228 protein-coding genes, 8 tRNA genes and 2 pseudogenes (1 of these 238 running past the window's edge) are annotated in these 227906 nt (G+C 69.8%); 83 read left to right on the top strand and 155 right to left on the bottom strand.

The window, feature by feature from the left end; genetic code table 11:
- From CFN78_RS30035 to CFN78_RS01170, 5 genes are all read right to left on the bottom strand, one after another.
- Positions 1–856: the 5' portion of a PPE domain-containing protein gene (locus CFN78_RS30035; RefSeq protein WP_094860643.1), read on the bottom strand. The gene continues 479 nt to the left of window position 1, outside the view; only the first 856 of its 1335 coding nucleotides appear in the window; the start codon lies at positions 854–856; its stop codon lies beyond the left edge, outside the window.
- Positions 856–1482, bottom strand: coding sequence for a DUF3558 domain-containing protein (locus tag CFN78_RS30260; protein ID WP_094860642.1), 627 nt, complete (start codon positions 1480–1482; stop codon positions 856–858). The genes CFN78_RS30035 and CFN78_RS30260 overlap by 1 nt, the downstream gene beginning before the upstream one ends.
- Positions 1482–1907 carry a hypothetical protein gene (locus CFN78_RS01180; RefSeq protein WP_094860641.1) on the bottom strand — a complete coding sequence of 142 codons (426 nt, stop codon included), beginning with the start codon at positions 1905–1907 and terminating at the stop codon, positions 1482–1484. Before CFN78_RS01180 ends, CFN78_RS30260 begins: the two co-directional genes overlap by 1 nt.
- 220 nt (positions 1908–2127) lie before the next feature.
- Positions 2128–2310, bottom strand: a complete 183-nt coding sequence (locus CFN78_RS01175) for a DUF397 domain-containing protein (protein WP_094861046.1) — start codon at positions 2308–2310, stop codon at positions 2128–2130.
- 20 nt (positions 2311–2330) lie between these two features.
- Positions 2331–3236, bottom strand: a complete 906-nt coding sequence (locus tag CFN78_RS01170) for a helix-turn-helix domain-containing protein (protein ID WP_240519190.1) — start codon at positions 3234–3236, stop codon at positions 2331–2333.
- Positions 3237–3330: 94 nt separating this feature from the next.
- Between CFN78_RS01170 and CFN78_RS01165 the strand changes: the two genes are divergently transcribed.
- Together CFN78_RS01165 and CFN78_RS01160 are read left to right on the top strand one after the other, a co-directional pair.
- Positions 3331–3798 (top strand): hypothetical protein, encoded by a 468-nt coding sequence (locus CFN78_RS01165; RefSeq protein WP_094860640.1) that lies wholly within the window; start codon positions 3331–3333, stop codon positions 3796–3798.
- Entirely contained in the window at positions 3795–4493 is a 699-nt protein-coding gene (locus tag CFN78_RS01160; protein WP_094860639.1) for a hypothetical protein, read from the top strand. The genes CFN78_RS01165 and CFN78_RS01160 overlap by 4 nt, the downstream gene beginning before the upstream one ends.
- Positions 4494–4499: 6 nt before the next feature.
- Here the strand turns inward: CFN78_RS01160 and CFN78_RS01155 are convergent, their stop codons facing one another.
- The 11 genes from CFN78_RS01155 to CFN78_RS01105 form a co-directional block, all read right to left on the bottom strand.
- Entirely contained in the window at positions 4500–5507 is a 1008-nt protein-coding gene (locus CFN78_RS01155; RefSeq protein ID WP_240519188.1) for a hypothetical protein, read from the bottom strand.
- Between the two features lie 34 nt (positions 5508–5541).
- Entirely contained in the window at positions 5542–6297 is a 756-nt protein-coding gene (locus CFN78_RS01150; RefSeq protein WP_094860638.1) for a hypothetical protein, read from the bottom strand.
- A 36-nt stretch (positions 6298–6333) separates the two neighbouring features.
- Positions 6334–7614, bottom strand: a complete 1281-nt coding sequence (locus CFN78_RS01145) for an MCE family protein (RefSeq protein WP_094860637.1) — start codon at positions 7612–7614, stop codon at positions 6334–6336.
- Positions 7614–8867 carry an MCE family protein gene (locus CFN78_RS01140; protein ID WP_094860636.1) on the bottom strand — a complete coding sequence of 418 codons (1254 nt, stop codon included), beginning with the start codon at positions 8865–8867 and terminating at the stop codon, positions 7614–7616. Before CFN78_RS01140 ends, CFN78_RS01145 begins: the two co-directional genes overlap by 1 nt.
- A complete protein-coding gene (locus CFN78_RS01135) occupies positions 8867–10057 on the bottom strand; it encodes an MCE family protein (protein WP_094860635.1) in 1191 nt (396 codons plus the stop codon). The genes CFN78_RS01140 and CFN78_RS01135 overlap by 1 nt, the downstream gene beginning before the upstream one ends.
- Before the next feature lie 45 nt (positions 10058–10102).
- Positions 10103–11089, bottom strand: a complete 987-nt coding sequence (locus CFN78_RS01130; RefSeq protein WP_094861043.1) for an MCE family protein — start codon at positions 11087–11089, stop codon at positions 10103–10105.
- Positions 11086–12111, bottom strand: coding sequence for an MCE family protein (locus CFN78_RS01125; protein ID WP_094860634.1), 1026 nt, complete (start codon positions 12109–12111; stop codon positions 11086–11088). The genes CFN78_RS01130 and CFN78_RS01125 overlap by 4 nt, the downstream gene beginning before the upstream one ends.
- Positions 12108–13442: an MCE family protein gene (locus CFN78_RS01120; RefSeq protein ID WP_094860633.1), complete on the bottom strand. Its 1335-nt coding sequence runs from the start codon at positions 13440–13442 to the stop codon at positions 12108–12110. Before CFN78_RS01120 ends, CFN78_RS01125 begins: the two co-directional genes overlap by 4 nt.
- The gene (locus CFN78_RS01115) at positions 13439–14296 is read right to left on the bottom strand and encodes an MlaE family ABC transporter permease (RefSeq protein WP_094860632.1); all 858 of its coding nucleotides are present in this window, start codon (positions 14294–14296) and stop codon (positions 13439–13441) included. Before CFN78_RS01115 ends, CFN78_RS01120 begins: the two co-directional genes overlap by 4 nt.
- Before the next feature lie 2 nt (positions 14297–14298).
- Positions 14299–15051: an MlaE family ABC transporter permease gene (locus CFN78_RS01110; protein ID WP_205660412.1), complete on the bottom strand. Its 753-nt coding sequence runs from the start codon at positions 15049–15051 to the stop codon at positions 14299–14301.
- A gap of 145 nt (positions 15052–15196) precedes the next feature.
- Positions 15197–16435, bottom strand: a complete 1239-nt coding sequence (locus tag CFN78_RS01105; RefSeq protein ID WP_094860630.1) for an ABC transporter ATP-binding protein — start codon at positions 16433–16435, stop codon at positions 15197–15199.
- Between the two features lie 400 nt (positions 16436–16835).
- On the opposite strand from CFN78_RS01105, the gene CFN78_RS01100 reads away from it, so the two are divergent.
- The gene (locus CFN78_RS01100) at positions 16836–17750 is read left to right on the top strand and encodes a metal-dependent hydrolase (protein ID WP_094860629.1); all 915 of its coding nucleotides are present in this window, start codon (positions 16836–16838) and stop codon (positions 17748–17750) included.
- The gene (locus CFN78_RS01095) at positions 17747–18793 is read left to right on the top strand and encodes a PDR/VanB family oxidoreductase (RefSeq protein WP_094860628.1); all 1047 of its coding nucleotides are present in this window, start codon (positions 17747–17749) and stop codon (positions 18791–18793) included. The genes CFN78_RS01100 and CFN78_RS01095 overlap by 4 nt, the downstream gene beginning before the upstream one ends.
- Before the next feature lie 132 nt (positions 18794–18925).
- Here the strand turns inward: CFN78_RS01095 and rplL are convergent, their stop codons facing one another.
- Positions 18926–19306, bottom strand: a complete 381-nt coding sequence (gene rplL, locus CFN78_RS01090; protein WP_094860627.1) for a 50S ribosomal protein L7/L12 — start codon at positions 19304–19306, stop codon at positions 18926–18928.
- 49 nt (positions 19307–19355) lie between these two features.
- Positions 19356–19910 (bottom strand): 50S ribosomal protein L10, encoded by a 555-nt coding sequence (rplJ, locus tag CFN78_RS01085; RefSeq protein WP_094860626.1) that lies wholly within the window; start codon positions 19908–19910, stop codon positions 19356–19358.
- Positions 19911–20240: 330 nt separating this feature from the next.
- Here rplJ and CFN78_RS01080 point away from each other — a divergent pair, with 330 nt between their 5' ends.
- Positions 20241–21185 carry a hypothetical protein gene (locus CFN78_RS01080; protein WP_094860625.1) on the top strand — a complete coding sequence of 315 codons (945 nt, stop codon included), beginning with the start codon at positions 20241–20243 and terminating at the stop codon, positions 21183–21185.
- Between the two features lie 46 nt (positions 21186–21231).
- Here the strand turns inward: CFN78_RS01080 and CFN78_RS01075 are convergent, their stop codons facing one another.
- A complete protein-coding gene (locus tag CFN78_RS01075; RefSeq protein ID WP_094860624.1) occupies positions 21232–22125 on the bottom strand; it encodes an NADP-dependent oxidoreductase in 894 nt (297 codons plus the stop codon).
- A 69-nt stretch (positions 22126–22194) separates the two neighbouring features.
- Between CFN78_RS01075 and CFN78_RS01070 the strand changes: the two genes are divergently transcribed.
- Complete coding sequence (locus CFN78_RS01070) at positions 22195–22764, top strand: TetR/AcrR family transcriptional regulator (protein WP_094860623.1); 570 nt, start codon at positions 22195–22197, stop codon at positions 22762–22764.
- 70 nt (positions 22765–22834) lie between these two features.
- Here the strand turns inward: CFN78_RS01070 and CFN78_RS01065 are convergent, their stop codons facing one another.
- On the bottom strand, positions 22835–23995 hold the full coding sequence (locus tag CFN78_RS01065) for an epoxide hydrolase family protein (RefSeq protein ID WP_094860622.1): 1161 nt from the start codon (positions 23993–23995) through the stop codon (positions 22835–22837).
- Positions 23996–24058: 63 nt separating this feature from the next.
- Between CFN78_RS01065 and CFN78_RS01060 the strand changes: the two genes are divergently transcribed.
- Entirely contained in the window at positions 24059–25006 is a 948-nt protein-coding gene (locus tag CFN78_RS01060) for a helix-turn-helix transcriptional regulator (RefSeq protein WP_094860621.1), read from the top strand.
- Between the two features lie 86 nt (positions 25007–25092).
- On the opposite strand, the gene rplA is transcribed toward CFN78_RS01060, so the two are convergent.
- From rplA to CFN78_RS01035, 5 genes are all read right to left on the bottom strand, one after another.
- The gene (gene rplA / locus CFN78_RS01055; protein WP_094860620.1) at positions 25093–25809 is read right to left on the bottom strand and encodes a 50S ribosomal protein L1; all 717 of its coding nucleotides are present in this window, start codon (positions 25807–25809) and stop codon (positions 25093–25095) included.
- Between the two features lie 123 nt (positions 25810–25932).
- Entirely contained in the window at positions 25933–26364 is a 432-nt protein-coding gene (gene rplK, locus CFN78_RS01050) for a 50S ribosomal protein L11 (protein WP_094860619.1), read from the bottom strand.
- Positions 26365–26439: 75 nt separating this feature from the next.
- Positions 26440–27423, bottom strand: coding sequence for a transcription termination/antitermination protein NusG (gene nusG / locus CFN78_RS01045; RefSeq protein ID WP_094860618.1), 984 nt, complete (start codon positions 27421–27423; stop codon positions 26440–26442).
- Positions 27424–27501: 78 nt separating this feature from the next.
- A complete protein-coding gene (secE, locus tag CFN78_RS01040; protein ID WP_094860617.1) occupies positions 27502–27936 on the bottom strand; it encodes a preprotein translocase subunit SecE in 435 nt (144 codons plus the stop codon).
- Between the two features lie 108 nt (positions 27937–28044).
- Positions 28045–28117 (bottom strand) — tRNA-Trp (locus CFN78_RS01035).
- A gap of 205 nt (positions 28118–28322) precedes the next feature.
- Between CFN78_RS01035 and CFN78_RS01030 the strand changes: the two genes are divergently transcribed.
- From CFN78_RS01030 to CFN78_RS01010, 5 genes are all read left to right on the top strand, one after another.
- Positions 28323–29558: a pyridoxal phosphate-dependent aminotransferase gene (locus tag CFN78_RS01030; protein WP_094861042.1), complete on the top strand. Its 1236-nt coding sequence runs from the start codon at positions 28323–28325 to the stop codon at positions 29556–29558.
- A 4-nt stretch (positions 29559–29562) separates the two neighbouring features.
- Positions 29563–30444: a TIGR03619 family F420-dependent LLM class oxidoreductase gene (locus CFN78_RS01025; RefSeq protein ID WP_094860616.1), complete on the top strand. Its 882-nt coding sequence runs from the start codon at positions 29563–29565 to the stop codon at positions 30442–30444.
- Positions 30445–30553: 109 nt separating this feature from the next.
- Positions 30554–30904 (top strand): GntR family transcriptional regulator, encoded by a 351-nt coding sequence (locus CFN78_RS01020; protein WP_094860615.1) that lies wholly within the window; start codon positions 30554–30556, stop codon positions 30902–30904.
- Positions 30901–31917 (top strand): hypothetical protein, encoded by a 1017-nt coding sequence (locus CFN78_RS01015; protein ID WP_094860614.1) that lies wholly within the window; start codon positions 30901–30903, stop codon positions 31915–31917. The genes CFN78_RS01020 and CFN78_RS01015 overlap by 4 nt, the downstream gene beginning before the upstream one ends.
- A 28-nt stretch (positions 31918–31945) precedes the next feature.
- A complete protein-coding gene (locus CFN78_RS01010) occupies positions 31946–32851 on the top strand; it encodes an SGNH/GDSL hydrolase family protein (RefSeq protein WP_094860613.1) in 906 nt (301 codons plus the stop codon).
- A gap of 6 nt (positions 32852–32857) precedes the next feature.
- On the opposite strand, the gene CFN78_RS01005 is transcribed toward CFN78_RS01010, so the two are convergent.
- From CFN78_RS01005 to CFN78_RS00975, 7 genes are all read right to left on the bottom strand, one after another.
- Positions 32858–33265, bottom strand: a complete 408-nt coding sequence (locus CFN78_RS01005; protein ID WP_094860612.1) for a MaoC family dehydratase — start codon at positions 33263–33265, stop codon at positions 32858–32860.
- Positions 33262–33711, bottom strand: coding sequence for an FAS1-like dehydratase domain-containing protein (locus tag CFN78_RS01000; protein WP_094860611.1), 450 nt, complete (start codon positions 33709–33711; stop codon positions 33262–33264). Before CFN78_RS01000 ends, CFN78_RS01005 begins: the two co-directional genes overlap by 4 nt.
- A gap of 84 nt (positions 33712–33795) precedes the next feature.
- The gene (locus tag CFN78_RS00995; RefSeq protein WP_094860610.1) at positions 33796–34914 is read right to left on the bottom strand and encodes a S1 family peptidase; all 1119 of its coding nucleotides are present in this window, start codon (positions 34912–34914) and stop codon (positions 33796–33798) included.
- A gap of 258 nt (positions 34915–35172) precedes the next feature.
- Positions 35173–35337, bottom strand: coding sequence for a 50S ribosomal protein L33 (rpmG, locus tag CFN78_RS00990; protein ID WP_094860609.1), 165 nt, complete (start codon positions 35335–35337; stop codon positions 35173–35175).
- A gap of 183 nt (positions 35338–35520) precedes the next feature.
- A tRNA-Met gene (locus CFN78_RS00985) sits at positions 35521–35594 on the bottom strand.
- A 51-nt stretch (positions 35595–35645) separates the two neighbouring features.
- Positions 35646–35718: transfer RNA gene (locus CFN78_RS00980), tRNA-Thr, on the bottom strand.
- A gap of 58 nt (positions 35719–35776) precedes the next feature.
- On the bottom strand, positions 35777–38386 hold the full coding sequence (locus tag CFN78_RS00975) for a bifunctional diguanylate cyclase/phosphodiesterase (RefSeq protein ID WP_094860608.1): 2610 nt from the start codon (positions 38384–38386) through the stop codon (positions 35777–35779).
- Between the two features lie 285 nt (positions 38387–38671).
- Between CFN78_RS00975 and CFN78_RS00970 the strand changes: the two genes are divergently transcribed.
- Positions 38672–39586, top strand: coding sequence for a GNAT family N-acetyltransferase (locus CFN78_RS00970; protein ID WP_094860607.1), 915 nt, complete (start codon positions 38672–38674; stop codon positions 39584–39586).
- Between the two features lie 99 nt (positions 39587–39685).
- Here CFN78_RS00970 and CFN78_RS00965 read toward each other — a convergent pair whose 3' ends face one another.
- Positions 39686–40771: a 3-deoxy-7-phosphoheptulonate synthase gene (locus CFN78_RS00965; protein ID WP_240519187.1), complete on the bottom strand. Its 1086-nt coding sequence runs from the start codon at positions 40769–40771 to the stop codon at positions 39686–39688.
- Between the two features lie 309 nt (positions 40772–41080).
- Here CFN78_RS00965 and lon point away from each other — a divergent pair, with 309 nt between their 5' ends.
- Positions 41081–43519: an endopeptidase La gene (gene lon / locus CFN78_RS00960; RefSeq protein ID WP_094860605.1), complete on the top strand. Its 2439-nt coding sequence runs from the start codon at positions 41081–41083 to the stop codon at positions 43517–43519.
- 254 nt (positions 43520–43773) lie between these two features.
- Here the strand turns inward: lon and CFN78_RS00955 are convergent.
- Positions 43774–44412 (bottom strand): annotated as a pseudogene (locus CFN78_RS00955) (DedA family protein); the annotation flags it as partial.
- A 291-nt stretch (positions 44413–44703) separates the two neighbouring features.
- Between CFN78_RS00955 and CFN78_RS00950 the strand changes: the two are divergent.
- Both CFN78_RS00950 and CFN78_RS00945 read left to right on the top strand, forming a co-directional pair.
- Entirely contained in the window at positions 44704–45990 is a 1287-nt protein-coding gene (locus CFN78_RS00950) for a sensor histidine kinase (protein ID WP_338065503.1), read from the top strand.
- Entirely contained in the window at positions 45893–46537 is a 645-nt protein-coding gene (locus CFN78_RS00945) for a response regulator (RefSeq protein WP_094861041.1), read from the top strand. Before CFN78_RS00950 ends, CFN78_RS00945 begins: the two co-directional genes overlap by 98 nt.
- Here the strand turns inward: CFN78_RS00945 and CFN78_RS00940 are convergent.
- The gene (locus tag CFN78_RS00940; protein ID WP_205660389.1) at positions 46494–47411 is read right to left on the bottom strand and encodes an alpha/beta fold hydrolase; all 918 of its coding nucleotides are present in this window, start codon (positions 47409–47411) and stop codon (positions 46494–46496) included. The two genes, CFN78_RS00945 and CFN78_RS00940, sit on opposite strands and share 44 nt — an antisense overlap.
- 144 nt (positions 47412–47555) lie before the next feature.
- Between CFN78_RS00940 and CFN78_RS00935 the strand changes: the two genes are divergently transcribed.
- Positions 47556–48194 (top strand): HNH endonuclease family protein, encoded by a 639-nt coding sequence (locus CFN78_RS00935; RefSeq protein ID WP_240519185.1) that lies wholly within the window; start codon positions 47556–47558, stop codon positions 48192–48194.
- 80 nt (positions 48195–48274) lie between these two features.
- Here the strand turns inward: CFN78_RS00935 and CFN78_RS00930 are convergent, their stop codons facing one another.
- A complete protein-coding gene (locus CFN78_RS00930; protein ID WP_205660388.1) occupies positions 48275–48730 on the bottom strand; it encodes a MarR family transcriptional regulator in 456 nt (151 codons plus the stop codon).
- Between the two features lie 123 nt (positions 48731–48853).
- Between CFN78_RS00930 and CFN78_RS00925 the strand changes: the two genes are divergently transcribed.
- Together CFN78_RS00925 and CFN78_RS00920 are read left to right on the top strand one after the other, a co-directional pair.
- Entirely contained in the window at positions 48854–50005 is a 1152-nt protein-coding gene (locus CFN78_RS00925) for a cytochrome P450 (protein ID WP_240519184.1), read from the top strand.
- Between the two features lie 113 nt (positions 50006–50118).
- The gene (locus tag CFN78_RS00920) at positions 50119–50931 is read left to right on the top strand and encodes an alpha/beta fold hydrolase (RefSeq protein WP_094860600.1); all 813 of its coding nucleotides are present in this window, start codon (positions 50119–50121) and stop codon (positions 50929–50931) included.
- 19 nt (positions 50932–50950) lie between these two features.
- Here CFN78_RS00920 and CFN78_RS00915 read toward each other — a convergent pair whose 3' ends face one another.
- The 6 genes and pseudogenes from CFN78_RS00915 to CFN78_RS00890 all read right to left on the bottom strand — a co-directional run bounded on the left by CFN78_RS00915 (position 50951) and on the right by CFN78_RS00890 (position 55592).
- Complete coding sequence (locus tag CFN78_RS00915) at positions 50951–51142, bottom strand: ferredoxin (protein ID WP_094860599.1); 192 nt, start codon at positions 51140–51142, stop codon at positions 50951–50953.
- Positions 51143–51177: 35 nt separating this feature from the next.
- Positions 51178–52407 (bottom strand): cytochrome P450, encoded by a 1230-nt coding sequence (locus CFN78_RS00910; RefSeq protein WP_094860598.1) that lies wholly within the window; start codon positions 52405–52407, stop codon positions 51178–51180.
- Positions 52408–52462: 55 nt separating this feature from the next.
- On the bottom strand, positions 52463–53674 hold the full coding sequence (locus CFN78_RS00905) for an NAD(P)/FAD-dependent oxidoreductase (protein WP_094860597.1): 1212 nt from the start codon (positions 53672–53674) through the stop codon (positions 52463–52465).
- The gene (locus CFN78_RS30030; protein WP_276307313.1) at positions 53671–53805 is read right to left on the bottom strand and encodes a ferredoxin; all 135 of its coding nucleotides are present in this window, start codon (positions 53803–53805) and stop codon (positions 53671–53673) included. The genes CFN78_RS00905 and CFN78_RS30030 overlap by 4 nt, the downstream gene beginning before the upstream one ends.
- Before the next feature lie 60 nt (positions 53806–53865).
- A pseudogene (locus CFN78_RS00895) lies at positions 53866–54369 on the bottom strand (TetR/AcrR family transcriptional regulator).
- Positions 54370–54371: 2 nt separating this feature from the next.
- Positions 54372–55592: a cytochrome P450 gene (locus tag CFN78_RS00890; RefSeq protein WP_094860596.1), complete on the bottom strand. Its 1221-nt coding sequence runs from the start codon at positions 55590–55592 to the stop codon at positions 54372–54374.
- A gap of 225 nt (positions 55593–55817) precedes the next feature.
- Here CFN78_RS00890 and CFN78_RS00885 point away from each other — a divergent pair, with 225 nt between their 5' ends.
- Positions 55818–56174 (top strand): GatB/YqeY domain-containing protein, encoded by a 357-nt coding sequence (locus tag CFN78_RS00885; protein WP_094860595.1) that lies wholly within the window; start codon positions 55818–55820, stop codon positions 56172–56174.
- Positions 56175–56213: 39 nt separating this feature from the next.
- A complete protein-coding gene (locus CFN78_RS29670; protein ID WP_240519183.1) occupies positions 56214–57005 on the top strand; it encodes a VOC family protein in 792 nt (263 codons plus the stop codon).
- Positions 57006–57687: 682 nt separating this feature from the next.
- Here the strand turns inward: CFN78_RS29670 and CFN78_RS00875 are convergent.
- Positions 57688–57769: transfer RNA gene (locus CFN78_RS00875), tRNA-Tyr, on the bottom strand.
- A 162-nt stretch (positions 57770–57931) separates the two neighbouring features.
- Here CFN78_RS00875 and CFN78_RS00870 point away from each other — a divergent pair.
- On the top strand, positions 57932–58423 hold the full coding sequence (locus CFN78_RS00870; protein WP_094860594.1) for a YajQ family cyclic di-GMP-binding protein: 492 nt from the start codon (positions 57932–57934) through the stop codon (positions 58421–58423).
- 134 nt (positions 58424–58557) lie between these two features.
- On the opposite strand, the gene CFN78_RS00865 is transcribed toward CFN78_RS00870, so the two are convergent.
- Positions 58558–59067: a P-loop nucleotide/nucleoside kinase family protein gene (locus CFN78_RS00865; protein ID WP_094860593.1), complete on the bottom strand. Its 510-nt coding sequence runs from the start codon at positions 59065–59067 to the stop codon at positions 58558–58560.
- A 92-nt stretch (positions 59068–59159) separates the two neighbouring features.
- Here CFN78_RS00865 and CFN78_RS00860 point away from each other — a divergent pair, with 92 nt between their 5' ends.
- The gene (locus CFN78_RS00860) at positions 59160–60095 is read left to right on the top strand and encodes an esterase/lipase family protein (RefSeq protein WP_094860592.1); all 936 of its coding nucleotides are present in this window, start codon (positions 59160–59162) and stop codon (positions 60093–60095) included.
- On the opposite strand, the gene CFN78_RS00855 is transcribed toward CFN78_RS00860, so the two are convergent.
- Positions 60052–60651, bottom strand: a complete 600-nt coding sequence (locus tag CFN78_RS00855; protein ID WP_094860591.1) for an AAA family ATPase — start codon at positions 60649–60651, stop codon at positions 60052–60054. The two genes, CFN78_RS00860 and CFN78_RS00855, sit on opposite strands and share 44 nt — an antisense overlap.
- Positions 60652–60784: 133 nt before the next feature.
- On the opposite strand from CFN78_RS00855, the gene CFN78_RS00850 reads away from it, so the two are divergent.
- Together CFN78_RS00850 and rfbA are read left to right on the top strand one after the other, a co-directional pair.
- Positions 60785–61945, top strand: a complete 1161-nt coding sequence (locus CFN78_RS00850; RefSeq protein WP_094860590.1) for a sialidase family protein — start codon at positions 60785–60787, stop codon at positions 61943–61945.
- Between the two features lie 46 nt (positions 61946–61991).
- The gene (gene rfbA, locus CFN78_RS00845) at positions 61992–62873 is read left to right on the top strand and encodes a glucose-1-phosphate thymidylyltransferase RfbA (protein ID WP_094860589.1); all 882 of its coding nucleotides are present in this window, start codon (positions 61992–61994) and stop codon (positions 62871–62873) included.
- Positions 62874–62885: 12 nt separating this feature from the next.
- Here the strand turns inward: rfbA and htpX are convergent, their stop codons facing one another.
- Positions 62886–63728, bottom strand: a complete 843-nt coding sequence (gene htpX / locus CFN78_RS00840; protein WP_094860588.1) for a zinc metalloprotease HtpX — start codon at positions 63726–63728, stop codon at positions 62886–62888.
- Positions 63729–63966: 238 nt separating this feature from the next.
- Here htpX and CFN78_RS00835 point away from each other — a divergent pair, with 238 nt between their 5' ends.
- Positions 63967–64944 carry a YncE family protein gene (locus CFN78_RS00835; RefSeq protein ID WP_094860587.1) on the top strand — a complete coding sequence of 326 codons (978 nt, stop codon included), beginning with the start codon at positions 63967–63969 and terminating at the stop codon, positions 64942–64944.
- 203 nt (positions 64945–65147) lie between these two features.
- On the opposite strand, the gene CFN78_RS00830 is transcribed toward CFN78_RS00835, so the two are convergent.
- From CFN78_RS00830 to ddaH, 5 genes are all read right to left on the bottom strand, one after another.
- Positions 65148–65555 (bottom strand): PGPGW domain-containing protein, encoded by a 408-nt coding sequence (locus CFN78_RS00830; protein ID WP_094861038.1) that lies wholly within the window; start codon positions 65553–65555, stop codon positions 65148–65150.
- Between the two features lie 141 nt (positions 65556–65696).
- Positions 65697–65915 carry a ferredoxin gene (locus CFN78_RS00825; protein WP_094861037.1) on the bottom strand — a complete coding sequence of 73 codons (219 nt, stop codon included), beginning with the start codon at positions 65913–65915 and terminating at the stop codon, positions 65697–65699.
- Positions 65916–65921: 6 nt separating this feature from the next.
- Entirely contained in the window at positions 65922–67112 is a 1191-nt protein-coding gene (locus tag CFN78_RS00820) for a cytochrome P450 (protein WP_094860586.1), read from the bottom strand.
- Positions 67113–67285: 173 nt separating this feature from the next.
- Positions 67286–67864, bottom strand: a complete 579-nt coding sequence (locus tag CFN78_RS00815) for a TetR/AcrR family transcriptional regulator (protein ID WP_094860585.1) — start codon at positions 67862–67864, stop codon at positions 67286–67288.
- Positions 67865–68076: 212 nt separating this feature from the next.
- A complete protein-coding gene (gene ddaH, locus CFN78_RS00810; protein WP_338065502.1) occupies positions 68077–68928 on the bottom strand; it encodes a dimethylargininase in 852 nt (283 codons plus the stop codon).
- Between the two features lie 74 nt (positions 68929–69002).
- On the opposite strand from ddaH, the gene CFN78_RS00805 reads away from it, so the two are divergent.
- The 5 genes from CFN78_RS00805 to fdhA all read left to right on the top strand — a co-directional run bounded on the left by CFN78_RS00805 (position 69003) and on the right by fdhA (position 74928).
- The gene (locus CFN78_RS00805) at positions 69003–69449 is read left to right on the top strand and encodes an Lrp/AsnC family transcriptional regulator (protein ID WP_094860583.1); all 447 of its coding nucleotides are present in this window, start codon (positions 69003–69005) and stop codon (positions 69447–69449) included.
- 56 nt (positions 69450–69505) lie between these two features.
- Entirely contained in the window at positions 69506–70315 is an 810-nt protein-coding gene (locus CFN78_RS00800; protein ID WP_094860582.1) for an enoyl-CoA hydratase, read from the top strand.
- Between the two features lie 181 nt (positions 70316–70496).
- Positions 70497–72437: a 2-oxoacid:acceptor oxidoreductase subunit alpha gene (locus CFN78_RS00795; protein ID WP_094860581.1), complete on the top strand. Its 1941-nt coding sequence runs from the start codon at positions 70497–70499 to the stop codon at positions 72435–72437.
- The gene (locus CFN78_RS00790) at positions 72434–73498 is read left to right on the top strand and encodes a 2-oxoacid:ferredoxin oxidoreductase subunit beta (RefSeq protein WP_094860580.1); all 1065 of its coding nucleotides are present in this window, start codon (positions 72434–72436) and stop codon (positions 73496–73498) included. Before CFN78_RS00795 ends, CFN78_RS00790 begins: the two co-directional genes overlap by 4 nt.
- A 215-nt stretch (positions 73499–73713) precedes the next feature.
- Entirely contained in the window at positions 73714–74928 is a 1215-nt protein-coding gene (fdhA, locus tag CFN78_RS00785; RefSeq protein WP_094860579.1) for a formaldehyde dehydrogenase, glutathione-independent, read from the top strand.
- A 58-nt stretch (positions 74929–74986) separates the two neighbouring features.
- Here fdhA and CFN78_RS30180 read toward each other — a convergent pair whose 3' ends face one another.
- The 20 genes from CFN78_RS30180 to CFN78_RS00685 all read right to left on the bottom strand — a co-directional run bounded on the left by CFN78_RS30180 (position 74987) and on the right by CFN78_RS00685 (position 98789).
- A complete protein-coding gene (locus tag CFN78_RS30180) occupies positions 74987–76720 on the bottom strand; it encodes a sunset domain-containing protein (protein WP_094860578.1) in 1734 nt (577 codons plus the stop codon).
- 76 nt (positions 76721–76796) lie between these two features.
- Positions 76797–77816, bottom strand: coding sequence for a polyprenyl synthetase family protein (locus tag CFN78_RS00775; protein ID WP_276307318.1), 1020 nt, complete (start codon positions 77814–77816; stop codon positions 76797–76799).
- Between the two features lie 238 nt (positions 77817–78054).
- Positions 78055–78384, bottom strand: a complete 330-nt coding sequence (locus CFN78_RS00770; protein WP_133116264.1) for a DUF6204 family protein — start codon at positions 78382–78384, stop codon at positions 78055–78057.
- A 132-nt stretch (positions 78385–78516) separates the two neighbouring features.
- Positions 78517–80091, bottom strand: a complete 1575-nt coding sequence (nuoN, locus tag CFN78_RS00765) for an NADH-quinone oxidoreductase subunit NuoN (RefSeq protein WP_094860575.1) — start codon at positions 80089–80091, stop codon at positions 78517–78519.
- Positions 80092–80095: 4 nt separating this feature from the next.
- Positions 80096–81820 carry a complex I subunit 4 family protein gene (locus tag CFN78_RS00760; protein WP_094860574.1) on the bottom strand — a complete coding sequence of 575 codons (1725 nt, stop codon included), beginning with the start codon at positions 81818–81820 and terminating at the stop codon, positions 80096–80098.
- The gene (gene nuoL / locus CFN78_RS00755) at positions 81817–83727 is read right to left on the bottom strand and encodes an NADH-quinone oxidoreductase subunit L (protein ID WP_094860573.1); all 1911 of its coding nucleotides are present in this window, start codon (positions 83725–83727) and stop codon (positions 81817–81819) included. Before nuoL ends, CFN78_RS00760 begins: the two co-directional genes overlap by 4 nt.
- A 13-nt stretch (positions 83728–83740) precedes the next feature.
- A complete protein-coding gene (nuoK, locus tag CFN78_RS00750) occupies positions 83741–84040 on the bottom strand; it encodes an NADH-quinone oxidoreductase subunit NuoK (protein WP_094860572.1) in 300 nt (99 codons plus the stop codon).
- Positions 84037–84924, bottom strand: a complete 888-nt coding sequence (locus CFN78_RS00745; RefSeq protein ID WP_205660410.1) for an NADH-quinone oxidoreductase subunit J — start codon at positions 84922–84924, stop codon at positions 84037–84039. Before CFN78_RS00745 ends, nuoK begins: the two co-directional genes overlap by 4 nt.
- On the bottom strand, positions 84924–85490 hold the full coding sequence (nuoI, locus tag CFN78_RS00740; RefSeq protein WP_094860571.1) for an NADH-quinone oxidoreductase subunit NuoI: 567 nt from the start codon (positions 85488–85490) through the stop codon (positions 84924–84926). The genes CFN78_RS00745 and nuoI overlap by 1 nt, the downstream gene beginning before the upstream one ends.
- The gene (gene nuoH / locus CFN78_RS00735; protein ID WP_094861035.1) at positions 85477–86874 is read right to left on the bottom strand and encodes an NADH-quinone oxidoreductase subunit NuoH; all 1398 of its coding nucleotides are present in this window, start codon (positions 86872–86874) and stop codon (positions 85477–85479) included. The genes nuoI and nuoH overlap by 14 nt, the downstream gene beginning before the upstream one ends.
- A gap of 29 nt (positions 86875–86903) precedes the next feature.
- On the bottom strand, positions 86904–89378 hold the full coding sequence (locus CFN78_RS00730; RefSeq protein WP_094860570.1) for an NADH-quinone oxidoreductase subunit G: 2475 nt from the start codon (positions 89376–89378) through the stop codon (positions 86904–86906).
- Entirely contained in the window at positions 89375–90685 is a 1311-nt protein-coding gene (gene nuoF / locus CFN78_RS00725; RefSeq protein WP_094860569.1) for an NADH-quinone oxidoreductase subunit NuoF, read from the bottom strand. The genes CFN78_RS00730 and nuoF overlap by 4 nt, the downstream gene beginning before the upstream one ends.
- Positions 90682–91536, bottom strand: a complete 855-nt coding sequence (nuoE, locus tag CFN78_RS00720; RefSeq protein ID WP_094860568.1) for an NADH-quinone oxidoreductase subunit NuoE — start codon at positions 91534–91536, stop codon at positions 90682–90684. The genes nuoF and nuoE overlap by 4 nt, the downstream gene beginning before the upstream one ends.
- The gene (locus CFN78_RS00715) at positions 91533–92921 is read right to left on the bottom strand and encodes an NADH-quinone oxidoreductase subunit D (protein ID WP_094860567.1); all 1389 of its coding nucleotides are present in this window, start codon (positions 92919–92921) and stop codon (positions 91533–91535) included. Before CFN78_RS00715 ends, nuoE begins: the two co-directional genes overlap by 4 nt.
- A 76-nt stretch (positions 92922–92997) precedes the next feature.
- Entirely contained in the window at positions 92998–93792 is a 795-nt protein-coding gene (locus CFN78_RS00710) for an NADH-quinone oxidoreductase subunit C (protein WP_094860566.1), read from the bottom strand.
- A 6-nt stretch (positions 93793–93798) separates the two neighbouring features.
- Positions 93799–94350: a NuoB/complex I 20 kDa subunit family protein gene (locus tag CFN78_RS00705; protein WP_094860565.1), complete on the bottom strand. Its 552-nt coding sequence runs from the start codon at positions 94348–94350 to the stop codon at positions 93799–93801.
- 10 nt (positions 94351–94360) lie between these two features.
- Positions 94361–94717: an NADH-quinone oxidoreductase subunit A gene (locus CFN78_RS00700; RefSeq protein ID WP_094861034.1), complete on the bottom strand. Its 357-nt coding sequence runs from the start codon at positions 94715–94717 to the stop codon at positions 94361–94363.
- Positions 94718–95211: 494 nt separating this feature from the next.
- A complete protein-coding gene (locus CFN78_RS00695) occupies positions 95212–96507 on the bottom strand; it encodes a geranylgeranyl reductase family protein (RefSeq protein ID WP_094860564.1) in 1296 nt (431 codons plus the stop codon).
- A 128-nt stretch (positions 96508–96635) separates the two neighbouring features.
- Entirely contained in the window at positions 96636–97334 is a 699-nt protein-coding gene (locus CFN78_RS00690; RefSeq protein ID WP_094860563.1) for a demethylmenaquinone methyltransferase, read from the bottom strand.
- A 336-nt stretch (positions 97335–97670) separates the two neighbouring features.
- Positions 97671–98789, bottom strand: a complete 1119-nt coding sequence (locus CFN78_RS00685) for a glycosyltransferase family 4 protein (RefSeq protein ID WP_205660387.1) — start codon at positions 98787–98789, stop codon at positions 97671–97673.
- A gap of 174 nt (positions 98790–98963) precedes the next feature.
- Between CFN78_RS00685 and CFN78_RS00680 the strand changes: the two genes are divergently transcribed.
- Together CFN78_RS00680 and CFN78_RS00675 are read left to right on the top strand one after the other, a co-directional pair.
- Positions 98964–99815 (top strand): inositol monophosphatase family protein, encoded by an 852-nt coding sequence (locus CFN78_RS00680; RefSeq protein WP_094860562.1) that lies wholly within the window; start codon positions 98964–98966, stop codon positions 99813–99815.
- Between the two features lie 187 nt (positions 99816–100002).
- Positions 100003–100245, top strand: coding sequence for a zinc-ribbon domain-containing protein (locus tag CFN78_RS00675; protein ID WP_094860561.1), 243 nt, complete (start codon positions 100003–100005; stop codon positions 100243–100245).
- A 153-nt stretch (positions 100246–100398) separates the two neighbouring features.
- On the opposite strand, the gene CFN78_RS00670 is transcribed toward CFN78_RS00675, so the two are convergent.
- The 3 genes from CFN78_RS00670 to menD all read right to left on the bottom strand — a co-directional run bounded on the left by CFN78_RS00670 (position 100399) and on the right by menD (position 104366).
- A complete protein-coding gene (locus tag CFN78_RS00670) occupies positions 100399–100878 on the bottom strand; it encodes a DUF3592 domain-containing protein (RefSeq protein ID WP_094860560.1) in 480 nt (159 codons plus the stop codon).
- A gap of 124 nt (positions 100879–101002) precedes the next feature.
- On the bottom strand, positions 101003–102541 hold the full coding sequence (locus tag CFN78_RS00665) for a M1 family metallopeptidase (RefSeq protein WP_094860559.1): 1539 nt from the start codon (positions 102539–102541) through the stop codon (positions 101003–101005).
- Between the two features lie 157 nt (positions 102542–102698).
- The gene (menD, locus tag CFN78_RS00660) at positions 102699–104366 is read right to left on the bottom strand and encodes a 2-succinyl-5-enolpyruvyl-6-hydroxy-3-cyclohexene-1-carboxylic-acid synthase (protein WP_094861032.1); all 1668 of its coding nucleotides are present in this window, start codon (positions 104364–104366) and stop codon (positions 102699–102701) included.
- Between the two features lie 57 nt (positions 104367–104423).
- On the opposite strand from menD, the gene CFN78_RS00655 reads away from it, so the two are divergent.
- The 4 genes from CFN78_RS00655 (at position 104424) to CFN78_RS00640 (ending at position 108179) form a co-directional block, all read left to right on the top strand.
- Entirely contained in the window at positions 104424–105347 is a 924-nt protein-coding gene (locus CFN78_RS00655; protein ID WP_094860558.1) for a 1,4-dihydroxy-2-naphthoyl-CoA synthase, read from the top strand.
- Positions 105348–105384: 37 nt separating this feature from the next.
- A complete protein-coding gene (gene menE / locus CFN78_RS00650; RefSeq protein ID WP_094861031.1) occupies positions 105385–106527 on the top strand; it encodes an o-succinylbenzoate--CoA ligase in 1143 nt (380 codons plus the stop codon).
- Between the two features lie 211 nt (positions 106528–106738).
- Complete coding sequence (locus CFN78_RS00645) at positions 106739–107209, top strand: hypothetical protein (protein ID WP_133116263.1); 471 nt, start codon at positions 106739–106741, stop codon at positions 107207–107209.
- 97 nt (positions 107210–107306) lie between these two features.
- Positions 107307–108179, top strand: coding sequence for a 1,4-dihydroxy-2-naphthoate polyprenyltransferase (locus CFN78_RS00640; RefSeq protein ID WP_094861030.1), 873 nt, complete (start codon positions 107307–107309; stop codon positions 108177–108179).
- 154 nt (positions 108180–108333) lie between these two features.
- Here the strand turns inward: CFN78_RS00640 and cds1 are convergent, their stop codons facing one another.
- Genes cds1 through CFN78_RS00625 form a run of 3 tightly spaced genes read right to left on the bottom strand, consistent with a single transcriptional unit; the run spans position 108334 to position 110289 of the window.
- Positions 108334–109407, bottom strand: a complete 1074-nt coding sequence (gene cds1 / locus CFN78_RS00635; protein ID WP_094860556.1) for an L-cysteine desulfhydrase Cds1 — start codon at positions 109405–109407, stop codon at positions 108334–108336.
- A gap of 10 nt (positions 109408–109417) precedes the next feature.
- On the bottom strand, positions 109418–109804 hold the full coding sequence (locus CFN78_RS00630; protein ID WP_240519181.1) for a DUF4229 domain-containing protein: 387 nt from the start codon (positions 109802–109804) through the stop codon (positions 109418–109420).
- Between the two features lie 11 nt (positions 109805–109815).
- Positions 109816–110289, bottom strand: a complete 474-nt coding sequence (locus CFN78_RS00625; RefSeq protein ID WP_094860555.1) for an Lrp/AsnC family transcriptional regulator — start codon at positions 110287–110289, stop codon at positions 109816–109818.
- A gap of 250 nt (positions 110290–110539) precedes the next feature.
- Here CFN78_RS00625 and CFN78_RS00620 point away from each other — a divergent pair, with 250 nt between their 5' ends.
- A complete protein-coding gene (locus CFN78_RS00620; protein ID WP_094861028.1) occupies positions 110540–110746 on the top strand; it encodes a BldC family transcriptional regulator in 207 nt (68 codons plus the stop codon).
- Between the two features lie 180 nt (positions 110747–110926).
- Entirely contained in the window at positions 110927–111115 is a 189-nt protein-coding gene (locus CFN78_RS00615; RefSeq protein ID WP_094860554.1) for a hypothetical protein, read from the top strand.
- A 227-nt stretch (positions 111116–111342) separates the two neighbouring features.
- Here the strand turns inward: CFN78_RS00615 and CFN78_RS00610 are convergent, their stop codons facing one another.
- From CFN78_RS00610 to CFN78_RS00565, 10 genes are all read right to left on the bottom strand, one after another.
- Positions 111343–112971, bottom strand: coding sequence for a MinD/ParA family ATP-binding protein (locus CFN78_RS00610; protein WP_240519180.1), 1629 nt, complete (start codon positions 112969–112971; stop codon positions 111343–111345).
- A gap of 136 nt (positions 112972–113107) precedes the next feature.
- Positions 113108–114106 (bottom strand): c-type cytochrome biogenesis protein CcsB, encoded by a 999-nt coding sequence (ccsB, locus tag CFN78_RS00605; protein WP_094860553.1) that lies wholly within the window; start codon positions 114104–114106, stop codon positions 113108–113110.
- On the bottom strand, positions 114106–115773 hold the full coding sequence (gene resB / locus CFN78_RS00600) for a cytochrome c biogenesis protein ResB (RefSeq protein ID WP_094860552.1): 1668 nt from the start codon (positions 115771–115773) through the stop codon (positions 114106–114108). Before resB ends, ccsB begins: the two co-directional genes overlap by 1 nt.
- A gap of 31 nt (positions 115774–115804) precedes the next feature.
- The gene (locus CFN78_RS00595) at positions 115805–116578 is read right to left on the bottom strand and encodes a cytochrome c biogenesis CcdA family protein (protein ID WP_094860551.1); all 774 of its coding nucleotides are present in this window, start codon (positions 116576–116578) and stop codon (positions 115805–115807) included.
- Positions 116579–116803: 225 nt separating this feature from the next.
- Entirely contained in the window at positions 116804–117280 is a 477-nt protein-coding gene (locus CFN78_RS00590; RefSeq protein ID WP_240519178.1) for a GNAT family N-acetyltransferase, read from the bottom strand.
- A 125-nt stretch (positions 117281–117405) separates the two neighbouring features.
- Positions 117406–117987: a TlpA family protein disulfide reductase gene (locus CFN78_RS00585; RefSeq protein ID WP_094860550.1), complete on the bottom strand. Its 582-nt coding sequence runs from the start codon at positions 117985–117987 to the stop codon at positions 117406–117408.
- Positions 117984–118610, bottom strand: coding sequence for a histidine phosphatase family protein (locus tag CFN78_RS00580; protein WP_094860549.1), 627 nt, complete (start codon positions 118608–118610; stop codon positions 117984–117986). Before CFN78_RS00580 ends, CFN78_RS00585 begins: the two co-directional genes overlap by 4 nt.
- The gene (gene hemL / locus CFN78_RS00575; RefSeq protein WP_094860548.1) at positions 118607–119914 is read right to left on the bottom strand and encodes a glutamate-1-semialdehyde 2,1-aminomutase; all 1308 of its coding nucleotides are present in this window, start codon (positions 119912–119914) and stop codon (positions 118607–118609) included. Before hemL ends, CFN78_RS00580 begins: the two co-directional genes overlap by 4 nt.
- 127 nt (positions 119915–120041) lie before the next feature.
- On the bottom strand, positions 120042–120833 hold the full coding sequence (locus CFN78_RS00570) for a DUF3159 domain-containing protein (RefSeq protein ID WP_240519176.1): 792 nt from the start codon (positions 120831–120833) through the stop codon (positions 120042–120044).
- Positions 120834–120937: 104 nt separating this feature from the next.
- On the bottom strand, positions 120938–121387 hold the full coding sequence (locus CFN78_RS00565) for a MarR family winged helix-turn-helix transcriptional regulator (protein WP_094860546.1): 450 nt from the start codon (positions 121385–121387) through the stop codon (positions 120938–120940).
- Positions 121388–121460: 73 nt separating this feature from the next.
- Between CFN78_RS00565 and CFN78_RS00560 the strand changes: the two genes are divergently transcribed.
- Positions 121461–121964, top strand: a complete 504-nt coding sequence (locus CFN78_RS00560) for a TspO/MBR family protein (RefSeq protein WP_094860545.1) — start codon at positions 121461–121463, stop codon at positions 121962–121964.
- Positions 121965–122047: 83 nt separating this feature from the next.
- Here the strand turns inward: CFN78_RS00560 and CFN78_RS00555 are convergent, their stop codons facing one another.
- Positions 122048–122914 carry an alpha/beta hydrolase gene (locus tag CFN78_RS00555; protein ID WP_094860544.1) on the bottom strand — a complete coding sequence of 289 codons (867 nt, stop codon included), beginning with the start codon at positions 122912–122914 and terminating at the stop codon, positions 122048–122050.
- A 171-nt stretch (positions 122915–123085) separates the two neighbouring features.
- Between CFN78_RS00555 and CFN78_RS00550 the strand changes: the two genes are divergently transcribed.
- Positions 123086–123652: a TetR/AcrR family transcriptional regulator gene (locus CFN78_RS00550; RefSeq protein ID WP_094860543.1), complete on the top strand. Its 567-nt coding sequence runs from the start codon at positions 123086–123088 to the stop codon at positions 123650–123652.
- A gap of 47 nt (positions 123653–123699) precedes the next feature.
- Here the strand turns inward: CFN78_RS00550 and CFN78_RS00545 are convergent, their stop codons facing one another.
- The 6 genes from CFN78_RS00545 to CFN78_RS00520 all read right to left on the bottom strand — a co-directional run bounded on the left by CFN78_RS00545 (position 123700) and on the right by CFN78_RS00520 (position 127568).
- Positions 123700–124044 carry a hypothetical protein gene (locus CFN78_RS00545; RefSeq protein WP_205660385.1) on the bottom strand — a complete coding sequence of 115 codons (345 nt, stop codon included), beginning with the start codon at positions 124042–124044 and terminating at the stop codon, positions 123700–123702.
- 37 nt (positions 124045–124081) lie between these two features.
- Positions 124082–124531: a hypothetical protein gene (locus CFN78_RS00540; RefSeq protein WP_240519174.1), complete on the bottom strand. Its 450-nt coding sequence runs from the start codon at positions 124529–124531 to the stop codon at positions 124082–124084.
- A complete protein-coding gene (locus tag CFN78_RS00535; protein ID WP_240519173.1) occupies positions 124528–125124 on the bottom strand; it encodes a hypothetical protein in 597 nt (198 codons plus the stop codon). The genes CFN78_RS00540 and CFN78_RS00535 overlap by 4 nt, the downstream gene beginning before the upstream one ends.
- Positions 125125–125171: 47 nt before the next feature.
- Positions 125172–126143 (bottom strand): porphobilinogen synthase, encoded by a 972-nt coding sequence (hemB, locus tag CFN78_RS00530; protein WP_094860542.1) that lies wholly within the window; start codon positions 126141–126143, stop codon positions 125172–125174.
- Positions 126144–126461: 318 nt separating this feature from the next.
- Positions 126462–126716 carry a DUF397 domain-containing protein gene (locus CFN78_RS00525; RefSeq protein ID WP_094860541.1) on the bottom strand — a complete coding sequence of 85 codons (255 nt, stop codon included), beginning with the start codon at positions 126714–126716 and terminating at the stop codon, positions 126462–126464.
- A 12-nt stretch (positions 126717–126728) separates the two neighbouring features.
- Positions 126729–127568 carry a helix-turn-helix domain-containing protein gene (locus CFN78_RS00520; protein ID WP_205660384.1) on the bottom strand — a complete coding sequence of 280 codons (840 nt, stop codon included), beginning with the start codon at positions 127566–127568 and terminating at the stop codon, positions 126729–126731.
- A 118-nt stretch (positions 127569–127686) separates the two neighbouring features.
- On the opposite strand from CFN78_RS00520, the gene CFN78_RS00515 reads away from it, so the two are divergent.
- Positions 127687–128019 carry a hypothetical protein gene (locus CFN78_RS00515; RefSeq protein ID WP_094860540.1) on the top strand — a complete coding sequence of 111 codons (333 nt, stop codon included), beginning with the start codon at positions 127687–127689 and terminating at the stop codon, positions 128017–128019.
- Between the two features lie 203 nt (positions 128020–128222).
- Here the strand turns inward: CFN78_RS00515 and CFN78_RS00510 are convergent, their stop codons facing one another.
- From CFN78_RS00510 to CFN78_RS00475, 8 genes are all read right to left on the bottom strand, one after another.
- Positions 128223–129755 carry a bifunctional uroporphyrinogen-III C-methyltransferase/uroporphyrinogen-III synthase gene (locus tag CFN78_RS00510; protein WP_094860539.1) on the bottom strand — a complete coding sequence of 511 codons (1533 nt, stop codon included), beginning with the start codon at positions 129753–129755 and terminating at the stop codon, positions 128223–128225.
- A 73-nt stretch (positions 129756–129828) separates the two neighbouring features.
- Entirely contained in the window at positions 129829–130797 is a 969-nt protein-coding gene (gene hemC / locus CFN78_RS00505; RefSeq protein WP_094860538.1) for a hydroxymethylbilane synthase, read from the bottom strand.
- On the bottom strand, positions 130794–132170 hold the full coding sequence (locus CFN78_RS00500; protein ID WP_094860537.1) for a glutamyl-tRNA reductase: 1377 nt from the start codon (positions 132168–132170) through the stop codon (positions 130794–130796). Before CFN78_RS00500 ends, hemC begins: the two co-directional genes overlap by 4 nt.
- Entirely contained in the window at positions 132167–133042 is an 876-nt protein-coding gene (locus tag CFN78_RS00495; protein ID WP_240519172.1) for a redox-sensing transcriptional repressor Rex, read from the bottom strand. The genes CFN78_RS00500 and CFN78_RS00495 overlap by 4 nt, the downstream gene beginning before the upstream one ends.
- A gap of 277 nt (positions 133043–133319) precedes the next feature.
- Positions 133320–133997 (bottom strand): fasciclin domain-containing protein, encoded by a 678-nt coding sequence (locus CFN78_RS00490; protein ID WP_094861021.1) that lies wholly within the window; start codon positions 133995–133997, stop codon positions 133320–133322.
- A 131-nt stretch (positions 133998–134128) separates the two neighbouring features.
- Complete coding sequence (locus CFN78_RS00485; protein ID WP_240519233.1) at positions 134129–135730, bottom strand: molybdopterin-dependent oxidoreductase; 1602 nt, start codon at positions 135728–135730, stop codon at positions 134129–134131.
- Between the two features lie 165 nt (positions 135731–135895).
- Positions 135896–136132 carry a glutaredoxin family protein gene (locus CFN78_RS00480; RefSeq protein ID WP_094860535.1) on the bottom strand — a complete coding sequence of 79 codons (237 nt, stop codon included), beginning with the start codon at positions 136130–136132 and terminating at the stop codon, positions 135896–135898.
- A gap of 7 nt (positions 136133–136139) precedes the next feature.
- The gene (locus CFN78_RS00475; protein WP_240519170.1) at positions 136140–137690 is read right to left on the bottom strand and encodes an AMP-binding protein; all 1551 of its coding nucleotides are present in this window, start codon (positions 137688–137690) and stop codon (positions 136140–136142) included.
- 294 nt (positions 137691–137984) lie between these two features.
- Here CFN78_RS00475 and CFN78_RS00470 point away from each other — a divergent pair, with 294 nt between their 5' ends.
- From CFN78_RS00470 to CFN78_RS00460, 3 genes are all read left to right on the top strand, one after another.
- Positions 137985–138701 (top strand): sigma-70 family RNA polymerase sigma factor, encoded by a 717-nt coding sequence (locus tag CFN78_RS00470; RefSeq protein WP_094860533.1) that lies wholly within the window; start codon positions 137985–137987, stop codon positions 138699–138701.
- A 201-nt stretch (positions 138702–138902) separates the two neighbouring features.
- The gene (locus CFN78_RS00465) at positions 138903–140066 is read left to right on the top strand and encodes a DUF5667 domain-containing protein (protein ID WP_133116262.1); all 1164 of its coding nucleotides are present in this window, start codon (positions 138903–138905) and stop codon (positions 140064–140066) included.
- A gap of 154 nt (positions 140067–140220) precedes the next feature.
- Positions 140221–141180 (top strand): HAD family hydrolase, encoded by a 960-nt coding sequence (locus CFN78_RS00460; RefSeq protein WP_420807841.1) that lies wholly within the window; start codon positions 140221–140223, stop codon positions 141178–141180.
- 43 nt (positions 141181–141223) lie between these two features.
- Here the strand turns inward: CFN78_RS00460 and CFN78_RS00455 are convergent, their stop codons facing one another.
- The 18 genes from CFN78_RS00455 to CFN78_RS00370 all read right to left on the bottom strand — a co-directional run bounded on the left by CFN78_RS00455 (position 141224) and on the right by CFN78_RS00370 (position 158641).
- On the bottom strand, positions 141224–142249 hold the full coding sequence (locus CFN78_RS00455) for a lysophospholipid acyltransferase family protein (protein WP_420807835.1): 1026 nt from the start codon (positions 142247–142249) through the stop codon (positions 141224–141226).
- 35 nt (positions 142250–142284) lie between these two features.
- On the bottom strand, positions 142285–143334 hold the full coding sequence (locus CFN78_RS00450; RefSeq protein WP_094860530.1) for an NAD-dependent epimerase/dehydratase family protein: 1050 nt from the start codon (positions 143332–143334) through the stop codon (positions 142285–142287).
- A gap of 267 nt (positions 143335–143601) precedes the next feature.
- Positions 143602–143703 carry a 30S ribosomal protein bS22 gene (locus tag CFN78_RS00445; protein ID WP_007030867.1) on the bottom strand — a complete coding sequence of 34 codons (102 nt, stop codon included), beginning with the start codon at positions 143701–143703 and terminating at the stop codon, positions 143602–143604.
- Between the two features lie 167 nt (positions 143704–143870).
- Positions 143871–144098, bottom strand: a complete 228-nt coding sequence (locus tag CFN78_RS00440) for a helix-turn-helix domain-containing protein (protein WP_094860529.1) — start codon at positions 144096–144098, stop codon at positions 143871–143873.
- Between the two features lie 361 nt (positions 144099–144459).
- On the bottom strand, positions 144460–145278 hold the full coding sequence (proC, locus tag CFN78_RS00435) for a pyrroline-5-carboxylate reductase (RefSeq protein ID WP_094860528.1): 819 nt from the start codon (positions 145276–145278) through the stop codon (positions 144460–144462).
- A gap of 23 nt (positions 145279–145301) precedes the next feature.
- Entirely contained in the window at positions 145302–146123 is an 822-nt protein-coding gene (locus CFN78_RS00430; protein WP_240519167.1) for a thioesterase family protein, read from the bottom strand.
- Entirely contained in the window at positions 146120–147046 is a 927-nt protein-coding gene (locus CFN78_RS00425) for a proline dehydrogenase family protein (protein ID WP_094860527.1), read from the bottom strand. The genes CFN78_RS00430 and CFN78_RS00425 overlap by 4 nt, the downstream gene beginning before the upstream one ends.
- Positions 147047–147133: 87 nt before the next feature.
- Positions 147134–147934 (bottom strand): sugar phosphate isomerase/epimerase family protein, encoded by an 801-nt coding sequence (locus tag CFN78_RS00420; RefSeq protein ID WP_094860526.1) that lies wholly within the window; start codon positions 147932–147934, stop codon positions 147134–147136.
- Positions 147935–147937: 3 nt separating this feature from the next.
- Complete coding sequence (locus CFN78_RS00415; RefSeq protein WP_094860525.1) at positions 147938–149206, bottom strand: hypothetical protein; 1269 nt, start codon at positions 149204–149206, stop codon at positions 147938–147940.
- A gap of 53 nt (positions 149207–149259) precedes the next feature.
- Positions 149260–150231, bottom strand: a complete 972-nt coding sequence (locus tag CFN78_RS00410; RefSeq protein WP_094860524.1) for a Ppx/GppA family phosphatase — start codon at positions 150229–150231, stop codon at positions 149260–149262.
- A 40-nt stretch (positions 150232–150271) separates the two neighbouring features.
- Positions 150272–150961, bottom strand: a complete 690-nt coding sequence (locus CFN78_RS00405) for a response regulator transcription factor (RefSeq protein WP_094861018.1) — start codon at positions 150959–150961, stop codon at positions 150272–150274.
- A gap of 67 nt (positions 150962–151028) precedes the next feature.
- On the bottom strand, positions 151029–152294 hold the full coding sequence (locus CFN78_RS00400; protein ID WP_094860523.1) for a sensor histidine kinase: 1266 nt from the start codon (positions 152292–152294) through the stop codon (positions 151029–151031).
- A 193-nt stretch (positions 152295–152487) separates the two neighbouring features.
- A complete protein-coding gene (locus CFN78_RS00395) occupies positions 152488–153231 on the bottom strand; it encodes a phosphoglyceromutase (RefSeq protein ID WP_094860522.1) in 744 nt (247 codons plus the stop codon).
- Positions 153232–153776: 545 nt separating this feature from the next.
- A complete protein-coding gene (locus CFN78_RS00390) occupies positions 153777–154727 on the bottom strand; it encodes a DUF4349 domain-containing protein (protein ID WP_240519165.1) in 951 nt (316 codons plus the stop codon).
- 72 nt (positions 154728–154799) lie between these two features.
- Positions 154800–155315 carry a type III secretion system chaperone family protein gene (locus CFN78_RS00385; RefSeq protein ID WP_094860520.1) on the bottom strand — a complete coding sequence of 172 codons (516 nt, stop codon included), beginning with the start codon at positions 155313–155315 and terminating at the stop codon, positions 154800–154802.
- Positions 155312–156580, bottom strand: coding sequence for a D-inositol-3-phosphate glycosyltransferase (gene mshA, locus CFN78_RS00380; protein ID WP_165777422.1), 1269 nt, complete (start codon positions 156578–156580; stop codon positions 155312–155314). The genes CFN78_RS00385 and mshA overlap by 4 nt, the downstream gene beginning before the upstream one ends.
- A gap of 76 nt (positions 156581–156656) precedes the next feature.
- Positions 156657–157475 carry an alpha/beta fold hydrolase gene (locus tag CFN78_RS00375; protein ID WP_094860519.1) on the bottom strand — a complete coding sequence of 273 codons (819 nt, stop codon included), beginning with the start codon at positions 157473–157475 and terminating at the stop codon, positions 156657–156659.
- On the bottom strand, positions 157475–158641 hold the full coding sequence (locus CFN78_RS00370) for a L,D-transpeptidase (protein WP_094860518.1): 1167 nt from the start codon (positions 158639–158641) through the stop codon (positions 157475–157477). The genes CFN78_RS00375 and CFN78_RS00370 overlap by 1 nt, the downstream gene beginning before the upstream one ends.
- An 82-nt stretch (positions 158642–158723) precedes the next feature.
- Here CFN78_RS00370 and CFN78_RS00365 point away from each other — a divergent pair, with 82 nt between their 5' ends.
- A complete protein-coding gene (locus tag CFN78_RS00365; protein ID WP_094860517.1) occupies positions 158724–159461 on the top strand; it encodes an SDR family oxidoreductase in 738 nt (245 codons plus the stop codon).
- A 9-nt stretch (positions 159462–159470) separates the two neighbouring features.
- Here CFN78_RS00365 and CFN78_RS00360 read toward each other — a convergent pair whose 3' ends face one another.
- Positions 159471–160547, bottom strand: coding sequence for a UDP-N-acetylmuramate dehydrogenase (locus tag CFN78_RS00360; protein ID WP_094861016.1), 1077 nt, complete (start codon positions 160545–160547; stop codon positions 159471–159473).
- A gap of 68 nt (positions 160548–160615) precedes the next feature.
- On the opposite strand from CFN78_RS00360, the gene CFN78_RS00355 reads away from it, so the two are divergent.
- The 4 genes from CFN78_RS00355 to purU all read left to right on the top strand — a co-directional run bounded on the left by CFN78_RS00355 (position 160616) and on the right by purU (position 163871).
- The gene (locus CFN78_RS00355; RefSeq protein WP_094860516.1) at positions 160616–161116 is read left to right on the top strand and encodes a DUF2505 domain-containing protein; all 501 of its coding nucleotides are present in this window, start codon (positions 160616–160618) and stop codon (positions 161114–161116) included.
- 56 nt (positions 161117–161172) lie between these two features.
- A complete protein-coding gene (locus CFN78_RS00350; RefSeq protein WP_240519164.1) occupies positions 161173–162027 on the top strand; it encodes a class I SAM-dependent methyltransferase in 855 nt (284 codons plus the stop codon).
- 188 nt (positions 162028–162215) lie between these two features.
- On the top strand, positions 162216–162947 hold the full coding sequence (locus tag CFN78_RS00345) for a maleylpyruvate isomerase family mycothiol-dependent enzyme (protein WP_240519163.1): 732 nt from the start codon (positions 162216–162218) through the stop codon (positions 162945–162947).
- A gap of 39 nt (positions 162948–162986) precedes the next feature.
- Positions 162987–163871, top strand: coding sequence for a formyltetrahydrofolate deformylase (purU, locus tag CFN78_RS00340; RefSeq protein ID WP_205660383.1), 885 nt, complete (start codon positions 162987–162989; stop codon positions 163869–163871).
- Positions 163872–164016: 145 nt separating this feature from the next.
- Here the strand turns inward: purU and CFN78_RS00335 are convergent, their stop codons facing one another.
- The 3 genes from CFN78_RS00335 to CFN78_RS00325 all read right to left on the bottom strand — a co-directional run bounded on the left by CFN78_RS00335 (position 164017) and on the right by CFN78_RS00325 (position 165308).
- On the bottom strand, positions 164017–164454 hold the full coding sequence (locus CFN78_RS00335) for a hypothetical protein (protein ID WP_094860515.1): 438 nt from the start codon (positions 164452–164454) through the stop codon (positions 164017–164019).
- Positions 164447–164812 (bottom strand): hypothetical protein, encoded by a 366-nt coding sequence (locus tag CFN78_RS00330; RefSeq protein WP_094860514.1) that lies wholly within the window; start codon positions 164810–164812, stop codon positions 164447–164449. Before CFN78_RS00330 ends, CFN78_RS00335 begins: the two co-directional genes overlap by 8 nt.
- Positions 164813–164891: 79 nt before the next feature.
- Positions 164892–165308, bottom strand: coding sequence for an acyl-CoA thioesterase (locus CFN78_RS00325; RefSeq protein WP_094860513.1), 417 nt, complete (start codon positions 165306–165308; stop codon positions 164892–164894).
- Between the two features lie 599 nt (positions 165309–165907).
- Here CFN78_RS00325 and CFN78_RS00320 point away from each other — a divergent pair.
- The 5 genes from CFN78_RS00320 (at position 165908) to CFN78_RS00305 (ending at position 170314) form a co-directional block, all read left to right on the top strand.
- Positions 165908–166858, top strand: a complete 951-nt coding sequence (locus tag CFN78_RS00320; protein ID WP_094860512.1) for an acyl-CoA desaturase — start codon at positions 165908–165910, stop codon at positions 166856–166858.
- An 11-nt stretch (positions 166859–166869) separates the two neighbouring features.
- Complete coding sequence (locus CFN78_RS28950) at positions 166870–167043, top strand: hypothetical protein (protein WP_165777397.1); 174 nt, start codon at positions 166870–166872, stop codon at positions 167041–167043.
- A 133-nt stretch (positions 167044–167176) separates the two neighbouring features.
- Positions 167177–167380 (top strand): cold-shock protein, encoded by a 204-nt coding sequence (locus CFN78_RS00315; RefSeq protein WP_094860511.1) that lies wholly within the window; start codon positions 167177–167179, stop codon positions 167378–167380.
- A gap of 820 nt (positions 167381–168200) precedes the next feature.
- Entirely contained in the window at positions 168201–168839 is a 639-nt protein-coding gene (locus tag CFN78_RS00310) for an N-acetylmuramoyl-L-alanine amidase (protein ID WP_094860510.1), read from the top strand.
- A 197-nt stretch (positions 168840–169036) separates the two neighbouring features.
- Positions 169037–170314 (top strand): helix-turn-helix domain-containing protein, encoded by a 1278-nt coding sequence (locus CFN78_RS00305; protein ID WP_094860509.1) that lies wholly within the window; start codon positions 169037–169039, stop codon positions 170312–170314.
- Here CFN78_RS00305 and CFN78_RS00300 read toward each other — a convergent pair.
- A complete protein-coding gene (locus tag CFN78_RS00300) occupies positions 170300–170779 on the bottom strand; it encodes a DUF1453 domain-containing protein (RefSeq protein WP_240519162.1) in 480 nt (159 codons plus the stop codon). The genes CFN78_RS00305 and CFN78_RS00300 overlap by 15 nt on opposite strands.
- 77 nt (positions 170780–170856) lie before the next feature.
- Between CFN78_RS00300 and CFN78_RS00295 the strand changes: the two genes are divergently transcribed.
- From CFN78_RS00295 to CFN78_RS00260, 8 genes are all read left to right on the top strand, one after another.
- Complete coding sequence (locus tag CFN78_RS00295) at positions 170857–171510, top strand: TetR/AcrR family transcriptional regulator (protein ID WP_094860508.1); 654 nt, start codon at positions 170857–170859, stop codon at positions 171508–171510.
- 68 nt (positions 171511–171578) lie between these two features.
- Positions 171579–172982 carry a hypothetical protein gene (locus CFN78_RS00290; RefSeq protein ID WP_094860507.1) on the top strand — a complete coding sequence of 468 codons (1404 nt, stop codon included), beginning with the start codon at positions 171579–171581 and terminating at the stop codon, positions 172980–172982.
- Positions 172983–172993: 11 nt separating this feature from the next.
- Complete coding sequence (locus CFN78_RS00285) at positions 172994–173947, top strand: glutamate ABC transporter substrate-binding protein (protein ID WP_094860506.1); 954 nt, start codon at positions 172994–172996, stop codon at positions 173945–173947.
- 122 nt (positions 173948–174069) lie between these two features.
- Positions 174070–174564, top strand: a complete 495-nt coding sequence (locus CFN78_RS00280; RefSeq protein WP_133116261.1) for a hypothetical protein — start codon at positions 174070–174072, stop codon at positions 174562–174564.
- A 190-nt stretch (positions 174565–174754) separates the two neighbouring features.
- Complete coding sequence (locus tag CFN78_RS00275) at positions 174755–175078, top strand: YbaB/EbfC family nucleoid-associated protein (RefSeq protein WP_165777396.1); 324 nt, start codon at positions 174755–174757, stop codon at positions 175076–175078.
- A 69-nt stretch (positions 175079–175147) separates the two neighbouring features.
- On the top strand, positions 175148–175459 hold the full coding sequence (locus tag CFN78_RS00270) for a hypothetical protein (protein WP_094860503.1): 312 nt from the start codon (positions 175148–175150) through the stop codon (positions 175457–175459).
- 3 nt (positions 175460–175462) lie between these two features.
- Positions 175463–176395, top strand: a complete 933-nt coding sequence (locus tag CFN78_RS00265; protein WP_094860502.1) for a WXG100-like domain-containing protein — start codon at positions 175463–175465, stop codon at positions 176393–176395.
- Positions 176396–177036: 641 nt separating this feature from the next.
- Complete coding sequence (locus CFN78_RS00260) at positions 177037–179427, top strand: serine/threonine-protein kinase (protein ID WP_094861012.1); 2391 nt, start codon at positions 177037–177039, stop codon at positions 179425–179427.
- Positions 179428–179433: 6 nt separating this feature from the next.
- On the opposite strand, the gene CFN78_RS00255 is transcribed toward CFN78_RS00260, so the two are convergent.
- The 7 genes from CFN78_RS00255 to CFN78_RS00225 form a co-directional block, all read right to left on the bottom strand.
- Positions 179434–180678: a metallophosphoesterase gene (locus CFN78_RS00255; RefSeq protein WP_094860501.1), complete on the bottom strand. Its 1245-nt coding sequence runs from the start codon at positions 180676–180678 to the stop codon at positions 179434–179436.
- Between the two features lie 32 nt (positions 180679–180710).
- Entirely contained in the window at positions 180711–181199 is a 489-nt protein-coding gene (locus CFN78_RS00250) for a PaaI family thioesterase (RefSeq protein WP_205660408.1), read from the bottom strand.
- A gap of 229 nt (positions 181200–181428) precedes the next feature.
- Positions 181429–182820, bottom strand: a complete 1392-nt coding sequence (locus tag CFN78_RS00245) for an MFS transporter (RefSeq protein WP_094860499.1) — start codon at positions 182818–182820, stop codon at positions 181429–181431.
- Positions 182821–183159: 339 nt separating this feature from the next.
- The gene (locus CFN78_RS00240) at positions 183160–183630 is read right to left on the bottom strand and encodes a hypothetical protein (RefSeq protein ID WP_133116260.1); all 471 of its coding nucleotides are present in this window, start codon (positions 183628–183630) and stop codon (positions 183160–183162) included.
- Positions 183631–183635: 5 nt separating this feature from the next.
- Positions 183636–184193, bottom strand: a complete 558-nt coding sequence (locus tag CFN78_RS00235; protein WP_094860497.1) for a SigE family RNA polymerase sigma factor — start codon at positions 184191–184193, stop codon at positions 183636–183638.
- Positions 184194–184197: 4 nt separating this feature from the next.
- The gene (locus CFN78_RS00230; protein ID WP_094860496.1) at positions 184198–184590 is read right to left on the bottom strand and encodes a hypothetical protein; all 393 of its coding nucleotides are present in this window, start codon (positions 184588–184590) and stop codon (positions 184198–184200) included.
- 104 nt (positions 184591–184694) lie between these two features.
- Positions 184695–185891: a L,D-transpeptidase gene (locus CFN78_RS00225; protein ID WP_205660382.1), complete on the bottom strand. Its 1197-nt coding sequence runs from the start codon at positions 185889–185891 to the stop codon at positions 184695–184697.
- 524 nt (positions 185892–186415) lie between these two features.
- On the opposite strand from CFN78_RS00225, the gene CFN78_RS00220 reads away from it, so the two are divergent.
- On the top strand, positions 186416–186619 hold the full coding sequence (locus tag CFN78_RS00220) for a cold-shock protein (RefSeq protein WP_009156738.1): 204 nt from the start codon (positions 186416–186418) through the stop codon (positions 186617–186619).
- Between the two features lie 98 nt (positions 186620–186717).
- Here CFN78_RS00220 and CFN78_RS00215 read toward each other — a convergent pair whose 3' ends face one another.
- Complete coding sequence (locus CFN78_RS00215; RefSeq protein WP_094860495.1) at positions 186718–187212, bottom strand: hypothetical protein; 495 nt, start codon at positions 187210–187212, stop codon at positions 186718–186720.
- 510 nt (positions 187213–187722) lie between these two features.
- On the opposite strand from CFN78_RS00215, the gene CFN78_RS00210 reads away from it, so the two are divergent.
- Positions 187723–187959, top strand: coding sequence for a hypothetical protein (locus tag CFN78_RS00210; protein ID WP_094860494.1), 237 nt, complete (start codon positions 187723–187725; stop codon positions 187957–187959).
- 35 nt (positions 187960–187994) lie between these two features.
- Here CFN78_RS00210 and CFN78_RS00205 read toward each other — a convergent pair whose 3' ends face one another.
- Positions 187995–188882 carry an alpha/beta fold hydrolase gene (locus tag CFN78_RS00205; RefSeq protein ID WP_094860493.1) on the bottom strand — a complete coding sequence of 296 codons (888 nt, stop codon included), beginning with the start codon at positions 188880–188882 and terminating at the stop codon, positions 187995–187997.
- Between the two features lie 151 nt (positions 188883–189033).
- Between CFN78_RS00205 and CFN78_RS00200 the strand changes: the two genes are divergently transcribed.
- The 3 genes from CFN78_RS00200 to CFN78_RS00190 all read left to right on the top strand — a co-directional run bounded on the left by CFN78_RS00200 (position 189034) and on the right by CFN78_RS00190 (position 189302).
- Positions 189034–189106, top strand: a tRNA-Glu gene (locus tag CFN78_RS00200).
- A 20-nt stretch (positions 189107–189126) separates the two neighbouring features.
- A tRNA-Asp gene (locus tag CFN78_RS00195) sits at positions 189127–189200 on the top strand.
- A gap of 28 nt (positions 189201–189228) precedes the next feature.
- A tRNA-Phe gene (locus tag CFN78_RS00190) sits at positions 189229–189302 on the top strand.
- Between the two features lie 391 nt (positions 189303–189693).
- Here CFN78_RS00190 and CFN78_RS00185 read toward each other — a convergent pair.
- A complete protein-coding gene (locus CFN78_RS00185) occupies positions 189694–190026 on the bottom strand; it encodes a hypothetical protein (RefSeq protein ID WP_094860492.1) in 333 nt (110 codons plus the stop codon).
- Positions 190027–190662: 636 nt separating this feature from the next.
- On the opposite strand from CFN78_RS00185, the gene CFN78_RS00180 reads away from it, so the two are divergent.
- Positions 190663–194520, top strand: a complete 3858-nt coding sequence (locus tag CFN78_RS00180) for an nSTAND1 domain-containing NTPase (protein WP_133116259.1) — start codon at positions 190663–190665, stop codon at positions 194518–194520.
- Between the two features lie 14 nt (positions 194521–194534).
- Here CFN78_RS00180 and CFN78_RS00175 read toward each other — a convergent pair whose 3' ends face one another.
- The 3 genes from CFN78_RS00175 to CFN78_RS00170 are packed head-to-tail and all read right to left on the bottom strand — an operon-like array spanning position 194535 to position 196260.
- Positions 194535–195413, bottom strand: a complete 879-nt coding sequence (locus CFN78_RS00175) for a CPBP family intramembrane glutamic endopeptidase (protein WP_133116258.1) — start codon at positions 195411–195413, stop codon at positions 194535–194537.
- Positions 195414–195440: 27 nt separating this feature from the next.
- On the bottom strand, positions 195441–195659 hold the full coding sequence (locus CFN78_RS28660; protein WP_165777395.1) for a hypothetical protein: 219 nt from the start codon (positions 195657–195659) through the stop codon (positions 195441–195443).
- Positions 195649–196260: a TetR/AcrR family transcriptional regulator gene (locus tag CFN78_RS00170; protein ID WP_094860489.1), complete on the bottom strand. Its 612-nt coding sequence runs from the start codon at positions 196258–196260 to the stop codon at positions 195649–195651. Before CFN78_RS00170 ends, CFN78_RS28660 begins: the two co-directional genes overlap by 11 nt.
- Positions 196261–196393: 133 nt before the next feature.
- Between CFN78_RS00170 and CFN78_RS00165 the strand changes: the two genes are divergently transcribed.
- Both CFN78_RS00165 and CFN78_RS00160 read left to right on the top strand, forming a co-directional pair.
- On the top strand, positions 196394–196810 hold the full coding sequence (locus CFN78_RS00165; RefSeq protein WP_094860488.1) for an SRPBCC family protein: 417 nt from the start codon (positions 196394–196396) through the stop codon (positions 196808–196810).
- 20 nt (positions 196811–196830) lie between these two features.
- On the top strand, positions 196831–197940 hold the full coding sequence (locus CFN78_RS00160) for a hypothetical protein (protein WP_094860487.1): 1110 nt from the start codon (positions 196831–196833) through the stop codon (positions 197938–197940).
- Between the two features lie 390 nt (positions 197941–198330).
- Here CFN78_RS00160 and CFN78_RS00155 read toward each other — a convergent pair whose 3' ends face one another.
- The 6 genes from CFN78_RS00155 to CFN78_RS00130 form a co-directional block, all read right to left on the bottom strand.
- Positions 198331–198741, bottom strand: a complete 411-nt coding sequence (locus CFN78_RS00155) for a hypothetical protein (RefSeq protein WP_094860486.1) — start codon at positions 198739–198741, stop codon at positions 198331–198333.
- Between the two features lie 121 nt (positions 198742–198862).
- On the bottom strand, positions 198863–200086 hold the full coding sequence (locus tag CFN78_RS00150) for an NlpC/P60 family protein (protein WP_094860485.1): 1224 nt from the start codon (positions 200084–200086) through the stop codon (positions 198863–198865).
- 3 nt (positions 200087–200089) lie between these two features.
- Positions 200090–200434, bottom strand: a complete 345-nt coding sequence (locus tag CFN78_RS00145) for a hypothetical protein (protein ID WP_094860484.1) — start codon at positions 200432–200434, stop codon at positions 200090–200092.
- Between the two features lie 294 nt (positions 200435–200728).
- Positions 200729–202642, bottom strand: a complete 1914-nt coding sequence (locus tag CFN78_RS00140) for a S9 family peptidase (protein WP_094860483.1) — start codon at positions 202640–202642, stop codon at positions 200729–200731.
- A gap of 137 nt (positions 202643–202779) precedes the next feature.
- Positions 202780–203523: a helix-turn-helix domain-containing protein gene (locus CFN78_RS00135; RefSeq protein ID WP_094860482.1), complete on the bottom strand. Its 744-nt coding sequence runs from the start codon at positions 203521–203523 to the stop codon at positions 202780–202782.
- 367 nt (positions 203524–203890) lie between these two features.
- Positions 203891–204655, bottom strand: a complete 765-nt coding sequence (locus CFN78_RS00130) for a hypothetical protein (RefSeq protein WP_094860481.1) — start codon at positions 204653–204655, stop codon at positions 203891–203893.
- Between the two features lie 134 nt (positions 204656–204789).
- Here CFN78_RS00130 and CFN78_RS00125 point away from each other — a divergent pair, with 134 nt between their 5' ends.
- Positions 204790–205305, top strand: a complete 516-nt coding sequence (locus CFN78_RS00125) for an RDD family protein (RefSeq protein ID WP_094860480.1) — start codon at positions 204790–204792, stop codon at positions 205303–205305.
- 403 nt (positions 205306–205708) lie between these two features.
- Here the strand turns inward: CFN78_RS00125 and CFN78_RS00120 are convergent, their stop codons facing one another.
- Genes CFN78_RS00120 through CFN78_RS00110 form a run of 3 tightly spaced genes read right to left on the bottom strand, consistent with a single transcriptional unit; the run spans position 205709 to position 208079 of the window.
- Positions 205709–207025: a hypothetical protein gene (locus CFN78_RS00120; RefSeq protein WP_094860479.1), complete on the bottom strand. Its 1317-nt coding sequence runs from the start codon at positions 207023–207025 to the stop codon at positions 205709–205711.
- Complete coding sequence (locus CFN78_RS00115) at positions 207022–207387, bottom strand: hypothetical protein (RefSeq protein ID WP_094860478.1); 366 nt, start codon at positions 207385–207387, stop codon at positions 207022–207024. The genes CFN78_RS00120 and CFN78_RS00115 overlap by 4 nt, the downstream gene beginning before the upstream one ends.
- Positions 207384–208079: an SAV_915 family protein gene (locus CFN78_RS00110; protein WP_094860477.1), complete on the bottom strand. Its 696-nt coding sequence runs from the start codon at positions 208077–208079 to the stop codon at positions 207384–207386. Before CFN78_RS00110 ends, CFN78_RS00115 begins: the two co-directional genes overlap by 4 nt.
- A gap of 699 nt (positions 208080–208778) precedes the next feature.
- Here CFN78_RS00110 and CFN78_RS00105 point away from each other — a divergent pair.
- A tRNA-Lys gene (locus tag CFN78_RS00105) sits at positions 208779–208851 on the top strand.
- Positions 208852–210917: 2066 nt separating this feature from the next.
- Here the strand turns inward: CFN78_RS00105 and CFN78_RS00100 are convergent.
- Both CFN78_RS00100 and CFN78_RS00095 read right to left on the bottom strand, forming a co-directional pair.
- A complete protein-coding gene (locus CFN78_RS00100; RefSeq protein ID WP_094860476.1) occupies positions 210918–211355 on the bottom strand; it encodes a hypothetical protein in 438 nt (145 codons plus the stop codon).
- A gap of 3 nt (positions 211356–211358) precedes the next feature.
- A complete protein-coding gene (locus CFN78_RS00095) occupies positions 211359–212219 on the bottom strand; it encodes an alpha/beta fold hydrolase (RefSeq protein ID WP_240519157.1) in 861 nt (286 codons plus the stop codon).
- A gap of 118 nt (positions 212220–212337) precedes the next feature.
- Here CFN78_RS00095 and CFN78_RS00090 point away from each other — a divergent pair, with 118 nt between their 5' ends.
- Positions 212338–212844, top strand: coding sequence for a CGNR zinc finger domain-containing protein (locus tag CFN78_RS00090; RefSeq protein WP_276307312.1), 507 nt, complete (start codon positions 212338–212340; stop codon positions 212842–212844).
- 1320 nt (positions 212845–214164) lie between these two features.
- On the opposite strand, the gene CFN78_RS00085 is transcribed toward CFN78_RS00090, so the two are convergent.
- Together CFN78_RS00085 and CFN78_RS00080 are read right to left on the bottom strand one after the other, a co-directional pair.
- Positions 214165–215079 (bottom strand): DAPG hydrolase family protein, encoded by a 915-nt coding sequence (locus CFN78_RS00085; RefSeq protein WP_094860474.1) that lies wholly within the window; start codon positions 215077–215079, stop codon positions 214165–214167.
- Between the two features lie 196 nt (positions 215080–215275).
- Positions 215276–215944, bottom strand: coding sequence for a TetR/AcrR family transcriptional regulator (locus CFN78_RS00080; RefSeq protein ID WP_165777394.1), 669 nt, complete (start codon positions 215942–215944; stop codon positions 215276–215278).
- 111 nt (positions 215945–216055) lie between these two features.
- On the opposite strand from CFN78_RS00080, the gene CFN78_RS00075 reads away from it, so the two are divergent.
- Both CFN78_RS00075 and CFN78_RS00070 read left to right on the top strand, forming a co-directional pair.
- Positions 216056–216319: an alpha/beta hydrolase gene (locus tag CFN78_RS00075; RefSeq protein WP_094860472.1), complete on the top strand. Its 264-nt coding sequence runs from the start codon at positions 216056–216058 to the stop codon at positions 216317–216319.
- On the top strand, positions 216297–216611 hold the full coding sequence (locus tag CFN78_RS00070; RefSeq protein WP_205660380.1) for a formylglycine-generating enzyme family protein: 315 nt from the start codon (positions 216297–216299) through the stop codon (positions 216609–216611). The genes CFN78_RS00075 and CFN78_RS00070 overlap by 23 nt, the downstream gene beginning before the upstream one ends.
- A gap of 265 nt (positions 216612–216876) precedes the next feature.
- On the opposite strand, the gene CFN78_RS00065 is transcribed toward CFN78_RS00070, so the two are convergent.
- Positions 216877–217479 (bottom strand): glycoside hydrolase family protein, encoded by a 603-nt coding sequence (locus CFN78_RS00065; RefSeq protein WP_205660379.1) that lies wholly within the window; start codon positions 217477–217479, stop codon positions 216877–216879.
- Between the two features lie 231 nt (positions 217480–217710).
- Here CFN78_RS00065 and CFN78_RS30255 point away from each other — a divergent pair, with 231 nt between their 5' ends.
- On the top strand, positions 217711–218484 hold the full coding sequence (locus CFN78_RS30255) for an FAD-dependent monooxygenase (RefSeq protein WP_165777393.1): 774 nt from the start codon (positions 217711–217713) through the stop codon (positions 218482–218484).
- 795 nt (positions 218485–219279) lie between these two features.
- Positions 219280–220167, top strand: coding sequence for a DUF2382 domain-containing protein (locus CFN78_RS00055; protein ID WP_094860469.1), 888 nt, complete (start codon positions 219280–219282; stop codon positions 220165–220167).
- A gap of 373 nt (positions 220168–220540) precedes the next feature.
- Here CFN78_RS00055 and CFN78_RS00045 read toward each other — a convergent pair whose 3' ends face one another.
- Complete coding sequence (locus CFN78_RS00045; protein ID WP_094860467.1) at positions 220541–221356, bottom strand: NBR1-Ig-like domain-containing protein; 816 nt, start codon at positions 221354–221356, stop codon at positions 220541–220543.
- A 271-nt stretch (positions 221357–221627) separates the two neighbouring features.
- Here CFN78_RS00045 and CFN78_RS00040 point away from each other — a divergent pair, with 271 nt between their 5' ends.
- From CFN78_RS00040 to CFN78_RS00030, 3 genes are read left to right on the top strand one after another with little or no spacing between them, the layout of a single operon-like run.
- Positions 221628–222488 carry a peptidoglycan-binding domain-containing protein gene (locus CFN78_RS00040; protein ID WP_094860466.1) on the top strand — a complete coding sequence of 287 codons (861 nt, stop codon included), beginning with the start codon at positions 221628–221630 and terminating at the stop codon, positions 222486–222488.
- A 43-nt stretch (positions 222489–222531) separates the two neighbouring features.
- The gene (locus CFN78_RS00035; RefSeq protein ID WP_094861009.1) at positions 222532–223404 is read left to right on the top strand and encodes a M23 family metallopeptidase; all 873 of its coding nucleotides are present in this window, start codon (positions 222532–222534) and stop codon (positions 223402–223404) included.
- Positions 223405–223456: 52 nt separating this feature from the next.
- Positions 223457–224275, top strand: a complete 819-nt coding sequence (locus tag CFN78_RS00030; protein WP_094861008.1) for a peptidoglycan-binding protein — start codon at positions 223457–223459, stop codon at positions 224273–224275.
- Between the two features lie 458 nt (positions 224276–224733).
- Here CFN78_RS00030 and CFN78_RS00020 read toward each other — a convergent pair whose 3' ends face one another.
- A complete protein-coding gene (locus CFN78_RS00020) occupies positions 224734–225165 on the bottom strand; it encodes a MerR family transcriptional regulator (RefSeq protein ID WP_205660407.1) in 432 nt (143 codons plus the stop codon).
- 2 nt (positions 225166–225167) lie between these two features.
- Positions 225168–225671, bottom strand: coding sequence for a nitroreductase family deazaflavin-dependent oxidoreductase (locus tag CFN78_RS00015; RefSeq protein ID WP_094860465.1), 504 nt, complete (start codon positions 225669–225671; stop codon positions 225168–225170).
- A gap of 415 nt (positions 225672–226086) precedes the next feature.
- Here CFN78_RS00015 and CFN78_RS00010 point away from each other — a divergent pair, with 415 nt between their 5' ends.
- Both CFN78_RS00010 and CFN78_RS00005 read left to right on the top strand, forming a co-directional pair.
- Positions 226087–226677 carry a TetR/AcrR family transcriptional regulator gene (locus CFN78_RS00010; protein ID WP_094860464.1) on the top strand — a complete coding sequence of 197 codons (591 nt, stop codon included), beginning with the start codon at positions 226087–226089 and terminating at the stop codon, positions 226675–226677.
- Positions 226678–226785: 108 nt separating this feature from the next.
- Positions 226786–227520, top strand: coding sequence for an SDR family NAD(P)-dependent oxidoreductase (locus tag CFN78_RS00005; protein WP_094860463.1), 735 nt, complete (start codon positions 226786–226788; stop codon positions 227518–227520).
- The last annotated feature ends 386 nt before the right edge of the window (positions 227521–227906 follow it).

Genomic DNA, 227906 nt, shown 5'->3' with positions numbered 1-227906 from the left:
CCGGCGTGTTCCCACCGCGCGGTCGGCCGCGTGGCGGGGTGTAGCCGCCGACGCCCGGCGGTACGCCGGGGCGTCCGGGATGCGCTTCGGACGGCTTCGTGGTGCCGGTGCCCGGACCGTTGACCCCGGGGAACGGGGTACCGCTCGGTGGCGGCGTCCCACCGGGTGAGGGGCTCTGGGGGTTACCGACCGCACCCGGGCCGTTGAAGGTCGGCGCCTGCGACACCGGGCCGCCGGTGCTGACCGAGGAGGCGCGGGTCGCGCCGGTGCCGTCCTCGCCGTTGACCGTCGGCCCGTCGCCCGGCGTGACCACCGGCCCGTCACCGACGGGCGGCTTCACCGCGAAGTCCACACCGCCGGGCGGGAGCCCGAGCTGGCCATAGTCGGTGGGCCAGTTCGACGCGTTGTGGGTGCTCTGGTCGGAATAGGTGTTGTACCGATCGACGACTTCCTGTGCCTGAGCGTTCCAGGCGTCGATCTCCTCGTTGCGACTAGTCAGAAAAGGGAGGTTATCGCTGGCGAAGGTCGACTCGGGCTTCGGACCGGGCCCCGTACCAATCGCATTTTTTGCTTCGTTGAACGAATTGCCCTGACCAGAGAGCAGGGTCTGGGCGTTCGACAGGTGCCCGGCACTCACATCAGAAGCCTGAACGAGCGGTCCCGCACCGGCGAAAGCCTGCTGAGACGCCACTCCTTGCCAGGAGCTTGTCATCGCATTTTGCAACGAAGCCATTGATCGGGCAACTTGTTCGTGCTGTAGCGATAGAGAGTTCGCTGCATCCTGCGACGTAAACAAACTTTCTGGCCCTGGTCCACCTTGCAGCAAGGCTGCAATCTCGTTCGCTCCAAGTGCCATCACGCACTCCCCCTCATTGTGCCCACAGCCATTTCAGCGACCTCCTGAGCTGCCGAACAAGGATTTGAATATCTGGGCGACGGCGAATCATATCCAGCCACAGCAGTAAGAAGCAGATCGTCGCGAACACCGACACTCAAAGAGCAGCTACCACGTTTTCTGCGGTCGACGGCTCCATCGTTGAACACCCCCGGGTAGCCAGCAACATCAGGAACCGGCTCGAAATATGCGAGGGGCTTGACTTCATGACTTCTGTACAGCCCGTCCAACCCGCCAGCGCCAGCCGTAAGAAAACTGAGCTTGAGATCGCCGCCATTCGGCTCACGCCACTCACATTCGGGCCCCTGAGCGTTGGCCACATCTGGCCGCGGGTCGCTTAGGTCGCCAGCCTCCCTCGCCTGATCTTCGGTCAGTAAACTACATGGTGCTTCCAAAAACTTCGTTGCGTCGAGAGGGTTCGCGACCACCGGCGCCCTTGCCGAACCAGAAGCGGGGGGAACCGCAGAGGTATCCTGCTCTGGTCCTGGTGAAGGCACGGGCGAAGGAATACCTGCCTGCGTCTCCGAGCAACCGGCAAGCAAGATTACGCTCCCGACAAAAATGCCCCATGTACGGTGTCGACGCATCAAGATCCCTGACCGTACTTTGCGACCGCGTCGGCAGAGGCGGAATCGCTGCCAGCTGTACCACTGATCGCCGTCTGCAGAGAAGACACATAACCTTCTGCGTACTGCAATTGCTGTTCAACTGATTGTTGATACAGGTCAGCATGTGCGTACACAGCCTCGATCTGTGCCCGGCTCGCCTCGTCATCAGCCGGTGGCACAGCCCGCCGGAACTGACTGGCGACCTCGACCATCTCCTCGAGCTCGTCCCGGAGGGATTCCCATTGGGGTAGGAGGGCCTTCATCTCGTCGAGGTCCATCTCGAAACCCGCACCGCCGGCGGCGACCCGGTTGGTGGTCTCAACGGCCTGCTGGACGGTCCCGAACACGGCGTTGAACGGCGCCGGCATGATGCCCGTCTGCGCGATGACCTCCTGCGGAGTCACCGGAGCGTCATAACCGGGCAACGGCGCTGCTTCCTCAGGCGGATCCGCTGGACCCTGCATTCCGTCCGGCATCACTCGTCGGCCTCCCCAAGACAACCAAAACACCTGTCAACAGCGTGTGCGCGGCACCCCACCCCGCGCAACCACGGTAGCCGACGCCCACGACACACCGCAGCCTATCCGGAAGAAAACCAACCACCCACCACCCCAGAGGCCCTGGTCAGCGAACCACCGCCAGCAAAGCGCTCCACGCCCGCGGACTGAACCGCTGCACACCGGCCAGCGGAGCCTTCGAATCACGAACGTGCACAACCCGCTCGGACACCACGACCTCGACGCAGTTGCCGTTGGCGTTACCGCTGTAGCTGCTCTTCCGCCAGCGCAGGGAACTCTTGCTGCTCATCGGCACCTCGCACGATCGGGTCACTCATATTTCGTGACCACCTTAGCGAGTAGCGCCTGGGAATCGTCCTGATCATCGGCCGCCGCGCGCAACCGCTCGAACGCGGCGGCGTACTCCTGGATGACCAGGATGTCCTCCGGGTAGGTACCACCTGCGAAGTCCTCGATGTAGACCAGTGATCCACGCTCAGACAGCTTGAGAATGTGGAAGTTTGAGCACGCCACGAAGTACTCGTCCTGGTTCGGCGTCGCCTTGGGCTCGAAGGGCAGCACCTGCAGGCGGACGTTCTCCCGTTCGGACATGTCGAGCAGGTGCCGCAACTGCCCGGCCATCACCTCGCGCCCGCCGATCATCCGGTGCAGGCAGGCCTCGTCGATGATCACGTCCAGCCGCAGCGGGTCAACTTCTCGGGTGAGGCCGCGCTGCCGGTTCAGCCGGATCTCCAGTTTCGCGTTGATCTCCTGACTACCCGCGTACGGTGCGCCGGAGCGCAGCAGCGCACGCGCGTAGCCCTCCGTCTGCAGCAGCCCGTTGATCACGGCGTTGTCGTAGGCGACGATCTCGCTCGCGTCGGCCTCCAGCGCCACGTAGCGACGGGTCGTGCGCGGGATCGCCTCCTGGTAGAGCGCTCGACGCCGTCTCCTGCGGCGCGGCCACGGCACGGCGGCCAGCCGCAGCGCCTCGGCGGAGGCGGTGTCGTCGGCACGGTAGAAGTCCAGCAGCGCGGCGACCTGTTCGATCGGCATCCCCTGCTTGCCGTTCTCGACCTGGCTCATCTTGCCCGCCGAGCAGCCGAGATGGCGGCACGCTTCCGCGGCGGTGTGGTCGGCGTCCTCGCGCAGTTCCCGCAACAGGATGCCGAGCTGGATGCGGGCGACCACCGGGTCGTCGGTTATCGCGGGTACTGGGGATTCTTCGACGGGCACCTGTTCACTCTGACCGTCCGGCCATGCTTCCGCCAAGACCAACCACACGATCGTGCAGTTTATAACAGTGAAGTTTTGTTCTAACTTCGCTTTTATGAACGACACCGAGTGGCTACCGAGCCGGATACGTCCCGATCACCTGCATACGCCCGGCCACGCCGGGACCGCCCTGTGCGGCGTCGAACTGAACCAATCCACCTCCCGCTGCGCGCTGTGCTCACTGGAATCGCACCGCCGGCGGCGGAACCACCCGCAACCCGAACTGCGGCAACGCATCGAGCGGCAGTGCGACCACCCGGAACAGCCGATTCCCGCGCGCCTGCGCTGCCTGTCAACGGACGTCGATGCGGACCACGCCACGGCCGCCGACGCGCTCGATCCGCTCTGCGGCCTCCTCGTCGACACGTACATCGAAACCGAGAGCGCCGCACACCTGCTGCGCGGCGACACATCCTCGGTGAAAGCGCGCCTGGCAGGCGAGCACCTCGTGGATACCTTGATGGCACTGGAAAACGCGCTCACCGGCCACTCCGGTGCCGACGCCGCGCTGAGGTTCGGATGAACACCACACGCCTGCGGTGGGCAGCCGGAATCGCCGTGGTGGTGGCCGGTGCCGGAACCGTCGCCGTCGTTACCCACCAGCCCGAGCACGGAGCAGGTCCGACGGCGACCCAGTCACGACCGGCCCGGCCACCCGAACCGCCACTCGCCGACCCGTCCATCGCACCCGTGCTCTGCTCCACGGACCACCCGGCCGAACAGTGTTTTCCGCACATCGAGCCCGGAGCCCTCACGGCCGCGGCGAAAAGAACGGGCGCGAGCTGCGCGGCGCCGGACGGCAGGTCCGTCACCTGCGAGACGGCGGCCGCCGAAACGGTCCGCGTCTCGATCGTCGTCGCGACCGCGGTGACCGCGCCGGCCAGGGTGACCGGGCTCGTCGTGCGCACGTTCTCCGGCGGACGGGAGGCCGCGCCCCAGGCGCCCGCCCGCGCAGTGGAGCGACTGCACGGCGTGCTGGAAACCCTGCTGCCACCGGCGTTCCCGAAGGGCCCGGTGCTCGCCGCGAAGATCGCGACCTGGTTCCGTTCGGCCATGGGACGGTGTTCGCCGTCGCTGGCCACCCATCAGGTGATCGGGACCTACGAACTGCACTGCCAGAACCCACGGCCGCTCACGGTGACCGGCGAGCACGGCAGGTACACGAACTACGACACCTCGGTGCGGATCGAGGCACCGTCGCGCGGGCGCACGGGGTGAACGGGCTCAGCCCGGGGGCACCGGGGCCGGGGCCCCACCTTCGGGTGGCGTGCCGGGCAACGGGGCGGGTGGCTGCCCCTCCGGCTGCTGCCCGTCGCTGTAGAAGTCGAGTCCGGCGATCTTCCATTTCCCGTCGCGCAACTCGGTGTCGACGGAGAACTGGGAACCGCCCGCGGAGGTCTGGTTCTGATCGGTGCGGGTGGCGGTCTGGTCGCCGAAGACGAGCACCTTCGCCCGGTCGTCGTCGAGCAGCACCACGGCCGTGCGGGTGACCTTGAACGTCACCACCATCTTCTGCTCCGGGGCGAGCCGCTTCACCTCGGCGAACAGGGAGTTGTACTGGTTGCGGGCCTCGTCGTTGACGAGCAGGTCGCCGGACGCCTGCTCGGTCTTGGCGATGTCGTTGAAGTCGTAGGAGAACAACGCCTCGACGCCCGCGGTGACCTCGCCCTTCACCTGCGAGGTGCGGGAGACGTCGATGAGCGCGGTGTTGTTGGACGCGGCTGCCTCGTCATCGCCCATGATCTTGAAGAACACGGCCAGCCCGGCGAACAGCAGCGCGACCACGACCAGCACAGCGGCCAGGGTGGTCCGCGAGCGGCGCGGGGCGGCGGCGCGGGAGGAGGCCCTGGCGCCCGGTCCCGGCTCGGGCGCGGACGACACGGTGTCCTCCTGGGACTCCGGCCTCGGTGCGCCGTGGTCACGGGTCTTGCGGCGCGGACTCGGCCGGGGGGTGACCACCGCCGCACCCCCGGCGCCCTCCGTGTCTTTTGTGTCCTTTTCGGACGGTGTGGTTTCCTTGCCGGGCAGGGTTTCCGTCTCGTCGACCGGAACGTCGGCCGGGATGTCGACCGCCTCGTCCAGCACACCGCTGACCGGTTCGTCGGCATCGCGCCACGCGGGCCGCGGCGGGAGCGACGGGCCCGGACGGGGCGACGGCTTGCGCAGGCCGGCCACCCGCGGGCGGCGCGCCGGCGGAGTGGCGCGGGGATTGCGACGGGGAGGAGTTGCCAACACTTGCTCCGATCTCGGGTGACGCGGGCGGGGCCTACTGACCCGGCGGCGGGGGTGCCGGGGCGGGCTGGCCGCCGCCGATCACCGGTACCGGACCGATCTGGGAGAGCTTCCAGGAGTCGTCGACCCTGGTCATCTCCACCTCGAGCCGGAGTGGTTTGACGCTGGACTGCTCGCCCTGCTTCACGGTGACCTGGATGGCGGCGAGGAACCGGGCCTTGCCCGCACGGTCGTCCAGCTCGTCCACGGCGAGGTCCAGGACCTTCGTGGTGGCTTGGGACTTCGCGTCGACCATGGTCTTCTTCCCGGTTTCCCGGGTGTCCTGCATCTGCTGCTGGGGGTCGCCGATGGAGGAATTGATCGCGTTGTCGAAGAACTGGTCGGGATTGTTGAAGTCGAGTTCGGTGAACGCCTTCACCGCCGTGGTGCCGTCCCGTACGACGTCCTCCCGGGTGCTCGCGAACGCGGCGTCGTCGCCGGAACCCGCGATCCACCAGGAGACGCCGAACCAGCCCGCGACCAGCACCGCGGCCACGGCAAGCGCGGCCGCACCGATGAACAGTTTCCGGCCGCGATCCGCACCCTTCGCCCCGGCACCGTCGGCGTCCGCCGTGGCCTCGGCCGCGTCACCGTTCACGGAGTCCGGGGAGCCGACCGTGTCGGTGGTGCCGGGCGCGGTCGCGTCCTCGGTGGCGGTCACATCGTCGGTCACGGGCACGTCGGTGCGCGACTCGTCCTGGCCGGCGGCGGGCGTGGCCCGCTGCTCGGCCCGCTGCTCATCGGAACTCATAGGACTCCAGAGTAGGTGGCAGGTGTCAGATCGGGGTCAGCCCGGCAGGCCGAGCAGCGAGCCCAGCCCGTTGAGGGTGAGCGCGGGGCCGCCAGCGACACCGGGAATGGGCTGCATGGCCTTCAGGTTCTCCTGCCCGCGGCCCTGGTTCGCGGCGATCTCCTCCGGCGTCGGCGACACCGGGACACCGTTGTACGGGGCGTTCTGCGAACCACGGACGTTCACCGGGCTGCCCGGCGGCTCAGCGCAGTAGGCGTCCCCGGATGCCGGACGCGGTGAGGTGTCGTTGCCGGGGCGGTAGCCCTCGCCGCCGTTGACCTCCTCGTCGGCCCGCGGGTAGCCCTTCACGCAGGACGGCGGGTCGAAGAGGTTGAGGGCGAGACCGAGGTGCGCGGTGCCGTCGCCGGGGGCGACAGTGCCCGCGCCCACGGAGAGCAGCGGGTAGGTGACGAGCCCCTGTTCCAGGCCGGGCTGGCGGGTCACCAGCAGGTTCGACGTGGTGAGCAGGTTGGCCAGCAGTGCGCCGGTGCCCGGCCCTGTCTCGGCGAGCACCCCGCTGATCTGGTCGGCGACCTGCGGGGTGATGCCGATCAGTTCGCGCAGGTCACCGTCGGAGTTGCGCAGCGTCTCGGACAGCTTGTTCAGGTCGGAGCTGAACGAGCGCATCGAGCCGGTCAGCTCGTTCTGCGTCTGCAGGACGGTCCCGCCCTGCTGGAGGAGCTGCACGGTCTGCGGAAGGTTCTCCCTGGCCGTGCCGATGAAGTCGCGGGTGGTGTCCATCAGCACCTGCAGGTCGCCGCCGGTGCCGTTGAAGGCGTTGTAGGACTCGTCGACGACGGTGCGCAGATCGTCGACGGGTACCGAGGAGGCGAGGCTGTCCAGGTCGGTGAGGACCTGGTCGGTGCTGACGGGGGTCTTCGCCCGGTCCGCCGCGATCACCGCGCCCTCGGCGAGGAACGGTCCGCCCGCGGCCTTCGGGCGCAGGTCGACGAACTGCTCGCCGACGGCGGAGCGGTTCGCGACGACGGCTTCGAGGTCGCTGGGCACGGCGGGGGTGTCCGGTTCGATCTCGAGTTCGGCCTGCAGTCCGGTGTCGGTGAGGCTGAGTTCGCCGACGCGGCCGATGTTGTAGCCGCGGTAGGAGACCTCGGCGCCGGTGAAGATGCCACCGGAGGAGTTGAGCTGAAGGTCGACCGTGTAGCCCTCCTGGCCGAAGATCCGGCCGACGTCGGTGAACCGGGCGAGCGCGTACACCACCGCCACCACCGAGATCACCACGAAAGCGATCAGCTGCAGTTTCGTCCTGCGTACCAGCATCAGCCCACACCTCCCGACAGCACGCCGAAGATTCCCGCCGCGCCGGTCTGTTGCGGCCGCGGCGCCTGCCCGCCCGAGGGGGCGGGGGTTCCGGCGGGCGCGCCGGGCGCCTCCGGGGTGACGCCAGGCAGCGGCAGCGGCGGGGCCGTCGGTTGTCCGGTCGACTCGCCGCCGGGCAGTTGCCCCTGTGCCAGGTCACCGACGATGGGCAGGCCGTCGAGCGGGTTCTGCCTGCTGCGGCCGAGGTTGGCGAGCACCTCGCCGAGGTTGAGGTCGATGTTGGCGTAGAGGTTGAAGTAGTCGCCCTTGACGCCGTCGACGGCGGCGTCGGAGAACGGGAAGGTCAGCAGGATTTCCAGCGCCTTCGGCAGATCCGAGCCGGCCTCGCCGAGTTTCTGCAGGGTGGGCAGCAGCGAGCGCAGGTTGGCGACGAGGTCCTCCTGGCTCTTGTTCACGGTGTCCACGGCGACGCCGGACAGGTCGCGCAGGGCCTGCAGCATCGTGACGAGCTGTCCGCGCTGCGATTCCAGCACCTGCAGGCCGGGGGCGAGGTTGTCCACGGCGTTGGCGAGCTGGTCCTTCTGCTCGTTGAGGGTGGAGGAGAGCCGGTTCAGCCCGTCCAGGGCGCGGGTGATGTCGCCCGACTGCTGGTCGAGGTTGGTGACCAGTGCGTTCGCGTTGTCGAGCAGTCCGCGGATGTCGGCGGTGCGTCCCTCGGTGGCGTTGTTCAGTTCCTTGGTGATGGTGTTGAGCTGTTCGACGCCGCCACCGTTGAGCAGCATCGACAGGGCGCCGAGTACCTCCTCGACCTCGACGTTGCGGTTGGTGCGCTCGACCGGGATGAGCGCGCCCTCGCCGAGCCTGCCCTGGACCGCACCGGAGCTCTGGTCGGGTGCGGGCGGGGTGAGTTCCACGTACTTCTCGCCGAGCAGGCTGGACTGGCGCAGGTTGGCAAGTGCGTTGGCGGGCAGTTGCACGTCGCTGTTGACGAGCACGGTGACCTCGGCGGTCCAGCCGTCCTGGGCGAGGCCGATGGTGTCGACCCGGCCGACCGGCACCTCGTTGACCTTGACGCCCGCCTGCGGCACGAGGTCGAGTACGTCGCGGAACTGGACCTTGATCGTGTACGGGCTGGCGCCGAGGTCGGCACCGCCGGGCAGCGGGATGTCGTAGATGCCGGTGAAGTCGCCGCACCCGGTCAGGGCGAGAGCGGCGACAGCGCTCACCGCGATCATTTTCCGACGCGCGCGCATCACTGACCACCACCCCGGGAGCCGTAGACCTCTTGTCCGGCAAGGGGAAGCGGCAACGGCGGCAGTTCTCCGCGTTGCAGTGCCGCGATCACCTCGGCCGGTGAGGGCAGCGGCACGACTCCCTGGACGAGCGGGGCAATCGAGTTGCAGGTGTCGCCGATCAGGTCGAGTACCTCGGGTGTCTGCTGCAGGGTGCGGCAGAGCAGGACGATCGGCGGCTGCGCGAGTTCGTTGAGGTTCGGCCGCGCGTCCAGCGTTCCGGAGGCCGCGTTGTAGGTGTTGACCAGGTTGCCGAGGCCGACGGGCGCGACGTCGAGGATCTCGGCGAGCGCGCCGCGCTGGTCCACCAGCACCCGCGAGACGCTGGCCAGTTTGTCCACATTGGACTTCAGTCGGCCGCGGTTCTGTTCGACGAAGCCCTGTACCGAGCCGAGGGTGTCGCCGAGCTGGGTGACCGTCTCGGACAGGTCGCCGCGTTCCCCGGCGAGGAAGCCGCTGACGTCGGCGAGCTGCTGTTCGAACTGGCGGACCTGGCCGTCGCTCTGCGCGAGCGTGTCGGAGAAGCTGGCCAGGTTCTCGATGGTGGCGAACAGGTCGCCCTTGTTGCCGGAGAGGGTGCCCGCGGCCTGGCCGAGTTTGGTGATCGTGTCGTGCAGTTGCTGGCCGTTGCCCTGGAAGTTGTCCGAGAGGGTGCCGAGCAGGTTGGACAGCGAGCCGTCCTTGTTGGCGCCGTTGGGGCCGAGGGACTGGCTGACCTGGCTGAGGCTGGCGTAGAGGTCGTCGACCTCCAGCGGGACGGCGGTGCGCTCCAGCGGGATGGTCGAACCGTCCTCGATCTGCGGTCCGCCGGAGAACGCGGGCGCGAGCTGCACGTACCGGTCGCTGACCAGCGAGGGGGCGACGATCACGGCCTGCGCTTCGGCGGGAACCTCGACACCGCGTTCGTACTCGATGTCGACCTTCACCTTGTCGCCCTCGGGGACGATGCCGGTGACCTCGCCGACGTCCACGCCGAGTACCCGGACGCTGTTGCCCTCGTAGAGGCCGACGGCGGTCGGGAAGTACGCGGTGAGGCGCTTGATGTCGGCGTCCTTGAGCGTCCACCATAGACCGCCCGCGACGACGAGTCCCAGCACGCAGGCGATCGCGACGCCGCGGGCCAGCGACTGGCCAAATTTAGATTGCGCCATGGAATGGCTCCATTGCGGGCGGTGGTGGGAGGCGGGTGGGATCGGTCACGACGCGTTGCACCCCTCTTCGTTGATGGGGCCTACCGAGGGCAGCACCAGTCCGCAGATGAAGGTGTCGAACCAGCGGCCGTTACCGAGTGTGTTGGAGAAGACGCGGATGAACGGCGCGAACTCCTTGATGCCGTCGTTCAGCGAGTCCTGGTTGCGCTGCAGCATGGAGGTGAGCTGGTCGAGCTGGGTGAGTACGGGGTCGAGCTGGCCGGTGTTGTCGTCGACGAGGCCCTGCAGCTCGGTGGAGAGCAGGCGGGTGCCGTCGAGGAGGCTGGTGATGGCTTCCTTGCGGCGGGCGAGTTCGGCCAGCAGCAGGTTGCCGTCCTCGAGCAGCTTCGTCACCTCGGCGTCGCGGTCCACCAGCGTCTGGCTGACCTGCTTGGTGTTGGCGAGCAGGTCGGCGAGCTGCTGGTCGCGGCTGGCGATGGTGTCGGAGAGCTGGGAGAGACCGGTGAGCGCGCCCTGCACGTCGTCCGGGGTGTCGGAGAACGTCTCGGACAGCGTGTCGAAACTCTGCGCGAGCTGCTGGGTGTCGATGGCGTCGACGGTGCTGGACAGGCCACGGAAGGCCTCCAGCACGTCATAGGGGGCGGCGGTGCGCTCGCGCGGGATGACCTGGCCGGGGTCAAGGGCGTTCTGCCCGACGGGGTCGAGGGCGAGGTACTTCTGCCCGAGCAGCGTCTTGATCTTGATGGCGGCCGAGCTGCGGTCGCCCAGCCAGGCGTCCTTGACCTGGAAGGAGACGAGGACCTTGTCGCCGGAGAGTTCGACGTCGGAGACGGTGCCGACCTTGACGCCGGCGACCCGGACCTCGTCGTCGGCGATCAGCCCGGCGGCCTCGCTGAACTCCGCCGAGTACGTGGTGCCGTTGCCGATCAGCGGCAGGTCCTTGGAGTTCAGCGCGGCCACCATGCCGAGCACGATCACCGCGATGCCGGCGATCGCGATCGGGATGGGATTGCGTTTCTGGAAGGACTTCACGAGCCACACCGCTCTCGGTTGACCGGTGCGATGGTCAGCGGGATCGTCGGCAGGCCGGGAACCCCGACCGAGCCCTTGAGCTCGCAGGAGAAGAAGTTGAACCAGGAACCGTAGTCGGCGGTTCTGCTCATGGTCTCCACCTTCTCCGGCAGGAACTGGATGAAGCGCTCCACCAGTGCCTCGCTGTCGTTCAGGTTCTGCGTCAACGTTCCGAGTGCCCCGATGTCCTGCTTGAGCGGTTCGCGGGCCTCGGTGAGCAGGCCGGCGGTGGTGTTGGCGAGCCCGCCCAGCGCGTCGACGGCGTCGCCGATCGGCTCCCGGTCGGCGGCGAGGCCGGAGACGAACTGCTGGAGCCGGATGACGAGGTCGTTGAGCTGCGGGGTACGTGCGTTGAGGGTGTCCAGTACGCCGTTCAGGTTGCCGATCACCTCGCCAATCACCTGGTCCTTCTCGGCGATCGTGGTGGTGAGCGAGGCGGTGCTGGCGAGCAGGCTCTCGACGGTGCCGCCTTCACCCTGCAGCACCTGGATCACCTGGTACGACAGCTTGTTGATGTCCTCGGGCTGCAGGGCGCGGAACAGCGGCTTGAACCCGTTGAACAGTTCGGTCAGATCCAGCGCGGGTTTGGTGCGCTCCGCCGGGATGGTGCCGCCGGTGTCGAGGGGCTGCGACATGTCGCCGTCGCCCTGGCCGAGCGAGACGTAGCGCTGGCCGACGAGGTTGCGGAACTTGATCTGCGCGGTGACGCTCGCCGGCAGCTTGCGACCCGCGTCGACCTCGAACTCCACCTCGGCCTGCCTGCGGTCGACGACACGGACGTCGGTCACCTGCCCGACGCGGACACCGGCGATGCGGACGTCGTCGTTGGGCAGCAGCAGGGTCGCGTCGGTGAACCGGGCCTTGTAGGCGTTGGTACTGGCCAGGTTGACGTTGGCGATGCTGATGCCGAGCACGGCGGTGAACATGACCGTCACGACGATGAAGACGATCAGTTTGACCAGTGGTGCGGCGAGTCCCCTCATTTGACGTTCACCTCCGCGCCCCGGTACAGCGGGCCGACCAGCAGCGTCGAGAAGTCGGGCACGTCCTGCGGGGCCATGCCGACCTGCGGTCCGATGAGCTGGGCGAGGAAGCCCTGTTCGGCCGGGGTGTTGGCCGGGTTGCCCGCGGGGGTGCCGCCGCCGTTGTAGCCGCCAGCGTTGGCGACGTTGCCCGAGGGCAGCAGGCCGTCGTTGATGGAGCGTGCCGCGGGCGGCGGCACGCTGCCGTCGTCGATGGCGCCGTCCGGCGGGTGCTGCGGGAACGGCTGCGGGAAGTCCTTCATGTCATAGCACCGGGGGCCGCGGGTGTCGTTGAATTCCGGCTCGTCCTGGCCGGGCAGGTACGGGCCGCGGTTGGGCGTGATCTCGATGGTCGCCCGCAGGCCCGGTTTGCCGGTGCCCTTGCCGAAGGCCTCGTCGATCTTGGGCAGTGCCTCGGCCATCTGCCCGATGACGCAGGGGTACTCGGGCGCGTATTTGGCGAGCAGTTCCACGGTGGGCCGCGCCGATTCGCCGAGGTTGATCAGGTTGGCGGCGTTGGCTTCCAGGAAGGAGCGCAGGTCGACCGAGGCGGTGGTGAGCGAGCCGTAGAGCGTCTGCAGGTTCTGCTGCTGGTCGACGACGGTCTGCGAGGTGACCGTCAGGTTCGTCAGCGTCTGCACCAGGTCCGGCGTGACGTCGGAGAGGTTGTCGGAGAACGTGGCCAGCTCCTGCAGGTTGCGCTGGAGGTCGGGCAGGTACGGGTTCAGTTCGCCGACGTAGGCGCCGAGTTCGGACAGCGTCTCGCCGAGCGGTTCGCCGCGGCCCTCGAGTGCGGTGGAGATGGCGGTGAGCGTGCTGTTGAGCTTCTGCGGCTGCACCGCCTGCAGCACGGGGAGCAGCGACTCGAACGCCTTGGACAATTCGACGGCGCTGGAGCTGCGGTCCTGCGGGATGACGTCGCCGTCGGCGAGCTTGGTGCCCGATCCGCCCTCGGGGAGTTCGAGGGAGACGAAGCGTTCACCGAAGAGGGTCTTCGGGATGAAACGGGCCGAGACGTCGGCGGGTACGAGTTCAGCCGACTGCGGGTCGAGGCGCAGCGTCAGCTCGGATCCGGACGCGGTGGGGGTGATCTCCTCGACGCTGCCGATGATCAGGCCGCGCACCTTGACGTCGGACATCTCGGCGAGCTGGTTGCCGACCTTGTCGGCCTGGAGCTTGACCCGGACGAACTCGCTGAACGACTTGTTGAACATGGCGACGCTGAGCGCGACGCCGCCGACCATCGCGGCGATGAACAGCAGGCCGAGGAGGCGTGTGCGAAGGGTGCTCATCCCGCGATCCTCACCGTCGTCGTGGTGCCCCAGATGGCGAAACCGATGAAGAAGTTGGTGATCGCGACGGTCACGATCGTGGTCCGGACCGCGCGGCCGACGGCCACGCCGACACCAGCCGGGCCGCCGGTGGCACGGTAACCGTAGTAGCAGTGGGACAGGATGATGATCACCGCGAAGAACAGCACCTTGCCGAAGGAGATGAACACGTCCTCCGGAGGTAAGAACAGATTGAAGTAGTGGTCGTACGTTCCGGCCGATTGGCCGTACAGGTAGACGGTGATCAGCCTCGATCCGACGTAGGACGTCAGCAGGCCGATGATGTAGAGCGGGATGACGGCGATGAAGCCGGCGATGATCCGGGTGGTCACCAGGTAGGGCAGGCTGGGTACACCCATCACCTCGAGCGCGTCGATCTCCTCGGAGATCCGCATGGCGCCGAGCTGAGCGGTGAACCCGGATCCGACGGTCGCGGAGAGCGCGAGCCCGGCGACGAGCGGCGCGATCTCGCGGGTGTTGATGTAGGCGGAGGCGAACCCGGCGAACGCGGCGGTGCCGATCTGGTCGAGTGCGGCGTAGCCCTGGAGGCCGACGACGACACCGGTGAAGACGGTGAGGCCGACCATGACGCCGACCGTCCCGCCGATGACTGCGAGCGCGCCGGAGCCGAAGCTGACCTCGGCCAGCAGGCGCATCGTCTCCTTCATGTACTTCCGCAGCGCCTGCGGGATCCACGCCAGTGCGCGGATGTAGAAGGAGAGCTGGTCGCCGAGCTGGTCGAGGGCGCCCAGCGGGGCGTTGACGACGCGGCGGGCGCCCTGGCCGATGGAGGCGAGCTGGGAGCGTGCGGACATGGTCAGCTCCCCTTCGCCGGGACGATCTGCAGGTACAGCAGGGTGAGGATGCCGTTGACGAAGAACAGCAGCAGGAAGGTGATGACCACCGACTGGTTCACGGCGTCGCCGACACCCTTCGGTCCGGGGGGCGGGTTCAGGCCGCGGTAGGCGGCGACGATGCCGGCGATGAAGCCGAAGATCAGCGCCTTGAGCTCGCTGACCCAGAGGTCGGGAAGCTGGGCGAGGGCGGAGAAGCTGGCCAGGTAGGCGCCGGGGGTACCGCCCTGGAGCACGACGTTGAAGAAGTACCCGCCGAGCACGCCGATGACGCTGACGACCCCGTTGAGCAGTACCGCGACCAGCATCATGGCGAGTACCCGCGGCACGATCAGGCGCTGCACGGCGGAGACGCCCAGCACCTCCATCGCGTCGATCTCCTCGCGGATGGTGCGCGCGCCGATGTCGGCGCAGACGGCGCTGCCGCCGGCTCCGGCGACCAGCAGCGCGGTGACGATCGGCGAGGCCTGCTGGATGATCGCCAGGACGCTCGCGGCACCGATGAAGGACTGGGCGCCGAGCTGCGTGATCAGCGAACCGAGCTGGAGGGCGACGAGCGCGCCGAACGGGATGGCGACGAGCGCCGTCGGCAGGATCGTGACGCTGGCGATGAACCAGGCCTGCTGGATGAACTCGCGGATCTGGAACGGGCGCTGGAAGAAGCCGCGCGTGACGTCGAGTCCGAGGGCGAAGAGCCTGCCCGTCTCGCGGAGCATGCCGACGCCGGGGAACTTGGCCGCGGTGGCCTGCCCGCTCACCGGACTCCTCGCGGGCACTCGTCCGTCTGCCTTTGTGTCGCCTGCCGGGGTGTCGCCTGCCGGGGTGTCGCCTGCCGGGTCCGGGGCAGCGTCGTCCGGGTGATCATGGTCGGCCCTGCCCTGGGCCGGACTGGCCGCGCGGTGCGGGCTGTTCCCAGCCGGAGCCGGGGACCTGTGCGACACGGTCCGCCGGGAGCTGGCCCGCGTGCTGGTCGGGGACCGCGTCGCCCTGCCCGTATCGCGGCGTCTGGGTTCCCCGCTGCTGGTTCTGCTGCGGCTGCTGGTTCTGCTGGGGCTGCTGGTTCTGCTGCGGCGCGGCGGCCATGGCGTGCGGCTGCTGCATCCCGTAGCGCCGCCGGTCCTCGTCGGTGAGCGAGGCGATGATGCTCTCCTGCGCGGCCTGCGGCAGCGTGTGCAGGATCCGCATGACGCGGTCCTTGCGGCGGCGGATACCCATGCGCTCCGGCATTCCGGGCGTCGGCTCCATCTGCGGGACGACGCCGCGCAGGTCCTCGTCCGGGGAGCCGTCGTGGTGGCCGGCGTCGACGTTGGCCTGTTCGGCGGCCATCGTCGCGGAGTCCTTCTCCTCGGACATGCCGATCGGCCCGATCTTGCGGCCGTTGAGGAACTGCTCCACGACGGGCTCGTCGGAGGTGAGCAGCACCTCGCGCGGACCGAACATGACGAGTTCCTTGCGGAACAGCATGCCCAGGTTGTCCGGCACCGTGCGGGCCAGGTTGATGTTGTGCGAGACGATCAGGATCGTCGCGTCGATCTGCGCGTTCAGGTCGATGAGCAACTGCGAGATGTAGGTGGTGCGGACCGGGTCGAGACCGGAGTCCGGTTCGTCGCAGAGGATGATCTCGGGATCGAGCACGAGGGCGCGGGCGAGGCCGGCGCGCTTGCGCATCCCGCCGGAGATCTCCCCGGGGAGCTTGCGCTCCGCGCCGGCGAGACCGGTCAGTTCCAGCTTCTCCAGCACGATGCGCTTGATCTCGGACTCGGACTTCTTGGTGTGCTCGCGCAGCGGGAAGGCGACGTTGTCGTAGAGGTTCATCGAGCCGAACAGCGCGCCGTCCTGGAACAGGACACCGAAGAGCTTGCGCGTCTCGTACAGCTTCGCCTCGGAGCAGGTGACGATGTCGACGCCGTTGACAACGCAGCGTCCGCGTTCCGGCTTGAGCAGGCCGATCATCGACTTCAGCAGCACGGACTTGCCGGTGCCCGAAGGGCCCATCATCACCGAGACCTCGCCCGGGGGGAGGCTCAGCGAAACGTCACGCCAGATGGCCTGCTTGCCGAAGGACTTGGTCAGGCCGTCGATGACCACCTCGGCACCCATCGCACCTCCTCATCGAAGCTGTCTCTGGTCGGCTCGCGCGACCGGGGCCGCCGCGCAGGGCAGTATCCACCGGTACCGGCATCACCTGTGGTGCAACGAGCCGGACGCGAGCAGGTTACTCGTGGGTTATTGATCTTTCGCGGCGGCCGGTACGTCCGCGTGGGTGACCGCGCTTGCCTCTCCCCGCGCATTGCGTGACGGGCTCCGATTCCGGGCGGAATGTCGCTTTCCGTCCGGCGCCGAGCGCGTTTAGCGGGCTAAATGTCGCGCCGTGGCCCACGGAATCGGGCAATACGGGCGCACGGTTTCCGCTAATTGAGGTAACTGTTACCGGTGGTAACGTGCTGGCCGACGATGTCGACGACGCCGTCGCCCAGGCTCGCCGAGGAGGTTCGTACCCATGCCCGCCGACGCTGCCCCCGCCGGGGACCACTCCGCCGACGACCACTCCGCCGAGCCGGAGGAGATCGCGCTGCGCGCCCGCGACGTGCACTTCGACTGGTCCGCACTGCCGATGCACTGGATCCCCGGCGACCCGTTCGCCACCCACGTCATCAACGTGCTGCACCTGCTGCTGCCCGAGGGCGAGGAGTTCTTCGTCCGCGTGTTCGGCCAGGCACTGCCGCTGATCGAGGACGAGAAGCTGCGCGAGGACGTCCTCGGCTTCATCGGCCAGGAAGCCGTGCACGCCAAGTCCCACCAGGGCGTCCTCGACCACTTCGACGCGCACGGCCTGGACACCCGCCCCTACACCCGGCAGATCGCGCACCTGTTCGGCCGGATCCTCGGCGACCGCGGGTACACCGGACGCCGCCAGGAGGAATGGCTCGTCGAACGGGTAGCGCTGATCGCCGGGATCGAGCACATCACCGCGTTCCTCGGCCAGTGGATCCTCGACGCCCGGGCACTGGACGAGGCAGGCGCCGACCCGACGATGCTGGACCTGCTGCGCTGGCACGGTTCCGAGGAGGTCGAACACCGCGCCGTGGCCTACGACCTCTACCAGCATCTCGACGGCAGGTACTTCCGCCGGGTCCGGCTGTTCCTGCTCGCCGCACCGTTCTTCTTCTGGCTGTGGGTCCGCGGCACGCGCTACCTGCTCGCGCACGACCCGCGGCTCGGCGGCCGGGTCAGGCCGCGGTTGCGCGATCTGATGCGTACCCGCAAGCACGGCCTCACCCCCGGATTCGGCGAGACGCTGCGCCTGCTGACGCCGTACTTCCGCCGCTCGTACCACCCCTCGCAACACGGTTCGACCAGTCAGGCGATCGCCTACCTGGCCGACTCTCCCGCGGCGCAGGCAGGCGAGCGGTGAGCCGGACCGGGACCGGCGGAACCGACCGCCTCGTCCGCGGCATCGGCAGGGTCATCACCGTCTACGAACGACTGTCGCGTTTGGACCGTGGCAGACCGCCGGTCACCCCCGTCGACCGCGACCTGCGCCTCGTCGTCACGGCCGTCCGGGAGGAGGCGGACGGGGTGCGCGGGCTGACGTTGTCCGCACCGGACGGCCGGGTGCTGCCGCGCTGGCGGCCCGGGGCGCATCTCGACCTCGTGCTGCCCTCCGGCAGGGTGCGGCAGTACTCACTGTGCGGCGACCGGAATCGGGCCCGGGAGTACCGCATCGCCGTCCGCCGGATCGACCGCGGCGGCGCGTCCGGCGAGATCCACCAGAGCCTGCGCGCGGGCGACCCGCTCGTGGTGCGCGGGCCGCGCAACGCGTTCCCGTTCGTCGCGGCGCAGCGCTACCTGTTCGTGGCGGGCGGCATCGGCATCACACCGATCCTGCCGATGGTGCGGGCCGCCGCGGCCGCAGGCGCCGACTGGCGCCTCGTCTACTGTGGACGGTCCCGGTCGTCGCTGCCGTTCCTCGGCGAACTGGCCGGATCCGACACCGGCCGGGTATGGGTACGCACCGACGACGACTACGGGATCCCGGCCTCCGGTGCGGAACTGCTCGAACACGCCCCGGACGGCGCGACCGTGTACTGCTGCGGCCCGATCCCGATGATCACCGGCCTGCGACTGGACCTGCCGGCGAGCCGGGCACGCTCACTGCACTTCGAACGCTTCTCCGCGCCGCCGATCTCCGGCGGACGGACGTTCGAGGTGGAGCTGGCACGCACCGGCCGGGTGCTGACCGTGCCCGCCGACCGGTCCGCGCTGGACGTCGTCCGCACCGCGAAACCGGACGTGGCGTACTCCTGCCGTCAGGGTTTCTGCGGCACCTGCCGGACCCGGGTACTCGACGGCGAACCGGACCACCGTGACCACACACTCACACAGGAGCAGCGCGCGGACGGCATGCTGCTGTGCGTCTCCCGCGCCGACGGCGGACGGCTGGTGCTCGACCTCTGATCCGCCCCAGCGGACAGCCGACGACCGGCAGGGGCGACGACCGGCAGGCAAGGAACGCGCACCCGAGCCGGAACGCACGAAGGGCGGGCACCCCGTGGGGTACCCGCCCTTCGCGAACGGCGTGACGCTAGATCACTTGATGGCGATCTTGGCGCCGGCAGCCTCGAGCTTCTCCTTGGCCGCGTTGGCGGCGTCCTTGTCGACCTTCTCCAGGAGGGCCTTGGGCGCACCCTCGACCATCTCCTTGGCCTCCTTCAGGCCCAGGCCCGAGACGACCTCGCGGACGACCTTGATGACCTGGATCTTCTTGTCACCGGCGGACTCGAGGACGACGTCGAACTCGTCCTGCTCCTCGGCTGCCTCGGCGGCGACCGGGGCGGCGGCCACGACGGCGGCCGGGGCGGCGGCGGTGACGTCGAAGGTCTCCTCGAACTGCTTCACGAACTCGGAGAGCTCGAGCAGGGTGAGCTCCTTGAAAGCGTCGAGCAGTTCGTCGGTGCTCAGCTTCGCCATGATGGCGTCCTCTCTAGATGCGAACTAAGTGTTCGGGGGGTGGGTGTGTTCAGCTCTCGGCGGGTGCGTCGGCGGTCGTGCCGGCGGACTCGGCCTGGCGCTTCTCCTCCAGTGCGACGGCAAGGCGAGCCACCTGGGACGCGGGCGCCTGGAACAGCGCCGCGGCCTGGGAAAGCTTCGCCTTGAACGCACCGGCCGCCTTGGACAGCAGGACCTCGCGGCTGTCGAGGTCGGCGAGCTGCTTGATCTCGTCGACGCTCAGCGGGCGGCCATCCATGTAGCCGCCCTTGATCTTGAGGGCGTTGTTGTCCTTGGCGAAGTCACGCATTGCCTTCGCGGCGTCGACCGGTTCACCTTCGACGAAGGTGATGGCGGTCGGACCGACGAAGAGGTCGTCGAGACCCTCGATGCCCGCGTCCTGCGCGGCGCGCTTGACGAGGGTGTTCTTCGCGACCCGGTACTTGGCGCTGGTGCCGAGAGCAAGGCGCAACTGGCTGAGCTGAGACACCGAGAGACCGGTGTACTCGGTGACAACTGTTGCCGAGCTCGTACGGAACCGGTCCGCGATCTCGGCGACGGCCGCCACCTTGTCGGGCTTCGCCATGGTCGCCTCCTCTCTGTGCTAGGTGACCACTGGCGCACCCGGCCCGGAAAAGACGAAACGCCCCGGCGCAGCAGGCGCGGGGCGTCGATCTCGCACACGACGGTGCGAGTGGCCTCGTTCCTCCTGCGCGGGTCGCCCGGCTTTGCGGGACCTTCGTTCCCCTCGCCCGATTGACGTGGGGAAGACCAGCGGTCTTCGGTAGAACGTCGTGAATACTACGTCAACGCCGGTGAGCGCTTCGCGCCGGCCCCTGCCGCGCCTTCGTCCGACTCGATGGTTCGACCCGATGGGCGGACGGCGGCCGCCCGGCCGGGCAGGCATCATGGTCGCGTGGCGGAGCGAGGAGAGCAGCGGCCCGACGAGGACACGCCTCCGGACGGTATCCCGGTGCCCGGCGCCGGGGCGTCCGGCGAGCCTTCATCCGGCGCGGGCGGGTCGGCGGCGGGCCCGCCGCTGGATCCCGAGCAACTCCGTCAGTTCCAGCAATTCCAGCAGTTCCAGGAGTTCCTGCGGTTCACCGAGGCGCAGCAGGGCGGCACCGGGCAACAGGGCGGTGCCATGGTGCCCGCACCGCAGCAGAGTCCGGTGCCGCATCAGCCCGGTCCGCCACAGCAGCCGCCGATCGAGGCCAGGCAGTACCCGCTGGAGCACCCCGGTGCGCGAGCCCGGGCGGCCGGCGAACTGGTTCCGGCGGAGCGTCGGCCGCGGACGCCGCGCTGGCTGCGCAAGCTGGGCGGCAAGGTGCTCACCGCGGCGATCTTCCTGGCGCTGCTTGTCGGTGCGGGCGCGTGGGCGTACAACCACTACTTCGGCTCGCCGGACGAGGACAAAACCACGGAGGAGTTCGTCGCCGACGGCGGCGGCACCTACCGGACGAACGAACTGCTGTCGAAGAACCCGTACGAGGCCGTGCGCACCGTCTACGACGCCGTCGCGCAGAACCTCGTGCCGCAGGGGTGCGGCCGGTTCGCCGAGGCGCAGCAACAGGACTTCGCCAGGAACATGGGCTTCGCCGACTGCAAACTGGCCGTCGAGGCGCTGCACGGCCAGGTGTCGAACGTCAACGACTACGCCGAGTCGATCCCCTCGTACACCTCGGAACCCATCCAGGGCGACACGATCACCATCGACTCCTGCCGGTTCCCGATCAGCGGCGGGCCGGTGCTCGGCGAGTTCACCGCGACGAAGGTGGAGAACGAGCAGTGGCTGATCACCGGCCACCGCCCCGGCCCGCGCGAGTGCCCGGTGCCGCCGAGCACGGCACCGGGCAACTAGCTGCGCGTGGCCGCCGAAAGCCGCTCCACGGGCGAAGGATCCGTCGTCAGACGACTACGACACGGCGCCCGCGAGTATGTCCTGCCTGACTGTCGGCGTGCGCCTGCGCCGCCTCGGTCAGCGAGTACGACTTCTCGACCGGGATGTGCAGCTTCCGCCGGGAGATGAGATCGGCGGCCTCGGCGAGAGCGTCCGGGACGCTTCCGGCCACCCCGGAGAAGCGGACGCCGAACTCCGGCGCGCCCAGGTCGGCGATGGAGATGACCCTGCGCGGGTCCCCGGTCAGCTCGACGAGCTCGCCAACCACACCGGAGCCCGCCAGATCGAGCGCCGCGTCCACGTGGCCGAGCTGCCGTACCCGCTGGCCCCAGCCCTCGCCGTACGTCGTCGCGAGCGCACCCAGACCACGCAGGTAGTCCTGGTTCGCCGCCCCGGCGATACCGATCACCGCGATGCCACGGTCGCGGGCGATCTGCAGTACCGCGGATCCGACGCCTCCCGACGCGCCACTGACCAGCAACGTCTGCCCTGGCCGCACCTCGGCCTCGCGGAGGATGCGCAACGCGGTCTCCACCACGGAGGGGTACCCGGCCGCCTCCTCGAACGTCAGCCCCACCGGCATACGGGCCCAGGCGGACAGCACGGCGAACTCGGCATAGGTACTCGTACCCTCGCCGAACACGTGGTCGCCGACCTCGATCCCGTCGACTCCGTCGCCGATCTCGTCCACCACCCCGGCAGCGTCCTGTCCGACCCCGGCGGGCAGGTCGATTGGCGTGACCTCCTGGAACTGCCCCTCACGGATCCTCCAGTCGACGGGATTCACCCCCGCCGCCCGGACGGCGACACGTATCTGACCGGGACCGGTGTGCGGCTCCTCCGCGTCCACGAGTCGCAGCACGTCCGGGCCGCCGAACTCGGCAAAACTCACTCTCTTCATACCCACACAGTAAGACTAACGGTTAGTATTTCGCAACCGTTAGGTTTTTGTATTTGATAGCATCACGCGATGACCGCGCCGACGGGCCGTCGTGAGCGCAAAAAGGCCGCGACCCGCCAGAGAATCGCCGACACCGCGCTACGGCTCTTCCTCGAGCACGGATACGACGCGGTGGGCATCCGCGATGTGGCCGCCGCGGCCGACGTGGCCGTCACGACGCTGTTCTCCCACTTCGCCTCGAAAGAGGCCCTGGTGTTCGAGCAGGACGAAGACTTCGAGCAACGCCTCGCGCGGGCGGTCACCGAACGGGCGCGGCACGAGCCACTCGTCCCCGCGCTGCGCCGCGAAATCACGGCGCTGGTCCGACACTGCACCGGTGAGGACGCCGCCCCTGTCCGGGGCATGATCGAGCGGTCGCCTGCCCTGCGGAGACACCAGGAGTCGATGCGGCTGCGTCACGCCGAGTCGCTGGCAGCGGCCATCGCCGGGGATCCCGATCTCGGACGGACGACGACGGCCTGCCGAACGATCGCGAGGTTCGTGATCGACGCCTACTCGCTCGCCAGCGAGGCGGCTGATCCGGACGCCGCGTTGGCGGAGATCTTCCGGATGATCGAGGCGGCCTGGTCCGTCACCTGAACCCCGTCCACATCACGGTGTTCCGACGGGAAGGTGTGCCCGGCACGACAGGGAACCACCTCCACGCGGCCTACCTGTAGTCGCGGAAGAAATCCCGCACGTCGCCGAGCAGCAGATCCGGTGCCTCCAGCGCGGCGAAGTGCCCGCCTCGGTCGAACTCGGTCCAGCGGGCGATGTTGTTGGACTTCTCGTCGCAGCGCCGGATCGCGACGTCCTGGATGCCGAACTGCGCGACCGCGGACGGCACCGTCGAGGGTTCCGGCTCGGCCCAGCCCGCGCCCGAATCGGTGTCCTCGTAGTACAGCCGCGCCGAGGAGGCCACCGTCCCGGTGAGCCAGTAGATCGTCACGTTGGTGAGCATCCAGTCGCGGTCCACGGCGTCCTCCGGCAGTTCCCGGTCCGGGTCGGTCCACTCGCGGAACCGTTCGACGATCCACGCGAGCTGACCGGCAGGCGAGTCCGCCAGGCCGTAGGCCAGCGTCTGCGGGCGGGAGGACTGCTGCGCGAGATAACCGCCCTGTTCCCGCATGAACTCGTTCATCCGCGCGATCCTGGCCTTTTCGGTGACCGTCAGGTCCGCCAGCTCCTCCTCCGGCACGTCCGGGTAGCCGAACCCGCCGTTGACGTGGATCGCGGCCACGTGCTCGCCATCGACCAGGCCGAGGTCGCGGGAGATGCCCGCGCCGAAGTCGCCGCCCTGGGCGACGTAACGGTCGTAGCCGAGCCTGCGCATGAGCTCCGCCCACGCCACCGCGATCCGCCGCGAGGTCCAGCCCGGTTCGGTGGTCGGGCCGGAGAAACCGAACCCGGGCAGCGAGGGGACGACAACATGGAAGGCGTCGGCGGGATCGCCGCCGTGCGCGGCCGGGTCGGTGAGCGGGCCGACGAGCTCGGCGAACTCCACGACCGAGCCGGGCCAGCCGTGTGTCAGGACCATCGGCAACGCCCCGGGTTCCGGCGAACGAACGTGCAGAAAATGGACGTTCTGCCCGTCGATCTCGGTGGTGTACTGGGCAAACTCGTTCAGCCGTCGCTCGTGTGCACGCCAGTCGTAGCCGGTGCGCCAGTAGTCGGCCAGGCCTTTGAGGTAGCCGACCGGCACGCCGTACGCCCAGCCCGCGCCGGGCAGTTCCTGGGGCCAGCGGGTGTTCTCGATCCGGCGGCCGAGCTCGTCCAGCTCGGCCTGGGGCACGTCGATGCGGAAGGGGTGGATCTCGTCGCTGCTCGTCATGTCCACGACGCTAGAAGCCGGTTAGGACAACTTCGGTCCTAACTGGCTGGCAGACTTTCGGACATGCTGGAAACCTCCGCGCGGCTGCTCCGGTTGCTCTCGCTGTTGCAGAGCCATCACGACCGGGCGGGCAGCGAACTGGCCGAACGCCTCGGCGTCGACGTCCGTACCGTGCGCCGCGACGTCGACCGGCTGCGCGAGCTGGGCTACCCGGTCCACGCCGCGGCCGGCGTCGCCGGGTATCGCCTCGGCGCCGGGGCCTCCCTGCCGCCGCTGCTGCTCGACGACGAGGAGGCCGTCGCGGTCGCCGTCGGGCTGCGCGGTGCGGCATCCGGCAATGTCGCCGGAATCGAGGAGACCTCGGTCCGGGCACTGGCGAAGCTGGAACAGGTGCTCCCCTCCCACCTGCGGCACCGGATCGGCGCGCTGAGCTCGGTCACCGTCCCGATGCGCCCTGGCGGGCCGGAGGTACGCCCAGAGGTGCTCACCGCCATCGCCGCGGCCGCACGCGACCACCACCGGTTGCGCTTCGACTACCGCGGCAACGACGGCGCGACGAGCGTCCGCGAGGTCGAACCCCACCGGCTGGTGCACACCGGACGCCGCTGGTACCTCATCGGGTACGACATCGGACGCGCGGACTGGCGGACCTACCGCGCCGACCGCATCAGTCCGCGCACGCCGACGGGTCCGCGTTTCGTGCCCCGCACCCCGCCTGCGGACCTGCTCGGCCACACCTCTCGTGGCATCACCACCGGGGCGTACCGCTACCAGGCGCGGGTCACCATGCACACCTCCGCCGAACGGCTCGCCGAGCGCATCCCGCCGACGATCGGCGTGCTCGAACCGGACGGCCCCCAGCGCTGTGTCCTCGTCACCGGGTCCGCCTCGCTCGACGAACTGGCCCTCTACATCGGACTGTGCGGCGTGGATTTCGAGGTGCACGAGCCGGACGAACTCCGGGAACGGGTCCGCGAACTCGGTGCGCGGCTCACCCGCGCGGCTGGCTGAGCGGCTGGCCGGGCCCGTCCGGACATGAAAAACGGCCCCACACTCGAAGTGTGAGGCCGCTTCTCGGGCGCTGTACGCGGAGAGGATCAGACCTCGTCCGCGGCCAGCAGGTTACGCGTGCGCATCGGGTCCACCGGGATACCGGGGCCCATCGTCGTGGAGAAGGTCACCTTCTTCACGTAGCGCCCCTTGGCGGAGGACGGCTTGGCGCGCAGCACCTCGTCGAGGGCCGCGGCGTAGTTCTCCACCAGCTTCTCGGTGTCGAAGGACGCCTTGCCCACCACGAAGTGCAGGTTGGCCTGCTTGTCCACGCGGAAGTTGATCTTACCGCCCTTGATGTCCGCGACGGCCTTCGTGACGTTGGGGGTCACGGTGCCCGTCTTCGGGTTCGGCATCAGGCCACGCGGGCCGAGGATGCGGGCGATACGGCCGACCTTGGCCATCTGATCCGGCGTCGCGATCGCGGCGTCGAAATCGAGCCAGCCACCCTGGATGCGCTCGATCAGCTCGTCCGAACCAACCGTGTCCGCGCCTGCCGCCTCGGCCTCGGCGGCCTTGTCGCCGGTGGCGAACACGATGACGCGGGCGGTCTTTCCGGTGCCGTGCGGCAGGTTCACGGTGCCGCGGACCATCTGGTCGGCCTTACGCGGGTCGACACCGAGTCGCATGGCGACCTCGACGGTGGCGTCCAGCTTCACCTTGGAGGTTTCCTGGGCGAGCTTCGCCGCGTCGAGCGGTGCGTACAGCCGCTCGCGGTCGATCAGCTCGGCGGCCTCACGGTAGGCCTTGCTGCGCTTGGTCATGCTCTGTCCTCACTACTTGCTCTGTTCGATGTCGCCGCGGCGGTACTGCGTGCCGTGCGAAGGATCAGGTGTGGTGCGAGCCAGCGCCTGGCTCTCCCACGGTGAAACTGCCTCAGCGGCAGATCAGACGACGGTGATGCCCATGGAGCGGGCGGTGCCGGCGATGATCTTGGCGGCCTGGTCGGCGTCGTGCGCGTTGAGGTCCGACTTCTTGGTCTCGGCGATCTCGTGGACCTGGGCCCAGGTGACCTTGGCGACCTTGGTCTTGTGCGGCTCGCCGGAGCCCTTCTCCACGCCCGCGGCCTTGAGCAGCAGCCTCGCTGCCGGCGGCGTCTTGAGCTTGAAGTCGAACGAACGGTCCTCGAACACGGAGATCTCGACCGGCACCACGTCACCGCGCTGCGACTCGGTCGCGGCGTTGTAGGCCTTGCAGAACTCCATGATGTTGACGCCGTGCTGACCCAGCGCCGGGCCGACCGGCGGTGCCGGGTTGGCGGCACCCGCCTTGATCTGCAGCTTGATGATCGCTGCGAGCTTCTTCTTCTTGGGTGGCATTTCAGTTCCTATTCAGTCTTGCGTCCCCCGCGCACCTGCGGCGCAGGCACGGGGACTGCCGGCCGTACGCGGCCGTCAGATCTTGGAGACCTGGTTGAACGACAGCTCGACCGGGGTCTCCCGGCCGAAGATCGACACCAGGACCTTCAGCTTCTGCCCGTCCGCGTTGACCTCGCTGATCGTGGCGGGCAGCGTCGCGAACGGGCCGTCCATGACGGTGACCGACTCACCGACCTCGAAGTCGACCTCGACGGACGGGGCACCGCCGAGCGGCGCGTCCGAGCTGGCCGTCTCGCCCTTGCCCGATTTGGCCGGAGCGGCCTTCTCGGCCGCGGGGGCGAGGAACTTCAGCACGTCCTCGATGGTCAGCGGCGACGGGCGCGAGGTCGCGCCGACGAAGCCCGTGACACCGGGGGTGTTGCGGACCGCGCTCCACGAGGCGTCGTTCAGTTCCATCCGGACCAGGATGTAGCCGGGCAGAACCTTGCGGTTCACCAGTTTGCGCTGGCCGTTCTTGATCTCGGTGACCTCTTCGGTGGGCACCTCGATCTGGAAGATGAACTCCTCGACGTCCAGGGTCTGAGTACGGGTTTCGAGGTTGGTCTTGACCTTGTTCTCGTAACCGGCGTACGAGTGCACGACGTACCAGTCGCCGGGCGCGGCCTTCAGCTCGGCGCGCAGCGCCTCGACGGGATCGACGTCCTCGGCAGGTTCGGCGGGCGCGGCCTCTTCGGCGGATTCGCCGGCGGTGTCGCTGTCGGCGCTGTCGTCACTGCTGTCGCTGTCGCTGTCGTCCTCGGCGTCCTCGTCCCCGGCGTCGCCGGTCGCGGAGTCGCTGTCGTCACCGGAATCGGTGCCGGCCTCGGCCAGGGTCTCGGCGTCGGCGGAAACCTCGGCGGAGCCGGAAACGTCGGCGGGGTCCTCGGAGTTCTCGGAGTCGCTGGCCACCTCGACCGGCTCGGTGTGCTCGGAGCTCTCGTCGCCCACGGCCGCGAGCACCTGCTCGTCGGAAAGGCCGGTCAGTTCCTGACCGGCTCCTGCGCCGTTGTCGGAGGTCACTATCCGTCCTCTCAATTGATCATGTGCGTGTTCCTGGGCGGACCCCCGGCTGCGCCGGCCGCGTGCGGCGGCCTGGCGTCAGTTGCCGAAGACGAAGTCCATGCCCTTGAGGAACACGAGGTCCAGCACGGCCACCAGGCCGATCATGAAGGCCACGAAGACCAGCACGACGGAGGTGTAGGTGACCATCTGCTTGCGCGTCGGCCAGATGACCTTGCGCAGTTCGGCCCACACCTCGCGGACGAACCGGCCGATGCGGGCGAACAGGGACGCCTTCTTGTCCTTGCTGTCCCGCTTCGGGGTCGGCTTGTCCTTCCCGTCGGCCTTCGCCTTGGCGGCTGCGGCCTTGTCCTTCTTCGCGGGGCGCTTGCTGGCCTCGTCGGCATCCGAGCCGGCAGCCTTACCCGCGGCCGGCCGTGCGGAGGCCCGGCGCTCACGCCGGGCCGCGGCGGTGACCGGACGGGAAGGGCGCTTGGGCTCCTTCTCCTGGTCCTTCTCGCCGTCCTCGCTCACAGCCACTCCTCGCTGCTCCCATTAGCACAACTGCCGCTGATCGCGACCCGCTGCTCGCCTCGGATGACCCGCGGTTCGCGGGCCATTCGCCGTCTTCTCACGTCGACGCAGGGGTGACAGGACTTGAACCTGCAACCTGCGGTTTTGGAGACCGCTGCTCTGCCAGTTGAGCTACACCCCTTCGACCGGTTCACCCCGAAAGGATTACCGCTCACTGGACGCCTTCCACCGTCCCGACACCTGACACTGTCTGGCGCTGGGCCGAGGGTCCGACGTTCCAAGTTCGGAAGTCTACGGCAAGCCGTGACGACCCCCGCAACCGCGCCCGGGTGGACGCTCCGGGGCCACGCGCGCGGCCATTCGGTGCCCGTGAAAAAATGCTGGCCATGGCCACTCCGGAAGCTTCCGCCAGTACTCGTCCGACCTCGCGTGTCTCCGCTCGCATCGCCGGGATCAAGCCCTCCGCGACGCTCGCCGTGGACGCGAAGGCGAAGGCGCTCAAGGCCGGGGGCCGACCGGTGATCGGCTTCGGCGCCGGACAGCCGGACTTCCCCACCCCCGATTACGTCGTCGATGCCGCTGCGGCCGCCGTGCGGGACCGGGCCAACCACGGCTACACCGCGGCGGGCGGACTGCCGGAGCTGAAGGAGGCGCTGGCCCGCAAGACGCGGCGCGACTCCGGGCTCGAGGTCGATCCGAGTCAGGTGCTGGTGACCAACGGCGGCAAGCAGGCGGTGTACTCCGCGTTCGCGACGATCGTCGACCCGGGCGACGAGGTGCTGCTGCTCGCGCCGTACTGGACCACCTACCCGGAGTCGATCGCGCTGGCAGGCGGCGTCGCCGTACAGGTCACCGCGGACGAGTCCACCGGGTATCTGGTCACCGTCGAGCAGCTCGAGGCCGCGCGCACCGAGAAGACGAAGGTGCTGCTGTTCAACTCGCCGTCCAACCCGACCGGCGCGGTCTACCCGCGCGAGCAGGTCGAGGCGATCGGCCGGTGGGCGTACGAGCACGGCATCTGGGTGATCACCGACGAGATCTACGAGCATCTGGTCTACGACGGCGCGAAGGCCGAGTCGCTGCCGGTCGTGGTGCCGGAGATGGCCGACACCACGCTGATCCTCAACGGTGTGGCCAAGACGTACTCGATGACGGGCTGGCGGGTCGGCTGGATCATCGGACCGAAGGACGTGATCAAGGCGGCGTCGAGCTACCAGTCACACCTGTGCGGCAACGTCGCGAACGTCTCGCAGCGCGCCGCCCTGGCCGCCGTCGACGGCCCGCTGGACATCGTGGACGAGATGCGCGCCTCCTTCGACGCGCGCCGCAAGAAGATCGTGTCGCTGCTGTCGGCGATCCCCGGCGTCGAGTGCCCGACCCCGGAGGGCGCCTTCTACGCCTACCCCTCGGTGAAGGCTTTGCTGGGCAAGGAGATTCGTGGCGAACGTCCGGCCGACACGGTCGAGCTGGCCGACCTGATCCTGCGTGAGGCCGAGGTCGCGGTGGTGCCGGGCGAGGCGTTCGGCACGCCGGGTTACTTCCGCTTCTCCTACGCGCTCGCCGAGGACGAACTCGTCGAGGGCGTCACCCGCGTGGCGAAGCTGCTGGGCGAGGCCCGGTAACGCGATGCGGCTGGGTATCGCGTTGCCGCAGTACGGCGCGCTCGCCGATCCCGCGCGGATCGGCGAGTTCGCGGCGGTGGCGGAGGGGCTCGGTTACCGCTCGATGTGGGCGGGCGACCGCGTCCTGACACCCACCCGGCCGAGCGACCTGTACCCGGGCGGTACGCCGGACCGTCCTTACCCGCCGGAGTTCACCCGCTTCGTCGACCCCCTCGTCACGCTGACCGCGGCCGCCGGGACGACGACGGATGCCCGGCTGGGCACCAGCACGCTCACCGGCACCCTGCATCCGCCGGTGCTGCTTGCCCGCTCGCTGACCTCGATCGACCTGCTCAGCGGCGGCAGGCTGGAGGTCGGGCTGGGGCTGAGCTGGCTGCGCGACGAGTACACGGCGGCCGGTGTCCCCTGGGCCGAACGCGGTCGCAGGCTGGACGAGCTGCTGGACGTGCTGACGGCGATGTGGACGAGCAACCCGGTCTCCCACGACGGTCCGCACTGGCGGATTCCGGAGTCCACTGTGGACCTTCGGCCGGCGCAGAGCCCGCGCCCGCCGCTGCTGCTCGGCGGGTTCACCCGGCGCGCGCTTGAGCGCGTCGGCAGGCGCGCGGACGGCTGGCTGGGTGTCGAGCTGCCAGCGCCGCTGTTCCGCGAACGGTGGGATCTGGTGCGGGCCGCGGCGGAGTCGGCGGGCCGTGATCCGGACGCGGTCCGCAGGGTGGTGCGCGTCAACCCCGTGGCGGACACGTCCGTGCCCGAGCTGGCGCGGCGCCTGGACGCGGTGCGCGAACTCGGTGCCGAGGACGTCTTCGTCGACCTGCACTACGTCGCGGACGGCGTCGACGCAGCACTGGAGTACGCCGCCGCGCTGGCCGTACGTACCGGCTGAGCCGCCCGGCCCCGTTCACGTTCGACTCCCGCTCCGCCGAGACGTGCGGCGGTTCGCCCTGCCCGGATGCCGGTAGAACAATGCCATTAGTTCTAGTACAGTTAGAACTATGTTGATCCGCATCGACCCGGCGTCGACCGCACCGCTCTACGAGCAGGTGGCCGCCTCGGTCCGCCGCGCCGTGGCGGACGGAGAGGTCAGCCCGGGCAGCACGCTGCCCGCCGCGCGGGAACTCGCCGGATCGCTGGAGATCAACGTGCACACGGTGCTGCGGGCGTATGCGCTGCTGCGCGACGAGGGCCTCATCGACCTGCGGCGCCGCCGCGGCGCCGTGGTCCTCGGCGGCGCGAACGACCGGGCCAGGCTGGCCGAGCTCATCGGCGAGCTGATCGGCGAGGCGCGCCGCGAGGGCGTCGGCGTCGACGAGCTCACCACCACCATCAGGGAGAGGTACACATGACGACGAGATCCCAGCCATCCCGTCCCGGCGCGGCCAGAGCACTTCTCGCCGCGACCGTCGTGCCCGCGCTGGCCGTCGCCGGTGCGTTCGCCTGCTACCTGACCTGGTCCGGGCGGCTGCCCGAACGGCTTGCCACGCATTGGCGCAACGGCACGATCGACGGTTACTCCGGCACCACGGCGTTCGTCGCCGGGGCACTCGCCATCGCCGTGCTGATCGCGCTCGCGGGCACGGCCGTGGCCGTCGTGGCGCTACGCCGCGGCCGCAGGCCGGTGACGGGTGCGGCCGGGTACCTCGCCGGATTCGCCACCTTCCCGGCCGTCGTGCTGATCGCCGTGCTGCACGCGAACCTCGACGGAGCCGTCTCCGATAGCCCGCCGATGCTGTCGATCGGGCTGGCCATCGCGGGCAGCGTGGTCGCCGGGGTGCTCGCCGCACTGATCGCGGGTCCGGCGGGCCGCGCTCCGGTCCGCGGTGGCGGGCTGACGGCCGACAAGCCGACCGTCGGTCTCGGGACGGGCGAGCGTGCCGCGTGGACCGGCGGCACCACCAGTTCGATCGGATACCTGATCGCCGGGGCCGTCGCCGTGACGAGCGCCCTGATCTGGTTCCTCGCCCCGACTCCGCCCCCTGCGGCCGTGCTGCTGATCCCGGTCGCCGTCTGCCTGGTGGTGTGCGTGCTGCTCGGCAGGCTGACGCTGACGGCGGACGCGGCGGGGGTCACGGTGCGGCTCGGCGTGCCGGGGCTGGCGCGGCGGCACGTCCCGCTGGAGCGGATCAGCAGCGCGGAGGTGGACACCCTCAGTGCGTTCTCCTACGGCGGGCTCGGCATCCGGGTCAACCCGGTCACCGGCGACACCGCCTACAAACTGCGCGGCGGACCGGCGCTGGTGCTCAACCTGGACGACGGGAAACGGCTCCTGGTCAGCGTGGACAACCCGGCGGGCGCCGCGGGACTGATCAACGATCTGCTGCGCGCCGGCACGACGTCACCTGAATCGCCGCTTCGCTGACCAGGCGTATATCGCGTAGAAATGCCTGGTGGCGAAAAAGAGCGGAGGCGGCGGGTTTCTCATCGTCGTCCTCGTCCTCGGCATCCTGGGTTACGCCTACTACGACTCGCAGAAGGGTTCCTCCGCCGAACCCCCCGGCTCGTCCGGGCCGGTGACCGGTGACGGCACCGGGCGCTATGTCGCGCTCGGCGACTCGTACACCTCCTCGCCGAGGACCGGGAACAGGGCCGGGCAGCCGGAGGGCTGCGACCGTTCCGACAACAACTACCCGAGCCTGGTCGCCGCCGACATCTCGCCCGCCGAATTCGTGGACGTGAGCTGCAGCGGGGCCACCACGGCGGACCTGGAGTCCGCGCAGGAGACCGACGAGGGCACCAACCCGCCACAGCTCGATGCCGTCAACGAGGCGACGACGCTGGTGACCATCGGCATCGGTGGCAACGACGTCGGGCTGATCGGCCTGGCCGGGGAGTGCGGTTCGGTGCGGCCGGACGGGGCGAAGTGCCGCGACCGCTTCACCGCGGGCGGTGGTGACGAGCTGGTGGACCGGATCAACACGGCGGGCGATCGGCTGGACGGCACCATCGGCGACGTCAAGGCGAAGGCGCCGAACGCCCGTGTGGTGGTCGTCGGCTATCCGACGATCCTGCCGGACGGCGACGGCTGCTGGCCGACGCTGCCGATCGGTTCGGGGGACGTGAACTACTTCCGCGGGATCCTCGAACAGCTCAACGGCAAGCTCGCCGAAGTGGCCGCGTCCGCGCAGGCGGGCTACGTGGACACGGCCCGGCCCACCGAGGGCCACGACCTGTGCACCGACTCCGGCGACCGCTGGATCGAGGGCGTCATCCCGACGTCGAAGGCCATCGGCCTGCACCCCAACGCGAAGGGGTCCGAGGCGATGGCCGACGCTGTGCTGCGCGTCGTCGGCTGAACCGCGCTACGGCAGCCGGACGACGGCCTGCGCCTTGCCCAGCACCGTCTTGCCGTCGAACTTCGCGGTGATGTCGATCCGGGCGAGGCCCCCGTCGCGCAGCTCACCGATCTTGGCGGAGAAGTCGACCGTCGCGCCCTCGGCGTCGTTCGGCACGACGACGGGGCGGGTGAAGCGGGCGAAGTACTCGACGAGCCTGCCGGGGTCGCCGAGCCAGTCGGTGACCACGCGGCCGGCGAGCGCCATGGTGAGCATGCCGTGGGCGATCACGTCCGGCAGGCCGACCTGGGCGGCGAACCGCTCGTTCCAGTGAATGGGGTTGAAGTCCAGCGAGGCCCCGGCGTACCGGACGAGCTGGTCGCGGGTGACCTGGATGCGCAGCGGGGGCAGCTCGTCGCCGACGGCGGGGCTCATTCGGACTCTCCTCGGACGACGAGCTGGGCGCGGGCCACCGCGACGGGGGCACCGTCCGCGTCGGCGATGTCCGCGCGGACGGTCAGGAAGTCGTTACCGGCCCTGGTGAACGCGTCCTCGATCTGGGCGGTGAGCGTCAGCCGGTCACCGGCGTGCACCGGGCGGGTGTGCTCGAACCGCTGGTCGCCGTGCACCATCCGGGAGTAGTCCAGGCCCAGCGCCGGGTCCTCGACGATGGTGTTCACCGCGGCCAGGCTGATGATGGTGAGGAAGGTCGGCGGTGCGATGACGTCCGGGTGGCCGGCGGCGCGTGCCGCGTCCACGTCCCGGTAGATCGCGTTGCCGTCACCGATCGCGTCGGCGAACTCGGCGATCTTGCCGCGGCTGACGTCGAACACGGGCGAGGGCGGATAGCTCCGGCCTACGTATGCGGGATCCAAGGGCACCCGAACAGGTTACCGGGCCACTCACGGCAGCGGGCGCGTAACGGGGTGGCGGCCCCGTTACGCGCCCGTCGGTCGTTGCCAGGATCAGTTGAGCGACATCCCGTAGGCGTTCAGCGCCTCCACGACCGGCTGGAAGTAGGAGCTTCCGCCGCCCATGCCCGAGGTGATGCCGAGGCCGACGGAGCCGGAGAACAGGCAGCCACCGGAGTCACCGGGGCCGACGCCCGCACTGGTCTGGACCGCCTGGTAGACGGGGCCCTCGGCGTAGTTGACGGTGACGTTCGTGGCCTGCACGGAGCCGCAGGTCAGGTTCGTCGTGCTGCCGCTCTTGCAGACCTGCTGGCCGACGGTCGCGTCCGCGGCCGAGGTGATCGCCTGCGAGGTGCCGTCCCAGAGCGTGACGGCGCCGGGGCCGTCGCCGGTGTCGTTGCGGATCAGGCCGTAGTCGTTGTCCGGGAAGCTGGCCCCGACCGACGGTCCGATGTTCCAGCTCGCCACGGCGCCGGTGCAGTGCCCGGCGTCGAGGACGTGCAGCGCACCACCGCTGTTGACGTTGAAGCCCGCCGAGCAGCGGCTGCCGCCGCCGGTGATGGCCTCGCCGTTGAGGATCGACTTGTGCATGCCACCGGCGACGGTGGCCACGCGCACCGCGTCGCCGTGGCGGGCGGCCTCGGCGGTCAGGGCCGCGGCCTCCGCGTCGTCGGCTTCCTCGGCGATGGTGACGACGACCTGGTTGGTGCGGACGTCGGTGCCGATCGAGGTGTGCGCGACCGACGGCAGGGCCTCCACGGCACCGCGTGCGGCGTCGAGCTGGGCGACGGAACGGCTGACGAGCTTCGCGGTCGCCCCCGACCGCGTCACCTCGTCCGCCGTCGCCTGGTCCAGCACGTTCACCACGGGCAGGCCACGCTCGTCGAGGTAGCTGCCCGCGGCCCGGTCACCGAGTCCGGCGGTGACCGAACCGAGGGTGCCGATGCTGCTCTGCTGCACCCGCAGCGCTTCGACCGCCGCCGACTCGCTGAGTCCGCCCGCGGCCCGGGTGGCGTCGATGGAGGCCTGCTGCACCGGGGCCGAGTAGCCCTCGAGCGCGGTCGCGGACGCCGTCGGCGCGATGAAGCCGATGGTGCCCGCGGCGGCCACCAGGGCCACGGCGAACCGGGATGATCGGACGATGCCGTGCGGCACGGCATTCTTCTTGGTCATGGAGACAACTCACTTTCGCAGGGGGTCCGGCGCGGAGTAACGCCGTTCCGATACCGCGAGTGGCTGCTTCCCTCTATCGGGCGACCGCCACTCGTGGGTTCGGCCTTATTAGAGTGAGGTAAGTCACCATCCGGCGAAAGGGCCGTTGGAGCGGTTTTTTCCGACTTTCGGCACAGTGCGCTACCGCCGGGCCCACAGACGACAGCAGGCCGCCCCCGAGCAACGGGGACGGCCTGTCTGTGAAGTCGAGGGACTCGGTCAGCGAGTCTCTTTGTGCGCCCGGTGAGTGCCGCAGTTGGGGCAGAACTTCTTCATCTCCAGGCGATCCGGGTGGTTACGGCGGTTCTTCCTGGTGATGTAGTTGCGGTGCTTGCACTCCTCGCACGCCATCGTGATCTTCGGTCGCACGTCGGTGGAAGCCACGGCATAGCCTTTCTCTACAACAAGTCAGTTCCCCTAAGGGTAACCCTCAGGAAGAAGGCCACCCACCATCGGGGGTCGGGAGGGCGAAGCCCTCCCGGGCGGGGTCTGAGGGTTGCACCCCCAGGGGCAATGCGGAGCGGACCAGGCTTGCGCTCTCCGCAAGCACCGTCCACCCATTCCGCGTAGCGGGAGCGGGACTTGAACCCGCGACACCACGATTATGAGCCGTGTGCTCTAACCACCTGAGCTACCCCGCCCCGAACGATCAGCGCCGGATTGCGGCAAGCGCATCACGACAAAGATCACCGAGCCCCTTTACGGAATCGAACCGTAGACCTTCTCCTTACCATGGAGACGCTCTGCCGACTGAGCTAAAGGGGCCTGCTCTGTGGAGCCTCGAAGAGATTACATGGCGAGCCGTAGGGCGCCGCATCGGGGGTCAGGTCAGCAGCGTCAACACTGTTTCCGCATGTCGTCCGGGGGTGCGGACGGTGCGGGCGAGCAGCCACGCCTCGAGCCGGTCCTCGGACAGCGGACGCGAGATCAGGTACCCCTGGGCGACGTCGCAGCCCATCGCCTCGAGCTGGTCCCTGGCGACGTCCTCCTCGACGCCCTCGGCCACCACGGTGAGTCCCAGCGAGTGGCCGAGCTCGACGATGGAGCGCACCACGGCCAGGTCACCGAGGTCGGTGCCCATGCCGAGCACGAAGCTCTTGTCGATCTTCACCTGGTCCACCGGGAGCTGACGCAGGTAGGCCAGCGAGGAGTAACCGGTGCCGAAGTCGTCGACGGCCAGCACGATGCCGAGCGCGTGCAGCTCGCGCAGGATCGGCAGGGCGCGGGCCGGGTCGGACATCACGCCGGACTCGGTCAGCTCGAAGGTCAGCAGCTCCGGCGGGACGTCGATGCGTTCCAGCGCCTCGACCACCTTGGCCGGGAACTCGGCGTCGGCGAGGTTGCGTACCGAGAGGTTGACCGCGACCGACATCCGCAGGCCCTCGTCGAGCCAGGAACGCACCTTGCGCAGCGACTCCTCCAGCACGAAGAACGTCAGCGCCCCGATCAACCCGGCCGCCTCGACGGCGGGCACGAACTCGTCCGGATCGAGCCTGCCGAATTCCGGATGCCGCCAGCGCACCAGCGCCTCGACACCGAGCACGTGCCGGTTCGGCAGCGAGACCTTCGGCTGGTAGTGGACGCTGACCTGGCCGTCCTCCAGTGCCTGCCGGAACTGGGTGACGAGCTGGAAGCGGCGCATGAAGATCTGGCCCATGCTCGGCACGTAGCCGCGGACCTCCTCGCCGCCGCGGGTGGCGCGCACGGCCACGTCGGCGCGTTGCAGCATGCCGTCCACGTCGACGCTCTCCCCCGCCTCCTCGGCGGCGGGCGAGGCGTAACCGATGACGGCGTTCGCCTCGACGGTCAAACGGTCCACCGGATACGGCACGGACAGCTCGACGCGCAGCCGTTCGGCGATCTCGTGGGCGGGCGCCGTGCCGTAGTCGACGAGCAGGGCGGCGAACGAGGCGCCCTCCAGCCGGGCCAGCGCGACGTCCGGTCCGAGGGTCTCCCGGATGCGCCTGCCCGCGGCGATGACCATCCGGTCGGCCCACGCGTAGCCGAGGGCGTCGCTGACCGCCGAGAACACGTCCAGGTCGATACGCAGCACCACGGAGTTCGGGTGCTCGCGCAGCGGGTCGCGGGCGATCTGCCGGAAGCCGGGCCGGTTCAGCAGGCCGGTGAGCGGATCGTGGTAGGCGTCGTGCCTCAGCACGGCCAGCAGCCTGCGGTTGTCCAGGGCGGTGGCGAGGTGGCTGGCCATCATCGACAGGAGCTGGATGTCGGACTTGCCGAAGCCCCGCCAGCGGGACAGCCGGTCGTGCGCCTCGACGACGCCGAGGAGCTGGTTGGCGCTGCGCAGGGGTACGACCAGCACCTCCTTGGCGTCCCGGTCGGCGAGCGCGGTGCGCATGGCGCCGTGCACCTCGGTGGTGCGGAAGTGGCGGACGCCGGGTCCGGTGAGGCGCAGCAGCGGGTCGTCCGGCGGTGGTTCCCCGGCGGGCTGCTCGTCGCCGGTGACGACGGAGCGCATCTGGTCGGTCGGTTCGAGGCGCAGGCGGAGCACCAGTCTGCGTGCGGAGAGCTGGTCCTTGATGCGCTCGGCGATCGTCACCCACTCGCTGACGTCGACGCCGCGCATCAGCTCGTCGGACCGTGACGCCGGGCGGGCGGCGGCCTGCTGGCCCAGCCGGGCGACCATCAGGCTGACGTCGGACATCGCCTCGGTGTCGCGCTGTTCGCGCAGCAGGTCGGAGTAGGCCCAGTAGAGCACCGTGACGCCGATCAGCACGGCCAGCACGAGTGGCCAGGCCTCCGGCGTCGCGGAGATGATCAGGTAGCCGGACAGGGCGGCGGAGGCGTTGACGAAGCCGACGACCAGGATGCGCCCGGTGAGCCGCAGCGCGGTGCCGATGCGCATCCGGCGGCGCAGCACCCGGATGGTCGCCAGCGCGAGCAGGGTGCTGACCAGCGGGGCGGTCAGCGTGCCCGCGAGCGCGGCGAGCCAGGGCATGCCGGGGTCGCCGAGGAGGGTCTGCACCAGGCCGGCGACGGCGAAGGCGCTGGCGATCTCCAGCAGGAACGCGCCGAGGTTGTAGAACACCCGGCCGGTGACGCGGCGCAGTACGAGGGTGGCGACGCCGGCGAAGACGTGCGCGGCGAGTACCACCTCGAAGGGCGCCACGAAGAAGCCGATGACGAGCGGGATCTCGGTGAAGGAGATCGTGTACGAGACGTTGCTGCGGACGTCGACGTTGATGCCGAGCTGCTCGGCGACGAGGAAGGACACGGCCAGCGCCGGGCCGATCCACCAGAGGTCCGCCGAGGGCACGAACGGCTGCCAGGCCGACACCGCGACGACCGAGAGGATGCCGACGGCGACGACCAGGGACGCGAAGAGGCGGAAGCGTCGTTCGTCGCCCCCGTCGGTCGAGGTGGATACGCCTGCACCCGGTTCGGGACGGATCGCGCCGTCACGTGAGTCCGGCATGCAGGGTCCTTCCGTCCGGTCGCAGCCGCTCCGCCGTTCGCACGGCGACCGGCCCGCCGCGCAGTGTGTCGCGCTGAGCAGCGGCCGGGTACGAACGAGTGCATCACTGTACCCCGGTGGGGGGACCGGAGCCTCGTTTCGAGCGGAAGAAGGACACCGCAGCGTCAGCAACGGTGTCAACCATGGTGACCTGCACGGACCATCGGCTGACCGGGAAGCCGGCGCCGCACGGGAAACCTGCCCCTGATGTGTGTCTCGTCACGCCGGTGGGCTTGAATTGGGCGAATGGACGACGTCGTTATCGCCGGGGAACACGCGGCCCGCCTCGCCGCCGCCGACCGGCTGCTGCCCGAGGCCGCGCCGCTGAGCAGCGGGATCACCTTCCACACCGAGAGTGGGATCGGGCTCGCCACGACGACCGGCAGCACCGACGACGACCCCGACGCCGAAGGGCGGGTGCTGACCGAGCACAGGCTGGACGTACGGCTGGCGGGTCCGGATCTCGGCGTTCCGCTTGCGGGACTGCTGATTCGGTGGGAGGAACATCTCACCTCGGCCGCGACCCCTGGCGACTGGCAGAGCACCGCCGTGGTGCTGCGGCCGAGCCGGGACACCGCGGGCTCGGCCGCGCTGTTGCGGCACGGTTTCGCGCCGGGCGTGAACGTGGCGGTACGGCCCGCGGACCGGCTGGGCAGCGGCCCGGAACCGACGCCGGGGGTGTGCCTGCGGCCGGCCGAGCGGGCCGACCTGGGCACCGCCGTCGACCTGCATCTGGAGCTGCAGCGTTACGACGCGCAGTTCGGTGTGGTGACGCCGCGCTCGGGTGCGGCGGAGACGGTGGAGCGGCGGATGAGCGAGTTGCTCGCCGCGGACGAGCCCGCGTTGTGGATCGCCGAGTTGTACGGCCGCGCGCTGGGCATGGTGCAGGTGGAGCTGCCGCCGTCGACGGACTGGACGGCGCCGTACGTGCGGGCGGACCGGGTGGGTTACCTGACCTCGCTGAACGTCGCCGAGGCGGCCCGCGGCAGCGGTGTGGGTACCGCGCTGGCCGCCCACGCGCACCAGGTGTTCGACGAGGCGGGGGTGGACGTGGCGCTGTTGCATCACGCGCTGGCCAACCCGCGCTCGACGCCGTTCTGGGCGGCGCAGGGGTACCGGCCGCTGTGGACGTACTGGTACCGCCGCCCGGCGGTGCGGTGAGGCGCTCGCGGTGCTGGTGCAGCCTGCGGAATGGCCTGACCTTCTTGCCCGGCAAGGGTTCCGGCGCGGCGGATGGCCTGCGCCGCGGCCGGGCACCCCTTACCGGTGGCGGCGGGCGCGTTCGACGCCGTCGGCGAGCTGACGCAGCATCGTGCGGGCGGCGTCGAGATCGCTGCACGAGTCGGTGATGCTGCGGCCGTGGTCGAGCAGGTCCGGTCGGCCGGTGACCAGATCCTGCCGTCCGGAGCGCAGGAAGCTCTCCACCATGACCCCGGCGATGCCGGGCTCACCATCGCCGACGCGGACGGCGAGTTCGGCCACCACCTGCTCGGCCCGCAGGTGGTCCTTGCCGCTGTTGCCGTGGCTGGCGTCGACGACGAGGCGCGGGCGCAACCCGGAGGTGCGCAGCAGTCCGGTGGTGGCGGCGACGTCGGCGGTGGAGTAGTTCGGGCCGTCGTCGCCGCCGCGCAGGATGACGTGGCAGTCCGGGTTTCCCGCGGAGCTGAGCACCGACACGGCACCGTCGGCGTCGAGCCCGCTGAACGTCTGCGGATCCGCGGCGACCCGGACGGCGTCGACGGCCGGGCCGATGTTCCCGGCGGTGGTGTTCTTGATCCCGACGGGCAGGTCCAGAGCGCTGCAGAGTTGCCGGTGAGCGGGGCTCTGCGCGGTTCGGGCGCCGATCGCCGCCCAGGTGACGAGGTCGGCGAGGTAGCCGGTGAGCAGTGGGTCGACGAACTCGGTGGCGGTGGGCATGCCGCGGCGGGCGAGGTCGCGCAGCAGTCGCCGGGAGACGGTGAGCCCGCGGTCGATGTCCTGGCCGCCGTCCAGCCCGGGGTCGTTGACCAGCCCCTGCCAGCCGAGTGCGGTGCGCGGCTTCTCGACGTAGCAGCGCAGGACGACGTGCAGGCGGTCGGCGAGTTCGCGGGTGGTGGGCAGCAGCCGGTCCGCGTATTCGAGCGCGGCTGCCGGGTCGTGCACGGAGCACGGCCCGATGATCACGAGCAGCCGATCGTCGGTGCCGTGCAGGATCGCGGCCGTGGCGGAACGGGAGGCGTCGACGAAGGCCCGGACGTCCGGGTCGGCCGGGATCGCGGCCCGCAGTCCGGCCGGCGAGGGCAGGCGGGTGCTGCGCAGCAGGCGGCTGGGAGCGGTCGGTGCGAGGGTGGTCGCTTCGGCGGGCACCGGGCGTTCCTTTCCGCGAGCCGCACCGCGCTGCCGACCCACTGCGAGGCCGGCCGGGGCCGGCTCGCCTCTACCGGCCGGGCCGGTGAGTGGTGGGTGGCGAGTGACGGGTGGCGACCCGTCAGGGCCGAGCCTAGGCATATCCGGCTCGGCGTAGGGGTGAATGTTGTGGGCGACTCACCACCATCCGGCGGGCGTATTCCCGGCCGCGAGCGGAATCACGCTCGCCAGAAGCGAACAACCTGCGGAAACAAACGCGGCTCCGGCGAAGTTGAGCCAAGTGCACTCAACACTCGAAGGAGCGCAAACATGAGCGAGAGCCGCCTCCTACCCATCCTTCCCATCGACGACGATGTCGTCTTCCCCGGCATGGTCGTGCCGCTTGATCTTTCCGACGCCGAGACGCGCGCCGCGGTGGAGGCCGCCCAGACGAAGGCCGCGGCGGCGCCGTCAATGCCGGGCATCCGTTCGGCCGCGGCAGGCCGCGCCGAGGTGCTGATCGTGCCGCGGGTCGACGGCGAGAACGCCGAAGTCGGCACGGTCGCCGCCGTCGAGCGGATCGGCCGGATGCCGGACGGTTCCTCGGCCGTCGCCCTGCGCGGTCTGCGTCGCGCCTCGGTCGGCGAGCCCGGCGAGGGCACCGGCGAGGCGCGCTGGGTCCGGTCGACGGATCTGGTGGAGGGCGAGGTCGACGAGCGTGTCCGGACGCTGGCCGCCGAGTACCGGTCGGTGGTGATCTCGGTGTTGCGGGAACGCGGGGCCGGGCAGCTCGTGGACGCCGTACAGCAGCTCGACGATCCCTCGGCCATCGCGGACCTGGCAGGCAACGCCCCGTATCTGGGCGTGGAGCGCAAGCTGGACCTGCTGCGGACGCTGGATGTCGGGGCCCGGCTGGAGAAGGCACTGGAATCGACTCGGGAGTATCTGGCGGAGCTGGAGGTCAGCGACACGATCCGGAAGGACGTCGCGGACGGTATGGAGAAGCAGCAGAAGGAGTTCCTGCTGCGCCGCCAGCTCGACGCGATCCGTAAGGAACTCGGCGAGCTGGACGGCTCCGGCGGCGAGGACGACGACTACCGCGCCCGCGTCGAGGCCGCTGATCTGCCGGAGCGGGTGCGCACGGCCGCACTGTCCGAAGTGGACAAACTGGAGCGGACCTCGGAGCAGTCGCCGGAGGGCGGCTGGATACGTACCTGGCTGGACACGGTGCTGGAGATGCCGTGGCAGGAGCGCACCACCGACGTGCACGACATCGCCGGGGCGCGCACCGTGCTGGACGCCGACCACGCCGGACTGGACGACGTGAAGGAACGCATCATCGAGTACCTGGCGGTGCGTGAGCGCCGGGCCGAGCGGGACGCGCGCGCCGAGGCGGACGCGGGCGAGGAGGCCGCCCGGCCGGGGTCGCGGCGGCATGGGGCGGTGCTGGCGCTGGTCGGCCCGCCGGGCGTCGGCAAGACCTCGCTCGGCGAGTCCGTTGCCACGGCGATGGGCCGGGAGTTCGTCCGGGTCGCGCTGGGCGGTATCCGGGACGAGGCGGAGATCCGCGGGCACCGGCGTACCTACGTCGGTGCGATGCCGGGCCGGGTGGTCCGGGCGATCAAGGAGGCGGGGTCGATGAATCCCGTGGTGCTGCTGGACGAGGTGGACAAGGTGGGCGCGGACTACCGGGGTGACCCGACGGCCGCGTTGCTGGAAGTCCTCGACCCGGAGCAGAACCACACGTTCCGCGACCACTACCTCGAGGTGGAGCTGGACCTGTCGGATGTGGTGTTCCTGGCCACGGCGAACGCGCTGGAGACGATCCCGGGGCCGTTGCTGGACCGGATGGAACTGGTGACGCTCGACGGGTACACCGAGCACGAGAAGGTGACCATCGGCCGCGACCACCTGCTTCCCCGGGAGCTGGAACGGGCCGGGCTGGAGCAGGCGGATGTGACGCTGACCGATGCGGCGCTGAGCCGGATCGCCGCCGAGTACACCCGTGAGGCGGGCGTGCGCGACGCGAACCGGACGATCGCGAAGGTGCTGCGCAAGATCGCCACGAAGGTCGCTTTGGAGGAGACGGCACTGCCGGTGACGGTGGAGGCCGCCGACCTCGACCGCTACCTGGGCCACCCTCGGCACCTGCCGGAGTCCTCGCTGCCGGAGTCGACGCAGCGAACGGCGATCCCGGGCGTGGCGACGGGTCTGGCGGTGACCGGTGCGGGTGGCGACGTGCTGTTCGTGGAGGCCTCACTGGCGGACGCGGAGTCCGGGGGCACGGGCCTGACCCTGACCGGGCAACTCGGTGACGTGATGAAGGAGTCGGCGCAGATCGCGTTGTCGTACCTCCGTTCGCGCGGGGCGGAGCTGGAGTTGCCGGTCGGCGACTTGAAGGACCGCGGCGTGCACGTCCACGTGCCGGCCGGCGCGGTGCCGAAGGACGGCCCGTCCGCCGGGGTCACCATGACCACGGCGCTGGCCTCGCTGCTGTCGGGCCGGGCGGTTCGCGGGGATGTGGCGATGACCGGTGAGGTGTCGCTGACCGGACGGGTGCTGCCGATCGGCGGGGTGAAGCAGAAGCTGCTCGCCGCCCACCGCGCCGGGATGTCGACGGTGATCATCCCGAAGCGCAACGAGCCGGACCTGGACGACGTGCCCGCCGAAGTGCTCGCCCAGCTCGACGTGCACGCGGTGGCGAGTGTCCGGGAAGCACTGGACGTCGCGCTGGCACCTGCCTCGGCACCGGTGGCGCAGGCGGCCTGAGGGCCGTCCCGTGGTGGCCCCGGCCGGGGCCACCACGGTCAGCGGTGGCGCGGTGGCCGCCTGCCGGGAACGGCAGGCAGTATCGCGGTGTCGGCTTCGACACCGGCCCTGCCACCGGTAGCGGTCCTGCCTTGGGGAGCCCTGCTGTCGGGGGTCCTGCCGGTCTGGCCGATGGCGCTGAAGACGACGGTGTCCTGTGTGTGGTCGCCACCGTCGTCACCGTCGCCGCCCCCGCCATCGCTCCCGCCATTGCCTTTGCGGCGGTTGCGGACCCGGGTGTAGACGAAGTAACCGACCGCGAGCACGACGAGACCGATGACGACCTTCTGGAAGACACCGGCGTACCCCTCGACAACGTGCCAGTTCTCCCCCAGCAGGTAGCCGGCCAGAACGAACACGGTGTTCCAGAGCAGGCTGCCGAGGGTGGTGAGGGAGAGGAACTTCCACAGCGGCATCCGCTCGATCCCGGCGGGCAGCGAGATGACGCTGCGGAAGATGGGCACCATCCGGCCGAAGAAGACGGCCTTGGTGCCGTGTTTGGCGAACCACGCCTCGGTCTTGTCGAAGTCCTCGGTCTTGACCAGCGGGATCTTGGCGATCAGGGCGCGGGTGCGATCACGGCCGAGCGCCATGCCGAGGTAGTAGACGATGATCGCGCCGACGACCGAACCGAGAGTGGTCCAGAAGAGCGCGCCGGCCAGGCTGAAGGTGCCCCTGCTGGCGGTGAACCCGGCCAGCGGCAGAACCAGCTCGCTGGGGATCGGCGGAAACAGGTTGTCCAGCCCGACGATCAGGGCAGCTCCGACACCGCCCATGGAGTCCATCAGGTCGACGGCCCAGCCGGCCAGGCCGCCCATCGACTGATCGGCCTGCGCGGTCAGCTCTGTGCTCATGGAGCCCTCTCGTGGTCGTCGGCGTCGCATCTACAACGAGGCTATGGAGCCGCTGAGTTCCGCACCCTGAGGTAATTGTCCATATTGTCTGTTGTTATCCGCAGGGTGATGCTGCGGAAAACCGCAGGGACCGCCGGTGAGAGCGCCGCTAATCTCCTTACTGTGTTCTCCGTCGCCACCGGGCCGAAACCTGCCGACAGTGCCGCCGGCGCCGACAGTGCTGACCGCACTGATGGCGCAGTCGGCCCTCGCGGGCCCGTTTCGGTCACGGTGGGTCTGGCACTGGGGGCGGTGACCGCGTTCCCGGAGTTCGCGTACGTGCTGCTCGCATGTCTGCTGTCGCCGATCCCGGCGAGCAGGCGCCAGGTGTACCGCGGCGCCCGCCGACTGGCCGAACTCGAACGCCGCAGGCTGGCCCGTTATCTCGGCGAGCAGAGCAAGCCGGCGGGCGACCGGGCGCTGACCTACCTGGCGCTGCGCTGTGTGGTGGGCGGCCTGGGTGCAGGGATCTTCCTGCTCATCGTGATCGGCCTGGCCTCTGGTGCGGTGGTGACCTGGCAGATGCTGCACGGGACCGCTCCCGGCGGCGGCTCACCGCTGACCTGGTACGACCCGTTCGTCTACCTGCTCGGCGGCGCACTGCTGGCGTTCCTCGCGGTGCAGGGCCTGGTCGGTGTCGCCTCGCTGGATCGCGTGCTGGCGGGGCGCTTCCTCGGCCCGAGCCGGGCGGAGTTGCTGCTGCGCAGGGTCTCGCAACTGGCGACCACGCGGGCGCAGGTCGTGGAGGCAGTCGACGGTGAGCGGCGGCGGATCGAGCGCGACCTGCACGACGGCGTGCAGCAACGGCTCGTGGCGCTGGGGATGCTGCTGGGCCGTGCCCGCCGCACCGATGACGCCACACGCTCGGCGGAGCTGCTCCGGCAGGCGCACGAAGAGTCCCAGAACGTGCTGCGCGACCTGCGAGAGGTCACCTGGCGGATGTACCCGATCGCGCTGGACGACGGCGGGCTCGGCGCGGCGCTGGACTCGCTGGCAGAGCGTTCACAGGTACCGATCCGGGTGGACTGCGTACTGACGGGGCGACCGGATCCGGCGATCGAGACGGCCGCCTACTTTGTCGCCTCGGAGGCGGTGAACAACGCGATCAAGCACGCCGGGTCGAGCCTGATCGAGGTGAACGTGGCGCAGGGTGCCGAACGGCTCCGGGTCAGGGTGCGCGACGACGGCTGCGGTGGCGCGGACGTTTTCGGTGGTGGGCTGTCCGGGCTCGCCCGGCGAGTGGCGGCCGTGGACGGGCAGTTCAGGGTGCACAGTCCCTCCGGCGGGCCGACTCTGGTCATGGCGGAGCTGCCGTGTCGCTCGGACCGTGGGCGGAACGACACCCACGCAGAACCGCCCGCGCCGGAGCAGCCCGGCACACCAACGACCCAGCGCACGGCAGAGCGGCGCTTCGGAAAGGGCGGTACGGATGACGGGCGGTCTGCGGGTGATCCTCGCCGAGGACTCGACGCTGCTGCGGGAGGGGCTGATCCGGCTGCTGACCGAGGAGGAGCACGAGGTGGTGGCCGCGGTCGGTGATGCCGACGCACTGCAGGCGGCGACAGCCGCCTACCGGCCGGACGTCGTGGTGACCGACGTCCGGATGCCGCCCACCCATTCCGACGAGGGCCTGCGAGCGGCGTTGCGGATCCGGGCCGGTTTCCCCGAGGTGGCCGTGCTGGTGCTCTCGCAGTATGTCGAGACGCGGTACGCGGCGGAACTGATCGGCACCGAGACGGGCAAGGTGGGCTATCTGCTGAAGGACCGCGTCACCCAGGTCGGAGAGTTCCTGGAAGCGCTGGAGCGGGTCGCGTCCGGCGGCGCGGCCTTCGACCCGGAGGTGGTGCGCAGACTCCTCGCGCGAACCACCCGCGCGGATCCGCTGGGGCGGCTGACTCCGCGGGAGCACGGGGTGCTGGAACTGATGGCGCAGGGGCACACCAATGCCGGGATCGCCGCGACGCTGCACGTTTCACAGAGCGCGGTTGAAAAGCACGTGAACGCGATCTTCGACAAGCTCGATCTGGCGCACACCAACGGATTCAGTCGCCGGGTGTTGGCGGTGCTGCGCTTCCTGGGAACGTGACGCCCTCCGGTGGGAGGAGCGAAGCCCGGCGGAGCAGCGTCTCCAGGATCTCCGGGGCGCGGTTCCACAGGATCGAGCTGCCCTCGTCCTCGATGGTGTGCAGCCGGGCGTCCGGTAGCCGCAACGCGAGGGTGGCGCCGAAGTCGGGCGAGTGGACCGGGCTGGTGTCGAGCAAGCCGTACCAGAGGTCCACCGGTGCGGTGACGTCCTCGGGACACACCGTCCACGGCGTGCTCGCCGTGACGAGGTCACGTGCGTACCCGCCGGCCCCGCCGCGGAACCCCTCGGTGAGGCAGGCCCGGTAGGCGGCGGCGAACCCGGACTCACCGTGGAAATCCCGGTCAGGGATGCCGCTGAACCGGATCACCATTTGCCACAAGGATTCCGCGGTCGTCGTGGCGGCGAACCGGCGTTCCGCGGCGGACGGGTCAGCGGCGATCGCGTCGAGCATGGCGGCCACCTCGTCGGTCACCAGGTGCCGTACGGCGGTGAGTTCGTCGGTCCCGGCGACGACGGCCACGGCCCGTGCCGGACCGGCCCCGGCGAGGGCCAGCGCGAACGGTGCGCCCTGCGAGAAGCCGACCGCGGTGACCTCTCGCAGGTTCAGCCGTCCGGCCAGTTGACCGATGTCGGCGGCCCAGGTCCGCAGCGTTCCCGCGGGGTTGGACGTGGACCGCCCGAGGCCGGGCCGGTCCACGGCAAGCAACCGGATTCCCAGCCGTGCCAGTACGTCCAGCCCGAAACCGAGCGAACCGCTCATGCCAGCGCCGGTACAGAACAGCACCGGATGTCCGTCCGCCGGGCCCCATTCCGTCCACGCCAGCATGCGTCCGTCGGCGAGTTCGATCACTCCCGCACCTCTTCCCTGTCTCACCGACCACCTTGCCGTAGCCGATCATCGGAACGAATCGAATAAATGCGTCGTGGAGCACGGCCGGGGGACGGCGCGCCGAGACCGTGCGGCGAGGTACGCCTGGAAAGATCACCTCTTCCCCGCCGGTTCTCAGGAGGTCCCACCGTGAACGCGCCGCGCGCCATCGCTGTTTCCCTTGCCACGGCGGCGTTCGCGGTGTCGTTGACGGCGTGCGAGCTGCCCGCTGGGCTGGCCGAGTCGGCCCCCGCCGCCCCGGCGGATCTCGCCGCCCTGCCGATCGCGACCGAGGACACCGGCGCGCACTACGACCGGGACGACTGGCCGCACTGGTCCCAGGTCGCCGACGGCTGTGACACGCGGGAGACGGTGCTGCGCGCGGAGGGCCGGGAGGTCACGACCGGCGGGAGCTGCGCGATCACCGGCGGCGAGTGGACGAGCGTCTACGACGGGCAGACGATCACCAGCGCCCGCTCGCTGGACGTGGACCACATCGTGCCGCTCGCCGAGGTGCAGCGGTCCGGGCGGGTGGAGAACGGTCGCCGGGTGGGCCCCCGGCAGTGGAGCCGTGAGGACCGGCGGCGCTACGCGAACGACCCGGAGGTGCTGGTCGCCGTCTCGGCGAAGTCCAACCGCTCGAAGGGTGACCAGGACCCGGCGAAGTGGCTGCCGGATCTCGACCGGTGCGGATACGCCCGCGACTGGGTCCGAGTGAAGGCGAAGTACGCGCTGTCGGCCGACCAGGCCGAGCACGACGCGCTCGCTTCCGTCCTGGCCGTCTGCTGAGGCGACCGGACGGGATCGCTTACCCCGCAACGCTTTTCCCGCAACGCCTTCCCGCCGCGCTTTCCCGACACGCCGCGTGATCACATCGCGCGGATCTCCGCCTCGGTGGTCGCCTCGGCGGCACGCATGAACCTGAGCAGCACGGCCAGTTCCGCGTCCTCGAACCCGTCGAGGTCACGACGGTGCCGTTCGTTGAGCGACTCGTACAGCGCACCGACACGCTCGACGCCCTCCGGCACCGGTTCGATCACCACGCGCCGCCGGTCCGCGGGGTCCGGCACGCGGCGGACGTACCCGGCCCGGTCCAGCCGGTCGATCATGCGTGAGGCGGATCCGGTGGTGAGGTTGACGCGCTTGGCCAGTTCCCCCGGGGTGGCCGGCCCGTGGTTGGCGAGGACGTAGAGAGCCTGCAGATCGGTCCAGGTGACGCCGAGACGGTCGGCGATCATGCCGTTGAGCTGCAGGATCGGAATCTGCCAGCCCGCCAGAGCGGTGAGCACCCCGGAGGTCAGCTCCGCACGATCCGTCTCGCCCACATTGACTCCCACCCTCGACCGAATTACTGTGCCACACATTAACTGCGTGACACAGCTACTGCGTACCGCCGTACGTTCTCGAGATGGTGCCACGCCGTGACGCCCACCGAACCCGGAGGCCCGATGACCGACGCGCCGATCGCCACCTGCCCTTTCGCCGCAGGCACCCGCGGCCTCGACGAACCGGCCCCGGTCCGGGCGGAGATGCGGGCGGCCGGTCCGGTCGTCCGGGCCGAGGCTCCCGCGGGCGGCCCGGTCTGGATCGTCACCGACCCGGACCTGGCCCGGGCCGTCCTCGCCGACCCGAAGGTCAGCAAGGACACCGCACTCGCCCCGCGCACCTGGGGCCGGTGGACGGCCGGCTTGGAACCCTCCGCCGCGGAGCAGCCGGCGCTGACCACGCTCGAAGGCCAGGCGCACGCCCGGCTGCGGCGGGCCCACGCCCCGCTGCTCGGCGCGAAACGGATGACCGCGAGCTATCCGCGCATGGTGGCCATCGCCCGTGACCTCCTCGCCCCGATCGCCGGCGAACCCGTCGACCTGATGGCCGACTTCAGCACCCGTTACCCGTTGACCGTCCTGTGTGAACTGCTCGGCGTGCCGCTCGACGGTGTGGACACCGCGATGACGGCCTGCCGCGGAATGCACAGCCAGGACCAATCCGAGGTGGCCGCGGCGATGAGCGCCTTCACCGAACTCGCCACGGCGGCGCTGAACGGTGGTGCCGGGATCGCGACCGAGCTGGCCGCACGGATGCCCGGGGACACCAGCCGCGAGGACCTGCACTACCAGATCTTCGCGCTGCTGTTCGCGGGCCAGCTCACCACCGACCCCGCGCTGGGCTTCCTCGTCGCCCGCCTGCTGGGTGACCCCGGCTCACTCGCGGCACCCGGCTCGTCCACCGCGGTCGACGAGGCCGCCGTCGGTGAGGTGCTGCGCCTGCACCCGCCGGCGCCCTTCACGCTCTGGCGGTTCACCACGACCGAGATCGAACTCGCCGGGATCCGCCTGCCCGCCGGGGCGCCCCTGCTGATCGACATCGAGGGGGTCAACGCCGTCACCGCGCCGGGCGGGCAGGACCTGGCCTTCGGCGCGGGGCCGCACTACTGCATCGGCGCACAGCTCGCGCGGCACGAGTTGTGCGCACTGGCCGAGGTTCTCCGCACCCGCTACCCCGCGGCCCGGCTCACCGTGCCGTACGCGGACCTCCGGCGGATCGAACCGGGCGGGATCCTGGGCAGCAGGCTCGCCGCCCTGCCGGTCGTTCTCCGCTGAGCACCGCACGCCGTTCGTCGGTCGCCGAGGACGGTCGTGAACCCGCCGCCGACGGGTCTGCGAGCGCGCCGTGGATGAGCCAGGATGGCTCGGACACCGGAGGGCGGAGGGCCATGGCGCGGATCACGGCGGACAACGGGGACCCGATCGACTATCGGGAGTACGGCGACCCGGGTGGACGTCCGGTGGTACTGCTGGCCGGATTCACCGCCCCGGCGACCTCGTGGCGTTACCAGCTCCCGGCGCTCGCGAACGCGGGTCACCGGGTCCTCGCCGTCGACCTGCCGGGCCACGGGACGACCGGCGCGCTGCCGCCCGGTTTCACCATGCGGAGCAGGGCGGCCGCGGTGCGCGTCCTGCTCGAGGAACTGGATCTGCGGGACGCGGTGCTCGTCGGCGGATCCATGGGCGGCAACACGATCTGGGCGTACGCGACGACGTTCGGCACCGACCGGCTCGGCGCGGCCGTCGTCATCGACCAGACCCCGAAGATGCTCAACAGCCCGGACTGGGCACACGGCTTCTACGGCTACGACCGGAGCAACGCCGACACGTACTTCGCCGAGGGGGTGCCCTCCACCGGGCACGGCACCCCGTTCTGGCGACGGGGAATGCGGCTCGTGCGGCTGCTCCGGACCGTCCGTGGTGGACGGCGGGCGTTCACGCCGGAAGAGCTGGCGTTGCTGGACGACCACGCGAAACGCGACTGGCGGGACACGATCGCCGGCACGGCTGTTCCCGTCCAGTTCATCGCGGGCGCGGAGAGCGAGTTCTGGCCGGCCACGCACGCGCACGCCGCCGCCGCGCTCGCGCCGCGCGGCACCGCCGTGGTCGTCGCCAGGGCGGGCCACGGGACGAACGTGGAGCAGCCACGCGCGGTCAACCGCGAGCTGCTGCGGTTCCTGGCCGGCCCGGCCCACTCGTGACCGGCCGGCCCCGCCGCGGCTACTCGAGGTGGATGGCCAGTGCTGGGCACACGTCGGCCGCGTGCCGGACGTCGGCGGCCTGCCCCTCCGCCGGTTCGGCGTCGAGCAGTACGACGACCCCGTCCTCGTCCCGCTGGTCGAACACCTCGGCGGCGGCAACGACGCACTGCCCCGACGCGATGCAACTGTCCTGATCGACGCTGACCTTCATCCGCGTTCTCCTTGCTGTGTGGTGGGTTCTTCCCGTCACCAGGTGACGGGGAGTTCGTACACGCCGTACACGGATCCGTCGTGCTTGAACGGAATCCGGTCCAGCTCCGTGGCCAGCCGCAGGGTCGGCACGCGGCGGTACAGGGTGCCGTAGACGAGTCGCAGTTCGAGCCGGGCCAGTGGCTGGCCGAGGCACTGGTGCACGCCGAAGCCGAACGCGACGTGGTGCCGGGCGTCGCGCTGGATGTCCAGCCGGTCCGGGTCCTCGAAGGCGTCCGGGTCCCGGTTGCCGATGTCGTTCGGCACGATCAGCCCGTCGCCCGCGCGGATCACCTGCCCGTCGAACTCGATGTCCTCCAGGGCGACCCGGCGGCGTCCGTTGTGCGTGATGTGCAGGTATCGCAGCAGTTCCTCGACCGCGGAGGCGACCAGCGCGGGATCGTCGGTGTCACGGAGCAGGGCGAGCTGGTCGGGATTGCGCAGCAGTGCCAGGGTTCCGAGGGCGATCATGTTCGCCGTGGTCTCGTGCCCGGCGATCAGCAGCAGCACGCCCATTTGCGCCGCGTCCGCCCGGGCCAGCTCGCCCGCGGTGATCCGCTCGCCGAGCTGGGACAGCAGGTCCTCGCCCGGGTGGGCGATCTTCTCACCCAGCAGATCGTCCAGGTAGGCGATGAGCCTGCCGTGTGCGGCGGTGCGTTCCTCCGGCGGCACGCTCATCGTGATCAACTGCTTGCTGTTGTCCTGGAAGAAGTCGTGGTCGGCGTACGGCACGCCGAGCAGTTCGCAGATCATCAGTGAGGGCACCGGCAGTGCGATCGCCTGGACGAGGTCGGCGGGTTTCGGGCCGGCCAGCATGGCGTCGATCCGCTCGTCGATGATGCGCTGCAACGCCGGGCGCAGTGCCTCGACCCGCTTGACGGTGAACGGGGCGGTGACCATGCGCCGCAACCGGGCGTGCTCGGGATCGTCCATCAGGATGAAGCCGACGCCGGGGCCGCCGGGCCGGATCGGTGCCGGGCTGGGGTAGCCGGGGCGGTTGACGTCCGAGCTGATCCGCCGGTCGGCCAGCAGGGCCCGCTGGTCGGCGTAGCGAGTGACCAGCCAGGGCGTGCTGCCGTCCCACAGCCGGACCTTGATCAGCCTGCCCTCGTCCTGGGTGGCCCGCAGGGCGGGTGGCGGGTCGAACGGGCAGCCCGCCGCCCGGGTCATCGGGTACCCGGCAATTCCGTCCGGAGTGTTCGCGGTCGGGTCGAGAATGTCGGTCATCGTTGTCCTCCAAGGGAAACGTGTCGTACCGGACGGTGCTTCCTGGCCGCGCAGGTCACGGCGGCGCGGCCAGGGCCGCGGGCTCGTCGGGGGCCAGGCCGGATTCGGCCGCGGCGATTCGCTGTCCGCGTATCCGGGCCTGTTTCGGCATGTTCCAGCCGAGTACGCCGGTGACCTCACCCGCGCGGTGGTATTCGGCGACGAACCGGCCCGCCGTCGGATCACCGTCCACAATGGATACTTTTGCGTCGGCCGGAAGTGCCCCGTACACGTGGATCCTGGTGCCGAACTGCTCGGTCCAGAAGTACGACAGCGGGCGGCCGGGGCGTTCGATATCGAGGATGGCGTCCGCGGCGGCCCCGGCCTGTTCGGTGGCGTTGGTGCGGTTCTCCAGCCTGCGGGTGACGCCGGAGCGCTCGTCGCGCACGCGGGCGACGTCGCCGACCGCGTAAACGCCTTCGGCTGCCCGGCACCGCAGATCGCAGACGACCCCGTCGTCGAGGGTGAGCCCGCTGCCCGCCAGCCATTCCGTCACCGGGTCGGCGCCGATCGCCACCACCACGACGTCCGCGGGCAGCAGTTCGCCGCTGTCCGTCCGTACCCCGGTGACCCGGCCGTCCGCTCCGACGAGGCCCGCGACGCCGGTGCCGAGACGCAACCGGACACCGTTCTCGTTGTGCAGCAGGGCAAGCAGCTTGGCCGCGGCGGGACCGAGTTGGCCGAGCATCGGGGCGGACTGTGGCCCGGCGACCGTGACGTCCACACCCATTCCACGCGCGGTCGCGGCGATCTCGGCACCCAGCACGCCCTCGCCGACGACCACCAGCCTGGACGCCGTCAGCAGGTCCGTTCGCAGGGCCATCGCGTCGTCCAGGGTCCGCAGGCTGTGCACCCCGGCCAGCGCGGACTGCCCGGGCAGCATCCGGGGGCGCAGGCCGGTCGCGATGACGACCGCGTCGCCGCGCAGGACCCGGCCGGAGGAGGTGTGCACGGTGCGCGCCACGGCATCCAGTCGTGCGGCCGGATCGCCGAGCACGAACTCGGCGTCCGTTGTGGACAGAGCTTCCGGCGATCGCAGGTGGCACCGGATCGGTTCCCAGGCACCGGAGAGCACCTGCTTGGACAGCGGCGGACGATCATAGGGCGGGTGTGTCTCGGCGCCGATCACCGTCAGTTCGCCACGGTAGCCCTTGCGCCGCAAGGCTTCCGCCGTTCCGAGTCCGGCCGCACCCGCACCGGCCACCACGATGTGCGCGGGTGTGTTCACCTGCGGTCACCCAGCTCGATCGCGGTCCCGGCGCAGACCTCGGCGGGCTCCCGCCGGCCGCACACCTCCGGAGCGATCAGCACGCACTGGCCAGCGCGACAGCACCTGTCCTCGTCGACGGTGATCTTCATCGGCTCTCCTCCACTCGGACGGTCGGATCGTTGCGCGGCAACGGATTCGGACACGGTCCGTCAGGGGCCCGGGGTGACCGGGGCCAGCCACAGCCCGGTGATGCCGTCTATGACGCCGGTCGCGGCCTGCTGCCAGGTCTGCCGGGGCGTGCTGCCGCCGTCGGCGAGCGCGCGCTCCCGCGCAGCGAGGGGTCGGTCATCACCTGCGTGCCGAAGCGGGCGAACCAGGTGGGGCTGCCCAGTTCGGCGAGATGCTCGGCGCTGGGCCGCTCCAGGCGGGCCACCGGAGTCCCGGACGTTCTCGCTGTGCAGGATCTCGGCCAGCATCCGGCCGCGCACCTGCTCGATCCGCTCGGTGCGCCTGCGCACGATGGCGCGAACCAGGTCCGCCCTGGTCCCGAAGTGGTAGCCGACAGCGGCGTTGTTGCCCTGCCTGGCTTCCTCGCTGACCTGCCGGTTGGACACCGCGAACACGCCGTGCTCGACGTAGAGCCGTTCCACCGCGACGACGATCGCGTCCCGTGTGGAGCCTGCCCGCTCGGCCCGTGCCGTCCTGCCCGTCACGGTCACCACCGCACCGGGACTTCGCGCAGGCCGCCCACGGCGAGCCCGTCGACGCGGTTCAGCTCTTGCACACCGACCGCGAGTTCCAGGGTGGGCACGCGGCGCAACAACACCTCCAGCACGACCTGCAGCTCGGTGCGGGCAAGGGCCTGCCCGACGCACGAGTGGGCGCCGACGCCGAAGGCCAGGTGCGAGTTGGGACTGCGGCCGAGGTCGAGGCGGTCGGCGTCGCGGAAGGCCGTCTCGTCCCGGTTGGCGGCGGCCATGCTGCACACGGCGGTGGTACCGGAAGGCAGCACCGTTCCGGCGATCTCGACCTCCTCGCCGAGGAAGCGCGGCATCCCGAAGCCGGGATTGGCGTCGAAGCGCAGGACCTCTTCCACGGCCGAGCGGACCAGCGTCCGGTCGGCAAGCAGCCGCTCCCAGTGGCGGCGGTCCGACAGCAGCATCGCCATCATCTTGCCGATCATGTTGGCGGTGGTCTCGTGTCCGGCGACGAGCAGACCTTGCCCGGTGGCGATCAGCGTCGCGTCGGAGAGACTGTCACCGGCCGCATCGGTGCCGGTGATCAGGGCACTGAGCAGGTCCTCGCCGGGGTCGGCGCGCTTGGCCGCCACGTGGCCGGCCATGTACTCGACGAACCGCTGCTGTGCCGCGTCGATCTCCTGCTGCCCGTAGCGGGTCAGGTTGAGCAGGGTGTCGGACCAGTAGGCGAAGGAGTCCCGGTCGGCGGCGGGCACGCCGAGCAGGTCGCAGATGACCCACACCGGCAGCGGGAATCCCAGTGCCGCCTTCAGATCCGCGGGGGCGTCCCCGGCGAGCATGTCGTCCAGCAGCCGGTCGGCCATCGCCTCGATGTCCGGGCGCAGCGCGTTCATCCGCTTGACGGTGAACCACTTGCTGATCATCCGCCGCCACCGCAGGTGCGCCTCGCCGGTCTGCGGGATGGACAGCGCCATGTCGCTGTTGAAGACCCCGCCGGACTCGTTGTCCGCGATGCGGGCGGCTTCGGCGTTGTGCACGGGCCGGGTGAATCGCGGGTCGGCCAGGATGCGCCGGACGTCCTCGTAGCGGGTGAGCAGGGTGGCCCCGTCTCCGCTGGGCAGGGTCACCGGCGCGACCGGACAGCCCCGGCGCAGCCGGGCCCATTCCGGGGGCGGTTCCAGCGCGTCGGTGGTGGGAATCGGGTAGTTCAGCACCTGTCCGATGTCGCCGTCCCGCACCGCGCCTCCTCCACGACCGCCTGCCAGTTCGTCACCAGTTAACCGAACCCGAGAATTTAAGTCAATCAGTTGATTTAAATCGTCCGGTCTGCCCGTTCTCCCCGAAGACGGACCTACCCGGAGGGACCTAGGAGGGTCGGCGTTTCCACCCGGGGCGGGGCCGCCACGTTCCGTCCGCGGGTAACTCGGTTGTCCCGGCCGGTCGCGGACGAATACCGTCGGCGCATGCGTACGACCATGCGCCAGGACCTGACGACGGCGCTCAAGGCCCGCGACCGCGTCGCCGTCGCCGCGCTCCGCTCGGCACTCGCCGCGATCGAGAACGCCGAGGCTCCCCCGGCGGAGACCGCGGACCGGTCAGGCGAGGGCGGGCACGTCGCGGGAGCGTCGGCGGGCGTGGGTTCCACGGAGGTGGAACGCCTGCCACTCACCGAGAGCGAGCTGCGCGCCGTCGTCGAGGCGGAGGTGCGTGAACGATCGGCAGCCGCGGCGGAGTACACCCGGCTCGGCCAGGCCGACGCCGCCGAACGCCTGCGCGCCGAAGCCGAGGTGCTGAACCGGTATCTGCACCCGGTGCCGTAACGGCTCGGCGGTACCTCTTCGCCCCGCCAGCATCGCGCCATGGCCGTCGAACTGTTCGCGGGAATCTCCGTCAGCGACTGCGCGGCGGCGCTGTCCTGGTACGAGAAATTGTTCGGCTCACCGCCGTCGTTCTTCCCTAACGAAAGGGAAGCCGTGTGGGACGTCGGTGCGCATCGGTGGATCTACATCGAACTGCGAGCGGAGCACGCGGGCCACGCGCTGAACACCCTTCTCGTCGACGGTCTGGACACCCGCGTCGCGGCGATCGGCGAGCGGGGCCTGGAACCCGCCGGCAGACAGACGTACTCGAACGGCGTCCGCAAGATCACCTATGTCGATCCGGACGGCAACGAGATCGGCTTCGGTGGCGGCCCCACTCCGACATCGGACGGGCCGGACGGGCAGACACGAAACGGTGCCTGCCCGTCCGGCACCTTGGGACGTCAGGCAAGCAGGGCCGCGGAACGCGCCGACACCAGCTCACCGACGGACGCGTTGCCCGCCACCTCGATACTCGGCACGTGCACGGAACTGACCACGCCGCCGATCGCCGGGGCGCCCATTCCGGTCATGGCGGCCTGCGCCATCTGCGCGAACGCCGCGCCGACGTCACCCACTCCGCGATCGATCAGACCGGACCGCACATCCAACGTTTCCGCGTTCGCGTTGACCGTACTGCTGATTGACATCGATCTCTCCCTTGCTGGTCGATCCATGCCGCCCGGACACGGACGGATCACCAACACTGAGGCGAATTCGAACGTCGCACATCAGCAATTTGACTGGTCGAATTTCGCGAGCACCTACGTTTCAGCGGAATTTTATCGATGATTTATTTTTTCGCTTTTTTTGAGCAGAATCGTTCGCGATCCGCGTGATCAAAGGCATGGCTCGGCGACACCGATCCGGCCCAGACACCCGCGATCCAAGATCATTCCTGCTCACGCAAATGAAGCGCGAAGAGGAGCGCGGCTGCGACGCTCATGGTCACCGCGAGAAGCCGAGCACGCCGAACCTGGCGCAGCGTCACCCGCTCGTAGTCGGCCACCGGCCCAGCGTCCACCCCGCATGACGGGGCCAACAAGCCGTTACCCGCCAGCTCCTGATGGCCACCCCCCTTCGCGGAGCGCGGGACGGAGGGCGCGCCGGCACCACGGTCTACGGTCGCGTGCAGGCAGCAGCTCGGGCGAGGGTGTTCACAGCCGAGATCGCCGGGCCGCCCGCGAACGTCCGTACGAACTTGCGGCACGCCACGGTGTCCACGTGCTCGACAGCGGCGACATGAGTGGGCCACAGTCTCGCCGTCTTGCTACGTGTTTACGCGAAGCACCTGGCCGATGGGGAGCAAGCGATCCACGAACGAGTCGAACACGGACCACGACACCGGTAGCCGTGGGCACCCACTGGACACGCCTCGCCGTGATCGGCCCCGACGGGGACCAGAGACAACCACACAGAACAAGATCGGCCCGGTGGCCTGTTTGTGCAGGTCACCGGGCCGATCTGCCTGGTGTGGCGAGTGAGGGATTCGAACCCCCGAAGGCTGAGCCGTCTGATTTACAGTCAGATCCCTTTGGCCGCTCGGGCAACTCGCCGTGGCCGGACGAACCGGCCGCTGAGAAGAATACCGAACGCCGTCGCGCCACGGCCAACGGGTATGCACCGGGGTGCCGGAGCACGGCGGAGCCGGTCCGGGCAGGTGGCGGGGCTAGGGTTGCGAAGGAAACGAACGATGCGAGTGCGAGGTGTGAGGACACGTGGCTGACCCCTCTTTCGACGTGGTGAGCAAGGTCGACCGCCAGGAGGTCGACAACGCGCTGAACCAGGCGGGCAAGGAACTCTCCACCCGTTTCGACTTCCGCGGTACCGGAACCAAGATCGACTGGGCCGGCGAGGAAGGCATCACGATCGAGTCGGAGACCGAGGAACGTGCTCTGGCCGCCGTCGAGGTCTTCAAGGAGAAGCTGATCAAGCGCGGCATCTCGATGAAGGCGTTCGAGGCCGAGGAGCCCGCGATCTCCGGCAAGATCTACAAGGTCAACGGCAAGATCATCCAGGGCATCGCCGCCGACAAGGCGAAGCAGATCGCCAAGTACATCCGCGACGAGGGCCCGAAGGGCGTGCAGGCGCAGATCCAGGGCGACCAGTTGCGCGTGTCGGGCAAGAAGAAGGACCACCTGCAGGACGTCATCAGCCTACTCAAGGGCAAGGACTTCGAGGTCGCCCTGCAGTTCGACAACTACCGGTAGCGACGTTCGTCCGCGGGCACCCGGTTCATCGGTGCCCGTGGACGTTCCGCCGGCACGCCCCGGGTTCCCGCTCGACGGAATAACGGAAGTCCTTGGCACACAAGGACAGTGAGTCCCCGGCGAGCCCGACCCCCTCAGCGCGGTGACGACGCCGCCGCGAGGATGCGCTCCACCTGAGGTTCCGGCGCGCCGATGTTGTCGATGACCAGCCGGTCGCCCTCCCACGGTTCGTACTCCCGCTCGACCACCTGCTGCCAGCTCGGCACCGGCAGCACCGGTAGATCCGTCTCACGCGCCTCGACACGGCGGCGGTGCAACGCCGTGTCCGAACAGGTCACCTCGACGAACAGCAGCGGTACGCCCTTCGCGGCGGCGATCCGCCGCCAACCCTCCCGTGCCTCGGCGACCGGGTTGACGGCGTCGGCGACCACGGCGACGCCCGCGTCGAGGCAGCTTCCCGCGAGCCTGCCGGTGACCAGGTACCCGGCGGCGCCCACGCCTGCGGGGCCGGCCGCGAGACCGGCCTCGATCAGACCCGCCTCCGCGGCGTCGACGCGCAGATACGCGGCGGGCAGCCGGCGGGCGACCAACCGGGCGAGCGTCGACTTGCCGGTACCTGGCAGTCCGGCGAACGCGATCAGCATGCGAACAGCCCATCACATTCGGCCTTGTGGCCGTACCTACCCGGCAGTAGTGTCTCGGCTCACACCCCACCCCTCAATGGCGAGGAGCACAGATGCGCCGGTTCCCTGTCGTCCTGGCTTCCCTCGTCACCGGCCTGGTGACCTTCACCGCGCCCGCGACGGCGGCACCGGAACAGCCCGAGCTCCCCGTCGTCTACAACGCGCTCGCCGCCATCTCGCACGCGACGCTCAACCCGGGCGCCGCGCCGCCGGGAGCCAACGACTGGTCCTGCGAACCGTCCGAGGAACACCCGAATCCGGTGGTACTGGTGCACGGCACCCTCGCCAACATGACGGTCAACTGGCACACCCTCGCGCCGCTGCTGAAGAACAACGGGTACTGCGTGTTCGCCCTGAACTTCGGCCAGGAGCAGGGCGCGCTGCGGGTCGGTTTCCCCGGCGCCTACCCGCCCGGCGGCACCGGGCCGGTGGAGGGCTCGGCCGCCGAACTCGACGCCTTCGTCGACCGCGTCCTCGAGGAGACCGATGCCGAGGAGGTGGACATCGTCGGCCATTCGCAGGGCGGCATGATGCCGCGGCACTACCTGAAGAACCTCGGCGGCGCGGACGAGGTCGGCAAGCTGATCGGACTTTCGCCGTCCAACCACGGGACGACGGTGCTGGGCCTGGCCACCCTGCCCGGCGCGGCCGACCTGCTCGGCCTGACGCTCGGTGACGCACTCCGCCAGCAGATCCGGGGCTCCGAGTTCCTGACCGGCCTGAACGAGGGCGGGGACACGGTGCCGGGCGTCGAGTACACCGTCATCCAGGGCCGCTACGACGAGGTCGTCACCCCGTACACCTCGTCCTATTTGGACGGTCCGGACGTGGACAACATCGTGCTCCAGGACGACTGCGGTCTCGACCTGTCCGACCATCTGGCCGTGGCCTTCAGCAGCCGCGCCCTGCGGTACGTGCTCAACGCTCTCGATCCCGAGGACGCCGTCACCCCGCCGTGCCGCCCGGTGCTGCCGGGGGTCGGGGGCTGACACCGCCGAGGCCCAGCCGGTGCGTTCCCGCGCGCACGGACGCCCTGACCGCCTCCACGGTGGCGTCGACGTCCAGCCCGGACGTGTCGATCGCGTGCGGTTCGAGCTCGCCGAGCGCGGCGAACTGGGCGTGCATCAGCCGTACCGGTTCCGGATCGGTGAGCGTCCGCCCGCCACGCGGATCGCGGGCCACCGCCCTGGCGACGGCGGTCTCCTCGTCCGGCCGCAGCACCACGTAGTGCAGCGCGACGGTGCCGCCGGAGAACGCCTCCCGGAAGGCGTCGAGGAACCACGGCCCCACGATGCCGTCGCACACCACGAGGTAGCCGCCGCTCGCGTAGCGCAGGGCGGCACCCGCGAGTACGTCCAGCACGACGGCGTTCTGCGCGTGCGCCTCCGGCAGGTACGGCGGCACGGCACCGCCGCGGATGAAGTGCCAGAAGTCGTCGGCGTGCAGATGGACGCCGTGCTCGGCGGCTCCGGCGAGCACGCCCGCCACGGTCGTCTTGCCCGCGCCGGGAGATCCCGTCAGCACGATGACCTCGGCTGTCGTCACCGCTGCCCCCTCCGTTGCTCCGTCCGGCGCAACAACACCTCGCCCGGTGCCGGATTACCAACTATTCTCCGTCTCGGTCACAACCTGGCACACGGTCCGAACGCCGGATCGCCCGCCGTACGGAAGGTGCAGGATGCGTCGTCGTCTCGCAATCGGACTCGGACTGGTGGTCGCCATGATCGCCACGGTGACCGCGGTCGTCGTCCCGGCCTCGGCGGCCGAACGGCAGCTCCTGGACACCGGCATGGGTTCCTATCCGCGGCTGGTCCGCCTCGAACACTCCGGGAACGCCCGCGACGGACGCATCATCGCGTCCACCACGAGCCAGGACGAGCAGGGCATGTTCACCCCGATCTACGAGAGCACCGACGAGGGCGAGAGCTTCGACAAGATCGGCGAGATCCGCGATTCCGAGGGGCCCGCGGGCATGTGCTGCGGCACCCTCTACGAGGTACCGCAGCAGGTCGGTGACATGGAACCGGGCACGCTGCTGTGGGCGGCGAGCTACGGGCAGCACGCGGGCGACGCCAGGCGTATCGGCATCAAGATCTGGTCCAGCGACAACGGCGGGCGCACCTGGTCGTTCCTCTCCGAGGCGGCCCGCTCGCACAACAAGGACGGCATCTGGGAGCCGGAGTTCTCCGTCGACGCCAACGGCACGATGTGGATGGGCTACGCAGACGAGACCGAGGCGCCGCAGTACGGCCAGGTGCTGAACCGGATCTCCTCGACCGACGGCGTCAACTGGTCGCCGAAGGAACGCACCATGGCCATCGGACCGGACCGGGTGCGCCCTGGCATGCCGATCGTCCGCAAACTCCCGGACGGCCGCTACTACATGTCCTACGAGATCTGCAACTACGGTGACCGCTTCTGCGACGCCTACTACAAGATCTCGCCGGACGGCGCGTCCTGGGGCGATCCCGCAGATCCCGGCACCCGGGTGCAGACTGAGCAGGGCAACCACTTCCAGCACGCGCACACGATCACCCTGTTCCCCGGGGGCGCCAACGGCACCCGGATCCTGCAGGTCGGCCAGATCTACGTCGACGCCGCGGGCAACCCGCTGCCGGGCAACGGGCAGACCCTGCTGGCGAACGACAACTTCGGCGACGGCGCCTGGTACGAGGTCCCCGCCCCGGTGCAGGTGAACAACCCGTACGACGACTACTGCCCGAACTACAGCTCGACGCTGCTGCCGGTGGACGACGGCGAGAACGTGCTGCAGGTCGCCGCCGACTACGACGCCGACGGCGTCTGCAAGTCGTTCTTCGGCAAGGGCCCCGCCTCCTGAACGGCTCCGGCTACGCTGCCGGAATGACCGGGGCGAGGAGGAGCCGATGAAGGGGATCGTGCTGGCCGGGGGCAGTGGCACGCGCCTGCACCCGATCACCCAGGCGGTGTCGAAGCAACTGCTGCCGGTGTACGACAAGCCGATGATCTACTACCCGATCTCGGTGCTGATGCTGGCCGGGATCCGCGAGATCCTGATCATCTCCACGCCCGCCGACCTGCCGAACTTCCGCAGGCTGCTCGGCGACGGAAGCCAGTTCGGGCTCGACTTCAGCTACGCCGAGCAACCCAGTCCGAACGGTCTGGCCGAGGCGTTCGTCATCGGTGCCGACTTCATCGCCGACGAGGACGTGGCCCTCGTGCTCGGTGACAACATCTTCTACGGCCAGGGTTTCTCCAGCAGCCTGCAGGCCGAGGTGTCCACTTTGGACGGATGCGTGCTGTTCGGGTACCCGGTGAAGGACCCGCAGCGATACGGCGTCGGCGAAGTAGACGGCGAAGGGAAGCTGCTCTCGATCGAGGAGAAGCCCGCCGTTCCACGGTCCAACAAGGCGATCACCGGGCTCTACTTCTACGACAACTCCGTCGTCGGCATCGCCGGTTCCCTGCGCCCCTCGCCGCGCGGGGAACTCGAGATCACCGATGTGAACATGACCTACCTGCGGCAGGGCAGGGCCCGGCTGGTGAATCTGAGCCGGGGGTTCGCCTGGCTGGACACCGGAACCCACGACTCGCTACTGGAGGCCGGACAGTTCGTTCAGGTGCTCGAACACCGCACCGGCGTCCGGATCGCCTGTCTGGAGGAAGTGGCGCTGCGGATGGGTTTCATCTCCGCGGACGAGTGTTACGCGCTCGGCAGCAAGCTGGCGAAGTCCGGCTACGGCGACTACGTCATGGGCGTCGCCGAGGCCGCGGGCGCCTCGGCCTGAACCGGCGCGCCGTCAGCGGCGAGCCATCTCCTCGAGCCTGCGGATCCGGTCGGCCATCGGCGGATGGGTGGAGAACAGCCGGGACAGCTTCTCCCCCGGACGGAACGGGTTCGCGATCATCAAGTGCGACTGGGAGACGACCTTCGGCTCCGGCGCGAGCGGTGCCGCCGCGGTACCCGACTCCAGTTTCCGCAGCGCGGACGCCAGAGCCAGCGGGTCACCGGTCAGCTCCGCACCGGAGGCATCCGCCTGGTACTCCCGTGACCGGCTGACGCCCATCTTCACGATCCCCGCGGCGATCGGCCCGAGGAACACCAGCAGCAGCGAGACCAGCGGGTTGCCGCCACGGTTCCCGCCGAACACCAGCGCGATGTTCGCCACCACGCTGACCACACTGGCCAGCGCCCCCGCTACACAGGAGATCAGGATGTCCCGGTTGTACACATGGGACAGTTCGTGCCCGAGAACGGCGCGGAGTTCCCGATCGTCGAGCAGTTCCAGGATTCCGGTGGTGCAACAGACCGCCGCGTGCCGCGGGCTGCGGCCGGTGGCGAAGGCGTTCGGTGCGTGCGTGGGGCTGATGTAGAGCCGCGGCATCGGCTGCCGCGCCACCGTCGCGAGCTCGCGCACCGTCCGGTACATCGCGGGCTGCTCGGCCTCGGAGACGGCACGGGCGCGCATCGCCTTGAGCGCCAGCTTGTCGGAGTTGAAATAGGCGTAGGCGTTCACCGCCAGCGCGACCACCAAGCCGACGACGATGGCGCCCCGGCCGAAGATCGCACTGATACCGACGATGATGGCGCTGAGCAGGCCCAGCAGCAGCACGGTCCTGAGTCCGTTCTGGTGCTTGTGCACGTGCCCGTGTCCCCCGTTCCGTCGTCTGCCGCGCTTTGCTGACCCAATCGCAGCAACGACCGGGCTCGATCCGAAGTTCCTTCGCGATCCTCGTCCCGACGACCGGCCCGCACAACTCCCGGCGGTGCACAGCGGGCCGGTTCCACGTTAAAGTCCGACACGCAATCATGCGGACGAGTGAGCCGCACACGGAACCGGTGCACGGAAAGCCGGTGAGCGGACGACTGAGGCGGACCCAATGCGTCGACCAGCCAGGAAGACCCGGACGCTGCTCGTCGGTGCGGTCACGGCGGCCGCGCTCGCCTTCCCGGTGGCGGCGGCCGCCGGCTCGACCGACCGTGCCGATCCGGTCACCGTTGGCGTCGGCGACCGGCCGGTCGCGCTCGCGGTGAACTCCGCCACCGGCACGCTCTACGTCGGCAACTCCACCGGCACGGTGTCCGTTGTGGACGTCGCCACGAACACCGTCACCGGCACCATCCCGGTCAGCGACTCACTGGCGGGTCTCGCGGTGAACAGCACCACGAACAAGGTCTACGTGAGCGACGCCGCGGCGGGCACGGTGTTCGTCGTGGACGGTGCGAGCGGCACGGTCACCGGCACCGTCGAGGCGACGCCCGGGGTCGCCTCGCTGGACGTCGACGAGAAAGCCAACAAGGTCTACGGCGCCAGTAACACCGACGGCGCGGTCGCCGTGCTCGACGGGGCGAGCGACACACTGGCCACGACCGTCGCGGGCAAGGGTGCCCCGCTGACCGACGTGAGCGTCGACGACGAACGCGGAACGGCCTACCTGACCAGCGTCAGTACCGCGACGCTCGAGGTGCTCGACCCCGCGGCGGGTGAGTTCGTGGCGAGCGTGCCCGTCGGCAAGGGCCCGTCCGGGGTGAGCGTGCACGAGGCCAGCAACACCGTCTACGTCGCGAACGCCGGCATCCACCACCTCTCCGTCGTCGACGGCGCCACCCGCGCCGAGCGGGCCACGGTGGTGCTGCGCAGCGCCGGTTCCTCGGCGGCCGTGCACCAGGCGGGCAACACCGTGTACAGCAACGGCGGGCCCAGCGGCGTCGTCGAGGTGGACGGGGCCAGCGGCACCGTCAGCGGCGAACTGACGCTGGGGATAAACCCCGGCGAGGTGGCCGTCGACCAGCGCACGCAGGTCGTCTACGTGGCCGATCCCTTGCGCGACAACGTCACCGCCATCAGCGGCATGTGACGCCCGGCGAGCTGGCGCCGCTCCGGAGATACGTCCGCCACCTCCCGCCCCCACCGTGTCGGGCGGCACGGCACCCCGTGTCGCGCGCTACGGCACCCCGTGTCGGGCGGTACGGCACGTTGTGTCGGGCGGTACGGCACCCCGTGTCGCGCGCTACGGCACGTTGAGGGACCTCGCCGGGTTTCCCCTGCCGAGGCCCGGGGTCAGTGGCGGGCGCGGCGCTTGTCGACGCGCTGGTAGCTCCAGATCAGCAGGCCCCAGATGATGAAACCGGACAGGATCAGGCTGGATCCGGCGCTCCACCCGCCGAACGGCAGGTCGGGGTTCAGGCCCCAGACGATGCCGGCCGCGACGAGCGCGAGACCCGCGAGGACGGAACCCGCGATGCGCAGCTGGGACGCGACGCTGTCCTCGGCCGCCTTCATCGCGCGATCCCGCACCGGGTCGACATAGCGCTCCAACGCCGGAAACTCCGACGCGAGCACGACCAGCCCGGCGAGTACGAGCAGCAGCCCCGGGCCGGGAAGGACCAGCAGGGCGATGCCGATCGCCAGAAGCACGGCGCCGACCACCGCCACGGTGACGCGCTTGACCGGGTTGCCGGTGGCCATCGAGTCCTCCTCCGTCACGCTGACCGCGGACCGGGCCGATTCTGCCCGGTAACCGCCGCGACCGCCCGCCGGACACGCGCCGCGTAGCAACCGCGGGACGCGTCCGGCGTGGGCACCCGTGCAGTTCAGCGACGGAGGGGATCAGGGCCGGGGGCCGACCTCGGTGCCGCTCTCGTCGACGACGGTGATGGCCAGTGCCGGACACGAGTCGGCGACGTCGAGCAGCTCCTCGTCCGGCGCCATCTCCCGCTGCACGGGTTCGGCGACCTCACCGTCCAGCCGGAACGCGTCCGGCATCGTCCCCGCGCACATTCCCGAGCCGATACACGTTCCCGCGTCGACGTCGACCTTCCAGCTCACCGACAATCACCATCCAACCGGCATCTTCCGCAAACCTCGGACCAGCATCTCACTCTTCCACTCCGGTTCGCCCGCCAGATACAGACCGGGCAGGCGGGTGAACAGCGCCCGCAGGGCCTCCTGGAGTTCGAGCCGGGCTAGTGGGGCGCCGAGGCAGTGGTGGACGCCGTGGCCGAACCCCATGTGCGAGTTGGACGTGCGCCGGAAGTCGAGTTCGTCGGCGTCGGCGAAGCGGGCGTCGTCGCGGTTCGCCGAGCCGATGGCCACCACGACGGGTTCGCCCTCCCGCACGAGCACGTCGCCGACCAGCACGTCCTCGACGGCGTAGCGGGGGAAGCCGCCGCCGGTGCCGAGCGGGACGAAGCGCAGCAGTTCCTCGACGGCGCCGGGGATCAGTTCCGGATCGGCCCGCAGTTCGGCCACGCGGTCCGGATGTGCGAGCAGGACGTGCACGAAGTTGGGGATCTGGGTGGCGGTGGTCTCGTGACCGGCGACGAGCACGCCGATGCACAGGTCGACGAGTTCGGTTTCGGAGAGCTTGTCCTCGTCGTCGCGGGCCTGGATGAGGGCGGTCATCAGATCGTCGGCGGGGTCCTTCCGGCGCAGGGCGATCAGTCCGGACATGTACTCGCGGAGTTCGCGCCGGTTGCGTTCGAACTCGGCGGCGGTAAGCGAGCTGGTGGACAGCGCCGCGTCGCTCCAGGCGCGGAACAGCACCCGGTCCTCCGGCGGCACACCGAGCAGCTCGCAGATGACCTGGACGGGCAACGGCAGCGCGAACGCGTCCACCAGGTCGACGGGCGGACCGGCGGCGAGCATGTCGTCGATGAGCCCGGCGGTGATCTCCTGGACGCGGGGACGCAGGCGTTCGACCCTTCGGACGGTGAACGCCTTGGCCACCAGCACCCGCAGCCTGGTGTGGTCGGGCGGATCCATGGACAGGATGCCGGAGCCGGTCTGCCCCTCGCGGGCCCTCGGCTCGTCCCGGCCGACCGACATGGCGCGACTGAACCGCTTGTCCCCCAGCACGAAGCGCACGTCCTCGTAGCGGGTCGCCAGCCAGGCGGGCTCGCCGAACGGGAGCTGGACGCGGATCATCCCGGCCGTCTCGCGGGCCGCCCGGTAGGCGGGGTCGAGCGCGAGGCCGTCGGAACGGTTGAACGGGTAGGGCTGGGCGTCGAGATCCGTGGTGGTCATCGGGTTTCCCCTCGTGAGCGGCATCGTCGGGCGCGAGCAGGCGTTGTAAGCACCTGCTGACAACGCTACGGACGACGAAGCGCACCGTCAACGTTCGCGTGCTCTGCGTGACGAATGCGTCGAATCGGATCTTTGTCCGGCTCGTGGTGCCGAGCCCGGTGACCGGTCCTCGCTCAGTCCCCGGTACCGCTCAGCAGGGCACGCACGGCGTCGAGGACCAGCGTCGAGGCCGCACCGGTGCCCGCGCTCGCGAGTGCGCCGTCCGGCCGGATCTGCCGGGCCAGCGCCAGGCCGAGCATCCACGCCAGCACCAGTTCCGCGCGCAACGTGGCGTCCGGGGCGTCGGTGGAGGCGGCCAGCGCCTCGCGCAACGGCCGCGCCACCTCCCGCTCCAGCACCTCCGCCGCGACCCCGCGCTGCGGGCCGCTCAACGCCAGCAACAGCAGGTTCCCGCCCTGCCCCGGCCGTTCGCCCGCCCCGAACATCTGCCGCAGCAGGCCCGTCAGCAGCTCGTCCGGATCGGCCTCCGCCAGCAGCGCCCGCCCCGGCGCGGTCAGCACGGCTCCGAGCAGTTCCTCCTTGGAGCCGAAGTACCGGAACACCAGCGCCTGGTTGACCTCCGCGAGGGCCGCGATCTCCCGCACCGACGTGCGGTCGAACCCGCGAGTGGTGAACAGTTCCGTCGCCGCCGCGAGCAGGGCCTCCCTGGTCGCGGCCGAGTCCCGCTTCCGGCCTGCCGGACGGTCGGTCATCGGGCGCCTCCGCTCGCGGACGGGTCGTGGTCGCGACAGGACACCATGACCGCATCCTCGCCCGGACGCGGGGCCACGGCGACCCGGCGGGACGACCGCGTGCCGGAACCGGCGTCCGGCAGCGCAGGGGCGGCCGTGCCGGGAAACCTGGCAGGCAGCCCTTTCCCGTGGTCGTAACGGTTTCGCGGCGGCGGACGGACGCGGGACCTCCGCTACTTGCGCAGCTCCATCGTGCAGCACTTGGGGCCGCCGCCGGCCTTGCGCAACTCCGCGATGTCGACGTACACCGGCTCGTACCCGCGCGCGGCCAGCCGGTCGCCGAGTTCGGTCGCCTCGACGGGCAGGACGACGTTGCGGCCGTCGGAGACGCCGTTGACGCCCAGGCACGAGGCGTCGCCCTCGTCGGCGAGCACGGCGTCCGGGAACATCCGGCGCAGCACCCGCCGGGTACCCGGCGAGAACGCCTCCGGGTAGTAGCAGACCTGCGCGGGCGTGGAGTCGGTCTCCTCGGCGAGCACGAAGAGCGCGGTGTCCAGGTGGTAGTAGCGGGGATCGGTCAGCCGCAGCGAGACGACCGGGACCCCGAGCGACTCCTGCGCCTCGGCGTGCGCCTCGGGGTCGGTGCGGAAGCCGGTGCCCGCCAGCAGCACCCGGCCGGTCCAGGCGAAGTCGCCCTCCGCCTCGTTGATCTTGGTGGGCATCCGCAGATCACGGTAGCCCTGCTCGACGAACCAGCGGCGGAAGTGCTCGGCCTCGGCGGCGCGTTCCGGCGCCCGGAACTTCGAGCCGAGGACCCGCCCGTCGATGACGGTGCCGGAATTCGCGGCGAACACCATGTCCGGCAGACCGGGTTCGGGGGTGATCTCGTGCACGGTGTGGCCGAGCCTGCGGTAGGTGTCCCGCAGTTCCTCCCACTGGGTCATGGCGAGAGCGGTGTCGACGGGTTTCGTCGGGTCCATCCACGGATTGATCACGTAGCTGACCTCGAAGAACCGAGGCGGGCACATGAGGTATCGACGAGTGGTGGGCACACGGACCTGGCCCAGGGGCACGGCTGACGTCATGGATCGAATGTATGGCCCCCGCCGATGCACGATCAATTGATCTCCCTTGCGGATACACGTGTTAAACATTGCTTGTGAACACCATCGACCAGCGAATCGTTTCGTGCCTGGTGGCCAACGCCAGGTCCAGCTACGCGGAGATCGGCAACGTCGTCGGCCTGTCCGCGCCCGCGGTGAAGCGACGGGTCGACCGGCTGCTCGAGTCCGGTGTCCTGCGCGGGTTCACCGCGGTCGTCGATCCGGAGGCCCTCGGCTGGGGAACCGAGGCGTTCGTGGAGGTGCACTGCCACGGCAACGTCGCTCCGGCGCGGATACTCGCCCGGCTCGAACCCCTGCCCGAGGTGGTCGCCGCCTACACCGTCTCCGGTGCCGCCGACGCCATCGTGCATCTGCGCGCCGCCGACATCCACCACCTGGAAACGGCGCTGGAACGCTTGCGCGGCCTGGAGATCATCGACCGGACGGTATCGACGGTCGTGCTGTCCACGCTACTCGAACGGCCGCCGACGCCGGAGCACTGAGCCCGAACACCCGGCGGTCCCGCCGCCCTCGCGGCTCCGGTGGGAGACTGCCGCGCATGAGCACCCGCATCGACTCCCGGCGCACCGGCGGCGTGGCCGTGGTGACCATCGACGCCCCGGACCGGCGCAACTCGCTGACGCTGGACCTGTCCGCCCAGCTCGCCGCGGCCGTTGCCGAGGCCGAGCGGGACGAGTCCGTGCACGCGCTGGTGGTCACCGGCACCCCACCCGCGTTCTGCGCCGGCGCGGACCTGACCGCGCTCGGCGACGCGGGCAAGGACGAGGGCCTGCGCGCGATCTACGAGGGCTTCCTGTCCGTCGCCCGATGCTCGCTGCCGACGATCGCGGCCGTCGGCGGTGCCGCGGTCGGGGCGGGGCTGAACCTGGCGCTCGCCGCGGACGTGCGGCTGGCCGGGCCCGGCGCCCGCTTCGATGCCCGCTTCCTGCAACTCGGCATCCACCCCGGTGGTGGGATGACGTGGATGCTCCAGCGGGCCGTCGGACAACAGCGGGCCACCGCGATGACGCTGTTCGGCGAGATCCTGGACGCCCCCGCCGCCGTGTCGGCCGGACTGGCCCTGCGCCTGGTCGAGGGCGACCACGCGAGGCTGGTGGACGCGGCGGTGGAGCTCGCGGGTCCGGCCGTTGAGGCGCCGAGGGAGCTGGTGCGCACCGTCAAGCGGACGATGGCGACCACCCGGACGCTGACCGCGCACGAGGCGGCCGTCGAGGAGGAACTGGTGCCGCAGGTCGCCTCCATCTCCTCACCGGAGTTCGCCAGGCGGCTGGCCGCGATGCGGCAGCGGATCGGCGGTGACCGAGCAGCAGACGGTGAGTCGCGCGCGGTAGGGAATGATTCAGACTGACAGGGAGACACGGGTCACGTCCGACCTGGAAAATTTACCCGTTACCATGAGTTACAGATACATTCGCCACACTGCTTCGCAACCGGCATGAACCAGGGCTAGCCTCGTAGGTAGCACGGCGCACGCCCACCACCGTGCCGGTAGCGAGACAACCGGCCGGGAGAGAGGGAATCCCTGACCCATGAGTGACGCCACGACGTCCGCCACGGACGCCACCAACGGCAACGGTGCCTTGTCGGCGGCTCGCCCCACCGAGGTCAGCAAGCTCGACCGCGTGGTGATCCGGTTCGCCGGCGACTCCGGTGACGGCATGCAGTTGACGGGCGACAGGTTCACCTCGGAGGCGGCCGCCTTCGGCAACGACCTCTCCACGATGCCCAACTTCCCGGCCGAGATCCGCGCCCCCCAGGGCACCATCCCCGGCGTCTCGTCCTTCCAGGTGCACTTCGCCGACTACGACATCCTCACCCCCGGCGACCGGCCGGACGTCCTGGTCGCGATGAACCCGGCGGCGCTGAAGGCCAATCTGGGCGACGTACCGCAGGGCGGCACCGTCATTCTCAACGTCGACGACTTCTCCAAGCGCAACCTGACCAAGGTCGGTTACGCGGCCGACCCCAGGGAGTCGGGCGAGCTGGAGTCGTTCCAGGTGCACGAGGTGGCGATGTCGGCGCTCACCCAGGGCGCGCTCGCCGACACCGGCCTCGGCAAGAAGGACGCCGACCGGTGCAAGAACATGTTCGCGCTCGGCCTGCTGTCCTGGATGTACCACCGGCCGACCGAGGGCACCGAACGCTTCCTGCGGGAGAAGTTCGCCAAGAAGCCCGACATCGCCGAGGCGAACATCCTGGCCTTCCGCGCGGGCTGGTACTACGGCGAGACCACCGAGTCGTTCGCGACGACGTTCGAGGTGGCCCCGGCCAAGCTCGCCGAGGGCACCTACCGGCAGATCACCGGCAACGCCGCGCTGGCCTACGGGATCGTCGCCGCCGGGCAGCAGTCCGGCCTGCCGATCCTGCTCGGCACGTATCCGATCACCCCGGCCTCCGACGTGCTGCACGAGCTGTCCAAGCACAAGAACTTCGGCATCACCACGTTCCAGGCAGAGGACGAGATCGCCGGTATCGGCGCGGCACTGGGCGCCGCGTACGGCGGGGCGCTGGGCGTCACGTCCACGTCCGGGCCCGGTGTGGCGCTGAAGTCCGAGACGATCGGGCTCGCGGTGATGACGGAGCTGCCGCTGCTGGTGATCGACGTGCAGCGCGGCGGGCCGTCCACCGGCCTGCCCACCAAGACCGAGCAGGCCGACCTGCTCCAGGCGATGTTCGGCCGCAACGGCGAATCACCGGTGCCGATCGTCGCGCCGTGCACGCCCGCGGACTGCTTCGACGCCGCGCTGGAGGCCACCCGGATCGCGCTGACCTACCGCACGCCGGTGATGCTGCTGTCCGACGGCGCGATCGCCAACGGCTCGGAGCCGTGGCTCATCCCGGACGTCGAGACGCTGCCGGACCTGCGGGTGGAGTTCGCCACCGAACCCAACGCCGACGACGAATCCGGCGAATTCTGGCCCTATGTAAGGGATCCCGAGACGCTGGCCCGTCCGTGGGCGGTACCCGGCACCCCCGGGTTGCAGCACCGGATCGGCGGACTGGAGAAGGCCGACCGCACCGGCCACATCTCCTACGACCCCGAGAACCACGAGAAGATGACCCGGCTGCGGCAGGCGAAGATCGACGGCATCGACGTACCGGACCTGGTCGTCGACGATCCCAGCGGCGAGGCGAAGGTGCTCGCGCTCGGCTGGGGCAGTTCGTACGGCCCGATCGGCGCCGCCTGCCGCCGCGTACGCAAGCTGGGAATGCCGATCGCCCAGGCACACCTTCGTCACCTCAACCCGTTTCCGGCGAACCTCGGCGAGGTACTCGCGGCGTACGACACCGTGGTGGTGCCCGAGATGAACCTCGGCCAGCTCGCCCTGTTGCTGCGGGCGAAGTATCTGGTCGACGTGCACAGCCACACCAAGGTCGCGGGCATGGCGTTCAAGGCCGAGGAGCTGCAAGACCTGTTCCGCGACATCATCACCGGCACGATCTCCGGTAAGAAGGGCGGCGACAAATGACCGCGACCGAACTGGGCCTGCCCACGCTCGGCGGACTCGACGGCGTCCCCACCACCGACGAGCCGCAGAAGGCCAAGGACTACAAGTCCGACCAGGAAGTGCGCTGGTGTCCCGGCTGCGGCGACTACATCGTGCTCAACACCATGCAGTCGTTCCTGCCCCAGCTCGGGCTGAAGCGGGAGAACATCGTGTTCGTGTCCGGGATCGGCTGCTCCAGCCGGTTCCCGTACTACATGAACACCTACGGCATGCACTCGATCCACGGCCGCGCCCCGGCGATCGCCACCGGACTGGCCACCGCCCGCGAGGACCTGTCGGTCTGGGTGGTCACCGGTGACGGTGACGCGCTCTCCATCGGCGGCAACCACCTGATCCACGCGCTGCGCCGCAACGTCAACATCAAGATCCTGCTGTTCAACAACCGGATCTACGGGCTGACCAAGGGCCAGTACTCGCCGACCTCGGACCAGGGCATGGTCACCAAGTCGACCCCGATGGGCTCGGTGGACACACCGTTCAACCCGGTGTCGCTGGCGATCGGTGCCGAGGCCTCGTTCGTCGGCCGGGCGATGGACAGCGACAAGAAGGGCCTCACCGAGGTGCTCACCGCCGCCGCCGCGCACCGCGGCTCGGCGCTGGTGGAGATCTACCAGAACTGCCCGATCTTCAACGACGGCGCGTTCGACGTGTTGAAGGACTCCGACGAGGCCGCACGGCGGATCATCCCGCTCACCCCCGGCGCGCCGATCGTGTTCGGCCCGGAAGGCGAGTTCGCCGTCACCCGGAGCAGGTGGGGCGGCGTCGAGGTGGCGAAGACCAGCGACCTCGCCGAGGACGACATCCTCGTGCACGATCCGTCGATCGAGGACACCGCCTACGCCTTCGCGCTGTCCCGCCTCGGCGACCAGAGCCTTTCGCACACTCCGACCGGCATCCTGCGGCAGGTCAGCAGGCCCACCTACGACGACCAGGCCCGCGCACAGGTCGCCGAGGCGACCGCGGCGAAACCCGCCGATCTCAAGGCGCTGTTGCGCGGCAAGGACACCTGGACGGTCGCCTGACCCACGACGTGCACGGCCCCGGCGGAATCGTGTTCCCGCCGGGGCCGCGCGGCGCCGTCCGGGCCCGCGTTTGACGAAGCGGCCGGTGCTACGACGACCTAGACTGGGATTTCGCCTGCTCCGCCGCACGCGACGCGTCGGCGGTACGACCACGTGACCCGGGCTCCGGACGCGGGCGAGTCGGCACGACTCGCGCCACTTCGGAGGAGAACCCCATGTCTGGAAACCGTGTTGTCGTCTACCAGGGCCCCGGCGAGGTCAGCGTCGAGACCATCGACTACCCGAAACTGGAGTTGCCGGACGATGTCGCGACCGGCCTCGGCATCAAGAAGGCGGCGCCGCACGCCGCCATCCTGAAACTGGTCGCCACCAACATCTGCGGCAGCGACCAGCACATGGTGCGCGGCCGGACCACGGCTCCGGTCGGGCAGACGCTCGGGCACGAGATCACCGGCGAGGTCGTCGAACTCGGGGACGACGTGCTCTTCGCCAAAGAGGGCGACATCTGCTCGGTGCCGTTCAACATCGCCTGCGGCCGCTGCCGCATGTGCGACGAGGGCAAGACCGGGATCTGCCTGAACGTCAACCCGGCCCGCGCCGGCGCGGCGTACGGATACGTCGACATGGGTGGCTGGATCGGCGGGCAGGCCGAGTACGTGATGGTGCCCTACGCGGACTTCAACCTGCTCCGGTTCCCGGACCGCGACCAGGCGCTGGAGAAGATCCTGGATCTGACGATGCTGTCCGACATCTTCCCCACCGGCTACCACGGCGCGTACACGGCGGGGGTGACCACCGGCTCCACGGTCTACGTCGCGGGCGCGGGTCCGGTGGGCCTGGCCGCAGCACACGCCGCGCAGCTCCTCGGGGCGTCCGTGGTGGTCGTCGGCGACATGCTCCCCGACCGGCTCGCGCAGGCCCGCAGTTTCGGTTGCGAGACCGTCGACCTGTCCCAGAGCGGCGAGCTCGCCGACAAGCTGGCGGAGGTACTCGGCGAACCGGAGGTGGACGCGGCCGTTGACGCGGTCGGGTTCGAGGCGCGCGGGCACGGCCAGGGCGCCGACGAGGCCCCAGCCACGGTGCTGAACGACATCATGAGCGTGGCCCGTGCGGGGGCGTCGCTCGGCATCCCGGGGCTGTACGTCACCGGCGATCCCGGCGGTGTGGACGAGCACGCGAAGATCGGCCAGGTCGGCGTCCGGCTGGGGCTCGGCTGGGCGAAGTCGCACTCCTTCGCCACCGGCCAGTGCCCCGTCAAGCAGTACAACCGCAAGCTGATGAACCTGATCCTCAACGAAAAGGCGCAGATCGCGAAGGCCGTGAACGCCACCACGATCCCGCTGGACGGTGCCGCCGACGGGTACCGCGAGTTCGACCAGGGCGCCGCGAAGAAGTACGTCATCGACCCGCACGCCACGATCGGCGGCTGAACGACGGCGGGGCGCGACCGTTCACCGGTCACGCCCCGCCGCTGTTCGTCCCGTCCGCTCAGCCCAGTGCGCTGAAACCCACCCGCTCGGCGTCGGCGGGCGAGCGGAACCACACCTCGGCCACCATCTGCGGGTACTGCGGCGAGGCGGGCGTGCAGTAGCGCAACGCCGTCACGCTCGCCTTCACCACGAACTCCTCCGAGGGGCTGCCGCCACCGGGGCGCGGCATCGCCGATCCCGGCCCGAACGGCCCGTTCGGGGTGCCCTCGGGCTGCTGACGCGCCGGGGGCGGTTCGGGGGTGTCCGCCTCGTCCTCCCCGGCCGCGGGCACGACCGGCTCGAACAGCGAGCGGGTACGTTCCGGCTGGGCGGGCGGCGGCGGTGGCGTGCGGGGCTGGGTCGGCTGCATCGACGGCGGGCCATGGAACGGCTTCGGCATCTGGAAGCGGTCCATCTGCGACTGGCGCGGCTGCCGTTTCGGCAGTACCTGCGTCGACTCCGGCTCGCTGCCCAGCCCGCCCGAGGTCTCCTCCGGTTCGGGCTCCGGTTCGGGCTCGGGCCGGCGGATGGGGATCCCGGGCGGCGCGTCCTCGGCGTGCCGGGCATGCCGCTGGGGCAGCGGCGGCGGCGTGATCGCCTCGGTCATCGCGGGTTCGGCCTCGAGCGAGGACTGCTCGGACTCGTACTGCCGCTGCGGTTCCGGCTGCTCGAACGGCTGCGGTTCCGGCTGTCGCGGGTCGAAATGCTGCTCGTACTGCTGTGGTTCGTACTGCTGCGGTTCCGGCTGCTGGGGTTCGTACGGCTGGGGTTCGTACGGCTGGGGTTCGTACTGCTGCGGCTCGGGCTGCTCGCGAAGGTCCTCGCTCTGGAAAAGACCCGCTCCGCGGTCCATCGGCAGCGGTTCGTACTCGGCATCGGCCGGCTCGGCCTGCGCGTGCTGCGGCGACCCGCCCGGAGCGACGTCCGGCTCGCCGTCGAAGAAGCTGGGCTGCTCGTACCGCGCCGGGTCGAGGTACTCGGTTCGTTCGGCGGCGTACGGCTCCTGGGAACCCGACTCCTCGTCCGCCGGCACCCCGGCGTCCTGCTCCGGCAGGCGCTCGCGCGAATCCTCCACCTCGGCAGGCGACCCGGCGTCACCGTAGGTCGGCAGGGCGTCCGTGGGCGGCACCGCCGGGCGGATGTACTGCGTGCGCTCCGACTCCGACTCCTCGGGAACGGAGCGCTCCTGCCCGCCTGGTGCGTACGACTCGGGCGAACCGGTGGTGTCCTCGGGGGCGTAGGCACCCGGCACGTAGGAGTCCGGGGTCGAGTACGCGCCGGACGGCTCCTCCCGCGCTTGGTCGGGATCGAGGATTCCCATCCCGATCCCACCGGAGGAGTCCGAATCCAGGTAGTCGGTGCGCGAGATGTACTGGGTCGAACCCGCGCCCTCCGGCGCCTGCCCCCACGGGTCCGGCTGCGCCACGGACTCCTCGGGGCCTGCCGTGCCGATCGGCTCGTCGAACCGGGTGCCACCCGCGGTCACCGCACCGGCCGTCAGCGCACCCCCGGCCACGGCGCCGCCGGCGACCGCACCCGCCGTGCCGAGTCCCGGCGACCGCACGGCATTTCGGTGCTCGGCTTCACGGCGCTCGGCGTCGCGGCGCTCGGCATCCCTGCGCTCGGAGTCCAGCTCGCGTTCGAGCTCCTTGACCCGTGCCTGTGCGGGGCGCACGAGCACCAGCCAGGTGAGCAACGCACCTACCACGAACGCCAGCGCGCTCCACAGCCAAACCTGCCCGAAGATGGACATACCCGCCAGTGTCCTTCCTTGCTACCCGGCCGACCCCGTCGAACCGGTTCGTTCCCGGCCCCTGGGCGACGTGCGGTCAGTACGTCCGCGCGACCAGGTAGTCGGCCACCGATTCACAGGCGTCCCGCGCCGGTGAGGCCGGCAGTGCCGCCAGCTCGACTCTCGCGCGCCGAGCGTAGTCGGAAAGGGTGGACCTCGCGCGCACCAGACCGGTCGAGTCGCGTAGCAGCCCGAGCGCCTCCTCGACCAGTGCGTCCTCGGTGATCGGTCCCGCCAGCAGCTCCCGCAGCCGCGGGTCGGTGCCCTCGTCGGCGAGCGCGTACAGCATCGGCAGCGTCCGGACACCCTCACGGAGATCGGTGCCCTGCGATTTGCCGAGTTCCACCGAAGGTGAGGCGATGTCGATGACGTCGTCGGAGATCTGGAAGGCCGTGCCGACGATCTCGCCGAACCGTCGCAGCGCACCGATCGCCTCCGGGGTGGCACCGGACATCATGCCGCCGAACCGGCCGGCGGTGGCGATCAGCGAACCGGTCTTCTGGGCGATGACCGTCAGGTAGTGATCGACCGGGTCCTCCCCGTCGACGGGGCCGACGGTTTCCCGCATCTGACCGGTGACCAGCTCGCCGAAGGTCTCCGCGATGATCCGGGCGGCGTCGGTGCCCAGGTCGGCGACCAGCCGGGAGGCGTGCGCGAAGAGGAAGTCGCCGGTGAGGATCGCGATGGAGTTGTCCCAGCGAGCGTTGACGCTCTCCGCGCCGCGGCGCATCGTCGCCTCGTCCATCACGTCGTCGTGGTAGAGCGTCGCGAGGTGCACCAGTTCGACGGACGCGGCCGCGGTGACCACCCCTTCGCGTTCGTCGGTGCCGAACTGCGAGGCCAGCAGCGTGAACAGCGGACGGAACCGCTTGCCGCCCGCCTCGACCAGGTGCAGCGCGGCATCGTGCACCGCCCGGACGTCGCTGTGCACGACCTCGCGCAGCAGCGTCTCGACCTCGGCGAGCCCGGCGGCGAGGAGGCGCAGCAGCGTCTCGTCCTCGATCTGCAGCCCGACGGTCGCCCGCAGGTTGCCGATCGTCTCGTCGCGCTCGGTCACGTCCACCTCGGCGGTGGGCGCGGCTGGGCTGGCCGTCCGCTGGCCATCGGACATCGGCACGTCGGCTCCGCCTCTCGGCACCGGGGTCACGGTCCCCTCAAGCCTAATGGCAAGCGCAGCGGCGTCGTCAGCCGCTGGTCGAAGCGCGCCGGTGATGCCCGACACGCGGCCCTGTGCGGCGTCCTCCGGGGCGTTCGGCGGCCGTCCGGCGTGCACCGTCGGTGATCGACGGTGCCCGTCATCGGACGCGGCGGCGGGCTTGGACGGCGGACATGTTCGTCGCGTCGGCGCGCAGATCGCGGAAGGGGTACCCGGCCGTCGTCAGCCGCTCCTCCGCGCCCAGCAGCGCCTCGTCACGGGCGTCGCGTTCGGCGTTCTCGCCGGAGGCGGCGACCGTGTAGCGGAAGGTGAAACCGACCAGCGAGCGCTCGTAGGTCAGCGAACCCTCGGCGGTGAACCGGGCGCTGATGACGTCGTGGTCGTCGGCGGCGGCCAGCAGTTCGGCACGGGCGGCGTCGTCCAGTTCACCGAACCGTCCGCGCACCAGCACCCGGTAGGTCTCTTCCATGGCGACGACCATAGGGACGCCCGCGTACGCGGTGCAACCGGATTGTCGCCGGGCGCGACGGCCTGCCGGGCGCGAACGCGCGAACGGCTCCCGCCGGCCGGAGCCGAGGGGAGCCGTTCGCGGCGGAAACCCTTACTGCAGCGCGAAACCGCCCGAGCCCGCCCAGTCCAGCGCGAACGCGGGCAGGATGCCGAGGACCAGCGTGACGACCACGCCGAGCGTGATCGCGGCGGTGGTGAACGCCCCCGGCACCGTCACCGTGGGGCCGTCCGGCGCGGGCTCGGAGAAGTACATCAGCACGATGACGCGCAGGTAGAAGAACGCGGCGATCGCGCTGGCGACCAGTGCGATCACGACCAGCGGGGCCATGCCGTCGGAGAGCGCGGCCTCGAACACCACGAACTTGCCGACGAAGCCACTGGTCAGTGGGATACCCGCCAGCGCGAGCAGCAGGAAGGTGAACACGGCCGCCAGCAGCGGCGACCGTTTCGCCAGCCCAGCCCATGCGGACAGGTGTGTCGCCTCGCCGTTCGCGTCCCGGACCAGGCTGACCACGCCGAAGGTGGCGAGCGTGGTGAAGCCGTAGGCGAGCAGGTAGAACAGCGTTCCGGTGAGCCCTTCCTCGGTCATCGCGATGGCACCGATGAGCAGGAAGCCCGCGTGCGCGATGGACGAGTAGGCGATCATCCGCTTCACGTCGGTCTGGGTCAGGCCCAGCACCGCGCCGATGATCATGGACACGATCGCGACGCCCCACAGCACCCCGCGCCATTCCCAGCTCGTCGACTCGAAGCCGACGGTGAGTACGCGCAGGATCCCGCCGAACGCGGCGACCTTCGTCGCCGCCGCCATGAACGCCGTCACCGGGGTCGGAGCGCCCTGGTAGACGTCCGGGGTCCAGGTGTGGAACGGGCCGACGGACCCCTTGAACAGCAGGCCGACGACGAGCAGGCCGAGCCCGGCGAACAGCAGGGTGTCGGAGCGGTCGGTGCCGCCGGCCGCGTTGGCGATGTCGGCCAGCTTGACCGAGTTCGCGTAGCCGTAGAGCAGCGCGACGCCGTAGAGGAAGAAGGCGCTGGAGAACGCGCCGAGCAGGAAGTACTTGACCGCCGACTCCTGCGAGAGCAGACGGCGACGGCGCGCAAGGCCACACATCAGGTACAGCGGCAGGCTCAGCACCTCGAGCGCGATGAACATGGTCAGCAGGTCGTTGGCCGCGCAGAACGCCATCATGCCGCCGAGCGCGAACAGCGTCAGCGGGAAGACCTCGGTCTGCATCCCGGTGCTGCCCGCCTGCGCGCGATCCTGCGCGGTGCCGGGCCGGATACCCGCCTGCGCCACGAACGCGCCGCCCGGCTCGACCGAGCGGTCGGCGATCAGCAGCACGGCGCCGAGGCCGAGGGCGAGCAGCGTGCCCCAGAGGAACAGCGCCGGACGGTCCACCGAGACCGTGCCGGAGAGCGTGGTGAGGCCCTGCTCGGGCGAGCCGCCGACGTAGGCGCCGAGCGCCACGCCCGCGCCCGCCAGCGCGACCAGGCACAGCGTGACCTGGCTGGGCCAGCGCTGGTGTTTCGGCAGGAACGCCTCCAGCAGCACGCTGATGCACGCCGCGCCGAGGATCACCAGCAGCGGGGCGATCGCCCCGTAGTTGATCTCCGGCACCTCGATGGGCTGAACAGGTTGCTGCGCAAGAAAAACGTCGAGCATCGCCTCAGTTACCTTCCTGCGCGCCCGCGTCGGAACCGACCGACTGGATCGTCGCCTGTACGGACGGGGTGATCGTGTCCAGCACCGGCTTCGGGTAGAAGCCGAGGCCGACGATCAGCACGACCATCGGGGCGAGGATCGCGATCTCCCGCCGGGTGAGGTCGGTGATCCCGGCCTTCGTGCCGCGGTCGGCGTCCAGCACGGCGGTGGCCCCGCCGCCCTCGTCCGAGGTGACCGGATGCGCGCCCCCCTCGCCGGAGGCGGACGCTCCCGGGGCGGACGCCGCGGAACCGCCGGACGCAGCCGAGCCGCCACCGGAGGGGGCGCCCTCCGGCAGGGTGCCGAGCAGCGCGTCGCCGCGCAGCGGTCCCTGCATGACCCGCTGGTAGAGCCACAGCACGTACATCGCCGCCAGCACCATGCCGACGGTCGCGATGATCGTGAAGACCGGCCGCGAGTCGAAGGAACCCAGCAGCACCAGGAACTCGCTGATGAACGAGTTGGTGCCGGGCAGGGACAGGGTGGACAGTCCGGCGACCAGCAGCACGCCGCCGAGCAGCGGCGTCATCTTGGCCATTCCGCCGTAGTCGGAGATCCGGCTGGACCTGCCGCGCGCCACGACCATGCCGACCACGACGATCAGCATGCCCGTCGCCAGGGAGTGGTTGAGCATGTACGACACCGAGCCGACCATCGCCTGCTCGGCGGAGGCGGGGTCCGCGGCCGGGGCCGAGGAGTCCGGCACCGCCGCGAAGATGCCCAGCGCGATGAAGCCGAAGTGGGCGATGGACACGTACGCGATGAAGCGCTTCATGTCCTGCTGCCCGGCCGCCAGGATCGAGCCGTAGAGCACCCCGGCCACCGCGAGCACCAGCACCATCGGTGCCAGCGCGGAACTGGCGTCCGGGAACATCGGCAGGCAGTAGCGCAGGAACCCGAAGGTGCCGACCTTGTCGAGCACGCCGACGAGCAGGACGGCGACGCCGATCGGCGCCTGCCCCGCCGCGTCCGGCAGCCAGGTGTGGAACGGCACCAGCGGCGCCTTGATCGCGAACGCGAGGAAGAAGCCGAGGAACAGCCAGATCTGCGTGCCGGTGGGGGCGTCGCTGACGACCCGGACCAGGGTCTCCCAGTCGAAGGTGCCCTGGCCGAGTTCCTCGGACGACAGTGAGTACGCGCCGATCGCCGAGGCCAGCATGATCAGGCCACCGAGGAACGAGTACAGGAAGAACTTGACCGCCGCGTACTGCCGGTTCGCGCCGCCGAAGCCGCCGATGAGGAAGTACATCGGGATCAGCATGACCTCGAACAGCACGTAGAACAGGAAGACGTCGGTGGCGGCGAAGACGCCGATGGTGAGCGCCTCCTGCACCAGGATCAGTGCCAGGAACCCGCCGACGTTCTTGCCCTCCGGCAGCTTGTCGGTCACTCCGAGCAGGCCGATCACGATCGGCACCAGCAGCGCGATGACGGCGATCATCACCAGCGCGATGCCGTCGATGCCGAAGGAGATGTGGATGCCGAAGGTGGGGATCCAGTCCATCGAGCTGGCCTGCTGGATGCGCTCGCCGCCGGGGTCGTAGCCGGCCCACAGCGGGATGATGAGCGCGAGCACGACCAGCGAGACGCCCAGCGCGACCGCCGAGGCCAGCTTGTCGTTCTTGCGCAGCCCGGCCACGGCCGCCGCACCGAGCAGCGGCAGCAGGATCGTTAAGAGCAACCAGGTCATGAGAACCTCACCAGCAGAAGTGCCGCCACGATCAGGACCGAACCGCCCAGCATCGACATCGCGTACGAACGGACGAAGCCGGTCTGGGTCCGGCGCAGTCGCCCGGATCCGCCGCCCAGCATCGCCGCCAGGCCGTTGACCGCCCCGTCGACGCCGCGGTTGTCGAGGTAGACGGAGAAGCGCGTCAGCCAGATGCCCGGCCGCGCGAACAGCGTCTCGTTGATCGCGTTGCCGTACAGGTCGTTGCGCGCCGCGCGCACCGGGAGCGAGACGTTCGCCGGACGCTCGACCGAGGTCTCCCGCCTGCCGAAGATCAGCCAGGCGATCAGCGCGCCGAGGACGGAGAGACCGACGGCGAGGAACGGGATCAGTGCGTGTGGCAGGACGCCGCCCTCGGACTCGGCAAGCTCACCCAGCGAGGGCGCGAGCCATTCGACCAGCAGGTCACCCGAGGTGAAGATGAGCCCGGCGAACACCGATCCGAAGGCCAGCACGATCATCGGCACCGTCATCGACGCGGGCGACTCGTGCGGATGGAAGTCGCGGCCGTCGGTGCTCTTGATCTCCTTCCAGCGTTGCTTGCCGAAGAAGGTCATGATCACCAGGCGGGTCATGTAGAAGGCGGTGATCCCGGCACCGAGCAGTGCCGCGCCGCCGAAGATCCAGCCGCGCCAGCCCTCCTGGCCGAAGGCAGCCTCGATGATCGCGTCCTTCGAGTAGAAGCCGGAGAAGAACGGGAAGCCGATCAGCGAGAGGTAGCCGAGGGCGAAGGTGGCGAAGGTGATCGGCATCTTCTTGTACAGCCCGCCGAACTTGCGCATGTCGACCTCGTCGTTCATGCCGTGCATGACCGACCCGGCACCGAGGAACAGCCCGGCCTTGAAGAAGCCGTGGGTCAGCAGGTGCATGATGCCCAGCGCGTAACCGAACGGGCCGAGGCCCACCGCGAGCATCATGTAGCCGATCTGGCTGACGGTGGAGTACGCGAGCACCTTCTTGATGTCGTCGTACGCGCAACCGATCACGCAGCCGATCAGCAACGTCAGCGCGCCGACGATGGTGACCACGAGCTGGCCGGTCGGCGTCAGGTTGAAGATCGGGTTGGAGCGGGCGACCAGGTAGACGCCCGCGGTGACCATCGTCGCGGCGTGGATCAGGGCGGAGACCGGGGTCGGACCCTCCATCGCGTCCGGCAGCCACGCCTGCAGCGGGAACTGGCCGGACTTACCGCAGGCACCGAGCAGGAGCAGCAGCGCGATGGCGGTGATGATCCCCGGCGACAGCTCGCCGATACCGGCGAAGACCTCGGCGTAACCGGTGCTGCCGATGTACTTCCACATCAGGAAGATCGCCAGCGCAAGGCCGATGTCGCCGACCCGGTTCATCAGGAACGCCTTCTTCGCGGCGGTCGCCGCGGCGGGGCGTTCCTGCCAGAAGCCGATCAGCAGGTACGAGGCGAGACCGACACCCTCCCAGCCGAGGTAGAGCGTCACGAAGCTGTCGCCGAGCACCAGCACCAGCATCGAGGCGACGAACAGGTTCAGGTACGCGAAGAACTTCCGCCGATCGTCGTCATGCGACATGTAGCCGATCGAGTAGAAGTGGATCAGCGCGCCGACGCCGGTGATCAGCAGGACGAAGGTCACCGACAGCGGGTCGATGCGCAGGCCGAAGTCCACCTGCAGCGCCTCGACCGGGATCCACGACCACAGGGTCGTGTCGGTGACGCGGGCGTCCGGTGCGGCACCGGTGGTGCTGAAGAACAGTGCGACGGCGTACACGAACGACGCGACCACGGTCGCGCACCCGAGCAGGTGCCCCCACGCGTTGGTGCGCTTCCCGCCGAGCAGCAGAACGAGCGCGCCGATGGCAGGGAAGGCCACCAGCAGCCATGATGTTGCGGTCACTAGCCGGGCCCCTTCAGTACTTCAGCAGGTTGGTGTCGTCGACCGAGGCCGAGCGCCGGGTGCGGAAGATCGACATGATGATCGCCAGGCCGACCACGACCTCCGCGGCGGCCACGACCATCACGAAGAACGCCATCACCTGGCCGTCGATCGAGCCGTTGATCCGGGCGAAGGTGACCAGCGACAGGTTCACCGCGTTGAGCATCAGCTCGATGCACATGAACACGACGATCGCGTTGCGCCGCACCAGCACGCCGACGGCGCCGATGGAGAACAGCAGCGCCGACAGCAGCAGGTAGTACGTGGGGGTCACTTCGACTCACCCTTCGCCTCGGCCGACGAGTCACCGGACTCGTCGTCTTCGTGCCCGCCGACCAGTGCCCTGGCGTCCGCCTTCGGCTCCTCGCCCGCGACCTTCTTGCGCTCCTTGGAGAACTTCTCCGCGGCCGTGGACTCGATGAGCGAGGACAGCGACTCGGGTGCCACCGAACCGTCCGGCAGCAGCGCCGGGGTGGCCACGGAGTTGGCCGTGGCGAACACACCCGGTCCCGGCAGCGGCGAGGGGCGCTCGTACTCCCCGCGGAACCGCGCCTCGACCAGTTCGCGCTGCGAACGCTTGCCGGACTTGGCGTTGCGGTCGGTGAACGCCAGCACCATCGCGCCGAGCGCCGCGGTGATCAGCAGCGCCGAGGTCAGCTCGAAGGGGAACAGGTAGTCGGTGAAGATCAGCCTGCCGAGACCGCCCGCGCCACCGCCCTCGGGGGTGTTCGGGTCGAGCGCGGCGGCCGGGGTGACGTCGGTCAGCGCCCTGGTGAGTGCGGCGGTGACCAGGCCGGCCATCCCGATGCCCAGCAGCGCCGCCGTCAGCCGCTGACCGCGCAGCACCTCGACGACCGAGTCGGAACTCTCCTTGCCGACGAGCATCAGCACGAACAGGAACAGCATCATGATCGCGCCGGTGTAGACGATGATCTGCGTGAACCCGAGGAACGGGGCGCTCTGCACCATGTAGAGCATGCCGAGCGAGAGCATGGTGAGTACCAGCCACAGCGCCGAGTGCACGGCGTTGCGAGCGAAGATCATGCCGAGCGCACCGGCGAGTGCCAGCGGGCCGAGCACCCAGAACGTGATGGCCTCACCGGTGGAGACGGTCGAGTCGGCGGCTCCCTGGGCGAGCTGCGCGGAGGCGAGCGCGATCACTGGATGACCTCCTCTTGCGATGTCTCCACCGTCTCGCCCTCTGGCACGCCGCGGCCCTTGGCGAGCTGCGGTCCGTTGACGTAGTAGTCCTGCTCGTTCTCGCCGAGCCGCATCGGGTGCGGCGGCTGCTCCATGCCGGGCAGCAGCGGGGCGAGCAGGTCCTCCTTGGTGTAGATGAGGCGCTGCCGGTCGTCGTCGGCCAGCTCGTAGAAGTTGATCATCGTCAGGGAGCGGGTCGGGCAGGCCTCGACGCACAGCCCGCAGCCGATGCAGCGCAGGTAGTTGATCTGGTAGTCGGCGCCGTACCGCTCGCCCGGGGAGTAGCGCTCCTCCTCGGTGTTGTCACCGCCCTCGACGAAGATCGCGTCCGCCGGGCAGGCCCACGCGCACAGCTCGCAGCCGACGCACTTCTCCAGCCCGTCCGGGTGCCGGTTGAGCTGGTGCCTGCCGTGGTACCTGGGTGCGGCTGGGGCGCCGGCCTCCGGGTACTCCTCGGTGGCCACCTTCTTGAACATCGTGGAGAAGGTGACTCCGAAACCCTTGATGGGGTCAAACAGTCCCATCGCCGTCCTCCTTGCTCGCGCCCGCGCTGTCCGGGTCGGCCTGGTCCAGGTCGGCCCGAGCCGGATCGACACTGTCCGAGCCGGAACGGCCCGAACCGGCGGCGATCGCCGCGGGTTGTTTCTTGTCGGCCTTCGTCCTGGCCTTCAACGCCTTCTGCTGGCGTGGCGTGGCCGTCGGCACCTTCAGGTCGGCCGGAGGCGTCGGGTACCCGCCGCCGGTGATCGGCACCAGATCCTCGTCCTCGGGCAGCTTCTTGTCCGGCAGCAGCAGCGTCAGCAGCACCAGTACGACGATGACGACGCCGCCGATGATCAGGATCTGCTGCGGGGAGACGTCCGCGTCGTTGCGGATCGCGCGGATGCCGGCGACCAGCACGAGCCAGACCAGGCTGGCCGGGACCAGCACCTTCCAGCCGAGCTTCATGAACTGGTCGTAGCGCATCCGGGGAAGCGTGCCGCGGAGCCAGATGAAGCCGAAGAGCAGGACGAACATCTTGCCGAAGAACCACAACATCGGCCACCAGCCGGTGTTGAGCACGCCATCGCCGATCGTCGACAACGGCCAGGGCGCCATGTAACCGCCGAGGAACAGGGTCGTCGCGAACGCGGAGACGATCACCATGTTGACGTACTCGGCGAGGAAGAACATCGCGAACTTCATCGAGCTGTACTCGGTGTGGAAACCGCCGACCAGCTCGGACTCCGCCTCGGGCAGGTCGAAGGGCGCACGGTTCGTCTCGCCGACCATGGAGATCAGGTAGATGACGAAGCTCGCCGGCAGCAGCCAGAAGAACCAGCCGGTCTGCTGCGCGTCGACGATCGTGCCGGTGGACAGCGAGCCCGCGTAGAGCGCGACACCGACGATCGACAGGCCCATCGCGATCTCGTACGAGATGACCTGGGCCGCCGAGCGGAGGCCACCCAGCAGCGGGTACGGCGAGCCGGAGGACCAGCCCGCCAGCACGATTCCGTAGACGCCGATGGACGCGCCGGCGAGGACCAGCAGCACACCGACCGGCAGGTCGACGAGCTGGAGCACGGTCCGCTCACCGAAGATCGAGACCTCGGGGCCGAAGGGGATGGCGGCGAGCCCGATCAGCGCCGGGACGACCGCGATCACCGGGGCCAGGAAGTAGATCTTGCGGTCGGCGGTGTCCGGGATGATCTGCTCCTTGAAGGGGAGCTTGATCGCGTCCGCGAGCGACTGCAGGTAACCGCCGGGGCCGACCCGGTTCGGGCCGGGGCGGTTCTGCATCCGGCCGACGGCCTTGCGCTCCCAGACGATCAGCAGGATCGTCAGGATCGGGCCGATCAGCAGGATGACGACGCACTTGATCAGGATCAGCCAGAGCGGATCGTCGGCGAGCAGCTCCGCTCGTGTCATCTGCTCCGGCGCCTGCGCCAGAAGGGGAGTCACTGCGCACCTCCGCTGATGGAGACCACGGAACCGTGGCCCGCGCCGAGAGTGCGGCGCACCTGCGAACCCACCGAGTTGCCGGGCAGCCACACGACGCCGTCGGGCAGGTCGGCGACCTCCACCGGCAGGGTGATCTCGCCGCGCTTGGTGGCGACGGTGACCCGGCCGCCGAGTCCTTGCGCCGTCGTCGCCGACAGCCGGGCGAGGACCGGACGTGCCGTGCCCGCCAGGTTCGGCTCGTCGGCCTGCAGCGAGGCCAGGTCGAGAAGCTGCCGCCAGGTGGCCAGCAGCGCCTCACCCTTGCCGGGCTTCGGTGACTGTCCACTCTGGACGGACGGTGCGGTACCCGAGGGCCGCACGCCCAGCCTGCCGAGATCGGCCGCTGCCGCCTGCGGAGTCTGGGTGAACAGGTCGGCGTCCATCTCGACGGCCAGTGTGTCCAGCACCCGGCAGTCGGACAGCGCGCCGGTACCTTCCAGCGTCACGCTGAACGGGCGGCTGCGGCCCTCCCAGTTGAGGTAGGTGCCGCTCTTCTCCGCGGCCGGGGCGATCGGCAGCACCACGTCGGCGTGTTCGGTGACCGTGCTCGCGCTCAGTTCCAGGCTGACGACGAAGTCGGCCCGTGCCAGTGCACCGCGGGCCAGGTCCGGGTCCGGCAGGTCGTCCGGATCGACCCCGCCGACCAGCAGGCCGCCCAGCTCACCCGCCGCGGCGGCGGTCAGGATGCCCGCCGTGTCGCGGCCGGGGCCGCCGGGCAGCACACCCTCGCCGAGGCCCCAGGACTTCTCCACCTCGGCCCGCGCCGCGGCGTCGCCCACCGGGCGGCCGCCCGGCAGCAGCGTCGGGACGGCGCCCGCGTCGAGCGCGCCGCGCTCACCGGCGCGACGCGGGATCCAGGCGATCTTCGCGCCGGTGCGCTCGGTCAGCCGGTGCAGGGCCGAGAACAGCCCCGGCACCTCCGCCGCCCGCTCGCCCACCAGCACGACCGCGCCCTCGGCGGCGAGCCGCTCGTCCAGGTCCTCGGCGTGCTGCGGCAGCGCGTCGATCGCCGCGGCCTCGCCACCGGGCACACAGGCCAGCAGCTCGCCGAAGGTCTTGCGCACCGACTGCGTCGTCCACTGTCCGATGTGGACGACCTTGGTGCCCTGCTTGCGAGCCGCCTTGCGCAGGCGGAGGAAGACGACGGGCGCCTCCTCCTCCGGCTCGAAGGCGACGCACAGCACGGTCGGCGCGGCCTCGATGGCGGCGAAGGACACCCCGTTTTCCGGGGTCGTCCCGATGACGCGTCCCGCGAGGAAGTCCAGCTCCTCCGCGGAGTGCGCCCTGGCGCGGAAGTCGATGTCGTTGGTGCGCAGGGCGATCCGGGCGAACTTCGAGTACGCGTAGGCGTCCTCCACGGTCAGCCTGCCGCCGGGCAGCACGCCCACCCCGCGTTCGTCCCGCGCCTGCGCCAGCCCCTCGGCGGCCACCTGCAGCGCCTCCGTCCAGGAGGCCTCCTCCAGCTCGCCGGTCTCGGCGTTGCGGATCTGCGGACGCCGCAGCCGTCCGGCGGCGGTGGCGTAACGGAAGGCGAAGCGACCCCGGTCGCAGATCCACTCCTCGTTCACGTCCGGGTCGTCGCCCGCGAGCTTGCGGGTGACCTTGCCGCGGCGGAAGTCGGTGCGCTCGGCACAGCCGGAGGAGCAGTGCTCGCAGACGCTCGGCGAGGACACCAGGTCGAACGGCCGGGAGCGGAACCGGTACGCGGCGCTGGTCAGCGCCCCGACCGGGCAGATCTGGATGGTGTTGCCGGAGAAGTAGCTCTGGAAGGGCTTGCCGGACGTCGTCTTCGACGCCATGTCCAGCACGTCGGCCGTCTCCGCCGTGCCGATCTGCTGGTGCGCGCCGCGTTCGAGCAGATCGATGAACGGGTCACCGGCGATCTCCGCGGAGAAACGGGTGCAGCGCTGGCAGAGCACACAGCGCTCCCGGTCCAGCAACACCTGCGTGGAGATCGGCAGCGGCTTCGGGAAGGTGCGTTTGGTGTCCACGAAACGGGACTCCGCGCGGCCGTGCGCCATCGCCTGGTTCTGCAACGGGCATTCGCCGCCCTTGTCGCAGATCGGGCAGTCCAGCGGGTGGTTGATCAGCAGCAGCTCCATCACGCCCTGCTGCGCCTTGTCGGCGACCGGGGAGGTGAGCTGTGTCTTCACCACCATGCCGTCGGCGACCGTCATCGTGCACGAGGCCTGCGGCTTCGGCATCGGGCGGCCGTTCATCTCCACCTCGACCAGGCACTGGCGGCAGGCGCCCGCCGGGTCGAGCAGCGGGTGGTCGCAGAACCGCGGGATGACGGTGCCGAGACGTTCCGCGGTGCGGATCAGCAGCTCACCCTTCGGCGCGACGACCTCTTCGCCGTCGATGACGAGCTTGACGTGGCCCTCCGGGACCGGGGTCTCGGAGGTCTCAGCCTTGTCCGGCGCGATTGTCATGCCTGTGCTCCAACGAGTGCCGGCTCCCGCGTCCTGTTCTTCTCGCACAGGGCGAGGAACTCGTCGCGGAAGTACTTGATACCACTGGTGATCGGCGAGACCGCGCCGTCACCGAGCGCGCAGAACGAGCGGCCGAGGATGTTGTCGCAGACGTCGAGCAGGGTGTCGATGTCGGACTCGGTGCCGTTGCCCTCGACCATCCGCTCCAGCACCTGCGCCAGCCAGTACGTGCCCTCGCGGCACGGGGTGCACTTGCCGCAGGACTCGTGCTCGTAGAACTGGGTCCACTTCATCACCGCCCACGGGACGGAGACGGTCTCGTTGAACACCATCACCGCGGTGGTGCCGAGCATCGAGCCCGCCTCTGCGGCGCCCTCGAAGTCCAGCGGCGTGTCCAGGTGCTCCGCGGTGAACATCGGCGTCGACGAGCCGCCCGGGGTCCAGAACTTGAGCGGGACGCCGTCCTTCATGCCGCCCGCCATGTCGAGGAGCTGGCGCAGGGTGGTGCCCAGCGGCGCCTCGTACTGGCCGGGTTTCTCCACGTGACCGGAGATCGAGTAGATCTTCGGTCCAGGCGACTTCTCGCTGCCCATCATGCGGAACCAGTCGGCGCCGCCGTTGACGATGTACGGGGCCGTGGCGATGGTCTCCACGTTGTTCACCGTCGTCGGCGCGGCGTAGAGGCCGGCTGCCGCGGGGAACGGGGGCTTGAGCCGCGGCTGGCCGCGACGGCCCTCCAGCGAGTCGAGCAGCGCCGTCTCCTCCCCGCAGATGTAGGCGCCCGCACCCGCGTGCACGGTGATGGTCAGGTCGAAGCCGGAGCCGAGGATGTCCTTGCCCAGGTAACCCTTCGCCTCGGCCTCGCGGACGGCGGCGTTCAGCCTGCGGATGCAGTGCAAGGCCTCGCCGCGGACGTAGATGAAGCAGTGGTTGGACCGCATCGCGTAGGCGGCGATCACGCAGCCCTCGATCAGCGAGTGCGGATCGGCCATCATCAGCGGGATGTCCTTGCAGGTTCCCGGTTCGCCCTCGTCGGCGTTGATGACCAGGTAGTGCGGCTTGGCCGTGCGGCCGTCCTCGCCTGCCGGGGGCATGAACGACCACTTGACGCCGGAGGGGAAGCCGGCGCCGCCGCGCCCGCGCAGGCCGGCGTTCTTGATCAGCGTGACGACCTGCTCGGGCGTCGCCTCGAGCGCCTTGCGCATCGCGGTGTAGCCCTCGAGGCGTTCGTAGGTCTCCAGCCGCCACGAGTTCGGTGAGAGCCAGCGCTTCGTGAGTACCGGGGTGACCGGATCGGGCTGCGTCATTTCTTCTCCACCTCCGGCATCGCCACGTTGTCGGCCATGGCGGGTGCCGCCCAGCCGCGGTCCTCGGCGAGCTTCGCGCCTGCCAGCGTCTCCGGCGCGTGCGAGGGTCCGTCGACGTCGGCACGGTAGGTCCGCTCGTCCTCCGGGAAGAACCCGGCGAGCTGGAGTTCGGCACTCTTGAAGTCGGACAGCGGCGCGCCGCGGGTCGGGGCCGGCTTCTCGCCGCGCCGCAGGGCGTCCACGAGTTCCACCGCCGAGTCGACGGTCTGGTTGTCGTAGTACTCGTAGTTGACCTGCAGCACCGGGCCGAGGTCGCAGGCGGCCAGGCACTCGGCGTGTTCGAGCATGATCGAGCCCTGCTCACCCGGCTCGCCGACGGTCTGCTGGTGCCCCAGCGGCTTGTCCTCGGAACCGAGGTGCGTCTGCAGCTTCTGGTAGATCGCGTCGCCGCCGAGTGCCGCGCACAGCGTGTTGGTGCAGACGCTGACCAGGTGCTCGCCGCACTTCTGCCGCTTGTACATCGTGTAGAACGTCGCCACGGCGCTGACCTCGGCGTCGGTCAGGTCGAGGTGGCGGCCGCAGAAGGCGATGCCCTCCTGGCTGACGTAACCCTGCACCGACTGCACCAGGTGCAGCATCGGCAACAGCGCCGACCGGGACTGCGGGTACCGCGCGATCAGGTTCTGTGCCTTCGCGACGATGTCGGCGTCGAACGGGTCGTCGAGCCGGGCGTCGTCGAGCATGCCCTCCTCGCGCACCGGCGAGATCGCCATGACGTCCACGTCGCCACCGGCGGCCGCGTGCGTCCGCTCGGCCTGGTTCGGGCCGGGCTCCGGAACTTCGGTGGTCATCGGTCCACTCCCCCCATCACCGGGTCGATCGAGGCGACGGCGGCGATGACGTCCGCCACCAGTCCGCCCTCGGACATCGCGGGCATCGACTGCAGGTTCACGAAACTCGGTTCCCGGACGTGCACCCGCATCGGGCGCGTCCCGCCGTCGGACACCAGGTGGTAGCCCAGCTCACCGCGGGGCGACTCGACCGGCACGTACACCTGGCCCGCCGGCACCTTGAAGCCCTCGGTCACCAGCTTGAAGTGATGGATCAGGGACTCCATCGACTGGCCCATGATCTTGCGGACGTGCTCGAGCGAGTTGCCCATGCCGTCCGAGGAGACCGAGAGCTGCGCGGGCCAGGCGACCTTCTTGTCCTCCACCATCACCGGGCCGGGCTCGAGCTTGTCGAGCACCTGGCGGACGATCTTGAGCGACTGGTGCATCTCCTCGACGCGCAGCAGGTACCGCGCCCAGCAGTCGGCGCCGGTGTCGATCGGCACCTCGAAGTCGAACTCCTCGTAGCAGGAGTACGGCTCCACCTTGCGCAGGTCCCATGGCAGCCCGGCCGAACGCAGCACCGGGCCGGTGATGCCCAGCGAGAGGCAGGCGTCCACCGGCAGGTAGCCGACGCCCTTGAGCCGGTTGCGCCAGATCGGCTGACCGGTGAAGAGCTTGTCGTACAAGGGAAGCCGGGAGTCCATCACCTTGATGAACTCGGTGACCTTCTCGTGGTAGTCGTCCGGGAGGTCCTGTGCCAGCCCGCCGGGGCGGATGAACGCGTGGTTCATCCGCAGGCCGGTCAGGTGCTCCAGTAGGTGCAGCACTTCCTCTCGCTCGCGGAAGCCGAGCGTCATCGCCGTGGTGGCACCGAGTTCCATGCCGCCGGTGGCGATGTAGACCATGTGCGAACCGATCCGGTTCAGCTCCAGCAGCAGCACCCGGATCAGCGCGGCGCGGCGCGGCGCCTCGATACCGAGCAGCTTCTCCACCGCGAGGCAGTACGCCATCTCGTTCGACAGCGGCGCCAGGTAGTCCATCCGCGTCACGAAGGTGACGCCCTGGGTCCAGGTGCGGTACTCGCAGTTCTTCTCGATCCCGGTGTGCAGGTAGCCGATGACCGAACGGAGCTGGGTGACGGTTTCGCCCTCCATCTCCAGCACCAGGCGCAGCACGCCGTGCGTGGAGGGGTGCTGCGGGCCCATGTTGATGACCATGCGCTCGTCGTGCTCGGAGGAGTCGAGCCCGCCGATGACGTCGTCCCAGTCACCACCCGAGACCGTGTAGACGCGGCCCTCGGTGGTGTCCCGGGAATCCGCGTACGCGGCGCCGGTGCTGTCCGCACCCGGCTGCGTGGTGTCCGTCCCGGTGCTCGCCTCGGCGATGTTCTCGCTGCTCGTCATTTCGTCTCCGCGGGAATCGGGATCGACGGCACCCCGGTGGACGAGTGCGCGCCTGCGGCAGGTACGTCGGAGCGGGTCACGAGTACGACCTCCGCTGGTCCGGGGGCGGGATCTCCGCGCCCTTGTACTCGACCGGGATCCCGCCGAGCGGGTAGTCCTTGCGCTGGGGGTGGCCGTCCCAGTCGTCCGGCATGAGGATCCGCGTCAGGGCCGGGTGGCCGTCGAAGACGATGCCGAACATGTCGTAGGCCTCCCGCTCCTGCCAGTCGGCCGTCGGATAGACGTCCACAATGGACGGAACGTGCTCGTCACCGACGTCCATGGTGACCTCGAGGCGGATCCGCTTGCGGTAGGTCATCGACGTCAGGTGGTAGACGGCGTGCAGGCGCTGCGGCACGTCGACGCCGTAGTCCACACCGGACACCGAGCTGCACAGTTCGAAGCGCAGCCCCTCGTCGTCGCGCAGGGTGCGGCAGATCGCCACCAGGTGCTCGCGCTGGACGTAGAAGGTGATCTCACCGCGGTCGACGGTGGTCTGCAGGATCGCCTCGACCGGGACGTCGTTGTCGGACAGCGCCGCGTAGAACTCGTCGGCGAAGTCGTCGAACCAGCCGCCGTAGGGACGTTCCGCGGGCGGAGCCGTGTAGGCGGGCAGGCGCAGGCCGCCGTAGCCGGAGGTGTCGCCGGAGCCGGAGACACCGAACATGCCGGAGCGTTGCGCTCCGACGACGACCGGTTCGGCGGGGCGGGCACCCTGCGGGGCGAGCGCGTCGCCGCCCTCGGAGTCGGCGGGCCGCTCCGCGCCGGAGTACGACTCGCCCGGTCCCCGCTGGTCGGGGTCGGAGGTGGTGGGATCGTCAGCTTCGGGCATCTGCCATCACTTCTTCGGTGCGTACTTGATGGAGGAGGCGATCAGCTCGGTGCGCTCACCGCTCGCGGCGCGGATCGCGGCCCGGCGGGCGTTGATCGGCTCGTCCTGGATCTTGGCGTGCAGCTTGAGGATCGCGTCGAGGAGCATCTCCGGGCGCGGCGGGCAGCCCGGCAGGTACATGTCGACCGGCACGATGTGGTCGACGCCCTGGACGACGGCGTAGTTGTTGAACATCCCGCCGGACGAGGCGCAGACGCCCATCGCCAGCACCCAGCGCGGCTCGGCCATCTGGTCGTAGATCTGCCGCAGCACCGGGGCCATCTTCTGGGTGACCCGGCCGGCGACGATCATCAGGTCCGCCTGGCGCGGCGTCGCGCTGAAGCGCTCCATGCCGAACCGGGCGATGTCGTAACGCGAACCGCCGACCGTCATCATCTCGATCGCGCAACAGGCCAGGCCGAAGGTGGCGGGCCAGAGCGAGTTCTTGCGTGCCCAGTTGACCAGGCCTTCGAGGCTGGCCAACAGGATGCCGTTGGGGAGTTTCTCTTCCAGGCCCATGGGGCGCCCCTTAGTTCCAGTCCAGTCCGCCGCGACGCCAGACGTAGGCGTACGCGAAGCCGACCGTCGCGATGAACAGCACGATTTCCGCCAGGCCGAAGAGGCCGAGCGCGTCCGCCGAGACCGCGAACGGGTAGAGGAACACCATCTCGATGTCGAACAGGATGAACAGCATCGCGGTGATGTAGTAGGCGATCGGCATCCGGCCGCCGCCGACGACGGGCTGCGGCGAGGGCTCGATGCCGCACTCGTACGCGGCCAGCTTCGCCTTGTTGTACCGGCTCGGGCCCAGCAGCGGGCCGAGCAGCACGGACAAGACCGCGAAGCCCGTGGCGAGCACGAAGAGGATCACCAGCGGCAGGTACATGCCGAGGCCCGGCGCGGAGATTCCCTGCGCCTGGATCACCTGCCCGGTGACGCCTCCTGGGGCTTCTGACATCAGCACGGTCCTCGCCATCCTTTCCGCGCCGCTGCTCGTGGGTGTGGGCTGAGCTACTACCTCGGCCGAACCCTAAGGGACCTCGGTCACACGTCCGAGGGTTAGGGCAGCCTTACAGCCGGTACCGGCCGGCCGTGACCGCGGCCAGGACCGGGCACGGAGCTTGTGAAAAGATTCACAAGCATCCCCGTCACGGTTGTGAAGCGGTTCACAAGACATGCGGGGAGTGTAGGACGTGCCTCACACCATTGTCTCCCGCGCCCCCGGCGCCGCTCGATCCCCCAGAGGGCCCGGCGGCCGCACGCGACCAGCCTGAACGGCCGCAGACCAGCGCGAACCGGTCGGCGTTCAGCAGCGAACGAACCGGTCAGAAGACCAGCTTGTGACGTATCCCACGAGGTCGAAGAGGTGCCCGGATCGGCTCAGGCGCTGGGCGTGACCCGCGAGGCGGCGGCGATCAACCGGTCCACCCCGTCACCGCCGCGAGCGTCGTAACAACCGGAAAGTCCCTTGTACACCAACGGAAGCAGGCTGTTGATACGCAAACCGTACTTGGTCGCGGCACGCATCACCTTCGGGTTGCCGATCGCCTTCGCGAAGAGGTTGCCGAGCCGGTAGTACCCGCCCATCTCCTCCTTGAGCGCGAGCGGGTAGGCCTCCAGCGCACGCTCGCGCGACGGTCCCTCCGGCCGGGCCAGCGCCTGGACGACGCACTCGGCCGCGAGCTGAGCGGACTCCATCGCCGACTGGATGCCCTCGCCGTTGAACGGGCTGACCATGCCGCCCGCGTCGCCGAGCAGCAGCAGGCCGTCGCGGTAGTGGGGAGTGCGGTTGAAGCCCATCGGCAGGCCGGCGCCACCGATCTTGCCGACCGCGTTCTCCTCGCGGTAGCCCCATTCCTCGGGCGTACCGTCCAGCCAGGAACGCAGCAGGGCGCGGTAGTCGGTACTGCGGAAGGCTTTCGACGTCGACAGGATGCCGAGGCCGACGTTGACCGTGCCGTCGCCGAGCGGGAACGCCCAGCCGTAACCGGGCAGCAGCTTGGGATCACGGGGATCGCTGCGGTCCCACAGTTCCAGGTGGCCCTCGATGAACGGGTCGTCGTGCCGGGGGCTCTTGTAGTACCGCCGCACGGCCACGCCCATCGGCCGCTTGTCGTGCTTGTCGATGCCGACGCTCAGCGCCAGTCGCGCCGACACGCCGTCGCAGGCGAGTACCAGCGGGGCGCGGTAGCTGACCGGGGTCTTCTCCGGGCCGGTCTTCGCCCGCACGCCGATGACGCGGCCGGTGCGCTCGTCGGTGATGGCACCGGTGACCGCGGTCTGTTCGTACAGCCGGGCGCCCGCCTTCTGCGCGGTCCTGGCGAGCAGGTCGTCGAAATCGTGCCGGGTGCGCGCGAGACCGTACGGCGGATAGCTGGACAGCTCCGGCCAGTCGAGCTCCAGCGTCAGGTCACCGGTGAGGATGCGCAGGCCGCGGCTGCGTGCCCAGCCCGCCTCCGGGCTGATGTCGATGCCGAGGTCGATGAGCTGCTTGACCCCGCGCGGGGTCAGCCCGTCACCGCAGACCTTGTCGCGCGGGAACGTCGTCTTCTCCAGCAGCAGCACGTCGATACCCGCCCTGGCCAGGTACGTCGCCGCGGTCGAACCCGCGGGGCCTGCTCCGACGACGATGACCTCGGCGTCCTGGTCCGGATCACGCCGGCTGGGGCTGCTCATGCGCCCCACTCTAGACAAGGCGCCACGACGGCGACGCGGTAAGAGACCGAGCTGAGGCGCGTCTGACAATTCCCGGTCGATGGGCCCCGGCGTGAACACCGCGCCCACCGCCGGTCGCCGGGCGCGCCCTAACCGCCGTGGTCCGGCTTGCGCGCCCGGTGCACGGCCACGACGCCGAAGGTCAGGTTCATCCACTCGACGTCCGCCCAGCCCGCCGCGGCGATGATCTCGCCGAAAGCGCGCTGATCCGGCCAGGCCAGCATGGATTCGGCCAGATAGCCGTATGCGTCCGGGTTGCTGGAGAAGCGCCGGCCCATCCAGGTCAGCGCGCGCAGCATGAACTTGCGGTAGACGAACCGGATCGGCGGGAAGGTCGGCGTGGAGACCTCGCAGATGACCAGCCTGCCCCCGGGCCGCACCACCCTGGCGATCTCGGTGAGCGCCGCCTTGGTGTCGACGAAGTTGCGGATGCCGAGGGAGACGGTGGCGGCGTCGAAGCTGCCGTCGGCGAAGGGCAGGTCGAGTGCGTCGGCAGCGACCATCGGCACGCCGCGGTGCCTGCCCGCAAGCAGCATTCCGACGGAGAAGTCCGCGGCGAGGCACCAGGCCCCGCCCCGGGTGTACTCCTTGGTCGAGACGCCGGTGCCGGCGGCGAGATCGAGCACCTTCTCACCGGCAGTCGCGTCGAGCGCCTTCGCGGTGTTGACCCGCCACCTGCGGTCGAAGCCGAAGGTCATGACGGAGTTCGCCCGGTCGTAGCCGGAGGCGACGTCGTCGAACATCGCGGCGACCTCGCGCGGATCCTTGTCCAGGCTGGCTCGGGACATGCGCCTCAGCGTAGCCGTCGTGTGGCCGGCCGGGATTCCGTCCCGGGAACGGGCCGCCGAGCAGGCGTTCCGCCCGGTTGCGCCGAAGCTCGAACCACTCGATCGTGTTCGAACATATGTTCGATTGTTCGGTATCGTCGTGACATGAACACCGACTCCCGCGCCTACCGTTCCGCCTGTTCCGCCGTGCGCCTCCGGCCGCGCCATCCGGGTCGCGTACCGGTCGCGCTCGCTCCGCCGTACCGGCACGAGCTCGCCTGGGCAGGCTCGGCCTGTCCACGCCCGATCCCCGCGCCCGGTCTGCCGCCGCCGGGTCGCATCGCCGGCCGTCGTGGTTCAGGCCGCGCGCGTGACCCTGCCCGTCACGGCCTCGTAGTGACCGAGCAGCTCGGCGCACACGGCTGCCCAGGTCCGTCCGAGCACCGTCGACCGCGCCTCGGCCCCGAGGCGTGCGCGCACGGCTCCGTCGCGTAGCCGCTCTACGTAACCGGGCAATTCCGCGGCGAATCCGGGTCGATCGGCCGGGAGCAGGTAGCCCGTATGCCCGTGCCGGACGAGATCACGCGGGCCACCGGCGTCGGGTGCCAGCACCGGCACGCCCGAGGCCATCGCCTCCTGCACCGTCTGGCAGAAGGTCTCGTACGGGCCGGTGTGCACGAACACGTCGAGGCAGGCGTAGACGGCGGCGAGTTCCCCGCCGTGCCGGGCACCGAGGAAAGTCGCGCCCGGCAGCCGCTGCCGCAGCGCGCCGAGGTCCGGCCCGTCCCCGGCCACGACGAGGCGCACGCCCTCGACGTTCGCGAGCGCGGCCAGCCGGTCGACCTGCTTCTCCGGGGCGAGCCTGCCCACGAAGCCGACCAGCAGTTCGCCCGCCGGGGCGAGCCGGGCACGCAGCCGGGGGTCGGCGTGTTCCGGGGAGAAGCACTCGGTATCCACGCCGCGGCCCCAGCGATGCACGCGCGGAACACCGTGTTCGCGGAGTTCGTCGACCGCAGCGGTCGACGGGGCGAGCGTCCGGTCCGCTCGCGAATGCAGTCCGCGCGTCCAGCGCCAGGCGGTACCGGCACCCAGCCGTAGCCCGTACGCGGCGGCGAAACCGGCGATGTCGGTCTGGTACACGGCGATCGTCGGCACTCCGAGCCGCCGCGCCGCGGCCAGACCGCGCGCACCCACTACGAACGGAGAGGCGAGATGCACGACGTCCGGGGCGAAGGCGGTGAGCGCGGTCCGCACCGTCCTCGTCGGCACGCCGATCCGCAAGGAGGTGACGACCGGGAGTTCTACCGAGGGAAGCCGCACCACCGCAACGCCCGCGTACTCGGTGGGTCCGGGACCCGGCGCGACCACCAGTACCCGGTGACCGCGCTCGCGCAGGTACTCCACGACCCGCAGCACGGAATTGGTCACGCCGTTCACCTGCGGCAGGAAGCTCTCGGTGACGATGGCGACGCGCACGCCCGCACTCTCACAGCTTCCGGTCACCACAGGGCGACGGCAGCGTGACGACCGGGGCAAGGTCCGGCGAACCGCGTACGCCGGCCGTGGTGGCGCGAGATGTCGCCAGATGGCGAAGACAACGTCACCTCCCTGTCGGCCGGCGGACACCGAACGAGCGCAACCTCGGGCGGCGTGACCCTCTTGTCCTCGCGCACCGCCCGGCCGGTCGAGCCCGGCATGCTGTCGCGGGCACTGGAGGTCGCCGGGCGGCTGGCCAACGACGCGACCGACGTGATCACCGCGACGGCCGGGCGCGGAGCCCACCCGGATGTCACCGAGTCACCGTTCGACTGGGTCACCGACACCGACCGCATCCTGGAGCGCCATACCCGGCGGGTACTGACGTCGGAGTTTCCCGGCGTTCCCGTCGTCGGCGAAGAGTCCGGCGCGGACCAGGGCGCCGACGAAGCCGAGTACCGCTGGGTCGTCGATCCGGTCGACGGGACCGCCAACTACGTCGCCGGCTTGCCGTGGTGCGCGTACAGCCTCGCGCTGCTGGACGATTCCGGACCGGTGGTCGGCGTTCTCGCCGATCCGTACCGGGCGCAGATCTACGCGGCCGCACGTGGACGCGGCGCCAGGGCGAACGGCCACCCGTTGCGCCTGGCCGGCCACGGTGCCCCGGCTGGCGCGATCGTCTGCACGGAACTGATCCCCACCGGCCCATGGCCCGGCATGGGCGGCTTCATCGAACGGGCCGCGGCGGCCCGTGCCGGTGTCCGGGTGCTCGGCTCGGCCGCGTTGTCGATCGCGCAGGTGGCCCTCGGGCACGCGGGCGCGGCCGTCCTGCTCAGCTACCGCGAGTGGGACGTCGCGGCGGCGGTGGCACTGGCACTCGAAGCGGGCGCCGTGGTGCTCGACCGGCGGGGCGAGGCGAGCCCGCTTCCCGCCGACGGGCTGCTCGTCGCCACCCCGGCAATGGCCGAGCGGGTACTGGACTGGTGGCAGGACACCCTGCCGGAGGGCCGCCGCGGACAGACCTGACTCGAGGAGCCGGCGCGAACCGGTCGGCACGGAAAACCGATCGGCGCTGGGCACCGATGGTCGCCGCGCGTCCGGCCGCCCTACGTCCGTCCGCCCTACGTCCGGCGCGTTGAGCGGGCCGGATGCGTCGTCCGGGTACGGATCGGGTACTCCTGACCGGACAGGCCGCGAATCGATCGGAGCGAACGTGATCATCTTCGGTACCCGCAGGAAGATCATCCAGTTGGCGATGCTCACCCTGGTCTGCGGCAACTGCGGCAACACCGCCGCCCAGCGACTGGATCGCGTGGTCACCAAGTTCGCGCTGTTCTTCGTTCCGCTGTTCCCGATCAGCACCAAGCACTTCATGCAGTGCAGCTTCTGCGGGGCGACCCAGCGGCTGACCAAGGAACAGGCCGAGCAGGCACAGCACGACGGCAACCAGGGCTGAACCCCGCGTCGGGCCGATCGGCCGCGGGGGCGGGTCAGCGGCGGGCCGGTCTGCGGCAAGCCGGTCGGACGCCGAATCGATCGGACCCCGCGTGCCGTCAGCCGTGACACGTCGGCCGTGACACGACAGCCGCGTCCGGTCAGCCGCGTGCCGTCAGCCGTCGACGGCCGGTGCGGGCTCGGCCGCGGCCACCGGTTCCGCCGGCGGAGGCGAGGCACGCCCGCGCCCGCGGATCCACCAGAGCAGGGGTGCGGCGGCCAGCCAGGTGAAGCCGATCGTCGAACCGAGCGGCAGCATCGCGAGAGCGGCGGACCGCCCGGCCACCCGCACCAGGTCCGGGTTGGTGGTGTCGTACTCGATCCGTACGAGGTCGCCCTCGTTCAGGCCGTCCGGGTAGAGCACACCGTTCGGCGGGATGTGCACCTCGCCGTCCGGCGTGACGAACCGGATGATCGTGCGGTCGAAGGTGACCGAGACGACGTCGGCGTTGGCGTTGCCGGTGCTGCCGCCGATGGCGCCGTCGTTGCGCAGCGTCGCGAAGACGAGGGTGAGACACAGCAGGGTCACCACGGAGGCCAGCCCGAGCACCACGCGGAACAGGATCCGCCACCGCCGTTCACTCCTCGCTGTCACGCCGCGAGCATAAACCGGGGTACTTCGGGGCAGGCACGCCAACCGCACACAGCGCCGCCCGGCCGCACGCGCCGGACACGCGTCCGGCCCGGGACCACGGGGATCCCGGGCCGGACGCGATCGGTCAGTGACCGTGGTGCGCGCCCAGCAGGGCGTGCGTGGAACGCATCCGCGGATACGACTTCGGTTCGGCCGGGGCGCCGTCCGCGGCGCGGGCGACGTTCGCGGCGGAGACCGCCGAGGGCTGGCCGTTCGGGCTCGCCGAAGGACGCCCCTTGGTGAACAGCCAGGTCTGGTAGAGGTCGAACAACGGCTTGCCGGAGATCTTCTCGGAGAGCGCGATGAACTCGTCGAGCGTCGCGTGGCCGCCCTTCTTCTGCTCCTGCCAGGTCTTCAGGATCTCGAAGAACGCCTCTTCGCCCACGGCCTTGCGCAGCGCGTGCACGGCGAGCGCGCCCCGGTCGTAGACGGCGCCGTCGAACTGGTTCTCCGCGCCGGGATCACCGGGCAGCACCTGCCAGAACGGATCGTCCGCCGGGTACGAGTTGTAGAGGTACTCGGCCAGCTCGTCCGCCGTGCCCTCACCGGCGTGCTCCGACCACAGGAACTCGGCGTAGGTCGCGAAGCCCTCGTTCAGCCAGATGTCCCGCCACTGCCCGAGGGACACCGAGTCGCCGAACCACTGGTGCGCGTTCTCGTGGATCACCACCGACATGTTGGTGCCGGACTTGAAGAACTCGCCGTCGTAGACGGACCGGGTCTGGTTCTCCAGCGCGAATCCGAGATGCGGGGTGGCGACGCCGCCCTGCGCCTCGAACGGGTAGGGCCCGAACGCGGTCTCCAGGAACTCGACGGCCTCCGGGGTCCGTTCGATGCTGCCCTTCGCGGCGGGCAGGTTCGGCCCCAGCGTCGGGTCGTAGGCGGTGATGAACGGCTGCCCGTCCGGCGTGGTCGACTCCAGCACCTCGAAGGCGCCGACGGCAAGGAACGTGAGGTAGGTGGCCTGCGGCTGGGTGCTCCGCCAGTTCCACCGCGTCCAGCCCTCGCGCTGCTTGGTCTTGCGCACGAGGTTGCCGTTCGAGATGGCGGCCGCGTCGTCCGGGACCTCGACCGAGACGTCGTAGGTCGCCTTGTCGGTCGGGTGGTCGTTGGCGGGGAACCACCATTCCGAGGAGGTCGGCTCGTCCACCGCGAGCGCGCCGTCCGGGGTCTTCTTCCAGGCGGTCAGGCCGTCGATCTCGACCTTCGAGGGGGTGTCCGCGTACTCGACGGCGATCGTCAGGAACTGGTCGGCGGCGAGCGCGTTCTTCGGCGTCACCACGAGTTCGCTCGGATCGGCGGCGTCATTCGCGAAGTCGGCGGGCACATTGTTGACGCGAACCGAGTTGACCTTCAAACCGAAATCGAGGTTGAAACTGGACAATTCCTGCGTCGTGTTCGCGAGGATCGTCGTGGTGCCCGCGAGTTCGTCGGTATCGGGCTGGTAGGTCAGCCGGACGTCGTAGTGCGAAACGTCGTAACCCCCGTTTCCCGCACCGGGATAGTAGACATCGCCCGCTCCGGGCGCTCCGGGCCCGGGAGCGGCGCTCGCGGACGTGGACAGCAGCACGACAGCCATTCCAGTGGCCAGCACACCGGATCCGGCGCGCGTCGTCGATCGCATGAGACCTCCCAGGGAAACTGAAAACGGTGCGAAAGCTACCCCGTCGAACGCGATCCGCGAAACGGCCGAAAGAAGCGTCTTGCAATCCGGAACCACTTGACGTCAACGATTCACGAACTGTCGCCGCAATTTCCACACAGCGAATCGCGCGGCGCGATCAACCCGGCACGGCGGCGGAGACGGCCGCACGCAGCCTGGCGTGCAGCCCCCGGTGCCGCGACCGGTCCACCCGGACCTCGACGACGCGCAGTCCAGGCTCGGGACGCAGCGCCTCGCGGAACTCGGACGGGGTCCGCGCCACCACGTGCGGCACCCGGTACCCGGCGCAGAGCGCGCCGAGGTCCGCCCCGTGCGGGGTGCCGAACACCCGCTCGAACCCGGCCGAGTGCGCGGGCGCGCCCTGCTCCAGCAGCGTGAAGATCCCGCCGCCGTCGTCGTTGACCACCACGATCGTCAGGTCCGGCCGCGACTCCGCCGGACCGGTGAGCAGGCCGTTCGCATCGTGCAGGAACGTCAGGTCGCCGATCAGCGCGTACGAGTGTCCTCTGTGGACGGTCGCGGCGCCGATCGCGGTGGAGACCATGCCGTCGATGCCCGCCACGCCCCGGTTGCGGTGGACCAGGATGTCCGGGCGCGGACCGCCGGCCAGCGCGATGTCCCGTGCCGGATTCGAGGAGCCCACGACCAGCAGCGCTTCCGGGGGCAGCGCGCGAACCAGTTCCCCGGCCAGCCCCAGCCCGGTCGGCCACGCCTCGTCCGCCATCGTCGCCCGTACCGCTGCCGCCGCCGCCGCGTCGGCCGCCTGCCAGCTCGCCAGCCAGTCCGGGTCGGCGGGCTTCGTCGGCTCGTCGAACCACTGCCCGACCTGACGGACGTTGTGCGCGGGCGAGGGCCAGTCGGAATCCGGGCGCACCAGCAGCACCTCGACGTCCGGATCGGCGAGCAGGCCCTGGACCTGACGGAACACCGTCGGCCGTCCGATGCAGAGCACCTGCTCCGGCTTGTGCGTCGCGATGAACTTCTCCACGGCCAGCAGCCAGGCGCCCGAACCGATCGCCGTCGCACCGCCGAGCCCCAGCCCGCCCGTCTCGGCCACCACCGGCCAGCCGTGCTGTTCGGCCCACTCGCTCGCCGCACGCACCCCGGTGTCGCAGGCGAGGACCAGCCCCTGCCGCGCCGAGGGCACCACGAACGCGGGCAGCGCGCCGAAGTCCGGCAGCTCCGTCCAGCGGGCACCGCCGGGCCTGCCCTCCAGCGACTCGAACCAGTCCTCGGAGCCGTCGGGCACCAGCGGCTCGCGGAACGGGACGTTCAGATGCACCGGCCCGCAGCGCCACTCGCCGTAGGCGGCGTTCCACGCCCGGCAGATCTGGCTGCGCCAGTAGGCGTTCTGCCCGGACCGCCGCTCGGCGACGGCCATCTCGTCGAAGTACCGCACCGCGCCGCCGTAGAGCCTCTGCTGCTCGATGACCTGGTTCGCCCCGGCGGCGCGCAGCTCGGGCGGGCGGTCCGCGGTCAGCACGATCAGCGGTACCCCGGCACGGTCGGCCTCCAGCACCGCGGGGTGGAAGTTGGCCGCGGCCGTCCCGGAGGTGCACACCACGGCGACCGGCCGCCCGGTCCTTGCGGCCATGCCGACCGCGAGGAAGGCGGCGCCCCGCTCGTCGATCCGGACGTGCAGCCGCAGCTTGCCCTCGGCCGCCGCGTCGTAGAGCGCGAGCGAGAGCGGGGCGTTCCGCGAGCCGGGGCAAAGCACCACGTGGGAGACGGTGTTGCGGACGAGTTCGTCGACGATGACCCGGGCCTGCGCGGTTGAGGGATTCACCACGCGGCTCCAGGTGTCGTGTACCTCGTCATCCGCACACGTCCTATTCTCCCAAACGTGCCCAACGCCCAGGTTTCCGAGCTGTTCGATCCGTCCGCGTGGACCGAGATCGACGGTTTCGACTTCACCGACATCACCTACCACCGTTCGGCTGAGGCCCGCTCAGGCAAGCGGGTGGTCCGGGTGGCCTTCGACCGTCCCGACGTCCGGAACGCCTTCCGGCCGCACACCGTCGACGAGCTGTACCGGGCGCTCGATCACGCGCGGCTGAGTTCCGACGTCGGCTGCGTCCTGCTGACCGGCAACGGCCCGTCCCCCAAGGACGGCGGCTGGGCGTTCTGCTCCGGTGGTGACCAGCGTATTCGTGGTCGGTCCGGCTATCAGTACGCAAGCGGCGAGACCTCCGACACGGTCGATCCGGCCCGGGCCGGCCGTCTGCACATCCTCGAGGTCCAGCGGTTGATCCGGTTCATGCCCAAGGTAGTGATCTCGGTCGTCGGCGGCTGGGCGGCGGGTGGCGGGCACTCGCTGCACGTGGTGTGCGACCTCACGCTCGCCTCGGCGGAGCACGCGCGCTTCAAGCAGACCGACGCCGACGTCGGCTCCTTCGACGGCGGCTTCGGCTCGGCCTACCTGGCCAGGCAGGTCGGCCAGAAGTTCGCCAGGGAGATCTTCTTCCTCGGCCGCACGTACACGGCGCAGCAGATGTTCGAGATGGGCGCGGTCAACTCCGTCGTCCCGCACGAGCGGCTGGAGATCGAGGCGCTGCAGTGGGCGTGGGAGGTCAACGGCAAGTCGCCGACGGCGCAGCGGATGCTCAAGTACGCCTTCAACGCCGTCGACGACGGACTGATCGGCCAGCAGCTCTTCGCGGGCGAGACCACCCGGCTGGCGTACATGCAGGACGAGGCCGTCGAGGGAAGGGACGCCTTCCTGCAGAAGCGCGATCCCGACTGGTCGGCGTTCCCGTACTACTACTGATCCTCAGGCAGGCAGGCAGGCGATGCGGGAACGGCCGATGCGGGTGGTGTGGACCGACGGTGGACCGGACGCGGTCGGCACCTTGCGGGAGGCGCTGGCCGAGGCCCTCGACGGCGGGCCGGCCGTACTGCCGTTGAACACACGCGATCCGGCGGCGTCCACGCTGCACGAGGCGATGCGGCCCGAAGACCCGGTCGAACCGGGCACGGCGGTGGTCGTCGCGACCTCGGGATCGACCGGTGAGCCGAAGGGCGTGCTGCTCTCCCCCGGCGCGCTGCTGGCCTCGGCCGACGCCGCGCACTCGCGGATCGGCGGGCCGGGGCACTGGCTGCTCGCGACGCCCGCGCACTACGTCGGCGGCCTGCAGGTGCTGGTCCGCTCGTGGCGGGCCGGAACGGTGCCCGTCGTGCTGGACACCTCCGCCGGATTCCGCGCCGACGCCTTCGCCGAGGCCGCCGCCCTGCTCGACGAGGGTCCCCGCTACACCGCGCTGGTGCCCGCGCAGCTCGCCCGCCTGCTCGACGCGGGTGGCCGGGCCGTCGAGGCGCTGGCCGGCTTCGACGCGATCGTCCTCGGCGGCGCCGCGCTGGACGCGCGGCTGCGCGAGCGCGCCCGGTTCGCGGGCGCACGGGTGTGCTCCGCGTACGGCATGAGCGAGACGGCAGGCGGCTGCGTCTACGAGGGCGTACCGCTGGACGGGGTGACCGTGCGCCTCGGCGAGGGTGACCGGGTGGAGATCGGCGGGCCGACGCTCGCCCACGGCTACCGCTCGCGGCCCGGCCTCTCCCGCGAGGCGTTCGGCGGCGGGTGGTTCCGCACCAGCGACCTCGGCCGCCTCGACGACGGCCTGCTCGAGGTGCTGGGCCGGGCAGACGACGTGATCAACACCGGCGGGGTCAAGGTGCCCGCGGCGACGGTGGAACGGGCGCTGCTGGCCCACCCCGGCGTCGCGCAGGCGTGTGTGGTCGGGGTGCCGGACCCGCAGTGGGGCCAGGCCGTGGTCGCGGTCGTGGTGCCGGCGGGTGCGCCGCCGCACGCCGAGGAACTGCGTTCCGCCGTCCGGGCCGCCGCCGGTGCGCCCGCCGTGCCGAAACAGGTGGAGTTCGCGTCCGCGTTGCCGCTGCGCGGACCGGGCAAGGTCGACCGCGCTGCCGTACTGGACGGTCTCGGGCACGGCTGATCCCGGCCGTACCTCACATGCGCGTCAAAGTCCACGAAACGGGCAGGCAGGCAGGTTTGCGACCCTACGAACGTCGGGCTTTTCACCGGCCACCCACTGGATCAGGTTGACATCACGCGAGGCCAGGTATGGGGTCGAACACGAGGTGGGTTCGCGTCCCTGCAGCGGTCGGCGATGGCCGCACGCGGTTCCGCCGGAGGAGAGCACATCGATGACGCCTGGCACCACAGGGACGAAGAGCCGTCGGCGACTGATCCCCACCGCAACCGTGATCGCGGCGGCCGCGGTCGGTCTCGGCATGTCAGCCGACCCCGCCTGGGCCGCACCGCCCATCCCGGACAGCGGCACCCTGACCTGGTCCATCACCAACGGCGGCCCCACTCCGGCCGGTGTCACGCCGTCGGCCACCATCGAGTTCGCACCGGAAACCCTCGCCGCCCCGGTCGACACCGTCTACGCGACGCTGGACGCCACCGTCCCCGCGGGGACCTCCGCCGAGGTCGCCGTCCGGGGCCTGCTCCCGGACGGCACCTGGACCGCGTGGACGGCGATCACCGAGGACGCCTCCGCCACGCTCGGCACGGAGACCACCTCAGTGCAGACGCGGCTGGTACTGACCGCCGCGAACGGCACCGCGGGCCCGCAGGTGCGCGAGATCGACCTCGTCGGCTGGGCGGGCTGACCCGGACCGCACGCCGAACCCGCAGGCCACCTCGTCCCGTCCCGCGGGCGGGGTGGCCCGCGCCGTCCGGCGGTGACCGTCGGCCAGAATGACCGGCATGGCGACCGTCGCGGAGTGGATCGAAGGGGCGCGCCCGCGGACGCTGCCCAACGCCGTCGCACCGGTGCTGGCCGGCGCGGGCGCGGCGGCGGCGCTGGGCGCGTTCACCTGGTGGCAGTCGCTGCTGGCGCTACTGGTGGCGCTCTCGCTGATCGTCGGCGTCAACTTCGCCAACGACTACTCCGACGGCATCCGCGGCACCGACGCCGACCGGGTGGGCCCGCTGCGGCTGGTCGGCGCGGGCGTCGCGGCGCCGGGGACCGTACGCGCGGCCGCGTTCGCCTGTTTCGGGCTGGCCGCCGTGCTCGGGCTGCTCCTGGTCGGACTCTCCGGCCGGTGGTGGATGCTCGCCATCGGAGCCGGCTGCATCCTCGGCGCCTGGTTCTACACCGGCGGTTCGAAGCCGTACGGCTACTCGGGTTACGGCGAGGTCGCCGTCTTCCTCTTCTTCGGTCTGGTCGCCGTACTCGGCACGGTGTACGTCCAGGCGGGCACGATCAGCCTCCCGGCGGTGGCGTGCTCGGTGGCGATCGGGGCGTTCTCGGCGGCCGTGCTGGTCGCCAACAATCTGCGCGACATCCCCAGCGACACCGAGTCCGGCAAGCGCACACTGGCCGTCCGGCTCGGCGACCCGGCCACGCGGCGGCTGTACCTGGCGCTCGTGGCGGTGCCGTTCCTGCTGAGCGTCGCGGTCGGCATCGCGTATCCCACGGCGCTGCTCGGGCTGCTCGCGGCGGCGCTGCTCCTCGTCCCGGTGCGCACGATCGCCGGCGGGCACACCGGGCGCGGGCTGATCCCGGTACTGCGCGACACCGGCCTGGCGATGCTGCTCTGGGCGGCGTCGACCTCCGTCGGGCTCGCCCTGAGCTGACCCCCACACCGGCCCCGCACCCCCACAGACCGCAATTCGTCGACATATTGCGATCCATCGTGCACAAGGCATCGCAATTCGTCGACATATTGCGGTCCGGCGAAGCGCAATATGTCGACGAATTGCGGCGACGCGGGATCGCGGCGTCACGTGGTCAGGGCCAGGTGCCGGTGGCGAGGAAGTCCTCCATGGCGGCGCGGTACGGGGCGATGTCCAGGCCCTGCTCGGTGAGCCAGCCGTCGTCGTAGTACGTGTTCGCGTAGCGGTCGCCCCCGTCGCAGAGCAGGGTGACGACGCTGCCCCGCTGCCCTTCCTCGCGCATCCGGGCGATCAGCCGGAACGCGCCGTAGAGGTTCGTCCCGGTCGACCCGCCCGCCCAGTGACCGGTGCGCTCGCGCAGCAGCCGGATCGCGGCGAGCGAACCCGCGTCGGGCACCTGGATCATCTCGTCGATCACGCCGGGCAGGAACGACGGTTCGCAGCGCGGCCTGCCGATCCCCTCGATCCGGGACGGCATGCCGGTGGCGTAGTCCAGCGCTCCCGTCTGCCAGGCGCCGTAGAACGAGGAGTTCTCCGGATCCACCACGGCGACCCGGGTGTCGTGCCGCTGGTATCGGACGTACCGGCCGATGGTGGCGCTGGTTCCGCCGGTGCCCGCGCCGACGACGACCCAGGCCGGAATCGGGTGCCGCTCGGAGCGCAACTGGGCGAAGATCGACTCGGCGATGTTGTTGTTGCCGCGCCAGTCGGTCGCCCGCTCGGCGTAGGTGAACTGGTCGAGGTAGTGACCACCGCACTCGGCGGCGAGCCGCTCGGCCTCGGAGTAGATCTCCGGTGGCCGGTCCACGTAGTGGCACCGTCCGCCGTAGAACTCGATCAGCGCGATCTTCTCCTTGCTGGTGGTACGCGGCACGACGGTGACGAACGGCAGGCCGAGCATTCGCGCGAAGTAGGCCTCCGAGACGGCGGTCGACCCGCTGGACGCCTCGATCAGCGTCGTCTCCGGCCCGATCTGGCCGTTCACCAGGCCGTAGAGCAGCAGCGAGCGGGCCAGCCGGTGTTTGAGCGAACCGGTGGGGTGCACCGACTCGTCCTTGAGGTAGAGGTCGATGCCCCAGTCCAGCGGCAGCGGGAAGACGTGCAGGTGCGTGTCGGCGCTGCGGTTGGCGTCGGCGTCGATGATCCGCACCGCCTCGCTGACCCAGCTCCGGTGGGTTGGTCCGCTCATGGCGGCCAGACTATTCGCCGGGGACGTCCTTGCCGGTCGCCGGGACGTCCGCGACGCGCTCGCCGCGGAGCTGGGCCCGCAGCCGGGCGCGTTCGCTCGCGCGGTGGTGGTTGCGCTCGGCGAGCCCTGCGGTGACGCGGGCGTTCAGACCGCGGAAGGACAGCAGACCGACCGGCAGGCCGACGACCAGCCCCACGGCCAGCGCCACCAGCAGCGGAACGCCCGCCAGCAGCAGCACCGCGGCGATGAGGAGGAACAGGCCGAAGCGCAGCAGAATGTAGAGCGTCAGGTCGCGGGCCAGGTGCGCGGACGGCGCGGCGGCGCGCTCCGGGGCGGTCGCGCCGGCGTCCTCGGGCACGGTCACGTCCACGCGGTCGGCGTTCTCGGATTCGCTCACGGTCTCCGAGGCTACGCGCCGGGTCCGCTGTCCGAGTCGAGGCCCGCGTTGTTGGGCCGCCCCTCGAAGCGGGTGGAGAGCACGACCGTGGTCTGCGTCCTGGCGACGCCGTCGATCCGACGCAGCCTGCCGAGCGCCCGCTCCAGTTCGTCCACTGTGGACACGCGCACCTTCACCACGAACGCCTCGTTGCCGGCGACGGCGTAGCAGCTCTCCACCTCGTCGAGTTCGGCGAGGGAGGCGGCGACGTCGTCCTCGGCGGCGGTGTCGGTGGGCTGGATACCGACCAGCGCGGTGACGCCGAGGCCGACGGTGTTCGGGTCGACCATCGCGTGGTAGCCGGTGATGACCCCGGCCGCCTCGAGCTTGCCGACGCGCTCGTGCACCGAGGACGCCGACAGGCCGACCGTCCGCCCCAGTTCGGCGTAGGTCGCGCGCCCGTTCTGGCGGAGTTCGGCGATGATCTTGCGGTCAAGCTGATCCACGGGGGTTAGCTTAGAGGGAGGGGCCGCACGGTCGGCGTGAACGGGCGCGGACGCGATACCCGAGCCGCTGACCGAACCCGATGTCCGAACCGGCCGTTTCGTCCCTTACTACCTCTTTACTCTTCGACAACCGTTCGAGTACCTGGTGGGCGAGATGCCACGATTGCCGAGTTGGATGCCCGCGCGGCCGCCGGACGCCGGAACGCGAACCGGCCGGCCGTGGGCACGGCAGTCGAAAAAGGAGGCGGAAGTGACCGCGACCGTGGGAGGACGGCTGCTCACACCTGGTGAGGTCGCCGCGCTGTTCCGGGTGGACCCGAAGACCGTGACCCGCTGGGCGACGGCCGGACGCATCGGATCCATTCGCACCCCGGGTGGGCATCGCAGGTTCCGTGAGTCCGAGGTCAACGAGCTGCTCGCGGAGCTGACCACGGACGCGAACGAGCTGACCCAGTAGTTCCACACGTCCCGCAGGGGACGCACACCTCCGGAGCCGGGGGTGTCGGTGACGGCACCGTCCGTCACCGGCACCCCCGGCTTCGCTGCAATCCGGCATGCCCGCCGCACCGAATCCCGACAAAAGGGTTAGCCTCGAGGGCAGGCACGTACGCGCTGCATGAAGGAGAAGGGAGCGAGCATGATCTACCTGCTCGCAGCTATCGGAGGCCTCACCGTGGCCGTACTTCTGTGGCGGGCGTTCGGCGCCGAGCGCGTCGGAGTGACCTCGCCCCGGCCACAGGTCGCACCGGACGACGACCCCGACTTCCTGCGCAAACTCGGTGAGCAGCAGCGCAAGCCCAAGCCACGGGACGAGGACGAGGCCTGACCGGGAGCGGCCGGAAGCCCTCCGGGGAACAGGGAAAGACGAAGTAAAGGATCTCCTGCGGACGCGGCCCCCGAGGCCGCGTCCGTCAGGTTCGGGGCTCATGCGTCCAGGGACCCTGGCCGCGCCGCCGCAGCACCCTCGCACCACTTCCGGCACGCGGGCATCACCCCGTGCTGCCGACAAGCTCCCGGGCCGCGAAAGAGACCACCCGGGACTTGCCGGATCGACTAGCGAATGGACCGGTCGTGCGGGAAACCGTCCGCCACGGTCGCCGCCAGCTCCAGCAGCGCCAGCCGGGTGTCGGCGTTGAGCCGGTCCAGCTCGATCTCCGCGCCCTCCTCGAGGTGCGGATCGAACGGGATCTGGCAGACCCCCCTGGTGCGCGCACCGAAGTGCGCGGCCAGCTTGTCCAGGTCGACCGAGCCACCCTTCGGACGCACCGAGTTGATCACCGCGACGGAGCGCTTCACCAGCTCGCCGTAGCCGTGCGCGTCCAGCCAGTCCAGCGTCGCCGAGGCACTGCGGGCACCGTCGACCGAGCCGGAGGACACCAGCACCAGCGAGTCGGCGACATCGAGGACGCCCTTCATCGCGGAGTGCATCAGTCCGGTGCCGCAGTCGGTGAGCACGATGTTGTAGAAGTGCTCCAGCAGGTTCACCGTGCGCCGGTAGTCGGTCTCCGAGAACGCCTCCGAGACGGCCGGGTCCTGTTCGCTGGCAAGGACCTCCAGCCGGCTCGCGCCCTGCGAGGTGTACGAGCGAACGTCGCTGTAGCGGGTGATCTTGTCGGCGTCGCGCAGCAGGTGCCGCACCGTCGCCGTGGTCTCGATCGGCAGCTTCTGCGAGAGCGTTCCGCGGTCCGGGTTGGCGTCCACCGCCACCACGCGGTCGCCGCGCAGCGAGGCGAACGTCGAGCCCAGCGTCGTGGTGGTCGTGGTCTTGCCGACACCGCCCTTGAGGCTCAGCATCGCGATCTTGTAGCAGCCGCGCAACGGCTGGTTGACCCGCGAGATCAGTTCCCTGCGCTTGCGGTCGGCCGGGCTCTCGCCGGGGTTGAGCAGGTGCCCGGTGGCCACGTAGACGCCCCTGCGCCAGCCCGACTGCGGCCGCCGCTTGACCCGCTTGACCAGGTGCGCGGACGAGAGGTCCGCGCCGCCCGCCAACGCGTGCCTGCCGCCCTGCTGCTGTTGCTGCTGCCCGTACTGCTGCTGGGCATGTCCCGGGTCGCCATAGGGCTGCTGGGGCGGGTAGTCGCCGTACGGCTGGCCGGGGGCGAGCGGCGGCAGGTTCGGGTCCACGTACTGCGGCTGCTGCTGCGGACCGGAGGGCGTGGCCTCGGTGTACTGCGGCTGCTGGTGCGGACCGGACACCGAAGGATCGGTGTACTGCGGCTGCTGCTGGGGACCCGAGGGCGTGGCCTCGGTGTAGTGCCGGGGGCCGGAGGTGGACGGGTCGCTGTAGAGGTCCTGGCCATGGCTGCCGGGCACCGGGCCGGTCTGCTGGTACGGCGCCTGCTGCTCGGGCTGGTACGGGGCCTGCGGGTACTGCGGCTGGTACGGCGCCTGCGGATACTGCGCCTGCGGGTACTGCGGCTGCTCGTACCGCGGCTGCTCGGCGGAAGCCTGGTGCCTGCCCGCCTCGGGCTGCTGCTCGGCGGGCACCTGGTGCGGGCCGGACTGCTGCGCGCCGGGGTGCTGGGTGGAGTCGGTGCTGGACTCCACGTCCGGCTGCACGCCCTGCTGCTCGCCCTGGACGGCGTCCGGCGGCGGGGCCTGCCACTGCGTCGGTGTCTCGGCCGCGAGGCCTTCCTGGGAGCCCGCGTGTCCGGGAGCCGATTCGTCCTTGGGTCCGGTCACCGCTCAAGTCCTCCTACGCGCGTCGCGAGGCAAGCCACTGCCATCGGTTTCGACGGTAGTCGCCGGTTGCGCCCGTGGCACACCCAGGGGTCGCCCCGGACGCGGGCGCGACCGGCGTCACCGGTGCCCGGAAGGGTCAGCTCACGCCCGCGTACGAGTGCAGGCCGGAGGTGACCAGGTTGACGAAGAACAGGTTGAACACCGTCGCCGAGAACCCGATCACGTTGATCCACGCCGCCCGGCTGCCCCGCCAGCCCGCCGTGGCACGCGAGTGCAGGTAGGCCGCGTAGATGACCCAGGCGATGAACGCGACCGTCTCCTTCGGGTCCCAGCCCCAGAACCGGCCCCACGCGGCCTCCGCCCACACGGCCCCGCAGAGGACGCCGAAGGTGAACACCGGGAAGGCGAAAACCGTTGTGCGGTAAGCGATCCGGTCGAGCACGTCGGTCTCGGGCAGCCGCGGCGCGAACCGGGCGAACTTGGCCGGGTCGCGGTCGTGCCGGGCCCGGATCAGGTAGAAGATGCTCGCCACACCGGGCACCAGGAAGACGCCCGAGGCGATGATCGCCGCCGCGACGTGGATGATCAGCCAGTACGACTGCAGCGCGGGCTGGACCGGCGCGGCGACGGCGTAGAGCATCGTGCCGCCGATGAACATCAGGATCACCACGGGCAGCAGCACGAACGAGGTCAGGTGGCGCACCGGCGACCGGCGCATCACCACCAGCCAGGTCACCACGGCGATCAGGCAGACCGCCATGATGTATTCGTACATGTTTCCCCAGGGCACCCGGCTCGTCGCGACGCCGCGCAGCACCAGCGCCGCCAGGTGCAGCAGCGCGCCGAGCACCATCAGGGCGACGCCCATCCGGCCGAATCGCTCGGCCCTGCCGCGCGGAGCGGGCGGCTCGGCGACCGGCGGCGGCGTCAGTTCCGGGAGTTCCGAAGCGCCCTCGGCGGGCGCGCCGGAGCCGACGAGCTGACGTGCGCGCTCCCGGGTGCGCTGGGCGGCGATCCGGCCCTTGGCGCCGAAGGACTGCTCCACCAGCAGCAGGATCATCGACAGCACGTACACCGCGACGGCCGTCGTGTAGGACAAGTCGCTGTACTGGGACAACGTCTCGTTGACCGGCATCAGCTCTTCCCTTCGTGGGGGCTCCGGGGACCGGGGTCGGCGGTGTCCGAGGCTCGGGCTCCGGTGTCCCGGAGCCGGATCAGCTCGTCCGCCATGCGGGAGAATTCCTCGCCGTAGCCTGCCTGGTCCGTACGGGCCAGCCCGCCAGCTTCCACGACGGTACGTCGTGGACCGTCCCCGCTGCCCGCCGGGGTCACCCGAATCCAGAACCGTCGGCGCTTGACCAGCAACGACGCCGCGAGACCGAGCATCATCGCCACCGCGAAGCCGAGCACCCAGCCCTGCGTCGGGTCGTGCGAGACCTGCAGGGCCACCCAGCGGTCGACACCGTCGAACCGGACCTGCGTGCCGTCGTCGAGGGTCAGTGACTGGCCGACCTCCAGGTTCTCCCTGGCGATGCGCACCAGCCTGCCGTTGTCCACCATCGACTGGTCGATCTCGAAGATGGACTGGCCCCGCCCGGAGTCGATGCCGAGGTCGCCGCGCAGCACGTCCACCGCCACGCCCGGATCGTCGAGCTCCGGGCTGGACGAGCTGAGCACCTTGCCCTGTAGCGCCGCGGTCGGTGCGAACAGGCCGGTGATCGCGAGCTGTTGCTGTCTGCGCTTCTCCGAGTCGGTCACGCCCGGCGGGTCGAACTTCGTCGCCCCCTCGGAGAGGTAGGTCTGCGTGTCCACCGGCCGCCACTGGATGGACTTGCTGCGCTGCGTCCCGTCCGGATAGGTGACGGTGAACTGCGGCGCGAAACCGTGGTTGAGCAGGTAGACGCGGTCGCCGTCGGTGCGCAGCGGGGAGTTCACCTCGAGCTGGTACGGCCGCCACGCGCCGGTCTCCAGGTCGGCCTCGGACTGGTACTCGATCGACGCCTCGTAGTGCTCCGGCTGCCCGGACGGGGTGAAGCGGGCGTCGAAACCGTTGACGCGGATGCAGAACGGGTTCAGCTCCGTACCGTCCACCCGCAGGCCCGGGTTGAACGAGTCGTAGCCGTAGATGCCGGAGTTGCAGAACTCCGCGCCGTTCGCCTTGACGATCACCTGGCCCTCGTAGGAGAACATCTTGCCCAACGCGAAGGCGACGATCAGCCCGAGCATCGCGAAGTGGAACACCAGGTTGCCGGTCTCGCGCAGGTAGCCGCGTTCGGCGCTGATGGTGCGGACGCCGTCGTCCTCCTCGGCCTCGGTCACCCGCCAGCCGCGCAACCGCTTGCGCGCGGTGGTCAGCACCTCGTCGACGCCGGCGTCGGTGACGGAGCGCTGGTGGTGCGGCATCCGCGCCAGGTTGCGCGGCGTCAGCACCGGCCGTGCCCGCATCGACCGCAGGTAGTCGGCGCTGCGCGGGACCAGGCAGCCGACCAGCGAGACCATCAGCAGCAGGTAGATCGCGGAGAACCAGACGCTGCCGTAGACCTCGAAGAACTGGAATCGGTCCAGAAGCTCGCCCCACCAGCCGTGCTGGGCGATGTACTCCTCGGTCTTCGGCGGGTTCAGGATCCGCTGCGGCAGCAGCGCCCCGGGCAGCGCCGCGAGCGCGAGCAGGAACAGCAGGATCAACGCGGTGCGCATCGACGTCAGCCCGCGCCAGGTGTTGCGGGCGAACGCCAGCACACGGCGGAAGCCGCTGTCGCGGTACGGCCGTCCGGGCTCGGGCGGCGCCAGGGTGCCGGTCATCGCACCGACTCCGCCGGAAAGGTCACGGCTCTCACAGCGGCAGCTCCACATCCGTGATGACGGCGACCCGCAGCCAGGCCACCAGTTCGCCCCACAGCCCGGTGACCAGCAGGACGCCCACCACCAGCAACAGCCCGCCGCCGACGAGCTGGACCCGCCTTCCGTTGCGGCGCAACCAGTCCGTCGCGCCCACGGCCCAGCGGGCACCGAAGGCGATCAGCAGGAACGGCAGACCGAGGCCGAGGCAGTAGACGAGTACCAGTACGAAGCCGCGGGCGGCGTTGCTTCCGCTGGCGCTGGCCATGGACAGCACCCCGGCCAGGGTGGGGCCGATGCACGGGGTCCAGCCGAGTCCGAACACCGCGCCGAGCACCGGCGCCCCCCACAGGCCGCCGCGCGGCAGCCGGTGTGAGCGGACGTCCTTCTGCAGCCAGGGAACGAGGCCGAGGAACACCAGCGCCATGGCGATCGTCAGCACTCCGCCGATGCGCTGGAGCAGGTCCTGGTTGACCAGCAGGGCGTCGGCGAGCCAGACCAGGCTGCCGAGCCCGGCGGTGAACACCACCGTGAAACCGAGTACGAACAGGGCCGCCGCGCCGACGACGGCCAGCCTGCGCTTCTTCCGCTCCTCGCCCGGCGCGACCGCCGGGGCGTCCGCCCCGACCAGTGCCGCGAGGTAGGCGAGATAGCCGGGAACGAGCGGGACCACGCACGGCGAGGCGAAGGACACGGCCCCGGCGAGCAGTGCGACCCCGGCGGCGAGCAGCAGCGGACCGGAGGTCGCCAGCTCGGTCACGGAGTTCACCCTTTTCAGGGTAGGCAGTGAGCTTCCTGTGAGGCCTACCGGCCACCCACTGCCGTGACCGGGCCGACTTCGCCGGAACCGTCGATGGCCTCGTCCCGGGAATGTCTCGTCACGGGTGTCGGGGTGTCGACGGCGCGGCGGCAGCGCGCAGGGTGTTCCAGCACGTCACGCGGGCCCAGGGGCACACCACCGCACCGAGCCGTCGGCTCGGTCGGCATCCCTGGCCTACGGCTGGTCGCCACCGAGTTGCCGACCGAACCCTTCGAGCGCTGCCCCATCCAGACGCATCACCTCGATCTCGTCGAGTCCCCGCGCCCGTAGCCGCTGGTAGAACCGGATCGCGCTCGTGTTGGTGCGCAGGACCCACCATTCGAGCCGTCCACAGCCACGATCCGCGGCGAGTCGAGCAAGGTGCCCAAGCAGAGCCTGGCCGATCCCCGAGCCGCGATACTCGGACTCGACGTACAGGTCTTCGAGGTGGATACCCTCGCGACCCAGGATCGTGCTGTACGTCGGGTAGAAGATCGCGAACCCGGCCGGCCGCCCGCCGACGGTCGCGACGATGGCCTCAGCGATCGGTCGCGGTCCGAACAGTGCGTCGGAGAGGTCGACCGGCTTGGCCTCGACCTCTCCCGGAAACGACTCCGCCCCGGCAAGCTCGAGGACGAATCGGTGCAGCGTCTCGACATCCTCGGGTGTCACCGGCCGGAGGACGAGTCCTGGCAATTCCGAGCTTCCCGCCTGATCCACCATCGCGGTCACCATCCTCCCGTGGGACATGCCTGGCTGACGGTCGCTGCCGCCTCTGCTGCCGTTGCGATGAGTCGCTACTCGGCGGCCAGCCGGTCGACGACAGGCTGCAGGTCCTCGGCGAGCAGCTCGCGCAGGAACACCGCGGCCACCCGCTGCTGCTTGTCCAGCACGATCGTCGACGGGATCGCGTTGCGCGGATAACCCTTGAGGCGCAACAGACTCCGGCCCGCCGGGTCGTAGATCGACGGGTAGCTGATCCCCCGGTCGCGCACGAAGTCCTGCGGCGCGGACCGGTTCGGCTCGCGGACGTCGAGGCCGACCAGTTGCAGCCCCCTGTCCTTGTTGGCCTGGAACAGTTTCTCCATCTCCGGCAGCTCGGTACGGCACGGGCCGCACCAGGAACCCCAGAGGTTGATCACCACGACCTTGCCGGGGAAGTCGGTCGCGGCGAGCTGGGTGCCCTCCGCGAGCAGGTCCTCACCGGCCAGCGACGGGGCGGGCTGGCGCTGCTCGCCGTCGTAGAAGATGTCGAGCTGCCCCCCGGGGGAGACGAACTCGAACGAGGTGCCGCGTTCCACCGCGTCGTCGCCGCCCGTGCAGGCGGAAAGACCCAGCACGGCGGCGATCGCGACGGCCAGCGCGCGGGCAGCCCTCATGCGCCGGTCGCTCTCGGATCGGTCGTCCCCGCCGGTTCGCTGTAGACGACGCGCAGCAGCTCCTCGCCGTCGAACACCAGGCTGGTCAGCGAGGCCAGGGAGCACTGCCGCGACCGCGGATCGTGCCAGAGCGTGCGGCCTTCGAGGAAGCTGCGCAGCGTCCAGATGGGGAGCTGGTGCGAGACGCACAGGGCCTCGCCGCCGTCCGCGCGGGACCGGGCCCGGTAGACGGCGCCGAGCATCCGGTGCGCGATCTCCACGTACGGCTCGCCCCAGGACGGGCGGAACGGGTTGCGCAGCTTCGGCCAGTGCCGCGGCTCGCGCAGGGCGCCGTCGCCGACGGCCACCCGCATCCCCTCGAACAGATTCCCGGCCTCGATCAGGCCGTCGTCGGTGTCGATGTCCAGACCGTGCGCCGCGCCGATCGGTGCGGCCGTCTCCCGCGCCCGCTGCAACGGGGAGGCGACGACGTGGGTGAGCCGGTGATCGGCGAGGGTCTTCGCGACGGTCTCGGCCTGCGCCTGCCCCCGGTCGGACAGCCGGTATCCGGGCAGCCTGCCGTAGAGGATCTTGTCCGGGTTGTGCACCTCGCCGTGCCGCAGCAGGTGGACGATCGTGGTCATGACGCCTGCTTCGCGGACGCGGCGGCGCGGGCGGCGTGCGGCATGGCCTCGGCGATGACCCCGAAGGCCTCCTCGTCCAGCGCGGCGTTGACGAACCATGCCTCGAACGCGCTCGGCGGCGCGTACACGCCGCGTTCCAGCAGGGCGTGGAAGAACGGCGGGAAGCGCCAGGAGTCGGCGGCGGTGGCGTCGTGGAAGTCGCGCACCGGCCGCTCGGTGAAGAAGACGTTGACCAGGTTGCCCGCGTAGGAGACGTGGTGCGGCACGCCCTCGGCGTTCAGCGCCTCGCCGAACAGCGCGCCGAGCCGCTGAGAGTTCGCGTCCAGCGCGCGGTAGACGGAGGCGTCCGCGGCGCGCAGGGTGGCCAGCCCGGCGGCGACGGCGACGGGGTTTCCGGAGAGCGTGCCCGCCTGGTAGACGGGCCCGGTGGGCGCGAGGCGGGCCATCACCTCGGCGCGGCCGCCGAAGGCCGCCGCGGGCAGGCCGCCGGACATGACCTTGCCGAAGGTGTAGAGGTCGCCGGGGACGCGCTCGAGACCGAACCAGCCGGCGGCGGAGACGCGGAAGCCGGTCATCACCTCGTCCATCACCAGCAGCGCGCCGTGCGCGTGGGCGATCTCGCGCAGCGCGGCGTTGAAGCCCGGTTCCGGTGCGACGGCGCCCATGTTGCCCGCCGCGGCCTCGGTGATGATCGCCGCGATCGAGTCCGGGTTGTCGGCGAAGGCCCGCCGGACGGCCTCGACGTCGTTGTACGGCAGAACGATCGTGTCGGAAGCCTGCGCGCCGGTGACACCGGGCGAGGTGGGCAGGCCGAGCGTGGCGACGCCGGAGCCGGCCTGGGCGAGCAGCGCGTCGACGTGGCCGTGGTAGCAGCCGGCGAACTTGACGATCTTGGTGCGTTCGGTGAACCCGCGGGCCAGCCGGATCGCGCTCATCGTCGCCTCGGTGCCGGAGTTGACCAGCCGCACCTGCTCGACGGGCTCCACCCGGCCGATGATCTCCTCGGCCAGTTCCACCTCGCCGGTGGTCGGCGTGCCGAAGGACAGGCCGGACGAGGCCGCCTCCCGAACCGCCGCGACCACCTGCGGGTGGGCGTGCCCGAGGATCATCGGCCCCCAGGAGGAGACCAGGTCGACGTAGCGGTTGCCGTCGACGTCGGTCAGGTAGGCCCCCTCGCCGCGGACCATGAAGCGGGGGTCGCCGCCCACCGAGTTGAAGGCGCGCACCGGGGAGTTGACGCCCCCGGGGGTCGCCTTCGCCGCGCGGGCGAACCAGGCTTTCGACTGCTCGACTGGGTCTGTCACGACATCCAGTGTGGCAAAGACGCGCTCACCGGCCACGGTGCGCCCCGGTCGCCACACACGCGAAGGACCGCCGACCTCGCGGGGAGATCGGCGGTCCTGTGCGCGTTGGTGACGTCCGCGGAACCGGTCACTTGGTGCCGACGAGCCGCTTGGTGGAAACCCGGAAGGCCCAGATGACCACGAGCGCGACCAGCGCCGTCAGCGGCGTACCCATCGCGATCTTGGCGGTGGCCAGCCAGCCGGTGGCGTCGATGTCGAAGAGCCACTGCTTGACGACGAAGCGGGCGGCCAGGACTGCCGTGGCGGCGAGGGTGGCGATGTCGTGCACCCGCAGCGTCTTGCGGTCCTGGCGCCAGGCGTGCTTGCCGCCGTGCATCAGGTTCCAGACGACTCCGGTGATCGGCCTGCGGGCGATCAGCGAGGCGAGCGTGACGACGGCCCCGGCGAAGGCCACCCAGATACCCAGCAGGAAGAAGCCGCTTGCCGAACCGGTCCAGAGCGCGATACCACCGGCGACCACCACACCGAACACGCCGCCGATCGCCACGCTGAACCGCTCGCCTCGGATCATCCGGACCACGGTGATGCCGACGGCGATCGCGAGGGCGATGCCGATCGCGACGGGGAGCGCGACCAGTGCGTTGGCCACGACGAACGCGATGACCGGAAGGCCGGACAACACCATGCCCCACGGTCCGCCGAGCTGGTCGAGCAGATTCGGCTTCGCCGCGCCGTTCTGCGCCGGGGCGCCGGGGCCGGTGGCGGGCTGCCGGGCTTCGGTCCCACGGGTCGGGTTGTAGCTGGTGTCGATCATGGCTGTGTCGTCCTCCAAGGTGCTGTGCGCGGAAGCGCTCAGCGTCGGCGAGCTTGGCGATCCGATCTCCGGCTTGGCCATCTCGTCCCTCTCGTTTCGTTTCATCGGTGAGCTGTGAATAGGTAAGGCCATGACGCAGCGGCACACTCAAGGGACGACCTGTGTGATCCAGGCCACTCGATACTCGGTGGCCGCTGGATGCGGCCGGGTCAGGCCTGCTCCCTGTGCTCGCCCATCGCGGCGACGATGCTGGTCAGGAAGCGTTCGATGGTGGCTAGTTCGGTCTCGTCGAAAGTGTCCAGCACAGTGCCTGCCCTGGCGGCCAGTCCGGCGAAGTACTGCCCGGCGACACCGGCGCCGCTGTCCGATCGGTACAGATGCACCCGTCGGCGGTCGGCGGTGTCCCGCTCCCGGCGCAGGTGCCCGGCCCGTTCGAGGCGATCGACGGCGGTGCTGACCGAACCGGAGCTGCGGCCGAGACGGGCGGCCAGCTCGGCGGGCGTGATGGCGGTTCCTGAGCGTCCGGCCTCGATGACCATCAGCAGCGCCTGCAGGTCGGTGGGGTGCAGGCGTTCCCGTGCGGCGAATGCCTCGGCGATGCCGTGACTCTCCTCGGCGTACCGGTTCAGCAGCCGGAGCAGCTTTTCCCGATCACTCATCGTGCGGCCTCCAGGAAATCGCTCTACGGTCGAATAACTCTACAGTCAAACTAATCGGGATCGGAGGGTCGCCATGTCGACCGCCACTCAGGCGCCGGGACTGCGCAGCCGTTCGTCCTGGCTCGTTCTCGCGGGATTCCTGCTCGCGGTGCTGGCCGTCGCCGTCGTCGGGTCACTGGCGGCCACCTCGTCCAGGGAGATCTACGACGGCTTCACCCAGCCGGCCTTCGCCCCGCCGGGCTGGCTGTTCGGTCCGGTGTGGACGGTGCTGTACCTGATGATCGCGGTGTCCGGCTGGACGTTCTGGCGAGCCGCCGGTTCCTGGCGCGCGGGCAGCCGGGCACTGACCGTCTACGCGGTGGGCCTGGTGCTCAACGCCCTGTGGACGCCGCTGTTCTTCGCCGCCGGACTACCCGAGGTGGCGCTGGCCGAGATCCTGCTGCTCGACATCGCCGTGGTGGCCACCATCGTGCTGTTCCGCAGGCGCAGCACGCTCGCCGCCGCGCTGCTGGTTCCGTACCTGGCCTGGGTTCTCTTCGCCACCGCGCTGACCATCGGCATCGTGGTGCTCAACTAGCGTGCCTCCGTACGTGCGGCGGTGTCGCTCCGGAGCCCGACCACCGCTCTCGAGGAGGTGCCTTCGAGATGACGCGCCCGGGCCTAGCGCACATGGCACGTCTTCAGGTAGCTCAGGAACGATGCCTGCAGACCGGTGACGTGCGTGTCGTGCAACAACGAGCTCGAAAGATCCTGCGATCGCCCCTTGCCGTGGAGCTTTTCCACGACTGAGAGCACGTTGCGTGCCAATCCTCGATAGATCGGGATGTCACCGAGGAGTTCGGCTTCGTTCAGCGTGATGTGCAGTCGTTGATCGGCTCGGTTCTGCTCATTGTCCGGGAGAGCGTTGATCAGCTCGAAGATCTGGCTGTCCGTGCTCGCTACACCGGGGGTGCCCGCACCGAAAGTCGCGAACGGGGCTGCCCGCAACCATGCATAGAGGGCGAAAAGACCTCCGTAGGAGTAGCCGAACAGGCCATGCCCGGACTCACTGACACGAAACCGCGACCGCAACCGCGGGTGGAGTTCGGCGGTCAGGAAGTCGAGGAAGACGTCCGCGTGAGTGTCCGCCAGTTTCGCGAGGTAGGAGTCCGCCTCCTCCTGAGTCATCGCACCCGTGTCGCGAGCCGAAGTGACCGTGGCCACCATCTCGTCGCTGACCGGCTCGCCCGGCGGCACCAGGTCGCGGTTGCGAAGCTGCGCCCAGTCCGCGGCCTCCTCACCGGCGTAGCCGACGCTGACTTGGATGTACGGGGCGATCGTGAGAAACGGGTCGGCCTGGGTGACGATGAGGGGCGCGGTGAGGCCGACGCTCCAATTTCCGTCCATCACGTAGATCAGCGGCAGCGGATCAGCGGAATTCGCGTAACCAGGTGGCGCGGTCACCCAGACGCCGTAACGGTGCCCCGACTGTGCGGTGGTCTCGAAGTATTCCGTGTCCGGCAAGCAGCCGTGCAGCATCTCGCTCATCCGGCGTCTCCTCTCATAGTGCAGCCGACCGTCACCGCGTGGGCGGCTGTCTCCGGATCGCCGGCCCGCATGGCACCTCTGCCAAGGGCCGCGACACGCTGCCCTAAACAGTGGTGAGTTCGACGTGCGATAACGTACTCAACAGTGGTGAGTTCCTCAACGGGAGGTGCCATGAGATCGCCGATCGGGGAAGGTCGGAAGCGCTTGCTGCAAGCGCTGTTCGCTGAGTTCGGCGAGAACGGCCCCGGTGCGAACATCTCGATGCGCCAGGTCGCCGAGCGGCTCGACGTGCATCACACGCTGCTGACCTATCACTTCGGATCACGAGCAGGTCTCATGGCTGCTGTCCTTTCGGAAGCACGCCGCCGCGACAACCTCGTCATCGCCGCGACCGGCCCCGAGATCGGGTTCGTCCCCCTGTGCAGGACGATCTGGAGCTTCTACTCGGACCCTGCGCACGAAGATCGAATCCGTGCCTTTCACCACCTGGTCGGACTCGCGGTCTACGAACCCGACGCGTTCGGAGAGTTCGTCGCCGATGTCGACGAGCTGGCGCGCCTCCTCGAAAAGGCAGCTCGTGGCGACGGATTCACGCCGGCGGACGCGAGGCAGCGGAGCCTGATCGCGGTCTCATGCCTGCGGGGCCTGTTGCTGCAGAGGTTGCTGAACCCTGATACCGAGATCGACGCCGCGGCAGAGCGCTTCATCAGCTCGCTGGCGTCCGGGTCTACCGAGTAGGAGGCGCTCCAGGCGGTGCTCGGTCAGGCGGTGCTCATCAGGTGGCGTCATCGCTTACGGCGCTTGCCCCTCCGGCGGGTACGCAGGGCCAGCACCACCTGCCGGATCGCGTCGAGCAGCAGCAGCGCGGCCAGCAGGCCGAGACCGATCGCGCCCGCAGCGTGGTCACCCGCCAGATGCCGGGAGACCAGCGTCGCCCCGTCGCTGAGCCGGACCACGACCTCGAAGATCCCACCGCCCCACAACGCGAAAGCGCCCCACACGGCGACTCCGGCGAGAACCAGCTCCACCAGCGCGAGGACCGCGCGCCACGGCTGGTGCAGCCGCGCGGAGGGGGCGGTGTCCGGTTCGGCTGGCCAGACGGGTCCGTCGGCGGCGACCTGGCTGCTCATGGGGCGAAGGCTATCCGGGATCGGAGGACGCGGCGCGTCAGGTGCCCGCGACTACACCGCGCAGGGCCTCGCGCAGCGCCACACCGTCGCGGGCCCAGGCGAGCACGACGCTGCCGTCGTCGAGGCGCAGCGGCAGCTCCTCGTACTTGCGCGGCGCGCTCCACCCGCCGCCCAGTACCGGGACGCCGATCGGGCTGCCGACGTCGTCGACCTCGGCGATCCGGGACACCGCAAGGGATTCCCGCCCCTGCCACAGGTGTGTGGGGGTGAGCCGGACGGAGAGGAAACGCCGTCGCGAGTACACCCACAGCGACAGCACGACCAGCAGGGTGAGGCCGACAAGCACCCAGGCGATGGTGTGCACCGGCCCGCCGGCCACCAGTTCGAGCAGTGCGCCCGTCAGCGCGAAGCCCGGGCCCCAGAACAGCGGGGCACCACCGGCCCCCGGCTCGCGGTAGAGCGTCACCTCCTCGCCCGGTGTGGTCACAGCGGACGCGGCGCCTTGGGGAAGTGCGAGGAGACGCTCGGCAGGTACAGCAGCACGAGTGCGACGGCCGCCAGCAGCATGGCGAACAGGGTCACCAGCGTGGAGAACAGCAGGAGCTGGAAGACGAAGGTGATCGCGAACAGGACCGTCAGGATCGTGCGCGCCTTGCGGGCACCGTCCCGGGCCTTGTAGGCGAACAGGGCGAACAGCACCGCGAACACCACGGCGCCGAACAGCAGCGTCCACAGCAGCGCGGACGTGCCGGAGGCGATCTGCTCGTTGGTGATGCGGTCGTCCTGGTTGACCCGGATCAGCTCGTCGATGACCTGCTGTTTACCGGCCAGCGTCACGACGAAGCCGACGACCAGCACGATCCCGGCGGCGATCCACAGGCCGAACGAGATGTTGACCAGCTTCGGCGGGGGGCCGCTCGGCCGGTCGGCGGAAGCGCTCAGCGGTGGCGGCGCGGGCATGCCGCCGAGGAAGCGGCGGTCGTCCGGTCCGCCGTTGCCCGGCTTGTCGCTACCCGGCTTGTTGCTGCCCGGCTTGTTGCTGCCCGGCTTGTCGTTGTCCGGCTTGTCGGTGTTGGCCACGATGTCGAACTCTACTTCCCGCCGAGCGTGTCCCGGCCCGTGGCGGCTCAGTCGAGCCAGGCGGCGGCCTCGGCGGCCCAGTACGTCAGCACCATGTCGGCGCCCGCGCGGCGGATCGAGGTGAGTACTTCCATGATGGTGCGCTCCCGCTCGATCCAGCCGTTCGCCGCGGCCGCCTCGACCATCGAGTACTCGCCGGAGATGTTGTACGCCGCCACCGGCACCGGCGAGACCTCGGCCGCCGCGCGCACGACGTCCAAATAGGACAGTGCGGGTTTGACCATGATCGCGTCCGCGCCCTCGGCCACGTCGAGTTCGATCTCCCGCAGCGCTTCCCGCGCGTTGCCGGGGTCCTGCTGGTACGTCTTGCGGTCACCGGTGAGCTGGGAACCGACGGCCTCGCGGAACGGTCCGTAGAACGCGCTCGCGTACTTCGCCGAGTACGCCAGGATGCCGGTGTCGGCCAGGCCCGCGTCGTCCAGCGCGGCGCGGATGACGCCGACCTGGCCGTCCATCATGCCACTCGGGCCGAGCAGGTGTGCCCCGGCGCGGGCCTGCGCGACGCCCATCTCGGCGTACCGCAGCAGCGTCGCGTCGTTGTCCACCCGGCCCTCGGCGTCGAGTACGCCGCAGTGGCCGTGGTCGGTGAACTCGTCGAGGCAGGTGTCGGCCATCAGGACGGTGTCGTCGCCCAGTTCGGCGCGCAGGTCGCGCAGCGCGAGGTTGAGGATGCCGTTCTCGTCGGTGGCGCCCGAGCCGATCGCGTCGTGCTTCTCCGGCACGCCGAAGAGCATCAGTCCGCCGACGCCTGCCCGCACCGCGTCGACGGCGGCCTTGCGCAGCGAGTCGCGGGTGTGCTGGACGACGCCGGGCATGCTGCTGATCGGCCGCGGCGCCTCGGCACCCTCGGCGACGAACATCGGCAGGATCAACTGACGGGGGCGAAGGGTGGTCTCGCCGACCAGGCGGCGCATCGCGGGGGTGGTGCGCAACCGGCGGGGACGCTGCTCAGGGAACACCCGCCCGACGGTACTCCCGCCGCTCCACCCCACCACCCCCGGCAGCCACCCCGTGTCGCGCGGTACGGCACGTCGTGTCGGGCGCCCCAGCACCCCGTGTCGCGCGCCCCAGCACCCCGTGTCGGGCGCCTGAACACCCCGTGTCGCGCGCCTGGGCACGTCGTGTCGGGCGTTCCGGCACGTCGTGTCTGGGACGTTCGTGCGTTGGCTTACCGCAATATGTCGACGTATTGCGGTCGCGGCCACCGCAATACGTCGACATATTGCGGTCCATCGCATCGTGTCGCGCGGTACGGCAGGCCGTGTCGCGCGTTGGGGTCAGCGAGGCAGGGTTGCCAGGAATGCCTGCCAGGACGCCGCGGGGACGGTGAGGGTGCCGCCGTCGCGGTCCTTGGTGTCGCGGACGCCGACCAGCCCACGGTCGGCCGCCACCTCCACGCACTCGCTCTGCGTGCCACTGTGGCTGGACTTACGCCAGGCCGCCGGGGCCGGGGCGAACGCCACCTCCACGCAGTCACTCTGCGAACCGCTGTAGCTCGACTTGCGCCAGGCCGCTCCGGAAAAAACGTTCACTCTGTCCCACTCTCACGTGAAATCGTCGGCCACCGAGGCCAGGAAATCGGTCGAATCCGCTGGTCCTAGCGCGGTGGCCACCAGGGTATCGGTCGCGGTCTGAAACGGGGACACGTCCTCCAGCTCGTCCATGAACAGTCCGGACCGCTTGTGTTCCAGGTGCACGATGGGCCGCTCGGCGGCGAACTCCAGCAGCACGTAGGTGCCGTCGAGGCCGGTGTGCCCGCCCCGGCTCAGCGGCAGCACCCGGACGTCGATGTGCGGGCGGCGAGCGGCCTCGACGATGTGCCGGAGCTGGGCAGCCATCACCTCCGCGCCGCCCATCGGCCTGCGCAGCACCGCCTCGTCGATGATCGCCAGATAGGCGGGCGGACGCGGTTTGCTCAGCACCGCCTGTCGTCCGAGCCGGGCCGAGACCATCGACTCCATCTCGGCACCGGTTACCCCGGTCGCCGTCATCACCGCGCGGGTGTACTCCGCCGTCTGCAACAGGCCCGGCACCAGCAGCATCGAAGCGTTCACGATCCGGGTGGCCTGCGCCTCGAAGGTGATCAGCGCGGTCGCCTGCCGAGGCAGCGAACCGCCGGTCTCCCACCAGCCCTGCACGTCGGATTCCCTTGCCAGGCCAAGGAGTTCGCCGCGTTTCACACCGGTGACGCCATAGGCGACCAGCAGCGCGGAGACGTCCTCGGCGGCGATCACCTTGCCGCCGTTCTCCAGCCGGTTCAGCGAGGACGGCGAGGTGCCGATCAGCTTCGCCGCCTCCCGCGTGGTCAGCCCGGCCTTCACCCGCAGCTCGGTCAGTTCGGTGGCCAGGCTGCGCATCCGCGCGGTGGCGTGTCGTGCGGTCACGTCGTTCCCCTCCGGTCGTTGCCGCCATCCCAACGGGTTCCGGCCCGAAACGCCATCACACGATCGGACGTACCGTTTCCTCTGCTGGGACAACAGCGAAACCTGACAACGTGCCGGTATGACCGCGACCGAAGACCGCACCATCGCCGATCGCCTCACCCTGATGCGACCGGGCCCACCGCCGATCCACACCCGGGCCGAGATTCGCGCGCTGCTGCGCACGTGGGCGCGGGAGAACCCACCGCGCCGGTTCGCGCTCTACGAAACGGGCAGCGACGAAAACGGTTGGGACGGAACGGTTTTCGCCTGGGGGCTGGGCTTCGACACGCATCTCGTCGTCCGTTCGATCGACGAACGGGTGCACGGACGGTTCAGCTCGGCGGAGACGATGCTTTCGGTGCTCGGCCGGCGTTTCGACCTCGGCATGGTCTGGATCGACGAGGAGCCGTAACGAGAAACCGCCCGACACAAGGTGCCGAGACGCCCGACACGAGGTGTCCAAACGCGCGACACGGCATGCCGGAACGCGCGACACGGCGTGCCATACCGCGCGACACGGGGTGCCGGGGCGCGCGACACGGGGGTGGACGGCACTGTGCCCCGCCGGGTAGGGGCCCGGCGGGGCACAGGACGGGGCAACAGCGAGCTGCTCGGTTACGAGCGGCGGGCGCGCTTCGCCTTGCGCGGCGGCGGCAGGGCACCCTCCGCGCGAAGCTGCGCGGCGTGCGCGGCCAGCGCGTCGACCAGCGACACCACGGTCGGCTTCTCCGGCTGGACGTCGACCCGCAGGCCGAACTCCGTCGCCGTCTCTGCCGTCTTCGGGCCGATGCAGGCGACCAGCGTCCGGGTGTGCGGCTTACCGGCGATACCCACGAGGTTGCGGACCGTGGACGAGGAGGTGAAGCACACCGCGTCGAACCCACCGGTCTTGATCATCTCGCGGGTGTCGGCGGGCGGCGGCGCGGCGCGCACCGTGCGGTACGCCGTCACGTCGTCGATCTCCCAGCCACGGTCGCGCAGCCCGGCCGACAGGGTCTCGGTGGCGATGTCCGCCCGCGGCAGCAGCACCCGGTCGACGGGGTCGAGCACGTCGTCGTACGGCGGGAACTCCTCCAGCAGACCCTCGCTGGACTGCTCGCCGGTCGGGACCAGCTCCGGGATGATGCCGAAGGAGCGCACCTTCTCCGCCGTCGACTCACCGACGCAGGCGATCTTCACGCCGGAGAACGCGCGGGCGTCCAGGCCGAACTCCTCGAACTTCTCCCACACTGCGCGCACGGCGTTGGTGGAGGTGAAGACAAGCCACTGGTACCGGCCGTCGACCAGACCCTTGACCGAACGCTCCATCTGCGCGGGGCTGCGCGGCGGCTCGACCGAGATCGTCGGCACCTCGTGCGAGGTGGCGCCGTGGCTGTGCAGCCGCTCCGCCATGTCGCCCGCCTGCTCCTTGGTGCGCGGCACCAGGACCTTCCAGCCGTACAGCGCGCGCGACTCCCACCAGGACAGCTTTGACCGGTTGCCGACGGTGCCGCCGACGGTCACCACGAGCGGGCCGACCAGCTCGCCCGCGTCGGCGGACAGCGTGGCCAGCGTCGAGTCGACGGTGCGCTGGGTGTTGATCGTGCCGTTCGAGGTCACCGCCACCGGGGTCTGCGCGGCGATGCCGTGCTCGACCAGCGCGGAGGCGGCCTCGGCGAGGTGGCTGGAGGTGGCGTGCAGGACGAGCGTGCCGGGGGTCGCGGCCAGGCCTGCCCAGTCGACGTCGCCGCGGACGTCGACCTCGGTGTGCGTGCCGCCGAGCGCCACGCCCGCGTAGGCGGGAACGGCCGCGCCGGGCGAGACGCCGGGAACGACGTCGTAGACGGCGCTCGACCGGGACAGCGCCTGCACCTCGGAGACGACGGCCGACTGGGTCAGCGGGTCGCCCGCGACGAGGCGGAGGACGAGCCTGCCGGCCTTCGCCTCGGCGGTGAGGTCCTTGGCGACGTCGCCGGGCTCGCCGACGGCGGGCCGGACCTCGGCCTCGGGGTTGGCGCAGGCGAGCACGCCTGCCGGGACGTCGGGATCGGTCACCACGAGTTCGGCGCGCGCCAGCAGTTCCTTGGCGCGGACGGTCAGCAGTCCGGCGTCGCCGGGGCCCGAACCCACGAAGGCGACACGCCCTGTGGTCTTTCGTGCGGGGGGCATCAGTGCATTTCTCCTTCTACACGGCCACTTCGTCGCGGGCGGCCATTCATCTTCGGGCGGGGTGGGGACTTGCTCAACGAGGGTCGCGGCCGGGACCGGACAGCGCCCCGGCGCCGAGGTCGAGCAGCTCGGCGGCGAGTTCCTTGCCGAGCCGTTCCGCATCGGTCATCGCGGCGATCGCCGACGCCCGCACCATCTCCGCCGAATCGGCGTCGAACTGGGCGGCGGCGTTGCCACGCAACGAGATCTTCTGTACGTACACGTCGTTGCCGTCGGCGTCGGTCTCGATGTCCTCGACGACCTCGGCCAGCGCGCCGACCGGCGCGCTGCACCCGGCTTCGAGCGCGGCGAGCATGGCGCGTTCGGCTGCCACGGCGAGACGGGTCGCCTCGTCGTCCACTGTGGACTGGAGCAGGTGCTCGATGTCCACGTCGTCGGCCCGGCACTCGATGGCCAGCGCGCCCTGGGCGGGCGCGGGCAGCATCTGGATCGGGTCGAGCGTCTCGGTGACCACCTCGGACCGGCCGACGCGGTCGAGTCCGGCCTGTGCCAGGACGACGGCGTCGAGTTCACCGTCGAACACCTTGCCCATCCGGGTGTCGATGTTGCCGCGGATCGGCACGACGACGAGGCCGAGACCGAGAGCGCGCAACTGCGCCATACGACGCGGGGAGCCGGTGCCGACTTTCGCTCCAGGCGGCAGTTCGCCGAGCGTCAGGCCGTCCCGGGCGACGAGAGCGTCCCGCGGGTCGGCGCGCGGCGGGACCGCCGCGATCACCAGGCCGGGCTCGGCCGCGGTCGGCAGGTCCTTGTAGGAGTGGACGGCGACGTCGATGTCGTCGGCGGCCAGTGCCTCGCGCAGCGCGGAGGTGAACACGCCCACGCCGATCTCGGCGATCGGGGCGTGCGACCGGTCGCCGGGCGTGGTGACCTTGACGATCTCCACCTGCTGCCCGGCGTCGGTGAGCTGCTGGGCGATGATGCCGGTCTGGGCGAGCGCGAGCTTGCTGCCGCGGGTGCCGATCCTGATCGTCCTGGTCACTTCGTCTCACCGTCCACACGCGACTGTCCAAGGTGGACGTCGCGGGTCTTGAACTGGTCGTTCTTGTTGGTCACCGAAGGGCTGGCGAGCACGGCGGGCGTCTGCGGATCGAGCTCGAACAGCTCGCGCAGCGCGTCGGCGTAGTCGGTGCCCGAGGTCGCGGCGGCGAGCTGCTTCACCCGCACCGTCGGCGAGTGCAGCAGCTTGTCCACCACCCGGCGGACCGTGCGGCCCACCTCGGCGCGGACGGCGTCCTCCAGCTCGGGGAGCCGGTTGTCCAGGCGCAGCAGTTCACCCTCGACGACCTCGGCGGCCCGCTTGCGCAGGGCGGTGACCGTCGGCGTCACCTCGGCACTGCGCTGATCGGCCAGGTACTCGCGCACCTCGTCCAGCACGATGCCGGCGGCCCGCGCGGTCTGCTTCGCGAGGCTCTCCCTCGGCCCACCGTCGGTGACGGTGTCCATCCGGCGGCGGACGGTCTCCAGGTCGATGACGGTCACACCGGCGAGTTCGTCGACGGCCTTGTCCACATCGCGCGGCAGGCCGAGATCGCAGACGACCAGCGGACGCTGCGCGCGCGGGCGCACATGCCCGGCGGTGACCACGGCCGCCTGCGCCCCGGTGCATGCCAGCACCAGGTCGGCCCGCTCCAGCGCTCCGGCCAGTTCCTCCATCGGCACCGAGTACCCGGGCACGCCCTGCGCGGTGATCGACTCGGCGAGCCGGGTGGCGGTGGCCGTGGTGCGGTTGACGACGGTGATCTCACCGATGCCACTCTTGCGCAGTTGCGAGGCGGCGAGCGCGCCCATCGAACCGGCGCCGACGATCACCGCGTGCCTGCCGGCAACCTCACCCGCGGCGGCCAGCGCCTCGGACACCACGGAGGCGCCCAGCGCGTCCAGCCCGGTCTCGGTGTGCACCCGCTTGCCGACCCGCAGCGTCGTCTGCACCAGCTCGTGCAGCGTGCGGCCGACGGTGCCGGCCTCGCGGGCCACGGCGTACGCGGCGCGCACCTGGCCGAGGATCTGCGTCTCGCCGACGACCATCGAGTCCAGGCCCGAGGCCACGGAGAAGATGTGCTCGACGGCAGCGCCCGCGTAGTGCACGTACAGGTCGTCGTAGAGGTCGGCTGGCTCCATCCCGGCCTGGCGCGCCAGCACCTCGGAGACACCGGCGAGCCCGCCGTGGAAGGTCTCCACCACCGCGTAGACCTCGATGCGGTTACAGGTGGAGAGCAGCATCACCTCGTGCGTGTCGGTCGCCTGCTGCAGGTCGTGCAGCACCTTCTCGAGCTGCGCGGCGGGCACGGCGGCGCGTTCGAGGGTGGACATGTCGGCGCTGCGGTGGGAGAGGCCGACGGCCAGGATGCTCATGAGCGGCCACCCCCGGCCCGCTGGCGCAGCGTTCGCCTGGCGGGGGCGGCGGGTGCCAGCCCGTTGCCGTTCGCGTGGCCGTTCCGCTCGGCGTCGAGGGCGGCGTCCGCCCGGCGCGCGACGTGGAAGGACAGGACCTGCAGCTCCACGGCGAGATCCACCTTTCGCACCTCGATGTGTTCGGGCACCTGCAACACGACCGGCGCGAAGTTCAGGATGCACTGCACCCCGCCCGCGACCAGGCGGTCGCACACCGACTGGGCAGCCGTCGGCGGTGTGGCGATGACCCCGATGGAGATCTGCCGTTCGGCGCACACCTCGGGAATCTCGTCCAGGTGCGACACCGGCAGGCCGCCGACCGGCACCCCGACCAGATCCGGGTCCAGGTCGAACAGCGCCTCGACCGGGAAGCCCCGGCCGGGGAAACCGCCGTAGTTGGCCAACGCATGTCCCAGGTTACCGATTCCCACGACCGCGACCTTGTGCTGCCTGGTCAGGCCCAGGGTGCGCTCGATCTGCCCGATCAGCACGGCGACGTCGTAGCCGACGCCACGGGTGCCGTAGGAGCCCAGGTAGGACAGGTCCTTGCGCAACTTCGCGGAGTTGACCCCCGCCGCCGCGGCGAGTTCCTCGCTGGAGACGGTGGTGGCGCCCTTCTCGGCCATGCCGGTGAGGGTGCGCAGGTAGATGGCCAGGCGCGCGACCGCGGCCTCCGGGATGGACTTCGCCCTGGTGGGCTCGCCGTCCTCGGCGGGGACGGCGGGCATCTCGGCGGTGGGCGCGTTGTCGGCGTCCGGAGCGGGGCGTCCGGCCCGTGGACCGCGCTTGTGGGCGGCCTCGGCTCCGTTCCGCCGGCCCCGAGCTGCCACCACGCCGTCTCTCCTCATCCACGTCGACCCGGAGCGAACCACGGCCGGCACGTCACGAAATACGATCGGACTCTTGACCCGGCGGGCGCGTAGGTGTTCGATGCGGCGCCGCTGCGGGTGATGTCAATACGGTAGCCACTTGTGAACGCATGCACAAAGTCACTGGTCGGGCGCGTAATCAGGCCCACAGTGCCGGCCGTCGCGCCGGTCGGCGAGAACACATGACGAAGCCCCCGCCCACCTCCGGAGAGGTGAACGAGGGCTTCGCGGTCAGGATCCCTTAGCTGTTGGCGCCGGGGGTCATGACGGTGTCGATGACGAAGACCGTGGCGTTGGCGGTGGGGACGTTGCCGCACAGCACCTTCGCGCCGTTGACGGTCATGTTCTCACCCTCGCCCTCGATCTTCAGCGGGCCACCGGCCGGGTTCAGCGACTCGACGGTCTTGGCCTCGACCAGGCCGTCGCGGTCGTAGCGCTTACCCACGACGTGGTACTGCAGGATCGGGGCAAGCTGGTCCGGAGCGGCGGCGAGCTCGTCGAACTTCGGGCCCAGCGCGTCGAAGGCCGGGTCGGCCGGCGCGAAGACCGTGATGCCTTCCTGGCTGTTCAGGGTGTCGGCCAGGTTGGTGGCGCCGACGGCCGCGGTGAGCTTGGTGAGCAGCGGGTTGTTGCTGGCGGCGGTCGCGACCGGGTCGGAGACCATGCCGCCGACCGAGCCGGGGCCCTCGGTCGGAACCTGGGCACAGCCCGGGCCGTAGGGGTCCTCGACGGTGGTCACACCGTCGCCACCGGCGGCGGCGTCGCTCGAGGGAGCGGAGCTGGCCGAGCTGGAGGGCATCGAGGAGCTGCCGGGCTGCGAGCCGGAGTCACCGGAGGGGGCGGCTTCCTCTTCGCCACCACAGGCGGCCAGGGACAGGACTGCCGCGGCCGCGATGCCCGCTCCAGCAATGCGTCGCATGTTCTTCACTGCAGATCACTCCATTCGTTCCCGGACCGCGCCCGGATTTCTGTTCTCTTGTTGCTTCTGATGGGTATTCGGAGCCGCCGTGGCGGCGGATTGCCACCCGATCGAGTTAATTCAGAAATTTCTCAGGTGGTGGTGAAGAAGATGTTGTGCAGACCGGTCGCACCGTCGGGAACGGTCCCGACGCGCTCTTCCGTCTGCACGTAACCGTTCTTGTCGGTCGCACGTGAGGTCACCTGGTGACTGCCGGCCGCCGGAACGTCCAGCTCGATGTTCCACATCCGCCAGGTGTTGATGTTGACCTCTGTGGACAGTTGCGTTTGCTGCCACTCCCCGTTGTCGAGGCGGATCTCCACCTTCTCGACCCCGGTGTTCTGCGCCCAGGCGATTCCGGAGACGACGACCTTGCCCTTCGGGAAAGCCTGGAAACCCTTCGGGGAATCGATCCGCGACATCGTCTTGATCGGCCCCTTCTCACCCCAGCCGCGATCGAGCCAGTACATCCGGCGCTTCGCGTACGTGGTGAGTTCGATGTCCTTGAGCCATTTCGTCGCGGACACGTAGCCGTACAGACCGGGAACCACCAGCCGGGCGGGGAAACCGTGTTCCACCGGGAGCGGCTCGCCGTTCATGCCGATGGCCAGCATCGCGCCACGGTTGCGGTCGAGCGAGGCCTCCACCGGGCTGCCCGCCGTCCAGCCGTCGACGCTGGTGGAGAAGATCTGTTCGGCGCCCTGCTGCACACCCGCCTCTTCGAGCAGGTCCCACATGTTCACGCCGAGGAAATTCGCGGTGGAGACGTACGGGCCACCGACTTCGTTGGAGACACAGGTCATCGTGATCGTCCGCTCGATGAGATCACGGCTCCGGATGTCCTCGAAATCCAGCGTCAGTTCGTTGTCCACCATGCCGTGGATGCGCAGCGTCCAGTCCTCGGCGCTGACCTGAGGGACGACCAGCGCGGTGTCCACCCGGTAGAAATCCTGGTTGGGCGTAAGGAAAGTAGGCGTACCGAGCTTGGCGAAGTCGGCGTCGGCGGGGATCGCCGGGGCGGTCCGCGCGGGCGTCAGCGAACCGATGTCCGCACGGGAGCTCTCGGCGCTCATCGAGTCGCCGATGAGCTGTCCGCCCAGTCCGGCCGCACCGGCACCGACGGCGACGCCGCCCGCACCGATCAGGAAGTTGCGGCGGTTCGCGGACAGGGTGGTACCGCTCGGCTCGTCGGCGGACTCGGCCGTTTCTTCTTCTGTGGCAACGTTCTCATCCGTGTCCGCGCCCGCGTCCTCGGCGGTTCCCCCGGCACTCCGCTTCTCGGCGGCGATGGTGCCCGCCCGGCGGAGCGCGACGTTGTGCAGGAAGCGGAAGACGAGCACGCCTGCCACCAGGCTGGCGGCCGGGGCGAGCAGCGAGAGCTGGCCGAGGTCGGGGCGACTGAAAACAGCCACGCCGCCGACGATGCCGAACAGCGCGATGACCACCACGCCGGGCAGGGCGTTGCGCCGGGACAGCACACCGGCGAGCGCCGCGACGAGCACCATCACCACGGCCATGCTGCCGAGCAGCACGATCTTGTCGTAGACGCCGAAGGTGCGGACCGCGTAGTCCTTGAGCGCCGTGGGCGTCAGGTCGATCGCCGAGTTACCGACCGCGAGATACGGCGAGGCGTTCACCCCGACAAACGCGGCCACCAGGTGACCTGCCGCGAGAGCAGCCGCGAGGGCCAGCACCCCGACCAGTGCGCCGACGAGGATCGACAGCCGAGGTCGAGTGCCGGCCGTCCTGGCGGGGGTATCGCTGGAAGTACTCACAACCGGTATTTCGGAGCCGTGTCCGGTTCCGATTGGCCGCGCGCGTCACGAGTCCGTCACGGCGGCGGCACCCGGTCCCCGAGGTCAGGTGAGTGCGCGGCGGAGACGGTCCTCCTCGACGGTCCAGTACCCGTGCTCGGCACCGTCGACGAGGATGACCGGCACCCGGTCGCCGTACTCGCCGCGCCACTCCGGATCGGTGTCGACGTCGGCTACCGACCACTCGACGCCCAGCTCGCCGCAGATCCGCGCGACCTCGGCCTCCGCCGTCACGCACGACGGACAGCCCTGCCTGCTCATCACGATCACCTGGTGAGTCATCGCCGCATCATCCCCGCAGCCGCATCCGGCGCAGCTTGCCCGTCGCCGAATGCGGCAGTTCCTTGGCGAACTCGACGGTCCTGGGCACCTTGTAACGGGCCAGCCGCGACTCACACGCCTCGACGATCTGCTGCTCGGACAACGAGGCTCCGGTGGCCGGGACGACCACCGCCTTCACCGCCTCGCCCGCCACCTCGTCCCGCACGCCGACCACCGCGGCCTCGGCGACCTCCGTCAGCTCGGTGATCACGTCCTCCACCTCGTGCGGGTAGACGTTGAAGCCGTTGACGATGATCAGGTCGTTGGCGCGGTCGACCAGGTGCAGGTCGCCGTCGGTGTCGAGGTAACCGACGTCGCCGGTACGGAACCAGCCCTGTTCGTCCGGCCCGTAGCGGCCGTCCGGCCAGTAGCCGGAGAACAGGTTCGCCCCGCGGACGGCGACCAGCCCGGTGCCGCCGCCGTCCTCCTCGAAGGTGTCGTCCAGGTCCGTCGGGTCCAGCGGCACCGGTTCGCCGGAGCCGTCCGGTTCGACCAGTCGCAGTTCCACGCCCGGCAACGGCCTGCCCACCGAACCCGGTTTCGGGTATCCGGTGACCAGGGTCGAGGTGACGATCGGCGCGGACTCGGTCAGCCCGTACCCCTCGAAGACGCCGAGGCCGGTCGCGGCCCGGATTCCTGCCAGCACCTTGGGATGCAGCGGGGCGGCGCCCGAGGTCAGCCTGCGGACGGTGGACAGCCCGCCGCCGAGCTCGTCCGGGGGCAGCGCGGCGAACTCGGCGTACATCGCCGGGACGCCGACGATGGCCGTGACCCGGTGCTCCGCGCAGTCGGCGAGCGCCCGCGCGACGTCGAAGCGCTCGGCCAGCACCACCGTTCCCGCGACCGCGGCCATCTGCAGCAGCCCCGCGCCCAGGCCGTAGACGTGGAACAGCGGGATCGCGATCAGCATCCGGTCGAACTGCTCCAGCGCGGGCGGCTCGATCCGCTGGAACTGCTCGATGTTGGCGAGCAGCGCGCGGTGGGTGAGCATCACGCCGCGCGGGGGGCCGGTGGTGCCTGAGGTGTACGAGATGACAGCGACGTCCTCACCGCCGCCGCGCTGCCCGTACGCCCGTGCCGTGCCCTCGGTGACCGGGGCGAGCGCGGTCACCGTCTCCGGGAGGCCGCCGTCCGGCCGCTGCTCCGGTGCGGAGCCGAGGATCAGCCTGGCGCCGCTGTGGTCGAGCAGGGTGCGCAGCTCCGCGGCGGGGGCCTGCGGCGGCAGCGGCACGGCCACACCGCCCGCGCGCAGAACGCCGAACAGGGCCGTCACGAAGTCGATCGAGGTGGGCAGGCGCAGGGCGACGCGGTCGCCGGCGGAAAGCCCGGCAGCGGCGAGCGCTTCGGCCTGGGCGCTCACTCTGGCGTCGAGTTCGGCCCAGGTCAGCGTGGCCCCGCCGGTCGTCTCGATCAGCGCCACGGCGTTCGGCCTGCGCTCCGCCGCCCCGGACACCAGGCCGGCGACGTTGCCGCCCGCGCCCCCGATCGATACCGATCCGGAGGTGTGCTCAGCGGCCACGTTCCGCCCCTTTCGCCGTCGACAAGGTCCTGGGCCCAGTCTCGCACCAGGATCCCCCGTCATGGGGAGTGATTTGTCCCGCCGCAGGTCCGAACCAGAACACCACTACCTACTTAGCGGTAACTACACGTATGCTCCTTCGAGCGACCTTGAGTGGCGACCGTCACGCAAGCCGTCACGAGGAGCCGTTGCGCAGGCCGCGTCCACCCACCCAGGGACGCTCCCGCGCAGCGCTGAGCCCCGGAGTCGACGCCGACAGCCGTGGGGGACCAGGGCCTTCGGAGGTGCCAGACGATGAGCCTGCAGGCCGCAGGAGTGAGCGTGGCGGCGTTCGTGCCGCGCCCCGTTCCGAGGGTGTGCGCGCCGCCCGTTCCCGCACGCCCCGCCGCGGGGACGCCGGTGGCGGCCGACCCGGCGGAGGCTGCCAGGGAGGCCGCCAAGATCGAGGCCTGGGACCTGGTCCGGGCGGCACAGAACGGTGACGCCGAGGCTTTCGGCAAGCTGTACGACCGCTACGTCGACGTCGTCTTCCGCTACGTGCTCTTCCGCCTCGGCGACCGCGACGTGGCCGAGGACGTCACCAGCGAGACCTTCCTGCGCGCGCTGCGCCGGATCACCTCGGTCAGCTACCAGGGTCGCGACGTCGGCGCCTGGTTCGTCACGATCGCCCGCAACCTGGTGCTCGACCACGTCAAGTCCAGCCGGTTCCGACTGGAGATCGTCACCGACGAGGTCTCCGAGAACGGCACCGCCCCGTTCGCCGGGACGCACCCGCAGTCGGCGGCGGGCCCCGAGCAGCAGGCGATCAGCAACGCGACCAACGACGTGCTGTTCGCCGGGATCGCCGAACTCGGCGAGGACCAGCGGGAATGCATCGTGCTGCGGTTCCTGCAGGGCCTGTCGGTGGCCGAGACCGCGCGGATCATGCACCGTAACGAGGGCGCCATCAAGGCCCTGCAGCACCGGGCCGTCCGCAGGCTCGCCCAGTTGCTTCCCGGCGGACTGCGCTGACCGAAGCCGTCACCGGCCCGCCCCGCTCGTCCGTCCCGCTCACCCGCCTGTCACCCACCCCGGTGCCTGGCCGTAACCGGGCCGTGTCCACCGTCGTTGCCTCTAGTACCGCTGCCGCGCGGAGAACGCCGACGGCCGCGGTACGGCCAGGGCGCCCCCTGACCGGACGGCGTACGGGAGGGCGGGACTGCGGTCGTGAACGTGCCTTCGCGGTTCGGACGGGACGCGGGTGAGCGGGAACGCTTCGCGCGCGCCGTCGACGCGGACGCCCCCGCCGACTCCGCCCTGGACGCCGAACTCGCCATCGTCGCGCGCCTGCGCCGGGCCGGGGAGGACACCCCCGGGCCGGACCGGGACGCGCGCGGCCGCATCGCCGCGGGCATCGCCAGGGGCATGCCCACCGGGGACGCCCCCGTGAGCAGCTCGCCCACCGGCAGGCGCGACCGCGTGCGCGGACGGCGCGGGCACACCTTCGCCCCGGTGCTGGCCGCCGCGGCCTGCGTGGTGATCGCGTTCGGCGGCGTCGCCGTGCTGCTCTCCGAGGACACGCTGCCCGGCGACACCTTGTACGAGGTGAAACGCGCGCGCGAATCGGCTTCGATCGAGCTGACCTTCGACGCGGAGGGCAAGGCGGCCAAGCGGCTCGAGTACGCGGCGCTGCGCGTCGACGAACTCACCGAACTCGCCGGGGCGGACGGGCAGCCGTCGGCGTTCGGCATCGCGCTGGACGGCTTCGACAGCGACACCCGCGCCGGCGTCGGCGGGCTCACCGCCGCCGCTGCCCGTACCGGCAGCGACCGGCTCGACCGGCTGCGCTCCTGGACGATCGCGCAGTCCGGCAGGCTCGCCGCGATCGGGCCGCGAATGCCCGCACCGGTGGCCGAACGGCATGCCGAGACCCTCGCGCTGCTCGCCCGCGTCGACGAAAGGGCGGCCGCGCTGACCGAGCGGATGCGCTGCCCGCAGATCACCTCCGGCGCGCAGGACGACCTCGGCCCGCTGCCCGCCGTCACCGAGTGCGCCGAACCGCCGGAGGCCGCGATCTCCGAGGTCGGCACCGTGCCGCCGGAGACGGGCGCCTCCCCGGACGTCGCGGTGCCGGACCCGTCCCCCGAGGTCCCCGCGCCCGAACCGCCCGGCGAGCCGGAACCGCCTGCCGAACAGCAGGCCGCGCCACCGGTCGTGCCCGCCCCGACACCTCCGCTACAGGGGACCCCTCCGCCGCAGGGACCGATCGTGCCCGCCCCGGTTCCCGACGTACTGCGCCCCGCCCCGGCCCCGAGCCGTCCGCCCACGTCCAGCAGGCCCCCGCTGATCGAGATCCCGCCGCTGCTGCCCGGCCTGCCCGGTATCCGCCTTCCCTGAGCGGTTACCCACCTCGACGCCAGGCGTCCGGCGGGTGACGATCCGACGGCGCATGGTGAGCACTCACACGTCGCCGGGCCGCTCTCGATACGCTGTGCCCGGGGCCCGGCCCGACCGGGTCCACGCGGTGGAGTCGAGCCTGGAGGCGGTGTGCGTGTCGCGGTGGGGTGGCAGGGCTAAGGGCCGGGAACTGGAACGTCGCGCCGCGCTGGCGGGCGAGGCCTCGGCCGACGCGGCCGTGGCCATGGAGGCGGCCACGGCGCAGGAACTCGCCGACGCCGGACTCGGCGCGATGGCCGAGGGTGAGGACGGCCCTCCCGGTACGCCGCCCACCGCTCCGCCGGATCTCACCGCTGCCGCCTTCTTCGACGTGGACAACACGATGATGATGGGCGCGTCGATCTTCCACTTCGCCCGAGGGCTCGCGGCGCGCAAGTTCTTCTCCACCTCCGATCTGGCCGGATTCGCCTGGCAGCAGTTCAAGTTCCGGGTCGGCGGCCGGGAGAACTCCGAGGACGTCAAGGCCAGCCGGGAACAGGGTCTGTCGTTCGTCGCCGGGCGCACCGTCGAGGAGATGGTTGCCATCGGCGAGGAGATCTACGACGAGCTGATGGCCGACAAGATCTGGTCCGGCACGCAGGCGCTCGCCCAGATGCACCTGGACGCCGGCCAGCGCGTCTGGCTGGTCACCGCCACACCGGTCGAACTGGCCGCCATCATCGCCCGGCGGCTCGGCCTCACCGGCGCACTCGGCACCGTGGTGGAGAGCGAGGACGGCGCCTACACCGGACGGCTGGTCGGCGATCTGTTGCACGGCAGGGCCAAGGCGCACGCCGTGCGGGCGCTGGCGGCGCGTGAGGGCCTGAACCTGCGGCGCTGCACGGCGTACTCCGACTCGCACAACGACGTGCCGATGCTGTCGGTGGTCGGCACCGCGGTGGCCGTCAACCCGGATACTGCCCTGCGCGACACGGCACGCGCACGGCAGTGGGAGATCCGCGACTTCCGCACGGGACGCAAGGCGGCGAAGATCGGCGTGCCCTCGGTGCTGGGCGCGGGCGCGGTGGCCGGAGCGGTGGCGGCGGGCATGGCCTACCGCAAGCGCACCGCCTGAACCGCCGCAACGCCGCCGGAGCCGAGCCCCGGCTCCGGGAAGCTCAGCTCCGGAAGATGCCGTTGCGGGCGGACAGCCTGCGGTACAGGCCCTGCTGCACGGCCTCGCGCACCTGGTCGGTCAGGTTGAACACCAGCATCGGGTCGTCCTCGGCGCCGGGCTCCAGGTCGTCGGTGCCGATCGGCTCGCCGAACTCGATGTGCCACTTCGTCGGCAGCGGGATCCCGCCCAGCGGGCCGAGCAGCGGGAAGAACGGCGTCACCGGGAAGTACGGCAGGCCGAGCAGCCGGGCGAGCGGCTTGATGTCGGCGATCTTCGGGTATATCTCCTCCGCGCCGACGATCGAGCAGGGAATGATCGGCACGCCCGCGCGCAGCGCCGCCGAGACGAACCCGCCCCGGCCGAAGCGCTGCAGCTTGTACCGCGAGGAGAACGGCTTGCCGATCCCCTTGAAGCCCTCCGGCCACACGCCGACGAGCTCGCCCGAGGACAGCAGGCGCTCCGCGTCCGGGTTGCAGGCCAGGGTCTGGCCGGACTTGCGGGCCAGCGAGCCGACCAGCGGAAGCTGGAAGACCAGGTCCGCGCCGAGCATCCGCAGGTGCCGGTTGCGCGGGTGCTCGTCGTGTACCGCGATCGCCGTCATGATCGAGTCGAGCGGCACGGTGCCGGAGTGGTTGCAGACCAGCAGCGCACCGCCGTCGAGGGGCAGGTTCTCCACGCCGTACGTGCTGACGCGGAACCACTTCTCGTAGAGCAACCGCAGCGGCGGCAGGATCAGCGTATCGGTGAGTTCCGCGTCGAAACCGAACTCGTCGACCTCGTAGTCGCCGGTGAGCCGGTTGCGCAGGAAGTTCAGCGCCGCGCCGACGCCCTCGGGCAGCGGATCGCGCTCGGCGGTCACCGGCGGCACGGGCTCCTCCCGCGGCAACTCGACGACCGAGGCCTCCGGGGCGACGTCCTCGGTCACCGTCTGCCCGGTCACGGCCTCCCCGGTCACCGGGGAACGCTCGGAACGATCCCGTCGCGGGCCGTGCAGCGGGATGACCTGGGCCGCGGAGGAACTCGTCACGGTGTCCGCCTCACTTTCCTGTCGTCGTGGTTCGTTCATCGGGACGCCGCCTGACCGGTCACCGCCGCGGTGGCCAGCCTGCGGGCGAAACCCGCGACGCTGTGGCCGTCGACGACCGGGCGGAGACCGCGTCCGCGCACGTAGTCGTCGAAGGCCTCGCGGGTACTCCAGCGCGGCGTGTAGCCGAAGTCCTGCTTGAGCCGCGTGTTGTCCACGACGCGACCGAAGTTGAGCATCCGTACCTGGTCGGCGGAGAAGTCGACGACGCGCGCGCCACGCAGCACCTTGCTCATCGAGGGCACCGCGGACCGCGGCACCGGCAGCTCCACCCGGCCCGCCCTGCGGATCGCCTGGGACAGCGTCAACACGCCGTCGGCGCCGATGTTGAACACCCCGGGCAGGTCGTGCAGTGCGGCGCGTTCCATGACGGCGAGCGCGTCCGTGGAGTGCAGGAGTTGCAGGCGGGCGTCGTAGCCGAGCACGGTCGGCACCACGGGCAGCGAGAAGTAGCGGGCCAGCACCGTGTCGACCTCGGGGCCGATCAGGTTGGAGAAGCGCGCCATGGTGACCGTGATGTCGGGGCGCCTGCGGGAGAATCCGCGGACGTAGCCCTCCATCTCGACGGCGTCCTTGGCGTAGCCGCTGGAGGATCCGGGGTTGATGTCGGAGTCCTCGGTGTAGACGGCGGGAGCCCGGGACCCGGCGCCGTAGACGGCCGTCGTGGACTTCACCACCAGTTTCCGCACGAGCGGGGAACGCTGGCAGGCGGCGAGCAGCCGCATGGTGCCGATGACGTTGACTTCCTTGATCGCCGTGCGCTTCGCGGGACCGGCCGGGTGGGCGGTGGTGGAGGCGTGGATGACCGTGTCGACGTTCGCCGAGCTGATCACCTTGGCGATCAACGGATTCCTGATGTCGACGCGGACGAACTCCGCCCGCCCCATGCGCTGGAGGATCTCCTTGCGCGGCGGCGTGGTGTCGACTCCCAGCACCCGCTCGAAGTCGGAGTTGTTGCCGAGCCTGGCCAGCAACCGGCCGCCGAGCTCACCGCCTACTCCAGTGACGAGCACGATGTTGGACGGCATACTGCCCCCTGCTCGAGGATGGGATTCACGTTCGATACCGCTGCCCGCGCCTCGGCGCCGAGCGCTCGAACGGGCTCAGGCAGGTATCGCTCTTCCGGTGATGCATCGCATCGCTGCCCGGAATGTTACCCCGGGACGGCGCTGGCCGACCGCCGCCTAACGAGCTGTTAACCCAGGTCATGCCGTTCTAACGGACTTGTCACCCGAACGGCGGCGGCCCGCCCAGAAACTGGACGGGCCGCGAGCCGAACCTGTACCGCTACCGGACTACTTGCCGGCCTTACGACGCTGCACCCGCGTGCGGCGCAGCAACTTGCGGTGCTTCTTCTTCGACATGCGCTTGCGGCGCTTCTTGATCACTGAGCCCACGGGTGCTCCTTAAGGTCAGACGTTGGTCGCGCGGCCAAGCGCACAACCAACGGAGTGGAGCGCAACTGCCACGATCGACGTGTCAGGTTACCCGCGCCGGTCTGGCGCTGGTCCGACGCCCCCGCCGCCGGAGCGGCACGGGAGCCGACGATCTTCGCGGCGTCGTGTCAACCGACGTCGAAGTAGGCGCCCTCCAGATACGCGTGAACGGCCTTTTCGGGCACCCGGAACGACTTGCCGACGCGTACGGCCGGCAGTTCACCCGAGTGCACCAGGCGATAGACGGTCATCTTGGAGACCCGCATCAACGCGGCCACCTCGGCGACCGTCAGGAACTGAACCTGCCCGACCGTGTTGCCACTGCCAGGCGAGGCATCTTTCTTCTTCGGCGGCATAGTTCACCGTGTCCTTCGACACGTGTCGCGCCGCGCGGCTTCCCCACCGGCGGTACCGACACGCACGTGCTTCTGGAGAGCGTAGCGGGACACATGGGGCCAATGCGACGCCTGGAGCCGAGATTAGGCCCTCCCAGCGACTTCATCACCATCGACGAACAGCATTCGGGTGACGTTTCGCGGCATTCGCCGAGGTTGCGGGTCCCTGCCCCTCGGTCGCACCGCCCGACACGACCTGCCGCACCGCCCGACACGGCCTGCTGCACCGCCCGACACGGGGTGCTGAGACGCCCGACACGGCGTGCCACACCGCCCGACACGGCATGTCAGGGCGCGCGACACGGCGTGCTGGGCCAGGGCGTCAGGAGGGCCTGTCCTCGTGCGCCCTGCCGAGTTCGACGGATCGGTCTCGTGCCGCCTCGATGGCAGCGAGCAACGCCGCCCGGACGCCGTGGTTCTCCAGCTCCCGGATCGCGTTGATCGTGGTACCGGCCGGGGAGGTCACCGCCTCGCGCAGGGTGACCGGGTGCTCCCCGGTCTCGGCGAGCATCTTCGCCGCCCCGACGGCGGACTGGACGATCAGCTTCTCCGAGACGTTCCGCGGCAGCCCCAGCAGAATGCCCGCGTCGATCATCGCCTCGACCAGGTAGAAGAAGTACGCGGGCCCGGAACCGGACAGCGCGGTGACGGCGTCCTGCTGCGACTCCGGCACCTTGACGACCGTGCCGACGCAGGCGAGCAGCTCCTCCACCAGTGCCAGATGCGCCGAGGTCGCGTTCCGGCCAGGGGAGATCGCGCTCATCGCCTCGCCGACGACCATCGGCGTGTTCGGCATGACCCTGACTACCGGAGTGCCCTCGGGCAGCCTGCTCTCGTACAGCGAGGTGGGCAGGCCCGCGCACAGCGAGACGATCAGCTTGCCCTCGTGCAGCAGCGGGGCCAGATCGTCCAGCACCGGCCCGATGTCCTGCGGTTTGACCGCCACCACGAGCACGTCCGCCCGCTCGGCCGCCTGCGCCACCGTGACGGCCGAGATGCCGTAGCGCTTCGTCAGCTCCGCCGAACGTTCCGGGGCACGCTCGGTGAACAGCAGCTCGTCCGGCCGCCTGCCACCGCTGAGCAGCCCCGACAGCAGAGCCTCGCCGATCTTTCCCGCTCCCAGTACCGCGATCGTGGTCATGGCCGCCAGCCTGCCATTCGCACTCAGGACGCCGGTGCCAGGGCGAGCTGACGCGCCTGGCAGACCACCCGCCCGGTGGCGTCCACGACCGTGGCGTCGGAGTCGAACCAGGGTTCCTGCAAGGACCGGCAGTCCACCTGCACGCGCAGCCAGCCCGGCGCGGGATGCGTCCGTAACAGCGCGGTGAGCTGCACGGTAGGCGCCCAGCCGGTACGGCCGGTGTTGAAGACGACCGGCGGGTTGACGTCCCCGGCGAACAGCGCGAAGAACGGGTCCGGCGCGCCCTCGCGCGGGCGGACCCACAGGTGCATCCGCGGCGGGTCGCCCACCCGCCCGGCCAGGTAGCCGGCCGTGCCCGGATCGATCCGCACGTCGCAGCCCCTGGCGATGTTGAACACGCCCTCGGCGGTGTCCCCGGTGAGCTGCACCGCGCCCGCCGGCGGCTCGACCGGCTGCGCGGCGACGTCGGTCCAGGTCGGCTTGCGGATCGGCAACCGGCCGACGGTGACCCTCGCCTCGACGCAACTGCGCCCCCGCTGCTCCAGCACCACGCCCAGCACGGTGGCGCGGCGGCCGAGCTTGCGCACGTCGACGCGCAGCAGCACCGGCCCGATCGCGGGCGGGCGGAGGAAGTCGGCACTGACGACCATCGGGTCGGCGGGCGGGTCACCACGTTCGGCGAGCAGGGTGGTCGCCGCCTTCGCCATCAGCGACATCAGGAATCCGCCGTGCGGATGGTTCCCGATCGACCATTCGGGTCGCAGGTCGGCGATGAAGGTGCCGTCCCCCAGCGATCGGGCCACACAGGCGGCGGCGAAGGGCACGGCGTCCGCTGCGGAGCTCACGAACGACTGACCAGTGCGTGCAGGAAGAACGCGGTGTTCGCGGGGCGTTCGGCGAGCCTGCGCATCAGATAGCCGTACCACTGTTCGCCGTAGGGCACGTAGACGCGGACCACGTGCCCGGCCTCGGCCAGCCTGCGCTGCTCGTCCGGGCGGATCCCGTACAGCATCTGGTACTCGAACTCGCCCGGCTGCCTGCCGTACCAGCGCGCCCGCTCGCCGACGAGTTCGACGAGCCGGGGGTCGTGGGTGGCGAACATCGGGTACGCACCGCCCTCCAGCAGGGCGTTCGCGCAGCGCACGTAGGAGAGGTCGACGTCGTGACCGTCTCCGAAGGCGACCTCGGCCGGCTCCGCGTACGCACCCTTGCAGAGCCGGACGCGCGAGCCGGCGGTGGCCAGCTTCCGCGCGTCCCGTTCGGTGCGGTGCAGGTAGGACTGCAGCACGGCACCCGCGGACGGCCAGGTGTGCCGCAGTTCCTCCAGCACGTCCAGGGTGCCGGTGGTGGTGCGGTGGTCCTCCATGTCCAGCGTCAGCGTGGTGCCGCACTGCTCGGCCGCGGCGCAGATACGCCAGGCGTTGTCCAGCGCGAGCCGGTCCGACAGGAGCTGCCCGACGGCGGACAGCTTGACGCTCACCTCTGCCCGATCGGACAAGCCGGCGCCGTGCAGCGCGTCGAGCAGTTCCAGATAGGCCAGCACGGTGACCTCGGCCTGGTCCTTGTCGTGGGTGTCCTCCCCGAGGTAGTCGAGGGTGGCGTGCAGCCCGTCGCCGGCGAGTTCCCGGACGGTGCGCACGGCGTCGGCGGTGGTCTCCCCGGCGACGAAGCGCGACACGAGCGTGCGTCCGCCGGGCAGTGTGGCCACGGCCTGGCGGATCGTGTCGTTGCCTGCGGCGGCGAGGATCAACGGGCGCAGCGGGTTCACCCGGGCAACTCTACGTGGCAGACAAGGGAAAAACCGCCGTGGGCACTCGTACCGCCCGAGAAGTCGATCTTGAAAGCCGGGAAGGGCTCACTGTCCGAGATGCAGCTTGGCGAACAGCAGCGCCTCTGCCAGGTCCTTCACCCGCTGTGCCTGCGAGACGACCCGGCGAGTGTTGATCTCCAGCACGATCTGGCCTTCGAAGCCCGTGTTCGCCAGCCACATCAGCAGCTCGGCACAGGGTTGCCCGCCCCGGCCGGGGACGAGGTGCTCGTCCTTCGGGATGCCGGTGCCGTCGGCGAGATGGACGTGGCCGAGCCCGTCACCCATCCGCTCGGCCAGCGCCAGCGCGTCCATCCGGGCGGCGGCGGTGTGTGAGAGATCCAGGGTGTAGTGCCGGTAGCCGACGTCGGTGGGATCGATGGAGGGGCCGAACGCGGAGACGCGGCGCTCCGGATCACCGACCGGTGGCCGGACCTTGAACATGTTCTCCACCGCCACCTCGACCCCGCTCTCCGCCTCCAGCTCGGCGACCAGCTCACGGAATCCGGCCCCGTAGCGGAGCTGCCAGCGGAACGGCGGGTGCACCACGACCGTCCGGGCCCCCAGGTCGTACGCGGCGTCCACGGTGCGCCGCAGCCGGGTCTCCGGGTCCGGTGACCAGATCCGCTGGGTGATCAGCAGCGAGGGCGAGTGGATGGAGAGCACCGGCATACCGGTGTCGCGGGAGAACCTGCGCAGCGCGCCGACGTCCTGGCTGAGCGAGTCCGCCCAGACCATCACCTCGACGCCGTCGTAGCCCACCTCGGCGGCGAGTTCGAATCCCGCGTCCGCACGCAGCGGCCAGACCGATGCCGTCGAAAGGCCGACGGGAATCGGCTCCCCGCTCACCCGCTACCTGGCGACCAGCAGCAGGGCGGCGGGCGAGACCGTCACCACCAGGCCGACCAGCAGCGCGAGCACCGTCGTCTGCAGGTCCTCGGCGCGGCGGATCTTGCGGACGATCCAGACCAACCCGGCGATCACGACGACGGCGGCGATCAGGGCGGCGGCGGGAAGTTGGCCCCACAGCCAGTTGAAGCCCAGCCACACCGCGGCACCACCGACCACACCGGCCGCGAGCTGGACGCCCATCGTGGCCCACTGCTTGCCCGGTGACTCGTCCTGCTCGTAGTCCTCGTCGAGGTCGGCCTCGTCGTAGTCGTAGTCGTCCTCGGTGTCCGCCTCGTCGGTGTCGACCGCGCTCGCCGAGTGGAAGTCGTCCGGGTGCGGCTCGTCCTCGTAGTCCTCGGCAGGTTCCTCGAACGCGGAACGGACGGGGGCGTTGACCGCCGTCTGCTCACCACGGGCGGGCGGCTGCTGCCCCGGCGGGCGCACCGCGGCCGGGTCGATCGGCTCGATGCCCACCTCGGTGTCCTCGGTGAGCGACTTCTCCCGGCGCTTGCGCCACCGGGCCAGGCCCGCGGGCGGTGCGCCCGGCGCGAGGCCCGCGGGCGTGTCGCCGGGGCCCTCGGTCTCGGGGGCGTCCAGCGGCTCGGCCGGCAGCCGGGACTCGACGGCCGGGAACTGCTCGGTGTTCGGCTCCGGCGGCGGCTGCCTGCGCGCGGGCCTGCGCAACGGGCGCGGCGGGACGCCGAAGCTGCCGCTCGGCTGCTGTCCCGGCTGCGGCGGCGGGAAGTAGCCGGTGCTCTCGCCCGCGCCGTTCGGGCTGCCGTTGACCGGGCCGGCGGGTGGCGCGTCCGGGCCGTCCAGCCGGGAGGACAGCGAACCGGAAGGACCGGCGAAGTACCCGCTGCCGCCATTGCCCGCGGGCCTGCGTCCGCGTGGCGGCCGCTGCGGGAGCTCGTTCTGCGGACGGTCGTTCTGTGCGCCGAAACCAGGGCGCGGCGGCAGCGGCATGCCCTGCGAGGGCTGCTGGGGCGGGTTGTCGGCGGGCTCGGGTTTCGCCCGGCGCCCACCGGACGGGCGGTTGGCCGGTGGCGGGGTGTGGCCTGCGACCCGGTCGATGATCGCCTGCGGACCTGTCTGGGTGAGGTCCTGGTCGGCGTCGTCATCGCCCTCGGCACGGCGACGCCGACGCCGAGGGGCGTCCGGCTTCGCGCCGTGCTGAGCCAGGAGCTCAGCGACCGTGCGCTGGGGCTCCTCTTCGCTACTTCGAGTCATCCCGTCCACCGTGCCTGTTGCCAGTGATCCAAGTCCAGTTCCGCGGTGCGTACTCACACTCCACGGTCCTGTCCGCTCACAACTGCAGTCTGGTCTGTGCCGTTCGAATGGTCCAGCCGCCGAAGGATCACACCCTCCCGCAGCGCCCAGGGGCAAATCTCCAGCTCCGACAGTGACAACGCTCGCATCGTGGCCTGCGCCACCAATGCTCCGCCGGCGAGCTGATGGGCCCTGGAACCGCTCACTCCTTCGAGTTCCGCCAGGTCGGCGGCGGGCATCCGGGAGATGAACGCGATGAGCTGACGCAGTGCCGTGTCGGTCAGCGTCCGCCGTGCTCTGGGGCCGGCGGCCGAGGGGGCGGCACCGGTCAGCCGGGCCAGCGAGCGGAACGTCTTCGACGTCGCCACCACTCGATCGGGCGCACCTATGCGTGTCACCTTCTTCGCCAGCCCGGCGAGTTGTTCCTCCAGCCAGGCCGAGGTGGCGACGAGTTCGGACCGGCTCGGCGGGTCGTTGCGGAAACGGGTCCTGGTGATCCGGCCCGCGCCGAGGGGCAGCGACTCGGCCAGTTCCGGCTCCTCGTCCATGCCCATCGCGATCTCCAGCGAACCGCCGCCGATGTCGAGCACCAGCAGCCTGCCCGCTGACCAGCCGAACCAGCGGCGGACGGCGAGGAAGGTCAGCCGGGCCTCGTCGACGCCGGAGAGCACCTGCAGGTCGACGCCGGTGCGCTCGGCCACCTTGCGCAGCACCTTCGCCGAGTTCGTCGCCTCCCGGACGGCCGAGGTGGCGAACGCCATGACGTCCTCACAGCCCAGCCGTTCGGCGGCGGCGCGGGCGGATTCGACGGCGAGCACCAGCTCCTCGGCACCGGACCGGCTCAGCTCGCCGTCGCCGGTGATCTGCTCGGCGAGCCGCAGCACGGTCTTCTCCGAGTGCATCGGCGTCGGGTGGGCACCACGATGCGCGTCCACTACCAGCAGGTGAACGGTGTTGGAACCGACGTCGAGTACCCCTAGGCGCACAACCGGCGAGCGTACTCGGCCGGGTCCGGGCCCCGGACGCTCAGGTCTCGAACTTGTAACCGAGGCCGCGCACGGTCACCAGATGACGGGGCGAACCCGGGTCCGGTTCGATCTTCGACCGCAGCCGTTTGACGTGCACGTCCAGGGTCTTGGTGTCACCGACGTAGTCCGCGCCCCACACCCGGTCGATGAGCTGTCCCCTGGTGAGCACCCGCCCGACGTTGCGCAGCAGGTACTCCAGCAGGTCGAACTCCTTCAGCGGCAGCGAGACGTCGCCGCCGTCCACGGTGACCACGTGCCGTTCGACGTCCATCCGCACCGGGCCCGCGGCCAGCACGGCCGGGGCGAGTTCCCCGTCGTTGCCCGGTTCGCCGCCACGCCGCAGCACCGCGCGGACGCGGGCGATCAGCTCCCGGGCCGAGTACGGCTTGGTGACGTAGTCGTCGGCACCGAGTTCCAGCCCGACCACCTTGTCGATCTCGCTGTCCCGCGCGGTCACCATGATCACCGGCACGGCGGAGCGCTGGCGGAGCTGCTTGCAGACGTCGGTGCCGCTCATCCCGGGCAGCATCAGGTCGAGCAGGACGATGTCGGCTCCGTTGCGGTCGAACTCCTCCAGCGCCTCCTGGCCGGTCACCGCGACGGCGGCGGTGAAGCCCTCCTTGCGCAGCAGGAACGCCAGCGGGTCGGCGAAGGACTCCTCGTCCTCGACGATGAGCACCCTGGTCACGCCGCCTCCGATCCGGAATCCACGCCGGGGGCCGTCCGCCCGGTCGGTACTGCCCGCACGAGCTCGGTCACGAATCGCCTCCATGGTCGGTGTTGTCCTGTCCGGTGGCCACGAGCCGGGGGGCACGGTCCGGGCTCCTGTCCGCCGCGGGTCCGCCGATGGTGACCCGGCCGTTTCCGTTGCCCTGCTTGGTTCTCGCGGCGTTCGCCTGGTCGGCGCCGATGTGCGCGGGGATGCTGAGAGTGAACGTCGACCCGGTGCCGGGCCTGCTCCACAGCCGCACCTCCCCGCCGTGGTTGGCGGCGACGTGCTTGACGATCGCGAGCCCGAGACCGGTGCCGCCGGTGGCCCGGGAGCGCGCCTTGTCCACGCGGTAGAAGCGCTCGAACACGCGCTGCTGCTCCTCCTCGGCGATACCGATGCCGCGGTCGGTCACGGCGATCTCCACCCCGTTGCCGGTGAGCCGCCTGCTGATCGAGACGGGGCTGCCCGGCGAGGAGTAGGCGATGGCGTTCTCCAGCAGGTTCGACAGCGCGGTGACCAGCAGCGTGCGGTCGCCCTCGACGAGCAGGTCGCTGGCGTCGTCGGTGGTCACGCTGATCTCGGCGGCCTCGGCGGAGAGCCGGGCGCGGCCGAGGGACTCGCGGACGACGGCGTCCACCTCGACGACGTTGAGGTCGGGCAGGCGTTCGGCGCCCTGCAGCCGGGAGAGCGCGATGAGTTCGGTGACCAGGGTGCCGAGGCGGGTCGACTCGCGGAGGATCTTCTCGCCGAAGCGGCGCACCTCGTCCGCGTCGTCGGAGGCGTCGAGTACGGCCTCGGTGAGCAGGGCGATCGCCCCGACGGGGGTTTTGAGCTCGTGGCTGACGTTGGCGACGAAGTCACGCCGGACGGCCTCCAGCCGCAGCGCCTCGGAGTGGTCGACGGCCTCGACGACGGTGAACCCGTCCCCGAGCGGGCGGACCACGCCCAGCACCGCCTCCGGCTGCCTGCCGCTGCCGCGCAGTTCCAGCAGGGAGAGGTCGACCTCGATCGCCTCGTCGGTCTCCATGACCTGCTCGGCGGCGACGCGGGCGCGGGCGTCCGGCTGGTTGGACCGCACCAGGCCCATCTCCTCGGCGCGTTCGTTGTGCAGCACGAGGTCACCGAAGCGGTTGAGCACCAACACGCCGTTGTTGGACGAGTGGACCAGTCGCCGGAGCAGTTCGGCGACGGTCGGCCCGGTCGGCCGCCGCGCGGCCCGCACCCGGCGGCTCCGGGTGATCAGGAGACCGGCGAGCACACCGACCACCAGCGTTCCGGTGGCCAGGGCGAGCGAGGCAGGCACGGACACGGGGGGATCGTAAGCCGGGAAGTAGCCCGAAAGGCTAGTCCTGGACGGCTTCTCGTGACGGCCGCGACACCTGCGGCGTGCTTGTTCGCCGCCGCTTCAGGCGCTGTTCACCTGATCGACCCTCGCTCGCGACCAGGAGCCGTCACCGGTGCGCCACCCGATCGGGTCAGCGGAGACCGGCGCGGCCCGGCGGTCAGCGGCCCTGGTTGGCCACCGCCGCGGCGGCAGCCTTCGCGGCGTCGGGGTCGAGGTAGGTGCCGCCCGCCGTGACCGGCTTCAGCTCAGCTGTGAGGTCGTAGCGCAGCGGGATGCCGGTCGGGATGTTCAGTCCGGCGATGTCCTCGTCGGAGATGCCGTCGAGGTGCTTGACCAGTGCGCGCAGCGAGTTGCCGTGCGCGGCGAGCAGCACGGTCCTGCCTGCCCTCAGATCGGGCACGATCGCGCTCTCCCAGTAGGGCAGCAGGCGGGCGACGACGTCGGCGAGGCATTCGGTGAGCGGCGCGTCGACGCCGGCGTAGCGCGGGTCCGCGTCCTGACTGAACTCGCTGCCGACCTCGATCGGCGGCGGCGGGGTGTCGTAGGAACGTCGCCAGAGCATGAACTGGTCCTCGCCGAACTCCTCGAGCGTCTGCTTCTTATCCTTGCCCTGGAGCGCGCCGTAGTGCCGCTCGTTGAGGCGCCAGTCGCGGCGGACGTCGATCCAGTGCCGGTCTGCGGCGTCGAGGGCGAGGTTGGCGGTGGAGATGGCTCGACGCAGCAGCGAGGTGTGCACGACGTCCGGGAGCAGGCCGGATTCGGCGAGCAGCCGCCCGCCGCGGCGGGCCTCGGTCTCGCCCTGCTCGGAGAGCGGGACGTCGACCCAGCCGGTGAACAGGTTCTCAGCGTTCCACGTGCTCTGCCCGTGCCGGAGCAGTACCAGCGTCCCTAGTTCAGCCATGCGGCCAGCCTGCCAGAGTGCGGCCGCGCAGGCGGGAACGGGCTCGGCGCGGTCGCAGGATGTCCGGTCGCGGTCCGGCGAGAACGGTCCGGGTGAACGGCGGGTTGAACGATGTTCTACCCACAGTGCGTTACCGTTGGGTAACACCTTCACTCGAACGCGCGCACAATCCCCGAATTGGACGACCTCCCCCCAGTTGAGATGCGTTCCGTTATCCAGAATACGGAAATTCACTCGAATGGAGTAGCCGGTAGTCTTGTGATTACTTAGCCGAATCTGGAAGGTTGAACCACGACCCGCCCCGGCTGGAACCACGCACTCCCCAGCCGGTCGTGGGTCGTAGACGCAGCTCGTCTCCCCCCTGCCGAGCTGCGCCCGCCGGCCCCGTTGGCCTCCCCCTCGCCACCGGGTCCATGCGGCGGGAACGTCAGCGGGACGGCTCGAGATCGCGACTCCCCCTCCCTCGAGCCGTCCCGCGACATCCGCCGCCGGGGCTCCTTCGGCCCCAGTTCGCCCCAACTCCGCTCACCCCGGGCCGGTTCGTCTCAGTCCCCGCTCGCCACCGCGGCGGGTACGGCCGTGCCACGACGGCGACGGCGCAACCACCAGCCGAACGCCGCCACCGGCCCGCCGAACAGCAGCAGGAACGGCGAGACCGCCGCCAGCGCGCGCAGCAGACCGCCACCGAAGTCCAGGAACGCTCCCCAGCCGTCCGCGAACCCGGCCGCGATCCCGTCGTCGTCCGGCTCCTGCGCCGGCGCACCCGGTGCACGCAGCGACAGCGAGATCGTCGACGTGCTCACCTGCCCGGCGAGCGCGTTCTTGCGCGCCTGCAGGGACTCCAGCTCGGACTCGCGTGAGGTCAGCTCCTGCTCGACCGAACCGAGTTCGGAGATCGACGTCGCCCGGTCCAGCATCCCGCGCACCCGCGCCACGCTCGCCTGTTGCGAGGCGATCCGGCTGTCGACGTCAACGACCTGCTCGGTGACGTCCTCCACGGTCTGCTCCCGCGACTTCACCTCGCCCAGTCCGGAGAGTTCGGTCAGCGTCGCGTCCAGCCGGTCGCCTGGCACGATCACCTCCAGCGCGGCCGAGTTGCCGCCGATCCGCTCGGAACCGGTGTAGCCGCCGGCCGCCGCGGCCAGCGACCGTGCCCGGTCCGCCGCCGCGAGCACGTCCGGCGCGGTCACCGTCAGATTCGCCTTCCGGGACAACTGCCGGTCCCGTACCGCCACCGGCACCGGCGGCGCCGCCTGCGCGGGCGGCGCGCCCTGCTCCGCGTCCGCGGGCCGCTGCGGCTTCGCACCGGACTCGCCGGGCGCCCCCGCTCGCGGCGCGGACTCGCCCGGCACCGCCTCCGGTGCGCGCTCCCGCCCCACGGCCGCCGAATCCCGCGACGCCGTACCGGATTCCCCGCTGCTGCAGCCCGCCGCGATTCCCGCCAGTGCCATCGCGGCAAGTGCCGCGACGGCGAGTCTTCTCGTTCTGGTCCCCATGTCGTCCCGCCTGTCGTCTCGTGTGACGGCGAAGAGACGTGGGCACCGGTCAGCGCGGTTGCACCTCGTGGGTCACGAATCGGTCAACGATCCGGGCTCGTACCCCTGTCCCGGTTCGACGAGATGTTTGAACGCCTGCAGGTTCGCCAGTGATTCACCCCGGGACACCCGCCAATCCCATTCACGCTTGATGGACGTCGCGAAACCGATTTCCAGGATCGCGTTGAAATCACCGTCCGCGGCTTCGAGAACCTGCCCGAGGACCTTGTCCAGTTCCTCGTCCGAGACGGCACCCAGACCGAGTCTGCCGACCAGGTAGATGTCGCCGACGCGGTCGATCGTGTAGTGCACGCCGTACAGCTTCGCGTTGCGCCGCAACAGGAATCGGTAGACGTCCTCGTGTGCCTCGTCCGGCCTGCGGCAGACGAACGCCTCCACCGCCAGCGAATGCTCCCGCACGATCAGCCAGCAGTTCGTCTGCAGCTTCTTCGTACCGGGAAGCGTGACGAAATAACGTCCTGCGGCGGGCGAGGTGTACTCGATCCCACTGGCGTCCAAACTGGACTCGATGATGTTGCTCGCGGTCATACCGCGACCTCCGAACGCAGGTGGTAATCGAATGCGGACGTCGCGGCCGAATACGTGGCCAGCAGCGCGTCCGTGGTCTTCTTCCAGGAGAACCGGCGCGCGTGCGGCACCGCGTTCACGCTCAGCTCGGCGAGCCTGCCCGGCCGCAGCACCAGGCTCGCCAGCGCCGACGCCCAGTCGGCGGCCCGGTGCGAGGGCACCAGCAGCCCGGACACCCCGTGCGCCACGGCCACCGGCAGCCCGCCGACCTCGGCGGCCACCACCGGCGTCCCGCAGGCCTGGGCCTCGAGTGCCACCAGACCGAAGGACTCGTTGTACGAGGGCACGGTGACCACGTCCGCCGCCCGGTAGACGTTCACCAGTGCCCGCCCCGGCTGCGGCGGCAGGAATCGCGTCTGCCGTTCGATGCCCAGCGACACGGCCAGCTCGCGCAACGCCCTCGGCTGCTCCATGCCCGAGCCGGACGGGCCGCCGACCACCAGCACCACCAGCCGCGCGGCCAGGTCCGGCCGGTCGGCGAGCAGGGTGGCGGCGGCGCGCAGCAGCACGTCGGGGGCCTTCAGCGGCTGGATCCGCCCGGCGAACGCCAGCACGATCGCGTCCTCGGGCAGGCCGAGCTCGGCACGGGCGGCCGAGCGGGAACCCGGGGTGAAGCGGTCGAGATCGACGCCCGGCGACACGGTGGAGACCGTCCGCGGATCCGCGTCGTAGAGACCGATCAGCTCGCGCGCCTCCACCGGGGTGTTGGCCACCAGCCGGTCGGCCTCGGCCACCACCTGCTCCTCGCCGATCACGCGGGTACGCGGCTCAGGGGTGTCCCCCTCGGCCAGCGCGCGGTTCTTCACCTTCGCCAGCGTGTGCGCGGTGTGCACCAGGGGCACGCCCCAGCGGTCTCTGGCCAGCCAGCCGACCTGGCCGGACAGCCAGTAGTGCGAGTGGATCAGGTCGTAGTGGCCCGGCTCGTGGAACGCCTCGGCCCGCAGGACACCGGAGGTGAACGCGCACAGTTGCGCGGGCAGCTCGTCCCGGCCCAGCGGCTCGTACGGTCCCGCGGGCACGTGCCGCACCTTCACCCCGGGCGCCAGTTCGGCCACCGGGGGCTGCTCAGAGGAGGTCGCGCGGGTGAACACCTCGACCTCGATGCCGCGCCGGGCCATCTCCACCGCGGTCTGCGAGACGTAGACGTTCATGCCTCCCGCGTCGCCGGTGCCGGGCTGTTCGAGCGGCGAGGTGTGCAGGGACATCACCGCCACCCGGCGGGGCATCCGCCCCATCGCCGAACCGTCACCGGCCGGAACCCGATGCAACGAGATCGCCACCGAACCACCTTCCCGCGTGCCGCTAGACCGACCGAACGCCCGCGAACCGCGCCAGGGCCGAGTCGAACTCGGGTGCGGCTTCGGCGAACGGCAGATGTCCTACCGACTCGAACCAACGCAACTCGGCCCCCGGAATCTTCCCGGCCGCGTACTCACCGGCGGACGGATCGACGATCGTGTCCAGGGTGCCGTGCACGACCAGCGCCGGGACGTCCACCGCGGCCAGTACGTCCCCACTGTCCACCTCACGTGCGAACAGCGCCGCACGCACCCTGGGCGGCACGGACAGAGCAGCCCCCAGCAGGGCCTGGGCCAGCGGTCCGGGCAGTGGACGGGCCGCAGCGCCCGCGTGGAACCCGGCCAGCGCGGGCAGCGCGACCTCGGGATCGGCGGAGAGCGCGCCCGGCAGGCAGTCACGCATCGTGCGGCCCACCCGGCCGCCCGCTCGCCCCCGGCCGATCTCGGTGATCGCCCCGGCCAGCACGATGCCCGCCAGCCCCGCGGTGCCGTGGACGCGCAGGTGGTCGGCGATGACCAGCCCGCCGTAGGACCAGCCGACGACGGTGGCGGGGGCACCGGAGAAGGCCAGCACGGCGGCCAGGTCCCCGGCCCAGTTCCGCGGATCGTCGTAGCCGTCCTCCGGTGCCCCCGACCCGCCGTGACCACGCAGGTCGACGGCGATCAGCCGGAAGCGCGCGGCCAGGTCCCCGGCGAACTGCGGATCCCAGGCGCGCGAGGACTGGGCCCAGCCGTGCAGGAGAACGATGGGTGGTGCCTCCGGCGGACCGGCGACGCGCAGCGCGAGCCGGACCCCGCCCGCCCCGATGACCTCGACCGGCATCACACCGCCGACTTCGACTTCCAGGTCTCCCAGTCGAGCAGCCAGTCCATCACGTCGGAGGTGGTCGGCATGTCGGCCGTGGCACCGGTGATCTCCACCGGGTCGCCGATCAGCGCCGAGTCGAAGTACGCCTTGGCGTCGGCCTCCAGCAGGTTCACGCAGCCGTGCGAGGTGTTGGCCTTGCCGATGTTGCCGCGGTTCTCCTCGTTCTCGTGGATGAACTCGCCGTGGTTGGAGATGCGGCAGGCCCACTTCTTCTTGACGTTCGTGTAGCCGTACCGGGCGTTGTCGAAGATCGCCGTCGGCTCCTTGCTCATCACGATCACGGTGCCGTTCGGCGTGTTCAGGTTCGGGTCGGCGTCCTTGCCGTTGCTGCACGGGTAGCTGGCCGACTCCGAGTCGCCCCGGTAGACCTTCATCACGTGGTCCGGGGTGTTGACCTTGACCACCTGGTTGCGGCCGATGGTGAACTTGGTGGTCACGTCAGCCTTGCCGTAGTTGCCGCCGCCGTAGTGCACGCCGTACAGATTCGCCGAGACGTTCACCTCGGTGTTCTCCGGCCAGTACTCCTTCGGCCGCCAGTTGCACTGCCGGTCGGACAACCAGGCCCAGGCGCCCTCGACCTCGGTGGAGGTCTCGATCTTGAGCGCCTCCTGCGCGGCCTTGCGGTCCTTCACCGCGGCGTCGAACTTGACGCTGACCGGCATGCCGACACCGACCTCGGCGTCGTCGGACGGATTGAGCGTCGCGCGGATCTCCTTGCCCGGCTTGACCGTGGCGAACTCGCCCGTGAGCTCGACGGGCTTGCCGTCGCTGCCGTCGGCCTTCGCGGCGTAGGTGTAGGACTTGCCGTAGCCCAGCGGCTCGCTGCTAGTCCAGACGGTCTTCTCCGGGTTCAGCCCGCCTGGCAGCTCCTCGCCGTCCGGGTTGGTGACCTTCACCTCGGCCAGCGTGCCCTCCGCGACGGTGACCGTGACCGGCGTGCGGACGGAGACGTCCGTGGCGTTGGCGGCGGGTTCGGCGGTGAGGACGGCTTTCGGCGGCGCTTCGGGTGCCGGCACGCCCCCGTCTGCGGGGCCGGCGTCGCCGTCCCCGGAGCAAGCGGCCACCAGCACCGCGGAACCAGCCGCGGCAACGCCCTTCATGAGCGTGCGCCGTTCGATCACCGTCCACCTCTTCCTGTGCCCGGAAAAACCGGGACGAACAGTCCGACGTTACCTGCAGCCGGATGGCTGGCAGCATCTACTCATGACCAAGCGAACCGCTGTGATCACCGGAGCAAGTGCCGGAATCGGTGAAGCCACCGCACGGGTGCTCGCCGAAGCCGGTTTCCACGTTGTGCTCGGGGCGCGCCGACTGGAACGCCTCGAGGCGCTGGCCCGGGAACTGTCCGGAACCGCGCTTCCATTGGACGTCGCGGACCCCGCTTCCGTTGCCGCGTTCGTCCGGGGAGTTCCAGAATGCCACGTGCTCGTCAACAACGCCGGGGGTGCCCGTGGCCTCGCGCGTGTCGAGGACGCCGACGAGGAGCACTGGCGCTGGATGTGGGAGACGAACGTGCTCGGAACTCTGCGGGTAACCAGGGCATTGCTACCCGTACTGCGCGAATCGGGCGACGGACACGTGCTGACGGTGACTTCCGTCGCAGGCCACGGGGTGTACGACGGCGGCGCCGGCTACACCGCGGCCAAGCACGCCCAGGCAGCCCTGCATCAGACGCTGCGCTCGGAGCATCTCGGCGAGCCGATCCGGTTCACCGAGATCGTCCCCGGAATGGTGCGGACCGACTTCTCGGTGAACCGCTTCGAGGGCGACGAGGAGCGCGCGGCGAAGGTGTACCGCGGCATCACCCCGCTGACCGCACACGACGTCGCCGAGGTGATTGGTTTCGCCGCGACCCGGCCCTCGCACGTCAATCTGGACCGGATCGTGCTGCAGCCCCGCGCGCAGTACAGCGGCAGCCGGTTCTTCCGTACCGAGGACTGACCGGGCCGCTCAGAAGCTGCAGTTGATCAGCAGCGGCTCGGCGTGCAGCGTCACCCCGAAGCGGTCCCGGACGCCGTCACGCACCTCCCGCGCGAGCGCGAGCAGGTCGGCCGTGGCGGCGCCACCGCGGTTGGTCAGGGCCAGGGTGTGCTTGCCGGACAGGGATACGCGGCCGCCGGGACCCGCGTGCCCCTTGCCGAAGCCCGCCCGCTCGATTAGCCAGGCCGCGGAGAACTTCACGTCCGCGCCCGCCGGGTAGCGCGGCACGCGCACGTCCGCGCCGACCGCCGCCGTGATGCGGGCCAGCACGGCGTCCGCCTCGGCGGCGGACACGATCGGATTGGTGAAGAAGGACCCCGCGCTCCAGGTGTCGTGGTCGTCCGGGTCGAGCACCATGCCCTTACCCGCCCGCAGCTCCAGCACGGCCGCGCGGGCCAGCTCGGCGGGCACCCGCGCGCCGACCTCGACGCCCAGCTTCCCGGCCAGCTCCGGGTACCGGATCGGGCTGGACAGGCCATCGGCGCGCAGCCCGAAACGGACACCGAGCACGACGCCGAGGTCGGTGCCCTTGAGGACGCTGGTGCGGTAACCGAAGCCCAGCTCGGTGGCGTCGAGCTCGCGGATCTCGCCGGTTCGGCGGTCGTAGAGCCGGATCGAACGCAGGGTCTCGCTGATCTCGCAGCCGTAGGCGCCGACGTTCTGGATGGGGGTCGCGCCGACGTGACCGGGGATGCCGGACAGACATTCGTGCCCGCCGACGCCGGCGCTGGTCATCGCCGCGACGAACTCGTCCCAGTCCTGGCCCGCGGCCACGTTCACCGTCCGCTCGCCGCCGGACTCCTCGCCGACCACCCAGCCGGTGGTGGCGATCCGCACCACGAGGCCGGGAAAGCCCTCGTCGCCGACGACGAGGTTGGAACCGCCGCCGAGCAGCAGCAGCGGCTCGCCCGCGGCGTCCGCGGCACGGACCAGGCGCACCACCTCGTCCTCGGTGGCCGCGACCGCGAAACGCCCGGCCGGGCCGCCGAGGCGCAGCGTCGTGTGCCCGGAAAGGGACTCGCCCACCGTCGCCTCACCTCCGGGCACCCGTCGCGGGGTCCCCACCGGTTCGCTCGCCTGCTCGCTCACGTCGGCCAACGGTACTGTCTGCCCTCATGGCCTCCCGTATCGAGCACCGCGCAGAGTTCACCGAGGGCGTCGACGAGGTGCTGACCGCACTGTCCGCGGAGGACGTGCTGCGCGCCCGCCTCGCCGAGCTCGGTGGCACCGGTGCCGCACTGCTCAAACACTCGGTCTCCGGCGACGACGTCACGTTCACCCTCCGCCAGGGCATTCCGGCCGAGGTACTGCCGCAGGCCGTGCGCTCGTTCCACTCCGGCGACCTCATCGTGCGCCGGCAGCAGACGTTCCGCCGCTCCGGCGAGGGCTATACGGGCACGGCCAAGGCCACCGTCGACAGCGTGCCCGGCGAGATCTCGGCGCGCACCGATCTCACTCCGTCCGGTAACGGCAGCACGCTGCGCAACTCCGGCGAGGTGAAGGTCCGGATCCCGCTGATCGGCGGGAAGCTGGAGGGGGTCATCGCCGAGCAGGTCACCAAGCTGCTCGAACGCGAGGCCGAGTTCACCGCGCGGTGGCTCGCCCGTCCGAACTGAGCCCGTCCGCACCTCGCCACCGCTGACCGAGCCGCCGACCGAACCACCGTCCGATCATGTCTCCTTCCACCCGGCACGCCCCTGCCCGCACGGTCCCGTCCCCCTCCGCGCGGCAGGCCGCCACGCGCCACCAGCCGCTGGGCAATCCGACCCGCGGCACCACCAACCCGAACCGCCTGCGCCGCGTCGACCGGTGGATCGCGGACGGTCCGGAGACCTCCCGTGCGCTGCGCGCCGCGGCCGACCCGCTGGTCGTCGACCTCGGTTACGGCGCCTCGCCGGTGACGACGGTCGAGCTGGCAAGGCGGCTGCGGCGGACGCATCCCCGGGTACGGGTGCTGGGGCTGGAGATCGACCAGGAACGGGTGGCCGCCGCGGCCACCTCGGCCGACCCGCCCCGGCTGGAGTTCCGGCGAGGCGGGTTCGAACTGGCCGGGACCAGGCCGACGGTGGTGCGGGCGTTCAACGTGCTGCGGCAGTACGGCGAGGACGACGTGGCCGCCGCCTGGCGGACCATGCTGGACCGGCTGGCGCCCGGCGGGATCCTCGTCGAGGGGACCTGCGACGAGATCGGCAGGCTGTGCTCCTGGGTCACCCTGTCCGCCGAGGGGCCCCTGTCGCTCACCTTGTCCTGCAAGGTTTCCGCTCTGGTCAGACCGTCCACTGTGGCCGAACGTCTGCCCAAGGCACTGATCCACCGCAACGTTCCCGGCGAGCGCATCCACACCTTTATGTCCACTGTGGATGAATGCTGGGCGGCGGCCGCGCCGCACCGGGCGTACGGCGCGCGGGCCCGCTGGCTGGCGACCGTGGAACTGCTCGCCGCGCGCGGCTGGCCGGTACGGTCCCGTCCCGCCCGGCTGCGACTCGGCGAGCTGACGGTGGACTGGTCCGCCGTCGCCCCGCGCTGACCTGGCGAAGATCGCTACGGCCCGTGGTCGGACATCGGCACGAATCCCGCGATCGGGTGCTTCGGCACGGCCGCGGACGGCACCGAACCCGCGAAATACCAGCTACCGGGCCGGAGCGGTTCGTACGTCGGGATCGGATCTCCGGCGGATGGTGGCCCCGGCGTGCGCGGAGGGCATACGGTGAGCCGGTGGAGTACGAGAAAGCGTTACAGGCGATCGAGATCCACTGCGACGGGCTGCGTGCCGCCGCCATCGAGGCGGGTCCGGCGGCACCCGTCCCGACGTGTCCTAAGTGGACGGTGCACAGGCTGGTGACCCATGTGGCCAGGGTGCACTCCTGGCTACTCGCCGCCATCGCCAACCCGAGCGGCGAAGGCATCCGGCCGGAAACCCCGCCGGACGACTGGGAAGCCGTGCTCGGCTGGTGGGACGCGCAGCGTGAGGACGTCCGGGACGCCTTCGCCGTCGGCCCGGACGCCCCGGCGTGGCTGCCGTTCCAGGGCTACGCCCGCACGACGGCCTCCTGGGCCAGGCGGCAGGCGCACGAGGCGGCGATCCACCGCCTGGACGCCGAACACGCCGCCGGTGACCCCTCGGTCGTCTTCGACCCGGAGTTCGCCGCCGACGGCATCGACGAACTGCTGCGCACGATGGTCCCCGGCCGCACCGGCTGGAACGAGATCCACGTGTCCGGGACCGTCCTGGTGCAGGCCTCGGACCTGGCGCGCTGCTGGACGATCACGCTCGCCGCGACCGAGGAACCGGTGGTCACCGTGGCCGAGGACATCCCGGCCGGATTCGAACCGGAGACGATGATCACCGGTACCGCCGACGACATCTACCGCGCTGTGTGGCGCAGGCCCAGCGCCGCCGAGACGCACGGCGAGCATGCCCTGCTGGAGCCGCTCGCCTCCCCGTGACACCACCGCATCACCGCAGGTCGGAGCCGATGCGGCAGGATGGCGGCCGTGTCAGCGCCTGAACATCGCTACGTGATCACCTTCGGCTGCCCGGACCGTACCGGGATCGTCGCGCGCATCGCCTCGTTCCTGGCCGACGCGGGTGGCTGGATCGTCGAGGCCGCGTATCACACCGATCCGGACTCCGGCTGGTTCTTCACCCGCCAGGAAGTCCGCGCCGACTCACTGCCGTTCGACGTGCACGAGCTGCGCGAGCGCTTCGGCCGGGTCGCCGAGGCGCTGAGCGCGTCGGCGGACTGGCGGGTGGAGGACACGGCGGAACGCCGAAGGGTGGTCCTGCTGGTGTCGCGGGAGGGCCACTGCCTTTACGACCTGCTCGGCCGCGTCGCGGCCGGCGAGCTGGACGTGGACGTCCGGGCCGTCATCGGTAACCACCCCACCCTCGGCGACATCACCAGGGCGCATGGCATCCCGTTCCACCACGTGCCGTTCCCGGCGGGCGATCCGGCAGGCAGGGCGGCGGCGTTCACCCGGCTCGCCGGGCTGGTGGACGAGCACGATCCGCACGCCGTGGTGCTGGCCAGGTTCATGCAGGTACTGCCGCCCTCGCTGTGCGAGGCGTGGTCCGGGCGCGCACTGAACATCCACCACAGCTTCCTGCCCTCGTTCATCGGCGCGCGGCCGTACCACCAGGCGCACGCGCGCGGGGTGAAGCTGGTCGGCGCCACCTGCCACTACGTCACCGCCGACCTGGACGCCGGGCCGATCATCGAGCAGGACGTCATCCGCGTCGACCACGGCGACGCCGTGCCGGACATGGTCCGCAAGGGCCGGGACATCGAGAAGGTGACCCTGGCGCGCGGGCTGCGCTGGCACCTGGAGAACCGCGTCCTGGTCCACGGCAACCGCACCGTCGTCCTCTGACCGTCCCAACCCCAACCCACCGCAATACGTCGACATATTGCGATGCGGTGTGCACGATGTTTCGCAATACGTCGACATATTGCGCTTTTCTTAGGCCGTTCGGGGGGCTGCGCGCCGGATTGGCCTGCGCGATCGGGCGGGTGGATCAGCCGGGGCGGGGGCGCGTGTGCCGGAGCCAGGCCAGCCCGATCGCGGGCAGCACCAGCGGGATGAACAGGTAGCCGCGACCGAAGGCCGACCAGACCGTGGCGTCCGGGAACGCGGCGGGATCGAAGACGCTCAGCAGGCCCACCGTCAGCACCCCGGCGAGCTCGACCGAGCAGGCCGCGAGCGCGATCAGCCACCAGGTGCGCCCCGACCTGGCCAGCGCCACCGTGGCCAGGACGTAGACCACGGCGGCGAAGGCCGAGAGCAGGTAGGCCAGCGGCGCCTCGTCGAACCGGGTCGCGATCTGCACCCCGGCGCGCGCGGTCGCACCGAGCGCGAAGATCGCGTAGACGGCGACCAGCACCCGGCCGGGCCCGCTCGCCGTCGCGCGCGGCTCCGGCCGGACCGGCCTCTCGGGCACCTGTCGCTCAGGCACTGGCACCTCCCCAGACCTCGTGCATCCGCAGGACCAGCACCGGCACGGTCACGCACGCCACGCCGAGTACCGCGGTACTGGACCGGCTGCGTTCGGCGAGCGCCCAGAGCGTGCCGACCGGCAGTACCACGAGCACCCCGATCAGGTAGCCGATGAACGTCGCCATGCTCGCCGGACGGTCGCCGCCGAGCAGCAGGACCACCGCGATCACGGTCTGCACCACGAGCAGCGCCTCGACCACGGCCAGCCCGATCAGCAACGCTCCCGAAGGCGGGCGGTTGCGCGCCACCTGAACGAAAGCCCACCCGGCGACCGCCAGCGAGCACAGCGCTACCGCCACCGCGAAGCCAGTGACCAACGATCCTCCCCGGGACGGCTACCACCGCTCGTGGTCCGAACACCGCGAGTCTAGAGGCGCGGCCGGCGCTCCGGCGGCGCTACCCGGCGAGGTGGATCCCGGCCAGCGCCTCGCGCAGGGTGCCGGTGATCTCGGCCGGTCTGCGGCTCTCCCTGGCGACGAAGACGTGCACGAAGTGGCCCTCCGCGATCAGCGTCTCGCCGTCCTCGCGGAACATGCCGATCTCGTACCGCACGCTCGTCCGGCCCAGCTTGCCTACGCGCAGTCCGGCCTTCAGCACGTCCGGGAAGGCGACCGCCCCGTGGTAGTTGCAGTGCGACTCCACGCAGAGGCCGATCGTCGCCCCGTGATGGATGTCCAGCCCGGCCCGCTCGATCAGCCAGCGGTTGATGATCGTGTCCATCACCGAGTAGTGGACGACGTTGTTCACGTGCCCGTAGACGTCGTTGTCCTTCCATCGCGTCGGAACGGTCTCCCAGTACGCATAGCTCGTCACCGCAGGGAATCTAGTGCCTGCCCGCCCGGGGGCACCGAGCTCGATGTGATGTCCGCCTCACCGGCCGGCTTTGCGAAGAACGTGCCGGAGCACGTTCTCCCGGCCGTTTCCGCCCTGCCGCGAGCATGATCGAAAATCATTACGTACTCCGCGGGCGCAGCAGAATATGCGGCACCGAGCAGCGGATCGAGGAAATTATCAGCCGATACCGCCGCGACCTCGACGAGCGCGGCCGAACGGTGCGAAGCTGCCGGGCCGAGCCCCCGCGGGGCGGCCCCGCCGGCACGGGCGAACGGACAAGCACCGAGGTACAGGCCCGAAACGGCCCATGGCATCAGGCCGTTCGATCGGGTACCTTCGGTAGCGTAGGTACGTACGCGGTAGGCCCGCTCAGTTGAGAACGGAGCAACCCCGACGGCGCGGTTTCACAGTCTGCGCCCTGGTCAAAACTTCATTTGGTCGGTGGGGTCGACCGCGTAGAACCGAGTAATTCTTGACTTACCGCTCCCGAGCTGTGCCCGGTGAATTCCCGGCACGCGGAGCCGGACCATTATTGCGACGCCGCCCTTCGCGGCGCGTCAGAAAAACACGAGGTGTACATGTCCACAACGGACATCCCGACCCGGCCCGAAGCGCCCCGCAAGCCGAAGCCCATCATCTCCGGCACGCGGTCGATGCCGGAGCACGTGACCGTCAAGGTCTTCGTGCTGATGCCGATCGTGGCGCTCGCGGCCACCATTCCCTTCGCCTGGGGCTGGGGCCTGAGCTGGCTCGACATCGGGATCGGGGCGCTCTTCTTCGCGTTCACCGGACTCGGCGTCACGGCCGGCTACCACCGCTACTTCACCCACGGCTCGTTCAAGGCGAAGCGCTGGCTGAAGATCCTGCTCGCGATCGCCGGGAACATGTCGGCACAGGGCCCGGTCACCACCTGGGTCGCCGACCACCGCAGGCATCACGCGTTCTCCGACCGCGCGGGCGATCCGCACTCCCCGTGGATGTTCGGCACCGGGGCCCGGGCACTGGCCAAGGGCTTCTGGCACTCGCACATGGGCTGGCTGTTCCAGCGGGACGTGACGAACGTCGAACGCTTCGCCCCGGATCTGCTCGCCGACAAGGACATCAGGCGGGTGGACGCGCTCTTCCCACTCTGGGTGGCGCTGACCTTCCTGCTGCCCGGGGTCGTCGGCGGCCTGATCACCTGGTCGGTGTGGGGCGGTGTCACGGCGGCCTTCTGGGCGGGCGTCGTCCGGGTCGGCCTGCTGCACCACGTCACCTGGTCGGTCAACTCGATCTGCCACATGATCGGCGAGCGTCCGTTCGCCAGCCGCGACAAGGCCGCGAATTTCTGGCCGCTTGCGATCTTGTCCTTCGGTGAGTCGTGGCACAATCTGCACCACGCGGACCCGACCTGCGCGCGGCACGGGGTGCTGCGGGGGCAGATCGACATCTCCGCGCGACTGATCTGGATCTTCGAGAAGCTCGGCTGGGCCTGGAACGTCCGCTGGCCGACACCTACCCGGCTCACCCGGATCACCATCAAGAATTGAGAGGGGCAACCATGATCAACGAGGCGAGGCCGCAGGACGCGGCACGCACCTCCGGGGTGGCGCCCGTGCAGTTCAGCGCGCCGGCCGAGGCCGGCGAGTTCGACGCGGGCCAGTCCGCCGTGGCGTTCGACGCGACGCAGCGCTCCCCGTTCAGCCAGGACGCCGTAGCGGCGTCCGGCGAGTAGCCGACTTGTCGCCAAGCACACGTTCGGTGGGATCGCTCGCTTTTCCCGCTCGTGTGTGCTTGACTTCTCTTGGCTCCGGGAGGCAGTCGCCTTCTGGCGCCATCCTTATTTTTGTCACACAGGAGATTTTTTTATGACGCAGGGCACTGTTAAGTGGTTCAACTCCGAGAAGGGGTTTGGCTTCATCACCCCCGACAACGGCGGCGGCGACGTCTTCGTGCACTACTCGGAGATCCAGGGCAACGGGTTCCGCACCCTGGACGAGAACGCCCGCGTTGAGTTCGAGATCGGCCAGGGCCAGAAGGGCCCGCAGGCTACCTCGGTCAGCGTTATCTGACCCAACGCTCTTCACTCGAAGCCGTCACCTGTTCGCAGGTGGCGGCTTCGTTTTTTGCGCCCTCCCCTCCCCGCGGACGTTCCGCCGCGCGAGTACCTCGCCGGAGCAGGGCCGACCGTGCGATCGGAGCCGAGCGGCGGCGGCCCGCCTCGCCCTCGGGATCGAGCGATGACCGGGACCGGTGCGGGTGCGAACCCCCTCGACCGGATCGGCGGCGAACGATTCCGGAAACCAGGAACTCCGAGACCGGCTCATTACGACCCAGTCGCGGGGCAACGGACAACGCGATGGCCGTGAATTCGTCGCGGCCCGCTCGGGGCCGAACGGAAACGTTCTCGTCGACCCGGTACCGAGAACCGGCAAGGAAACAGCAAGTCACATCCGCACACTTTCCGAGTTCCCGCTCCGGCCGCACAGAAATGTTCACCGGGTCGGCCCAACGTCGCGGCCGAGTCGGCCGGACCCGCTCCGCGGCCTCCACCCGACCGTTGACGCCCTCCGGGTTCCCGCTCGCCCGGGACCGGAACCGCCGGTACGACCTATGGCTTGCGCTGTTCGGCGGTACGGCATGCGGTACGAGCAGCAGCGACGGTCACAATGAGATAACGCAGGCAACGTATGTGTCCGACGCATATTGCCGAGCTGACCGCTTGGTTGGAAACTTCCGGACAGCTCAATTCCCTGCACCCTGCTCCCCATGAAGTCCGGTTTCCAGCACGCCTTTCTCCGCCGAATGCGCACTCGCGATATTCGGCGGGACGCTCATGCGCGAGACGTGTCCGCGGACGGAATGTGGCGCCTTATCGAAAACGGAGCTGCAATGCGAAAGAGTCTGGGGGCCGTTCTCGCGGCCGGAGCGATGTCGGTCGGAATCATGCTGACCGGCCCCGGTGTGGCCGCGGCCGACAGTTCCGGCGCGGGCATCGAGAACCCGCCCAACGCGGTCGGCAAGGAGAGCGCCTGGATCGCCGACTTCCCCGGTGCCGAACAGCACCCGGCGAGCCCGGAGAACTACTCGGCGGCCAGCCGCCCCGGCTCCACCCCGATCAACAAGGTCGTCATCCACGTGACCCAGGGGAGCTGGGCGGGCTCGCTGAGCTGGTTCGCCAACCCGGAGGCCCAGGTCTCGGCGCACTACACGGTCCGTTCGAGCGACGGCAAGGTCGCCCAGTCGGTGCCGGAGAAGGACATCGCCTGGCACGCGGGCAACTGGAGCTACAACGAGACCTCGATCGGCATCGAGCACGAGGGCTTCGTCGACGACCCGAAGTGGTTCACCGAAGCCATGTACCAGGCCTCGGCCAAGGTCACCGCGAACGCCGTCAAGACGCACGGCATCCCGCTGGACCGTCAGCACATCGTCGGCCACAACGAGGTTCCCGGCGCCACGCACACCGACCCGGGACCGCACTGGAACTGGGACCACTACATGCAGCTCGTCGCCCAGTACGCGGCCTGATCCCAGACTGATCCGAGGCTGATCCGCCCCTGATCCCGGCCCGACGCCGGGGTGGCATCCGCACTGCGCGGTCGCCACCCCGGCGTTCGTCGTCTCCGGGTGCGATCGCCCGTTCACTTTCGCCGCGCGTCCACGAGGTCCACACTGGCGGGACGGACGCAGTCAGGCGAGCCAGGGACGGCATTTCAGGGACCGTATTGAGCCAGGAACACCTCGAGGCAGCGTTGCCCGTCGGGGCCGACCCCCGGCGGTACGCGCGTGTCCTGGCCAGGGTGCACGAGGCGGCGCTGTCCGGCTCCGCGATGCCGGCCGCGCCCCGGCCGGTGATCGGCGCGTCCTGGCAGCGCATGCGCAGGCTCGGCCTCGACCCGGATCGCGGCGGCCAGGTGGATCCCCTCGGCCCGGCCGAACTGGAACAGCGGCGCAGGCGCAGCGGGCTGACCGAGGCCTGGGGCATCCTGCGCGTCAACCTCACCAGCGTCGCCGAGGAGGCCGCGCACATCGTCGTGCTGGTCGACGCGGACGGACGGGTGCTCTGGCGCGACGGCAGCACCGCGGTCCGCAGGCGCGCCGACGGCCTCGGTTTCACCGAGGGCGTCTCCTGGCACGAGGACGCCGTCGGCACCAACGCGATCGGTACGGCACTGGTCGCCCGCCGTCCGGTGCAGGTCTACTCCGCCGAGCACTACGTCCGCTCGCACCACGGCTGGACCTGTGCCGCCGCGCCGGTGCACGATCCGCGCGACGGACGGCTGCTCGGCGTCGTGGACCTGTCCGGGCCGGCGGCGACCGTGCACGCCAGCACCCTGGCGCTGGTCGACGCCGTCACCCGGCTGGCGGAGGCACAACTACGGCAGGCGCACCTGATCGACCTGGAACGCCTGCGGGCGATCGCCGTCCCGGCGCTGGCCAGGGTCACCGGAAGCGCGGTGATCACCGACCCGCACGGCTGGGTCGCCGCGGCGACCGGGCTCGCGCCCGCCGACCGGATCGCGCTGCCCGCCGACTGCGGTCCCGGCCCGGCCTGGCTGCCCGGTTACGGCGGTTGCGTGCTGGAACCGGTGCCGGGCGGCTGGCTGATCCGGCAGGCAGAGGGCGCCGATCCGGACGGGGCGCCCACCCGGGTGGTGCTCGATCTGCGTTCGCCGAGGAACTGCTCGTTCACCGTCACCGGCGCGGGCGGTACCTGGACCCGGACGCTGACGCCCCGGCACGCGGAGATGCTGTACGTGCTGGCGCGCGATCGCGGCGGGCGGTCGGCCGCGGAACTGGCGCTCGACCTGTTCGGCGATCCGGCCCGCACGGTGACCGTCCGCGCCGAGATGTCCCGGCTGCGCAGGCACTTCGGCGGGCTGCTCGAACCGAGGCCGTACCGGTTCGCCGAGAACATCGACGTCCGCCTGCTGTACCCCGCCGACCCGGCCGAGGTACTGCCGCACTCGACGGCACCCGCCATCCGGTCACCGCGCGAATAGGCCGGCGCCCGCCGGCGCGAACGGGACCCCCGAGGCGAGCGCGCGCCTGCCGATGGACAGGGCCTCGCCCAGCAGGCCGACCCCGATCGACAGGGTCATCGGCCGCGCGTCCTCGTGCATGCCGCCGGCGACGGCGAGAAACCCGAAGCCCGCCCCGAGCAGCGTGCTGCCGACCCAGACGCCGAGGGTGGACCAACGGTACCGCTGCCAGAGCACGCCGTCGCGGGCGAACACCCGCACGGTCCGGCCGCGAACCATCCCGAGCGTGAGCCCGAGCCCGGAATCACCCGCCAGCCAGCCGAGGTCGGCGGGTGTGACGACCGGCAGCGTGCAGACCCCGTACACCCCGATCGCGCCGAGGACCAGCGGTGCTCCCCAGAGTTCCCGCGCGACGAGCGGCTCCCCGCGCAGCCTGCGGACCACAGGACGACGACGGCCGCCACGATCAGCGCGGTCGGCAACCATTGGCGCATCGTTTTCCCGAGCTTTATTTGGCACGTTGACGCTAAATAAAATAGCAAGTGCGTGCTATAACAGTCAACGTGCCGAAGATCGTCGACCCCGCCGCCCGGCGCCTGGCCATCGCGGACGCCGTCTGCCGCGTGATCGCGCGCAGCGGCATCGAACACGCCACATTGCGGGTGATCGCCCGCGAGGCCGGGCTCGCCATCGGCTCGGTCCGGCACTACTTCGCCGACTACGAGGAACTGCTGGCGTTCGCGATGGAGACCTACAACGCACGGGTCGGCGCTCGGTTGCGGGCGCACCTGGCCAGGCTCACCGACGCCGATCCGCGCGCCGTCGTCGAGGACATGCTCGGTGAACTCCTCCCCCTCGACGAACAGCGGCGCGCGGAATCGCTGGTGTGGCTGGAACTCACGACCGCCGCGCGCAAACGACCCGAACTACGCAGGCACGCCGACCGGTTCGCCAAGGACACGCGCACTCTCGTCGCCCGGATCCTCACCGGCTCCGCCGAACGCGGAAAGCTGCGCCCCGGCATCGACATCGCCGTGGAGACAGTCCGGCTCACCGCACTGATCGACGGGCTGGTCACCAACGCCGTCGTCCACCCCGCACGTACGCCACCGGACCTCGCCCGCCAGGTCGTGCGCACCCATCTGGACTCACTGAGCAGCGAATCCGGGGATTCCCGGCCCGCCGGAGTCCACGATCGGGACACAATGCGCAGGTAACTGCTCACCCCGGCACCCACTCGGATACGTTCATCGGCGAAGTCACCACGGGGGCGGAGGAACTGAGGATGACGAGCACCGCGACGCGGCAGGCGGGCCCCGTGTCCCAGCCGGCGCCGCCCGGTCCGGACGCGGAGCGGGACCAGGGCAGGTCCGGGCTCGGCTGGCTGCTCGCCCTGCCGCGCAACGCCGTCCGCCGCCTCGTCCGGTCCGCGGGCAACACTCCCGGCAGGCTGTCCGTCATCGCGCTCGGCCTGGTGGTGCTCGCCCTGCTCACCGCCCTCGTCGGCACGTTCGCCGTCCAGGGCAAGCAGGACACCATCGACGGCCTGGTCGACCACCGGGAACCGCTCGCCGCCGCCGCGCAGCAGGTGTATCGCTCGCTGTCCGACGCCGACGCGACGTCCGCGAGCGCGTTCCTCTCCACCGGCTCCGAGCCTGCCGAACTGCGCGACCGCTACGAAGTGGACATCGCGCAGGCGGGCGCGGCGCTGGCGAAGGCGGCCTCCGACTCGGAGGGCGCCGAGTCCTCCGAGCGCGTCGACACGCTGAGCAGGCAGATTCCCGTCTACACAGGACTGATCGAGACGGCGAGGGCGAACAACCGCCAGGGTTTCCCCGCCGGCGCCTCGTATCTGCGCGAGGCGTCCGAACTGATGCGGTCCCAGATCCTGCCCGCCGCACAGGATCTGTACCGCATCGACACCGAACGGCTCAGCCAGGAGCAGGACGACGCGACCTCCTTCCCGTTCTTCACCACGCTGCTCGTACTCGGCCTGCTCGCCGCCCTCATCGCCACGCAGATCTACTTGCGCCGCAAGACCAATCGCGTGATCAACGTGGGGCTCATGGTCGCCAGCATCGCCACCGGCGTCGCGATCCTGTGGAGCGGGACCGCGCTCACCGTGCAGACGGTGCTCGTCGGCAACGGCGCGACCGAGGGCACCGAGCGCGCCGATGTCCTGGTGCGGGCCCGGATCGCCGCGCTGCAGGCCCGCGCGGACGAAACACTCACCCTGGTCGCCCGCGGCGACGGCGGCAGGTACGAAAAGGACTTCGTCGCGCTGGGACAGACGCTGGCCGGGCCGGACGGTAACGGCGGACTGCTACGCGAGGCGCGCGACGGGGCGCAGCCGGAGATGACACGGTTCTCCGACGCGGCCACCGCCGACGCGCGAGCCTGGTTCGCCGCGCACACCGAGGTCCGCGCACTCGACGACTCCGGCGACTACCAGGGAGCGGTCAGCCTGGCGATCGACGGCGCCCGCCAGGACGGCACGGCGACGGCTTTCTACCGGCTGGACGGAAATCTCGCGCAGGGCATCGGCGTCACCCGCCAGGCTTTCCTGGACGACACCGTCGGCAGTTCGCGGGCGCTGACCCTGCTGGCACCCGGGTTCGCGGTGCTGATGGTGGTGGCGGCGCTCGGCGTGACCCTGGGCATCCGGGAACGGTTGCGGGAGTACCGGTGAGGGGCGGGGACATGAGATCGAAGCGTGTGGCACTACTGCTGGCGGCGGTGTTGCTGGCCGGCGGTTGCGGTTCTCCCGGAGCGCCGGTGGACCCGGCGCCGGTGGGCGCGGTGGAGCGGCCGAAACCGGCGAACGTCGGCGGCGGCGAGGCGGACACCGGCGGGGCGGGCGGCGACGACTGCAACGCGACCGCCAGTCTCGCACCTTCCGGCGACGTCGCCGAAGGGTCCACAATGGACAAGATTCGCAAGCGCGGGAAACTCGTCGTCGGCGTGGACCAGAACACCTTCCTGTTCGGATTCCGGAACCCGACGAACGGCAACCTCGAAGGTTTCGACATCGACATGGCGCGCGAGGTCGCGAAGGCGCTGTTCGGCGACGCCAACGCCATCCAGTTCCGCGCGATCTCCTCGCAGCAGCGCGAGCAGGTGCTGAAGGCAGGCGAGGTGGACATGGTGGTGCGCACGTTCACCGTCAACTGCACCCGCCTGAAGTCGATCAACTTCTCCTCGGTGTACTACGTCGCCGGGCAGCGGGTGCTGGTGAACGAGGGCTCCCCCGCCGCCAGCCTTGCCGACCTCGGCGGCAAGCCGGTGTGTGCGGCGAAGGGGTCGACCTCGCTGAAGAACATCACCAAGAACTCGGCGAAACCGGTACCGGTGTCCGTGGAGAACTGGTCGGACTGCCTGGTGATGTTGCAGCAGGGCCAGGTGGAGGCGGTGTCGACCGACGACGTCATCCTGGCCGGGATGCTCGAACAGGACCCGACGACGAAGATCGTCGGCGGTAAGTTCACCGAGGAGCCGTACGGCATCGGGATCCCGAAACAGAACGAGGACATGGTCCGGTACGTGAACTCGGTGCTGGAGACCGTCCGCAACACCGGACCGTGGCAGGCGAGCTACGACCGCTGGCTCACCGCGCGCCTCGGGCCCGCTTCTCCGCCTCCGCCCAGCTACAAATAGGCCTCCTCCGCCCACCTTCCGGTCGAAGCTCGCTGGCAGGAAGCGGTCACGGTGGGCGCCCGCCCGTTGTCGGGCGGCAGGGTGAATCCGACCCGGTTCACCCTCGGCGAAGGCGCATGGTGATGCAGACCCGACACGACGAGCCGAGCCCCCGGCAACGGAACCGGCGAACGCCGCGGGTGGAGCGACCTCCGCACGCCCCCGCCCGGACCGTGGTCGCCGCGGTGCTCGGGGCCGGCCTGCTCACCGCGTGCGGCCAGACGTCTCCGACGACGACGCCGCCACCGGCGGAGGCGGCCCCCGCGGCTTCCTCCGCCCCGGCCCAGCAGGAACACCGGCTGGAGGTCGAGGTGACCGGCACGGCCACCCTCACCTCGCTCGCCTTCACCCTCGACGCGGAGGTCAGCGAGGAGACGGCGGTGACGCTGCCGTGGCGCAAGTCGGTCGTCGTGCCGTACGGCGCGGGCCGCCACGAGTGGACCCTGACCCTTCAGCACACCGGCGGCGACATGGCCGCGACGGCAACCGTGAACGGGAAGCTGGTGACCCGGACCGGCGGCGGCGGGTCGGCGGGAAGCAACAACACCGCCAAGCTGTCCGGGAGCTTCACGGACTGACCGCCCGGCCGGTACCACGACGGTGACCCGGCGTCGCCACCAACGAACGGCCTCGTCCGCCCGCACACGGCCGTGCCCAGCACCTTCCGGTCGAAGATCCCTGGCAGGAAGCGGTCAGGGCGGGAGCCCGCACGCACCCCGCGCGGCAGGGTTGATCCGACCCGGTTCACCCTCGGGAAGGCGGATGGTGATGGAAACCCGACACATCGAGCTGAGCTACCAGCCCGCACGGTTCGAGCAGTTGTCCGCGGAGATTCGTGCGGTGCAGCGCGAACTGGCCGAGATCGTCGAGGTGGCCGAGTCCGAAGACGGCTGGATCTCGGCGAAGGTGGACGCGCGCGGAGACCTGCTGGAGCTGACGCTGGACCCCCGGATCTATCGCGATCCCGACTCGAAGGCACTGTCCCGCGCGATCGAGCAGACCTACCGGGCGGCGCGAGCGGCGGCCGACGAGCGCGCGTTCACGCTGACCATGCGGCTACGGGAGTTGCCGAGCGTCACGCCCGGCAACTGATCCCGGTCCGAGCACACGGCCACCACGAAATCCGTTGAGGGCAAGTCCATCGAGGCAAGGAGAAACACGATGGCGGGCGAACAGAACGGCGTGCACATGAACATCGACGCCACCACGACGGCGATGACCGGCGTCGGCAGCGCGGGCGACAACTTCGGGCAGAAGTGGTCCTCCGCGGTCGCGAACGGCACCGGTGGCATCGGGCAGGGCCCGATGGGCCAGGGATTCCTGGCCGGGTTCTCGCCCGGCGAGCAGCGGCTGAACGAGGAGGCGACCCGGATCGCGGGCGCGGTCCGGAAGCTGGCCGAGGCGGGCGAGCTGTGCGTGCAGGACTACCAGGCGGCCGACACCAAGGGTGCCGAATCCCTGCGGCGGGAGTGAGTCATGGCCATCGCGGAACCGAGCAACGAACTCTGGGCGGCCGTCAAGGCCATCGACAACTCGTGGCCCCCTGACAACGAGGACAACGTCCGCACCCTCGCCGAGGACTGGCGCAAGGCCGGGGAAACCGCCCACCTCGCCGGCACCGAGCTCAGCGACGCGCGCGGGGCGGCGGAACAGGCGTGGGCCGACCAGGCGGGTCAGGCCATGGGCCAGCAGATCAACCAGGGCACCGTCACCCTGGACGGCCAGCGCCAGGGCGCCGAACAGCAGGCCGCCATGGCCGACCGTTACGCGCAGAGCCTTATCGACGTCAAGAACGCGATCGTCCAGGTCATCGAGGTCAACCTGCCCGCCTACCTGCAGATGGGCAACCCGATGTACGGCGCGGCGGGGGCCGCCCAGCAGCAGCAGTTCGCCGCCGAGATCGCCCAGCGCATCAAGGCACTGGTCGCGGAGAAGTCCCAGGGCCTGCAAGCCCCGCCACCCGCGCCGAACAGCAAGACAGACACGGCTCGTGCGGGCGACATAGCAGGCATGATCGCCACTGTCGCCGGAGTGGGCGCGCTGATCCCGGGTGTCAACGTGGTCGCGGCACCGGTCGCGCTACTGGCCGGCGCGGCCGCGTTGGGCCTGCACGGCGCCGACATGCTGGACACCGGAAGCTACGACGACCCGAAGGCCTGGCGCACCCTCGGCGGGGACGCCATCGGCCTGATCCCGGGCGTGCGGGGCGTGAACGCGGCCCTCGACGGTGTGCAGGCGGTCCGCGGGACCGACGTGGTCAACTCCGCGGCCAGCGTCGCGCTGGCGGTTCCGGGGGCCAAGGACCTGATGGGTTACGGCGATCCGATCAACGACCAGAACAAGGAACTCGCCGCCAACACCAGCGTCGGCAAGAGTGTCGCCCTGGAACTGATGCGCCTCAAGCGCTGAGACCGGTACCGGATCCGGCCGCCGCGACGCCCTGGTAGCGCGGTGCCGCGCCCCGTGCGCGAGCGGTGGCCGGATTCCGCGTGTCCGGGTGCCCGGTCGTGGACAAAACCCCGTGAACGGCCCCGGTGCCGGGTCCGGCCACTAGGATCGTCGCAGCGTTGACGACTCTTGCCGGGGAGGTAGCAGTGTCGGATGAGCCACGCCGTCCGCGGCACGCGACGACGGACGGGGATACCGGCACGACCGGGGAGACCGCCGGGACACCGCCCGAGGACGGGGGAACCGGCTGGCGGGGCTCGCCGGGAGTACTCGGCGGCACCGCCGAGCCGGAGCCGGAACAGCAGTGGACGCCACCCACCCGCAACCCGGCCCAGCGGCGGAACCCGGCCGGGCCGTCGAACTCGGCGCAGGAGACGCAGCAGTTCGCGGCCGTCGAGGCGCCCACGGGCGCCCCCGCCGCCAAGCAGGCCGCAGCCACCCAGCAGCCGGCCACCCAGCAGCCGGCCACCCAGCAGCCGGCCACCCAGCAGCCGGCCACCCAGCAGCCGGCCATCCAGCCGCCGTCCGGCCAGCGGCCCGCCGCCCCACCGTCGCAGCCCTCGCCACCGGCCGGCATCGAACAGCCGGTGCGGCAGCCCCCGATGCCTGCCGTGTCCTCCGAGGCGCATTCGGTGACCCCGCACTGGCAGGGCGGCAACGACCCGCAGCCCACCAGCGTGCTGTCCGCCCCCGCCCCGGAGACGCAGAGCATCACGCCGCCGCGACCGCGCGTCGAGCCGAGCCGGGACTTCGCGCTGCCCGATCCGGGTACCGAGAGCGTTCTGCCGCAGCGCACCAGTCAGGGCCTGCATCCGTTCACCGGCCCCGGCAGCGGACCGGGAAGCGGGCCGGGGTCCGGCCCCGGCACCGGTCCGGGCACCGGCTCCGGGGCGTTCCCGGGGACCTCCCGCCGCACCGGGTCCCGTACCTCGCGCCGTGGCAGGCTCGGTGCCGGTCTCGTCGACGTGCCACAGGTGCCGTACCGGGATCCGGCGTCCGCCGTGATGACCGACCCGGTGGTGTCCGAGGACAAGCGGTTCTGCGGCAACTGCGGCGCGAAGGTCGGTCGCGGCGAGAAGGGCGTGCCCGGCGAGGCCGAGGGAACCTGCGCCGGTTGCGGCAACGCCTTCTCGTTCCGGCCCCGGCTGCGCGCCGAGGAGATCGTCGGCGGGCAGTACGAGGTACTCGGCGCGCTGGCATACGGCGGCCTCGGCTGGATCTACCTCGCGCAGGACCACAACGTCAGCGATCGCTGGGTAGTCCTCAAAGGACTGATCGACACCGGTGACGCCACCGCGATGGCGGCCGCGGTCAACGAAACCCGCTTCCTCGCCGAGGTCGAGCACCCGAACATCGTCAAGATCTACAACTTCGTCCAGCACGTCGACCCGGTCACCGGCAGTTCCGTCGGCTACATCGTGATGGAGTACGTCGGCGGCCAGTCACTGCGCCAGCTCGCGCTCGCCCACCACCGCGAGACCGGCCGCGCGGAACCGCTGCCGATCGGCCAGGTGATCGCGTACGGGCTGGAGATCCTGCCCGCGCTCGGCTACCTGCACAGCCAGAACCTGCTGTACTGCGATCTCAAGCCGGACAACGTGATCCAGACGCACGAGCAGCTCAAGCTGATCGACCTCGGCGCCGTCCGCCGGATGGACGACTACGAGAGCCCGCTGTTCTTCACCACCGGATACAGCGCGCCCGAACTCGCCACGCAGGGGGCGAGCGTGGCCTCGGACCTGTTCACCGTCGGCCGGACGCTGGCGGTGCTGAGCTTCGAGTTCTCCGGCTACACCAGCAAGTTCAAGACCACGCTGCCCTCGGCCGACGCGGTGCCGCTGCTGGCGCTGTTCGGTTCGTACCACCGTTTCCTCAAGCGGGCGACGCACGCCTCGCCGGAGCGCAGGTTCACCTCGGCCGAGGACATGGCCGACCAGCTCACCGGCGTCCTGCGTGAGGTGATGGCGCTGGGCACCGGAGAGCAGCGGCCCGCGCCGTCCACGGTGTTCGGCCCGGAGACGAAGACCTTCGGCGTGGACATGGTCGTCCCGGAGTCCGGTGGGAGCGTTCCGGTGCCGGACCCGGTGGAGGTCGTCGGCGGGTTGCCTGTCCCGCAGGTGGATACCGGCGATCCCGGCGCGGGCGTGCTGGCCACCACGGCCTCGGCCGATCCGCGTGCGGCGATCGAGGCGCTGGCCGGCGCGCCGCGCGAGTCGATCGAGGTGCGGCTGCGGGTCGTCCGGGCGCGGATCGACCTCGGCGAGCTCGCCGAGGCGAACCGGCAACTCCAGGCGGCGCAATACCTGGCGGTGAAGGCGGGTTACCCGCACGACTGGCGGATCGACTGGTACCGCGGGCTGATCGAGCTCGCCGCGGGACGCCCCAAGGTGGCCAGGGTGGCCTTCGACGCGGTGTACGACGAGCTGCCCGGCGAGATCGCGCCGAAGCTCGCGCTGGCCGTCAGCGCCGAGGGGGTGGGCGACTACTTCGCCGCCTCCCGGATGTACGAGCTGGTGTGGCGTACCGACCACTCCTACGTCAGCGCGGCGTTCGGCCTGGCCAGGGTCTACCTGGCCCAGGGCGGCCGGGCGAGCGCGATCGAGGTGCTGGAGAAGGTGTCCGCCTCCTCGACGCACTTCGTCGCCGCCCAGGTGGCCGCGATCAAGATCAAGACCTCCCGCTCCGGCGGCACCGGGGCGATCGGCGGGCGTGATCTGGTGGAGGCGGCGGACAAGCTGGAGCGGCTCACCCTCGACGCGGAACGGCACGCGCAGCTCTCCGCCGAGGTGCTGCGGGCCGCGTACGACTGGATCCGCGAGGGTGAGTCCGCGCCCGGTGACGCCAGGGTGCTCGGCTGCGCACTGTCCGAACGCGACCTGCGGTTCGGGCTGGAACGCTGCTACCGGGCGCTGGCCAGGCTCGCCGGTACGACCGACCAGCGGATCGCGCTGGTCGACCGGGCGAACGCGATCCGTCCGCGCACCCTCACCTGAGACCGGCTACTCGGACCGCAGTTCGACGATCGAGATGTCCGGGTCTGCGCCGATCCGCACCGGCGGGCCCCAGAATCCGGCACCCCTGGTGACGTAGAGCTTGGTGTTCTCCACCTGCGACAGTCCCGCCACCGCGCCCTGCTGCAGCGAGACCGCCAGTTCGAACGGCGTGATCTGCCCGCCGTGCGTGTGCCCGGAGAGCTGCAGGTCGACGTCGTTGGCCACCGCCTCGTCCACGCTCACCGGCTGGTGCGCGAGCAGCACCACGGCTTCCGCCGGATTCCGTCCGAGCAGCGCCTTCCCGACGTCGGCGGCGTCGGCGAACTGGTCGGCGGTCGCGTCGTTGACCCCGGCGAGCTGGAAGGTCCCGCCGCCACGGGAGATGGTGACCCGCTCGTTGCGCAGCGGCCGGATGCCGAGGGTGCGCACGTACTCGACCCATTCCGTGTAGCCCGAGTAGTACTCGTGGTTGCCGGTGACGAAGAACGTGCCGGCCGGGCTGCGCAGCTCGCGTAGCGGTTCGGCGGCCTCGGCCAGGTGCTCGACGCTACCGTCCACCAGGTCGCCGACGATGGCGACGGCGTCGGGACGTTCGGCATTGACGATGTCCACGATGCGCTCGGTGAACGAGCGGCCCAGCAGCGGTCCCAGGTGGACGTCGCTGATCAGGGCGATCCGGAAACCGGCGACCCGGGGATCCAGGCGCCGCAGGGGAATCGCGACCCGGGTGACCTTCGGCGCGCTCATCGCGACGGTCGCGCCGTAACCGACCAGTGCGGTGGAGGCCACGCCCGCCAGCAGGGCCGAACCGCGCGCCAGCACCATCCGCCTGCTCACCCCGGTGTCCACTTCGGACGATTCGGCGGTGTCGGTGCTGGTGTCGTTGCCGGTGTCCGGTTCGGACTCCGCGGCGGCGGACCCGGTGGCGACGGCCGGTGCGGGGACGGGCCGGGCGGGGCCGCGTACCCAGCGTCGCAGCGCGAGCCTGGGCAGCTCCAGCACCAGCAGGATCAGCAGCAGGTAGAAGAACACCGCCAGCCATAGGTATCCGGGCCAGGCGTACCACCGGGCGATGTCCGGATCGGTGCGCGTGCCCAGCGTCAGCGCCGCGAACATGACCAGCACGAGCGCGATCAGCAGGACGGTGCCCAGCCTGCGAGCCCGGCCGGGCGAGGTCGTGTCGCGGACGAGCCGCTTCCACAGGTACAGGTGCAGCAACGCCACGAGCGCGCCGACGACGACGATGAACACCGGGGTGGTGCCTTTCGGGGACTAGTGGGCCATCAGGGGTTGATGTCCCAGTCGTTCTGCCGCGCACGCCCGGCCGCCTTGAGCTTGTCCAGCGACTCCTGCCCGGCGTGCGAACGGAAGTGCTCGAAGCCGACGGTGACGAACAGCCCTCGTGCGCGTACGGCCACCGGACCGTCCGCGGCGTCGAGGTGACCGTCCGCGCTGACATAGATCTTGCGCCCGGCCACCCCGTCGAGATGCGCGGCGATGAACAAGGTCGACCCTACCGGGACGGGACGGAGGAAGTCGGTCTCCAGCTTCCCGGTGACGGCGGGCCTGCGCAGCAGGTTGCCCACGCACGCCCCGAGCGCTTCGTCGAACGCGCAGGCCAGCAGACCGCCGTGGGCCAGGCCGGGGGCGCCCTGGTGCGCGGTGGTGACGAGGAAACGGGAGTGGACGCTGCTCTTCTCGCCGACGGTGGAGCGCAGGTGCAGGCCCGCCTCCTGCTCGTCGCCGCAACCGAAGCACTCCTTGTAGTGCATCGCCAGCTCGCTGCCGGGGGCCGGCGCGTCCGGATGGACGACCGCCGCCTCGGTGTCCACCGGGGGCCATGCCTGTTCGACTCTGCTGCTCACATCCACAAGCTAACCCGAAGCCCGCCGGGAACGAACACGGCCGTGGCGTACGGCACGGTGCCCGCGTACCGCCCGGCACACAGGACTGTGGCCGGGCCCCCTCGCGGGAGCCCGGCCACAGTGGTCGAACGTGAACTCAGCCGGTGACCGGTGCGGGTGCGTCACCCGTCCTGGTCGTGCACTCGCGCGAGTTCTTGATTCCGCGCATGGACACGCCCTTCGTCTCCGGCAGCAACATGATCGGCACCGCCGCGATGAGCGCGGCGCCCATCAGATAGAACGCGGGCCACAGCGTATTGCCGGTCGAGTCCACCAGGCTGCCGACGATGTACGGAGCGGTGCCCGCGAACGCGGCCGTCGAGAAGTTGTAGCCGATCGAGAACGCGCCGTAGCGAACCTGGGTGGGGAACATCGCGGGCAGCGTCGAGGCGACGACCGCGAGGAACAGCACCAGGCAACCGCCGATCATCAGCAGGCCACCACCGAGCATCATGACGTTGACGCCGTCAGCCTCCTTGCTGTTCTCCATCAGCGTGAACGCCGGGATGGAGAGCACCAGGAATCCCGCACAGCAGCCGAGCAGCAGTGGTTTTCGCCCGATCTTGTCGGACAGGCTGCCGAGCGGGACGATCACCAGCATCATCGCCGCGATCACGCCCATGACGATGAACAGTGGCACGTTGCCCTCGAGGCCGAGCACGTCCTTGAGGTACGTCTCGATGTAGCCGAGCATGATCCAGTCGCCGACGTTGAGCAGGATCACCAGCCCGACGAGGTGCAGGATCGAGCGCCAGTGCTGGGTGAGCAGTTCCTTCAGTGGCGACTTGGCCACCTTGTTCTGCTGCTCGATCTCCTGGAAGACCGGGGTGTCCTCGAGCTTGTTCCGCAGGTAGAGACCGACCAGACCGAGCGGCCCGGCGATCAGGAACGGAATCCGCCAGCCCCATTCCCGCATGGTCTCGTCGCCGAGGACCACGGTGGAGACGGTCACCACGGCAGCGCCGAGGAAGAAGCCGACGAGCGTGCCGAACTCCAGCCAGGCGCCGAGGAATCCGCGGCGCTTCTTCGGTGCGTACTCGGCGATGAACGTCGCCGCGCCGCCGTACTCACCACCCGCGGAGAAGCCCTGCAGGCCGCGAAGCAGGATGACCAGAACGGCCGCGGCCGGACCGATCGTGTCCCAGCTCGGCAGCAGGCCGATCGCGAAGGTGGAACCGGACATCAGGATGACGGTCAGCGCCAGCACCTTCTGGCGGCCGAGCCGGTCGCCGAGCGGCCCGAGGATCACGCTGCCGAACGGCCGGATCACGAAGGTCACGGCCAGCAGCGCGAAGGTCGCCAGCGCTCCCTCGGAAGTGCTGGACGCGTTGAAGAAAACCTGCCCCAGGATCGCCGGCATGAAGCCGAAAACGCCGAAGTCGTACCACTCGATGGTATTACCCATCGCTGATCCGGCTACGGCTCTGCGTACCGCACTCGGATCCGCGTCGGCCGGTTCCTCGGTCTCCGCGTGTGCCTGTTCGGCCATATGTGCGACCTCCCGCCGCTTGTTGAGCTGCCTCGACGACCTCTCGACCGTAGAGACTTATCCGCCGTTGTCCAATCGATCCGGTGACTTTCCGACTGGCTCTCTGACGGTCCCAGTGCCGTCGCCCCAGGTAAAGCGCGATGTCGGAAATTTTCCGGTGGATCCTCGATTCCCTACCCGGCGAGTCGGGTTTCATCGGAAATTCGTAATCTTTCCGTAATCGACCGGCGGACTCAGCGGACATTTCGGACCTTCGGGACCCTCGGATGCACCAATCGCAGCGACGCTGAGTTACCGCAGTGACGACTAAGTATCCACTGTGGACGGTCCTGATGGGCTTCAGGGCCGGACGGTCGCCGGTTCGTCCGGCCGCGTCTCCGAGGCGGTCTGCCCGGGGGCGGGCGGAGCCGGCTCGCGTTCCGCGGATCGTGAGCCGGACGGGAGCTGACCGGGGGCTTCCGGTGTCCGGGACGGTTCAGGGCGGGCGGAGGATTCCGGGGCCGGAGGTTCGGTCACCGAGGGCACCGCGGTGGATGGCGGCGGCGGGACCGGCGAGGGAACCGGCGATTCCACGGTCAGCCCCGGCCCGGCAGGCACCACCGGGGTGTCCGGAAGCGCGGGCGTCACGGCGAACGTGATCGCCGCCACCGTGCCCGCCGTCGCCACGAACGCCCCGGCGACGGTGAATCGCTTGCGGCGCCTGCGAATCCGTCCACCTTGCTCGATGATGTGCCGCGGATCGATACCCATCGGCGGGCCGGTCTCCTCGCCCGCGCGGGAGAGCACCCGGCGAATGTCGTCATCGGCCACGCCGCTCACCTCGTTTCCGCGCCGGAGTCGGCGAAGGTCAGACTGCCGTAGTGCGGGCCGAGCCTGGCCCGCAAGGTCGCCAGACCGCGGGCGCACTGGCTCTTCACCGTGCCCGTCGAGCAGCCCAGCACGCTCGCCGTCTCCTCGACGCTCAGGTCGTTCCAGAACCGCAGCACCAGCACGGCCCGCTGTTTCGGCGCCACCGCGGCGAGGGCCTGGCGCACCAGTGGATCCGGCTCTCCCCCGCGCTGCTCGGCGGCCACCTCGGGCGGCCCGTCCGTCAGCCGTTCCCTTCGCCGCCACGGCCTGCGCCGTTCGGCGAGGAAGGTCCGCAGCACCACCTTGCGCGCGTAGGCGTCCAGCGCGTCCCGGCGGGAGAGGCGCGGCCAGGCCAGGTACAGCTTCAGCAGCGCGGCCTGCGTGATGTCCTCGGCGTGGTGCCAGTCGCCGCAGAGCAGGAATGCCGTGGCACGCAAGGAATGCGCGCGCTCGCCGAAGTACCGGGCGAACTCGCCGTCCCACGGCGAACTCGGCCCGGCACCACGGGAACGCGGGGTGGTCACCAGGTCAGCCGCCGTGCACCGGAGCGGGGCAGGCGTCCGCGCAGTCGCCGGACGGTCCCGCGGGCACCGCGGACGGCACCCGCGGACGCTCGGCAGGCGCGGACTGGGCGGGCCGCTCCTGCGCTTCGGTGGGTGCCGGTTCCGCTGGCTCCGGCGTGACCGACTGGCTCGGCTCCGGCGTGACCGACGGGGCCTGACTCGGCGTGGCCGACGGGGCCTGACTCGGCGTGGCCGACGGGGCCTGGCTCGCCGTGCCCGACGGGGCCTGGGCAGGCTGCTGGATCCCGGCCGGCGCGGGGGGCGCGTCCTGGGCGTCGGCGCTCGCGAGCGCCGTGCCGGTCACGGCTCCGGCCGCGAGCACCAGGCCACCGACAGTCAGTGCGATTCGGGTGCGCAATTCGTCTCCTCGGTCTCGGGCGCCCGCCGTTGCGCGGCGCCTCTGCCGTTAGTCATGCGCGAGGTTCCACGCCGGGTTGCATCGGATTCCCGCCCGGCGCGGCCTCAGCCGTTGAGGGCGGACATGCCCGCCCACTCGTCCCAGGAGTACGTCCAGTCGTGATACGCGCCGTCCTTCGCCCCGAGCTGCTGCGAGCTGCCCTCGATCTCCACCGGGTCGCCGGGCAGGACACTGTCGTAGTACGCCTTGGCGTCGGCCATCGACATGTTCAGGCAGCCGTGCGAGACGTTGCTGCTGCCCTGCTGCGCGGCCGACCACGGGGCGGCGTGGGTGAACTCGCCGTTGTTGGAGATCCGGACGGCCCAGCTCACCTCGAAGTCCTCGTAGCCGTAACCGGGATTGTTCATGAAGTACTTGTCGTGCTTGGTCATCACGACGTGCGTGCCGCTGCGGGTGACCCGGCCGGGGTCGGAGTCGAGGCCGTAGCTGACCGGGTAGTCGGCGACCTGCTGTCCGTCCCGGATCACCTGCATCCGGTGTGTCTGGGTGTTGCCCTTGACGACCTGCGAACGGCCGATCTGGAAACTCGCGGCCACGTCGGACTTGCCGTAGACCCCCTCGCCGAGCTGCTTCCCGTACAGCTTCGCGTCCACCTTCACCTGGGTGTCCGGCTGCCAGTAGTCCTTGGGACGCCAGTGCACGGCGGTGTCGTTCTCCAGCCAAGCCCAGGAACCCTCGGTCTTCGGCGTGGTCTCGACGGTGAGCGCCTTCTCCACGGCCGCCTTGTCGGTGACCTTGCTGTCGAAGGTGATGCCGACCGGCATGGCGACCCCGTAGGTCTGCCCGTCGCCGACGTTGAGCGAACCGGAGATCTGCTTCTTCGGCTTGACGGTGGTGAACGCGCCCCCGATCGGCAGGCGCTTGCCGTCGGCACCCACCGCGGCGCCGGACCAGGTGTAGGTCTTGCCGTAGCCGAGGGGTTCGGTGACCGACCAGGCGCGCTTGTCCGGCGTGGTCTCGCCGGCGACCTGCTTGCCGTCCGGGTTCGTCAGCGCCACCGACTCGATCGTCCCGTCACTGACGCTGACCTGGACCGGTTCGCCGGGCGCCACGTTCTTCGCGCCGTCCGTGGGCTGCGCCTGGACCGCACCCGTCGCGGCCACCGGCTTGGCACCGCCGCCCTCGTCCGGTGACGCCACGTTTTCCGCGTCGCCCGAACACGCACTCGCACCGAGTACGACCGCGATCGCCAGCACCAGAGCGGATGCACGGCGCCGGACGGCTGCGTTCTTCTGCTGCACTGAGTAACCCCCGTCAAAGTTCCTGTCGCCACTGGAAGACGTACGGCGGGGCAGGCACGTTTACCGCATCTAAAGTGATGAACATCACATATCAAGATGAGTCGCGCCACCGACGCCGATCTGAGCGGATTCCGCGTCCCGGACGGCCGGAACGCGACCGCCCGGCGCCGCTTCACCGACGCGTTCCGTAGTCGGCGGATGGCGACGACATGCGGCGGAGAACGGCAAGATCAGCAGGCAACCGCGAACCGGGTGAAGATCGCGCCGGCCTCGCATACACCCTGCGTGTCACCGCATTACTACAGTCGGGGCCAACCGGAAATTCATGGGGTTCAGAATCGGCGGGATCCCGGTACTCTTCGTCCAGGCCGTCGTTTTGCGTGTTCGTGGCTTCACACTCGCGGAACTTCTGACGCGAGCCCTGGGCCGGACACGCTCTTCGCTCGACTCGTTGGAACCGCCCGGGACGGCCCGGGGGTAGCTTCGGCGACCCCCGATGCGGATCTGCAACGAGGAGTAAAGCGGTGGCGCAAGGCACTGTGAAGTGGTTCAACGCCGAAAAGGGCTTCGGCTTCATTGCCCAGGACGGCGGCGAAGGCGACGTGTTCGTTCACTACTCGGAGATCGAGGGCCGCGGTTTCCGCACCCTCGAGGAGAACCAGCGAGTCGAGTTCGAGGTCGGCCAGGGCCAGAAGGGCCCGCAGGCGCAGAAGGTTCGCGCTCTGTAAGGCACGCCGCTACGCGAGCCTTCGGAACGAACTGACAGTTTTCAACACGAATCGAGCCCCGGCGGATTCTTCCGCCGGGGCTCGATTCGTGTTGAAGGTCAGCGGCGGCCGTGTGCCGCGGGACGCCGATCCCAGCGCTGATCGAAGAAGTGCTGGTCGGTGCTCTCCTCGGCCGGCACCGCACGGGGGGAGGCGGGGGGCGCCTCGGTCGGCCACGCCGGGCGCTGGGCCGCCTGGCGACGCTGCTGCTCCTGCGCCGACGCGGCCTGCCCTTCCCAGGAGAGGCGTTCGAGGATCCATTCCTGCGCGATCGCGTGCGGCGAACTGTCCCGCTCGGCCGCGATCTCCTTGAGCTGTTCGCCGGCGATCTGGCTGAGGCGGAGCTGGTACACCTGCGCCTCGCCGAACCGCCGCCCGCTCCCGGTGCTCTCCGGGTCCGCGTCGGGGGCGAGCGCTGCCAGGTAGCTGGTGAGTTCGTGGTCCTCGACCGGCTCGTCCTCGACCTTGGCAGCGGCGACGTTCCGATGCTTGCCGGAGGCGACGGCCTTGAGGTTGGTCCGGGTACTCAGGCGTCCTAAGGATGGAAGAGGCACCCCGACACGATAACGGTTGGGTTTCGGCCGCGATACTACTGTGACACGTAACACACAATCCGTATTCGATGGCCCGCCGGACTGGGCCACCGGAGTGATCACCTCGCACCCACATGCCGCAGTGGCAACACGGAGTGCAAACCCGGGGTCGCGATCCGTGTCTCGCGTGGGAACCCGAGGATGGAGACCCGGACATGGAGAGGCCCCCGCGCCAGGGGGAGGAACGCGGGGGCCGGAGGGGATCTCCACAGGTGCTGACCGGGGGTGGGTCAGCACGACGATTGTTACACGACCGAACGGTGCGCGGGAGTGGCTGAACCGAAAAACAGCGCCGGAAACACCCTGTTCGTTTTCCGGAGGTTCGCCTTCCGGTCACCCGTTCCCCGAGGTCGGCGATTTTCCTCCCGTTGCGACTCTGCGTGCTTGCAGGTTCACCCTGCGGGGGGCTATGGAGGGCCCCGGCGACTAACTAGCGTCTCCGCAAAGCTGCCGAGGACGTTCGGAGGAGCCATGAGCAGGTCGGTTGAAGTACGCGAGTTCCTCCTTCGCTGCGAGGACACCGGATCCAACGGTGTGCCGTCCCAGCGGACGAGCAGCGGCGATGCCTCACGCATCTCCGACGATCAGGTCCGCCGCGCCAGGCTCGCGGTCGCCCACGGAGCGGCAGGCGCGCAGGACTGCGCCGACCTGCTCGACATGCTCGGCCTGACCCCGGACGACGACGGGCAGTCACCGGTCCAGCGCTGAAGCGGGCCCACGCCAGCCGCGCGGACGGGTCCGGTTCAGGCCGGCGACGCCGGCTCGCCGGACAGGAACGTACGCAGTCTCGCGGCGAGTTCGCCGGGAGCGTCCTCGGCGATGTGGTGGCCCGAGTCGATCGGACCGCCGCACAGATCGTCGGCCCAGGACCGCCAGACGCCCAGTACGTCGCCGTAGATCTCGCCGAGGTCGTCACCGGAGGCCCACAGGACCATCGTCGGGCAGGCGATCCTCCGGCCCGCCGCCCGGTCCGCGTCGTCGTGCTCGCGATCGATACCGAGCCCGGCGCGGTAGTCCTCCAGCATCGCCCGCACGGTCGCCGGATCGTGGATCGCCCGGCGGAAGTCGGCGAAGTTCTCCGCACCCAGCGCCGACTCCGTGTTCCGTTCGCCCACCCCGTACCAGGCGTCCGGGTCGGCGCCGATCGCTCGCTCCGGTTTGTCCGGCTGGGCGAAGAAGAACCAGTGGAACCATTCCCGGGCGAACTTCGCGTCGCACCGCGCCAGCGCCTCGCCGATCGGCACGTCGTCGAGCACGGCCAATCCGGTGACCAGTTCGGGCCGGTCGAGCGCGAGGCGGGTGGCCACGTAACCGCCGCGGTCGTGGCCGACCACGGCGAAACGTTCGTGACCCAGCCGCGCCATCAGCCGAACGCAGTCCTCGGCCATCACCCGTTTGCTGTAAGGCGAGTGATCCGGCGTCGTCGGCGGCTTGGCCGATTTCCCATATCCGCGCAGATCCGGGCAGACGACGGTGAAGTCGCTCGCCAGCAGCGGTGCTACGCGGTGCCAGGTGGTGTGCGTCCGGGGATGGCCGTGCAGAAGCAGTACGGGCGGACCGGAGCCCCCGTGGCGGACCCGGAGCTCGACCTCCCCGACCTCGGCACGCTCCAGCGTGAATCCCTCGAACATTCGGTCAGGCTAACGGTTTTGCCTGCTCACGCCGTCGTCGCGCATTGGGGACCCCCCGTTGCGCAGGGGGTTGATCCGGTACCCTATGCTTATCTTCGCTCCCAGGAGTTGACCTGAGAGCGCGGTTGGGTCGGTTCGCCGAACTGACCGGGCTCCCATCGTCCAGCGGCCTAGGACTCCGCCCTTTCAAGGCGGCAACGCGGGTTCGAATCCCGTTGGGAGTACGCAGTAAAGCAGTATGTAAGGCCCTGTGGCGCAGTTGGTTAGCGCGTCGCCCTGTCACGGCGAAGGTCGCGGGTTCGAGTCCCGTCAGGGTCGCAAGATCGTTCGGTTCGCCGGCGTCTTCGGCCAGGTAGCTCAGTTGGTACGAGCGTCCGCCTGAAAAGCGGAAGGTCGCCGGTTCGACCCCGGCCCTGGCCACCGCTCAGAGCAGCTAAAACAGCCCCCACCGATTTCGGCGGGGGCTGTTTCGCGTTCGGGGGAGGTACCCGGAGTCCGAGGAACTCGACGCCGCGTTGTCCGCGAAGCTGGTGGAGGGCTGCGCCCGCTGCCTGCACGCCCGGGAGCCGGTGAACCTGCACTGGTCTCCGCCCCGGCACGTCGAGGTTCGCCGATGTCTCGCGTCCCGCGACCGGCTCCGGTCAAGCGCGGCCGATCTGGAGCTACCCGGCCACGAAGCGGGAACCGGCCACGGGAGGGAAAGGACAGGGAAGGACAGGGACTACTACGCCGGCACGACACCCTCCGGCAGACGGTGACCGCCCCGGCCGAGGAGCACTCGGCCGGAGCGCGGCACCGGACGACGTAACCCCTATGTACGCATCGGGGTTCCATCGGTGTGCGTCGCGTTCTTTCGGCGGGACTTGCCCATGGCGACCACGCCGCCGATTCCGGTGCCGATGCCGACGACGACAAGGAAGACGCCGGCGATTCTGAACAGTTTCGGCGAGGAATAGTAGTCGCCGACCTCGTCCATGCTTTCCATCGTCACCGCGCACCCCTTTTCCTGGTCGAAGTACCCGGACGTCGGCCCACCAGGAGGCGCACACTCGGTATCGGGGCCACTTGGCTGCAGCAGTATCGAGACCACCCCCAGCACCACCAGAGCGAGGGCGGCGAAGTACAGCTTCTTATGGGTCGGCATGGACGCATCCTTTTCAATGATGAATGTACTGGTTGAAATTCCGCGGGCACCGGAAATGGGATCGGCGCGCTCGGTTCGCGGTTAGGTCGCCCGGGGACTCCGGTGCCGTCGCCGGGTGGTGAACCCTGCACACGGGGGCGACCCGGAACGGCGAGCCCGGGACGGCAGACCCGATGTCCTTCCCCCTGCCCGGCGGCTCGTTCACCAAGGCCCCCCTCCTCGATGACGCTCTCCTGCCGCGCCGGACCGGCCTGCCGGCCGCCGGACGCGCGCGCCGGGGAGCGGCGGTGACCGTCGCAGCGGCCACCGCGCACGCACCCCCCGATCGCGATCCCGGGCCACCCATCCCCCTCGGATCTGCTCGATGCCTCCGGTGCCGCGGAGCAGGCTGATCTTCGGCGTGGAGTCGTCCGCGGCACAAGCCCGAACGCCGGTTCCGCGGTGATTCGTACGAACTCGCACACCTGGTCAGGCGTGGGACGAGGACGTGCGGGTATCGGGCGCGGGGCGAGTCCGGGGCAGGCGATCCGGGCGTTCGGCCGCCTTCCGCGCGACCGGCCCCCTAAGGTGTGGTCACTGCGCGATCTCGTTCGGTTACCCGGGATCCGCCTGGTGATGCTGAGGGGAGTGTCCCTGGTGGGGGAACACGAGATCGACCCGGCCGAGATCGAGTCGATCTCGGCCTTCGGCGCGGCGTTGACGCGGTTGAAGGAACGATCCGGCCGGTCCCTGAGCCAGCTTGCGACCGCCACCGCCGACGGCGGGGGCCACGGTCTGAGCCGCAGCACGCTCAACGGCTACTTCAAGGGCAGGCACCTGCCGCAGCAGGGTGTCGGACGCGAGTTCCGGTCGCTGCTGGGCGAGCTCGGGGTACGCGAGGACGTCCGGTTGCGGGCCTGGACGGCGGCGGTCGAACGCCTCCGCGGACGTGCCCGTCGTGGCGGCAGGCGAACCCACAACCCGTACCCGGGGCTTCGTTCGTTCGGTGCCGCCGACGCCGCGCACTTCTTCGGCCGGTCCGCACTGACCGAACGCCTCGTCGACCAGGTCACCGCACGTGCGGGCGATGGGGAGCCGGTCGTGGTCGTGGGACCGTCCGGGGCGGGGAAGTCGTCGTTGCTACGCGCCGGACTGCTGCCCCGGCTGACCGAACCCGCCTGGTCGCCCGTGGTGGTGGTGCCGGGCAGATCGCCGTTGACGGAACTGGCCGCGCGCCTCGCCGACGCCGCCGGGGCCGAGCCCGCGGATGTGCTGGCGACCCTGCGCACCGAGCAGGACGGGCAGTGGGAAGCCGTCCAGTTGGAACCGGGCCGCCGGTGGCTGCTGGTGGTCGACCAGTTGGAGGAGATCTTCGCAGCGGAGGTGGACGACGCGGAGCGGCGCGCCTTCCTGGCGGCGGTGCGGTCGATGTCGCGGGCAGGCGGCGTCGTGCTCGGGCTGCGTGCCGACTTCTACGGGCACGCGCTGCGGTATCCGGACCTGTCTGCGGCCCTGCAGAACGCACAGGTCGTGGTGGGCCAGATGACCGGACCGGAGCTGCGGGCGGCGATCGCCGAGCCCGCGCGCACGCAGGAGATGGAGGTGGACGGCGGACTCGTCGAACTGCTGGTGCGCGAGGTGGCGCCGACCCCGTTCGACGAAGCCGACGCCGCACACGACCAGGGAACCCTGCCGCTGCTGTCGCACACGCTGCAGGTGGCCTTCGACGCGGCGATCGCCCGTGAGCAGCGGGTACTCGGGATCGACGATTACCGTGCGGTGGGCGGGATCCGGCACGCCATCGCCGACACCGCCGAGAACGCCTACGGAAGCCTCGGTCCGCATGCGCGGCGGGTGGCCCGGCAGGTCCTGCTGCGGCTGGTCCACGCGGGCGAGGCGACGGCCGACACCCGCCGCCGTGTCGACCGCGACGAACTGGTCGGCAACCGGCCCGACGTCGAGGCCGAGGAGATCGACGACATCCTGGACACCTTCATCGCGCACCGGCTGCTGACCGCCGACGACGGCGCGGTGCAGATCAGCCACGAGGCCCTGTTGCATGCCTGGCCACGGCTGTACGACTGGCTGGACGACGACCGCGCGGGCAGGCAGGTACACCGGCGGCTCACGCTGGCCGCCCACGCCTGGCGGGACAACGGGCACACCGCCGACGACCTGTACCAGGGCGGCACCCTGGCCGCGGCTCTCACCTGGGCCGAGCGGCACCGGGAAGAACTCAACCCGCTCGAACGGGAATTCCTCGACGCCGGCGTGGACAAGCGGAACGCGGCCGAGGCGGGTGCCCGCCGCCGCGTCCGCCGCCGATACCAACTGACCAGCGCCGCCATGGTGATGGTCGTCCTCGTGGCAGGCGCGATGTTCTACGCATGGCGCACGCAGGACGCGGCCGAACACGACCGGCGGCTCGCCCTTTCCCGCGACGTGGCCGTCAAGGCGGAGCGATTGCGCGACTCCGATCCGGCCCTGGCCGCGCAACTCGCGGCGATCGGTTACCGCAGCGCCCCCACGGCGGAGGCCCGGTCGGCGCTGCTCGACTCGGCGGCGCATCCGATCGCTGCGAGGCATCTCGGCGCGGGCGGCCCCGCACACGTGGTGGCGGCGAACGCCGAGGTGCTGGCCACCGGTGCGGACAACGGCACCGTCGCCCTGGCGCGGACGGGGCAGGAGGTGGCAGCGGGACCACTGCTGTCCGTCGACAGCCGTCCCGCGGCGATCACGCTCAGCCCGGACGGGACGCTGCTGGCCGTGGTCGGTGAAAGCGGCATGGTCCGGGTGTGGAACATCGGCGACCTGGCGGCTCCGGTGGAGCTGGCGACGCTGACCGGGCCGCGCGGAAGCGTTGCCTCGGTAGCGATCGCTCCGGACGGCCGTACCGTCGCCGCCGGTGGTGCCGACGCCAGGATCCATCTCTTCGATCTCGCCGATCCCTCCGGGAACACGGTGCTGTCCGGGCCCCAGGGTGCGGTCACCAGCGTCGCGTTCGCACCGGACGGGCTGTCGCTGGTGGCGGGCAGCCGGGACCGCTCGGTGCACCGGTTCACGCTCGCCGGTCCGTCCGGGCCGCGACCGCTGCCGAGCCTGACCGGACCGGAGGGCCAGGTCTTCTCCGTCGCGGTGTCGCCGGACGGCAGCCTGGTCGCCGCCGGGACCAGCAGCGACCATGCCGTGTATCTGTGGGACGTCGCCGATCCGGCGAATCCGCGTCCCCTCGGCACGCTCACCGGACCGGCGAGCTGGGTCACTTTCATCGACTTCAGCCCGTCGGGTGACCGGATCATCGGCGGGAGTTCGGACCGCAAGCTGTGGGAATGGGACGTGGCGACTCGCGAGGTCCGCCGCACTCTGCCGCACGCGGGCGTGCTCACCACGGTCGTCTACGTCGACGACCACACGATCCTCACCCTCGCCGAGGACGGGGTCACGCGGCGGTGGACGGTCCCGGGGCCGGTCATCGAGGGCTTCGGTGACTCGGTGTTCGCGGTGGATTTCGCGGGCGCACGGAACACGCTCGCCGTCGGACCGGGGGGCAAGGCTGACCAGGTCCACCTCGTCGATGCCTCGAACCCCGAGCGGCCCGCAGCTGTGGGCGCGCCGCTCGTCCCGGCCGGAGACCAGGGCAAGCTGAGCGGTCCGAACGCGATCAGCCCGGACGACAGGCTGCTCGCGGCCGGCACCGGCGACGGCGCTGTCTGCCTGTGGGACGTCAGCGACAGCGCCCGGCCCGTTCCGCTCGCGGAGACCGGCGTCGCCGATTCGACGGTGGCCTGGATGGAGTTCCACGGCGGCGGCACCGTCCTCGCGGTGGCCACGAAGGACGGCACCGTCACGCTCCTCGATGTCGCCGATCCCAAGCGCCCGGCCCCGCTGGCCGCGATGCGCGAATCCGACAGCGCACTGAACGACGTCCGCTTCAGCCCGGACGGCAGCCTGCTCGTGACGGGCAGCGACGACGGCAACGCCTACCTGTACGACGTCGCCGACCCGGCGCGTGCCCGTCTGCGCACGACACTGCCGACAGGGGAGGGGGCGACCTCGACCGCGTTCAGTTCCGACGGCACGGTGCTGGCCGTCGGGGCGGCCGCGGACGACAACGTGTACCTGTGGGACCTCGGCACCTCGGACGGGCCGCGACTCCTCGACGGATCGCTGAACGGGCCGGTCGCCGACCTGCACCAGCTCGCCTTCCACCCCGGACGCAGGGAGCTCGCGGCGGCCAGCGTCGACGGAACCATCTGGCTGTGGGACCTGACCGACCCACGCGAACCCGCGCACACGGCCACCATGACCGCGTCCGCCGACGCGGCGCTTTCGCTCACCTACAGCGGGGACGGCAGCCTGCTGGCAGGCGGCAGCCGGGACGGCAGCGTGCGGTTGTGGCGCACCGATCCCGAGGACACGATCCGCTGGCTGTGCACCGCGTCCGGCGCCGGGATCACCCCGGTGGAATGGGAGAACTTCCTGCCAGGCACGCCCTATGCCCCACCCTGCGCCTGACCGAACCGCGTGAATCAGGCCGAAGTGGCGATGAGCAGCGCGGAGACGGCGCCGAGGTCGCCGAAGAGGTGGATGAGGAAATTCCACGCCATGCCCCGGTTCTGCACCATGGCGGCTGCGCAGACCGCGCCGTAGACGGCCGTGGACAGGACGCCGAGCCAGCCACCCGGACTGCCGGTGATGTGCCCGATGCCGAAGACGAAGCAGGAGACCGTGACGGCGACGGCGGTGCCGAACAACGGCTGGGCCGTGGTGATGAGGGCGTGCCGGTACAGCAGTTCCTCGCATACCGCGTTCACCGCGGCCCCGGCCAGCATCACCGGTGCCCACGTGAGCAACAGGGTGACGGTGTCCGAGGTGAAGTTCGCGGTCACCGCCGGATCGGCGAGGAACAGGAAGAGGACCGCCACGATGACGACCGGGCCCAGAATTCCCCAGCGCAGAAAGGGAATGCCGCTCGGGACGTTGAGATCGCCGACGCGGACGAGCAGGCGCTGCCGGGACCACCGGCGACGGTAGGCCACCACCGCGAGCGCCGCGAGCGAGGAGAGCTTGATGGCGTTGACCGCCAGGAACGCCAGCGGCACGGGAGCGGTGCCGAGCCAGGACTCGACCGGCGGCAAGGCCGTCAGGGCCGCCGAGACCCAGCCGAACACCGACACTGCCGCCAGCGTCAGCAGCAGGTCGGTCGCCGAGCGGTGGAAACGGTGGCGGCACGCCCATGCCAGGCCGACCAGTGAAACGGTGGCGAGCGCACCCACCGTCACCTGGATCTGCCAGGCCGTGGCGAGTTGGACGGTGAGGCTGTTCAGCAGCAACAGGCCCACGACGCCGCCCAGGGCCACCGGCAGGCCGGGGGTTCGCCGGGTCTCGGTCGTGATCACATTGGGCACAACGGCGTCCCTTCGGGCTCGGAGTGGTCAGGCGGACCGAGAGAACGCGCGGTGGATCACGGTGATCAGTGCGAACAGGACCGCGGCCTGCCCCACCGTGATCGCGACGGTCACGACCAGCGGGAACTGGTCACCCGGCAGGAGCCCGGCCCGCAGCCAGTTCGCGCCGACCAGGACCACGACGTAGACCCACCACGGCGCCCATTTGCCGTGCGTCGTGCTTGTTCGGCGGTTCTCAGTCATCATCGGATTTCCCTTCGGGTGTTTCGCGGAACACGTGGGCTTCGAGCAGCCGTACGGCCTGCTCGCGGGTGATCAGGTGGGGCGAGGTCAGCAAGCCGAGGGTCACCCCGTTGACGAACGCGGTGAGCCCGGCCGTGGCGTCGTCGAGATCGACGTCCGGTGGCAGGTGCCCGAGTTCGCGAAGCCCCTCCACGACGTGCCGCAGGAACGTGTGCATCTCCTCGGCCTGCCTTCGCACGACGGCGGCGAGAGCGTCGTCGAACCTCGAATGGTGGACGAACTCCAGCCAGATACTCAGCTCCCGGGTCGTGTCCTCCCGCAAGGGCATGAACTCGCCCAGCATCGCGAGGACGCGGCGGCGCATGTCCGGTTCGCCGGCGGCCCGGCGCACGCGCGCGTCGACCCGTTCCAGCAGGGAGGTCAGCGCGAACTCGCGCAGCTCGGCCTGGGTGCGGAAGAAATGCCGGATCGACCCCGTCGACAACCCGGCCTCCGCCGCGACGCCGCGGACCGACGCGCCCGCCAGACCTCCGCGGTCGAGCAGCCGCCACACCGCGTCGGCGATCTCCCGCCTGCGCGCGTCCTGATCTATCGTCCGAACCACGAATTCAAAGTATCACATGTGTAATAATCTGACTGCCTCGAGCGACCGGCATCACCGCACGACGGCCCGTCCCGGCGGCGGTCCCCAGGACGCCCCGGGTTTGCCGTATACGGGCCGTGGGTAACGCCCGAACATGGGCGACTACAAGAAATCCATCACCGTGCAGGTCTCCGCGCCGACGTTGTTCAGCTACCTCGCCGACGTGACGAACCTGCCGGAGTACATGCCGCGACTCACCTCGGCGCGCCCCGCGGGCGGCGACAAGGTCGACGTCACGGCGCACATCAACCCGGAAGGGGCACCCGAACAGGACGTCGAAGGCAAGGCGTGGGTGCACGTGATCACGGATGGCAGGAAGCTCGAATGGGGTGCCGCGGGACCGCACGACTACCACGGTGAACTCGACATCGAAGCCGGGCCGTCCGAGGGCAACTCCGTGCTCACCGTCGGCCTGCACACCGAACGTACCGAGGGCGAACAGGTCGACCGCGGCCTCACCGAGACCCTGACCGGGATCAAGGACGCCGCGGAACGCGCCGCACGACCGTAGAACGGGAGCAACCGCCACACATGGGAACCAACGACCGGCCGATCATTCTCGGGCTGGTGACCGACCCGGATCTCCCCCGCCGGGTCGCCGACCGGCTGGCCGAGGAACTGCCACGCCGGTACACCGACGCCCAGATCACGGTGGAGGTGGTGTGCGACGAGGTGACCGCCGGCCTGCACAGCGCGGGCAAGATCCTGGACGCCACCCGGGAACGCCGGCGCGACGGCGGCTGGGACTACGCGATCTGCCTCACCGACCTCCCGGTCCGGCACCGGGACCGCCCGGTGCTCGCCCATGCCGACGTGCGGGGCAGGGTCGGCGTGGTATCGCTGCCCGCTCTCGGCGGCATGCAACCCTTCCGCCGAGCAGGCCAGATCGTCCGGCAGCTACTCGACGAACTCGCCGCGCCCGAGGGCGAGCCCGCCGGTGGCGAGGCGCGCGCCAGGCACATGCACGGCCTTGGCAGCCCGCTGACCCATCTACTCGTGCCGATCCGGCGCGAGGCCGCGGACAACGAGACCGATGTCGGCGTCCGGTACAGCACGACCCGCGTCCGTGGCCGCTTACGTCTGGTCAGCGGCATGGTCCGCACCAACCGGCCGTGGCGGCTGGTCTTCGGCCTTTCCAGTGCTTTCGCCGCGGCGGTCGCCACCAGCGTCTTCGGCCTCACGTCCAGCACCGTCTGGCAGATCGGCGACCAGCTCGGCACCGGGCGGCACATCGTCGCGGCGGTCGTCTCCGTGGGACTGCTCGTGTTCTGGCTCGTCGCGGCACACTCGCTCTGGGAACGTCCGGGGCCGGACGGCGTACCGGACCGCGAGCAGGCCTGGCTGTACAACGCGTCGACGATCCTGACTCTGCTGCTCGGGGTCGGGTTCCTGTACGCGATTCTGTTCGTCGTCAACCTCGGCGTGGCGGCGTTCCTGGTCCCGGAGGCCTTCCTGTCGAGCACCCTCGGGCATCCGGTCGGATGGACCGCGTATCTGACCCTCTCGTGGGGCTTCACCACAATGGGGATAGTCGCCGGAGCGCTGGGGTCCAGCCTGGAAAGCGACGAGGCCGTGCGGCAGGCCGCTTACGGCTACCGCGAGCAGCAAAGGCGGCGCGCGCACTCCGCCGAGAAGTCGTGAGTAGGTGACAGCGTTCGGCGCTCCGCTTCTGGTCGCCGACCCGCCGGAAGAAAGAGCACCCGAGCGCTGGGTCGGCCACGATCGCATCGACGAAATGTCCGTCAGTCTCGACATCGTGATCGCGACAACGACCAGAACCGGCTTCTGCTCGTCCGAAACGTCCGCGACCATGGCGACAAGGGACCACGAATGGAGTTCGCCGAAATCGCACGGACCGCGCTGTCGGAGCATCTACCGAACGCGAACTACTTCCACCGGGACGGGGACCGCGGGAGCGAAGCACAACGCGCACGCACCGACGACTTCCCCAACGAGTTGGCGCCACCAATGCGTCCGCGGTCCCGAAGCGGAATGGTCCGGACAGCACTGGGACGATCCCGCGACCGGCAGTCAGAACCCGAACAACGCGTGCGGTGCTTCGTGGGCGTCCGGCCAGGTCAGCCAGGCTACGTCGGTGGGGCCGGTGGCGTAGTCGGTCAGCCGCCAGGACCGCGCATCGTCTTCGACACCGCCGTGGCCGGCCTTCTTCAGCAGGGCGACGTAGACATCGGACACGGCGCCGTCGTTGCGGGCCGCTTCGTAACTGGTTCCGGCGAAGTCCGGCCGTCCGCCGTCGGCTCCGCGCATGGTGCTCTGCAGGAAAACCCAGTCGCCGTCGCGGTTGAGGCGTTCCACCGTCACTCGGACGCGGTCGCCGAACACCTGCGCGAGTGGCGCGGTCGCGGCTTCGAGCACCGCGTCGCGGACCGCGTCGTCGAGCCCCGGCGAACGCGCGCCGGAGTGTGCGGATGGGGTGTGCATCTGGCTACCTCCCAATAGCAGGGAAACGTGTGGTCCGACGACAGCGACCGCATCAGGCTGGCGGTGATGCTACTGCGTCCGGTACTTGCGATCAGAGCGTCGGGACCTGACCCCGGCCGGCTCAGCCCGGCGGGGTGAGCACCTTGACGAGACCGCCGCCGCCACCCATGCTGATCTGCTGCGAACCGTCGGAGTTGATGTTGTTCGAACCGATGAACTGACCATCGCCCGCATACAGCACGACGTGCCCGCCGCCGTTCGAGACCACCACATCGCCGGGTTTCGCCTCGGACAGCGGAACGGACTTCCAGCCGTCCGCCTCGAGGTTGGCCGACAGACCGGCGACCGAGGCGCTGGCCTGCCCCTTGTCGATCAGTCCCGCCGACTCCAGGCAGCCGGACACGAAGTTCGCACAGTTGACGTTGTTCGGCACCCAGGACTGCATCGCGGGCAACTCACCGCTGCCCTTGAGGTCGCCGGCATTCCGGCCGAGGAACTGCTCGGCGATCTTGGCCGGGTTGTCACCTCGGGCATCGATCGGCTTGGCGGGCTTCCCGTCCCCCTGGACGCCGGCGACGGCACCACCACCGCCGCCACCGCCGCTGTCACCGCCACCGCCGCCACTCCCGCCGCCGCCGTTGACGCTGGGGGCGTTGCCGCCGCTGGTGTCGATGGGGGCGGCGGCGGAACTCGCCGACGTGGACTGACCGGTGTCGGCGGGCACCAGTTCCAGGAAACCGTTCTCGATTTCCAGGCCCAGCGGTTTGAGGAGTTCGTCGATCTGGCGCTCGGCGTCGTCCAGCGCCTGCTCGATCTCTTCTTTCTTGCCGTTCGAGTCGGCCTCGTTGAGCTGGCGAAGCCGTTCGATGTCCGAGGCGGCGGACTGAATCTCGTTCTCGTCGTCGGAATTGTTCTTCCGGTCCCTGGCCGCACCGATCAACGCGCGATTGTCCGCGTCCTTGTCATTGGCTTCCTGGGCGAGCTGCGCGACCTTTTGTTTGACGCCGTCGAGAATCTCGGACACGCGCGTGAGTACGTCGCTGGCCGCCTCGGTCTTGTCGCTGACGTTGTAGCTGGCCTTGCCGAGCTGTTCGAGATGGTCGGCGACGGCGTCGGCGTCCTGGCCCTCCCATTCGCGCAGCACGTCGTCGCGCAGGACCTTGAGCGCGTCTCCGAGGTCGTTGGTGCTGGTGGCAGCTCCACCGACTTTCGCCGCCTGCTCGTTGACCGCGCCCGCGTCGAGCTTCTCGGCCTGCTGGGCGTGGGTGTCGATGGCGTCCAGCGACTTCGGACGGTCACGTGAGGGATCGTCGAGCGCGGCCTGATCCTGTTCTGCGGTGGTCATCGGCTAGATCCCCTGGTTCCCGTACTGGTCCGATCGATCCCGCTCGGGGTCGTTGCCACCGAGGGTGTGTATGGCCTGGTCGTCGTCGTTGCGCATGCGCTCGGCAGCCTGAGCCAGCGCCTGGGAGGCGGCGTCGACGAGACTCGCGGCGGCACCCAGGTGCGCGTTGACCCCGCCGTAGAACCCCTGCATCGCCTGGCCCGCGCTGGCCGCGTTCTTCAGATCGCCGTAAGCGCCCCCGGGATCGCCACTCCCCAAGGCCGTGCCCGTGTCGCTGAAGCTGTCCCTGAGCCCGCCGACCCTGGCGGCCAGCGCGGCGATCTGTTCCGGATCGAATCGGCGAGTCATTGGGTGTTCCCCTCCAGTGTCGGCGCCTGCGCCGGTGCTCACCCGGCTCACGCTGCTCTACCGCGCAGTCTATGAGCTCACACATGACTGTGTGTGCGTTCCCCGAAACGCGATGACGGCGTCGTGCCTACACCGACGCACCCGGCCGCCCATCGGTTCCCCGCCGCCGACCGGCGGATTCCGGTGCAGCCACCGCCGGCGCGGGCCGGCGATCGGTCGCCGGCCCGCACGCAGCGCCCGGAACAGATCCCCCGAACGGGTCCCCCGGGCGAGGCGTGCGGTGGCCACCGTCGATCAGGACGTGGTCGAGGACCACCCGCCCAGGTGCCGGGCGAGGAAACGCTCGAGCGTGCGGTACAGCTCGATGTTGCTGTCCGGGTTGATGAACCAGTGGCCCTCGGTCTCGTTGCACAGGTACTCGACCTCGGCGCCGCGGGCGCGAAGCGCATCGACGACGCGGTCGGAGTGGCGGCGGGCCACCCTGACGTCGTTGGCGCCCTGGATCAGCAGCATCGGTGCGGTGATGTCGTCGACCCGGCTGATCGGCGAACGGGCGAGCATGTCGGCCTCCTGGCGAGGGTCGTCCGGGTCGCCGATGTAGCGCAGGTAGCTGTTCTCGACGCTGCGACGGGCGAACGGGACCACCGACCTGACGAGGTCGGCGAGGTCGGACATTCCGGTGTAGCTGACCGCGGCGGCGAACCGGTCCGGAGTGAACGCGGCCCCGACGAGCGCGGCGTAACCGCCGTAGGAGCAGCCGTAGATCGCGACCCGGCCCGGGTCGGTGTAGCCCTGCTCGACCGCCCAGTCGACGGCGTCGATCAGGTCGTCGTGCATGCGCCCGGCGAACTGGCCGATCGCGGCCTGGGTGTGCGCCTTGCCGTAACCGGTGGAGCCGCGGAAATTGACCTGTAGCACCGCATAGCCGCGGTTGGCCAGAAGCTGGACCTCCGGGTCGTAGCACCAGCTGTCCCGGTACCACGGGCCGCCGTGCACCAGCAGCACGGTCGGCAGTTCGCGCGGCTCGACCCCGACCGGCAGGGTGAGATGGCAGGGCAGATCGAGCCCGTCGCGGGCGGTGACGGTGATCGGGGTGACCGGGGCCAGCCGGGCAGGGTCCAGGTGCGGGAACGGGCGGAACAGGCGGCGCGCCCGCCCCGTGGCGTGGTCGTAGAACCAGGTGACGCCGGGATCGCGGTCGTGGGTGAAGTCCACGATCCAGCGTTGCGCGGTGGCGTCGCAGGACACGTGGGCCAGGTCGCCGTCGGACAGCTCGGCCAGTCGCGGCAGCACCGCGGCGAAGTGGGGGTCGAGTGCGTGGATCTCCTGACGGTCGCCGAGGTACCGGGCGCCGAGCAGTTCCCCGGTACCCGGGTGCAGGATCAGCGAGGACGGGAAGCGTGGGTCGGCCTCGGGGCGCGGGGTGTCCAGGTCGAAGACCGGGTGGCTGTCCACCCCGAGCTGCTCGCCGGTGTCCAGGTCGAGCCGAACCAGTCGGGTGCGGTCCGAGCCGCGGGACGAACCGATCCACAGGCCGTTCCCGTCCGGGGTGGGCGCGACCGGGGCGAGGGCGAGGAGGACGTCGGTACCGGAGAACCGCGCGATCGTGCGCCGGTCACCGTCGAGGGACTCCGACAGCACGTGCTCGCCCCCCTCCTCCATGGTGAAGATCAGCAACCGGTCCGGGGTGCGCAGCCAGGACAGGACATCGCCGGGGTTCTCCGCCGTCAGGGTCAGCCGGCCGGTGGCCAGGTCGAGCTCGTACAGGTCGATCAGGTCGGGACGGCGCTTGTTGAGCTGGACGAAAGCCGTCCCCGGCCGGTCCGATGGGAGTTGCGCGCCGAGCAGCCGTACCCCCGCGAAGGGCGTCAGGTCGACCGCGGGATCGCCGGGGCGGGCCGGGTCGACGCGATGCAGGTGCCAGTTCTCGTCGCCGTCGGTGTCCTGCTGGAACAGGAGGTAGCGCCCGTCCGCGGTCCAGAAGAAGGTGTCGACGTTGCGCCGGGTGTCGGAGGTGATGCGCCGGACGCCGGGTACGTCGTCGGGAGTGGTCCAGTCCGAGTCCAGATCACGGATGAACACGTTGAGCCGGCCGCGCCACGGGGCGAGGAAGGCGACCTTCGTGCCGTCCGGGGACAGCAGGGCCCGGCTACGGGTGGGCAGGCCGAAGAACTCTTCGACGGCGATCAACTTCGACGGGACGGTCATCGTGGTTCCTCTGGTCGGTGGATGCGAACACCCCCGAGTCCAAACCCCGACGTCGCGTCGTACGCAAGACCACCCGCCATGTTCCGGGTCACACGGCGTTCACGGAGCGCTGTCCGGCGACGAGCTGCGAAGTCCGGTCAGGCTTCGTCTGTCCCGGCGGCCAGCCGCTGCTGGACCTGGCGCAGAACGCGGTGCTGCGCGGGCCTGAGGGCCTGCTCGTTCAGTTCCTCCATCAGCGCCGAGGCCCGCGAGTCGAGCAGGGACAGACCGGTCAGGCGCGCCATCACCGGTTCGAGGCGCGCGACCAGCTCGTCGGTCAGCGATGAGACCTCGTCCTCCGGGGTGTCCGGCCCGAGGGCGTAGAAGCGCGCCGTCAACGGTGCGGACGCGGCCATCACTCCGTCCGCTTCGCCGAACAGGGCGGCGAATCCCGCTGGACCGTCCCTGCCGAGCAGGTGTCCGACCAGGATGAGCTGCTCGTGCTCGTAGCGGGCCATGTCGGCAGGAATCTCGGACGCGGGGGCGGAACGCCACACCGACAGCTCCGGAGACAGGTCCGGTGGGGCTCCGCTGCGGCGTAGCGCGGCGATGCTGGCCCGGCGGGCGGTGAGCCGTTCGATGTCGGCGGCGGCCCGGTGATCGAGCTCGTCGAGCAGCTCCTCCGCGGCCGCCGGATCGTCCAGTACCGCGGGCAGAACGGACAGCGTGACGCCGAGCGCGGTCATCCTGGTGATGCGCAGGAGCCGGACCAGGTGGCCGACGTCGTAGTGCCGGTAACCCCCGGCCGAGCGCGGCGGCTCGGGCAACAGCCCGATGTGGTGGTAGTGGCGCAAGGTGCGGACGGTGACGTCCGCCAGTTCGGCGAGCTCACTGCTCAGCATCGTGCGGCTCCTTCGACTCCGGACCGCGCGCGACGTCCCGGCGACTCTCGTGCCGAGCACGCGCCCGTGAGTGACGGCGATCCGGTCCAGTTCGACGGCGTCATCGTCGCCTGACCCGGCCCACCACCGCAACACCAGTGCGCCGACCGTGTCAGCGGCGATCGCGGCCCCCTCTCCCGCGGCATGCGGCAGCGACTCGGATCTCCGTTCACGATCACGACAACACCGTGCCCGGGAACGCAGGCGAGATTTCCGACGCTCGTGGGGCGGAATCGAACACGAGCCACAAAAAACTGTTACGTGACAACCCTTCAGCACCATCGGTATGTGAACACTCCCGCCGGCTGAGGATCCAGACCACGAGTGACTATCGGGGAGTGAAGTCGATCCAGCAACGCCGCTGGCCGCGGACAAGCAGGCCGGACCGACGACGCGAACCGTTGTCCGGGGCGAGGTACAGCCAGTACGAGCCGATCATCGTCGGCCGGAGGCGGGTGGTGGGCGGCGAGCCATCGCCTGCACAGAGCACCGGGTTCACCGTGACGGCGCGTTCCTGCCCGGAAATCTGGGCTGGGACGGCGATCCGCATCCGGAGCTTCTTGCCCACCAGCAGTTCGACCGGAACGGGCTGTGCGAGTTGCCGACTTCCGGCGGCGAGCAAACGTCGGCGTCGGCGGCTGGGCGGAACGATGGTCCGGACCCCGAGCGACCAGACGAGCACGACGAGCACGAAAGCAAGGAAGGTCAGGCCGACCAGAGTCGTGGTCGGCGAGTCCGGGTGCACCTGGCCATCGGGCCCGACCCAGACCTCGACGGACGCGGCCTCCTTCGGCGCGTTGCGACACCGCAGGTAGTCGCCGCGGCCCGGGTTTCCGTCAAGGGTCCAGCGGACTTGGACCCGGTACTCGGTGTTGTCGTCTCGTCCGCAGGTGCCCGCGGCCCGGACCGAGTCCACAGTGGCGGAAACGGCCTCCGTACGTCCGAGCAAGTGACTCAACGAACCATCGGTCGACAGGGTCACCACAACGGGAACGACCGCGGCCACCAGTGACAGCAGCACCACGATCAGCCATCGGCGGGGGTTGCGAGCCTCGGCACGCCGCAACTCGGTGGCCTCGTCCGGCAACAGCAATTTTTCTCCCTGGCGGAATGCGCTAAGACGCTGGTCTGACAGATGCGGTCGACCGTCGGTTCCCCCGCAGTGAACAGGATCACAATGTCAGCAAAGGCAGAATAGGGCGCGGTGCCGCTGACTAATCTGCCGAAATGGTGCCGAATCCGCATGGCCATGCGCTTCCGCAATCCCCACCGCAGTCCTGGCATGCCGCACCGCCGCCGCAACACACGTTCGGACCGGACGGCAACGGGGTCCAGCGGGGCGAGGTGTTCCTGTTCCGCGCTTCGACCGCCCGCCGGTGGTGGGCGCGGATCCTCGACGGCGTGTTCGTGATCGTTCCGGCAGTGGCCGCCGTCCTCGGCACCGCGGTACTCAGCGACAAGGGACAGCTCAGCGACAGCATCGGCATGATCGTGCTGTTCGCCGCCTATCCGGTCATGCTGGTGGTTGGTGGTGCGCTCTACGGCTGCTCACGTTCACCGGGCCAGGCGATAACGGGAGTGGTCTCGCTACGCTCGTCCAGTGGACACCGGGTCGGCTTCTGGCGCGGGACCTTCCGCTACCTGGGTGTGGGCTTCTTCCCAGTCACTCTCGTGGTGATGATCCTGTCGATCCTCGACATGCCGGACGTGTACGACGAGCCGGTTCGCGTCTACCGACGCTGAACACGCCGTGGCTGCCCGAGGAATCGCTTGCCTGCTCGCCGACAGGGACACAGACCCGTTCCCACGGCCCGACACGGCTCGGATCCGGCACCCATGGCCGTGCCCGGGAGAGCCGACAGCCACCACGCCGTCCGGGCGCCAAGAGCCGGCCATTACGACGGTGCCGGTTTCGACAGCCCGGGTCGTACGACCGCCGATGGTCTCCCGCCAAGCTCTGCTCGCGGACCGCCAGCTCAGTTGGTAGAGCAGAGGACTCTTACCGCATAGTGCCATCGGCATCGGCGAGTTACCGGAGTTCTGGTTCACCAGGGCAGGAAACCCCGTGGGGCGACGTCGGCAGCTTGTTCGAGCGGTGGCGGGCGTCTAGCGGGGCGCGCTATGACAGGGCTGGCTGGTCCTCCGGTCAGCGGGTCGCATAGTCTTCCGGGCCCTCTTCTATCCACGGCTGGTTGTACTGGATATCGAAGTCGCGGGGCATGGCCTGCTCCACGATCCAGCCCCCCGCGAACGATCCGAGCTCGCCGGCCCCCAGCGCAGCTCCGAAGGCGCCGACCGGGCCGCCAACGCTGCCGACCGCGCCACCGACGAAGGCTCCGAAGAGGTCACCGCTGACCCTGCCGACGGCCTTGACCACGGCTCCTTGGCGGGTCTGCTGGCCCGCCGTCGCGAGTTGGTTTTCTTCTTCGAGGATCGAGATGATCTTCGTGGCGGTGATGGCACGCCCGAAGAACCTCACCGGTTGGCCGGGAGCCGTGTGCCCGGCGCGGATTCGCCCGCCGTGGACACGCCGTGCCGCGGAGTCGACGGCCACCCACTTTTCCTGCGGCCGTTGTTCCTCGGGCAGCACCTTGCTGTAGAGATCGATCAGCTCGCGGTAGCGGTCGGCCCCGAAGCCCGCAGTGTTGGACAGTTGTGTCAGCAGGCGCCGGTGGGCCGGGGACAGCGTTGTGTCCCATCGCGTGGCGGTGGCGAACTGCCGGAACATGTCGGCGGACTCGTCGAGTTTCTTGGCCTGGGCGATGGCTTCGTACCGGCTCGCCGATGTCCCGGCCGTCGCGGCCGCGTCGAACGCGCTGATCATGGTGATGCCACCGACCTTCCAGTCGGCCAGACCGCTGCCCCCGCCCTCGGCGGAGGCCGGTGCAGCGCTTCTGGGTAGCGCGCCCTCCAGTTCCGTATGCGCTTCGGTCTCGCTGATTCGCACCTCTTTGAGCATCGTGCTGCACTCGTTGAAGACTTCGCGCTTGGTGTTGTAGTCGGCGACCTGCGCGTTATAGGCACCCACGGCTTCGTTGTAGTCGCGCATCGCCGATGAGTCCGGTGCAGGCGGCAACTCCGGTTTGGCGCTGGTGATGATCTTGGCCTTGTCTGGGGGAAGGACGCTGATCCGGTTCGTCTTCAAGCCGGCGGCAATGGCCTTGTCCCGGATCGAGTCCATCCTTTCTTTCACCTTCGTCAGGGCTCCGCCGAAGTTCTCCAGCGCGGTCGCCGCGTTCCGGCAGGTCAGGGCCAGGTCGTCGCAGACGTTCCTGGTGTCTTTGGTGAGTTCCTGAAACCGTGCGCTCGCCGGCCCCCACCAGGTTCTGTTGGCCGCGCCGATGGCTGTCGAGGCATACACCGCTGCCTCGGCGGCTCCGACGTCGAATTTCTTCAGCCATTCGGCTGCCTCAGTGCAGGATTCTGGTGTGCCGTCGACGTGCAGACCCAGGGCGCCGCTCATCGTGGCGCCAGCGGATCGTAGTCGCGCGTGTCGGTCTGGTCGGTGGCGTCATGCAGGGGGCCGGTGTGCGGGTCGGGTTCGTTCGGAATCTCGTTGAACTTCAACAGGCCTTCAGCGGTGTTGTCGATCTCGGCGTAGGAACCGTCGGCCAAGTCGATGCTGGTGGAATGGACGCTCAAGACCTGCGCGAGAGCCGCCCCCGAATTCGTCAGCAACGTGAGGGCATCAGCGACGCTGGTGCTGCTGCGCCCGGCGTCCACCACGGGGACGCCGACGATCACGGCATCGATCTCCGCCGCGCCCTTGTCCAGCTGGCTCCGTACATCCCCCAGCGCCCCCTGCTCGTAACCGTAACCACTCATCCCGTCTCCTCCTCGATGGCGAACCCTGGTGGCCGTGGCGGATCGAACAGGTCGTGTCGAGTCCAATCCACCACGGTGTGCTCCCGCCGAACGCCTTCCCCAAGCCGCACGTCGAACAGCAGCCCGTCCGCCCCGGCCTCGGCGATCACCGCGTCCACGTCCTCAGGGCGCACCTGCACCGCCGCCTGGTGCGGCCCGCAGCACGCACGCATGTCCGCCAGAGAGCGGTACCCCAGCAGTACCGCCTCACCCGGCTCGACCGAGAAGAGCTCAACACCGGCTCCGCCCGCCACCGGCAGCAACGCCAGGATCCACACCTCGGTAATCGGCTCGGCCTCCGGCTCGGACGGCAGCGGCTCCTGATCTCGGATATCCGGGCGCGGGTAGCGCGCTCCGGCCGGGTGCCACATGTCCACCGCGAATACCATGGGCGGTGAGGACTGATCAGCAGTCCGGACCAACTCGGCGATGCCGACCACGTCCCACGGCTGACCGGGCCCGCACGCCGTCACCACGTTCTCGGCGTCGGTGTAGGCGAACACGATCAGTTCGCCGCGTCCGGACGGTAACGCTTCCATGCGGCCATCCGGCAGCGTCGTCACAGACAGACTCACCACGTCCCGCTCGGCGAGTTCGCCGGCGAGTTCGGTCGCACCCGCATCGAACGCACGAAGTGACGCCGTCGTGACCATGTCTCCGCCCCCCTCGCATATCGCCATGACCCTCGGCGGCCACAGACCACACGATTCCGCGAGTATTCACACGACGACCGTCCCGCGCCGAGCCCCGCACAACATCCGTACGAACTCGCACAGCCATCCGCACCCACGCCGCGATCGAGACAACCGCGACGCCGATGCGCCGGCCAGAGTGCGGCACCGGCGCAACGAATCGGGACTGTCACACGCATCGGCGACCACAGAACGGGCCACGTGACGGCCCCGATCAGTCACCACATCGACAAGCTGCTCACCCACCGTCTGGGCGACCAAACGCTGCTTCCCGGCATACGAACAGATCTTGCGCCGCGGCAGGGGATCAGCGGCGAAGGCGACGGCTCCGTGACGAGCGTTCGAGCAGTACGCACTGCCCATCCTCGCCGTCCCGATCGCGCGGCCATCGTGATGGTGCCGCGGTGGCCGGCCACCGACCCCGACCCGGACTACGACGGTGACGACCTGCCCACCCAACGACTCCGACCCACCCCCGTCCCGTGCACTGGCGCCCCCACACTCGCCGACCACCCATGGGGCACCCGAGACCGGCTCCACCGGCGACCCATCGCCACACACCAACACCCCTCGTCCCCGACACGGCAAGGACAGGAACGTGTCGAATCCCAGGCCGAGGGCGCCGGATAGTCACCAGGCAAATATGTTTAGAATATTCTTGGGCCGCTAGCTCAGTTGGTAGAGCAAAGGACTTTTAATCCTTGGGTCCAGGGTTCGAGCCCCTGGCGGCCCACAACGTTTTTCCTGGTCAGGCGCATATCTTGCTGATTTATTGAGTGTGACGTGCCTGGCCCAGTGACGTTTTCGAGCAACACCGAGCGTCGTGCCGGTCGTGATCGCTGTCACGGCGACGACTCGTCCAGGAGTTCGGGCAGGTGTTGACCGGACTGCTGCGCGATCGCACCGAGCGCTGGTGCTGCCAGCCGCTTCAGCGAATCCACCGTGGCGACCGGGACAGGGTGCCCGTGACGGAGGGTCTGCTGTACCAGAATGGGTTGCACCGTCTTCAATCACGCTCGTCCCGTCTTCCAGCAGTTCGCAGTATGGCCTGGGGACGAGTATGTCCAGCATCATCACCCCAGTCGCTACCAGTGCCGGCTGCGACGCGGGCGGTCACGGCGAAGCCGTCGCCCCCGTCGGATGTGCGAGATCGTGCGAACTTCCGCCGACCAGGCGTGATGTGGACGCGTGGCCTTGTGCGCCTGTCCGAACGCGCGCAGGATCACGACGACCACACGGCGACACTCCTCGGCCGGGCTTCGCCGGGGGCTTATCCCTTCTTTCGGGTAGGTACAGGAACCGTTAAGTAATACAGGCTGGCCTGATATGTCACATTCGGTTGCCCGGGGCAGCGGCCAGGCCGGCGGTCTGGCGTCGTCGTATGGGGACGTTGGGGACGGGCGGGGACCTGGAGACGGAGTCTTTCGGCTGCGGCTGCTGACTGATGCGGCGCTGCCGCATTCTGCTCGAACCTGTGGCCTGTTCGCCGATAACGACTGACCTCGACACAGGCGGTGCCTGCCTGGGGAGATTCCCTGAGCCGAGGAGGAAGGGGGCGCTGGTGGCGAGATGGGGTTCGCGACATCACTTAATCGTGATGACGGATGTGGACCCGATCATGGCCGACAAAGATCAACCTACGTGAGACACACTCTTAAGTGTGAAATTTCGCGTTTTGGCACCTTAACCGAAAGTTAAGTTACATCAGCACCCAGCGGAGGGTTGGTATGCGACGCGTCTTCGTTCTAACTATTTCAACGTTTTCTCTACTGGCTTTGGCAACGGCTCCGGCTAATTCGACTCCGCGGGCTCCTTCGTGTAATGGTTACAATAAAACAGTCACGGCAACGTGGAACGAACCATTTCTCGGTCACAACGTGACGGCAACGAGTACCCTAAAGGCCGCCAAGGGGCTTGGTACTTGCAAGTTGTCGTCGAGTACAACAGCTAAGATCACTCTTCCTTCGAAGCTTCCCGGGGGTGGAGGTGAAACCGTTGAGCTTGAGCAGGCCCCGTTCCGGTCCTACACTTCTTCGGCTAGGCACAACTACCGGTTCACGGTCAAGCAGGGGGTTCAGGGCGTTCCCCCAAAGCAGACCTTCAGCTTCGAGGCGGAGTTCCTCGGAGACGGCGCCCGGGGGAGGATCTGCTTTACCGGCCAAGCCTGCGGCCCCTATGGCGGCTAACGACGGATAAGGTGCAAATTCGACTTCCATCGCCTTGGCGTCCGGGGGCGCGCATTGCTTTACGGGATACCCCCTTCGCCCGTCACAGGCTGGTCCGGTGGCGGTGCGGCTTCGGACGCGGTCGGGAGCCCGGCACGGACGCCGGGGACGAGTGTGCCGCCGGGCTGGTGACCGCGCTGCCCGCCGATCTGGTGCGGGCGTTGCACCGCTACGGCAACTAGCGGTCGGTGCACGACACTGGGCGAAAAAACCAAAAGTGACAGGTGAATCGCCTCACGTGAAGGTTCAGCTCGCGCGTCATCCTTTCGAGGTGATCGAGTCTTGTGGGTGGAGTCGTCTCGGGGGAGACGCATCCGAGCGAGTCCGTCCGGTCGGCAACACGGGGCCCATCGGGGATGATTGCCGACCAAACGGACTCTGTCGGCGAACGTGACCACGTGGAAGCCCTGGCGGGACTCACCGACCACCCCGCCGAAAGCAATCTGGGCAGGCACGGCTGCCTGTCGAATCCAACGGCGGCGACGTGCCGCGCTTGCAGAGCGGTTCTGGGGAAGGTCCGCTCTGCCGGGCCCGCGCGGTGTGCCGTCGAGCGTCGGGAGCATGGGATGGCGCGTCAGGGGTTGCCGGTTCGTAGTTGTGTGGGGCGGGTGATCCATCGGACCTGGCGTCGGCGCTGGTGGAGGAGCTCGATCAGGGTGATGCGTTCGGCGAGCGTGGGTGCTGCGCTCATGGGCCGGGGTGTGCCGGTGAGGCGGGTGAGAGTGCGTGCGCAGAGGGCGCGAAGGGTGCTGGGGTCGAGGACGAGGATGTGGGTGGCGGCGTCGAGCTGTGCGGCGAGGCCGCTGGCCTGACTGGTGACTGCGGTGACGGTGGCATCGGGATCGTCGTCGTGGTGGCGCAGGGAGGCTGCGGCGGCGTGGGCGGCGATCTGGGCGCGGACGCCGGTGCCGGCGGCGATGACGAGAATCGTGGTTCGGGTCGTGCGATTGTGCTGGTCAGGTCCGCGCCCGCTGGTGCCGTAGGCGCATTGGTCGTTGGCGGTGTCGGCCATGGGTCAGCTCCGTAGGTTCAAGGCGTGGCGGATGGCGTGCAGAGTGGGCCCGGCCGCGTCTTCGGTGACGAGGTGTCCGGCTCCGGGGATGGCGACGAACGTCGAGCCGGGGATGGCGTGGTGCAGTCGTCGCCCGGTATCCGGCGGGAGCCAGTGGTCGCGTTCGCCCCAGATGACGGTGGTCGGGATGTCGATCTGGTGCAGGCGGTGGGCGATGTCGCGGGTGTCCTCGTCGTGGAAGCCGGCGACGTGGTCGAGCCAGCACTGCTGACCAGGCGGGCCCAGGTAGTGCTGGAGGTAGGCGTCGGCGATCGCCGGAGCGAGCGGTGTCTCGGTGGCGGTGTTCAGGTGTGCGGTGATGAGGTGGGTGAACGTGGCGTTGGGCATGCTGCGATAGGCGTCGATGTGTTGTTGCATGTGCGCGGCCAGCGGCGTGACCCACGGCGGGAGCACGGCCGCGTCCATCAGCACCAGCGCTCGTGCGTGCACCCCGTGGCGCAGCAGGGCGCGCAGGACGGTGCCGCCGCCGATGTCGCGACCGATCAGCGCCGGCGCCGGGTCGCCGGTCAGGCCCCAGTGTCCGAGCAGCTCGGCCAGGCACTCGGCGTGCAGGGCCACCGAGGGCAGCGTGTGGGCGCGGGGTCGTGAGTGGCCGTAGCCGAGCAGGTCCCACAAGTAGACGGTGTGGTCGCGCGCCAGGTGATTCCCGATCTCGCGCCACAGGTACGACCACGTCGGGGTGCCGTGGGTCAGCACGACCGGTGGCCCATCGCCGAGCACGTCGACGGCCGCGGCGCCTCCCTCGAGTTCGATTCGCCCGGACAGCGCCCACTCGTCGCGGGATGCGTTTGGGGATAGGCCCACTACACACTCTCCCTAAGGGTTAAACTGGCTGTTAGGGCATTACGATAGAAGAGGTGAGTAAGGGTTGCAAGTCTCTTTAAGTGATTACGTACGGGCGGCGGGAGTCACGACCGACCTGGTGAACACCGCGCCCGGCGTGTGGAGCGGTATGGACAAGCTGCCCGACACCACCGCGCTCGACGCGTTCCTGCGAGAGCACGACATCACCGCGGGCGCTCACGAGCTCGCCGGCGCCGACCTCGACGGCGTTCGCGAACTGCGTGCCAGCACGCGCACGGTGATAGACAACCCCGACCCCGCCCAGCTCGTCAGCGGAGCCACCTCACTGACCGCGGGCCTCGGCTCGCCCACCCTCGCGATCGACGAAACCGGCCTCAGCAGCTGGGCCGTGACCGCTGGCGAGAACACACCCGTCGCGCAACGACTCGCTCTCGTCTGCGCCGTAGGCATCCTCGGCGTCGTCCACACCCTCGGAGCCGGGCGCTTCCGGCCCTGCGTCGCCCCCACCTGCTCCGGAGCCTTCATCGACACCAGCCGCCCAGGCCGCCGCCGCTACTGCATGCCCGGCATTTGCGGCAACCGCGTCAACGTCGCAAACCACCGCGCCCGTACCCGCAGCACCTGATCGAACCTTCACGCACCCGAATTCCCGCTCATACGCGAGATCACCACCGACAGAGGGCTCCCGTCGGAGCGAACACCATCCGCGCCGCCAACCCCGCCTCCCCGTTCGCCCCCCCCCAGAACGGCTACAACAACGAACACGCACCGGACGGCCCGTCACACCGGCCAAGGTGACACTCGCCGCCACCGGAACCTGCACCCCACAGCGAATTATTCACCACCGGCGAGGCGCGTTTACCTGTGCGCAATCAAGGTCGCCTACTCCAACCGGGTTGTGGACTGCGCAATTACTCCAACCGAGTTGCAGGGCACTTGATGGTCGTGGTCCACGACGCTCTCCAGTCCTGTTTACCTGCGAGACTCGATCCCTGGTTGCTTCCTACGTATCCGCCGTTTGCCTGCCGCGTTTGAAAAATCGCTGCGCGCGAGGCGCCATGGGGTTGACGTTCCACCTGGGCGTCCGTTACCCAGATTACAGGTCGGTTGGCGGTGCCGGGTAGCGATTGATCCACAGCCGCCACCTAAGTACCGGCGACTGGAGGTGGGGGCATGGCGTCAACTCATTTCACGTGGGCAGAAGAACGAGTCTTCGTGGCAGCGAGAAATCGCGAAAGATGACTACCACACCGGAATCTTCTGCATCCAGGCGAGAAACTGATTTTGTTCGCCAACTCGGTCTACCGGATTACCTCGGGCGACTTCTCCTGGGTGCCCGGCGGGCGTGGGTTCTAGGCATGGGAACAAGTATCAAGAAATTCGACCTCGACGCACTAGAGGATGAGCTCGTCTTCGGCGTGAACCACGCGGCAGGGATGCGCTTTCGACACGACCTACTGTTCATCGCCGATGACCGTCGACTGGTTCCTGGGCTGCGCGCTGGATCGGTCCCCATCATCACGATTGATGCCTGCGTAAACAGCAACCCCGAGTTTTTCTCTGGCACCATCTATTATGGGGCATCGAAGCCGTTCATTACGGACAAAAGATTCCTGCCATTCTCGATATCACCTCCTATCCTTCGGGGTTGCCGGTCGCATACTGGACAGGGCTGGGTCATCACGACCTGGTCGTTCCGTTCGCTGTCGAGTGTGGCATCAGCGAACTTATTTGCCTCGGGCTGGATGGTGTTGACGGGTCGTCCCCCGTTACGCACGCCTGGGCATGGATTCACTGACCCGGCACTTGCAGACGACCTCGGCATCTCAGGACGCCGAAGCACTTCCCACGCCGGGGGTCTGTCCGGCGAACTCACGGAACAGACCCACTACGCCTGCCGAAGTCTGGATGGCCTCGACTATCGGGACCCTTCAGAAAGGAGCGTTCATGGGGTGCCGTTGAACTCTTCGTGAAGGCTGGGGAGAAACGAGGCGAGGTGGTTCATCTCGGCGGCGCAGTGAAAGGTCATGTCGTATCCGATGGTGGGTCCCATTACCTTGGTGCCGGCATGGGGAAGCACAGTACCGCCGAGTTTGCGGGATGCTTTTCTGGTGAGGAGTGGGGCGCCCCGGCCGGGCACCGAGTGGGCGGGCAGATCGAGCAGCTCGAGGTCGTTGAGGAAGAAGCGGCTGCGCATCTCAGAGCCGTGTTCGGTGGGGCGGATCTGGTGGATGAGCCAGCCCAGGGCTACCGGGTACTGGCTGAGTCCGACGCGGGCGCAGATGATGGTGTTGCCTGGGGCGGGTTCGTTGAAGCCGAGCCGGGTGGGGTCGATGAAGCGGATGGCGAGTCGCTGCATGGTGCCGCCCACGTATTCGTCGGCGTAGGAGACGTTGTCGATGTAGCGCCGGCGGTCGGTGAGGGTGCGGTCGGCACTGCGGTCTTCGCCGACGGCCGTGAACTGATGCGCATCGGGGCACCAGAGCTTGTAGCGGGCGCTCTCGGTGGCGTGCCAGCCGAACCACCAGTCCCACATCTCCGCGGTCGCGTTCGGCATGTCGGTCAGGACGGCGATCATCCAGCCACCGGGAACGCGGGTCCAGCCGGTCTCCATCTTGTGATATCCAGGGCGCGACATGATGCTGGCGGCGTCCCTGAGGTCATAAGCGTGCTCGGTCGGGGCCATACCTGAGATCAACACCTCACGGACGTGGCCTTGGATCGGCAAGGTGTCGGTGCGGAAGTACTTGGCGTAGGGCTTGTTCAAGTCGTCCTGTCGGTAGCCCAGGTAGCGTGGCTCGGCCTGGTACTTCCTGGGCATGGGAGCACGGTCAGCGGCGGTGGGAGCGTATTCGATCATGGTGATTCCTCTCGGAGTGGGGCGTGGGGCGTGGGGCGGAATATGGAGCCTGAGCCGATTCAACATGGCAATGCGAGGATCACCCCCGCAGTCCGACCAGTCCGTAGGGTGGCAGGGGACCGAAGGGCGCATCCGCAGCGCGTACAGGCCTCGACCAGCGCTCACCATCAGGGCCTGTGTGTAGGACGTCATGGACTCAACTCCCGTCCTGCCCCGTCACGTTTCGGTAGCCGGTGCCGAGCAGATACGCATGACAGAGCGTGATCAGCTCATGGAGTTGCTGGTCCTCGGGAATCGAATGGCGCCCAGCGGCGACCGGGCCGAACAACACCTGCCACATGACGGTGCTGAACACCGCGCGGAAGGCCACGGCCACCGCCGTCCCCGGACGAGAGCAGGCGAGTTCGCCGGCACGGTCCAGTATCAGCGAAGTGAACAGCTCTTCCGCGAGCGCACTGGTGGCATTGCCGCGCTCACGCAGTGACGGATCGGCGGCGGCCCGCAGGATCAGCGGCCCCATCACCGCCCCGTGCCGGGCAACCTGCAGGACCAGTGCGTGCACCGCCTCCGTCACCAATTCGGCCGACGGCGTACGGGTGCGTTCCCGCAGCCGCGCGAAGGCCTCGCGCAGGTCCGCATCGACCTCGTCGAGCACGTCGTGCTGGACCGCGTGGACCAGGCCGACCTTGTCGGCGAACCGCTCATAGACCGAGCCGACCGACACCCTGGCGGCCGCCGCTACCCGCGCCACGGCCAGGCCCTCCCAGCCGTCCTCGGCCAGTGCCAGCCGCGCCGCCGTCAGGATCTTGCGTTCGGTGATGCGACTGCGCTTCTGCTGCGCAGGACGTCTTCCTGACCGCTCCATCGTCGTCCTCGCTCTCGGGGCCACACCCTTTACCATAACTGAATCTGAGTTCTGGTTCAGTTTAGACGGCAGCTCGATCGTCTGGTCCTTCGGACAGACACGGGGTACGCGATGAAGATCAACACGGTGGCGTCCCCCTCGGACGGCATCCGCCTGGGAGGAGACCTCTATCTGCCCGAAGGCGCCACCGGCCCCGTATCGACGGTGGCGACGGCACCCGGCTTCCGTGGCGTCAAGGAGCCGCTCATGCCCGCCTACGCGACCGCTTTGAACGAGACCGGCATCGCCGTCCTGTCCTTCGACTACGCGGGCGTCGGCGAGAGCGAAGGTGAACCGCGCCAGCGCATGGACCTTGACGCCCAGCAGCGCGGCTAACGCCACGCTCTCGACCGCCTCCCGCGCACAACACCGCGGACGACGGCCACGTTGGCACCGCGCCGCGGATGCTTTCCAGCACAACGGTTACAGCCTGTACAACGTCTGCGGCAACGTCTGGGAGTGGTACGCGGACCGGTTCGACGATCCGCACACCAACCGTGCCATGCGTGGCGGCTTTTACCTGTGCCACGACTTGTACTGCAATCGCTGCCGCGTCGCCGCCCGAACGGGCAACTCTCCCGACAGCTCCGTGGGCAACCTCGGTTTTCGCACCGCCGCCGATGTCTGAGCTTCAGCTGCCGCGACGGCTGACGTAGAGGCGGCTGTTCGTCGGACCGGTCCACTCCAGGCGCACGATGCCGGGAACGCAGGCGTCGGCGACGCGCTCAGGAGCCGACCAGTAGTCCGCGACGGGATTGCGGAAGAACGTGGCCCACAGGCCGCCGTCGGTCGTCGGTGAAGAAGTTGTTGTGCCCCGGGCCGACGCCCGCGGTCCATCGCCGCGAGTACGGGCCTTCGAAGGTGTCGGACACGGCGTCGATCACGTTGTACTGCTACTGCGAAGAATCTTTCCGCCGACGGAAGGCAGTCATGCCTGGTGCTGCGGTCGGGACGGCTGACAGTTCGGTCCCACGCAGCGCGGACCAGGTAGTACTTGCCTTGGTGGCGGAAGACGTGCGCGCCCTCCAGGTAGGGCTCCGGCGAGTACGGGGACTGCCGGAACCGGGGCAGCGTCGAGTTCCGGCGTAGAAGTCGTTGTGCAGAACCAGCCAGGCGCGATCGCTCTCGGGGTAGAAGCCGCCGTCGATGTGGTGATAGGAACCGGGCTCGACGAAGTCCGGGCCGCCGATGACGCAATCGCCAAAAGGCTTGTTACGGTTGCCCGCCACGAGCCGGTAAGGCCCCGCCACGCCGCCTTCACTGACAAGCATGAACGAGCCGACCTTGCGCGAGTGGTTCCCCGTACACGCGATGATGTACCACCACCCCCGGAAGTGGTGCACCTCCGCAGCCCAGACATTGTCGCGCTTGCCGAACCGATCGTCGTGCCAGTACTGCTGCCACAGCGCGACCACGGTGCGCCCGGCACTGTGCTCACCGGCGAACTCCGGTGAGCACACCTTGCCCTTCTCCGTGCCGTTCAGGGATCGGCGCACGGCTCATATCCATCGTGGTGCCCGCAGCGAGCCGCTGAACGATGAGGGTCACCAGGTTGTGTCGGGTTCTCGCGTAGTACGAGGTGGAGCCAGCAGACAGAGCAAGTTCCGCGTCGATCGCCCGGTGAGTGAGCGCACGCACCCCACGGTCCGCGATCAGGCGTATGCCTGCCTCGGCGATCTCCGCACGAGGCCGGCGAGACGTGGGGACGTGGACAGCTCTTCGGGATCGTGCCGTTCCCAGACGACCGCGTCTACTGGTTCGGAACACTGAACACATCGCCGGGTGCGGTCTTCTCTGACGAGCATGGGACAGTACGCGTTCGGTTCGCTGGCTGGCATTCCCCGATCCGAGAGTGCATCGAAGCAACCCGTGCCGACGCGGTGATACGGCACGACATCTATGACCTCGCCAGGCCCCTCGACTCATTCGTTCGAGGTCGGACTCTTCTGCTCGGTGATGCCGCTCATGCGATGACACCAAACCTCGGGCAAGGTGCGGGGCAAGGCATCGAGGACGCCGCCACGCTCGTCCTCCTGCTGCGTGATGTGAGCACCAGCGAGCTTGATTCGGTGCTGGCTCGTTACAACGACCTCCGCCGGAAACGAACGGCAACGATCCTGCAGCGCTCGCGTATGGCAGGGCGTGTGGCGCAAGTGGCGAATCCTCTGGCGGCGGGTCTGCGCAACGCTGCTTTGAGCCTCACGCCGGGGAGGCTCATGGGTGCGATGAGTCAGCGCATCCATGCATGGCCGAAACCAACCCCGCAACCCGCCGAGCGAGGAGATCCGGCTTCCGCGCAACTAGAAGCCGCAGAAACTAAAAGACCTGGACTTACAACTATTTTCGCGACCGCACGGCGTGCTTTTTGTGGGCTACAGGCTTCGTGCCGGCCCCTCGGCGTGGGCCATTGCTGCGGTGCGGGCCGCGCTCGAACGGGCCATGGAGTTGCCTTGCTCGTTCGGTTGTGTCCTGTCACGCCTGCTCTTGTGCGGCGTCGCTGACGGGGAGGGCACGGAGTTCCTCGGCCTTCTGATCGTAGGAGAACGACCCGATTCTTGGCGTCGTGCGCTTGACGGTGGGGGTTGGTGGTGCGCATGGGCAGGTCAGCAGCGAATGGGGCACCACACCGGCGAACCATGATCGTCTCGCCGAATGGGCAAACAAGGTCGCCACCAACGCGCCACGACTGGGTGCGCTTGGTCGCGCCTGGTGTTCGGTACGGGCCTTGCGCCTGCCGAACCTGCCCACAGTAGCGAGGCGACCGCTGGTGACGGCCGTGTCATGACACCGTGTAAGCCGCGGATGGACCATGATCGGGTCGTCGGACGCGACCCAGTAACTGATGGGATTCGAACGGGACGACTGAAAGTCTCCACGCGCTGCATGAGGGCGACCAGCGCGCCGCCTCCTATCCTATTACCGGAACCGCACCGTGCCGTTCGATCTCGTGTGAGCCCGAATCCGCGCCACGGTACGAAAGTCCGTCACATCAACACGTTCAGCCGACTGTTCGAGCAAGAAGATACCCGACGGCACTCGCGGTGCGGCGGCCCGACGAGGCAGAAGCGACCGCGACGTTTTCGGATCCGGTGGCCGGGTATGCCTGTCCGGTAAGGAAATTCGGAGTCCGGACCACGCTTCGTAACTCAGCACTCCGGCGTCGCCCGCGGGAGTACGTGGCGAGGCAGGTCCACCGGACACGGCGTACCCTTCTCCGCTCCTCCTCGGCAGCGCCGAGGTCCGTCCCGGCGCGCATCGATCACAAATGTCCGTTGTGCGCCAACGAAAGGACACCTATGACGACTTCTGACAAGACCAACGCCGGTATGAACGACCCGGCCAGCATGATCGGCGCCCAGGTACATGACGACGACGGCGGCAAGCTCGGCAAGGTCGACACCGTCTACTTCGACAACGCCACGGACAAGCCCGCCTGGGCCGGGGTGAAAAGCGGCCTGTTCGGCACCCACATCTCGCTGGTACCGCTGGACCGGGCCACCTGGAACGGCACGGACCTGTCCGTCCCGTTCGACAAGGCCGCCTTGCAGAACGCCCCGCACCACGACCCGGACGTCGCGATCAGCGCCACTGACGAGCAGGAGCTCTACCGCCATTACGGCATATCGGCCGACCAGCAGGCCACTCCGCAGGCACCCTCAGGCAAGGGGAACGACCAGCAACGGGAATCCGGTAAGCGGCAGGGGCGCTCCGCGCAGCCTGGTGGGCCCGGTCGCGACACCTCCGGCCCGAACACCGACGACGCGATGACCCGCTCCGAGGAGCGGCTGCACGTCGGTACCGAGCAGCACGAGTCCGGCCGGGCCCGGCTGCGCAAGTATGTCGTCACCGAGAACGTGACCCAGACCGTGCCGGTCCGGCACGAGGAAGTCGTCCTCGAGCGCGAGCCGATCACCGACGCCAACCGTGGCAAGGCCACGGCAGGCGGCGACCTCACCGAGGAGGAGCACGAGGTCACCCTGCACGAGGAGCGCGTGGTCACCAGCAAGGAGACCACACCGGTGGAACGTGTCCGCCTCGGCAAGGAAACCCGTACCGACGAGCAGACCGTCAACGAGACCGTCCGCAAGGAGCGCATCGACGCCGACGGCACCGATGGCGTCGACCTGACGCAGACCGGACACGGCAAGAACAGCCCGGGCACCGGTAAGAACAACGCCCGCTGACCAACCAGCCGTCGTGAGTGATCAGCGGTGTTGATGACCGCTGGTCACTTGCGAGGGCGGCGGCACGGCCGCGGTTCGACCAGTTCGGCGACGATGTCCGCGATCCGAGGATCGCCGCAAAGGCGGATGAGCCGGTTGCCGATGCTGGTTTGCGATCCGGGCGCGTTCGATCAGGACGGCCGCCGGATCCGGGCCCAACTCCAGTTCCCGCATGTCGAGCCAAGCCAGGAAGCTCGCCTGTGGACGTTGCCACCGCACCGTCGTGAACGTATCCCTGATGCCGCTCGGACATCAGTTGCCGCCCGGGTAGTGGCCGCGAACAAGAATGCGGTCGCCGACCCGGTGAGCGGGCCGCCATGCCGGGACGGCGGTCTCAGCGCCGTACGTGCACCTGGAAGTAGATCGGGCGACTGCCCGGAAACAGCTGCCGTCCGGACTCGTCGACCATCTTCCATTTCACCGTGCAGTCCGCTGGGGCCGACGACGGCGTCGTCACCGTGACCGCGATGTCCACCGGCTGTCCCGGTGGGGTGTCGGTGATCGGAATGCGGTCAGCGGTCTGGCACTCGGTGGACTCGACGGGCAGATCGTCTCGCTGCAGGAAGCGGTCGCGCCACGCGACCGAACCCTCGTTGCGAATCTTCCACACCTTGACGAACTCGCTACCCGGGCCGAGGACTGTGCCGTCCGGAACGGTCACGTCGCCGATGAACTCGCTGGCGTCGCCGGGATGAACCGGGCCGGTCGCCGGCGACTCCTGCGCGGCGCCGGTGGGCTCCTCACCGTCGAAGACCCACACCCCGGCCAGGGCGCACAGCACCGCCACCCCGACGCCCGCCGCCGCGATCAGCCACTTCGGCCGTCGGCGGGGCTGCGGGGTCGTATCTGCTGGGGTCGCTCCATCCGGGTCGGGCGACTCCTCATCGCTGAGTGCCTGTTCGGTGTTCTGCCACCGCACCTGCCATTCCCGCTCGTCACCGTCGCAGGCCCGGACGAACTCCCGGACGGTCTCCCAGGGTTGCAGTCGATGGCCCGTGACGGTGAGATGCAGGGTCGCGTGCGAGACCGCGCCGGACTTCTGTGCCATTCGACGGAAGGAGGGCGCGCCCGCGTCTTCGCGCAGTCGTTTCAGCGCGGCCACGAACGACTCCAGTGCCGCCGGGCGCTCACCCGCCTTCGGTTCAGCCACGTTCCGACCCCCCGTCGTTCGACCGTGGCAGGACCGGTAGGGCGTCAGATCGACCTGGCCCCGGTGTGGTCTGTCCGGACCTGGAAAGTGTAGCCGCGTACCCCGTCCGACAAGGGGATAAGACGGAAAAACGGCACCATCGGACGCTGTCAGACATTGTCAGACGAAGGCCGTCAGACGTCAAAGATGCCTCGTCACCGGTGTCGGACAGGCGCATGTTCCGGCCAGGCTTTCCCTCGAAATCGTCCATCGAAGTCGGAGGGAGTTTCCGATGAACCCGAAGCGGGCCGGCCTCGCGGCGCTGGCGGCGGTCGTCGTGACGGCGGGTGCGCCGGCCGTCGCGTCCGGATCGCCGGACAGCACGTTGCCGGACAGCGCCGAGACACTGCCGCAGGTCGACATGGAGATGGTGCTCAAGGCAGCGCAGATCGACCCACGCCGGGCCGATCAAGCGCCGACGCCGGGAGCGAAGGACAGCGTGATGGCGGTCGAACAAGCACTACGGGCGAATGGGCTGCTCGACCAGGAACGGGTGGATGGCCACTACGGCACCGAAACCGTGCTGGCGTACGCCGGATTCCAGCGCTCGCTGGGACACGAAGGTATGGCGGCCAGTGGATTCCCCGGGATCGACTCCCTGCGGCGACTCAGTGAGAATCGCTTCGAAATCACCCGGACGGTGGTACCGGGTGAACGCTCGAAAAGTGACGGCGAAACGGTGAACGCCCGGACCAAGGCGATGCTCGCCGAGGCAGAGCGTCTGACAGAGCAGGACTTCACCCTCGAACAGGGCTCGTACAACCCGGGCGGCGACCCGACATCCGCGGGCACTCACGACGGCGGGGGCGTCGTGGACATCGACGTCCACGGGATGGACGCGGTCGCCGTGACCGAATCCGTCGAAGCGCTGCGACGGGTCGGCTTCGCGGCCTGGCACCGGACCGAGGAGCAGGGCGACTGGCCCGCGCACATCCACGCCGCGGCGATCAGCGATCCGGATCTGTCCACTCCCGCCCAGCACCAGCCCGGCGACTACTACCTGGGCCGCAACGGCCTGGCCGATCAGGGCGCGGACGACGGGCCTCCGGTGAAACCGATCCGCACCTGGGAGGAGTACCGCCGCGCGAACTGAAGCTCGACGAAGTGAAGAAACCGCTCGAACAATGGAGGAAACGATGAAGCTCGGAAAGTCGAAGCTCGGAAGGTCCACGGTCGTACTCGGCATCGCCGCCGCGGCGTTCGGCGTCGTGCCGGGAGTCGGCGAGGCAGGGCAGGCCGCTGCCGCTCCCGATTTCCAGATGCCGTTCAAGTGCGACTACACCGCGACGGCGGCCACCTATTCCGGGCACAGCCCGGAGAACGGGGTCGATTTCCAGAAGGCGAACATCGACAACGAGGCGGTGCTGGCGTCGGCGGCGGGCACGGTGAGCGTCGTGGGCAACGAGGGGGACGACAGTTACGGCAAATGGGTCGAGCTCGACCACGGCGGCGGTTACACCACCCGATACGCCCACCTGAGCAGTCAGCAGGTCAAGGACGGCCAGAAGGTGGACCTGGGCACGCAACTCGGCACCGTGGGCAGCACCGGCGGTTCCAGCGGCCCCCATCTGCACTACGAACAGCGCCAGGGTGGCACGACGCTGAAGGCGAAGCTGGCCGGCAAGGCGGTGCCCTACTTCGACAAGACCGAGTTCACCAGTAAGAACCGTTGCGGCGGGGGCGGCAACCCGCACACCCCGGAGAAGGTGTGCGGGGACGGGTACTCGGTCATCAACAAGCACGCGCTGGGCAAGGAGGGCACGGTCTACCTGCTCTACAACGCCGGTGACAGCAAGAACTGCGTCACCACGCTGAAGAACACCTCGCTGGGCAAGGAGAGCCCGGTCTCGGCCTCGCTCGAGGTCCAGGGTGGTGAAGCGGCCACCGATGCCGGTGACTTCGGCTACTACGCGGGACCGGTCAGCAAGGACGCCGCCGGGAAGTGCGTGAAGTGGGGCGGTTCGGCCGGGAAGGAGAAGTTCACCAGTCCGTTCGAGCACTGCGGATGACCGGCCCGACCAGGGCGACACCGACATGGACACCGAACAACGAGGAGCGATGATGCGCAGACTGACAGCAGCCGTGATGTTCGCCGCGCTGGCGAGCGGAGCTATGACCGCCACGACCTCGACGGCGCAGGCCGCCCCGGCCGAAGTGAACATGGAGGCCGTCGTGAAGGCGGCGATGTGGGACCCCTACAAGGACGACCAGTCGGTCACCCCCGGCTCCGGCGACAGCGTCGAGGCCGTGGAGAAGGCCCTGGCTGCCAAGAACATGCTGGACAAGAAGTACGTGGACGGGCACTTCGGTACCACCACGGTGACCGCTTACCAGAAATACCAGCGTTCGCTCGGGCACAGTGGTCTCGCGGCGAGCGGACTGCCGGGCAAGGGGTCACTGACCGATCTCGGCAAGGACCAGTACAAGCTGACCGCGACCATCGATGTCGGCGGGAAGACCAGCATGGACGGGCAGGCCGTGAACACCAGGACGGCCGACATGCTCAAAGCCGCGGAGAAGAGGGCCGGGATCGACTTCTCCGTGACCCAAGGCTCCTACAACGCGGGCGGGGTGGGCGGCTCAGCCGGTACTCACGACGGCGGTGGCGCGGTCGACCTGTCCGTCAGCGGAATCTCCGACAAGACCGCGGCGGTGAAGGCGCTGCGGGAGGTTGGTTTCGCCGCCTGGCACCGGACCGCCGACCAGGGCGACTGGAGTCCGCACATCCACGCCATCGCCATCAGCGACACCGACATGTCGCCGGAGGCGCAGGCACAGGCCGGGGACTACTACAAGGGCCTCGACGGCTTGGCCGGGCACGGTAAGGACGACGGGCCGCAGGTCAAGAAGGTGACCTGGGAGGAGTTCGGCCGAAGCTGATCGGGCCGGCTGCCGGACGGGTGCGCGGTACGGCCGCGCACCCGTCCGTCCGCGCCTGGCCGCGAGGTCGCACGAGAGGCCCAGCGGTGGGTCTCCGGGGAGCGCGGACCACTGGTGGAGAACCTCGACACACCCGCCAGCGCCGACCTGACGAACTACGTCACCGAGGCCATACGCATCGGTGACGATGCACGGAGCGTCACCGGACAGGCCAGGAAGCCCGAGCCCTCGAACGGCTGCTCCCGCACAGGTGGGAGCAGCGACGCGACAGGCACCACAGGCCCACCAACCTTCGCGACCACCGCCAGCCATCGACCCGCACGAGGTGCTTCGATCACTGTTGGCCGGACCCGGCTGCGCGGGCACTCGCACCCTTGCCGATCAGCTTGCTTCATCCCAGCGCCTACCCCGCTAGACCGGCGTTTCGAGCAAGACGCCGTGTGGGGCACAGTCGCATTCTATTTGGCACGTAACCTTTGTCGCAGATCCTTGGTGTGTTCGGCGAGGTTGGCGCGGAGGTGGTTGAGCGTGTCGATCTTTGTGTCGAGTGTTCGGAGGCGTTGCTCGTAGACCTCCAGCGCCGAGGCGCAGGGGGTTGCGTCAAGGTCGAGGGCGCGGACGCAGGTGCCGAACTGATGGATGTCGTCGATCGAGAGGCCTGCGCCGAGCAGGCGGCGCAGGTTTTTCACCACGTGGATGACGTCATGGTCGTAGCGGCGGTAACCGTTGTGATCGCGGTGTGCGGTGATCAGACCGCGTTGTTCGTAGTAGCGCAGCGAGCGGGTGCTCGTGCCGGTCTGGCGGGACAGCTCGCCGATGCGCAGTCCGTCCTGACGGTCGGCACTGGGAATCATGTCATCATTATGATCGGTTTGCGGTGACCGCGTCATCGTCACGACGGCAGCTCATTGTCGGTGTCGGCCACGCGATCGAGTACGAGAACGGGGATCTGCCTGCCCGCAGCGGCTTCGAAGTCGGTGAACGCGGGCATCAGTCGCACCTGCTCGGTCCACATGCGCTCGCGTTCCGAGCCATGGGTGACCCGGGCCCTTGCCGGTGCGACCTCGGCACCTACCTCAACGGTCACGCGCGGATTCCTCACCATATTGCCGTACCAGGCCGGCGGTCGTGGGCTGCCACCGTAGGTAGCGAAAATCGCGAACGCGTCGCCCACGGGCAGATACACGAGCGGACTCGTGCGCCTGCGGCCCGTCGTCGCGCCGGTGTGGCTGACCAGTATGACCGGAACGCTCCGGTCCCGGTCGAAACCCGGAAGCAGGGGCGGGACAGGGCGCCCCTTGGCGAGGTCCTCCTCGGTGCTCCACCGGACGAACCCGGCGTTCGCGCGGAACTCTGCGATGACTCGACTGTTCCAGTCCTGCAGGTCAGAAGTCATGGCGACACGCTAGGACCTTGACACCAGTGACAACGTCAAGCTGGCTTCGCGCCGTCCGTCGTCGCGAACCTGGCTGTCCAAGACGGGTTGACCTGGGTGCTTGAGCAACCGGACCTGGGCAGTCCGTTCCTCGTCATCGTCTGGTACCGCTTCGTTCGCGAGCTTGCGGAGCTGGTTTGGACCCGAGCAAGACAATGTTCGAGAACGCCTCACACAAACTGATCTGAGGAATCGAGCAATCAGCACTGAAGCGTTGCGGGCTCGCCTCTGGGACTGATCGGGCAGACCGTCACCGTCTCCCGCCCGGCACCAACCACCGACCGGGCCGATCAAGTCGGCCACCCACGGATCACGTCCCACGCGGCCCGTCTCCGCGAATCTGGACCGACCGGTCCACGATGGGTAGCATCGCCCCGTGCCACGTCCACGTCAGTTCGATGAGCAGCGCGTGCTATCAGCTGTGCAAGCGGTGTTTTGGGACAAGGGCTACGTGGGCACCTCGCTCGAAGATCTCTTGGCGGCCAGCGGGCTGGGCAAGGGAAGTCTGTACGGGGCGTTCGGGGACAAGAAGAGCTTGTTTTTGCGTGTGCTGCGGAAGTACGACGAGGCCAACGACCACATGCTGCGTGCATGGCTCGAGCAAGCCGATCGCGGTATCGACGTGATCCGGAATTTCGTGACCGGGCCGGTGTGTGATCCCAGCGGCGAACAGGCCCGCCGGGGTTGTCTTCTCGCCAACACGGCAATGGAACTCTCGGCGAGCACAACCGAGGTGGCCGCGGAGGCGCGCCGCAGCTACGCCTCGACCACTGCCGCGCTGACCGACGCTGTACGACGAGCGCAGCGCGAGGGCGACGTCGCGCCTCACCTCGACCCGGACCTCACTGCTCGCGCGGTGCTGTCCGGTCAGCTCGGACTGATCATGCTCGGTCGAATCGGTCAGGACCCGGCCGCCTTGTCGCTCACGGCCACAGCTCTGCTCGACGGACTGGTGCCTGCGCCCTGACATCCCTGCCGTGGTGGCGTGCGGCACATCGTTTCCCAAGTTATTGACTGTCCGGTCCATAAATAAGCATTATGGACCGGACAGTCAATAACTTGGATGGGAGTTGTCATGACGGTGCTGGAGGGCAAGGTCGCGGTCGTGACCGGGGCGAACGCGGGTATCGGGCTGGCGATCGCGAGGGCCTACCGTGCCGAGGGCGCACGGCTGTTCGCCGTCGGTCGTCGCCAGGCGCAGCTCGACGAGGTCGAAACCGAACTCGGCCCTGGCGTCACTGGTGTTCGCTGCGACGTAGGCCGGCTCGAGGACCTCGACAGGCTCTACGCGACCGTCGCCGAGCAGGCGGGCCACATCGACGTTCTGGTGGCCAACGCCGGGATCGGGATCGCTGCCCCGCTGGGTGAGATCACCGAAGAGCAGTTCGACGCCATGTTCACCACCAACGTCAAGGGCTCGCTGTTCACCGTGCAGAAAGCGTTGCCGCTGCTCTCGCCAGGGGCATCGATCATCCTCACCGGGTCAACGGCGATTTCGCGACCCCAGTCCAATCTCCCGGTGTACGGGGCGACCAAGGCAGCGATCCGCAACCTCGCTCGCGGGTTCGCCCACGACGCCAAGACGCGTCAGTACCGGATCAACGTGCTCTCGCCCGGTGGAACCCGCACACAGGGTTTACAAGAGCTGGTCTCACCCGAAGAGCTCACCGCCGCCGGGGCGTCGGTTCCGCTCGGCCGATTGGCTGAACCCGAGGAGATCGCCGCGGCAGCCGTCTTCCTCGCCTCGGACGCGTCCAGCTACGTCAACGGTTCCGAACTCGCCGTGGACGGCGGCTTCGCCCAGATCTGAGGCACACCGGCACCACGTCTTAACCAGCACTACCGCCCGGCCATCGAGCTCGCCCAGTTGATTCCACGTCAACGCACTGCTCAGAGGTACGCCACACGCTTTTGGCGAATTCAAACTCGGCCGGGTTGCGCATCGTGTGCCGATACGTGAGGTGGAGGATCGAATTCGTTACGGTCGTCGCTCGGCCGGGCTTCTCGTCGTGGCCGTCAGGCTTCGGAGACCCTCGATTGTGCAGTGGGTCGCTGGCCGGACGTGAGCAGGGGCTGCTGAAGGGATCTGTGACATCTGAGATCGCTTGCTGATGTGCAGGCTGGAAGGATGTCGCTGTGCCCAAGCCCTATCCCCGTGAGTTCCGTGAGGACGTCGTGCGGGTCGCGCGGAGTCGT

The sequence above is a fragment of the Amycolatopsis antarctica genome, assembly GCF_002262875.1.
Classification (GTDB): Bacteria; Actinomycetota; Actinomycetes; order Mycobacteriales; family Pseudonocardiaceae; genus Amycolatopsis; species Amycolatopsis antarctica.
This window is presented reverse-complemented; position numbering and strand designations above follow the sequence as displayed.

Bases quoted from the DNA above. Each gene is read 5' to 3' on its own strand.
- CFN78_RS30260 (WP_094860642.1), bottom strand. From the start codon at position 1,482: ATGCGTCGACACCGTACATGGGGCATTTTTGTCGGGAGCGTAATCTTG.
- CFN78_RS01175 (WP_094861046.1), bottom strand. From the start codon at position 2,310: ATGAGCAGCAAGAGTTCCCTGCGCTGGCGGAAGAGCAGCTACAGCGGT.
- CFN78_RS01165 (WP_094860640.1), top strand. From the start codon at position 3,331: ATGAACGACACCGAGTGGCTACCGAGCCGGATACGTCCCGATCACCTG.
- CFN78_RS01160 (WP_094860639.1), top strand. From the start codon at position 3,795: ATGAACACCACACGCCTGCGGTGGGCAGCCGGAATCGCCGTGGTGGTG.
- CFN78_RS01150 (WP_094860638.1), bottom strand. From the start codon at position 6,297: ATGAGTTCCGATGAGCAGCGGGCCGAGCAGCGGGCCACGCCCGCCGCC.
- CFN78_RS01145 (WP_094860637.1), bottom strand. From the start codon at position 7,614: ATGCTGGTACGCAGGACGAAACTGCAGCTGATCGCTTTCGTGGTGATC.
- CFN78_RS01140 (WP_094860636.1), bottom strand. From the start codon at position 8,867: ATGCGCGCGCGTCGGAAAATGATCGCGGTGAGCGCTGTCGCCGCTCTC.
- CFN78_RS01135 (WP_094860635.1), bottom strand. From the start codon at position 10,057: ATGGCGCAATCTAAATTTGGCCAGTCGCTGGCCCGCGGCGTCGCGATC.
- CFN78_RS01125 (WP_094860634.1), bottom strand. From the start codon at position 12,111: ATGAGGGGACTCGCCGCACCACTGGTCAAACTGATCGTCTTCATCGTC.
- CFN78_RS01120 (WP_094860633.1), bottom strand. From the start codon at position 13,442: ATGAGCACCCTTCGCACACGCCTCCTCGGCCTGCTGTTCATCGCCGCG.
- CFN78_RS01115 (WP_094860632.1), bottom strand. From the start codon at position 14,296: ATGTCCGCACGCTCCCAGCTCGCCTCCATCGGCCAGGGCGCCCGCCGC.
- CFN78_RS01110 (WP_205660412.1), bottom strand. From the start codon at position 15,051: ATGCTCCGCGAGACGGGCAGGCTCTTCGCCCTCGGACTCGACGTCACG.
- CFN78_RS01105 (WP_094860630.1), bottom strand. From the start codon at position 16,435: ATGGGTGCCGAGGTGGTCATCGACGGCCTGACCAAGTCCTTCGGCAAG.
- CFN78_RS01100 (WP_094860629.1), top strand. From the start codon at position 16,836: ATGCCCGCCGACGCTGCCCCCGCCGGGGACCACTCCGCCGACGACCAC.
- rplL (WP_094860627.1), bottom strand. From the start codon at position 19,306: ATGGCGAAGCTGAGCACCGACGAACTGCTCGACGCTTTCAAGGAGCTC.
- rplJ (WP_094860626.1), bottom strand. From the start codon at position 19,910: ATGGCGAAGCCCGACAAGGTGGCGGCCGTCGCCGAGATCGCGGACCGG.
- CFN78_RS01075 (WP_094860624.1), bottom strand. From the start codon at position 22,125: ATGAAGAGAGTGAGTTTTGCCGAGTTCGGCGGCCCGGACGTGCTGCGA.
- CFN78_RS01070 (WP_094860623.1), top strand. From the start codon at position 22,195: ATGACCGCGCCGACGGGCCGTCGTGAGCGCAAAAAGGCCGCGACCCGC.
- CFN78_RS01065 (WP_094860622.1), bottom strand. From the start codon at position 23,995: ATGACGAGCAGCGACGAGATCCACCCCTTCCGCATCGACGTGCCCCAG.
- CFN78_RS01060 (WP_094860621.1), top strand. From the start codon at position 24,059: ATGCTGGAAACCTCCGCGCGGCTGCTCCGGTTGCTCTCGCTGTTGCAG.
- rplA (WP_094860620.1), bottom strand. From the start codon at position 25,809: ATGACCAAGCGCAGCAAGGCCTACCGTGAGGCCGCCGAGCTGATCGAC.
- rplK (WP_094860619.1), bottom strand. From the start codon at position 26,364: ATGCCACCCAAGAAGAAGAAGCTCGCAGCGATCATCAAGCTGCAGATC.
- CFN78_RS01030 (WP_094861042.1), top strand. From the start codon at position 28,323: ATGGCCACTCCGGAAGCTTCCGCCAGTACTCGTCCGACCTCGCGTGTC.
- CFN78_RS01025 (WP_094860616.1), top strand. From the start codon at position 29,563: ATGCGGCTGGGTATCGCGTTGCCGCAGTACGGCGCGCTCGCCGATCCC.
- CFN78_RS01020 (WP_094860615.1), top strand. From the start codon at position 30,554: ATGTTGATCCGCATCGACCCGGCGTCGACCGCACCGCTCTACGAGCAG.
- CFN78_RS01015 (WP_094860614.1), top strand. From the start codon at position 30,901: ATGACGACGAGATCCCAGCCATCCCGTCCCGGCGCGGCCAGAGCACTT.
- CFN78_RS01005 (WP_094860612.1), bottom strand. From the start codon at position 33,265: ATGAGCCCCGCCGTCGGCGACGAGCTGCCCCCGCTGCGCATCCAGGTC.
- CFN78_RS00995 (WP_094860610.1), bottom strand. From the start codon at position 34,914: ATGACCAAGAAGAATGCCGTGCCGCACGGCATCGTCCGATCATCCCGG.
- CFN78_RS00975 (WP_094860608.1), bottom strand. From the start codon at position 38,386: ATGCCGGACTCACGTGACGGCGCGATCCGTCCCGAACCGGGTGCAGGC.
- CFN78_RS00970 (WP_094860607.1), top strand. From the start codon at position 38,672: ATGGACGACGTCGTTATCGCCGGGGAACACGCGGCCCGCCTCGCCGCC.
- lon (WP_094860605.1), top strand. From the start codon at position 41,081: ATGAGCGAGAGCCGCCTCCTACCCATCCTTCCCATCGACGACGATGTC.
- CFN78_RS00925 (WP_240519184.1), top strand. From the start codon at position 48,854: ATGACCGACGCGCCGATCGCCACCTGCCCTTTCGCCGCAGGCACCCGC.
- CFN78_RS00920 (WP_094860600.1), top strand. From the start codon at position 50,119: ATGGCGCGGATCACGGCGGACAACGGGGACCCGATCGACTATCGGGAG.
- CFN78_RS00915 (WP_094860599.1), bottom strand. From the start codon at position 51,142: ATGAAGGTCAGCGTCGATCAGGACAGTTGCATCGCGTCGGGGCAGTGC.
- CFN78_RS00910 (WP_094860598.1), bottom strand. From the start codon at position 52,407: ATGACCGACATTCTCGACCCGACCGCGAACACTCCGGACGGAATTGCC.
- CFN78_RS30030 (WP_276307313.1), bottom strand. From the start codon at position 53,805: ATGAAGATCACCGTCGACGAGGACAGGTGCTGTCGCGCTGGCCAGTGC.
- CFN78_RS00885 (WP_094860595.1), top strand. From the start codon at position 55,818: ATGCGTACGACCATGCGCCAGGACCTGACGACGGCGCTCAAGGCCCGC.
- CFN78_RS29670 (WP_240519183.1), top strand. From the start codon at position 56,214: ATGGCCGTCGAACTGTTCGCGGGAATCTCCGTCAGCGACTGCGCGGCG.
- CFN78_RS00865 (WP_094860593.1), bottom strand. From the start codon at position 59,067: ATGCTGATCGCGTTCGCCGGACTGCCAGGTACCGGCAAGTCGACGCTC.
- CFN78_RS00860 (WP_094860592.1), top strand. From the start codon at position 59,160: ATGCGCCGGTTCCCTGTCGTCCTGGCTTCCCTCGTCACCGGCCTGGTG.
- CFN78_RS00850 (WP_094860590.1), top strand. From the start codon at position 60,785: ATGCGTCGTCGTCTCGCAATCGGACTCGGACTGGTGGTCGCCATGATC.
- rfbA (WP_094860589.1), top strand. From the start codon at position 61,992: ATGAAGGGGATCGTGCTGGCCGGGGGCAGTGGCACGCGCCTGCACCCG.
- CFN78_RS00835 (WP_094860587.1), top strand. From the start codon at position 63,967: ATGCGTCGACCAGCCAGGAAGACCCGGACGCTGCTCGTCGGTGCGGTC.
- CFN78_RS00830 (WP_094861038.1), bottom strand. From the start codon at position 65,555: ATGGCCACCGGCAACCCGGTCAAGCGCGTCACCGTGGCGGTGGTCGGC.
- CFN78_RS00820 (WP_094860586.1), bottom strand. From the start codon at position 67,112: ATGACCACCACGGATCTCGACGCCCAGCCCTACCCGTTCAACCGTTCC.
- CFN78_RS00815 (WP_094860585.1), bottom strand. From the start codon at position 67,864: ATGACCGACCGTCCGGCAGGCCGGAAGCGGGACTCGGCCGCGACCAGG.
- ddaH (WP_338065502.1), bottom strand. From the start codon at position 68,928: ATGACGTCAGCCGTGCCCCTGGGCCAGGTCCGTGTGCCCACCACTCGT.
- CFN78_RS00800 (WP_094860582.1), top strand. From the start codon at position 69,506: ATGAGCACCCGCATCGACTCCCGGCGCACCGGCGGCGTGGCCGTGGTG.
- CFN78_RS00795 (WP_094860581.1), top strand. From the start codon at position 70,497: ATGAGTGACGCCACGACGTCCGCCACGGACGCCACCAACGGCAACGGT.
- CFN78_RS00790 (WP_094860580.1), top strand. From the start codon at position 72,434: ATGACCGCGACCGAACTGGGCCTGCCCACGCTCGGCGGACTCGACGGC.
- fdhA (WP_094860579.1), top strand. From the start codon at position 73,714: ATGTCTGGAAACCGTGTTGTCGTCTACCAGGGCCCCGGCGAGGTCAGC.
- CFN78_RS30180 (WP_094860578.1), bottom strand. From the start codon at position 76,720: ATGTCCATCTTCGGGCAGGTTTGGCTGTGGAGCGCGCTGGCGTTCGTG.
- CFN78_RS00770 (WP_133116264.1), bottom strand. From the start codon at position 78,384: ATGGAAGAGACCTACCGGGTGCTGGTGCGCGGACGGTTCGGTGAACTG.
- nuoN (WP_094860575.1), bottom strand. From the start codon at position 80,091: ATGCTCGACGTTTTTCTTGCGCAGCAACCTGTTCAGCCCATCGAGGTG.
- CFN78_RS00760 (WP_094860574.1), bottom strand. From the start codon at position 81,820: ATGACCTGGTTGCTCTTAACGATCCTGCTGCCGCTGCTCGGTGCGGCG.
- nuoI (WP_094860571.1), bottom strand. From the start codon at position 85,490: ATGGGACTGTTTGACCCCATCAAGGGTTTCGGAGTCACCTTCTCCACG.
- nuoH (WP_094861035.1), bottom strand. From the start codon at position 86,874: ATGACACGAGCGGAGCTGCTCGCCGACGATCCGCTCTGGCTGATCCTG.
- CFN78_RS00730 (WP_094860570.1), bottom strand. From the start codon at position 89,378: ATGACAATCGCGCCGGACAAGGCTGAGACCTCCGAGACCCCGGTCCCG.
- nuoF (WP_094860569.1), bottom strand. From the start codon at position 90,685: ATGACGCAGCCCGATCCGGTCACCCCGGTACTCACGAAGCGCTGGCTC.
- nuoE (WP_094860568.1), bottom strand. From the start codon at position 91,536: ATGACCACCGAAGTTCCGGAGCCCGGCCCGAACCAGGCCGAGCGGACG.
- CFN78_RS00715 (WP_094860567.1), bottom strand. From the start codon at position 92,921: ATGACGAGCAGCGAGAACATCGCCGAGGCGAGCACCGGGACGGACACC.
- CFN78_RS00710 (WP_094860566.1), bottom strand. From the start codon at position 93,792: ATGCCCGAAGCTGACGATCCCACCACCTCCGACCCCGACCAGCGGGGA.
- CFN78_RS00705 (WP_094860565.1), bottom strand. From the start codon at position 94,350: ATGGGCCTGGAAGAGAAACTCCCCAACGGCATCCTGTTGGCCAGCCTC.
- CFN78_RS00700 (WP_094861034.1), bottom strand. From the start codon at position 94,717: ATGTACCTGCCGCTGGTGATCCTCTTCGTGCTCGCCACGGGCTTCGCG.
- CFN78_RS00695 (WP_094860564.1), bottom strand. From the start codon at position 96,507: ATGAGCAGCCCCAGCCGGCGTGATCCGGACCAGGACGCCGAGGTCATC.
- CFN78_RS00690 (WP_094860563.1), bottom strand. From the start codon at position 97,334: ATGTCCCGAGCCAGCCTGGACAAGGATCCGCGCGAGGTCGCCGCGATG.
- CFN78_RS00665 (WP_094860559.1), bottom strand. From the start codon at position 102,541: ATGCGATCGACGACGCGCGCCGGATCCGGTGTGCTGGCCACTGGAATG.
- menE (WP_094861031.1), top strand. From the start codon at position 105,385: ATGCGGGTGGTGTGGACCGACGGTGGACCGGACGCGGTCGGCACCTTG.
- CFN78_RS00645 (WP_133116263.1), top strand. From the start codon at position 106,739: ATGACGCCTGGCACCACAGGGACGAAGAGCCGTCGGCGACTGATCCCC.
- CFN78_RS00640 (WP_094861030.1), top strand. From the start codon at position 107,307: ATGGCGACCGTCGCGGAGTGGATCGAAGGGGCGCGCCCGCGGACGCTG.
- cds1 (WP_094860556.1), bottom strand. From the start codon at position 109,407: ATGAGCGGACCAACCCACCGGAGCTGGGTCAGCGAGGCGGTGCGGATC.
- CFN78_RS00615 (WP_094860554.1), top strand. From the start codon at position 110,927: ATGATCTACCTGCTCGCAGCTATCGGAGGCCTCACCGTGGCCGTACTT.
- ccsB (WP_094860553.1), bottom strand. From the start codon at position 114,106: ATGCCGGTCAACGAGACGTTGTCCCAGTACAGCGACTTGTCCTACACG.
- resB (WP_094860552.1), bottom strand. From the start codon at position 115,773: ATGACCGGCACCCTGGCGCCGCCCGAGCCCGGACGGCCGTACCGCGAC.
- CFN78_RS00585 (WP_094860550.1), bottom strand. From the start codon at position 117,987: ATGAGGGCTGCCCGCGCGCTGGCCGTCGCGATCGCCGCCGTGCTGGGT.
- CFN78_RS00580 (WP_094860549.1), bottom strand. From the start codon at position 118,610: ATGACCACGATCGTCCACCTGCTGCGGCACGGCGAGGTGCACAACCCG.
- CFN78_RS00570 (WP_240519176.1), bottom strand. From the start codon at position 120,833: ATGAAACGAAACGAGAGGGACGAGATGGCCAAGCCGGAGATCGGATCG.
- CFN78_RS00565 (WP_094860546.1), bottom strand. From the start codon at position 121,387: ATGAGTGATCGGGAAAAGCTGCTCCGGCTGCTGAACCGGTACGCCGAG.
- CFN78_RS00560 (WP_094860545.1), top strand. From the start codon at position 121,461: ATGTCGACCGCCACTCAGGCGCCGGGACTGCGCAGCCGTTCGTCCTGG.
- CFN78_RS00555 (WP_094860544.1), bottom strand. From the start codon at position 122,914: ATGAGCGAGATGCTGCACGGCTGCTTGCCGGACACGGAATACTTCGAG.
- CFN78_RS00550 (WP_094860543.1), top strand. From the start codon at position 123,086: ATGAGATCGCCGATCGGGGAAGGTCGGAAGCGCTTGCTGCAAGCGCTG.
- CFN78_RS00545 (WP_205660385.1), bottom strand. From the start codon at position 124,044: ATGAGCAGCCAGGTCGCCGCCGACGGACCCGTCTGGCCAGCCGAACCG.
- CFN78_RS00515 (WP_094860540.1), top strand. From the start codon at position 127,687: ATGACCGCGACCGAAGACCGCACCATCGCCGATCGCCTCACCCTGATG.
- CFN78_RS00510 (WP_094860539.1), bottom strand. From the start codon at position 129,755: ATGCCCCCCGCACGAAAGACCACAGGGCGTGTCGCCTTCGTGGGTTCG.
- CFN78_RS00500 (WP_094860537.1), bottom strand. From the start codon at position 132,170: ATGAGCATCCTGGCCGTCGGCCTCTCCCACCGCAGCGCCGACATGTCC.
- CFN78_RS00490 (WP_094861021.1), bottom strand. From the start codon at position 133,997: ATGCGACGCATTGCTGGAGCGGGCATCGCGGCCGCGGCAGTCCTGTCC.
- CFN78_RS00480 (WP_094860535.1), bottom strand. From the start codon at position 136,132: ATGACTCACCAGGTGATCGTGATGAGCAGGCAGGGCTGTCCGTCGTGC.
- CFN78_RS00470 (WP_094860533.1), top strand. From the start codon at position 137,985: ATGAGCCTGCAGGCCGCAGGAGTGAGCGTGGCGGCGTTCGTGCCGCGC.
- CFN78_RS00450 (WP_094860530.1), bottom strand. From the start codon at position 143,334: ATGCCGTCCAACATCGTGCTCGTCACTGGAGTAGGCGGTGAGCTCGGC.
- CFN78_RS00440 (WP_094860529.1), bottom strand. From the start codon at position 144,098: ATGCCGCCGAAGAAGAAAGATGCCTCGCCTGGCAGTGGCAACACGGTC.
- proC (WP_094860528.1), bottom strand. From the start codon at position 145,278: ATGACCACGATCGCGGTACTGGGAGCGGGAAAGATCGGCGAGGCTCTG.
- CFN78_RS00415 (WP_094860525.1), bottom strand. From the start codon at position 149,206: ATGACTCGAAGTAGCGAAGAGGAGCCCCAGCGCACGGTCGCTGAGCTC.
- CFN78_RS00395 (WP_094860522.1), bottom strand. From the start codon at position 153,231: ATGGCTGAACTAGGGACGCTGGTACTGCTCCGGCACGGGCAGAGCACG.
- CFN78_RS00390 (WP_240519165.1), bottom strand. From the start codon at position 154,727: ATGGGGACCAGAACGAGAAGACTCGCCGTCGCGGCACTTGCCGCGATG.
- CFN78_RS00385 (WP_094860520.1), bottom strand. From the start codon at position 155,315: ATGACCGCGAGCAACATCATCGAGTCCAGTTTGGACGCCAGTGGGATC.
- mshA (WP_165777422.1), bottom strand. From the start codon at position 156,580: ATGCCCCGCCGGGTGGCGGTGATGTCCCTGCACACCTCGCCGCTCGAA.
- CFN78_RS00375 (WP_094860519.1), bottom strand. From the start codon at position 157,475: ATGCCGGTCGAGGTCATCGGGGCGGGCGGGGTCCGGCTCGCGCTGCGC.
- CFN78_RS00365 (WP_094860517.1), top strand. From the start codon at position 158,724: ATGACCAAGCGAACCGCTGTGATCACCGGAGCAAGTGCCGGAATCGGT.
- CFN78_RS00355 (WP_094860516.1), top strand. From the start codon at position 160,616: ATGGCCTCCCGTATCGAGCACCGCGCAGAGTTCACCGAGGGCGTCGAC.
- CFN78_RS00350 (WP_240519164.1), top strand. From the start codon at position 161,173: ATGTCTCCTTCCACCCGGCACGCCCCTGCCCGCACGGTCCCGTCCCCC.
- purU (WP_205660383.1), top strand. From the start codon at position 162,987: ATGGCGGCCGTGTCAGCGCCTGAACATCGCTACGTGATCACCTTCGGC.
- CFN78_RS00320 (WP_094860512.1), top strand. From the start codon at position 165,908: ATGTCCACAACGGACATCCCGACCCGGCCCGAAGCGCCCCGCAAGCCG.
- CFN78_RS28950 (WP_165777397.1), top strand. From the start codon at position 166,870: ATGATCAACGAGGCGAGGCCGCAGGACGCGGCACGCACCTCCGGGGTG.
- CFN78_RS00315 (WP_094860511.1), top strand. From the start codon at position 167,177: ATGACGCAGGGCACTGTTAAGTGGTTCAACTCCGAGAAGGGGTTTGGC.
- CFN78_RS00310 (WP_094860510.1), top strand. From the start codon at position 168,201: ATGCGAAAGAGTCTGGGGGCCGTTCTCGCGGCCGGAGCGATGTCGGTC.
- CFN78_RS00300 (WP_240519162.1), bottom strand. From the start codon at position 170,779: ATGGTTGCCGACCGCGCTGATCGTGGCGGCCGTCGTCGTCCTGTGGTC.
- CFN78_RS00290 (WP_094860507.1), top strand. From the start codon at position 171,579: ATGACGAGCACCGCGACGCGGCAGGCGGGCCCCGTGTCCCAGCCGGCG.
- CFN78_RS00285 (WP_094860506.1), top strand. From the start codon at position 172,994: ATGAGATCGAAGCGTGTGGCACTACTGCTGGCGGCGGTGTTGCTGGCC.
- CFN78_RS00280 (WP_133116261.1), top strand. From the start codon at position 174,070: ATGCAGACCCGACACGACGAGCCGAGCCCCCGGCAACGGAACCGGCGA.
- CFN78_RS00275 (WP_165777396.1), top strand. From the start codon at position 174,755: ATGGAAACCCGACACATCGAGCTGAGCTACCAGCCCGCACGGTTCGAG.
- CFN78_RS00270 (WP_094860503.1), top strand. From the start codon at position 175,148: ATGGCGGGCGAACAGAACGGCGTGCACATGAACATCGACGCCACCACG.
- CFN78_RS00265 (WP_094860502.1), top strand. From the start codon at position 175,463: ATGGCCATCGCGGAACCGAGCAACGAACTCTGGGCGGCCGTCAAGGCC.
- CFN78_RS00260 (WP_094861012.1), top strand. From the start codon at position 177,037: ATGCCTGCCGTGTCCTCCGAGGCGCATTCGGTGACCCCGCACTGGCAG.
- CFN78_RS00250 (WP_205660408.1), bottom strand. From the start codon at position 181,199: ATGCACTACAAGGAGTGCTTCGGTTGCGGCGACGAGCAGGAGGCGGGC.
- CFN78_RS00245 (WP_094860499.1), bottom strand. From the start codon at position 182,820: ATGGCCGAACAGGCACACGCGGAGACCGAGGAACCGGCCGACGCGGAT.
- CFN78_RS00210 (WP_094860494.1), top strand. From the start codon at position 187,723: ATGAGCAGGTCGGTTGAAGTACGCGAGTTCCTCCTTCGCTGCGAGGAC.
- CFN78_RS00205 (WP_094860493.1), bottom strand. From the start codon at position 188,882: ATGTTCGAGGGATTCACGCTGGAGCGTGCCGAGGTCGGGGAGGTCGAG.
- CFN78_RS00185 (WP_094860492.1), bottom strand. From the start codon at position 190,026: ATGCCGACCCATAAGAAGCTGTACTTCGCCGCCCTCGCTCTGGTGGTG.
- CFN78_RS28660 (WP_165777395.1), bottom strand. From the start codon at position 195,659: ATGATGACTGAGAACCGCCGAACAAGCACGACGCACGGCAAATGGGCG.
- CFN78_RS00165 (WP_094860488.1), top strand. From the start codon at position 196,394: ATGGGCGACTACAAGAAATCCATCACCGTGCAGGTCTCCGCGCCGACG.
- CFN78_RS00160 (WP_094860487.1), top strand. From the start codon at position 196,831: ATGGGAACCAACGACCGGCCGATCATTCTCGGGCTGGTGACCGACCCG.
- CFN78_RS00155 (WP_094860486.1), bottom strand. From the start codon at position 198,741: ATGCACACCCCATCCGCACACTCCGGCGCGCGTTCGCCGGGGCTCGAC.
- CFN78_RS00150 (WP_094860485.1), bottom strand. From the start codon at position 200,086: ATGACCACCGCAGAACAGGATCAGGCCGCGCTCGACGATCCCTCACGT.
- CFN78_RS00145 (WP_094860484.1), bottom strand. From the start codon at position 200,434: ATGACTCGCCGATTCGATCCGGAACAGATCGCCGCGCTGGCCGCCAGG.
- CFN78_RS00140 (WP_094860483.1), bottom strand. From the start codon at position 202,642: ATGACCGTCCCGTCGAAGTTGATCGCCGTCGAAGAGTTCTTCGGCCTG.
- CFN78_RS00135 (WP_094860482.1), bottom strand. From the start codon at position 203,523: ATGCTGAGCAGTGAGCTCGCCGAACTGGCGGACGTCACCGTCCGCACC.
- CFN78_RS00125 (WP_094860480.1), top strand. From the start codon at position 204,790: ATGGTGCCGAATCCGCATGGCCATGCGCTTCCGCAATCCCCACCGCAG.
- CFN78_RS00120 (WP_094860479.1), bottom strand. From the start codon at position 207,025: ATGAGCGGCGCCCTGGGTCTGCACGTCGACGGCACACCAGAATCCTGC.
- CFN78_RS00115 (WP_094860478.1), bottom strand. From the start codon at position 207,387: ATGAGTGGTTACGGTTACGAGCAGGGGGCGCTGGGGGATGTACGGAGC.
- CFN78_RS00110 (WP_094860477.1), bottom strand. From the start codon at position 208,079: ATGGTCACGACGGCGTCACTTCGTGCGTTCGATGCGGGTGCGACCGAA.
- CFN78_RS00100 (WP_094860476.1), bottom strand. From the start codon at position 211,355: ATGGCCGACACCGCCAACGACCAATGCGCCTACGGCACCAGCGGGCGC.
- CFN78_RS00085 (WP_094860474.1), bottom strand. From the start codon at position 215,079: ATGATCGAATACGCTCCCACCGCCGCTGACCGTGCTCCCATGCCCAGG.
- CFN78_RS00080 (WP_165777394.1), bottom strand. From the start codon at position 215,944: ATGGAGCGGTCAGGAAGACGTCCTGCGCAGCAGAAGCGCAGTCGCATC.
- CFN78_RS00075 (WP_094860472.1), top strand. From the start codon at position 216,056: ATGAAGATCAACACGGTGGCGTCCCCCTCGGACGGCATCCGCCTGGGA.
- CFN78_RS00055 (WP_094860469.1), top strand. From the start codon at position 219,280: ATGACGACTTCTGACAAGACCAACGCCGGTATGAACGACCCGGCCAGC.
- CFN78_RS00040 (WP_094860466.1), top strand. From the start codon at position 221,628: ATGAACCCGAAGCGGGCCGGCCTCGCGGCGCTGGCGGCGGTCGTCGTG.
- CFN78_RS00035 (WP_094861009.1), top strand. From the start codon at position 222,532: ATGAAGCTCGGAAAGTCGAAGCTCGGAAGGTCCACGGTCGTACTCGGC.
- CFN78_RS00030 (WP_094861008.1), top strand. From the start codon at position 223,457: ATGCGCAGACTGACAGCAGCCGTGATGTTCGCCGCGCTGGCGAGCGGA.
- CFN78_RS00020 (WP_205660407.1), bottom strand. From the start codon at position 225,165: ATGACGCGGTCACCGCAAACCGATCATAATGATGACATGATTCCCAGT.
- CFN78_RS00015 (WP_094860465.1), bottom strand. From the start codon at position 225,671: ATGACTTCTGACCTGCAGGACTGGAACAGTCGAGTCATCGCAGAGTTC.
- CFN78_RS00005 (WP_094860463.1), top strand. From the start codon at position 226,786: ATGACGGTGCTGGAGGGCAAGGTCGCGGTCGTGACCGGGGCGAACGCG.